Annotated in this window: 220 protein-coding genes, 5 tRNA genes, 1 pseudogene and 1 riboswitch; of the genes and pseudogenes, 139 read left to right on the top strand and 87 right to left on the bottom strand. The window is 65.5% G+C overall.

The window, feature by feature from the left end; genetic code table 11:
- The first annotated feature begins 26 nt into the window (after positions 1-26).
- From IE126_RS25830 to cysE, 19 genes are all read left to right on the top strand, one after another.
- A complete protein-coding gene (locus tag IE126_RS25830; RefSeq protein ID WP_229825157.1) occupies positions 27-353 on the top strand; it encodes a hypothetical protein in 327 nt (108 codons plus the stop codon).
- The gene (locus IE126_RS01495; RefSeq protein ID WP_054304650.1) at positions 346-1,644 is read left to right on the top strand and encodes a DNA-packaging protein; all 1,299 of its coding nucleotides are present in this window, start codon (positions 346-348) and stop codon (positions 1,642-1,644) included. The genes IE126_RS25830 and IE126_RS01495 overlap by 8 nt, the downstream gene beginning before the upstream one ends.
- Before the next feature lie 101 nt (positions 1,645-1,745).
- Positions 1,746-2,921 carry a phage portal protein gene (locus IE126_RS01490; RefSeq protein WP_189379995.1) on the top strand — a complete coding sequence of 392 codons (1,176 nt, stop codon included), beginning with the start codon at positions 1,746-1,748 and terminating at the stop codon, positions 2,919-2,921.
- Positions 2,918-3,166, top strand: a complete 249-nt coding sequence (locus IE126_RS01485) for a GTA head formation protein, RCAP_rcc01685 family (RefSeq protein WP_054304636.1) — start codon at positions 2,918-2,920, stop codon at positions 3,164-3,166. Before IE126_RS01490 ends, IE126_RS01485 begins: the two co-directional genes overlap by 4 nt.
- 5 nt (positions 3,167-3,171) lie before the next feature.
- Positions 3,172-3,744: an HK97 family phage prohead protease gene (locus IE126_RS01480; protein ID WP_189379994.1), complete on the top strand. Its 573-nt coding sequence runs from the start codon at positions 3,172-3,174 to the stop codon at positions 3,742-3,744.
- 34 nt (positions 3,745-3,778) lie between these two features.
- Positions 3,779-4,978, top strand: coding sequence for a phage major capsid protein (locus IE126_RS01475; protein WP_407645960.1), 1,200 nt, complete (start codon positions 3,779-3,781; stop codon positions 4,976-4,978).
- A gap of 148 nt (positions 4,979-5,126) precedes the next feature.
- Positions 5,127-5,726: a head-tail connector protein gene (locus tag IE126_RS01470; protein WP_189379993.1), complete on the top strand. Its 600-nt coding sequence runs from the start codon at positions 5,127-5,129 to the stop codon at positions 5,724-5,726.
- On the top strand, positions 5,723-6,061 hold the full coding sequence (locus IE126_RS01465) for a head-tail adaptor protein (RefSeq protein WP_189379992.1): 339 nt from the start codon (positions 5,723-5,725) through the stop codon (positions 6,059-6,061). Before IE126_RS01470 ends, IE126_RS01465 begins: the two co-directional genes overlap by 4 nt.
- Entirely contained in the window at positions 6,058-6,450 is a 393-nt protein-coding gene (locus IE126_RS01460) for a DUF3168 domain-containing protein (RefSeq protein ID WP_189379991.1), read from the top strand. Before IE126_RS01465 ends, IE126_RS01460 begins: the two co-directional genes overlap by 4 nt.
- 74 nt (positions 6,451-6,524) lie before the next feature.
- Complete coding sequence (locus tag IE126_RS01455; protein ID WP_119135011.1) at positions 6,525-6,938, top strand: phage major tail protein, TP901-1 family; 414 nt, start codon at positions 6,525-6,527, stop codon at positions 6,936-6,938.
- 2 nt (positions 6,939-6,940) lie between these two features.
- Positions 6,941-7,261, top strand: coding sequence for a gene transfer agent family protein (locus tag IE126_RS01450; RefSeq protein ID WP_189379990.1), 321 nt, complete (start codon positions 6,941-6,943; stop codon positions 7,259-7,261).
- Positions 7,258-7,476 (top strand): rcc01693 family protein, encoded by a 219-nt coding sequence (locus IE126_RS01445; RefSeq protein WP_189379989.1) that lies wholly within the window; start codon positions 7,258-7,260, stop codon positions 7,474-7,476. Before IE126_RS01450 ends, IE126_RS01445 begins: the two co-directional genes overlap by 4 nt.
- Positions 7,454-8,107 (top strand): phage tail tape measure protein, encoded by a 654-nt coding sequence (locus tag IE126_RS01440; RefSeq protein WP_054304644.1) that lies wholly within the window; start codon positions 7,454-7,456, stop codon positions 8,105-8,107. Before IE126_RS01445 ends, IE126_RS01440 begins: the two co-directional genes overlap by 23 nt.
- A 9-nt stretch (positions 8,108-8,116) precedes the next feature.
- Positions 8,117-8,749 carry a DUF2460 domain-containing protein gene (locus IE126_RS01435; protein ID WP_054304645.1) on the top strand — a complete coding sequence of 211 codons (633 nt, stop codon included), beginning with the start codon at positions 8,117-8,119 and terminating at the stop codon, positions 8,747-8,749.
- Positions 8,746-9,636: a DUF2163 domain-containing protein gene (locus IE126_RS01430; RefSeq protein WP_189379988.1), complete on the top strand. Its 891-nt coding sequence runs from the start codon at positions 8,746-8,748 to the stop codon at positions 9,634-9,636. Before IE126_RS01435 ends, IE126_RS01430 begins: the two co-directional genes overlap by 4 nt.
- On the top strand, positions 9,633-10,082 hold the full coding sequence (locus IE126_RS01425) for an NlpC/P60 family protein (protein WP_189379987.1): 450 nt from the start codon (positions 9,633-9,635) through the stop codon (positions 10,080-10,082). Before IE126_RS01430 ends, IE126_RS01425 begins: the two co-directional genes overlap by 4 nt.
- A 24-nt stretch (positions 10,083-10,106) precedes the next feature.
- Entirely contained in the window at positions 10,107-14,000 is a 3,894-nt protein-coding gene (locus IE126_RS01420) for a baseplate multidomain protein megatron (RefSeq protein ID WP_189379986.1), read from the top strand.
- Complete coding sequence (locus IE126_RS01415; protein WP_054304649.1) at positions 14,000-14,293, top strand: DUF7742 family protein; 294 nt, start codon at positions 14,000-14,002, stop codon at positions 14,291-14,293. Before IE126_RS01420 ends, IE126_RS01415 begins: the two co-directional genes overlap by 1 nt.
- A gap of 63 nt (positions 14,294-14,356) precedes the next feature.
- The gene (gene cysE / locus IE126_RS01410; protein WP_054304651.1) at positions 14,357-15,169 is read left to right on the top strand and encodes a serine O-acetyltransferase; all 813 of its coding nucleotides are present in this window, start codon (positions 14,357-14,359) and stop codon (positions 15,167-15,169) included.
- Positions 15,170-15,238: 69 nt separating this feature from the next.
- Here cysE and IE126_RS01405 read toward each other — a convergent pair whose 3' ends face one another.
- From IE126_RS01405 to IE126_RS01390, 4 genes are all read right to left on the bottom strand, one after another.
- Entirely contained in the window at positions 15,239-16,540 is a 1,302-nt protein-coding gene (locus IE126_RS01405) for a pyruvate dehydrogenase complex dihydrolipoamide acetyltransferase (protein ID WP_108130395.1), read from the bottom strand.
- An 8-nt stretch (positions 16,541-16,548) separates the two neighbouring features.
- Complete coding sequence (locus IE126_RS01400) at positions 16,549-17,928, bottom strand: pyruvate dehydrogenase complex E1 component subunit beta (protein ID WP_189379985.1); 1,380 nt, start codon at positions 17,926-17,928, stop codon at positions 16,549-16,551.
- A gap of 12 nt (positions 17,929-17,940) precedes the next feature.
- Positions 17,941-18,930, bottom strand: coding sequence for a pyruvate dehydrogenase (acetyl-transferring) E1 component subunit alpha (gene pdhA, locus IE126_RS01395; RefSeq protein ID WP_054300993.1), 990 nt, complete (start codon positions 18,928-18,930; stop codon positions 17,941-17,943).
- Positions 18,931-19,196: 266 nt separating this feature from the next.
- The gene (locus IE126_RS01390) at positions 19,197-19,493 is read right to left on the bottom strand and encodes an FtsB family cell division protein (RefSeq protein ID WP_054300992.1); all 297 of its coding nucleotides are present in this window, start codon (positions 19,491-19,493) and stop codon (positions 19,197-19,199) included.
- 330 nt (positions 19,494-19,823) lie between these two features.
- Here IE126_RS01390 and IE126_RS01385 point away from each other — a divergent pair, with 330 nt between their 5' ends.
- Positions 19,824-20,699: a calcium-binding protein gene (locus IE126_RS01385; RefSeq protein WP_189379984.1), complete on the top strand. Its 876-nt coding sequence runs from the start codon at positions 19,824-19,826 to the stop codon at positions 20,697-20,699.
- 51 nt (positions 20,700-20,750) lie between these two features.
- Here IE126_RS01385 and IE126_RS26245 read toward each other — a convergent pair whose 3' ends face one another.
- Positions 20,751-21,827, bottom strand: a complete 1,077-nt coding sequence (locus IE126_RS26245; RefSeq protein ID WP_189379983.1) for a calcium-binding protein — start codon at positions 21,825-21,827, stop codon at positions 20,751-20,753.
- Positions 21,828-21,948: 121 nt separating this feature from the next.
- A complete protein-coding gene (locus IE126_RS01375) occupies positions 21,949-23,136 on the bottom strand; it encodes a phosphoglycerate kinase (RefSeq protein ID WP_189379982.1) in 1,188 nt (395 codons plus the stop codon).
- A 134-nt stretch (positions 23,137-23,270) separates the two neighbouring features.
- On the opposite strand from IE126_RS01375, the gene IE126_RS01370 reads away from it, so the two are divergent.
- The 3 genes from IE126_RS01370 to IE126_RS01360 all read left to right on the top strand — a co-directional run bounded on the left by IE126_RS01370 (position 23,271) and on the right by IE126_RS01360 (position 25,386).
- Positions 23,271-23,780 carry a peptidylprolyl isomerase gene (locus tag IE126_RS01370; RefSeq protein WP_054300988.1) on the top strand — a complete coding sequence of 170 codons (510 nt, stop codon included), beginning with the start codon at positions 23,271-23,273 and terminating at the stop codon, positions 23,778-23,780.
- Positions 23,770-24,333, top strand: coding sequence for a peptidylprolyl isomerase (locus IE126_RS01365; protein WP_189379981.1), 564 nt, complete (start codon positions 23,770-23,772; stop codon positions 24,331-24,333). The genes IE126_RS01370 and IE126_RS01365 overlap by 11 nt, the downstream gene beginning before the upstream one ends.
- 75 nt (positions 24,334-24,408) lie before the next feature.
- Positions 24,409-25,386: a calcium-binding protein gene (locus IE126_RS01360; RefSeq protein ID WP_189379980.1), complete on the top strand. Its 978-nt coding sequence runs from the start codon at positions 24,409-24,411 to the stop codon at positions 25,384-25,386.
- Between the two features lie 48 nt (positions 25,387-25,434).
- Here the strand turns inward: IE126_RS01360 and tyrS are convergent, their stop codons facing one another.
- Positions 25,435-26,685, bottom strand: coding sequence for a tyrosine--tRNA ligase (tyrS, locus tag IE126_RS01355; RefSeq protein WP_189379979.1), 1,251 nt, complete (start codon positions 26,683-26,685; stop codon positions 25,435-25,437).
- Positions 26,686-26,748: 63 nt separating this feature from the next.
- On the opposite strand from tyrS, the gene IE126_RS01350 reads away from it, so the two are divergent.
- Positions 26,749-27,852, top strand: a complete 1,104-nt coding sequence (locus tag IE126_RS01350) for an anhydro-N-acetylmuramic acid kinase (protein WP_054300984.1) — start codon at positions 26,749-26,751, stop codon at positions 27,850-27,852.
- A gap of 9 nt (positions 27,853-27,861) precedes the next feature.
- Here the strand turns inward: IE126_RS01350 and rarD are convergent, their stop codons facing one another.
- From rarD to IE126_RS01335, 3 genes are all read right to left on the bottom strand, one after another.
- Positions 27,862-28,752: an EamA family transporter RarD gene (gene rarD, locus IE126_RS01345; protein WP_054300983.1), complete on the bottom strand. Its 891-nt coding sequence runs from the start codon at positions 28,750-28,752 to the stop codon at positions 27,862-27,864.
- Positions 28,753-28,816: 64 nt separating this feature from the next.
- On the bottom strand, positions 28,817-29,245 hold the full coding sequence (locus IE126_RS01340; RefSeq protein ID WP_189379978.1) for a cupin domain-containing protein: 429 nt from the start codon (positions 29,243-29,245) through the stop codon (positions 28,817-28,819).
- On the bottom strand, positions 29,205-29,834 hold the full coding sequence (locus tag IE126_RS01335) for a pseudouridine synthase (protein WP_189379977.1): 630 nt from the start codon (positions 29,832-29,834) through the stop codon (positions 29,205-29,207). Before IE126_RS01335 ends, IE126_RS01340 begins: the two co-directional genes overlap by 41 nt.
- Before the next feature lie 158 nt (positions 29,835-29,992).
- Here IE126_RS01335 and IE126_RS01330 point away from each other — a divergent pair, with 158 nt between their 5' ends.
- On the top strand, positions 29,993-30,655 hold the full coding sequence (locus IE126_RS01330) for a ZinT family metal-binding protein (RefSeq protein WP_229825154.1): 663 nt from the start codon (positions 29,993-29,995) through the stop codon (positions 30,653-30,655).
- Positions 30,656-30,724: 69 nt separating this feature from the next.
- Here IE126_RS01330 and eno read toward each other — a convergent pair whose 3' ends face one another.
- Both eno and IE126_RS01320 read right to left on the bottom strand, forming a co-directional pair.
- Positions 30,725-32,002, bottom strand: a complete 1,278-nt coding sequence (gene eno / locus IE126_RS01325) for a phosphopyruvate hydratase (RefSeq protein WP_189379976.1) — start codon at positions 32,000-32,002, stop codon at positions 30,725-30,727.
- A gap of 42 nt (positions 32,003-32,044) precedes the next feature.
- Positions 32,045-32,944 carry a DMT family transporter gene (locus IE126_RS01320; RefSeq protein WP_189379975.1) on the bottom strand — a complete coding sequence of 300 codons (900 nt, stop codon included), beginning with the start codon at positions 32,942-32,944 and terminating at the stop codon, positions 32,045-32,047.
- Positions 32,945-33,100: 156 nt separating this feature from the next.
- On the opposite strand from IE126_RS01320, the gene IE126_RS01315 reads away from it, so the two are divergent.
- Both IE126_RS01315 and IE126_RS01310 read left to right on the top strand, forming a co-directional pair.
- Complete coding sequence (locus tag IE126_RS01315) at positions 33,101-33,982, top strand: DMT family transporter (RefSeq protein WP_189379974.1); 882 nt, start codon at positions 33,101-33,103, stop codon at positions 33,980-33,982.
- Positions 33,983-34,519: 537 nt separating this feature from the next.
- Positions 34,520-38,209: a vitamin B12-dependent ribonucleotide reductase gene (locus IE126_RS01310; RefSeq protein WP_189379973.1), complete on the top strand. Its 3,690-nt coding sequence runs from the start codon at positions 34,520-34,522 to the stop codon at positions 38,207-38,209.
- A gap of 101 nt (positions 38,210-38,310) precedes the next feature.
- Here IE126_RS01310 and cobA read toward each other — a convergent pair whose 3' ends face one another.
- From cobA to cbiE, 5 genes are read right to left on the bottom strand one after another with little or no spacing between them, the layout of a single operon-like run.
- Complete coding sequence (gene cobA, locus IE126_RS01305) at positions 38,311-39,030, bottom strand: uroporphyrinogen-III C-methyltransferase (protein ID WP_189379972.1); 720 nt, start codon at positions 39,028-39,030, stop codon at positions 38,311-38,313.
- Entirely contained in the window at positions 39,027-40,352 is a 1,326-nt protein-coding gene (locus IE126_RS01300) for a cobyrinate a,c-diamide synthase (RefSeq protein WP_189379971.1), read from the bottom strand. Before IE126_RS01300 ends, cobA begins: the two co-directional genes overlap by 4 nt.
- Positions 40,352-41,134, bottom strand: coding sequence for a precorrin-4 C(11)-methyltransferase (cobM, locus tag IE126_RS01295; protein WP_189379970.1), 783 nt, complete (start codon positions 41,132-41,134; stop codon positions 40,352-40,354). The genes IE126_RS01300 and cobM overlap by 1 nt, the downstream gene beginning before the upstream one ends.
- The gene (locus IE126_RS01290) at positions 41,131-41,475 is read right to left on the bottom strand and encodes a cobalamin biosynthesis protein (RefSeq protein WP_189379969.1); all 345 of its coding nucleotides are present in this window, start codon (positions 41,473-41,475) and stop codon (positions 41,131-41,133) included. The genes cobM and IE126_RS01290 overlap by 4 nt, the downstream gene beginning before the upstream one ends.
- Positions 41,472-42,635 carry a precorrin-6y C5,15-methyltransferase (decarboxylating) subunit CbiE gene (gene cbiE, locus IE126_RS01285; RefSeq protein ID WP_189379968.1) on the bottom strand — a complete coding sequence of 388 codons (1,164 nt, stop codon included), beginning with the start codon at positions 42,633-42,635 and terminating at the stop codon, positions 41,472-41,474. Before cbiE ends, IE126_RS01290 begins: the two co-directional genes overlap by 4 nt.
- Here cbiE and IE126_RS01280 point away from each other — a divergent pair.
- Positions 42,634-43,362: a cobalt-precorrin-6A reductase gene (locus tag IE126_RS01280; RefSeq protein WP_189379967.1), complete on the top strand. Its 729-nt coding sequence runs from the start codon at positions 42,634-42,636 to the stop codon at positions 43,360-43,362. The two genes, cbiE and IE126_RS01280, sit on opposite strands and share 2 nt — an antisense overlap.
- 80 nt (positions 43,363-43,442) lie before the next feature.
- Here the strand turns inward: IE126_RS01280 and cobJ are convergent, their stop codons facing one another.
- From cobJ to IE126_RS01245, 7 genes are all read right to left on the bottom strand, one after another.
- Complete coding sequence (gene cobJ, locus IE126_RS01275; protein ID WP_189379966.1) at positions 43,443-44,174, bottom strand: precorrin-3B C(17)-methyltransferase; 732 nt, start codon at positions 44,172-44,174, stop codon at positions 43,443-43,445.
- The gene (cobI, locus tag IE126_RS01270) at positions 44,171-44,896 is read right to left on the bottom strand and encodes a precorrin-2 C(20)-methyltransferase (RefSeq protein WP_189379965.1); all 726 of its coding nucleotides are present in this window, start codon (positions 44,894-44,896) and stop codon (positions 44,171-44,173) included. The genes cobJ and cobI overlap by 4 nt, the downstream gene beginning before the upstream one ends.
- A 3-nt stretch (positions 44,897-44,899) precedes the next feature.
- The gene (locus IE126_RS01265) at positions 44,900-45,529 is read right to left on the bottom strand and encodes a precorrin-8X methylmutase (RefSeq protein ID WP_189379964.1); all 630 of its coding nucleotides are present in this window, start codon (positions 45,527-45,529) and stop codon (positions 44,900-44,902) included.
- A complete protein-coding gene (gene cobG / locus IE126_RS01260) occupies positions 45,513-46,661 on the bottom strand; it encodes a precorrin-3B synthase (RefSeq protein WP_268245796.1) in 1,149 nt (382 codons plus the stop codon). The genes IE126_RS01265 and cobG overlap by 17 nt, the downstream gene beginning before the upstream one ends.
- Before the next feature lie 122 nt (positions 46,662-46,783).
- A complete protein-coding gene (gene cobN / locus IE126_RS01255; protein WP_189379962.1) occupies positions 46,784-50,017 on the bottom strand; it encodes a cobaltochelatase subunit CobN in 3,234 nt (1,077 codons plus the stop codon).
- Positions 50,018-50,020: 3 nt separating this feature from the next.
- The gene (cobW, locus tag IE126_RS01250) at positions 50,021-51,055 is read right to left on the bottom strand and encodes a cobalamin biosynthesis protein CobW (RefSeq protein ID WP_189379961.1); all 1,035 of its coding nucleotides are present in this window, start codon (positions 51,053-51,055) and stop codon (positions 50,021-50,023) included.
- A complete protein-coding gene (locus IE126_RS01245; protein WP_189379960.1) occupies positions 51,052-51,435 on the bottom strand; it encodes a DUF1636 family protein in 384 nt (127 codons plus the stop codon). The genes cobW and IE126_RS01245 overlap by 4 nt, the downstream gene beginning before the upstream one ends.
- Positions 51,436-51,524: 89 nt before the next feature.
- A riboswitch (cobalamin riboswitch) is annotated at positions 51,525-51,718 on the bottom strand.
- A gap of 143 nt (positions 51,719-51,861) precedes the next feature.
- Here IE126_RS01245 and cobO point away from each other — a divergent pair.
- From cobO to IE126_RS01225, 4 genes are all read left to right on the top strand, one after another.
- Positions 51,862-52,500, top strand: a complete 639-nt coding sequence (gene cobO / locus IE126_RS01240) for a cob(I)yrinic acid a,c-diamide adenosyltransferase (RefSeq protein WP_189379959.1) — start codon at positions 51,862-51,864, stop codon at positions 52,498-52,500.
- Between the two features lie 292 nt (positions 52,501-52,792).
- Positions 52,793-54,235, top strand: coding sequence for a cobyric acid synthase (locus IE126_RS01235; RefSeq protein ID WP_189379958.1), 1,443 nt, complete (start codon positions 52,793-52,795; stop codon positions 54,233-54,235).
- Between the two features lie 52 nt (positions 54,236-54,287).
- On the top strand, positions 54,288-55,307 hold the full coding sequence (locus IE126_RS01230; protein ID WP_189379957.1) for a CobW family GTP-binding protein: 1,020 nt from the start codon (positions 54,288-54,290) through the stop codon (positions 55,305-55,307).
- 3 nt (positions 55,308-55,310) lie between these two features.
- Positions 55,311-55,910: a DUF1345 domain-containing protein gene (locus IE126_RS01225; protein WP_189379956.1), complete on the top strand. Its 600-nt coding sequence runs from the start codon at positions 55,311-55,313 to the stop codon at positions 55,908-55,910.
- Between the two features lie 12 nt (positions 55,911-55,922).
- Here IE126_RS01225 and parE read toward each other — a convergent pair whose 3' ends face one another.
- Positions 55,923-57,878, bottom strand: a complete 1,956-nt coding sequence (gene parE, locus IE126_RS01220; protein WP_189379955.1) for a DNA topoisomerase IV subunit B — start codon at positions 57,876-57,878, stop codon at positions 55,923-55,925.
- A 111-nt stretch (positions 57,879-57,989) separates the two neighbouring features.
- Entirely contained in the window at positions 57,990-58,619 is a 630-nt protein-coding gene (locus IE126_RS01215; protein WP_054300959.1) for a glutathione S-transferase family protein, read from the bottom strand.
- 149 nt (positions 58,620-58,768) lie between these two features.
- Here IE126_RS01215 and IE126_RS01210 point away from each other — a divergent pair, with 149 nt between their 5' ends.
- The 8 genes from IE126_RS01210 to IE126_RS01175 all read left to right on the top strand — a co-directional run bounded on the left by IE126_RS01210 (position 58,769) and on the right by IE126_RS01175 (position 66,420).
- Positions 58,769-59,143, top strand: coding sequence for a hypothetical protein (locus tag IE126_RS01210; RefSeq protein ID WP_189379954.1), 375 nt, complete (start codon positions 58,769-58,771; stop codon positions 59,141-59,143).
- 56 nt (positions 59,144-59,199) lie between these two features.
- Positions 59,200-60,954 (top strand): alpha/beta fold hydrolase, encoded by a 1,755-nt coding sequence (locus IE126_RS01205; RefSeq protein WP_189379953.1) that lies wholly within the window; start codon positions 59,200-59,202, stop codon positions 60,952-60,954.
- 297 nt (positions 60,955-61,251) lie between these two features.
- Positions 61,252-62,298 carry a polyphosphate kinase 2 gene (ppk2, locus tag IE126_RS01200; RefSeq protein ID WP_189379952.1) on the top strand — a complete coding sequence of 349 codons (1,047 nt, stop codon included), beginning with the start codon at positions 61,252-61,254 and terminating at the stop codon, positions 62,296-62,298.
- A 75-nt stretch (positions 62,299-62,373) separates the two neighbouring features.
- Complete coding sequence (locus tag IE126_RS01195) at positions 62,374-62,976, top strand: SAM-dependent methyltransferase (protein ID WP_189379951.1); 603 nt, start codon at positions 62,374-62,376, stop codon at positions 62,974-62,976.
- Positions 62,973-63,623 (top strand): DUF1007 family protein, encoded by a 651-nt coding sequence (locus IE126_RS01190; RefSeq protein ID WP_189379950.1) that lies wholly within the window; start codon positions 62,973-62,975, stop codon positions 63,621-63,623. The genes IE126_RS01195 and IE126_RS01190 overlap by 4 nt, the downstream gene beginning before the upstream one ends.
- Positions 63,608-64,501: a nickel/cobalt transporter gene (locus tag IE126_RS01185; protein ID WP_189379949.1), complete on the top strand. Its 894-nt coding sequence runs from the start codon at positions 63,608-63,610 to the stop codon at positions 64,499-64,501. Before IE126_RS01190 ends, IE126_RS01185 begins: the two co-directional genes overlap by 16 nt.
- A gap of 51 nt (positions 64,502-64,552) precedes the next feature.
- On the top strand, positions 64,553-65,908 hold the full coding sequence (locus IE126_RS01180; protein ID WP_189379948.1) for an MATE family efflux transporter: 1,356 nt from the start codon (positions 64,553-64,555) through the stop codon (positions 65,906-65,908).
- An 86-nt stretch (positions 65,909-65,994) separates the two neighbouring features.
- Entirely contained in the window at positions 65,995-66,420 is a 426-nt protein-coding gene (locus IE126_RS01175; protein ID WP_189379947.1) for a hypothetical protein, read from the top strand.
- Between the two features lie 77 nt (positions 66,421-66,497).
- Here IE126_RS01175 and IE126_RS01170 read toward each other — a convergent pair whose 3' ends face one another.
- Genes IE126_RS01170 through IE126_RS01160 form a run of 3 tightly spaced genes read right to left on the bottom strand, consistent with a single transcriptional unit; the run spans position 66,498 to position 68,501 of the window.
- Entirely contained in the window at positions 66,498-66,923 is a 426-nt protein-coding gene (locus IE126_RS01170) for a hypothetical protein (RefSeq protein WP_189379946.1), read from the bottom strand.
- A 1-nt stretch (position 66,924) separates the two neighbouring features.
- Positions 66,925-67,290 (bottom strand): bleomycin resistance protein, encoded by a 366-nt coding sequence (locus tag IE126_RS01165; RefSeq protein WP_189379945.1) that lies wholly within the window; start codon positions 67,288-67,290, stop codon positions 66,925-66,927.
- Between the two features lie 8 nt (positions 67,291-67,298).
- Complete coding sequence (locus IE126_RS01160) at positions 67,299-68,501, bottom strand: pyridoxal phosphate-dependent aminotransferase (protein WP_108130434.1); 1,203 nt, start codon at positions 68,499-68,501, stop codon at positions 67,299-67,301.
- A 96-nt stretch (positions 68,502-68,597) separates the two neighbouring features.
- On the opposite strand from IE126_RS01160, the gene IE126_RS01155 reads away from it, so the two are divergent.
- From IE126_RS01155 to IE126_RS01145, 3 genes are all read left to right on the top strand, one after another.
- On the top strand, positions 68,598-68,996 hold the full coding sequence (locus IE126_RS01155) for a helix-turn-helix domain-containing protein (protein ID WP_054300949.1): 399 nt from the start codon (positions 68,598-68,600) through the stop codon (positions 68,994-68,996).
- On the top strand, positions 68,996-69,271 hold the full coding sequence (locus IE126_RS01150) for an FAD assembly factor SdhE (protein ID WP_054300948.1): 276 nt from the start codon (positions 68,996-68,998) through the stop codon (positions 69,269-69,271). Before IE126_RS01155 ends, IE126_RS01150 begins: the two co-directional genes overlap by 1 nt.
- 107 nt (positions 69,272-69,378) lie before the next feature.
- On the top strand, positions 69,379-69,876 hold the full coding sequence (locus tag IE126_RS01145; RefSeq protein ID WP_054300947.1) for a MarR family winged helix-turn-helix transcriptional regulator: 498 nt from the start codon (positions 69,379-69,381) through the stop codon (positions 69,874-69,876).
- On the opposite strand, the gene IE126_RS01140 is transcribed toward IE126_RS01145, so the two are convergent.
- The 3 genes from IE126_RS01140 to IE126_RS01130 all read right to left on the bottom strand — a co-directional run bounded on the left by IE126_RS01140 (position 69,870) and on the right by IE126_RS01130 (position 74,514).
- Positions 69,870-71,939 (bottom strand): capsular polysaccharide biosynthesis protein, encoded by a 2,070-nt coding sequence (locus IE126_RS01140; protein ID WP_189379944.1) that lies wholly within the window; start codon positions 71,937-71,939, stop codon positions 69,870-69,872. The two genes, IE126_RS01145 and IE126_RS01140, sit on opposite strands and share 7 nt — an antisense overlap.
- Positions 71,939-73,081 carry a polysaccharide biosynthesis/export family protein gene (locus IE126_RS01135; protein WP_369814573.1) on the bottom strand — a complete coding sequence of 381 codons (1,143 nt, stop codon included), beginning with the start codon at positions 73,079-73,081 and terminating at the stop codon, positions 71,939-71,941. The genes IE126_RS01140 and IE126_RS01135 overlap by 1 nt, the downstream gene beginning before the upstream one ends.
- A 101-nt stretch (positions 73,082-73,182) precedes the next feature.
- Entirely contained in the window at positions 73,183-74,514 is a 1,332-nt protein-coding gene (locus tag IE126_RS01130; protein WP_054300944.1) for a capsule biosynthesis protein, read from the bottom strand.
- Positions 74,515-74,689: 175 nt separating this feature from the next.
- On the opposite strand from IE126_RS01130, the gene IE126_RS01125 reads away from it, so the two are divergent.
- From IE126_RS01125 to IE126_RS01085, 9 genes are all read left to right on the top strand, one after another.
- Positions 74,690-75,286, top strand: a complete 597-nt coding sequence (locus IE126_RS01125) for a riboflavin synthase (protein ID WP_189379943.1) — start codon at positions 74,690-74,692, stop codon at positions 75,284-75,286.
- Positions 75,277-75,834: a hypothetical protein gene (locus IE126_RS01120; RefSeq protein WP_229825149.1), complete on the top strand. Its 558-nt coding sequence runs from the start codon at positions 75,277-75,279 to the stop codon at positions 75,832-75,834. The genes IE126_RS01125 and IE126_RS01120 overlap by 10 nt, the downstream gene beginning before the upstream one ends.
- A gap of 81 nt (positions 75,835-75,915) precedes the next feature.
- A complete protein-coding gene (gene ribB / locus IE126_RS01115) occupies positions 75,916-77,019 on the top strand; it encodes a 3,4-dihydroxy-2-butanone-4-phosphate synthase (protein WP_108130439.1) in 1,104 nt (367 codons plus the stop codon).
- Between the two features lie 3 nt (positions 77,020-77,022).
- Positions 77,023-77,541: a 6,7-dimethyl-8-ribityllumazine synthase gene (locus IE126_RS01110; RefSeq protein WP_054303786.1), complete on the top strand. Its 519-nt coding sequence runs from the start codon at positions 77,023-77,025 to the stop codon at positions 77,539-77,541.
- Complete coding sequence (gene nusB, locus IE126_RS01105; RefSeq protein WP_189379942.1) at positions 77,538-78,011, top strand: transcription antitermination factor NusB; 474 nt, start codon at positions 77,538-77,540, stop codon at positions 78,009-78,011. Before IE126_RS01110 ends, nusB begins: the two co-directional genes overlap by 4 nt.
- A gap of 52 nt (positions 78,012-78,063) precedes the next feature.
- A complete protein-coding gene (locus IE126_RS01100) occupies positions 78,064-78,477 on the top strand; it encodes an META domain-containing protein (RefSeq protein ID WP_189379941.1) in 414 nt (137 codons plus the stop codon).
- Positions 78,478-78,595: 118 nt separating this feature from the next.
- Positions 78,596-78,922 (top strand): hypothetical protein, encoded by a 327-nt coding sequence (locus tag IE126_RS01095; RefSeq protein ID WP_189379940.1) that lies wholly within the window; start codon positions 78,596-78,598, stop codon positions 78,920-78,922.
- Between the two features lie 170 nt (positions 78,923-79,092).
- Positions 79,093-79,974 (top strand): LysR family transcriptional regulator, encoded by an 882-nt coding sequence (locus tag IE126_RS01090; protein WP_054303782.1) that lies wholly within the window; start codon positions 79,093-79,095, stop codon positions 79,972-79,974.
- Positions 79,975-80,184: 210 nt separating this feature from the next.
- Positions 80,185-81,015, top strand: coding sequence for a DUF481 domain-containing protein (locus IE126_RS01085; protein WP_054303781.1), 831 nt, complete (start codon positions 80,185-80,187; stop codon positions 81,013-81,015).
- 119 nt (positions 81,016-81,134) lie between these two features.
- Here the strand turns inward: IE126_RS01085 and IE126_RS01080 are convergent, their stop codons facing one another.
- The 3 genes from IE126_RS01080 to IE126_RS01070 form a co-directional block, all read right to left on the bottom strand.
- Complete coding sequence (locus IE126_RS01080) at positions 81,135-82,460, bottom strand: TRAP transporter large permease (RefSeq protein WP_054303780.1); 1,326 nt, start codon at positions 82,458-82,460, stop codon at positions 81,135-81,137.
- Positions 82,457-83,089 carry a TRAP transporter small permease gene (locus IE126_RS01075; RefSeq protein WP_108130443.1) on the bottom strand — a complete coding sequence of 211 codons (633 nt, stop codon included), beginning with the start codon at positions 83,087-83,089 and terminating at the stop codon, positions 82,457-82,459. Before IE126_RS01075 ends, IE126_RS01080 begins: the two co-directional genes overlap by 4 nt.
- A gap of 112 nt (positions 83,090-83,201) precedes the next feature.
- The gene (locus IE126_RS01070) at positions 83,202-84,206 is read right to left on the bottom strand and encodes a TRAP transporter substrate-binding protein (protein ID WP_054303778.1); all 1,005 of its coding nucleotides are present in this window, start codon (positions 84,204-84,206) and stop codon (positions 83,202-83,204) included.
- A 133-nt stretch (positions 84,207-84,339) separates the two neighbouring features.
- Here IE126_RS01070 and IE126_RS01065 point away from each other — a divergent pair, with 133 nt between their 5' ends.
- Together IE126_RS01065 and IE126_RS01060 are read left to right on the top strand one after the other, a co-directional pair.
- Positions 84,340-86,346, top strand: coding sequence for a two-component system sensor histidine kinase NtrB (locus IE126_RS01065; RefSeq protein ID WP_407645984.1), 2,007 nt, complete (start codon positions 84,340-84,342; stop codon positions 86,344-86,346).
- Entirely contained in the window at positions 86,343-86,951 is a 609-nt protein-coding gene (locus tag IE126_RS01060) for a response regulator transcription factor (protein WP_108130445.1), read from the top strand. Before IE126_RS01065 ends, IE126_RS01060 begins: the two co-directional genes overlap by 4 nt.
- 8 nt (positions 86,952-86,959) lie before the next feature.
- Here the strand turns inward: IE126_RS01060 and pdxY are convergent, their stop codons facing one another.
- From pdxY to IE126_RS01045, 3 genes are all read right to left on the bottom strand, one after another.
- Positions 86,960-87,808, bottom strand: coding sequence for a pyridoxal kinase (gene pdxY / locus IE126_RS01055; protein WP_054303775.1), 849 nt, complete (start codon positions 87,806-87,808; stop codon positions 86,960-86,962).
- The gene (locus IE126_RS01050; RefSeq protein WP_189379939.1) at positions 87,805-88,491 is read right to left on the bottom strand and encodes an MOSC domain-containing protein; all 687 of its coding nucleotides are present in this window, start codon (positions 88,489-88,491) and stop codon (positions 87,805-87,807) included. Before IE126_RS01050 ends, pdxY begins: the two co-directional genes overlap by 4 nt.
- A gap of 325 nt (positions 88,492-88,816) precedes the next feature.
- A complete protein-coding gene (locus IE126_RS01045; protein ID WP_229825145.1) occupies positions 88,817-89,077 on the bottom strand; it encodes a pyocin activator PrtN family protein in 261 nt (86 codons plus the stop codon).
- Positions 89,078-89,358: 281 nt separating this feature from the next.
- On the opposite strand from IE126_RS01045, the gene IE126_RS01040 reads away from it, so the two are divergent.
- A complete protein-coding gene (locus tag IE126_RS01040; protein WP_229825243.1) occupies positions 89,359-89,946 on the top strand; it encodes an antitoxin of toxin-antitoxin stability system in 588 nt (195 codons plus the stop codon).
- Between the two features lie 12 nt (positions 89,947-89,958).
- On the opposite strand, the gene IE126_RS01035 is transcribed toward IE126_RS01040, so the two are convergent.
- The 3 genes and pseudogenes from IE126_RS01035 to IE126_RS01025 form a co-directional block, all read right to left on the bottom strand.
- Entirely contained in the window at positions 89,959-91,503 is a 1,545-nt protein-coding gene (locus tag IE126_RS01035; protein ID WP_189380324.1) for a Fic family protein, read from the bottom strand.
- 206 nt (positions 91,504-91,709) lie between these two features.
- Positions 91,710-92,054, bottom strand: a pseudogene (locus IE126_RS01030) (pyridoxal kinase); the annotation flags it as partial.
- Positions 92,051-92,548 carry an MOSC domain-containing protein gene (locus IE126_RS01025; protein WP_268245795.1) on the bottom strand — a complete coding sequence of 166 codons (498 nt, stop codon included), beginning with the start codon at positions 92,546-92,548 and terminating at the stop codon, positions 92,051-92,053. The gene IE126_RS01025 and the pseudogene IE126_RS01030, both read right to left, overlap by 4 nt.
- A 348-nt stretch (positions 92,549-92,896) precedes the next feature.
- Here IE126_RS01025 and IE126_RS01020 point away from each other — a divergent pair, with 348 nt between their 5' ends.
- Positions 92,897-93,292: a hypothetical protein gene (locus IE126_RS01020; RefSeq protein ID WP_189379938.1), complete on the top strand. Its 396-nt coding sequence runs from the start codon at positions 92,897-92,899 to the stop codon at positions 93,290-93,292.
- 136 nt (positions 93,293-93,428) lie between these two features.
- Here IE126_RS01020 and IE126_RS01015 read toward each other — a convergent pair whose 3' ends face one another.
- Positions 93,429-94,499, bottom strand: a complete 1,071-nt coding sequence (locus IE126_RS01015) for a site-specific integrase (protein WP_189379937.1) — start codon at positions 94,497-94,499, stop codon at positions 93,429-93,431.
- A 120-nt stretch (positions 94,500-94,619) separates the two neighbouring features.
- On the opposite strand from IE126_RS01015, the gene dusA reads away from it, so the two are divergent.
- Positions 94,620-95,639: a tRNA dihydrouridine(20/20a) synthase DusA gene (gene dusA, locus IE126_RS01010; RefSeq protein WP_189379936.1), complete on the top strand. Its 1,020-nt coding sequence runs from the start codon at positions 94,620-94,622 to the stop codon at positions 95,637-95,639.
- Here dusA and IE126_RS01005 read toward each other — a convergent pair.
- Positions 95,624-96,829 (bottom strand): multidrug effflux MFS transporter, encoded by a 1,206-nt coding sequence (locus IE126_RS01005; protein WP_189379935.1) that lies wholly within the window; start codon positions 96,827-96,829, stop codon positions 95,624-95,626. The genes dusA and IE126_RS01005 overlap by 16 nt on opposite strands.
- Before the next feature lie 122 nt (positions 96,830-96,951).
- Here IE126_RS01005 and IE126_RS01000 point away from each other — a divergent pair, with 122 nt between their 5' ends.
- Both IE126_RS01000 and IE126_RS00995 read left to right on the top strand, forming a co-directional pair.
- On the top strand, positions 96,952-97,770 hold the full coding sequence (locus IE126_RS01000) for a sulfite exporter TauE/SafE family protein (RefSeq protein WP_054303771.1): 819 nt from the start codon (positions 96,952-96,954) through the stop codon (positions 97,768-97,770).
- Positions 97,764-98,507, top strand: coding sequence for a phytanoyl-CoA dioxygenase family protein (locus IE126_RS00995; RefSeq protein WP_189379934.1), 744 nt, complete (start codon positions 97,764-97,766; stop codon positions 98,505-98,507). The genes IE126_RS01000 and IE126_RS00995 overlap by 7 nt, the downstream gene beginning before the upstream one ends.
- A gap of 74 nt (positions 98,508-98,581) precedes the next feature.
- Here the strand turns inward: IE126_RS00995 and IE126_RS00990 are convergent, their stop codons facing one another.
- The 3 genes from IE126_RS00990 to ccmI are packed head-to-tail and all read right to left on the bottom strand — an operon-like array spanning position 98,582 to position 100,531.
- Complete coding sequence (locus IE126_RS00990) at positions 98,582-98,812, bottom strand: DUF1289 domain-containing protein (RefSeq protein WP_189379933.1); 231 nt, start codon at positions 98,810-98,812, stop codon at positions 98,582-98,584.
- A complete protein-coding gene (gene ruvX, locus IE126_RS00985; RefSeq protein ID WP_054303768.1) occupies positions 98,802-99,290 on the bottom strand; it encodes a Holliday junction resolvase RuvX in 489 nt (162 codons plus the stop codon). The genes IE126_RS00990 and ruvX overlap by 11 nt, the downstream gene beginning before the upstream one ends.
- A complete protein-coding gene (gene ccmI, locus IE126_RS00980) occupies positions 99,287-100,531 on the bottom strand; it encodes a c-type cytochrome biogenesis protein CcmI (RefSeq protein ID WP_189379932.1) in 1,245 nt (414 codons plus the stop codon). The genes ruvX and ccmI overlap by 4 nt, the downstream gene beginning before the upstream one ends.
- Before the next feature lie 205 nt (positions 100,532-100,736).
- Here ccmI and IE126_RS00975 point away from each other — a divergent pair, with 205 nt between their 5' ends.
- The 8 genes from IE126_RS00975 (at position 100,737) to IE126_RS00940 (ending at position 108,176) form a co-directional block, all read left to right on the top strand.
- Positions 100,737-101,984 (top strand): sarcosine oxidase subunit beta family protein, encoded by a 1,248-nt coding sequence (locus IE126_RS00975; protein WP_054303766.1) that lies wholly within the window; start codon positions 100,737-100,739, stop codon positions 101,982-101,984.
- Positions 101,985-102,063: 79 nt separating this feature from the next.
- A complete protein-coding gene (locus tag IE126_RS00970; RefSeq protein WP_054303765.1) occupies positions 102,064-102,387 on the top strand; it encodes a sarcosine oxidase subunit delta in 324 nt (107 codons plus the stop codon).
- Positions 102,384-105,362 (top strand): sarcosine oxidase subunit alpha family protein, encoded by a 2,979-nt coding sequence (locus tag IE126_RS00965; RefSeq protein WP_189379931.1) that lies wholly within the window; start codon positions 102,384-102,386, stop codon positions 105,360-105,362. Before IE126_RS00970 ends, IE126_RS00965 begins: the two co-directional genes overlap by 4 nt.
- Complete coding sequence (locus IE126_RS00960; RefSeq protein WP_054303763.1) at positions 105,355-105,906, top strand: sarcosine oxidase subunit gamma; 552 nt, start codon at positions 105,355-105,357, stop codon at positions 105,904-105,906. Before IE126_RS00965 ends, IE126_RS00960 begins: the two co-directional genes overlap by 8 nt.
- An 81-nt stretch (positions 105,907-105,987) precedes the next feature.
- Positions 105,988-106,443, top strand: coding sequence for a hypothetical protein (locus IE126_RS00955; RefSeq protein WP_189379930.1), 456 nt, complete (start codon positions 105,988-105,990; stop codon positions 106,441-106,443).
- Positions 106,444-106,527: 84 nt separating this feature from the next.
- Positions 106,528-106,956, top strand: a complete 429-nt coding sequence (locus IE126_RS00950; protein ID WP_189379929.1) for a hypothetical protein — start codon at positions 106,528-106,530, stop codon at positions 106,954-106,956.
- Between the two features lie 50 nt (positions 106,957-107,006).
- The gene (locus tag IE126_RS00945; protein ID WP_189379928.1) at positions 107,007-107,450 is read left to right on the top strand and encodes a hypothetical protein; all 444 of its coding nucleotides are present in this window, start codon (positions 107,007-107,009) and stop codon (positions 107,448-107,450) included.
- A 123-nt stretch (positions 107,451-107,573) separates the two neighbouring features.
- Positions 107,574-108,176 (top strand): superoxide dismutase, encoded by a 603-nt coding sequence (locus IE126_RS00940; RefSeq protein ID WP_189379927.1) that lies wholly within the window; start codon positions 107,574-107,576, stop codon positions 108,174-108,176.
- 61 nt (positions 108,177-108,237) lie between these two features.
- Here IE126_RS00940 and IE126_RS00935 read toward each other — a convergent pair whose 3' ends face one another.
- Positions 108,238-108,789, bottom strand: coding sequence for a winged helix DNA-binding protein (locus tag IE126_RS00935; protein ID WP_229825142.1), 552 nt, complete (start codon positions 108,787-108,789; stop codon positions 108,238-108,240).
- Between the two features lie 114 nt (positions 108,790-108,903).
- On the opposite strand from IE126_RS00935, the gene IE126_RS00930 reads away from it, so the two are divergent.
- The 7 genes from IE126_RS00930 to IE126_RS00900 all read left to right on the top strand — a co-directional run bounded on the left by IE126_RS00930 (position 108,904) and on the right by IE126_RS00900 (position 116,027).
- Positions 108,904-109,995 carry an LLM class flavin-dependent oxidoreductase gene (locus IE126_RS00930; RefSeq protein ID WP_054303758.1) on the top strand — a complete coding sequence of 364 codons (1,092 nt, stop codon included), beginning with the start codon at positions 108,904-108,906 and terminating at the stop codon, positions 109,993-109,995.
- 141 nt (positions 109,996-110,136) lie between these two features.
- Positions 110,137-111,288 carry a mandelate racemase/muconate lactonizing enzyme family protein gene (locus IE126_RS00925; protein ID WP_189379925.1) on the top strand — a complete coding sequence of 384 codons (1,152 nt, stop codon included), beginning with the start codon at positions 110,137-110,139 and terminating at the stop codon, positions 111,286-111,288.
- Between the two features lie 149 nt (positions 111,289-111,437).
- The gene (gene tgt, locus IE126_RS00920) at positions 111,438-112,568 is read left to right on the top strand and encodes a tRNA guanosine(34) transglycosylase Tgt (RefSeq protein WP_189379924.1); all 1,131 of its coding nucleotides are present in this window, start codon (positions 111,438-111,440) and stop codon (positions 112,566-112,568) included.
- Positions 112,569-112,741: 173 nt separating this feature from the next.
- The gene (gene lon, locus IE126_RS00915; protein WP_054303755.1) at positions 112,742-115,150 is read left to right on the top strand and encodes an endopeptidase La; all 2,409 of its coding nucleotides are present in this window, start codon (positions 112,742-112,744) and stop codon (positions 115,148-115,150) included.
- 136 nt (positions 115,151-115,286) lie between these two features.
- Entirely contained in the window at positions 115,287-115,742 is a 456-nt protein-coding gene (locus tag IE126_RS00910; protein ID WP_108130519.1) for an HU family DNA-binding protein, read from the top strand.
- 19 nt (positions 115,743-115,761) lie between these two features.
- Positions 115,762-115,836 (top strand) — tRNA-Val (locus IE126_RS00905).
- A gap of 115 nt (positions 115,837-115,951) precedes the next feature.
- A tRNA-Val gene (locus tag IE126_RS00900) sits at positions 115,952-116,027 on the top strand.
- A 42-nt stretch (positions 116,028-116,069) separates the two neighbouring features.
- Here IE126_RS00900 and IE126_RS00895 read toward each other — a convergent pair.
- The 3 genes from IE126_RS00895 to IE126_RS00885 all read right to left on the bottom strand — a co-directional run bounded on the left by IE126_RS00895 (position 116,070) and on the right by IE126_RS00885 (position 121,725).
- Entirely contained in the window at positions 116,070-116,459 is a 390-nt protein-coding gene (locus IE126_RS00895) for a response regulator (protein WP_054303753.1), read from the bottom strand.
- Positions 116,460-116,480: 21 nt separating this feature from the next.
- On the bottom strand, positions 116,481-118,061 hold the full coding sequence (locus IE126_RS00890; protein ID WP_189379923.1) for an ATP-binding protein: 1,581 nt from the start codon (positions 118,059-118,061) through the stop codon (positions 116,481-116,483).
- Between the two features lie 163 nt (positions 118,062-118,224).
- Positions 118,225-121,725: a CHASE domain-containing protein gene (locus IE126_RS00885; protein WP_189379922.1), complete on the bottom strand. Its 3,501-nt coding sequence runs from the start codon at positions 121,723-121,725 to the stop codon at positions 118,225-118,227.
- Between the two features lie 277 nt (positions 121,726-122,002).
- Here IE126_RS00885 and IE126_RS00880 point away from each other — a divergent pair, with 277 nt between their 5' ends.
- The 3 genes from IE126_RS00880 (at position 122,003) to purU (ending at position 124,454) form a co-directional block, all read left to right on the top strand.
- On the top strand, positions 122,003-123,007 hold the full coding sequence (locus tag IE126_RS00880) for a response regulator (protein WP_054303750.1): 1,005 nt from the start codon (positions 122,003-122,005) through the stop codon (positions 123,005-123,007).
- A gap of 19 nt (positions 123,008-123,026) precedes the next feature.
- Positions 123,027-123,362: an Hpt domain-containing protein gene (locus IE126_RS00875; RefSeq protein WP_054303749.1), complete on the top strand. Its 336-nt coding sequence runs from the start codon at positions 123,027-123,029 to the stop codon at positions 123,360-123,362.
- A gap of 207 nt (positions 123,363-123,569) precedes the next feature.
- Entirely contained in the window at positions 123,570-124,454 is an 885-nt protein-coding gene (gene purU / locus IE126_RS00870) for a formyltetrahydrofolate deformylase (RefSeq protein ID WP_054303748.1), read from the top strand.
- Positions 124,455-124,457: 3 nt separating this feature from the next.
- Here the strand turns inward: purU and IE126_RS00865 are convergent, their stop codons facing one another.
- The 6 genes from IE126_RS00865 to IE126_RS00840 all read right to left on the bottom strand — a co-directional run bounded on the left by IE126_RS00865 (position 124,458) and on the right by IE126_RS00840 (position 132,235).
- Positions 124,458-125,774: a sigma-54-dependent transcriptional regulator gene (locus tag IE126_RS00865; protein WP_189379921.1), complete on the bottom strand. Its 1,317-nt coding sequence runs from the start codon at positions 125,772-125,774 to the stop codon at positions 124,458-124,460.
- The gene (locus tag IE126_RS00860) at positions 125,771-127,510 is read right to left on the bottom strand and encodes a sensor histidine kinase (RefSeq protein ID WP_189379920.1); all 1,740 of its coding nucleotides are present in this window, start codon (positions 127,508-127,510) and stop codon (positions 125,771-125,773) included. The genes IE126_RS00865 and IE126_RS00860 overlap by 4 nt, the downstream gene beginning before the upstream one ends.
- Before the next feature lie 7 nt (positions 127,511-127,517).
- Positions 127,518-128,717, bottom strand: a complete 1,200-nt coding sequence (gene lhgO, locus IE126_RS00855; protein ID WP_189379919.1) for an L-2-hydroxyglutarate oxidase — start codon at positions 128,715-128,717, stop codon at positions 127,518-127,520.
- A complete protein-coding gene (locus IE126_RS00850) occupies positions 128,714-129,085 on the bottom strand; it encodes a DUF1850 domain-containing protein (RefSeq protein ID WP_189379918.1) in 372 nt (123 codons plus the stop codon). The genes lhgO and IE126_RS00850 overlap by 4 nt, the downstream gene beginning before the upstream one ends.
- 3 nt (positions 129,086-129,088) lie before the next feature.
- Positions 129,089-131,179, bottom strand: coding sequence for a TRAP transporter permease (locus tag IE126_RS00845; protein WP_189379917.1), 2,091 nt, complete (start codon positions 131,177-131,179; stop codon positions 129,089-129,091).
- 90 nt (positions 131,180-131,269) lie between these two features.
- A complete protein-coding gene (locus IE126_RS00840; RefSeq protein WP_407645958.1) occupies positions 131,270-132,235 on the bottom strand; it encodes a TAXI family TRAP transporter solute-binding subunit in 966 nt (321 codons plus the stop codon).
- Between the two features lie 252 nt (positions 132,236-132,487).
- On the opposite strand from IE126_RS00840, the gene IE126_RS00835 reads away from it, so the two are divergent.
- Both IE126_RS00835 and IE126_RS00830 read left to right on the top strand, forming a co-directional pair.
- Positions 132,488-134,827: a Tex family protein gene (locus IE126_RS00835; protein ID WP_189379916.1), complete on the top strand. Its 2,340-nt coding sequence runs from the start codon at positions 132,488-132,490 to the stop codon at positions 134,825-134,827.
- 83 nt (positions 134,828-134,910) lie between these two features.
- Complete coding sequence (locus tag IE126_RS00830) at positions 134,911-135,390, top strand: VOC family protein (RefSeq protein WP_054303742.1); 480 nt, start codon at positions 134,911-134,913, stop codon at positions 135,388-135,390.
- Positions 135,391-135,560: 170 nt separating this feature from the next.
- Here IE126_RS00830 and tldD read toward each other — a convergent pair whose 3' ends face one another.
- The gene (tldD, locus tag IE126_RS00825; RefSeq protein WP_189379915.1) at positions 135,561-136,982 is read right to left on the bottom strand and encodes a metalloprotease TldD; all 1,422 of its coding nucleotides are present in this window, start codon (positions 136,980-136,982) and stop codon (positions 135,561-135,563) included.
- Positions 136,983-137,157: 175 nt separating this feature from the next.
- On the opposite strand from tldD, the gene coxB reads away from it, so the two are divergent.
- The 10 genes from coxB to IE126_RS00775 all read left to right on the top strand — a co-directional run bounded on the left by coxB (position 137,158) and on the right by IE126_RS00775 (position 146,146).
- Entirely contained in the window at positions 137,158-138,045 is an 888-nt protein-coding gene (gene coxB / locus IE126_RS00820; RefSeq protein WP_054303740.1) for a cytochrome c oxidase subunit II, read from the top strand.
- A 77-nt stretch (positions 138,046-138,122) separates the two neighbouring features.
- Complete coding sequence (cyoE, locus tag IE126_RS00815; RefSeq protein WP_189379914.1) at positions 138,123-139,070, top strand: heme o synthase; 948 nt, start codon at positions 138,123-138,125, stop codon at positions 139,068-139,070.
- A 1-nt stretch (position 139,071) separates the two neighbouring features.
- A complete protein-coding gene (locus tag IE126_RS00810) occupies positions 139,072-139,287 on the top strand; it encodes a hypothetical protein (RefSeq protein WP_054303739.1) in 216 nt (71 codons plus the stop codon).
- A complete protein-coding gene (locus tag IE126_RS00805) occupies positions 139,287-139,862 on the top strand; it encodes a cytochrome c oxidase assembly protein (protein WP_189379913.1) in 576 nt (191 codons plus the stop codon). The genes IE126_RS00810 and IE126_RS00805 overlap by 1 nt, the downstream gene beginning before the upstream one ends.
- A gap of 21 nt (positions 139,863-139,883) precedes the next feature.
- Positions 139,884-140,687 (top strand): cytochrome c oxidase subunit 3, encoded by an 804-nt coding sequence (locus IE126_RS00800; RefSeq protein WP_054303737.1) that lies wholly within the window; start codon positions 139,884-139,886, stop codon positions 140,685-140,687.
- 91 nt (positions 140,688-140,778) lie between these two features.
- The gene (locus IE126_RS00795) at positions 140,779-141,444 is read left to right on the top strand and encodes an SURF1 family protein (protein WP_189379912.1); all 666 of its coding nucleotides are present in this window, start codon (positions 140,779-140,781) and stop codon (positions 141,442-141,444) included.
- Between the two features lie 9 nt (positions 141,445-141,453).
- Entirely contained in the window at positions 141,454-142,839 is a 1,386-nt protein-coding gene (gene thrC, locus IE126_RS00790; protein WP_189379911.1) for a threonine synthase, read from the top strand.
- Positions 142,836-144,095: a M16 family metallopeptidase gene (locus IE126_RS00785; RefSeq protein ID WP_189379910.1), complete on the top strand. Its 1,260-nt coding sequence runs from the start codon at positions 142,836-142,838 to the stop codon at positions 144,093-144,095. The genes thrC and IE126_RS00785 overlap by 4 nt, the downstream gene beginning before the upstream one ends.
- Positions 144,095-144,679 carry a GNAT family N-acetyltransferase gene (locus tag IE126_RS00780; protein ID WP_054303733.1) on the top strand — a complete coding sequence of 195 codons (585 nt, stop codon included), beginning with the start codon at positions 144,095-144,097 and terminating at the stop codon, positions 144,677-144,679. The genes IE126_RS00785 and IE126_RS00780 overlap by 1 nt, the downstream gene beginning before the upstream one ends.
- Before the next feature lie 72 nt (positions 144,680-144,751).
- Positions 144,752-146,146: an FAD-binding oxidoreductase gene (locus tag IE126_RS00775; RefSeq protein WP_189379909.1), complete on the top strand. Its 1,395-nt coding sequence runs from the start codon at positions 144,752-144,754 to the stop codon at positions 146,144-146,146.
- Positions 146,147-146,419: 273 nt separating this feature from the next.
- On the opposite strand, the gene IE126_RS00770 is transcribed toward IE126_RS00775, so the two are convergent.
- The 3 genes from IE126_RS00770 to IE126_RS00760 are packed head-to-tail and all read right to left on the bottom strand — an operon-like array spanning position 146,420 to position 148,679.
- Positions 146,420-146,953 (bottom strand): adenine phosphoribosyltransferase, encoded by a 534-nt coding sequence (locus IE126_RS00770; RefSeq protein WP_108129427.1) that lies wholly within the window; start codon positions 146,951-146,953, stop codon positions 146,420-146,422.
- Between the two features lie 8 nt (positions 146,954-146,961).
- Positions 146,962-147,432, bottom strand: a complete 471-nt coding sequence (locus IE126_RS00765; protein WP_229825141.1) for a DUF2269 family protein — start codon at positions 147,430-147,432, stop codon at positions 146,962-146,964.
- Positions 147,429-148,679, bottom strand: coding sequence for an SDR family oxidoreductase (locus IE126_RS00760; RefSeq protein ID WP_189379908.1), 1,251 nt, complete (start codon positions 148,677-148,679; stop codon positions 147,429-147,431). The genes IE126_RS00765 and IE126_RS00760 overlap by 4 nt, the downstream gene beginning before the upstream one ends.
- 143 nt (positions 148,680-148,822) lie before the next feature.
- Between IE126_RS00760 and IE126_RS00755 the strand changes: the two genes are divergently transcribed.
- Both IE126_RS00755 and IE126_RS00750 read left to right on the top strand, forming a co-directional pair.
- A complete protein-coding gene (locus tag IE126_RS00755) occupies positions 148,823-149,311 on the top strand; it encodes a GNAT family N-acetyltransferase (protein WP_054303729.1) in 489 nt (162 codons plus the stop codon).
- 46 nt (positions 149,312-149,357) lie between these two features.
- Positions 149,358-150,164 carry an EcsC family protein gene (locus tag IE126_RS00750; protein WP_108129430.1) on the top strand — a complete coding sequence of 269 codons (807 nt, stop codon included), beginning with the start codon at positions 149,358-149,360 and terminating at the stop codon, positions 150,162-150,164.
- Here IE126_RS00750 and ptsP read toward each other — a convergent pair whose 3' ends face one another.
- From ptsP to efp, 5 genes are all read right to left on the bottom strand, one after another.
- The gene (ptsP, locus tag IE126_RS00745) at positions 150,165-152,408 is read right to left on the bottom strand and encodes a phosphoenolpyruvate--protein phosphotransferase (RefSeq protein WP_189379907.1); all 2,244 of its coding nucleotides are present in this window, start codon (positions 152,406-152,408) and stop codon (positions 150,165-150,167) included.
- A gap of 362 nt (positions 152,409-152,770) precedes the next feature.
- Entirely contained in the window at positions 152,771-154,030 is a 1,260-nt protein-coding gene (locus IE126_RS00740) for an aspartate kinase (RefSeq protein ID WP_054304494.1), read from the bottom strand.
- Positions 154,031-154,118: 88 nt separating this feature from the next.
- Positions 154,119-154,973 carry a bestrophin family protein gene (locus IE126_RS00735; RefSeq protein WP_189379906.1) on the bottom strand — a complete coding sequence of 285 codons (855 nt, stop codon included), beginning with the start codon at positions 154,971-154,973 and terminating at the stop codon, positions 154,119-154,121.
- A gap of 91 nt (positions 154,974-155,064) precedes the next feature.
- Entirely contained in the window at positions 155,065-156,447 is a 1,383-nt protein-coding gene (locus IE126_RS00730) for a bifunctional enoyl-CoA hydratase/phosphate acetyltransferase (protein ID WP_189379905.1), read from the bottom strand.
- 135 nt (positions 156,448-156,582) lie between these two features.
- Positions 156,583-157,152 carry an elongation factor P gene (gene efp / locus IE126_RS00725; RefSeq protein WP_054304491.1) on the bottom strand — a complete coding sequence of 190 codons (570 nt, stop codon included), beginning with the start codon at positions 157,150-157,152 and terminating at the stop codon, positions 156,583-156,585.
- Between the two features lie 98 nt (positions 157,153-157,250).
- Between efp and epmA the strand changes: the two genes are divergently transcribed.
- Both epmA and IE126_RS00715 read left to right on the top strand, forming a co-directional pair.
- A complete protein-coding gene (gene epmA, locus IE126_RS00720) occupies positions 157,251-158,291 on the top strand; it encodes an EF-P lysine aminoacylase EpmA (protein ID WP_189379904.1) in 1,041 nt (346 codons plus the stop codon).
- 225 nt (positions 158,292-158,516) lie between these two features.
- A complete protein-coding gene (locus IE126_RS00715) occupies positions 158,517-159,614 on the top strand; it encodes a TRAP transporter substrate-binding protein (protein ID WP_108129435.1) in 1,098 nt (365 codons plus the stop codon).
- A gap of 175 nt (positions 159,615-159,789) precedes the next feature.
- Here IE126_RS00715 and IE126_RS00710 read toward each other — a convergent pair whose 3' ends face one another.
- Positions 159,790-161,634 carry a TRAP transporter large permease gene (locus tag IE126_RS00710; RefSeq protein ID WP_189379903.1) on the bottom strand — a complete coding sequence of 615 codons (1,845 nt, stop codon included), beginning with the start codon at positions 161,632-161,634 and terminating at the stop codon, positions 159,790-159,792.
- On the bottom strand, positions 161,631-162,215 hold the full coding sequence (locus tag IE126_RS00705; protein ID WP_189379902.1) for a TRAP transporter small permease subunit: 585 nt from the start codon (positions 162,213-162,215) through the stop codon (positions 161,631-161,633). The genes IE126_RS00710 and IE126_RS00705 overlap by 4 nt, the downstream gene beginning before the upstream one ends.
- Before the next feature lie 257 nt (positions 162,216-162,472).
- On the opposite strand from IE126_RS00705, the gene IE126_RS00700 reads away from it, so the two are divergent.
- From IE126_RS00700 to IE126_RS00690, 3 genes are read left to right on the top strand one after another with little or no spacing between them, the layout of a single operon-like run.
- On the top strand, positions 162,473-163,507 hold the full coding sequence (locus IE126_RS00700; RefSeq protein ID WP_054304488.1) for a cysteine synthase A: 1,035 nt from the start codon (positions 162,473-162,475) through the stop codon (positions 163,505-163,507).
- 5 nt (positions 163,508-163,512) lie between these two features.
- Entirely contained in the window at positions 163,513-166,233 is a 2,721-nt protein-coding gene (locus IE126_RS00695) for a DUF3772 domain-containing protein (RefSeq protein WP_189379901.1), read from the top strand.
- Complete coding sequence (locus IE126_RS00690) at positions 166,230-166,961, top strand: alanyl-tRNA editing protein (protein WP_189379900.1); 732 nt, start codon at positions 166,230-166,232, stop codon at positions 166,959-166,961. Before IE126_RS00695 ends, IE126_RS00690 begins: the two co-directional genes overlap by 4 nt.
- 60 nt (positions 166,962-167,021) lie before the next feature.
- Here the strand turns inward: IE126_RS00690 and IE126_RS00685 are convergent, their stop codons facing one another.
- Complete coding sequence (locus IE126_RS00685; RefSeq protein ID WP_054304485.1) at positions 167,022-167,822, bottom strand: helix-turn-helix domain-containing protein; 801 nt, start codon at positions 167,820-167,822, stop codon at positions 167,022-167,024.
- Between the two features lie 179 nt (positions 167,823-168,001).
- Here IE126_RS00685 and IE126_RS00680 point away from each other — a divergent pair, with 179 nt between their 5' ends.
- From IE126_RS00680 to IE126_RS00670, 3 genes are all read left to right on the top strand, one after another.
- A complete protein-coding gene (locus IE126_RS00680) occupies positions 168,002-168,265 on the top strand; it encodes a hypothetical protein (protein ID WP_054304484.1) in 264 nt (87 codons plus the stop codon).
- A gap of 80 nt (positions 168,266-168,345) precedes the next feature.
- Positions 168,346-168,435 (top strand) — tRNA-Ser (locus IE126_RS00675).
- 80 nt (positions 168,436-168,515) lie between these two features.
- Positions 168,516-168,591: transfer RNA gene (locus IE126_RS00670), tRNA-Pro, on the top strand.
- 694 nt (positions 168,592-169,285) lie between these two features.
- Here IE126_RS00670 and IE126_RS00665 read toward each other — a convergent pair.
- A tRNA-Ser gene (locus IE126_RS00665) sits at positions 169,286-169,375 on the bottom strand.
- Between the two features lie 242 nt (positions 169,376-169,617).
- Here IE126_RS00665 and IE126_RS00660 point away from each other — a divergent pair.
- Positions 169,618-170,496 carry a DUF2059 domain-containing protein gene (locus tag IE126_RS00660; RefSeq protein WP_170120558.1) on the top strand — a complete coding sequence of 293 codons (879 nt, stop codon included), beginning with the start codon at positions 169,618-169,620 and terminating at the stop codon, positions 170,494-170,496.
- A gap of 11 nt (positions 170,497-170,507) precedes the next feature.
- Here IE126_RS00660 and IE126_RS00655 read toward each other — a convergent pair whose 3' ends face one another.
- Together IE126_RS00655 and IE126_RS00650 are read right to left on the bottom strand one after the other, a co-directional pair.
- Positions 170,508-171,038, bottom strand: a complete 531-nt coding sequence (locus IE126_RS00655) for a YbhB/YbcL family Raf kinase inhibitor-like protein (protein ID WP_108129439.1) — start codon at positions 171,036-171,038, stop codon at positions 170,508-170,510.
- 31 nt (positions 171,039-171,069) lie between these two features.
- On the bottom strand, positions 171,070-171,915 hold the full coding sequence (locus tag IE126_RS00650) for a helix-turn-helix transcriptional regulator (protein ID WP_158640697.1): 846 nt from the start codon (positions 171,913-171,915) through the stop codon (positions 171,070-171,072).
- Between the two features lie 298 nt (positions 171,916-172,213).
- On the opposite strand from IE126_RS00650, the gene rplU reads away from it, so the two are divergent.
- The 8 genes from rplU to IE126_RS00610 all read left to right on the top strand — a co-directional run bounded on the left by rplU (position 172,214) and on the right by IE126_RS00610 (position 178,882).
- Entirely contained in the window at positions 172,214-172,609 is a 396-nt protein-coding gene (rplU, locus tag IE126_RS00645) for a 50S ribosomal protein L21 (RefSeq protein ID WP_108129441.1), read from the top strand.
- Positions 172,610-172,622: 13 nt separating this feature from the next.
- Positions 172,623-172,892, top strand: a complete 270-nt coding sequence (rpmA, locus tag IE126_RS00640; protein ID WP_054304472.1) for a 50S ribosomal protein L27 — start codon at positions 172,623-172,625, stop codon at positions 172,890-172,892.
- 229 nt (positions 172,893-173,121) lie between these two features.
- Positions 173,122-173,718, top strand: a complete 597-nt coding sequence (locus IE126_RS00635; protein ID WP_082401149.1) for a GNAT family N-acetyltransferase — start codon at positions 173,122-173,124, stop codon at positions 173,716-173,718.
- 9 nt (positions 173,719-173,727) lie between these two features.
- Positions 173,728-174,765 (top strand): GNAT family N-acetyltransferase, encoded by a 1,038-nt coding sequence (locus tag IE126_RS00630; protein WP_189379899.1) that lies wholly within the window; start codon positions 173,728-173,730, stop codon positions 174,763-174,765.
- On the top strand, positions 174,762-175,292 hold the full coding sequence (locus IE126_RS00625; RefSeq protein ID WP_054304470.1) for a GNAT family N-acetyltransferase: 531 nt from the start codon (positions 174,762-174,764) through the stop codon (positions 175,290-175,292). Before IE126_RS00630 ends, IE126_RS00625 begins: the two co-directional genes overlap by 4 nt.
- A gap of 72 nt (positions 175,293-175,364) precedes the next feature.
- Positions 175,365-176,396 carry a GTPase ObgE gene (gene obgE / locus IE126_RS00620; protein WP_054304469.1) on the top strand — a complete coding sequence of 344 codons (1,032 nt, stop codon included), beginning with the start codon at positions 175,365-175,367 and terminating at the stop codon, positions 176,394-176,396.
- Positions 176,396-177,511: a glutamate 5-kinase gene (gene proB, locus IE126_RS00615; protein ID WP_054304500.1), complete on the top strand. Its 1,116-nt coding sequence runs from the start codon at positions 176,396-176,398 to the stop codon at positions 177,509-177,511. The genes obgE and proB overlap by 1 nt, the downstream gene beginning before the upstream one ends.
- Positions 177,512-177,625: 114 nt before the next feature.
- A complete protein-coding gene (locus tag IE126_RS00610; protein WP_189379898.1) occupies positions 177,626-178,882 on the top strand; it encodes a glutamate-5-semialdehyde dehydrogenase in 1,257 nt (418 codons plus the stop codon).
- An 18-nt stretch (positions 178,883-178,900) separates the two neighbouring features.
- On the opposite strand, the gene IE126_RS00605 is transcribed toward IE126_RS00610, so the two are convergent.
- Together IE126_RS00605 and IE126_RS00600 are read right to left on the bottom strand one after the other, a co-directional pair.
- Positions 178,901-180,214, bottom strand: a complete 1,314-nt coding sequence (locus tag IE126_RS00605; protein WP_054304467.1) for a M10 family metallopeptidase C-terminal domain-containing protein — start codon at positions 180,212-180,214, stop codon at positions 178,901-178,903.
- Positions 180,215-180,284: 70 nt separating this feature from the next.
- A complete protein-coding gene (locus IE126_RS00600) occupies positions 180,285-180,881 on the bottom strand; it encodes a histidine phosphotransferase family protein (protein WP_189379897.1) in 597 nt (198 codons plus the stop codon).
- Between the two features lie 38 nt (positions 180,882-180,919).
- On the opposite strand from IE126_RS00600, the gene IE126_RS00595 reads away from it, so the two are divergent.
- The 4 genes from IE126_RS00595 (at position 180,920) to IE126_RS00580 (ending at position 183,600) form a co-directional block, all read left to right on the top strand.
- Positions 180,920-181,102 carry a DUF3553 domain-containing protein gene (locus IE126_RS00595; RefSeq protein ID WP_189379896.1) on the top strand — a complete coding sequence of 61 codons (183 nt, stop codon included), beginning with the start codon at positions 180,920-180,922 and terminating at the stop codon, positions 181,100-181,102.
- Positions 181,103-181,226: 124 nt separating this feature from the next.
- Positions 181,227-182,012, top strand: a complete 786-nt coding sequence (locus tag IE126_RS00590; protein WP_189379895.1) for a GNAT family N-acetyltransferase — start codon at positions 181,227-181,229, stop codon at positions 182,010-182,012.
- Positions 182,009-182,848 (top strand): lysophospholipid acyltransferase family protein, encoded by an 840-nt coding sequence (locus tag IE126_RS00585; protein WP_189379894.1) that lies wholly within the window; start codon positions 182,009-182,011, stop codon positions 182,846-182,848. Before IE126_RS00590 ends, IE126_RS00585 begins: the two co-directional genes overlap by 4 nt.
- A gap of 77 nt (positions 182,849-182,925) precedes the next feature.
- Positions 182,926-183,600, top strand: a complete 675-nt coding sequence (locus IE126_RS00580) for a GntR family transcriptional regulator (protein WP_108129448.1) — start codon at positions 182,926-182,928, stop codon at positions 183,598-183,600.
- A gap of 3 nt (positions 183,601-183,603) precedes the next feature.
- Here IE126_RS00580 and IE126_RS00575 read toward each other — a convergent pair whose 3' ends face one another.
- Together IE126_RS00575 and rocF are read right to left on the bottom strand one after the other, a co-directional pair.
- Positions 183,604-184,662: an ornithine cyclodeaminase gene (locus IE126_RS00575; RefSeq protein ID WP_054304461.1), complete on the bottom strand. Its 1,059-nt coding sequence runs from the start codon at positions 184,660-184,662 to the stop codon at positions 183,604-183,606.
- Positions 184,663-184,672: 10 nt separating this feature from the next.
- Positions 184,673-185,599, bottom strand: a complete 927-nt coding sequence (rocF, locus tag IE126_RS00570) for an arginase (protein ID WP_108129450.1) — start codon at positions 185,597-185,599, stop codon at positions 184,673-184,675.
- Positions 185,600-185,708: 109 nt separating this feature from the next.
- Between rocF and IE126_RS00565 the strand changes: the two genes are divergently transcribed.
- From IE126_RS00565 to IE126_RS00550, 4 genes are all read left to right on the top strand, one after another.
- Positions 185,709-186,140 carry an Lrp/AsnC family transcriptional regulator gene (locus IE126_RS00565; RefSeq protein ID WP_054304499.1) on the top strand — a complete coding sequence of 144 codons (432 nt, stop codon included), beginning with the start codon at positions 185,709-185,711 and terminating at the stop codon, positions 186,138-186,140.
- Between the two features lie 194 nt (positions 186,141-186,334).
- Entirely contained in the window at positions 186,335-188,308 is a 1,974-nt protein-coding gene (locus tag IE126_RS00560) for a heme lyase CcmF/NrfE family subunit (RefSeq protein ID WP_189379893.1), read from the top strand.
- A 4-nt stretch (positions 188,309-188,312) separates the two neighbouring features.
- The gene (locus tag IE126_RS00555; RefSeq protein WP_108129452.1) at positions 188,313-188,759 is read left to right on the top strand and encodes a cytochrome c-type biogenesis protein; all 447 of its coding nucleotides are present in this window, start codon (positions 188,313-188,315) and stop codon (positions 188,757-188,759) included.
- A gap of 67 nt (positions 188,760-188,826) precedes the next feature.
- On the top strand, positions 188,827-189,600 hold the full coding sequence (locus IE126_RS00550) for an enoyl-CoA hydratase-related protein (RefSeq protein ID WP_189379892.1): 774 nt from the start codon (positions 188,827-188,829) through the stop codon (positions 189,598-189,600).
- Between the two features lie 38 nt (positions 189,601-189,638).
- Here the strand turns inward: IE126_RS00550 and ilvN are convergent, their stop codons facing one another.
- Positions 189,639-190,199 (bottom strand): acetolactate synthase small subunit, encoded by a 561-nt coding sequence (ilvN, locus tag IE126_RS00545; RefSeq protein WP_054304456.1) that lies wholly within the window; start codon positions 190,197-190,199, stop codon positions 189,639-189,641.
- Between the two features lie 97 nt (positions 190,200-190,296).
- Complete coding sequence (locus tag IE126_RS00540; RefSeq protein ID WP_054304498.1) at positions 190,297-192,063, bottom strand: acetolactate synthase 3 large subunit; 1,767 nt, start codon at positions 192,061-192,063, stop codon at positions 190,297-190,299.
- 498 nt (positions 192,064-192,561) lie between these two features.
- Between IE126_RS00540 and IE126_RS00535 the strand changes: the two genes are divergently transcribed.
- Positions 192,562-194,427 (top strand): PhoX family protein, encoded by a 1,866-nt coding sequence (locus IE126_RS00535; protein WP_189379891.1) that lies wholly within the window; start codon positions 192,562-192,564, stop codon positions 194,425-194,427.
- 127 nt (positions 194,428-194,554) lie between these two features.
- Here the strand turns inward: IE126_RS00535 and IE126_RS00530 are convergent, their stop codons facing one another.
- On the bottom strand, positions 194,555-194,971 hold the full coding sequence (locus tag IE126_RS00530; protein ID WP_054304454.1) for a GNAT family N-acetyltransferase: 417 nt from the start codon (positions 194,969-194,971) through the stop codon (positions 194,555-194,557).
- Between the two features lie 245 nt (positions 194,972-195,216).
- On the opposite strand from IE126_RS00530, the gene IE126_RS00525 reads away from it, so the two are divergent.
- Entirely contained in the window at positions 195,217-195,525 is a 309-nt protein-coding gene (locus IE126_RS00525; RefSeq protein ID WP_054304453.1) for a DUF2834 domain-containing protein, read from the top strand.
- A 106-nt stretch (positions 195,526-195,631) separates the two neighbouring features.
- Here IE126_RS00525 and IE126_RS00520 read toward each other — a convergent pair whose 3' ends face one another.
- The 7 genes from IE126_RS00520 to IE126_RS00490 form a co-directional block, all read right to left on the bottom strand.
- Positions 195,632-196,030 (bottom strand): VOC family protein, encoded by a 399-nt coding sequence (locus IE126_RS00520; protein ID WP_054304452.1) that lies wholly within the window; start codon positions 196,028-196,030, stop codon positions 195,632-195,634.
- On the bottom strand, positions 196,027-196,863 hold the full coding sequence (locus IE126_RS00515) for an arginyltransferase (RefSeq protein ID WP_054304451.1): 837 nt from the start codon (positions 196,861-196,863) through the stop codon (positions 196,027-196,029). The genes IE126_RS00520 and IE126_RS00515 overlap by 4 nt, the downstream gene beginning before the upstream one ends.
- Before the next feature lie 136 nt (positions 196,864-196,999).
- Positions 197,000-197,449 carry an RDD family protein gene (locus IE126_RS00510; protein WP_108129455.1) on the bottom strand — a complete coding sequence of 150 codons (450 nt, stop codon included), beginning with the start codon at positions 197,447-197,449 and terminating at the stop codon, positions 197,000-197,002.
- A gap of 67 nt (positions 197,450-197,516) precedes the next feature.
- A complete protein-coding gene (locus tag IE126_RS00505; protein WP_054304497.1) occupies positions 197,517-197,981 on the bottom strand; it encodes a DUF2852 domain-containing protein in 465 nt (154 codons plus the stop codon).
- 137 nt (positions 197,982-198,118) lie between these two features.
- A complete protein-coding gene (locus IE126_RS00500; protein ID WP_189379890.1) occupies positions 198,119-198,460 on the bottom strand; it encodes a DMT family transporter in 342 nt (113 codons plus the stop codon).
- Positions 198,457-199,017: a TetR/AcrR family transcriptional regulator gene (locus tag IE126_RS00495; protein WP_189379889.1), complete on the bottom strand. Its 561-nt coding sequence runs from the start codon at positions 199,015-199,017 to the stop codon at positions 198,457-198,459. Before IE126_RS00495 ends, IE126_RS00500 begins: the two co-directional genes overlap by 4 nt.
- 51 nt (positions 199,018-199,068) lie before the next feature.
- The gene (locus tag IE126_RS00490) at positions 199,069-199,539 is read right to left on the bottom strand and encodes a YbaK/EbsC family protein (RefSeq protein WP_189379888.1); all 471 of its coding nucleotides are present in this window, start codon (positions 199,537-199,539) and stop codon (positions 199,069-199,071) included.
- 119 nt (positions 199,540-199,658) lie between these two features.
- Between IE126_RS00490 and IE126_RS00485 the strand changes: the two genes are divergently transcribed.
- The 15 genes from IE126_RS00485 to lpxB all read left to right on the top strand — a co-directional run bounded on the left by IE126_RS00485 (position 199,659) and on the right by lpxB (position 214,876).
- Positions 199,659-202,454 (top strand): [protein-PII] uridylyltransferase family protein, encoded by a 2,796-nt coding sequence (locus IE126_RS00485; protein ID WP_108129459.1) that lies wholly within the window; start codon positions 199,659-199,661, stop codon positions 202,452-202,454.
- A complete protein-coding gene (locus tag IE126_RS00480) occupies positions 202,444-202,710 on the top strand; it encodes a hypothetical protein (RefSeq protein ID WP_054304445.1) in 267 nt (88 codons plus the stop codon). The genes IE126_RS00485 and IE126_RS00480 overlap by 11 nt, the downstream gene beginning before the upstream one ends.
- A gap of 133 nt (positions 202,711-202,843) precedes the next feature.
- Complete coding sequence (pyrH, locus tag IE126_RS00475) at positions 202,844-203,578, top strand: UMP kinase (RefSeq protein ID WP_054304444.1); 735 nt, start codon at positions 202,844-202,846, stop codon at positions 203,576-203,578.
- A 125-nt stretch (positions 203,579-203,703) separates the two neighbouring features.
- A complete protein-coding gene (gene frr / locus IE126_RS00470) occupies positions 203,704-204,270 on the top strand; it encodes a ribosome recycling factor (protein ID WP_054304443.1) in 567 nt (188 codons plus the stop codon).
- Between the two features lie 84 nt (positions 204,271-204,354).
- Positions 204,355-205,032 (top strand): polyprenyl diphosphate synthase, encoded by a 678-nt coding sequence (gene uppS / locus IE126_RS00465; protein WP_229825238.1) that lies wholly within the window; start codon positions 204,355-204,357, stop codon positions 205,030-205,032.
- Positions 205,029-205,691 carry a phosphatidate cytidylyltransferase gene (locus tag IE126_RS00460; protein ID WP_189379887.1) on the top strand — a complete coding sequence of 221 codons (663 nt, stop codon included), beginning with the start codon at positions 205,029-205,031 and terminating at the stop codon, positions 205,689-205,691. The genes uppS and IE126_RS00460 overlap by 4 nt, the downstream gene beginning before the upstream one ends.
- Before the next feature lies 1 nt (position 205,692).
- Positions 205,693-206,883: a 1-deoxy-D-xylulose-5-phosphate reductoisomerase gene (gene dxr / locus IE126_RS00455; RefSeq protein WP_189379886.1), complete on the top strand. Its 1,191-nt coding sequence runs from the start codon at positions 205,693-205,695 to the stop codon at positions 206,881-206,883.
- Between the two features lie 50 nt (positions 206,884-206,933).
- A complete protein-coding gene (rseP, locus tag IE126_RS00450) occupies positions 206,934-208,271 on the top strand; it encodes an RIP metalloprotease RseP (RefSeq protein WP_189379885.1) in 1,338 nt (445 codons plus the stop codon).
- 82 nt (positions 208,272-208,353) lie between these two features.
- Entirely contained in the window at positions 208,354-208,494 is a 141-nt protein-coding gene (locus IE126_RS00445; protein ID WP_170120559.1) for a hypothetical protein, read from the top strand.
- A gap of 156 nt (positions 208,495-208,650) precedes the next feature.
- A complete protein-coding gene (gene bamA / locus IE126_RS00440; RefSeq protein ID WP_189379884.1) occupies positions 208,651-211,032 on the top strand; it encodes an outer membrane protein assembly factor BamA in 2,382 nt (793 codons plus the stop codon).
- 2 nt (positions 211,033-211,034) lie between these two features.
- Positions 211,035-211,652: an OmpH family outer membrane protein gene (locus tag IE126_RS00435; RefSeq protein WP_108129464.1), complete on the top strand. Its 618-nt coding sequence runs from the start codon at positions 211,035-211,037 to the stop codon at positions 211,650-211,652.
- A 42-nt stretch (positions 211,653-211,694) separates the two neighbouring features.
- A complete protein-coding gene (fabZ, locus tag IE126_RS00430) occupies positions 211,695-212,162 on the top strand; it encodes a 3-hydroxyacyl-ACP dehydratase FabZ (RefSeq protein WP_054304436.1) in 468 nt (155 codons plus the stop codon).
- A 4-nt stretch (positions 212,163-212,166) separates the two neighbouring features.
- Positions 212,167-212,955 carry an acyl-ACP--UDP-N-acetylglucosamine O-acyltransferase gene (gene lpxA, locus IE126_RS00425; RefSeq protein WP_054304435.1) on the top strand — a complete coding sequence of 263 codons (789 nt, stop codon included), beginning with the start codon at positions 212,167-212,169 and terminating at the stop codon, positions 212,953-212,955.
- Positions 212,952-213,755, top strand: a complete 804-nt coding sequence (locus tag IE126_RS00420) for an LpxI family protein (RefSeq protein WP_189379883.1) — start codon at positions 212,952-212,954, stop codon at positions 213,753-213,755. Before lpxA ends, IE126_RS00420 begins: the two co-directional genes overlap by 4 nt.
- Positions 213,752-214,876 (top strand): lipid-A-disaccharide synthase, encoded by a 1,125-nt coding sequence (gene lpxB, locus IE126_RS00415; RefSeq protein WP_189379882.1) that lies wholly within the window; start codon positions 213,752-213,754, stop codon positions 214,874-214,876. The genes IE126_RS00420 and lpxB overlap by 4 nt, the downstream gene beginning before the upstream one ends.
- On the opposite strand, the gene mnmA is transcribed toward lpxB, so the two are convergent.
- Positions 214,873-216,009, bottom strand: a complete 1,137-nt coding sequence (mnmA, locus tag IE126_RS00410) for a tRNA 2-thiouridine(34) synthase MnmA (protein WP_189379881.1) — start codon at positions 216,007-216,009, stop codon at positions 214,873-214,875. The two genes, lpxB and mnmA, sit on opposite strands and share 4 nt — an antisense overlap.
- A 129-nt stretch (positions 216,010-216,138) precedes the next feature.
- Between mnmA and sciP the strand changes: the two genes are divergently transcribed.
- From sciP to IE126_RS26235, 5 genes are all read left to right on the top strand, one after another.
- Positions 216,139-216,417: a CtrA inhibitor SciP gene (sciP, locus tag IE126_RS00405; RefSeq protein ID WP_054304431.1), complete on the top strand. Its 279-nt coding sequence runs from the start codon at positions 216,139-216,141 to the stop codon at positions 216,415-216,417.
- A gap of 96 nt (positions 216,418-216,513) precedes the next feature.
- Positions 216,514-217,227 (top strand): response regulator transcription factor CtrA, encoded by a 714-nt coding sequence (gene ctrA, locus IE126_RS00400; protein ID WP_189379880.1) that lies wholly within the window; start codon positions 216,514-216,516, stop codon positions 217,225-217,227.
- A 60-nt stretch (positions 217,228-217,287) separates the two neighbouring features.
- Positions 217,288-219,537 carry an NAD-dependent DNA ligase LigA gene (gene ligA / locus IE126_RS00395; RefSeq protein ID WP_229825140.1) on the top strand — a complete coding sequence of 750 codons (2,250 nt, stop codon included), beginning with the start codon at positions 217,288-217,290 and terminating at the stop codon, positions 219,535-219,537.
- A complete protein-coding gene (gene recG, locus IE126_RS00390; RefSeq protein ID WP_189380320.1) occupies positions 219,534-221,618 on the top strand; it encodes an ATP-dependent DNA helicase RecG in 2,085 nt (694 codons plus the stop codon). The genes ligA and recG overlap by 4 nt, the downstream gene beginning before the upstream one ends.
- 134 nt (positions 221,619-221,752) lie before the next feature.
- Positions 221,753-221,875 (top strand): hypothetical protein, encoded by a 123-nt coding sequence (locus IE126_RS26235; protein ID WP_255349808.1) that lies wholly within the window; start codon positions 221,753-221,755, stop codon positions 221,873-221,875.
- 142 nt (positions 221,876-222,017) lie between these two features.
- On the opposite strand, the gene IE126_RS00385 is transcribed toward IE126_RS26235, so the two are convergent.
- Positions 222,018-222,458: an iron-sulfur cluster assembly scaffold protein gene (locus IE126_RS00385; RefSeq protein WP_054304428.1), complete on the bottom strand. Its 441-nt coding sequence runs from the start codon at positions 222,456-222,458 to the stop codon at positions 222,018-222,020.
- Between the two features lie 66 nt (positions 222,459-222,524).
- Here IE126_RS00385 and hisI point away from each other — a divergent pair.
- On the top strand, positions 222,525-222,812 hold a 288-nt coding region (hisI, locus tag IE126_RS00380; protein WP_189379879.1), incomplete at its 3' end, for a phosphoribosyl-AMP cyclohydrolase.

The raw sequence follows: 222,812 nt of genomic DNA, 5'->3' as shown, positions 1-222,812 counted from the left end.
GAGAGGCGGGCGGCAGCAGGATGGGAATGGACTTCTCTGCGGAAGAGAACGGGCCTGAGGCTTTGCTGAGGGCGACGGAAGATTATTACCAGGAAATCGCGCTGGAGCTGGCCACGGCCACGCGAAGGCTGCGGGATGGCGAACTGGGCGAGGTGAAGGCGGCAGCGCAGGCCGTGAAGGATCTGCGTGTGGCTTTCCAGATGGTCATGGATGAAAGGACGCGCGTTGACAAACTCCGCAAGCAGGTTGCCGGGGTCGCAGGAGGCTCTGGCGGAGAACTGGATTTCGCCGCGGCCCGGGCTGAAATCGGGCGCAGGCTGGCTCGCCTCCGTGACGCCGGAGGTGGTGGATGAGTTTCTGGGCGGGCTGAGCGATGAAGCGCTGCTGGCGCTGCCGTGGATGTTCGAGTTCTGGGCGCTGCCGCACCAGCTTCCGCCTGAGGGGGCCTGGAAAACCTGGGTCATCATGGGCGGACGCGGGGCAGGCAAGACGCGGGCCGGGGCGGAATGGGTGCGCGCACAGGTGGAAGGTGCGCGCCCCGCCGACCCCGGCCGGGCCAGCCGGGTGGCGTTGGTGGGTGAGACGCAGGATCAGGTGCGCGAGGTGATGATCTTCGGCGACAGCGGGATTCTGGCGTGCTCGCCCCCGGATCGGCGCCCGCAATGGGAGGCGGGGCGGCGGCGGCTGGTCTGGCCGAATGGCGCGGTGGCGCAGGTGTTTTCGGCGCATGAGCCGGAAAGCCTGCGCGGGCCGCAGTTCGACGCGGCCTGGGTGGACGAGCTGGCGAAGTGGAAGAAGGCGGAGGAGACCTGGGACCAGCTGCAATTCGCGCTGCGTCTGGGGCCGCATCCGCAGCAGGTGGTGACGACGACGCCGCGCAATGTGGCGGTGCTGAAGGCGATCCTGAACAACCCGTCCTCGGTGGTGACCCATGCGCCGACGGATGCCAACCGCGCCTATCTGGCGGCGAGTTTCCTCGATGAGGTGACGGCGCGCTATGGCGGCACGCGGGCGGGTATGCAGGAGCTGGAGGGCATTCTGGTCGAGGATGCGGAAGGCGCCTTGTGGACGCAGGCGATGCTGGAGCGCACGCGTGTCACCGAGGCTCCGGCCAGGGGGCGGGTGGTGGTGGCGGTCGATCCGCCGGTCACCGGCCATGGCGGTTCGGACGAATGCGGGATCGTGGTGGTCAGCGCGGTGACCGAGGGGCCGGTGCAGGATTGGCGGGCCTGTGTGCTGGAAGATGCCAGCGTGCAGGGCGCTTCGCCCGATGGCTGGGCGCGGGCGGCGATTGCCGCCATGCAGCGGCACGGCGCTGACCGGCTGGTGGCCGAGGTCAATCAGGGTGGCGATCTGGTGCAGGCGGTGATCCGGCAGGTTGATCCACTGGTGCCGTTCCGGGCGGTGCGGGCCTCGAAGGGCAAGGCCGCGCGGGCTGAGCCAGTGGCGGCACTGTATGAGCAGGGACGGGTGACTCATCTGCGGGGGTTGGCGCGGCTGGAGGATCAGATGTGCCGGATGACGGCGCGGGGGTATGAAGGCCGTGGCTCGCCCGACCGGGTGGATGCGCTGGTCTGGGCGCTGACCGCGCTGATGGTGGAGCCTGCGCAGCGGCAGGCCAGCCCGCAGGTGCGGCGGCTGTAGGCGCCTCCGGCGGGAGTATTTGGACAAGAAGCAAGAGGCTCCGGGTCTCGCGCGCTGGCGTGCGGGCATGGTGGGCTGTTGCCCGGATGAAGGAGAGCGGGATGGTGTTCGATTTCCTGCGGCGCACCGAAAGGGTGGCGCCGGAGCAGAAAGCCTCGGCCACGGGGCGGGTGGTGGCCTTCGGGCTTTCGGGCCGGTCGGTCTGGAGCGCGCGGGACACGGTGAGCCTTGTGCGCAACGGCTTTCAGGGCAATCCGGTGGGGTTTCGCGCGGTGAAGCTGATCGCCGAGGCGGCGGCGGCGCTGCCTCTGGTCTTGCAGGATGCCGAGCGGCGCTATGAGCAGCACCCGGTGCTGGATCTGGTACGGCGACCCAATCCGGCGCAGGGGCGGGCGGATCTGTTCGAAGCGGTCTATGCGCAGCTTCTGCTGTCGGGCAACGCCTATCTGGAGGCGGTGCCGGGAGTAGGCAAGGTTCCGGGCGAATTGCATGTGCTGCGCTCGGACCGGATGAGCCTTGTGCCGGGGGCGGATGGCTGGCCTGTCGCCTATGACTATACAGTCGGCGGCCGGGTGCATCGGTTCGACATGACGGGGGAGGTGGTGCCGGTCTGCCATATCCGCAGCTTCCATCCACAGGACGACCATTACGGTTTCGCGCCGATGCAGGCGGCGGCGGTGGCGCTGGATGTGCATTCGGCGGCGAGTGCCTGGTCGAAGGCGCTGCTGGACAATGCGGCGCGGCCCTCGGGGGCCATCGTCTACAAGGGGGGCGACGGGCAGGCGGTGCTGAGCCCCGATCAATATGACCGGCTGGTGACCGAGATCGAGGCGAACCATCAGGGCGCGCGCAATGCCGGGCGGCCGATGCTGCTGGAGGGCGGGCTGGACTGGAAGCCGATGGGGTTTTCGCCCAGCGACATGGAGTTCCAGAAGACCAAGGAGGCAGCGGCGCGGGAAATCGCAATCGCCTTCGGGGTGCCGCCCATGCTGATCGGGATTCCGGGCGACGCGACCTATGCGAATTATCAGGAGGCGAACCGCGCCTTCTATCGGCTGACGGTGCTGCCGCTGGTGGGCAAGGTCACGGCGGCGGTGTCGCATTGGCTGGCAGGCTTCACCGGCGAGGCGGTGGAGCTGCGCCCCGATCTGGATCAGGTGTCGGCGCTGGCGGTGGAGCGTGACCAGCAATGGGCGCGGGTCGGGGCGGCCGATTTCCTGACGCAGGCCGAAAAGCGGGCGATCCTGGGGCTGCCACGGCTGGTGGAGGAGGAATGAGCGGGCGCGAGCGGGCCTCGGGCGGGTCGCGCTATCTTTACGACAGTTTCGATGCGGCCGCGGCGCGGATCGAGGCGAACGAGCGGGTCGCGGAGGAGCGGTGGAGTGCGCTGGAATACCGGCTGACGCAGATCGACGGTGCGCTGGAGCGGCTGGAAAAGCGGATCTGGCTGGGGGTTTACGGCGTCGCGGCCTTCCTGCTGGCGCAGGGGGCCGAGGCGGTGCTGAAAGCGGCGATGAGGTGACGGGCATGGGATATATCACGGGCTTTGGGGCGCCGGAGCGCAAATTCGTGGCCTTGGGCGACACGGCGGAGGCCGGGCTGCGGGTCACCGGCGGCACCGAGATCGAGGGCTATGCGAGCCTGTTCGGGCGGCGCGATCAGGGCGGCGATGTGGTGCAGGCGGGGGCCTATGCCGGATCTCTGGTCAGGCTGGGCGCGGCAGGGCGGCGGGTGAAGATGCTGTGGCAGCACGACCCGACGCAGCCTATCGGCATCTGGGACGAGGTGCGCGAGGATGGCCGGGGCCTTTGGGTCAAGGGGCGTCTCTTGCCCGAGGTGGCGCGCGGCCGCGAGGCGGCGGCGCTGCTGGCGGCGGGGGCCATCGACGGGCTGTCGATCGGCTATCGCACGGTCAAATCGGAACGCGACGGGAAGGGGCAGCGGCTTCTGACCGAGCTGGAGCTGTGGGAGGTGTCGCTGGTCACCTTCCCCATGCTTGCGGAGGCGCGGGTGGCGGCGAAGGGCGATCGCCCCGACGACACCTGGCGTTCGCTGGCGCAGGTCTTTGACGAGGCCCGCCGGACCCTGACCGACCGCTAGGCGGCCTTCACGACCAGACGGAAAGGACAAGGCAATGACCGGGCACAAGGCGCGGGGCGAAGGCGGCATGTCTGCCGCCCCGCTGGAACCGGCGGTGGAAATGAAAGCCGCCATGATGGGTTTCCTGAAGGAATTCAGTGTCTTTCAGGGTGAAGTGAAATCTGCGTTGCAACAACAGGAAGAGCGACTGACCATGCTGGATCGCAAAACCATGACCTACGGCCGCCCCGCGCTTTCGGCTGCGGCCGAATTGGGCGCGCCCCATCAGAAGGCCTTCGACGCCTATCTGCGTTCGGGCGATGATGACGGGCTGCGCGGGCTTGTGCTGGAGGGCAAGGGGCTGAACACCGCCGTGGCGGCCGAGGGCGGCTATCTGGTGGACCCGCAGACGGCGGAGACCATCCGGTCGTCCCTGAAATCCACCTCGTCGCTGCGGGCGATTGCCAATGTGGTGCAGGTGGAGGCAACATCGTTCGATGTGGTGATCGACCACAGCGATGTGGGCACCGGCTGGGCCACCGAGGCGAGCGCCGTGACCGAGACCGCCGCGCCGCAGATCGAGCGTATCTCGATCCCGCTGCATGAGCTTTCGGCCATGCCGAAGGCCAGCCAGCGCCTGCTGGACGACAGCGCCTTCGATGTCGAAGGCTGGCTGGCGGGCCGTATTGCCGACAAGTTTGCCCGTGCCGAGGCGGCGGCCTTTGTCGGTGGCGATGGCGTGGGCAAACCCAGGGGTTTTCTGACCGGAACCAAGGTGGCGCAGGCGAGCTGGGCCTGGGGCAGCCTTGGCTACATTGCCACTGGCACGGCAGGCGATTTTTCGGCAACCAATCCGGCGGATGCCATCGTCGACCTGGTCTATGCGCTGGACGCCACCTATCGCGCCAATGCGAGCTTCGTCATGAACTCGAAAACCGCAGGCGCGGTGCGCAAGATGAAGGATGCCGATGGCCGCTTCCTGTGGAGCGACGGTCTGGCGGCGGGCGAGCCCGCGCGGCTGATGGGCTATCCGGTGCTGATCGCAGAGGACATGCCCGACATCGGCGCCAATGCCTATGCCATCGCTTTCGGCGATTTCGCGGCTGGCTATACGGTGGCCGAACGCCCGGATCTGCGTGTGCTGCGCGACCCGTTCTCGGCCAAGCCGCATGTGCTGTTCTATGCCACCAAGCGCGTGGGCGGCGGGGTCAGCGATTTCGCGGCGATCAAGCTTCTGAAATTTGCCATCTCCTGACCGGCTGACGGATGGTCCGGGGGCGTAGCGCCCGGACCTGCGGACGCGCGCCTGTCCGGCGCCTTCTAGCTGCTCCCCTCCGTCCGAGTGGCGCGGGGCGCGCGTCCGGTCCCGCCTTGGGGCGCATTTGAGGGGCAAGGAGCGGATGATGATGTTGACAGAGTTGACGAGCGTGCCGGGGGCAGCGCTGCCGGTGCAGATTTTGCGGGATCACCTGCGACTGGGCACCGGCTTTGCTGATGACGGAATGCAGGATGGCTTGCTGGAAAGCTGTCTCCGGGCGGCGATGGCGGCGATTGAGGCGCGCACCGGCAAGGTGCTTCTGACGCGGACTTTTCGCCTGGCGCTGGACCGCTGGCGTGATGCGACGGCTCAGGCGCTGCCGGTGGCGCCGGTCTCGGTGGTGAATTCGGTCACGCTGTTCGATGCGGGTGAGGCGGCGGTGCCGGTTGCGCCCGCGCGGTGGAAGCTGATTGTCGACACACATCGGCCGCGGCTGGCGTCGGTGGGCACGCTGCTGCCGACGGTGCCCGAGGATGGTCGGGTGGAGGTCGTGTTTGAGGCGGGTTTCGGGGCGATCTGGACAGCGGTGCCCGCCGATCTGGCGAAGGCGGTACTGCTGCTCGCCGGGCAGTTCTACGAGACCCGGCACGAGCCGGGGGGGCAGGCCGAGGCGTTGCCGCGCGGGGTGCAACTGCTGGTGGAACGCTGGCGCAATGTGCGTGTGCTGGGCGGGGGCGCGGCATGAGGGCGCCTTCGCTGACACGGTCTTTGTTGTTGGAGGCGCGTTCGCGTGTGGCGGACGGCGCGGGTGGCTATGTGGAAAGCTGGCAGGCGCTGGGCACGCTCTGGGCTGAGGTGTTGCCGGGCGCCGGGCGTGAGGTCCCGGGTGAGGAGGTGGTGATGGCCTCGGTCGCGTATCGGATCGTGGTGCGGGGCGCGGCCCAGGGCGCGGCCTCGCGTCCGCTGCCGGGGCAGCGGTTCCGCGACGGGGCACGGCTGTTCCCGATCCTCGCGGTGACGGAGCGCGATGCGGCCGCGCGCTATCTGATCTGTTTCGCGCGGGAGGAGGTGCCAGCATGAGCTATGGCGTCGCGGCTGCCTTGCAGGCGGCGGTCTATCAGCGGCTGGTTTCGGCGCTGCCCGATGTGGCGGTGTTCGACGCGCCGCCCGAGGGCGGGGGCAGCGGCCGCTTCGTGCTGATCGGCCCGGAGGAGGCGCTGGATGCCGGCGACAAGACCGGCGGAGGCGCGCTGCACCGGGTGCAGATCAGCGTGATTTCCGATGCGGCGGGGTTCCTGAGCGCGAAGGAAATCGCGGTCCGTGTCTCGGATGCACTGGCGGATCAGGCGCTGGTGCTGGCGCGCGGGCGGGTGGTGCTGATGCGCTTCGTCCGGGCAGTGGCGCGGCGGCTGGGCGCCGGTGCCACCCGGCGGATCGACCTGCGCTTCGACATCCGGGTCGAGGATTGAGTTACACTAATCGAACATTATTGGCGGTTCGTCTGTGGATATTCCGCCAATCCCTACAGTAATCGGAGAATTCCATGGCAGTGCAAAGCGGCAAGGACTTGCTGGTCAAGATCGACGTGAACGGCAGCCTTCAGTTCGAGACCATCGCGGGGCTGCGCGCCACGCGTATCAGCTTCAACGCGGAAACGGTGGATGTGACCAGCCTTGAAAGCCAGGGTGGCTGGCGCGAGTTGCTGGCGGGGGCGGGTGTGCGCTCTGCCAGTATCTCGGGCTCGGGGGTGTTCCGGGACTCCAATACCGACGAACGCGCGCGGCAGATATTCTTTGACGGCGAGATGCCGAATTTCCAGGTGGTGATCCCGGATTTCGGCATTGTGGAGGGGCCTTTCCAGATTACCGCCATCGAATATTCCGGCAGCCATAACGGCGAGGCGACTTATGAACTGACGCTCGCCTCAGCCGGGGCGCTGACGTTTACGGCGCTTTGACCATGGCGAACCCTTTTGCCGGTGAGGTGGTGGTGACGCTGGAGGGCGTGCCGCATGTGGCGAAGCTGACGCTGGGGACGCTGGCGGAACTGGAGATGACCTTGGGCGAGGACACGTTGGTGAATCTGGTGGCGCGGTTCGAGGCGGGGCGGATCTCCAGCCGCGATGTGTTGGCCTTGCTGGTGGCGGGATTGCGTGGCGGCGGCTGGCAGGGCCGGGCCGAGGATCTGCGCACGGTCGAGATCGGCGGCGGGCCGGTCGGGGCGGCACGGGCGGCGGCGGAACTTCTGGCGCGGGCCTTCGCGCTGCCGGGCGAGGCATGAGCGGCATCGACTGGCCGGGCCTCATGCGGGCGGGGCTGAACGGGCTTGGACTGACCCCGGCCGAGTTCTGGCGGCTGACGCCGGTGGAGTTGCGGCTGATGCTGGGGGCGGATCGTGCGACCCCGGCGATGACACGGAGGCGGCTGGATGAACTGGCCGCGGCCTTTCCCGATCTGAGGAAGGACAGGACGGATGGCGGATCTGGAGACGCTTGAAGATCAGGTCGCGGCGCTGGAGGCGACACTGGATGGCACGACCGGCATGGTCACCGCCTTCGAGGGCGAGCTGGCGCGGATGCGCGATACGCTGCTGTTCACCGGCCGCGAGGTCAATCAACTGAGCAGCGGCATCAGCGGCGGCCTGCGGCGCGCCTTTGACGGGCTGGTGTTCGACGGGATGAAGCTGTCGGACGCGCTGAAGAGCGTGGCGCGCAGCATGGTCGACACGGTTTACGGTGTGGCGATGAAGCCCGTGCAGAATGCGGTGGGCGGGTTGCTGGCGGAGGGGATGAACGCGCTGTTCAGCGGGATCATGCCCTTCGCCAAGGGCGGCGCCTTCACGCAGGGCCGGGTGATGCCCTTCGCCAAGGGCGGCGTGGTATCCAGCCCGGTCAGTTTTCCCATGCGTGGTGGCAGTGGGCTGATGGGCGAGGCGGGGCCGGAGGCGATCATGCCGCTGGCGCGTGGTGCCGATGGGCGGCTGGGGGTGCAGGCCTCCGGCGGCGGACGGCCGGTGACGGTGGTGATGAACATCACGACCCCCGACGTGCAGGGCTTTCAGCGCAGCCAGTCACAAATCGCGGCACAGGCCAGCCGGGCGCTGGCGCGTGGCCAGCGCAACCGCTGAGGAGGGATCATGGCATTTCACGACATTCGTTTTCCCGCCAATCTGAGCTTCGGCTCGGTCGGCGGGCCGGAGCGGCGCACCGAAATCGTGACGCTGACCAACGGGTTCGAGGAACGGAACACGCCCTGGGAGCACTCGCGCCGGCGCTATGATGCGGGGGTGGGCTTGCGCTCGCTGGACGATGTGGAAACGCTGATCGCGTTTTTCGAGGCGCGGCGCGGGCAGATGTTCGGCTTCCGCTGGAAGGACTGGTCGGATTACAAATCCGGCCGCGCCTCGCGCGCGGTGACGCCGTTCGACCAGATCATCGGCACGGGCGATGGCGCGCGGGTCGAGTTCGGGCTGTGCAAGACCTATCGCTCGGGCGAGGCGAGCTATGTGCGGCCGGTGGTGAAGCCGGTGCGCGGCAGCGTCGTGGTGGCGGTGGATCGCGACCAGAAGGTCGAGGGGCCGGAGTTCGACATTGATACCACAACGGGGGTAGTGCGGTTTTCCACGCCGCCTGCGGTGGGCGTGGCGGTCTCGGCCGGGTTCGAATTCGATGTGCCGGTGCGGTTTGATACCGACCGCATTCAGACTTCGGTCGCCTCGTTCCAGGCGGGCGATGTGCCCAGTGTTCCGGTGGTGGAGGTGCGGGTATGAGTGCGCGCGACGATCTGCTGGCGCATCTGGCGGGCGGCGCGACGACGGTGTGCCGGGCCTGGCTGGTGCGGCGGGTTGACGGGACGCAGATGGGCTTTACCGACCATGACGGTGATCTGCGGTTCGGGGGGGTAACCTTCCGCGCCTCGACCGGGCTGACGGCAGGGGCCTTGCAGCAATCGACCGGGCTTTCGGTCGATAATACGCAGGCCGTGGGGGCGCTGAGCGATGCGGGGCTGACCGAAGCTGATATTCTGGCCGGGCGCTATGACGGGGCGGAGGTGGAGGCCTGGCTGGTCAACTGGGCCGACCCGACGCAGCGCGACCTGCTGTTTCGGGGTACTCTGGGCGAGATTACCCGTAACGGTGCGGGGTTCGAGGCAGAACTGCGCGGGCTGGCGGAGCGGCTGAACCATCCGCAGGGGTGGGTCTATCAGCGCGAATGCGCAGCGCTGCTTGGGGATCGGGAGTGCGGGGTGGATCTGCAAGACCCGCAGTTCACTGCCGATTGTGTGCTCGCCGAGGTGACGGAGCGAAGGGTGTTCCGCTTTGCCCCACTGGCCGAATATCCGCAGGGCTGGTTCGAGCGCGGGGTGCTGACTTTGCGCGACGGGGCAGCGGCTGATCTGTCGGGGGCGATCAAGACAGACCGTATTCTTGCCGACGGGCGGCGCGAGATCGGGCTGTGGCGCGCCTTGGGTGCCGATGTGGCGGCGGGCACGGCGGTGCGGCTGGTGGCGGGCTGCGACAAGCGGCCCGAGACCTGTCGGCAGAAGTTCAACAATTTCCTGAACTTTCGTGGCTTTCCGCATATTCCGGGCGAGGATTGGCTGACCTCTTTCCCGACTTCCTCACTGGTAAATGACGGCGGGAGCCTGCGCGGATGAGCCGGGGCGAGGAAATCGTCGCGGAGGTGCGGCGCTGGATCGGCACGCCCTATCTGCACCAATGCGCAACGCGCGGTGCGGGGACGGATTGTCTGGGCCTGATCCGCGGCGTCTGGCGCGCGCTGGTCGGGCCGGAGCCGGTCGAGGTGCCGCCCTATACGCAGGACTGGTCTGAACCCTCGGGCGAGGAGGCGCTGCTGGCGGCGGGGATGCGGTTTCTGAACCCCCGTCCGCTGACTGAACCCGCGCCGGGCGACGTGATCCTGTTTCGCATGCGCGAGGGCAGCGTGGCGAAGCATCTGGGCATCCTGACCGAGGTCGGGCGGCGTGAAAGCTTCGTTCACGCCTATACGGGGCATGGGGTGATCGAAAGCCCGCTTTCTGTCCCCTGGAAGCGCCGCATCGCGGCGCGGTTCGCATTTCCTGACCGTGCAGAGCGCGGCTGAGCAATCTTCGAAGGAGCGCGCTGAATGGCGACGATACTGCTGTCCGCGGCGGGGGCCGCAATCGGATCGGGCTTTGGCGGCACGGTTCTGGGCCTGTCCGGCGCGGTCATCGGCCGCGCGGTGGGGGCCACGCTGGGCCGCGTGCTGGATCAGAAGCTGCTGGGCGCGGGCTCCGAGGCGGTCGAGGTTGGGCGGGTGGACCGTTTCCGCCTGATGGGCGCCTCGGAAGGGGCGGCGGTGGCGCAGGTCTTTGGCCGGGTGCGGGTGGCGGGTCAGGTGATCTGGGCCACACGCTTCATGGAACAGACCAGCACCACCGGGGGCGGCAAGGGTGCGCCGAGCCCGCGCACCACGACCTATTCCTACAGCGCCAGCCTTGCCGTCGCGCTGTGTCAGGGGCGAATTTCCAGCATTGGCCGGATCTGGGCCGACGGGGTGGAAATCGCGCCGGGCGATTTGAACCTGCGGGTCTACACCGGCAGCGAGGCGCAACTGCCCGATCCGAAGATCGAAGCGGTGGAGGGGGCGGATCTGGCGCCAGCCTATCGCGGTATCGCCTATGTGGTGATCGAGGATCTGGAGCTTGGCCGTTTCGGCAACCGGGTGCCGCAGCTTTCCTTCGAGGTGATCCGCCCGGCGCAGGGGGCTGCGGCGGAGGCGATGACCAGCCTTCAGGACGCGGTGCGGGCTGTTGCGCTGATCCCCGGCACGGGCGAATATTCGCTGGCGACGACGGCAGTTCATTATGCCGAGGGCGATGCAGCTGTGCGGTCGGCGAATGTGAACTCGCCCTCAGGGCGCAGCGATTTCCTGACCTCGCTGAAACAGCTTGAGGAGGAGGCGCCGAACTGCGGCTCGGTCTCGCTGGTGGTATCGTGGTTCGGAAGTGACCTGCGCTGCGGGGACTGCGAGATCCGTCCCAAGGTCGAACAGACCGCGCAGGAAGGCGTGGGCATGGTCTGGCGCGCGGGCGGCATCGGGCGCGATGCGGCGCAGGAGGTGCCTCGCATTGACGGGAGCTCTGTCTACGGCGGCACACCCGCCGATGCGGCGGTGGTGGAGGCGATCACGGCGCTGCGGGCAAAGGGGCAGAGCGTGATGTTCTACCCCTTCATCCTGATGGAACAACTTGCGGGCAACGGGCTGCAAAACCCCTGGGATGGTGCGGCCGATCAGCCGCCCTTGCCCTGGCGTGGCCGTATCACGCTGGCGCAGGCGCCGGGGCGGGCGGGATCGAGCGATCAGACTTCGGGCGCGCTGGCCGAGGTGGCCGATTTCTTTGGCGGCGCGCAGCCCGAGGATTTCACCATAGATGGCACTTCTGTAAGCTATGCGGGCGCCGACGAATGGCGCTATCGCCGCTTCATCCTGCATTATGCACATCTTTGCGCGGCGGCGGGTGGGGTGGATGCGTTTTGCATCGGGTCTGAAATGCGCGGGCTGACGCAGATCCGCGGGCCGGGGCACAGCTTTCCGGCGGTGGCGGCTCTGCGCCAGCTTGCGGCAGAGGTGCGGGCGATCCTCGGGCCTGCCACGAAGATCAGCTATGCTGCCGACTGGTCGGAGTATTTCGGCTATCATACGGGCGGGAATGTGTATTTCCACCTCGATCCGTTGTGGGCCGATCTGAATATCGACTTCATCGGCATCGACAATTACATGCCGCTGAGCGACTGGCGCGACGAGGAAGAGCATCTGGATGCGGGCGCGCGCCGGATCTATGACCTCGACTACCTGAAGACGAATGTTGCAGGCGGTGAGGGGTTCGACTGGTATTACGACAGTGACGAGGCCGAACGCCTGCAACGTCGCCGCCCCATTGAGGACGGTGCCTATGGCGAGCCTTGGATCTATCGCTACAAGGATCTGCGGTCTTGGTGGTCGGAACGCCACCACGACCGGATCGACGGGGTCCGCGCTTGGGGGACAACCGACTGGGTGCCACAGTCAAAACCGATCTGGTTCACCGAATACGGCTGTGCGGCCATCGACAAGGGCACCAACCAGCCGAACAGGTTTCTGGACCCGAAATCCTCGGAATCCGTGCTGCCGAAGTTTTCCACCGGGCGGCGCGACGATCTGATGCAGATGCATTATCTGCTGGCGTTCCATGAATACTGGGCTGACCCGGTGCATAACCCGCGCTCGGCGCTTTATGACGGGCGGATGCTGGATACGGCGCGGTCGCATGTCTGGGCCTGGGATGCACGGCCCTATCCGGCCTTTCCGGCGATGGCGAGCGTCTGGAGCGATGGTGGCAATTACGCGCGCGGCCACTGGATCACAGGACGTATCGCCGGGCAGCGGCTTGCGGCGGTGGTGGCCGAGATTTGCGAGCAGGCGGGGCTGACGGAATTCGACGTCTCCGATCTGGTCGGCGTGGTGCGCGGCTTTCACCTGACCGAGATCGGGTCGACCCGCGCTGCGTTGCAGCCGCTGATGCTGGCCTACGGGTTTGATGCGACGGATCAGGGCGGTAAGCTGGTGTTTCGCATGCGCGACGGGCAGATGGGGGCGGCATTCGCAACGGATCGCCTCGCGGTTTCGGCCGATCTGTCTGGGCCGGTGGAGACCAGCCGCAGCCCCGAGCCGGAGAGTGCCGGGCGGGTGATGCTGGGCTTTACCGAGGCCGATGGTGATTTTGCGTCGCGACAGGCGGGGGCCGTGGCGCCGGGGGATGCGGTGCCGACGGTGGCGCAATCGGATCTGCCGCTGGTGCTGACGCGGGCTGAGGGCGCGGCCATCGCAGAACGCTGGCTGGCCGAAGCGCAGGTGGCGCGCGATACGCTGCGCTTCGCGCTGCCGCGTTCGGCCATGGGCTTGCGCGCGGGTGATGTGGCGCGGGTTGCGGGCGCGGACTACCGCATTGACCGGCTGGAACATGGTGATGTTCTGATGGCCGAAGGTGTGCGCACCGAACGCGGGCTGTACCTGCCTGCGCCCCATGCCGAGGAAATTCCGGAGCCGCGTGCATATCTGGCGCCGCTGCCGGTTTATCCGGTGTTTCTCGACCTGCCGCTGCTGACAGGCTCTGAGGTTCCCGGGGCGCCGCATTTGGCGGTGGGCGGTCGGCCCTGGCCCGGAACGGTCGCGCTGTGGTCGGCGGCGGAGGATGCGGGCTATGCGCTGAACACCACTCTCAACCGGAGTGCCACAATCGGACGGACCGAAACGGTGCTGGCGCGCGCGCCTGCCGGGCGCTGGGATCGCGGCGCGGGGTTGCGGGTGCGTCTGAGCTCGGGGCATCTGACTTCGGCCGGGCCGCGCGGGGTGCTGGGTGGGGCCAACGCCATGGCCATCGGTGATCCGGACAGCGGCATCTGGGAGGTGTTTCAGTTCACCGAAGCGCAGCTTGTGGCGCCGATGACCTACGAGCTGCGGATGCGGCTGCGCGGGCAGGCGGGCACCGACGGCGTGATGCCCGGTGAATGGCCCATCGGCAGCCAGATCGTTCTGCTGGACGGGGCGCTGGCGCAGATCGACCTGCCGCCCAGCCTGCGCGGGCTGGAGCGGCACTACCGGATTGGTGTCGCCGCACGGGGGTATGACCATCCGACGGTCACGCATCGGGTGGCGGCTTTCACGGGTGTGGGCCTGCGTCCCTATGCGCCCTGTCACCTGAAGGAGCAGCGACAGGCGGGGGATCTGGCGTTCACCTGGGTGCGCCGCAGCCGGATCGACGGGGACAGCTGGCAGGCCGCCGACGTGCCCATGGGGGAGGAGCGCGAGGATTACCTCGTGCAGCTCTGGCAAGGGGCGGTGCTTCTGCGTGAGGATCGTTGCTCGGCGCCCGGCTGGGTCTATACCGGCGCGATGCAATCTGCTGATGGCGCTACCGGCATGGTGGTGCTGCGTGTTGCGCAATTGTCCGCCAGTTTTGGTGCCGGACCCGCAGCAAGTCTGGAGGTTACGCTGTAGTGCGTGCGATTCTTCCCGGAGATCTGCATGCGGCCGCGCGGGCGCTGATGGCGCGGCCCCCTGCCGAATGGAGGCCGCTGGCCGACAGGCTGATTGCCGAAGCACATATGGCACATCGCATCGTCAAACGCCTTGGCCGGATGCATCCGGGCCTTGGTGACGGCAGCCTGATGTCGCGGGCCATGCTGTGCCCCTTGCGGCACGAGGCCCACCCCTCGGATCGCCTGTTTCTGGCGGCACTGACCCTGACGCTGGGCCGCTTGCTGCGCTGGTATGATCGCATGGACGGGTGACGTCTGGAATGCGGAGGAAAATCGCCTATAATGCCGTTCGAGATCTGAATGATGGAGTTCCCGATGGCAGAGACCCGAGCAAAGCTCACCCCGGTTGATCCGGTGTGGTCGCGTGTCTGCGAAGAGGCGCTGGCGGCGGTCGCGGCAGAACCGCTTCTGGGCGGGCTGGTTCATTCCAGCCTGCTGCACCATCCGACGATGGAACGTGCGCTCGCCTATCGGTTTTCGCTGAAACTCGCCAGCGGCGAGATGAGTGAACAGCTGCTGCGCGAGATCGCGGATACCGCCTATGCCGCCGATCCGGCGCTGGGGCAGGCGGCGCGGGCCGATCTGGTAGCGGTGTTCGACCGTGACCCCGCCTGCCATCGCTATTTGCAGCCCATGCTGTTCTTCAAGGGCTATCAGGCGGTGCAGGCCTATCGCGTGGGCCATTGGCTCTGGGGGCAGGGCCGGGCAGACATGGCCTATTTTGTGCAGATGCGGGTGTCCGAGGTCTTTGGCGTCGACATTCATCCCGCAGCCCGCATCGGGCGCGGCATCATGATCGACCACGCCCATTCCATCGTGATCGGTGAAACGGCAGTGGTGGGCGACAACGTATCCATGCTGCATTCCGTGACGCTGGGCGGGACGGGCAAGGAAGACGGCGACCGTCATCCCAAGATCGGCGACGGCGTGCTGATCGGGGCAGGCGCCAAGGTGCTGGGCAATATCAGCATCGGCCATTGCTCGCGCATCGCGGCGGGGTCGGTGGTGTTGCAGGACGTGCCGCCCTGCACGACCGTCGCAGGCGTTCCGGCCAAAGTGGTGGGGGAAGCGGGGTGTTCGCAGCCCGCCGTCAGCATGAACCAGATCCTGAAGGACTGCGACTGCTGAACCAGGTCGCAAGCGGAAACGAAAAGGCCCCGGATCGCTCCGGGGCCTTTTGCATTGCGGTGCTGGCTGTCAGGCCAGCATCATCATCGGGTTTTCGAGGTTCTCGATCAGCGCCTTGAGGAACTCGGCCCCCAGCGCGCCGTCGATCACGCGGTGATCCACCGAAAGCGTCATCGACATCATGGTGGCCACCACGATCTCTCCCGCCTTGTTGACCACCGGCTTCTTCACGCCCGCGCCGACCGCGAGGATCGAGCCATGCGGCGGGTTGATCACGGCGTCGAAATTCTCGACCCCCATCATCCCGAGGTTGGAAATCGCGAAGCTGCCACCCTGATATTCATGCGGGGCCAGCTTCTTCGATTTCGCCCGCGCCGCCAGATCCTTCATCTCGGCCGAAAGGGCCGACAGCGATTTCTTGTCGGCATCCTTCAGAACCGGGGTGAACAGACCGCCGTCGATGGCCACGGCCACCGCCACATCCGAGGGCTTCATCTTCAGGATGCGGTCGCCCGCCCAGACCGCATTGCAATCCGGCACCTTTTGCAGCGCCAGCGCCGAGGCCTTGATGATGAAGTCATTGACGCTGAGCTTTACCCCGCGTCCTTCCAGCGACTTGTTCAGCTGCTCGCGGAAGGCCATCAGCGTATCCAGCTGCACTTCGCGGCGCAGATAGAAATGCGGGATGGTCTGCTTGGCTTCGGTCAGACGTGCGGCGATGGTGCGGCGCATCCCGTCCAGCGGCACTTCCTCGTAGGCGCGATCTGCATAAAGCTTCTTCACCGCATCCGCCGAAGGCGCTGCCGGCGCAGCAGCCGGGGCCGGGGCCGCCGCAGCGGCAGGTGTCGCAGCCGCAGCCGGGGCGGCAGCTTTCGGGGCTGCCGCGGCACCTTCCACATCCGCCTTGACGATCCGGCCATGCGGGCCGGACCCCTTGACCGCGCTCAGGTCCAGACCCTTTTCCGCAGCGATGCGACGGGCCAGCGGCGAGGCAAACACCCGCGCGCCGCCAGAAGCGACCGGCGCCGCAGGGGCTGGGGCCGCAGCAGGCGCAGCTGCCGCCGGAGCCGCCGCAGGCGCGGCGCTTTCTGCTTTGGGCGCAGGCGCCGCAGCGGCCGAGGCATCCTCGCCTTCTTCCAGCAGCACGGCGATGGGGGTGTTCACCTTCACCCCCGCGCTGCCTTCCGCGATCAGGATCTTGCCGATCACGCCTTCATCCACGGCCTCGAATTCCATCGTGGCCTTGTCGGTTTCGATCTCGGCGAGCACCTGACCGGATTTCACCTCGTCGCCTTCCTTCACCAGCCATTTGGCCAGCGTGCCCTCTTCCATCGTGGGCGAAAGGGCGGGCATCAGAACTTGAATGGCCATCTCACACCTCAGCGATAGCAGACGGATTTCACGGCTTCGACCACTTCGGCGGTCGTCACCAGTGCGAGCTTCTCAAGGTTGGCCGCATAGGGCATCGGCACATCCTTGCCGCAGAGGTTGATCACCGGCGCGTCCAGATAGTCAAACGCGCGCTGCATGATCACCGCCGAGATGTGGTTGCCGATGGAGCCGACGGGGAAGCCTTCCTCGACCGTGACGCAGCGGTTGGTCTTCATCACCGAAGCCAGCACCGTGTCATAGTCGATGGGGCGCAGCGTGCGCAGGTCGATCACCTCGGCGCTGATGCCCTCGGCCGCCAGCTTGTCGGCGGCCTCCAGCGCATAGGTCATGCCGATGCCGAAGCTGACGATGGTGACATCCGTGCCTTCGCGCCAGATCCTGGCCTTGCCGAAGGGAATGGTGAAATCCTCGACATCCGGCACTTCGAAGGACTTGCCGTATAGGATTTCGTTTTCAAGGAACACCACCGGGTTCGGATCACGGATTGCCTGTTTCAGCAGACCTTTCGCATCGGCCGCCGAATAGGGCATCACCACCTTCATGCCGGGGATGGCCGCATACCATGCCGCGTAATCCTGGCTGTGCTGTGCTGCGACCCGTGCCGCCGCGCCATTCGGACCCCGGAACACGATGGGACAGCCCAGCTGCCCGCCAGACATGTAGTTCGTCTTGGCGGCCGAGTTGATCAGGTGGTCAATCGCCTGCATGGCGAAGTTGAAGGTCATGAACTCGACAATCGGGTTCAGACCGCCCCAGGCCGCGCCGACGGCGATACCGGCAAAGCCGTGCTCGGTGATCGGCGTGTCGATAACGCGCTTGGGGCCGAACTCATCCAGCAGACCCTGGCTGATCTTGTAGGCGCCCTGATATTCACCGACTTCCTCGCCCATCAGGAACACCGCATCACTGCGGCGCATTTCCTCGGCCATGGCCTCGCGCAGGGCCTCGCGCACGGTCATGGTTTTCATCGGCGTGCCCTCGGCCCAGTCGGGCGAGGCCTTGGACACCACGGCCACCGGCGCGGCAGCGACGGGGGCAGCTTTCGGTGCAGCCTCGGGGGCGGCGGCGGGGGCTGCCTCGGCTGCGGCGGGGGCAGGGGCCGCGACGGCGGCATCCGCGCTTTCGCCTTCCTCGACCAGCACCGCGATGGGCGTGTTCACCTTCACGCCCGCCGTGCCTTCGGCCACCAGCAGCTTGCCGATGATGCCTTCATCCACCGCCTCGAATTCCATGGTGGCCTTGTCGGTTTCGATCTCGGCGAGGATCTGGCCGGATTTGACCGTATCGCCTTCCTTCACCAGCCATTTGGCCAGCGTGCCTTCCTCCATGGTCGGAGAAAGCGCGGGCATAAGAACTTGCGTAGCCATCTTTCCCCTCCCTTATGCGTAGATATCCGTCCACAGCTCTTCGAGCGGCGGTTCGGGGCTGTCTTTCGAGAATTCGGCCGCCTCGTTCACGATGGCCTTGATCTCTTTGTCGATGGCTTTCAGCTCATCATCCGATGCAAGGCCGCCCTGGGTCAGCAGGTCGCGGACATGCTCGATGCAGTCCTTCTCGGTCTTGATCTTCTCGACCTCCTCGCGGGTCCGGTATTTCGCCGGGTCCGACATCGAATGGCCGCGATAGCGGTAGGTCATCATTTCAAGGATATACGGGCCCTTGCCCGCCCGGCAGTGTGCCACGGCCTTTTCGGCGGCTGCCTTCACCGCCATCACATCCATGCCGTCGACCTGTTCGCCCGGAATGCCGTAAGCCTCGCCCCGGCCATAAAGCGTGACCGATTTGGTGGCGCGCTTCATGCTGGTGCCCATGGCATACTGGTTGTTCTCGATGACGAAGATCACCGGCAGGTTCCAGAGCTCGGCCATGTTGTAGGTCTCGTAGACCTGGCCCTGGTTCGCCGCACCATCGCCGAAATAGGTGAAGGTGACGTTGTCATTGCCCTTGTACCAGTCCGAGAAGGCAAGCCCGGCGCCCAGCGGCACCTGCGCGCCCACGATGCCATGCCCGCCGTAGAAGTGCTTCTCGCGGCTGAACATGTGCATCGAGCCGCCCTTGCCCTTGGAGTAGCCGCCAATGCGCCCGGTCAGTTCGGCCATCACGCCCTTCGGGTCCATGCCGCAGGCCAGCATATGTCCGTGGTCGCGATACGAGGTCAGGCGCTTGTCGCCTTCCTTGGCCGCGGCCTCCAGCCCGACGACCACCGCTTCCTGCCCGATATACAGGTGACAGAAGCCGCCGATCAGCCCCATCCCGTAAAGCTGCCCGGCCTTTTCCTCGAATCGGCGGATCAGCAGCATTTCACGGTAATATTTCAGAAGTTCCTCTTTCGAGACGTTGGGTCTCTCAGGTGCCTTCTTGGTGGCCATGCGGCTCCCTCCCATGTGGCAAAATAGTTCAGCATTAAACTATCTGCACAATATCGGAGAAATAAGGGGTCTGGCAAGTAAAACTCTCGCCGCGCTGCGGCGTGGGCTTCCCGGCGCCCTTGCGCCGGCGGCGTCAGTTCGAGGGGTGAAAATGGCGAGGCGGGATCGGTGTGGCGGGACAGGGCGGTCTTCGGAAGGGCCTGCCGCCGCAGCGTCAGCGCAGGCAGGTGATGCCCGCCCCTTGGCCTTTAAATTTCGGCAAAGGCCTAGCGGATCACCAGCTCGTCGGCGCGGACATATCCCAGCACATCGCGCAGCTGCTCATCCAGCAGGTCGAGATCCAGATAGGCGTCGGACAAGCGCAGGGTGCGGTTCTGCAATTCGGCCAGTTCGGCGCGCAGCCGGTCACGTTCGGCAATCAGCGCCTCGGCCTCGGCATTGATCTGCACGCGGCGGAACACGCCGTAATCGCCCTGCACGGCGGCAAAGGTGAAATAGCCGCCCAGCGTCAGCGCCAGGGCGAAGATCATCAGGCTGCCAATGGAAGGGCGGTGCGCATTCATGGTCGATCTGCCTCGTCCCTCCTCGTTCGGCGGGAGGGTTTGGCCAATATGACACAGCCGAATCACTATGTGAATCGCCCCGGGCCGGTCCGCGCGTGACTGTTGCAAGCGGCCCACAGCACGGTCGATTCGGCCGTGCTGCGGGCGGATTGTTCCGGGTTTATCGCAGATCACGGGGCGGGGCTGGCGATTGTCGCAGAGCCGGCTGCGCGGTTCGGGAAGGCGGCGCAGAAACCGCGCGCTTCATCCCGGTTTTCTTGACCCGGCTGCAGGGGAGATTTAACGATTTGTTAAGTTTTCCGGCCAAGTGCCATTATTGGAGTTCAAGTTATGGTCACCCTTGCACCGACCAAATTCCTCGTGCGCGGACTGGATCTGTCGCGCTATGACGATGCCGCTTTCGGCACCCTCAACACCGCTGATGCCACGGATGTGTCGCTGCGTCTGGGCGGCAACCGGGTTGTGCTGGACGGCGACTACACGATCAACGGCGCGAATGATGCCACCGGCATCGTGACCGGCCTGGACCTTCAGGTGCTGGGCAATCCGGTGCTGCGCATCCGGGGGCTTGAACTGTCTGCTGCGGATCTGGTTGATGCGCTGGACGGGTCGAGCGGCCTCGATGCTTTCCGCTTCCTGTTTGCGGATGGTGACGCGATGACCGGATCGGGCTTCCGCGATGTCCTGCGCGGTTTCGCCGGTGATGACACCCTTCGCGGCCTTCAGGGCAATGACTCGCTGCATGGCGGGTTCGGCCATGATCTGATTCAGGGCAATGCCGGTCTCGACAACCTTCGCGGCGATGCGGGCAACGATACGCTGTCGGGCGGCTTCGGGGCCGATACGCTGTCGGGCGGCAGGGGCAGCGATATGCTGATGGGCAATGGCGGCGATGATGTGCTGGACGGCGGGCGTGGCAATGACCGCCTGCGCGGCGGGGCCGGGGCGGATTCCTTCGTCTTCGGCACCCATAACGGCCAGGACGTGATCGGCGATATGACGGCCGATGATTCCATCTACATCGCAGCGGTGCGCTGGGAAGGGATGGAGAATGCACGCGACCTGCTGGATACCTATGCCGAGGTTCGGGGCGGCGATGTCGTCATCGACTTTGGGCGCGATTCCATCCGCGTGCTGGACTGGACCGATCTGGATACGCTGGCTGACCGGCTGCGTATGCTTGGCGACGAGATGCCGCTGGGCTGAGCCCACCGGCACCGGATTGATCGGCCCGCCGATCCGGCGGGCCGTTTGCTTTCAGGCGAAACCGAAGACGAAATGGGTTTCGTCGAGCGCTTCGGCGGTGGTGTGCAGCACGAAAGAGATGCGGCCCGCATCCCCGTCGGCAATATCCACCCTCCAGCCATTCGACACCTTGCGCAGCTGCCAGCCGTCTTCCAGCCCGGCGTCGCGGCCCTCCCAGTCCAGTCCGAACATGGTCAGTTCCACACGGTCTTTGGCCGCGTCGAAGTCACGGACATGGCCGGTGCCCGCATCGGTCATGGTGGGAAGCTGGTCATGCGAGGCAAAGACAAACATGTCGGAGCCGGCGCCGCCATAGGCATTGTCCCCGCCTGAAACATACAGCCGGTCGTCGCCGCGCCCGCCGCGCAGCAGATCGGCGCCCTTTTCGCCATTCAGCGAATCGTCGCCACCCATCCCGAGCAGCGTGTCATTGCCGCCGCGCCCCATGATGAAATCATTCCCCGCGCCCCCCCGGTGGTTGTCAGCCTTGCGGGTTCCCGTCCAGTCCTCGCCAGCCTCGGTTGCGGCGGCCAGGCCGAAGCCCGGTTTGTCGATCAGCTGCACATTCTTGGTGGTCAGCGCGCCGGGCAGCACGTTCTTCACAAGGATTTTGTAGACATTGCCGCCCGCATCCTCGGCTGTGATCAGTGTATCCTTGCCCTTGCGCTGGAACGAGAAACCGTCCGACAGGTCGGCATCGCGATCCTTCCATTTGAAGTTGAAATTCGCCAGTTGCAGGATGTCGTGACTGGCGCCCTTCGCGGTGAAGTCGGTGATGACCGAGCTGTTCGAGGGCAGCCGCATGTCATATTTGATGCCCACTACTTCGAAGAAGTCGAAACCCGTGCCGCCGCTGAGCGTATCCGACCCCAGAATGGTCAGCGTGTCGTGCCCCGCACCGCCATAAAGCTTGTCGTTGCCACGGTTGCCGTCAAGGATGTCATTGCCGCCCGCGCCATACAGCGTGTCGTTGCCATCCATGCCGAAATACTGATCGACACCCTTGGTGCCGTTCTTCTTTTCGTTGCGGTCAGTGCCCTGCCAGACATTTGGAAAGGTGGGGAAATTGGGGAAGCCCGTAAGCGCCATGGCGATGCCTTGAATATGGATTCGAAAAAGGCCCCGCCGGTCTCCGGCAGGGCCTGTATGCAGTGCTGGCGCAGTCACCCCGATCCTGTCAATCACCTGAGCAGGGGAGGTGGCGGAGGCGTCACATCAGGGCGGCGACGCCGGGTAGTTCCTTGCCTTCCATCCATTCGAGGAAGGCGCCCCCGGCGGTGGAGATGAAGCTGAAATCACCCGCCGCGCCCGCCTTGTTCAGTGCCGCCACCGTATCGCCACCCCCGGCCACCGACACCAGCTTGCCCGACTTCGTCAGCGCGGCCACCGACCGCGCGGCGGCATTGGTCGCGGCGTCGAAGGGCTCGATTTCAAAGGCACCCAGCGGGCCGTTCCAGATCAGCGTTTTTGCTCCAGTGAACACGCCCTCCAGCGCGGCCACCGTCGCAGGGCCTGCGTCCAGGATCATCGCATCGGCCGGGCAGGCATCTACGGCCACGGTTTCATTCGCGGCACCCGCCCTGAATTCGCGCGCAACCACCACATCCAGCGGCAGGTGGATGATGCAGCCCGCAGCTTCGGCCTTTGCCATGATGGCACGGGCGGTATCGGCCATGTCCCGTTCCGCCAGGCTCTTGCCGACTTCGGTGCCCCCGGCCACGAGGAAGGTATTGGCCATGCCGCCGCCGATCACCAGATGATCGACCTTCGAGACAAGGTTGCCCAGCAGGTCAAGCTTGGTCGACACCTTGGCACCGCCCACCACGGCCACCACCGGCCGCACCGGCTTGCCAAGCGCGGATTCAAGCGCGCGCAGCTCCGCCTCCATCAACCGGCCGGCGGCTGCGGGCAGCAGATGCGCGATCCCCGCGGTCGAGGCATGGGCCCGGTGCGCGGCGGAAAAGGCGTCATTCACAAAGACATCGCCAAGCGCCGCCATGGCCTTGGCCAGATCGGCGTCATTCTTTTCCTCGCCGGCATGGAAGCGGGTGTTCTCCAGCAGCACCACGTCACCGGGGCTGGCGGCATCAATCGCGGCCTTGGCCACATCGCCCACGCAATCGGCGGCAAAGACCACCTTGCAACCCAGCGCCTGCGCCAGCGCGTCTTGCACATGACCAAGGCTCATCTCCGGCACGACCTTGCCCTTCGGCCGGTCGAAATGCGCCAGCAGCACGACCTTGCCGCCCCTGGCCTGAATATCCTTCACCGTGGGCACGATCTTCTCGATCCGGGTCGCGTCGGTCACCACACCGTTCTCCATCGGCACGTTGATGTCCACGCGGGTCAGCACGGTCTTGCCGGCCAGATCCATGTCGTCGAGTGTCTTCCAAGCCATCAGAGCCTCCTCGCAAGCGGTTGCCCTTCTTTCCGCCGAAGCGTGCGCCGCGTCAACCGATCACGCGGGTTTGCCCTTTCCCTTGCGCGCCCGCGCCATTACCTTGCGCCCCGGATAGAAGGAGACCGACCGAGATGGCCGAGATCAAAGACCCGGAAAACACCATCATCATGACGCTGAAGGACGGCGACGTGGTGATCGCACTGCTGCCCGATGTCGCGCCGAAGCACAGCGAGCGCATGAAGGAACTGGCCCGTGCCGGTGCCTATGACAACGTCTGCTTCCACCGTGTGATCGAGGGCTTCATGGCCCAGTCGGGCGATGTGGAAAACGGCAATATGGAAAACAACTTCAACTTGCGCCGCGCGGGGACGGGTGGTTCGGACCTGCCGGACCTTCCGGCCGAGTTTTCGAAGCTCCCGCATGACCGGGGCACGCTGGGCGCGGCACGGTCGCAGAATCCGAATTCGGCCAACAGCCAGTTCTTCATCAACTTCAAGGACAACCATTTCCTGAACGGCCAGTATACCGTTTACGGCCGGGTCATCTCGGGGATGGAACATGTCGACAAGATCATGCGTGGCGAGCCGCCGGCCAACCCGGACCGCATGATCAAGGTCGTGGTGGCTGCCGATGTCGCCTAAGGCCCTGATTGCGGCCCTGCTGCTGGCCGCCACCCCCGTTCTGGCCGAAACCGACGGGCCGGGCCCGAACCTCGTGATCGACGTCGATGGCCAGGCCAAGGGCGAGATCGTGGTGGACCTGCTGTCCGATGTGGCGCCCAGGCATGTGGCGCAGATCGTGGCGCTGGCCAAAGCGGGCGAATATGACGATGTGGTCTTCCACCGCGTCATTGACGGCTTCATGGCGCAGACCGGCGACGTGCAGTTCGGCAAGAACGGTGGCAGCGCACAGGCGGGTATGGGCGGCTCGAACCTGCCGGACCTTCCGGCCGAGTTCTCGTCGGTGCCGTTTGATCGCGGCGTTGTCGGCATGGCGCGGTCGATGGACCCGAATTCGGCCAACAGCCAGTTCTTCATCATGTTCGCCCCGGCGCCGCATCTGGACGGGCAGTATACCGTCGTCGGCCGGGTGATCTCGGGCATGGATGTGGTGGATGCGATCCGCAAGGGTGACGGGCCGAACGGTTCGGTCAGCACCCCGGACCGCATGGTGAAAGTCACCGTCCAGGAGTGACACCACAGGAATCGTTGACGAAATCAGGCCCGCAGCCATAGGCTGCGGGCCAAGTCTTTCTGGAAAGGATTAGACATGCCTGTGATGCAGGGAATTTCAGGGCTTGCCCAGTTTGGTGCGTATTTGTCATCGGTTTATCAAGGTCTTACAATCACAGCCGCCTCCGCCGACCGTATCGTGGTCGAGAACCAGAACATCCGGGTGGTGTTCGCGGGGACGGATCTTTCCTGGACGTCGGAAGCGGATATCCTCAGCGACCTGACGGGTGGCACGCTCCAGTCCATTCGTTTTCTCGTGCCCTCCACGCTCAAGGCGCTGGGCAGCATCAGCAACCTCGGGCTGGTGATCGACACCGAGGAAGGGGGCGCCTTCGCCAATGCGGCCAGCCTGCGCACCGCGATTGCCAATATGGAATGGACGATCAAGGGCACGGCAAAGGCTGACGAGTTCTATCTTTCCGACACCAGCACCTTCCATATGGTCGCGCCGCTGACGCTCAAACTGCTTGCCGGGGCGGATTCCGCTCAGGGCGGGCTGGGCAATGATCGCATCCTCGCCGGTGGCGGCAATGATGTGATCTATGACAGCAAGGGCAACGACACGATCGACGGCGGGACCGGCAACGACCTGCTGGGCGGCGATCTTGGCGGCAACGACAGCATTACGGGCGGAACCGGCGCGGATACCATTGACGGCGGGCGCGGCGCCGACCGGCTCTATGGCAACAACGACAACGATTCCATTTCCGGTGGTTCTGGGAAGGACATCCTGTTTGGCGGCACCGGCAATGACACGCTCAACGGCGGCGCGGGGAATGACCGTCTGACCGGCGATGCGGGAGCGGATCATTTCGTGTTCACCGGCAATTTCGGACGCGACGTGGTTTCCAGCTTCCAGCGGGTGCAGGACAGGCTGGTGATCGAGGGCGATTACACGGTTTCGCACGCCAGGGGCGATACGATCCTGAAACTGGATGGCGGCACCATCATTCTCGACAATATCAACCTGACTGTCGCGCAGGTGGAAGCGGTCGTCGATCAGCTTCTGGTCTGAGGAAGATTTGCCCTGTCCCGAAATATTCGGGGCAGGGCCTTTGGCAGCTCAGCTGAACGTCACCAGCGCGTGACGCTTCTTGCCGGCGGTCAGCTTCAGCGGCTCGGCGAAATCGGCCGCATGGAACTTGTGGCCCGCATCCAGCACCGGATCGTCATTCACACGGGCGCCGCCCTCGGCGATCAGGCGCTTGGCCTCTTTCCCCGAAGGCGCAAGCCCCGCACGCACGAAAAGCTGCGCTGCGGTGATGCCATCCGCCAGATCCGTGACATTCAGTGCCACCGTCGGCAGATCGGCCCCGATACCACCCTTTTCAAACACTTCGCGCGCGGTGGCTTCGGCGGCTTGTGCAGCCTCTGCCCCGTGCAGCAGCGTTGTCACCTCATTGGCGAGGACGATCTTTGCCGCATTGATTTCCGATCCGGCCAGCGCGCCCAGACGGGTGCATTCTTCCACCGGAAGATCGGTGTAAAGCTTCAGGAAGCGGCCCACATCGGCATCGGTGGTGTTGCGCCAGAACTGCCAGAATTCGTAAGGGCTCAGCATGTCGCCGCGCAGCCAGACCGCGCCGGAGGCCGACTTGCCCATCTTCTTGCCGTCCGAGGTGGTCAGCAGCGGCGAGGTCAGGCCATAGATCTCCTGATCCAGCACGCGGCGCGTCAGGTCGATGCCATTGACGATATTGCCCCACTGATCCGACCCGCCCATCTGCAACAGACAGCCGTAGCGGCGGTTCAGTTCCAGAAAATCATAGGCTTGCAGGATCATGTAGTTGAATTCGAGGAAGGACAGCGATTGTTCCCGGTCCAGCCGCGATTTCACTGATTCAAAGCTCAGCATCCGGTTCACGCTGAAATGCCGCCCGATGTCGCGCAGGAAATCGAGGTAGTTCAGGTGATCCAGCCACTCGGCATTGTTGAGCATGATGGCGCCGCCCGGCGCATCGGAATAATCCAGATAGCGGGCAAAGACCTGCTTCATCCCGGCGATGTTCTCGTCGATCTTTTCGGGGGTCAGCAGCGGGCGTTCATCGGCGCGAAACGAGGGGTCGCCCACCTTGGTGGTGCCGCCGCCCATCAGCGTGATCGGCTTGTGCCCGGTCTTTTGCAGCCAGCGCAGCATCATGATGTTCAGCAGGTGGCCGACATGCAGCGAGGCCGCCGTGGCGTCATAGCCGATATAGGCAGGCACCACCCCCTTGACCAGGGCTTCGTCCAGGCCCTGATAATCGGTGCAGTCGGCGAGGTAGCCGCGCTCGATCATAACGCGCATGAAGTCGGATTTCGGGTGGTAGGTCATCGGACTCTCGTGTTTTATGACGCCGTGACGCGGTATAGCGGTGCAGGCGAACAAGGGGAAGCCATGTTGAAGGCGGGGCCGGTCTGGGCATTGGGGGCGATGTCGGGCACGTCGCTGGATGGCGTCGATGCGGCGCTGGTGCTGACGGATGGCGAACGCATTCTCGACTTTGGCGAAAGCGGCTATCGCCCCTATGACGAGGACGAACGCGCGGTGATCCGTGCGGCCCTTGGCCTCTGGCCCGGTGCGGCCGAAGTGGAGCCTGCGGCCGAGGTGGTGGAAACCGCCCATGCCGAATTGCTCAGCCAGTTCGGATCGGCGGCGCTGGTGGGGTTTCACGGGCAGACGCTGGCGCATGATCCGGGTGGTCTGGGCACGCATCAGGCCGGTGATGGCGCTGTACTGGCCGAGGTATTGGGTGTGCCGGTGGTCTGGGATTTCCGCAGTGCCGATGTGGCTTTGGGCGGGCAGGGGGCGCCGCTGGTGCCTTTCTTCCATTTCGCGCTGGCCCGTCATATCGGCGCGACCGAGCCGCTGGCCTTCCTGAACCTCGGGGGGGTCGGCAATGTCACATGGGTTGACCCCGCGCAGCCGGGGCCCGAGGCGGAGGGTGCCTGTCTCGCCTTCGATACCGGCCCGGCCAATGCACCGATTGACGATCTGGTGCAGGCCCGCACCGGCCAGCCGCGCGACGAGGGCGGTGTGCTCGCTGCCTCCGGTCGCTGGCAGCGGCAGATTGTCGATGGCTTCCTTGCGCATCGCTACTTCCTGCGAATGCCGCCCAAGTCTCTGGACCGAAACGATTTCCACGATCTGATCTCGGCTGTGGCGGAGCTGCCCGACGCCGATGCGGTGGCCACGCTGACCCGCGCGGCGGCAGCGGCGGTTGCGCGCGGGGCCGAACATTTCCCCCGGCCGGTGACGCGCCTTCTGGTTGGTGGAGGCGGGCGGCACAATGCCACGCTGATGGCCTATCTGGCCGAGCTGATGCCCGGCTGCGTGGTCGAGCCGGTCGAGGCCGCGGGTCTGGACGGTGACATGCTGGAGGCGCAGGCTTTCGCCTACCTTGCCGTGCGGGTGGCGCGCGGGCTGCCGACCTCGGGGCCTGCCACTACGGGCGTTCCGGCGCTGGTGGGCGGAGGCCGCATCTCGCGGCCCGGTGCCTAGGCCTGTTTCTCAGGCCAGCGCGCGCCGCGCGCGCATCATTCCGAAAGTATAGACTGCCAGCGCCGCCCAGATCATCGGGAAAGCCACGGCCTTGGCGGTGCTGAACGGTTCGTGAAACAGGAAGACCGCAACAAGGAAGATCATCGTCGGGCTGACATATTGCAGGATGCCGATGGTCGTCAGCCGCAGAAGCTTGGCCCCGTTGGCGTAAAGGATCAGCGGCACTGCCGTTACCAGCCCCGCCGAGGCCAGCATCAGTGAGTTCGTCAGATCGCCGCTGGCGAAGTGGCCCTGTCCGGTGATCGCCAGCCAGACGATCCAGGCCAGGGCGAAGGGCGACAGCAGCACCACCTCCAGCATGAAACCCTGATTGGGACCGATGGGCAGTTGTTTCTTGAACCAGGCATAGGCGGCCCAGCTCGCGGTCAGGCTCAGCGCAAGCAGGGGCAGGCGTCCGGCCTCCCACGTCAGCACCGCCACCGCGCAGGCTGCCAGCGCCAGCGCCGCCGTCTGCCAGCGGTTCAGCCGCTCGCCCAGCGTCGCGGCGCCAAGAAAGACGGTCACCAGCGGGTTGATGTAATAGCCAAGTGCCGCATCCAGCGTATGCCCGTTCTGGATCGCCCAGATATAGATGCCCCAGTTGATCGAGATGATCGTGGCGGTCAGCCCGCCCATCGCCAGCATACGCGGGCTGCGCAGCGCGGCGGTCAGATCCGCCGTGCGGCCCAGCCAGATCAGTACGGCACCCGCCACCGGCACCGACCAGATCACCCGATGCGCCAGCACCTCTGCGGCGGGCACATGGGACAGCGCCTTCATGTAGATGGGCAGGACGCCCCACAGCATGTAGGCGCCCAGAGCGAAGGCAAGGCCGCGCGGCGAGTCGGTATCGGTGTTCATGCTTCCTGCCTAGAACTTCGGCAGGTCCGTCACCATGACGAACTTGTCACCGGCACAATTGCGCTCAGGCTCGCGGAATATCGAAGCCGGGCGGGGCCAGCGTGAAGCCTTCGAACCGGAAACCGGGTGAGACGGTACAGGACACCAGCGTCCAGTCGCCGGTCGGGGCTGCCGCCTGCCAGTGATGGGCGGGCACGATGACCTGCGGCGCCTCGCCCGCCAGCACATCCGGCCCCAGCCGGATGTCGCGCGCCGGTCCTTCGGTGGTTTCTGCCAGCGACAGGATCAGCGGTGCCCCGGCATGCCAGTGCCAGATCTCCGCTGCGTCCACCCGGTGCCAGTGGCTGCGCTCGTCCGCTTGCAGCAGGAAATGAATGGCGGTGCCGCTGGGCCGGCCGGAGCTGGAGTCGTCGACCCGGGTCTGCCGATACCAGCCGCCTTCGGGGTGAGGCTCAAGCCCGAGGGCGGCGATGAGGCGTTGCGCTTCGGTCATGGCGGGGGCCTTTCGGATGCGGCTTGCGGTAGGGGGCGGCGGGCATCGGCACCTCGACCTCACGCCATTCGCCGGGGGCGAGGCCCTCAATGCTCCAGTCTCCGACCGCCCAGCGGATCAGGCGCAGCGTCGGCAGACCCACGGCGGCGGTCATCCGGCGCACCTGGCGGTTCCGGCCCTCGCGCAGCGTCAGCTCGATCCAGGCATCGGGCACCGATTTCCGCTCGCGGATCGGCGGCACGCGGGGCCAGAGCCAGTCCGGCGCTGCAATTGCCTGCGCCGCGGCCGGGCGGGTCGGCCCGTCATTCAGCGTGACGCCCGCGCGCAGGGCAGCCAGCGCGGGTTCGTCCGGCACGCCCTCGACCTGCGCGAGATAGGTCTTGGCCATGCGATGCGCCGGATCGGCGATCCGCGCCTGCAACCGCCCGTCGTCGGTCAGCAAAACCAGCCCCTCGCTGTCGCGATCCAGCCGCCCGGCCGGATAAACCCCCGCCACCGGCACCAGATCCGCCAGCGTCGCCCGACTGCCATCGCCGGAGAACTGACACATCACATCATAGGGTTTGTTCAGAAGGATAAGGCGCGCCATGGCCCGTTGTGCCACGGCAAGGGGCGGAAGGAAACCGTTGCATGGGGTTGCGCTGTCTGTTGGAGGCGGGTATCTCAGGTACGATATGTTATAAGATAACATATCAATACGCGACTCGACTGAAGACCAGAAGACAGCCCGGAATGAAGGAACAGGACATGCGGAAACACTCAATGACCCGGATCGGGGCATTCGCCAGCCTGGCGATACTGGCGCTGGCCGCGCCCGCGGTTGCGCAGCAGAAGGCCCCCCATGACCACGGCCATGCGCATGCGCATGCGGCGGATGATGCCGTCTACAAGGGCTATTTCGAAGACAGCCAGATTGCCGCAAGGGCACTGTCCGACTGGGAAGGTGACTGGCAATCGGTCTATCCGTTGCTGATGGGCGGGGCGCTGGACCCGGTGATGCAGCACAAGGCCGAACACGGTGAAAAGACCGCCGCTGACTACCGCGCCTATTACGAGACCGGATATAGGACCGACGTGGATCGGATCGAGATTCATGGCGACAAGGTGAGCTTTCACAGCGCAGCGGGCACGGTGTCGGGCAGCTATGCCGATGACGGCTATGAAATCCTGACCTATGAGAAGGGCAATCGCGGTGTGCGCTATGTCTTCCGCAAAGTGGCGGGCGATGCCGGGGCGCCGGCCTTCATCCAGTTCAGCGACCATGCCATCGCGCCGGTGAAGGCGGGGCATTATCACCTTTACTGGGGCAATGATCGCGCGGCGCTGCTGGAGGAGCTGACCAACTGGCCCACCTATTACCCCGCCGATCTGACGGAATCGCAGATCGTGGCCGAAATGCTGGCGCATTGAGCGGGGCAAGCAGCAAAACGAAACGGGCGCCCCGCAGGGCGCCCGTTTGCTATTTCCGGCAGAAGCGGCTCAGGCCTTGAGGATGCTGCGGCCTGCGTATTCGGCGACTTCGCCCAGCATTTCCTCGATGCGGATCAGCTGGTTGTATTTCGCCAGCCGGTCCGACCGCGCGAGGCTGCCGGTCTTGATCTGCCCGCAGTTGGTGGCCACGGCGAGGTCGGCGATGGTGCTGTCCTCGGTCTCGCCCGAACGGTGCGACATGACGTTGGTGTAGCGCGCGCGATGCGCCATATCGACGGCCTGCAGCGTCTCGGTCAGCGAGCCGATCTGGTTCACCTTCACCAGCATCGAGTTCGCCACGCCCTTGGCGATGCCTTCGGCCAGACGGCGCGGGTTGGTAACGAACAGGTCGTCGCCCACCAGCTGCACCTTGTTGCCCAGCGTCTCGGTCAGCAGTTTCCAGCCGTCCCAGTCATCCTCGGCGCAGCCATCCTCGATCGAGATGATCGGATAATCGGCGCAAAGCTTCGCCAGATAGTCGACATTCTCAGCCGAGGTCAGCGACAGGCCTTCGCCTTTCATTTCATACTTGCCACCCCGGAAATATTCGGTCGAGGCACAGTCGAGGGCGAGATAGATGTCCTCGCCCGGACGATAGCCGGCCTTTTCAATGGATTTCAGTATGAAATCCAGCGCGACGCGGGTGGAGGACAGGTTCGGCGCAAAGCCACCCTCGTCACCGATGCCGGTCGAGAGGCCCGCCGCCGACAGCTCTTTCTTCAGCGTGTGGAAGACTTCCGAGCCCATGCGCACCGCTTCGCGGATATTCGCGGCGGCGACCGGCATGATCATGAATTCCTGAATGTCGATCGGGTTGTCGGCATGTTCGCCGCCGTTGATGATGTTCATCATCGGAACCGGCAGCACGCGGGCAGAGGTGCCGCCGACATAGCGGAACAGCGGCTGCGCGGTATATTCGGCGGCGGCTTTCGCGGCGGCCAGCGAGACACCCAGAATGGCATTGGCGCCAAGGCGGCCCTTGTTCGGGGTGCCGTCCAGTTCGATCATGGTGCGGTCGATGCCGACCTGTTCGGTCGCGTCGAACCCGATCAGCTCTTCGGCGATCTCGCCGTTGACGGCGGCCACCGCCTCCAGCACGCCCTTGCCCATGTAGCGGGACTTGTCGCCGTCGCGCTTTTCTACGGCTTCATGCGCGCCGGTCGAGGCGCCCGAGGGGACCGCCGCGCGGCCCATGGCGCCGCTTTCCAGCGTCACGTCCACTTCAATCGTGGGATTGCCGCGGCTGTCGAGGATTTCGCGGGCGTGAATGTCGATGATCGTGCTCATGGCGAGTTCCTTTGTGGGGAAGCGGTGCTCTCGGCCGCGTCTTTAGCGCGCGTCGCCCGGTGTGGGAAGGGATCGTTTGCGCAAACGCTCGCGTGCAAAGGCATAAAGCCCCGATCCGATGATCAGCGCGGCCCCGGCAAGGGTCGGCAGGTCGGGGCTTTCGGCGAAGACCACGATACCGACGATCAGCGCGAAGACCAGCCGGGAATAGCGGAAGGGGGTGATGACCGACACTTCGCCCAGCCGCATCGCCTGCACGATGGCCCAGTAGGCGGCGATGCCGAAGGCCAGTGCCCCCAGCATGTAACCGGCTTCCGCAGGTGCGGGCATCCGCGCGCCGCCCGTGACCGCCAGCATCATCGGGCCCAGCGGGATCAGCGTCATGAAGCCCCAGGCCGAAATCTGCGCCGTGCTGATATCGGCGGGAATGCGGCGTGTCGCCAGATCGCGCACGGACAGACCGACCACGGCCAGCACCGACCAGAGCGAGGCGAGGCGGAAGCCCTCGAACCCCGGCCGGATGATGATCATCACGCCGACAAAACCCACCAGAATGGCGCTCCACCGCCGCCAGCCGACCTTTTCCCCCAGAAACAGCGCCGCCCCCAGCGTCACCGCCAGCGGGGTGGCCTGAAAGATCGCGGTGGCGGTGGTGAGGGGCGTCAGTGCAAGCGCGGTGACAAAGCCCAGCGTGCCGGTCATCTCGCCCAGATTGCGCAGCACTACGGCGGGATGCCAGAGGCGGCGGGTAAAGATCGGCTCCCCCCGGAACCGTGCGAAAAGGCCAAAGACCAGCCCGCCGGAGGTGCCGAGCATCAGCATGATCTGCCCGGTCGGCAGCCCCGCCGCCGCCCATTTGATAAACATGTCCTCGATGGCGAAACCCGCCATGGCCGCGACCATCAGAAGGATGCCGCGCAGGTTGTCGCGGGTATCGGTCATCGCAGGCCCTTTCCGGTTTCTCCCGGCCAGAAGCCGTCCCGTCGATCTGTAGGGGAAGGCCACGGCAGTCTCCAGTGCCAAAGTGGCAAAGGAAGGGCCTTGCATCCGCCCGCGCCGCCCGCCACCACTGGCGCGGCGGGCACAGGAGACGGGCCGATGGAAAAGAGAAGGCTGGACGGGCAGGGGCTGGCGATCCTGCTGGGCATCTCGCTGCTGCTTGCAGTGAACCAGGTTGTCGTGAAGCTGACCAACCAGGGCTTGCAGCCGGTATTCTTTGCCGGGCTGCGGTCCGCGCTGGCGGTGCCTTTCGTTGCGGGCTGGATGATCTGGCGCGGCAAGCCTCCGCGCTACACGCCCGGCACGTTGCTGCCGGGCCTGCTGATCGGCGCGGTCTTCGCGCTGGAGTTTCTGTGCCTCTTTGTGGCGCTGGACCTCACGACCATCAGCCGCGCGGTCATCATCTTCTACTCGATGCCGGTCTGGCTGGGCCTTGCCGCCCATTTCGGCCTGCCGGGAGAGCGGCTCAGCCCGCTGCGCGGGGTCGGCCTCGTGCTGGCCTTCGCGGGCACGGCCTGGGCCATTCTGGACCGGACGGGCAGCGGCGGGCAGGGCAGTCTTGCGGGGGATCTCTTCGCACTGGGCGGGGCGATCGGCTGGGCTGCCACGGCCTTTCTGGCCCGCAGGCCGCGCCTTGCCGCTGTCGGACCGGAGACGCAGCTTCTGTGGATGGCCGCGGTCTCGGCGCCGCTTTTGCTCATCATCTCCCCGGCCTTCGGGCCGCTGATCCGCGAGATCCGGCCCGAACACTGGCTGTTGCTGGTGTTGCAGGCGGCGGTCGTGGTGGCAGGCGGCTTCATCACCTGGCTCTGGCTGCTGTCGCGCTATTCCGCCGCCACGGTGGCGAGCTTCTCCTTCCTCACCCCAGTGCTGAGCCTGCTGTTCGGCTGGGCCCTGATGGGAGAGCATCTGGGGCCGTCGATTCTGGGATCGGCCGCACTGGTCGCGGCGGGAATCATCCTCGTCAACCGCCGCACCTGAGCCGCGGGCGGGTCGGGCAGGGTGTCGCAGGCAGGTCACACCCGCATGACGCGGCGGCAGGCGTCTTTGGGAGCCTTATAGCGGGTGACGCAGGGTAAGGGAAAGTTTTCCACAGTTCAGGTGCCCCGGCAGAACCCGCCGGGAACATGCCGGATTTCCGGGCTTTTCACCGTCCCGCCCCGGATCATCCGCAAGCCATCCCCTGTTTCATCCACAGCAGGCTGAGTCGCCGCGCGCATCTATCCGTTGTGGGTAAATTTCCCGTCAACACAAATTAGCGGCCCCGGCGGCTGATTTTTCCGTTGATCGACCCCGGGATTTCCGACAATTTGTCGTCGCAGCGTCATGAGACACCAAATCTGGTGTCAGCGGGGCCGCTCTGAGGAAAATGTCACAAGATGCGCGAGGCCATGCCCGCGCGCCCTTCCGCCAAACCGGAAGGCTGGCCCTCTTTGCGTCCGGCCCGATGCGATGCCGCACAATGATAACCGGCGGGAAACCCGCCAGATGCAGATGTGACAAAGGACGGCGGGGCCAATGAAGATCGAGCGGAAGTTCACGACGGAAACCACCGGCGCATACGGCGCCATGTCCTTCTCGACCACCACCTCTGAAATCCGCAACCCGGATGGCAAGGTGGTGTTCCGCAATGAGGCGGTCGAGGTTCCGGAGGGCTGGAGCCAGGTTGCCTCGGACGTTCTGGCCCAGAAATACTTCCGCAAGGCCGGGGTTCCGGCGATCCTGAAGCGCGTGAAGGAAAAGGGCGTGCCCGAATTCCTGTGGCGCTCGGTTCCCGATACCGAGGCGCTGGCCGCACTGCCCGAAGACGCCCGTTTCGGTGGCGAGACCTCGGCCAAGCAGGTCTTCGACCGTCTGGCAGGCGCCTGGGCCTACTGGGGCTGGAAGGGTGGCTATTTCACCTCTGAATCCGACGCCCGCGCCTACTATGACGAGATGCGCTTCATGCTGGCCCGCCAGATGGCGGCGCCGAACTCGCCCCAGTGGTTCAACACCGGCCTGCACTGGGCCTATGGCATCGACGGCCCCGGCCAGGGCCATTTCTATGTCGATTACAAATCCGGCAAACTGACCCGCTCGGACAGCGCCTATGAACATCCGCAGCCGCATGCCTGCTTCATCCAGTCGGTCAGCGATGATCTGGTGAACGAGGGCGGCATCATGGATCTCTGGGTCCGCGAGGCGCGTCTGTTCAAATACGGCTCGGGCACCGGCACCAACTTCTCGTCGCTGCGCGGCGAGGGTGAGAAACTGTCGGGCGGCGGCAAGTCGTCGGGCCTGATGGGCTTCCTCAAGATCGGGGACCGCGCGGCGGGCGCGATCAAATCGGGCGGCACCACGCGCCGCGCCGCCAAGATGGTGATCTGCGACATGGATCACCCGGACATTGAGGAATTCATCAACTGGAAAGTCATCGAAGAGCAGAAGGTCGCCTCGCTGGTGGCCGGCTCCAAGATGCACGAACAGCACCTGAACGCGATCTTCGCCGCAATCCGTGGCTGGGACGGCAGCGTGACCGACGCCTGCGATGCCACGAAAAACGAGGCACTGAAAACCGCGATCCGTGCCGCCAAGAAGGCGATGATCCCGGAAACCTATATCAACCGCGTGCTGCAATATGCGCGGCAGGGCTTCGACAGCATCGAATTCCCGACCTATGACACCGATTGGGACAGCGAGGCCTATATCTCGGTCTCCGGCCAGAATTCCAACAACTCGGTCCGCGTCACCGATGCCTTCCTGCAAGCGGTGAAGGACGATGCTGACTGGGCGCTGGTGCGCCGCACCGATGGCAAGACCGCCAAGACCGTGAAAGCGCGCGAGCTGTGGGATCAGGTTGGCCATGCCGCCTGGGCCTGCGCCGATCCGGGCATCCAGTTCCACGATACCGTCAACGCCTGGCACACCTGCCCGGAAGATGGCCCGATCCGCGGCTCGAACCCCTGTTCGGAATACATGTTCCTCGATGACACGGCCTGCAACCTTGCCTCGATGAACCTGCTGACCTTCTTCAGCGAGGGCCGGTTCGACGCGACCGCCTATATGCATGCGACGCGCCTCTGGACCGTGACGCTGGAAATCAGCGTGATGATGGCGCAGTTCCCGTCGAAGGAAATCGCGCAACTGTCCTATGATTTCCGCACGCTGGGCCTTGGCTATGCCAATATCGGCGGTCTCTTGATGAACATGGGTCTGGGCTACGACTCGACCGAGGGCCGCGCGCTCTGTGGGGCGCTGACCGCGCTGATGACCGGCGTGACTTACGCCACCAGCGCCGAAATGGCGGGCGAGCTGGGGGCTTTCGCGGGCTACAGCCGCAATGCCGCGCATATGCTGCGCGTCATCCGCAACCACCGCCGCGCGGCCTATGGCCATGTCTCGGGCTATGAGGCGGTGAACGTCTCGCCCGTGGCGCTGGATGCCGCCAACTGCCCGGATTCTGAGCTGGTGACGCTGGCGAAATCGGCTTGGGACGAGGCGCTGAGCCTTGGCGAAAAGCACGGCTACCGCAACGCCCAGACCACCGTCATCGCCCCCACCGGTACCATCGGTCTGGTGATGGATTGCGATACCACCGGGATCGAGCCGGATTTCGCGCTGGTGAAGTTCAAGAAACTGGCTGGCGGCGGTTATTTCAAGATCATCAACCAGTCGGTTCCGGCGGCGCTGGAAACGCTGGGCTATTCCTCGGGTCAGATCGCGGAAATCGTGGCTTATGCTGTGGGCCACGCCAGCCTCGGCAATTGCGCGGGCATCAACCATACCGCGCTGATCGGCCACGGCTTCGGCCCGCGCGAGATCGAGAAGATCGAGGCGGCGCTGCCGTCCGCCTTCGACATCCGCTTTGTCTTCAACCAGTGGACGCTGGGCGAGGAGTTCTGCCAGAAGACCCTTGGCATCCCGGCCGACAAGCTGAACGATCCGGGCTTTGACCTGCTGCGCCACCTAGGCTTCACCAAGGCACAGATCGACGCCGCCAATGACCATGTTTGCGGCACCATGACGCTGGAAGGCGCGCCCTTCCTCAAGGCCGAACATCTGCCGGTCTTCGATTGCGCCAACCCCTGCGGCAAGAAGGGCAAGCGCTTCCTGTCGGTCGAAAGCCACATCACCATGATGGCGGCAGCGCAGAGCTTCATCTCGGGCGCGATTTCCAAGACGATCAACATGCCGAATTCGGCCTCGATCGAGGAAACGCTGGCGGCATATGAACTGTCGCATTCGCTTGGCATCAAGGCCAACGCGCTCTATCGCGACGGATCGAAACTGTCGCAGCCGCTGGCTGCCGCGCTGGTCGAGGATGACGAGGAAGCCGAGGAAATCCTCGCCACCGGCACCCCGCAGGAAAAGGCCATCGTGCTGGCCGAAAAGATCATCGAAAAGGTGGTCGTGAAGGAAATCGTGCGCAGCCATCGCGAAAAGCTGCCGGAACGCCGCAAGGGCTATACCCAGAAGGCGGTTGTGGGCGGCCACAAGGTCTATCTGCGCACCGGCGAATATCAGGACGGCAGCCTTGGCGAAATTTTCATCGACATGCACAAGGAAGGCGCGGGCTTCCGGGCGATGATGAACAACTTCGCCATCGCGGTCTCGGTTGGCCTGCAATACGGCGTTCCGCTGGAGGAGTTTGTCGACGCCTTCACCTTCACCAAGTTCGAACCGGCGGGCATGGTGCAGGGCAATGACTCGATCAAGAACGCGACGTCCATTCTGGACTATGTGTTCCGCGAACTGGCTGTCAGCTATCTCGACCGCACCGATCTGGCCCATGTCGCCCCCAAGGGAGCGTCGTTCGATGAGCTTGGTGGCGGCGTGGCCGAAGGCAAGCGCGACACCAATCTTGAGCCGGTGAGCGAAAGCGCCGCCTCCAAATCGCTGGAGGTGCTGCGGCAGATCTCCTCGACCGGCTATCTGCGCAAGCGGCTGCCGAAAGAGCTTGTGGTGCTGCAAGGCGGCATGGGCGCCACCGCGCTGGGCGGCGATCCGGCGGCGGTCAACATGCTGATGCCCGACGCGACCCGCGCCACCGGCACCATGGGCGCGACGACCGCACTGGCCTCCGGCTCGGTCTCGCTGGATGCGCGCACCAAGGCGAAGATGCAAGGCTACGAAGGAGACCCCTGCGGCGAATGCGGCAATTACACGCTGGTCCGTAACGGCACCTGCATGAAGTGCAACACCTGCGGCGGCACCAGCGGCTGTAGCTGACCCGCTGTCGGGCGCAGAAAACGAAAGGCGCGAACCGGAGAGGTTCGCGCCTTTTCAATTTGTTGCGCCTGTTTTCTTGTGTAGTGGATGAAGCGAGGGTCTCACCCCTCCGCCAGCGGTCCATAGAGGATCAGCGCCGGGCTGGTGGATTCTGTGCCATCCAGATGGGCGGCGAGGCTGCCGACGGTGAAGCGTTCCAGCCGTTCCTCGGCAGTGCTGACGCCATGGGCCAGCAGCGCGGGGGTCTCGGGCGGCAGGCCATGGGCGATCAGCGCGGCGGCCAGTTCGGGGAAAGTGCGCTTGCCCATGTAGATCACCGTTGTCGCGCCGGGGTCGGCCAGCGCAGGCCAGTTCAGCGTTTCGGGCAGGCCGCCTGTCACATCGGCGCCGGTCAGGAACTGCACCCGCCGCGCGGTCAGCCGCCGGGTCAGCGGGATCGCCGCCGCCGCCGCCGCCGCTGAGGCCGAGGTGACGCCGGGCACGATTTCAAACCCGATGCCCGCGTCGCGCAGCGCGGTCATTTCTTCCTCCAGCCGCCCGAAGATGCCCGCATCGCCGGATTTCAGCCGCACCACCTGCGCACCCGCCTGCGCATAATCGACCAGCAGGCGGTTCACATGCTCCTGCCGGGCCGAGGGCCGCCCGGCGCGCTTGCCGACCGAAACCAGATCCGCGTCGGCCCGCGCCAGATCGAGGATCGGCCCCGAAGACAGATCGTCATAGAGCACCACATCGGCGGCCCCGAGCCGTTTCACCGCCTTTACGGTCATCAGGTCCGGGTCGCCGGGGCCGGAGGATACGAAGGTGACGAAGCCGGTCATGTCGCTTCTCCGATCAGGTGGAAATAGGTGCCGCTGGCCAGTCCCCGGCGCGATCCGGTTTCCGGGACGGCGGTGCCGGTGGCGTCCTCGACTTGGGCGAGCGGCATATCGGGTTGCGCGAGGATGGTCGAGTAGTGAAATTCATGCCCGCGCAGCCTTGTGCCTTTGGCCATGCCGGGCATCGCGGCCTCCAGCCGTGCAAGGCGATAGCCCAAGTGCATCCTGCGCTTTTCATACGAGGTTTCAAGGCCCAGCAACCCCGCCATGCGATGCCGCTGCCCCTTCGCATCGACCAGACCGGCGCCCATCGCCATATAGCCCCCGCATTCGCCATGCACCGGGCGCGTGGCGGCGAAGGCGGTCAGGCGGGCGCGGAAACGCTCTGCCGCCGCCAGCGCGCCGGCATGCAGTTCGGGGTAGCCGCCGGGCAGCCAGCAGACGGTGGCACTGTCGTCGGGGCCTTCGTCGCCAAGCGGCGAGAAGGGCAGGATCTCGGCCCCCTGTGCGCGCCAGTCCGCCAGAAGATGCGGATAGGTGAAGGAAAACGCCGCATCCTGTGCCAGCGCGATGCGCTGGCCGGGGGGGGGCATGCGGCGGGCAGTGCCGGGCTGTACGCGAGTCGTCCTGGCGGCATGGCGGAGCGCGTCAAGATCACAATGCGCGGCGATGAACGCCCCGGCCTCGTCAAGGATGCGGTGCAGATCTGCGGTCTCGCCCGCCTGCACCAGCCCCAGATGACGTTCCGGCAGTTCGATCGTGGCGCGGCGCGGCAGGGCGCCGAGCACCGCAACACCATGTGCCGCCATCCCGTCGCGGATCAGTGCCTCGTGCCGGGGGGAGGCGACACGGTTCAGGATCACCCCGGCAATGGTCAGCCCCGGGCGCATGGCCTGGAACCCGAGCGCGGTGGCGGTAGCGCTTTGCGCCTGACCGGAGGTGTCGATCACCAGCACGACCGGCCAGCCTGTTAGCTCTGCCAGATCGGCACTGGCGCCGATGCCGGTCTCGCCCGCTGCCGCCACCCCGTCACACAGGCCCATGGAGCCTTCGGCCAGTACCAGATCGGCCCCTGTCGCCGCCGCCAGCAGCGCGCCGATGCGCGGCGCGGGCATGGCCCAGGTATCAAGATTGACAGAAACCCGGCCCGAGGCGGCGGTGTGAAAGGCGGGGTCGATGTAATCGGGCCCGCTTTTGAACGGCTGCACCTCCAGCCCGGCGGCACGGAATGCGGCCAGCAGCCCAAGCGTCACCGTTGTCTTGCCGGTGCCCGAGGCGGGGGCCGAGATGATCAGACCCGATGGCAGGGGATCGGGCGGCAGCATCACAGGCCTTCGGGAAAGCGCGGATGGGTGCCGACCGGGCGATAGCGGCGGTCGTAGTCACCGGCATACAGGCGGCTTTCGCCGAAATCCTCGGCGGCCAGCGCGGGGCCGACAAGGATCAGCGCCGTGCGTTCCATCTCCGCCCCCACAGCGGTTTCCAGCGTGGAAAGCGTGGCGCGGACGATGCGCTGGTCGGGCCAGCTTGCGCGCCAGACCACGGCGACCGGGCAATCGCTGCCGTAATGCGGCGAAAGGGTTTTCACTACGGTTTCAAGCACATGTACCGAAAGGTGAATGGCCAGCGTCGCACCGGTGCGGGCAAAGTTTTCCAGCGCCTCGCCCTCGGGCATGGCGGTGGCACGGCCCGAGGTGCGGGTCAGCACCACCGATTGCGCGACGCCCGGCAGGGTGAGTTCGGCGCCCAAAGCCGCAGCGGCGGCGGCGAAGCTGGGCACGCCGGGCGTCACGTCATAGGGGATGCCAAGGGCGCGCAACCGGCGAAGCTGCTCCCCCATCGCCGACCAGACCGACAGGTCGCCCGAATGCAGCCGCGCGACATCGTGACCTTCGGCATGGGCGGTGGCGATCTCGGCCATGATCTCGTCAAGGCTCAGCGGTGCGGTGTTCACGATCCGCGCGCCGGGGGGGCAATGGCTCAGCAGCGCCTCGGGTACCAGACTGCCCGCATAAAGGCAGACCGGGCAGGCCGCGATCAGGTCGCGGCCGCGCAGGGTGATCAGGTCGGCCGCGCCGGGGCCTGCGCCGATGAAATGGACGGTCATGCGGGGGTTCCTTGGGCAAGGGCCAGCGTCACACGCCCGCCGGGGGCAACAAGACGCGGGCAGATCAGGGTGGCGCCGGGGCCTGCGGCGGCAAGGGCGGCGGCCTCGGCGACCGAGCCAGCCCCATAGCGTGCGGGCTGGCGGGGCGAGGGGGTTTCGGTCGCCTGCGCGCGCAGGGCCGCCAGCGGTACGGCGATGACCGCGCGCCCGGCCAGCGCGGGATGTGCGGCCTTGTCCTCGGGAAGGGCGAGCACTTGGGGCGTGCAAGGCGCCAGTGCCAGTGCGGCGGCGAGGTCGGCCTCGGTGGCCGTACTGCGCAATCCAATCCCGGCGACGATCATCGGGTGACGCTCCATTGTACCACGGGGCGGGCGGCCTGCCAGTCGCGGAAGGCGCCAAGGCGGCCGCTTTGGGCAAGGTCGATGCGCAGCAGGCTGCCGCCGTGGGTGGCATGGGCCGCGTAAAGCGTGGCCTCGGTTTCCAGCGTCACCGCATTGGCCACCAGCCTTGTGCCCTCGGGCAATTGCGCCCAGAGCTGTGTCAGCAGATCGGGCGTCAGCCCGCCGCCGATGAACACGGCATCGGGGCGCGGCAGGTCTGCGATCCGTTCGGCGCTGTCGCCGTGGTGGGCGTGCAGGCGATGGGTCAGACCGAAGGCTTCGGCATTGGCGCGGATGTTCGGCAGCCGGTCGGCGCGGGCCTCTACCGCCGAGGCGCTGCCACCGGCAAGGCACCATTCAACCGAGACGGAGCCGGACCCTGCGCCCAGATCCCACAGATGTTCCCCCGCGCGTGGCGCCAGTGCGGCCAGCGTCAGCGCCCGCACCGGGGCTTTGGTGATCTGGCCATCGCTTTGGAACAGCGTATCAGGCAGGCCGGGAGTGCGGGGCAGGCCGGGGTCGTGCGCCTCGATGGCCGCCAGCAGGGGGGCTTCGGGGGCGTCAGACGGCGCAGGGCCGATACGCTCTTGCGGGCCGCCAAGCCTTTCCAGCAGGGTGACACGGGCGTTGGGATGGCCGTTGGCGGTCAGCCAGTCGCAGAGCCCGGTCGCCGCCGCGCCGTCGCGCAGGGTGACCAGCGCGCGGGTGCCGCGTGTCAGCAGCGGTCGCAGCCGGGCGCAGGGCGCGGCGTGAAGGCCGAGGCAAAGCACCTCCTCCATGCGCCAGCCCAGCCGGTTGCAGGCCAGTTGAAAGGACGAGAGCGTGGGGTGGCTGACCCATTCTCCGGGCGCAAGGTCGCGGATCAGGCTGCCGCCCGCGCCATGCCAGAACGGATCGCCGGAGGCCAGAACCACGGTGCGCCGCCCGCGCGCCGCCAGCACCGGGGCGGTGGAAAACGGCACCTGCCAGGCGACACCCCGCGACCCCGCCTGTGCCAGCGCCAGATGGCGCGGCCCGCCGATGATGATTTCCGCCGCATCCAGCAGGTCACGACTTGCGGCGGGCAGCCCGTCAAGGCCATCTTCGCCCAGACCGAGGATATGGAGCCAGGGATCAGCCATGACGCGCATTCTTCTTCTGGGCGGCACGACCGAGGCGAGCGCCCTTGCCCGCGCTTTGGCCGGGACCGGGGCGGATGCGGTGTTTTCCTATGCCGGGCGCACGGATGCGCCCCTGGCCCAGCCCCTGCCGACCCGTGTGGGGGGCTTTGGCGGGGCCGAAGGGCTGACGGCCTGGCTGCGGGCCGAGGGGATCACGCATGTGATCGACGCGACCCATCCCTTCGCGGCGCAGATGAGCCACAACGCCGTTGCGGCCTGCGCCGCCACCGGCGTTGCGCTGGCCGCGCTGGAGCGTCCGGCATGGCAGGCCGGGCCGGGCGACCGCTGGAGCTGCGTGCCTGATCTGGCGGAAGCGGTGGCGGCGGTGCCCAAGGCGGGCGCGCGGGTGTTTCTGGCGATCGGCAAGCAGCATGTCGCGGATTTCGCCCGGAAACCCGGTAACCACTATCTGCTGCGGCTGGTCGATCCGCCGGGCGTGCTGCCGCTGCCAGATGCGACGGCGGTGGTGGCGCGCGGTCCCTTCGATCTGGCGGGCGATCTGGTTTTGATGCGGGACCATCGCATCACCCATGTCGTCGCCAAGAATGCCGGGGGCAGCGGCGCGCGCGCGAAGCTCGATGCCGCGCGTGACCTGGGTTTGCCGGTTGTGATGATCGACCGGCCCGCGATCCCGCCGCGCGCGCGGTTCGGCGATGTCGCGAGCGTCATGGGCTGGCTGGCGCGCTGACCTGGCCGCCGCGCAAGTGGCGGGGACAGGATGCCTCCGGCGGGGATATTTGGGCCAAGATGAAACTGCGGCGCGGTGCATCAGGCGGACCTTGGGGTGTAGATGTAGGGGCCGATGCGGCGGGTCGCGGAATTGCCCACCAGAACGACCGTGCGCATGTCGGCCATATCCTCGGTCGCCTCGGCCAGCGTGACGGTGAGGAGGTGTTGTTCCGGCGTCGAGACCGCGCGGGCAAAGGTGATCAGCCGCGCGGGGTCACAGCATTCGCGCAGGATCTCCAGCACGCGGGCAAACTGGTGCGGGCGGGATTTTGACCGGGGGTTGTAGAAGGCCATGGCGAAATCTGCCTCGGCGGCAAGGCGCAGGCGGCGATCGACCAGCGCGAAGGGCTTGAGGTTGTCGCTGAGGTTGATGGCGCAGAAATCATGGCCCAGCGGTGCCCCGGCGGCGGCGGCGGCGGCCAGCATCGCCGTGATGCCGGGCAGCACGGTCACCGGCACCAGCGCAAGGTCGGGCCGTGCCTCCAGCGCCTCGAACACCGCGCTGGCCATGGCGAAGACGCCGGGATCGCCCGAGGAGACCACGACGACCCGCGCGCCCTTTGCCGCCATTTCAAGCGCATGGGTGGCGCGGTCCAACTCCACCCTGTTGTCCGAAGGGTGCAGCGTCAGACCCGGACGCGGCACCACACGGGCGACATAGGGGATGTAGCCCACCACATCAGTGGCCTGATCCAGCGCCGCCGCGACCTCGGGCGTGACCTTCTCCGCCGCGCCAGGGCCAAGCCCCGCGATGATGACCGTGCCGGTCATTCCGCGATTTCCGGCCGGCGGCCATGGCCATGAACCAGAACCACCGCGAAATAGGGACAGTCGGCGGTATCCACCTCGGCCAGCGGCGCGATGCGCTGGCCCGGCATGGTGCCGCGTTCGACCAGCCAGGCCTCGGACAGGCGGCCCGCGCTTTCCAGCGCGCGGCGGATCTTCGGCAGGTTGCGCCCGGTCTTCATCACCGCCAGCGCATCGGCGCGCTGCATATGCGCCACCAGATCGGGTTCGGGCAGGGTACCCATCAGCACGCTCAGCACGTCGTCGCCCCAGGTGATGGGCTGGCCGGTGGCGTGCCAGCAGCCCGCCATGCCGGTGATACCGGGGATCACGCTGACCTCCACCCGGCCCTTCAACCGGGCGTAGAGGTGCATGAACGAGCCGTAGAAGAAGGGGTCGCCCTCACAGAGCACGACCACCTCGCCGGGCAGGCTGGCCAGCCGGTCGGCCCAGGCGTCATAGAACCGTGCCAGCGCCCCGATATATTCGGGGCTGTCGAAGGGCAGTTCGGTGGTGACCGGATATTCCATCGCATATTCGGTGACACCGGGGGCGAGCATCCCCTCGACGATGCTGCGGGCCTGACCGCGCCGCCCGGCCTTGCGGAAATAGGCGATCTGGCTGGCGCCACGCAGGGCCCGGTCGGCACGGACCGAGATCAGGTCGGGGTCGCCGGGGCCAAGCCCGGCACAGATGATGCGGGCCATGGCCTATTCCTTCCGGCTGGCAAGCGCGTTGACGGCGGCGACCGCGATGGCCGAACCGCCAAGCCGCCCCTCCACCGCCATGGCCGGGCAGGGCGGGGCTGCCATCAGTGCGGCCTTCGATTCCGCCGCGCCGATGAAGCCGACGGGGCAGCCGATGATCGCGGCAGGGCGTGGGGTGGCGGGGTCTTCCAGCAGATTCAGCAGGTGGAAAAGCGCGGTTGGCGCATTGCCGATTGCGATGATCGCGCCTTCCAGATGCGGCCGCCACAATTCGACTGCCGCAGCACTTCGGGTATTGCCCATGGCGCCCGCAAGCTCCGGCACCTCCGGGTCATGCAGAGTGCAGATGACCGCATTGCCCGCAGGCAGGCGCGGCCGGGTGATACCCTCGCTGACCATGCGCGCATCACAAAGGATCGGGGCACCCGCCTCCAGTGCCGCCCGTGCCGCCACCGCCATGCCGGGGGTGAAACGGATGTGCTGCTCCAGCCCCACCATCCCGGCGGCATGGATCATGCGGACCGCGACAACCTCCTCCTCCGGCGTGAAGCGCGCCAGATCGGCCTCGGCCCGGATCGTGGCGAAGGAATGCAGATAGATCGTGGCGCCATCGGTTTCATAGAGGTGTGGCATCGGGGTCGCTCAGTCGTTCGGGCCGGGCCAGGAGCGCGGCGGCGGTGGTATGGGAAAGCGCCGGCGCATCGGCGCGGCCATTGCGGATGAGGGCAAAGCCCTCGGGCGTGGCGGTCAGGGTGAGGGGGGCGGGGCCGGGATGGGCACACCCCTTGGCGCAGCCCGAGACATGCGTGAGCCGGTCCAGATGCGGTGCAAGCTGCCGGGCCAGATCACGCACCGGCCGATGCGCCTGCCCGCAACCGGGGGCACCGGTGCAGGCGATGACGCGCAGCAGCGGGTCGTCCGGATCGGTGAGCAGGCCGGGCAGGTCCGGCGCCTGATCGGCGCCCTCCACCAGCAGCATGCGCCAGGGCGTCACCCGCAGCGCGCCGGACCGCGCCAGCGTGGCAAGCGTTCCGGCCTCCATCTGCCCGAAGGCAAAGCCTACCAGCACGCCACCCGGCACCGGGCCGGGGCGGGGCTCAAATTCCTGCGCTGTGGTTTCGATCCCGAAGCCCGGCGGCAGGGCACCGCTGCGGATCAGTGCCGCCATCCGGCCTCGCCCGCCCTGTACGCCGCCTGCGGCCAGAAACCAGCGTGCCAGCGCCAGCGCCTCGGTTGCCGCCGTGTCCGGCGGAACCGGCTTCGCCAACGCTGTGCCATCGGGGCGCAACAGCAGCGCGTCGCCATGCCGCTCGATCCGAATGTCGGCGGCGGTGGCCTCCAGCACCCGCGCCGCGCCGGTATCGACTGCGAAGCCGAACTTCCCCGGCAGGTCCGGCGCATCCGGCGCAGCCAGAGCCGCCGTCAGATCCGCCGCGATGCGCAGCGTCAGCGCGTCGTGAAACGGCTGCACCACGATGTTGCGGCGCGTTTCGGTGGCCACATCGGCGTCGATCAGCCCCAGACAGCGCAGCCCATCCACCAGCGCGGCATGGCTGTCCTCGCGGACCCCGCGCAGCTGCACATTGGCCCGCGCCGACAGGTCGATCCGCCCGTTGCCATGCTCGGCGGCCAGCGCCGCGATGCCTGCCGCCTGCGCCCCACTCAGCCGCCCCAGCGGGGGCCGCACCCGGACCACCAGCCCGTCGCCCGAGGCCATCGGACGCAGCGCCCCCGGACACCAGCCCTGAATTTTGGGGCCCGATATTTTCGGACCCTGGATACCCGGCTCGCTTTCATCTTGGCCCAAATATCCTCGGGGGGAGGGGGCGTAGCCCCCGCGGGGGGCAGACAGCCCCCCGGCGACCGGGGCGCCTTTGCCGACGCCGCTCATGCCGCACCCTCCAGCCAGGTTGCGATGGAATTGCGCCGCGTCACCCACAGCCCTGCCGCATGCAGGGCGTGAAAGCGGTCGTGCAGCGCGGCCAAAGCCTCGGGGTTCTCGCGTTCCAGAAACGCCACCACCTCGGCCCGGCCCAGGGTTGCCTCGTGGCAGAGGTCGAACAGATGGCCCGGCACGGCGCGGGTCAGATGGGCGAAGGCAGCAAGGTGATCCACGGTCGCCACGATTTCCGCCGCGCCGCGAAAGCCGTGGCGCATCATCCCCTCGGCCCAGCCTGCATGGGTGGCGCGGGCGCGCACCACGCGGGCGATCTCCTCGCCCAGCAGGCGAGCCTGCGGCCGGTCGGGGCGGGTGGCGTCCAGATGGTAAAGCGGCACGGTCCCGGCGCCCAGCCGCGCCAGCGCGGCGGCAAAGCCGCCCTCATGCGCGGCATGATCGGCGGCCAGCAACAGGTCGGTTTCGGGCAGATCCTGCACATGGGCGAAGCCCTCGGCCCCGCGCAGCCGCGCCTCCAGCGCCGCCCGGTCGGGGGTCACCGCGCCCTGCTCGTCGATGGCCCATTCCGAGGCGTTCAGCCAGGCCTCGCCCGCCGCCGCGCGGGCGGCATCGGAATAATCCTCCAGCGCGGCGCCCATGCCGGTGCCGTAAAGGCCCGGCTTCGGGCCAAAGACGCGGGGGCCGGGGGCGGAGGCATAGGGGTTCTCATCCTCGTCCCGGTCGGCCAGCGCGCCCACCGCCTGCTGGAACAATTGCGCAAGCCCCGGAAAGACATCGCGGAACAGGCCCGACACCCGCAACGTCACATCGACGCGCGGGCGGCCCAGAAGGGCGGGCGGCACGATTTCAAACCCCGAAACACGGGCCGAACCTTCGTCCCAGCGCGGCGCCAGCCCGGCCAGATGCAGCGCCATGGCAAATTCCTCGCCCGCCGTGCGCATGGTGGCCGACCCCCAGAGGTCCACCACAAGCGCGCGCGGGTAATCGCCCTGATCCTGCAAATGCCGCCGGATCAGCTCTTCCGCCAGTTTCACTCCCTGCGCATGGGCGGCGCGGCTGGGTACGGCGCGCGGATCGACGGCATAAAGGTTGCGCCCGGTCGGCAGCACGTCCAGCCGTCCCCGCGCCGGGGACCCCGATGGCCCCGGCGCCACATGCCGCGCGTCCAGCGCCGTCAGCAGCCCCCCGGCCTCGCCCTCAGCCGTGCCATAGACATGCAGCCCCTCGCCATACTGGCTTTCCTTCACGTCGCAGACGAAACGGTCAATGCGCACCATCGCCTCGGCAGCCGAGGCATCGGGGGCAAGGCCCAGATCGGCCTCGACGCCCGCCGCCTGCGCCTCGGCCCGCAGATCGGCCACCAGCCGGTCGCGGCGCGCGGGGTCCAGCCCGTCGGCGGTGGAATATTCGTCCAGCAGCCGCTCCAGCCGCAACAGCGCGGGGGGCGTGCCCGCCTGCATCAGCGGCGGCGGCATATGGCCCAAGGTGACCGCACCGATGCGGCGCTTGGCCTGCGCCGCCTCGCCGGGATCATTGACGATGAACGGGTAGATCACCGGCAGATCGCCCACCAGCGCCTCGGGCCAGCAGGCATCGGATTGCGCCACCGCCTTGCCGGGCAGCCATTCCAGCGTGCCGTGCGCGCCGACATGGATCAGCGCATGAAGCCCCTGCGCCCGCAGCCACAGGTAGAAGGCCACATAACCATGGCAGGGCACGCGGCCAGTGTCGTGATATTCGCCATCACGCAATGCCGCCGTGCCGCGTTCCGGTTGCAGCGCCACCAGCGCCGCGCCCCGACGCAGCGCCCGGAAGCGGAAGAACTGGCCCTCGCAAGCCGGGTCATCCTCGGGGGCGCCCCATGTGGCGTGCAGGGCCGTTTGCAGCGGCGCGGGCAGGGCAGCCAGCGCGGCGCGATAATCCGCCAGCGGCCAGTCGAGCATTTCGGCCTGAAGCGCGCGGCCCAGATCCGTGCCGGGCGTCACCGCGTAGCCCGCGCTGCGGAGCGTTTCCACAATCGCCTCTGCCGAAGCCAGCGCATCCAGACCAACGGCATGGGCAAGGTTCCAGCCCTTGCCGGGATAGGTGGACAGCACCAGCGCCAACCGCCGTTCCGCCGCAGGCGTGGCGCCCAGCCGATAGCGCGCTGCAACCTTGTCGATCACCGCTGCCACGCGGCCCTCGTCAGCGCGATGCACGAAGCGCGAGAATTGCAGGTCAGGGTCGCGGGGGCTGGGTTGCTTGAAGCTGACCACCCCGGCGAAGATCCGGCCATCGACCTCGGGCAACACGACATGCATGGCCAGATCGGCGGGCGACAGCCCGCGTTCTGCGGCCGCCCAATCCTTGCGCCGCGCGGTCGACAGCGCCACCTGCCAGACCGGACAGCCAGTGGCATCCAGCGGCGAATGACCAGCCTCGCCCCTGGCGGAAAAGGCGGTGGCATTGATCACCGCCACCGGCTGCGCGGCGTGCAGCGCCTCGGCGACCAACGCGGCATGCGGGCCTTTCAGCGAGGGGGCGAACAGGCCGAAAGCCCGGAAACCCCGCGCCCGTGCCGCACGGATCAGCACATCCACCGGGTCGGTATCGGCGGCGGTCAGGTAAGACCGATAGAAGGTGACGGCGATCAGCGGCGCTTCACTTTCGGGCGAGGCAATGACGCCCCGGTCAGGGCAATACCAGCCACTATCGGGCAGGGTCTTGGCCCCGGCCACCGGCGCCATGTAAAGCCCCGCCGCCAGCGCCAGTTGCGCCAGCGCCGCCAGCGCTGCCACCGCGCCGCCCGCGTCACACAGCACAGCCAGACGGCGCAACGTGCCGCTGGGCAGGGTAGAAAGGTCGTCCAGCCGCGCATCCGGCCGCCCGTCGGCGGGCAGCACCGCCAGCGCGATGCCCTTGCGTCGGCACAGATCCTGCACCGAGGCGAGGCCATAGGGCCAGTAGCTTTCACCGCCGATCAGCCGGACCAGAATGCCCTTCGCCCCGGACAGCGTCGCCTCGACATAGGTATCGACCGACACCGGATGGCGCAGCGCCACCAGATTGACCAGCCGCAGCGAAGGCACATCGCCCGCCGCTTTCGCCCGCTGCCATCCTGCCGCGAAAGCGCCAAGGTCGCTGTCGGAAAACGACAGAACCACCAGATCCGCCGGGCTTTGCCCCGGATCGAACGGCGTGTCGGTCTCCTCCAGCCCGTGACTTTCGCGGAAGACGACGTGCAAGGCTCAGCCCTCCAGCACGGTGCGGATGGCGGCTTCGTTCACCTTGTCATGCTCGGCGATGACCACCAGACGGGTCGCACGCGGTGTGTCGCCCCAGGGGCGGTCATATTGTGTCCGTACCCGCGCGCCCACGGCCTGCACCAGCATCCGCATCGGCTTGCCCGCTACGGCGACATAGCCCTTCACGCGCAGGATGTCCTGTTCGCGGGCCAGCCGGATGATCGCGGCTTGCAGCGCCTCAGGGTCCGCCACCTCGCCCAGTTCGATCACCACCGTGTCGAAATCATCATGTTCATGGTCGTCATGGCCATCGTGATGGCTGGGCCGGGCGGCAAGGTCGTCTTCGGCCGCCGCATTCAGGCCCAGTACGACACGCGGGTCCACCACACCTTCCGAAACGGGCAGGATCGGCAGCTTGCGCGGCGCCTCGGCCTCGATCACCCCGCGCGCGGCGGCCAGACCGGCCTCGCCCGCGAGGTCGGCCTTGGTCAGCAACACCAGATCGGCGCAGGCGATCTGATCCTCGAACACCTCGGACAGCGGGGTTTCGTGGTCAAGACTGTCATCGGCGGCGCGCTGCGCCTCCACCGCTGCGACATCGGAGGCGAAACGCCCCGCCGCCACCGCCTCGGCATCGGCCAGCGCCACCACGCCATCCACCGTGATGCGCGAGCGGATCGCGGGCCAGTCGAAGGCTTTCAGCAGCGGTTTCGGCAGCGCGAGGCCCGAGGTTTCGATCAGGATATGATCGGGGCGCTGCGGCATCGCCATCAGCGCCTCGATCGTCGGAATGAAATCCTCGGCCACGGTGCAGCAGATGCAACCATTCGCGAGTTCCACGATATTCTCCACCGGGCAATTCGCATCGGCGCAGGATTTCAGGATCTCGCCATCCACCCCCACGGTGCCGAATTCATTGACCAGAACGGCCAGCCGCTTGCCCTGTGGGTTCTGCATCAGATGCCGGATCAGCGTGGTCTTGCCCGAACCCAGAAAGCCGGTGATCACAGTGACGGGGACTTTGGTCAGATCGGTCATTCGGCGGCTTCCTGTGTTGCGTCAGAGTGGAATGGGGGGATGCGGGCAAGGCATTGCTTGCGGAACACCTCGGGCCGCTCGCGCCAGGGCACAACTCCGTCAGCGGTTCCGGCAAAGCGCGTGGCGCCGTCCAGAATGGCAGCGACATGGGTATCAGGGTCCAGCCGGCCATAGACATAGGTCCATTTGCCGGGGGCAGAGAGCGCGACCGCACAGCCGTTGGAACAGGCCGACAGGCATTCGACCCCGACGATGCGCACGCCTTCCGGCGCGCCTGCTTGCGCCAGCGCCTCGTGCAGCACGGCACCGGGGCGCGGCGCGGCGGGGTCCACCCCCTCGCGCCGGCAGGTCAGACAGACATGGAGCGTGGTCTGCGCCATCGGATCATCCCTTCCTTGGCAAAAGGGATGCAGGCGCGGAAGGGGTGACAGGCAGTCACCTCTGCCGGTCGCGGAACACCCCGTCCGCCCGTCAAAACAGATCGCTGGCAGGTCTCCCGGCTTGCGGAGTGGATTTCTCCCCGACCCCGACCTTCCCGGCTGTTTGCCAGTGGTATGGGGTCTCTCCGGTCACGGTCGCGGGGGCGGCTGCGCTTGGCCCTTGAGCCTGTCGCATTCCCTTTTCACCTGCCTCGCGGCAGGAACCAGCATGGCCCGCTTGTGCCACATCCCCCGGCGAAGTCAAGCGCGGCCCGCGCCGCTTCGGCGGGCAGGCGCGACATGGCGCGCGCCGCGCGCGGGCCGTCGCTTCGCGGCTTCCGATGGACAAGGGCCACCGCTATGCTGCCCCGCGAACAGGAGGATACGATGCAAGACACTGCCCCGCAGACCGAAGTTCCGGCCGAGGATCTGGCCCGCCATGCCGCCAAGATGGCGAAGAAGAAAGCCGCCCGTGACAAGATCATGGCGACGAAAGAAGGCGAAAAGGGGCTGCTCATTGTCCATACCGGCGCGGGCAAGGGCAAAAGCTCCAGCGGGTTCGGCATGATCCTGCGCTGTATCGCCCATGACATGCCCTGCGCCGTGGTGCAGTTCATCAAGGGCGCCTGGGATACGGGCGAGCGGCGGCTGATCGAAGAGAATTTCGCGGGTCTCTGCCAGTTTCACGCCATGGGCGAGGGCTTCACCTGGGAAACCCAGGACCGCGCCCGTGACATCGCCATGGCGCGCAAGGGCTGGGAGAAGGCGAAAGAGCTGATCCGCGACCCGGAGATCCGCTTCGTGCTGCTGGACGAAATCAATATCGCGCTGCGCTATGATTATCTGCCGCTGGACGAGGTTCTGGACTTCCTGCGCGACGAGAAGCCGCCGATGACCCATGTCTGCCTCACGGGCCGCAACGCCAGGGAAGAGCTGATCGAACTGGCCGATCTGGTGACCGAGATGGCGCTGGTGAAGCATCCGTTCCGCTCGGGGATCAAGGGCCAGAAGGGCGTCGAGTTCTGACCGGCCGGGGAGGGGGCTCTGCCCCCGTCGCTGCGCGACTCCCCCGGGATATTTAAGGCCAAGATGAAAGCAACGAGATGTTAACCGAATCGCGGCAGGTTGAAGGGGCGGAACAGGGAGGGATCCCGATGGCCGTCCAAGGTGAAAGCGCCGCGTCTCTGCCGTGGAAACGGCCCGGGATGCGGCGCCCAAATCGGGCTGGGTGCCATTTCATCTTGGCCTTAAATATCCCGGGGGTGAGGCCCGCAGGGCCGAGGGGGCAGCGCCCCCATCCTGTCCAGGGAGAGGCGCGATGACGGCGCTGATGATCCAGGGGGCGGGGTCCAATGTCGGCAAGTCGATGCTGGTCGCGGGGCTTTGCCGGGCAGCGCGGCGACGCGGTTTGAAGGTGGCGCCCTTCAAGCCGCAGAACATGTCGAACAACGCCGCCGTTACATCTGATGGGGGCGAGATCGGGCGGGCGCAGGCGCTTCAGGCTCTGGCCTGCGGGCTGGAGCCGGTGGTGGATATGAACCCGGTGCTGCTGAAGCCGGAAAGCGAGACCGGCGCGCAGGTGGTGGTGCAGGGGCGGCGGCTGACCACGACGCGGGCGGCGGATTATCCGGCGCTGAAGCCACGTCTGATGGGGGCGGTGCAGGAAAGCTTTGCCCGGTTGCGGGCAGCGCATGATCTGGTGATCGTCGAGGGGGCGGGCAGCCCCGCCGAGGTCAACCTGCGCGCGGGCGATATCGCCAATATGGGTTTCGCGCGGGCGGCGGATGTGCCGGTGGTATTGGCCGGGGACATCGACCGGGGTGGAGTGATCGCGCAGATGATCGGCACGCAGGCGGTGCTTGACCCGGAGGATGCTGCGATGATCGTGGGGTTCCTCATCAACAAGTTCCGGGGCGATGTGCGCCTGTTCGATGGCGGTTACCGGCTGATCGCGGATCGCACCGGCTGGCGTGGGTTCGGAGTGTTGCCGTGGTTTGGCGATGCCGCGCGGCTGCCCGCCGAGGATGCGCTGGACCTGCCACGCGCGCGCGGCGATGGCGCGCTGCATGTGGTCTGCCTCGCGCTGTCGCGGATCGCCAATTTCGATGATCTGGACCCGCTGGCGCAGGAGCCTGCCGTGCGGCTGACGCTGCTGCCCACCGGGCAGCCCATTCCGGGCGACGCCGATCTGGTGATCCTTCCGGGCAGCAAATCGACGCGCGGCGATCTGGCCTTCCTGCGCGCGCAGGGGTGGGACATTGATCTTGCCGCCCATGTGCGGCGCGGCGGGCATGTGCTGGGCATTTGCGGCGGGTATCAGATGCTGGGCCATGTGGTGCGTGATCCCGAGGGGATCGAGGGACCGGCGGGCGAAACGCCGGGGTTGGGGCTGCTGGACATTGAGACGGTGATGACCCCGGACAAGCGGCTGACCCGCACCCGCGCCACCCATGCCGCCACCGGCCTCGATGTCGAGGGGTATGAAATCCATATCGGGCGCAGCGACGGCCCGGCCCGTACCCGGCCGTTCGCCTTTGTCGAGGGCGCCCCCGAAGGCGCGGTCTCGGCTGATGGCCGCATCATTGGCAGCTATCTGCACGGGCTGTTCCGGGCCGATGCCTTCCGCGCGGCCTTCCTGCGGGGCCTCGGGGCCACATCGGCGCTGGGCTATGAGGCCACAGTCGAGGCGACGCTGGACGCGCTCGCCGATCACATGGAGGCGTATCTGGACGTGCCGGGTCTGCTCGCGCTGGCGCGCTGACTTGCGCGCAAGGGGCGGTGCGGCTACCGATGGGCGGGAACAGGAGACCCGCATGACCGACCGCATCCCCGTCACCATCCTCACCGGCTTTCTGGGCGCCGGAAAGACCACGCTGCTGAACCGGCTGATGACCGAGCCGGGCTTTGGCGATACTGCGGTCATCGTCAATGAATTCGGCGCGGTGGATGTGGATGGCGGGCTGATGGAGGGCGTGGGCGACCGCGCCTTTGCCTCCTCCACCGGCTGTATATGCTGCACGGTCTCGGGCGATGTGCGGCTGACGCTGCTGCGCCTCAAGGATGAGGCGGACAGCGGCAAGGGCCCCGCCTTCAGCCGCGTGGTGATCGAAACGACCGGCCTCGCCGATCCTGCGCCGGTCATGCAGACCTTCATGACCCATGACATCATGCTGGACAATTTCGTGCTGAACGGCGTGGTGACGGTGGTCGATGCCGCCAATGCGACCGAGGCGCTGGACCGATATGACGAGGCGCGGCGGCAGGTGGGCGTCGCCGATCTGCTGGTGATCTCGAAAACCGATCTGGCGGACCCGGCGCCGGTGGTTGAGCGTCTGACCGCGCTCGCCCCAAATGCCGGGGTGGTGACCGCCGCCGATCTGACTGCCGAACGGCTGTTTTCGATTGCCGCCTACGATATGGCGGGCAAGCCGCCGGTGGTGGCGGAGTGGTTGCGGTTCGCCAGCACCGGCCACCATCATCACCATCACAGTGCCAACCACCATGGCGGCAGCGTCACCGCCTTCTGCTTCATGGCCGATCAGCCGATCGAGGCGAGCGTGATGCAGATGGCAATCGGCGCGTTGCAATCGACCTATGGCCCTGATCTTCTGCGTCTCAAGGGGCTGGTGGAATTGCAGGAACTGCCGGGACGTCCCACGGTCTTCCATGCCGTGCAGCATATCCTCAGCCCGCCGCGCAGCCTGCCCGGATGGCCCGAGGGGATGGCGGGATCGCGGCTGGTGATCATTGCCGCCGGGCCGGGGCGCAACCAGTTGCCCGCGATGATGGCCAGCTTCCTGCCCGAGATGCGGCAGGTTGGCGAGGGTTGGTAGCCGATGTTCGCCCGCCACCGCCGCTTTGTCCTTGCCTTGATGCTTGGCGTGGCGCTGGGCGGTGCGGGCTGGCTCTGGGGGCTGAGTGCCGCACGCGCCGTGCTGCTGGCGGCCGACAGCGCCTTTCTGGTCTATCTTGGGCTTGTAGGCCTGTTTCTGCGCGGCATGTCGCCCGAGGATCTGCGCCGCCATTCCGAACTGTCGGACGAGGGGGTGCCGCTGATCGCGGCGCTGGCGCTGGGCTCGGTCGGGCTGAGCCTTGGCGCCATCGCGCTGGCGATGAATCACGGTGGCCCGGTGGAAGTGGCGCTGGCCGTCGCCTCGGTGCCACTGGGCTGGACGGTGCTGCATGTGCTGGCGGCGTTCCATTATGCCGCGCTTTGGTATGACAAGGGTGCGAAGGGGCTGAGCTTTCCGGGCAATCAGATCCCCGGCCCCTGGGATTTCCTGTATTTCAGCTTCACCGTGGGCATGACCGCGCAGGTCTCCGACGTGATTGTCGAACGTGCCGCCCTGCGCCGTCTTGTGCTGGCGCATGGGGTGGTGTCGTTCTTCTACAACACCGTCATTCTGGCGCTGGCGGTGAATGTGGCGGTGGGGTGAGGGGAAGCCCCCTCACACATCCAGTTCCTCCACGAACCGCGCGTTTTCCTGAATGTACTGGAAGCGCAGTTCCGGTTTCTTGCCCATCAGCCGTTCGACCAGATCGCCGGTTTCGCCCGGTTCGTCCTCGTCGATGCTGACGCGGATCAGGGTGCGGGATTTGGGGTCCATCGTGGTTTCCTTCAGGTCCTTGGCGTCCATCTCGCCAAGTCCCTTGAAGCGTTGCACGTCGATCTTGCCCTTGCCGCCAAGGCCCTTTTCCAGCCAGTGTTCTTTTTCGGCGTCATTGGCGACGTAGAGCCGTTTGGCGCCCTGCGTCAGCCGGTAAAGCGGCGGGCAGGCGAGGTAGAGGTGGCCCTTGTCGATCAGCGGGCGCATCTGGGTGAAGAAGAAGGTCATCAGCAGGCTGGCAATGTGGGCACCGTCCACATCGGCGTCGGTCATGATGATGATCTTGTCATAGCGCAGATCATCAGTGCGGAACTTCGTGCCCATGCTGACACCCAGCGCCTCGCAGATGTCGCGGATCTCGGCATTGTCGGCCAGTTTGTTCGAGGCCGCGCCCAGCACGTTCAGCACCTTGCCGCGCAAGGGCAGCAGCGCCTGATATTCGCGGTCGCGGGCGCCCTTGGCAGACCCACCGGCCGAGTCGCCCTCGACGATGAACAGTTCCGTCCCCTCGCGGCTCTTGGCGGAGCAATCGGTCAGCTTGCCGGGCAGGCGCAGGCGTTTGGTCGCAGATTTGCGCTGCGTTTCCTTTTCCTGCCTGCGGCGCAGCCGTTCCTCGGCGCGCAGCACAAGGAAATCGAGGATCGCGCCTGCCGATTTGGTGTCATTCGCCAGCCAGGTGTCGAAATGGTCGCGCACCGCGCCCTCGACCCATTTTGCGGCCTCCTCGGTGGACAGGCGGTCCTTGGTCTGGCCCACGAATTGCGGCTCGCGGATGAAGCAGGACACCAGCGCGCAGCCTCCCGCCAGCAGGTCGTCGCGGGTGATCTGGTCGGCCTTGCGGTTCTTCACCAGCTCGCCATAGGCGCGCACGCCCTTCAGGATCGCGGCCCAGAAGCCCGCCTCATGCGTGCCGCCCTCGGGGGTGGGCACGGTGTTGCAATAGCTGTGGATGAAGCCGTCGCGCGCGGGCGTCCAGTTGATCGCCCATTCGACGGAACCGGGAACGCCGTATTTCTCGGTGAAGCTCACCTTACCGGCGAACGGCTTTTCCGAATAGGTTTCAACCTTTTGCAGGCTTTCGCTCAGGTAATCCGCCAAGCCGCCGGGGAAGTGGAAGGTGGCCTCTTGCGGGGTTTCGCCGTCTTCGATGGCGGATTTCCAGCGGATTTCCACGCCCGAAAACAGATAGGCCTTGGACCGCACCATCTTGAACAGCCGCGCGGGTTTCAGCTTCAGCGAGCCGAAGATCTCGGGGTCCGGGTGGAAGGTCACGGTGGTGCCGCGCCGGTTGGGGGCGGCGCCCAGCTTTGCAATCGGCCCCTGCGGGACACCGCGCGAGAAGCGTTGTTCGTAAAGCTCTTTGTTGCGAGCCACCTGCACGATCAGGGAATCCGACAGCGCATTCACCACGGATGAGCCCACGCCGTTCAGGCCGCCCGAGGTCGAGTAAGCCTTGTTCGAGAATTTCCCGCCCGCGTGCAGTACGGTCAGGATGACCTCCAGCGCGGATTTTCCGGGGAATTTCGGATGCGGATCGACCGGCATGCCGCGCCCGTTGTCGCGGACGGTGACGGAATGATCCTCGTGCAGTTCGACCTCGATCCGGTTCGCATGGCCCGCCACCGCCTCGTCCATCGAATTGTCGAGGATCTCGGCGACAAGGTGATGCAGCGCGCGTTCATCGGTGCCGCCGATATACATGCCGGGCCGCTTGCGCACGGGCTCCAGCCCTTCCAGCACCTCGATGGAGGAGGCGTTATATTCTTCGGGCTGGGCGGCGAACATGTCGGTGGGCATGGGCTGCTCGATTCCTCTTCGCGGGCTTCTTTGGTGCGGGATTAGACCATTCGGGCGGGCGGGGCGCAAGCTGTTGCGTCCCGCCCGTGATGTCACCGCAGTTTGTAGGCCTCAGGCGGGTTCCGCCGACCGCGCCTGCCACATGGCCTGAAACGCCGGCCGGGCCTGACAGCGGGCCAGCCAGCTGGCCGTGGCGGGATGCGCCTCCATCAGCGGCTTGTGGCCCTGGGCATAGCGCAGGCATTCGGCCACCATCAGATCGGCGACCGTGAAGCGGTCCGACAGCCAGTCGCGGCCGGTCAGATGCGCCTCCAGCCGGGCAAGCCCGCGGGCCAGCTTTGCAGCCTCGGCCTCCACCACCTGCGGATCTTGCGATTGCAGGATCGCCAGGGAATGCGGTTCGATCGCGGTGGCGGCGAACAGCGCCCAGTTTTCGCTGGCCGACAGTTCGGCCTCGTCCTTCGGCGCCAGAGGGCCACCGGCGCGGCGGGCCAGATGCAGACAGATCGCGAGGCTTTCCGTCAGTACCAGATCGCCGTCGACCAGCGCGGGGATCTGGCCGATGGGGTTCACCGCCAGGAACCCGGGCGAGGCGGTGTTGACCGGCGCATCGGCGGCACCGGGATCGGGCAGGCGGTAGGCCTGAATCACCGGAACATGGGTGAAGGGCGTGCCTGTTTCGGCCAGAAGCCAGAGCGGGCGCGAGGCGCGGGAGCGATAGCAGCCGTAAAGCGTGATCAAGGCGATACCTCCTGAAGGGATATCCCTTCATCCGATGCGCGGGGCAGATTCGGCAACCGTCTTGCCGGAATCGCGGTTTGGGGGCAGGATATCGATAGGCGCCCGGATTTTACGGCGTCTCAAATCTTTTGCATCTGACGAGGTTTTTCATGACTGGCTTGATGACGGCCGCCATCGCGGCCCTTGCGGCATTGTTCTATCTGGCCGCAGCACTTTTCCTGAAAGGATGGGGGCAGATCCCGGTCTGGGTGACGCTGGCCGGGGTTGTGGTGACGCTGATCATCGCCTCGGCGCTGGAGATGGAGGCCCTGCGCCGCGCGCGCTTTGCCGAGGTCGTGCTGCTGATCATCTGCACCGAGGTGACGCTGGCGCTGATCCTGTCGCGATTCCTGTTCCGGGATGGCTTCTCTGCCGTGGAGTTGTGCGGGCTTGCCCTGATGCTGGCAGGGGTTGCGCTGCTGCTGACCGGGGGCGGGCACGGCCATTCCGAAGTGGTGAAAGCGGTGGAAAGAAGGGTGGGCTGATGGCCGGAATGTAAAGCGCGCTTGCTTCGTTCATTGCGATGCGCAAGCTAGCGAACATGACCGAACGTCCTGTCAAACCGCCCACCGCGCAGTTTGCCGAGCGCGAGCAGAAGGCCGAGATCGTCGACCGCCTTTACGAGGTGGCGCTCGACCCGATCCGGCTTGAGGAACTGCTGGAGGTGTGGGAGGACCGTGCGGCCTCGTTGCGCAGCGGGCCGGTGGATCATGCCGTGGTGCTGGACGATCCCGAGATCGACGCCCATATCAACCGGGCGCGGGTATTTCTGGACCGTTACGAGGCCACGCGCGAGGAGGGCGGTTATCGCCTGCTGCTGGATGACATCCCGCGGTCTGCGGCGTTTGTCAGTGACGGCGGGCCGAAGATCACCGCCTGCAACCGGCCCGCGCAGCATGCCTTCGGCCTGTCCGACGGGGCGGCGCTGACGGCGCTGCCTTTCGACGCCGAGGATGTGGATACCCTGCGCGCGGTGATCCGCAAGGTGGCGCTGGGTCTGGGCGAACAGGTGGCGACACTGCGCATCCGGTCGGTCACCACCGGCAGCCCGGTTATTCTGCGGGTCAGCCGCATCGCAGCACCCGGACCGCATCCGCTGGCGCTGGTCATCTCGACGGAACTTTACTGGCCTTCAGAATTCAGCGCCACGGTGCAGGAGGCCTTCGGGCTGACGCTGGCCGAGGTGGAGATCGTGCGCGGTATCACGCTGGGCCTGCCGCTGAAAGATATCGCCGAACAGCGCGGCCGCTCGATCGAGACGGTGCGGACGCAGGCGCGCTCGATCCTTGCCAAGACCGAAACCCACAGCCAGTCGGAACTGGTGCGTGTGGTGCTGGGGCTGATGGATGTCTCTTTCATCCCCACCTCGGGGGTGCGCGAGGTGGCGGGGCCGGGGCTTCTGCGGGATGTGGAATTCCAGCATCTGCGCGGGCCTGCCGGGCGCAGGCTGGAATTCATCGAATTCGGTGCGCCGGGCGGTGTGCCGGTGCTGTTCATGCACCTTGATTATGGCCTGATCCGCTGGCCTGCCGAAGCCGAGCGTCAGGCCGAACGGCGCGGTCTGCGCATCATCGTGCCGGTGCGGGCGGGCTATGGCGAAAGCGATCTGCACGGGCGCGGGACCGACCATGTTCAGGGCGTGGCCGAGGATTATGCGGCGGTGCTGGATCATCTGGGTATCGCGCAGGTGGCTGTCATCGCGCTGGGGGCGGATCTGCGCTTTGCGCTGGCACTGGCCGATCTGCGGCCGGGGATGGTCTCGGGCGTGATCGGCTGTGCTGCGCAACTGCCGCTGCGCACCGCCGCGCAGTATGAGCGCATGGACAAGTGGCAGCGCTTCATCCTTGCCAATGCACGCTATGCCCCGAAGGTTCTGCCGTTTCTGGTGCAGGCCGGGTTCAGCCTCGCGCGCAAGCTGGGCAAGGAAAAGTTCTTTGCCCAGGTCAATGGCGGATCCCCCGCCGATATGGAAACCTTCGCCGATCCTCAGGTGCGCGAGGCGATGCTGGCGGGCTCCGAGGTCTGTCTGGCGGCGCGCTTCTCTGCGCATGAGGCGTTCACGCGCGAATGCATCAGTTCCGAGCGCGACTGGTCGGCGCTGATCCGGCGCTGCAAGGTGCCGGTGCTGCTGCTTCAGGGAGATCAGGACCCGCAGACTCCGGTGCAGACGATTCGCGAATTGATGGACGATTACCCCCGGTTGCGCGTGGAGTTTCTGCCTGCAACCGGGCAGCTGCTTTTCTTCCGCGAATGGCGTCAGGTTCTGGATCGGCTCGCCGAATTCCTGCCACGTTAACGCCTTTTTACCGCAGATGGAGTATGCGGCGCCCAAGGCCGGGGGCTAGGGTGACGGCATGACGAAAGCCTTTGGCACTGCGGTCATTTTGATAAGGTAGACATTTTCCCCCACAGAGGGCGGCAGGTCTGGGGCTTGCCGCCCTTTCTGTTTCGGCCCGGCGGTTCGGGTCGTTACGATCTCGTTGCAAAACTGTCACTTTCCCCGCTCTGCTGCGCCGGATTGACGCGGATCAATGTGCCCGCTTGTGCGGTCGGAAAAGGTGCCCCCCGAACGCATGTAACAAGGGAGCCCCGTATGGAAGACGCAGCCAAGATCGCCGACCCCGCCGCCGTGCCCGTCGCGCCGATTGCCGCGCCCGCGGCCACCGATAGCCCGCCCGAACTGCCGCCCGCCGCCACCCCTGCCGTGGCCCATGGTCCGCGCCAGTTTCCCCGCGCCGATCAGGATGCGATCCGCGAGGCGTTTGAATCCGGCCGCTACCCTTATTCCCGGCTGATGGGGCGCGGGCCCTATGAAAAGGAGAAGGCGCTGTTGCAGGCCGAGCTGCTGAAGGTGCAGATCTGGGCGCAGGAGACCGGGCAGAAGTTCGTGGTGCTGATGGAGGGCCGTGATGCGGCGGGGAAGGGCGGCACGATCAAGCGGTTCATGGAACATCTGAACCCACGCTATGCCCGTGTCGTGGCCCTGACCAAGCCTTCGGACAAGGAAAAGGGCGAATGGTTCTTCCAGCGCTACATCCAGCATCTGCCGACCGCGGGGGAAATCGTGTTTTACGACCGCAGCTGGTATAATCGCGCCGGGGTCGAACGGGTGATGGGCTTCTGTAGCCCCTCGGAATACCTCGAATTCATGCGCCAGGTGCCGGAACTGGAGCGGATGCTGGTGCGCTCGGGTATCCGGCTTTACAAGTACTGGTTCTCGGTCACACGCGAGGAACAGCACCGCCGCTTTACCGCGCGCGAGACCGATCCGCTGAAGATGTGGAAACTGTCGCCCATCGACAAGGCGAGCCTCGACAAATGGGATGATTATACCGAGGCGAAAGAGGCGATGTTCTTCTACACCGATACCGCCGATGCGCCCTGGACCATCGTGAAGTCGAACGACAAGAAACGCGCGCGGCTGAACTGCATGCGCCATTTCCTGTCGACCATCGACTATCCGGGCAAGGATGCTTCGGTCATCGGCACGCCCGATCCGCTGATCGTGGGGCGGGCCAGTCAGGTGATTGGCGGGGCGGGGCATATCCTCGATACCGCGCTGCCGCCGGATTTCCGCAAGGCGTTTGATGCCGGCAAGACGCCCGCCACCGCGCGGGCGCAGGAAGCCGCCCAGGCCTGACCGCAGCGTGCCGCGCCTCTTGCCGGGGCGCGGCTTCGGCCTTACCCCGGTGGGGACAGGATCGGAGGGCGCGCCATGTGGGATGAACGATATTCGGCAGAGGGCTATCTGTTCGGCACCGAACCGGCAGCCTTTCTGCCGCGCGAGGCCGGGGTCATGCCGCAGGGCGCAAGGGTTCTGTGCCTTGCCGATGGCGAGGGGCGCAATTCGGTCTGGCTGGCAGGGCGGGGCCATCGCGTGACGGCGATGGAGCAAAGCCCTGTCGCGCTGGAAAAGGCACGCGCGCTGGCCGAAGCGCGGGGGGTGACGGTCGATTTCCGCCAGTCGGGGATCGAGGGCTGGGACTGGTCGCAGCCCTTTGATGTGGTGGTCGGCATCTTCATCCAGTTCGCCCCTCCGCCCCTGCGTGCCCGTATCCATCAGGGCATCGCACAGGCGGTGGTGCCGGGGGGCCTTGTGCTGTTGCACGGCTACGCGCCCCGTCAGGTCGGCTATGGCACCGGCGGACCGTCCGATCCCGCCAACATGTACTGGCTGGAGGATCTGCGCACCGATTTCGCGGGCTGGGAGGTGCTGCGGGCCGGGGATTACGATGCCGAGATTTCCGAGGGGCGCGGCCATTCCGGCCGCTCTGCCCTTGTCGATTTCATCGCCCGTAAGCCGGAGCAGTCGGCATGAGGGCTGTCGCACTTGCCATTGCCATAAGCCTGCCGCTTCCGGCGCTGGCGCATCCGCATGTCTGGATCGACACCGGGGTCGAGGTTCTGTTTGATGCCGGGGGACGGGCCGAGGCGCTGCGCATCACCTGGGTCTATGACGATTTCTATTCCATGGTGCTGGTCGAGGAACGCGGGCTGGACGCCGATCATGACGGCAATGCCACGGCGGCCGAAACCGCCGCCCTTCAGGGGTTCGACATGAACTGGGATACCGGCTTCAGTGGCGACACCTACCTGTTGTCGGGGGAAACCCCGGTGCCTCTGGGGCCGCCCGAAGACTGGACGGCGAAATTCGAGGGCGGGCGGCTGACCTCCACGCATCTGCGCCGGATCGACCCGGCCTTGCCGCTGGAACAACCGCTGCGGGTGCAGGCCTATGACCCGAGCTTTTATAACGCCTATACGATTGCCCTGCCGCCGACCTTTACGCCCGCGCTGCCACAAGGTTGCAAGGCCGAATTGCTGGCCCCAGATGCCACGGCGGCAAATGAGCAGCTTCTGGCGGCTCTGGCTGAATATGGCGCTGATCAGGATGTGGAGGCTGATTTCCCGGCGGTGGGCGCCAATTTCGCCGATGAGCTGGTGGTGACATGCGGCGCGGAGTGATCCTGTTCGCGGCCCTTCTGGCGCTGGGCCTGCTGGCGCTGTGGGCGGGCGGTGGTTTCACCGCGCTGCGGCTCTGGGCGCTGGCCGGCGCGCGTGAGGTGCAGCAGCAGATGGCGGGCGCGGTGCGCGGCATCGCCTCCGGGGCGCCCGGCGCGCTGGCGGGGTTGCTGGCGGTCTGTTTCGCCTATGGGTTCTTCCATGCGGCGGGGCCGGGGCATGGGAAAATGCTGATCGGCAGCTATGGCATGGCGCGGCGCGTCTCGCTGATCCGGCTGGCGGCACTGGCGCTGGTGTCGAGCCTTGCGCAGGCCACGGTCGCCGTCGTGCTGGTCTATGCGCTGATGGTGGGCCTTGGCTGGGCGCGGACGCAGATTGAAGGCGTGACCGAGACCGTTCTGGCGCCGGTCAGCCATGCGATGATCCTCGGCATCGGGCTGTGGCTCGTCTGGCGCGGCGTGGCACATTGGCGGGGGCAGGCGCATCCCCATCACGATCATCATCATTCCCATGGCCCGGATTGTGGCTGCGGCCATTCCCATGGCCCGACCCCGGAACAGGTGGCGCAGGTTTCCGGCTGGCGCGATGCCGCCGCGCTGGTGGCGGGGATCGCCCTGCGCCCGTGTTCCGGGGCGCTCTTCCTGTTGGTGCTGAGCTGGCAGATGGGCATTGCCGCCGCCGGGGTGGCCGGGGTCTATGCCATGGGCATCGGCACGGCCACGGTGACGGTAGCTGTCGCCGCCTCGGCCTATTTCCTGCGCGAGGGCGCTTTCGAGGGGCTTTCAGGCGGCAGGCTGGCCCGCGCGGTGCCGATGATCGAGATCGTGGTGGGCCTAGTGGTCGCTATCGTCTCGGGCGGGTTGCTGATATCCGCACTCTGACTAAAATTGCGGCATCTTGCCGCGGCCTTGACCAGTTGGTAAAGCGGTGGCATGACCCGGCTCCTTTCCCCCATAACGCATCTGCGTGCCCTGCTGGCGCTTGGCCTGCCGCTGGTCGGCAGCCACCTGGCGCAGATGCTGCTCCATGTGGTCGATACTGTCATCGTCGGCTGGTATGGCGTGGCCGAACTGGCGGCGGTGGTCATCGGCGGGTCATGCTTCTTCGTCGTCTTCGTTCTGGGTGCAGGCTTTGCACAGGCCGTCATGCCGATGGTGGCGCAGGCGTTGGGCCGCGGCGACGAGACCGAGGTGCGCCGGGCTACCCGCATGGGGCTCTGGCTGTCCATCGGCTGCGGCCTCATCGCCTATCCGCTGTTCTGGTGGGCCGAGCCGATCCTGCTGGCCGCCGGGCAAAAGCCCGAGGTGGCGGCGCTGGCGCGGGATTTCCTGCGCATCGCCGGGCTTGGTCTTGCCCCCGCACTGCTGGTGATGACGCTGAAAAGCTATCTTGCCGCACTGGAGCGCACGCAAGTCGTGCTCTGGCTGACGCTGGGCGCGGTCTTCGTGAATGGGGCGCTGTGCTATGCGCTGGTCTTTGGCCATTGGGGCGCGCCTGAGTTGGGCGTGCGCGGCGCCGGTCTTGCCTCGGCGCTGGTGCAGCTTCTGACCAGTGCCGCGCTGGCGCTTTACGCGGGCTGGCTGCCCGAACTGCGGCGCTTTCACCTGTTCCAGCGCTTCTGGCGGCCGGACTGGCACGCCATGGGTCTGGTGTTCCGCCTTGGCTGGCCCATCGGGCTGACCGGGCTGGCCGAAAGCGGGCTGTTTCAGGCAACGGCGCTGATGATGGGCTGGATCGGCACCGTGCAACTGGCGGCGCATGGCATCGCCATGCAGGTGACGGCGCTGGGGTTCATGCTGCATCTGGGCCTGTCGAATGCGGCCACCGTGCGCACCGGCCGCTTCGCCGGGGCGGGCGACTGGGGCAACCTGCGGCGTGGTGCGCTGGTGGCCATCGCCATTTCCGCCACTGTCGGGCTGGCACAGGTGGCGCTGTATCTCAGCTACCCCGAACCCATCGTCGGCTTGTTCATCGACCACGCCAACCCCGAGGCGGCCGAGATCATCGCCTTCGGCAGCCTGCTGCTGGCCTTCGCGGCGGCGTTCCAGCTTGCCGATGCGGCACAGGTTCTGGCGCTGGGATTTCTGCGCGGTGTGCATGATACCCGCGTGCCAATGTGGATCGCCAGCTTCGCCTATTGGGCAGTGGGAATTCCGACCTCATGGTTCCTCGCCTTCCGGGCGGGGCTGGGAGGTACCGGCCTGTGGCTCGGGCTGGTCATCGGCCTGTTGATCGCCTCCGCCCTGCTGATGTGGCGCTTCTGGAGCCGCGTGCCCCGCGTGGCCTGACCCCTGCGGGCCGGGTCGATTTCCGGCGCGAAGGAGCGGTATGAGCCCATTGCGGATGATCGAGTATACGAGCAATCCTGTGCTATATGAAGAATTCTTCGATCTATAAAACAGTGAGAGCCAAGCTGATCACCCACGGTGTCGACCGCACGGCGGACGGTCGCCTGACGTTGACTGATGCTGAGCTATTTTCTCTCTTCGTACAGCTTGAGCGTGTCAAAGGGATAGCTAGTTTCGACGGTGTGCTCGAAGTATGCGCAGAAATCGAAGCCCACGTCGCGCACCTTGGGAAGAGGCAATTGATTGTTTTCGCTTATATGTATCTGTCTTTCTCGGATCTGGCGCCACGCATTCATGAGCCTGATGAGGTTCTGCCGGACAGAAAAGTTCGAAAGTCATACGTATTTGGCCGAGAAGTATCGGATGAGGAAATGCTCATCGGCCTTTGGGCGCGGGTAAAGTATGAAGCTGTCGGGGAGCACATGCTCCGCCTTGTCCGCGCCAACGGCTGAGGACGCTGGTCAAACGAACGTCCGCTTTGTCCCGCCAAGCGGCAGTTCCGCAATAGCCAGTCCTATCGCCGTCAGGCTCACCCCTCCGCTGCTTCCTCGCCTGCCGCTTTCAGCAGGCGTTCGGCCTTCTTGCGCACCAGAACCGAGCGCAGGTCGTGCATGGCCAGCAGCAGGGCGTCGGTCACCTCGTCCAGTTGTGCGTCGCTGGCTTTCGATTGCACCCATTGCGTCGTGATGTTCATGTAGTCCACGGCGCGGTGGATGTCGTCGATGTCGCGGCGTGCCAGCAGGGCGCTGCGCCCGGCCATCCAGTCGCGGATCACCTGCATCTCGGCATCCGAAAGCTTGCGGTCGCCATGCGGCTTCACATTGCCGTTCTTGATGTTGATGGTGGCGATTTCATCCATGTCGATGCGGCGCTGCCGGTTCTCGGTATCGACCTTGAACACCACGGCGCCGTTTTCGCGGATGCGGAAATAATAGTCCGGCAGGTCGCCCGCCATGTCAGCCCCCATTTCCCATGCAGCGCAGCAGCGAGCCATCCGCATCCACCAGCGCGAACATGCGCGGCGCTTCGCCGGGCTGGAAGAAGCCGGTCAGCCGCGGGATGGCGCGATGATCACCGGGCAGACCTGCCGCCCGCCATTCGGTGTGCAGCGTGTCCAAGTCATCGACCCGGATGCAGGCGGAAAACCAGCTTTCGCCGGGGACCAGATCGGGATGCGGAAAGAACTCCAGTTCCAGCGCGCCGCGTTTGAGGATCATCCAGCCCTCGTCCCGCCACTGACGGGTGAACCCCAGCCGCGCATAGAAGGCTTCGGTCGCACCAAAGTCGCGGCTGGGCAGGTTGGCGGTGATCCGGTCGGCCATGCGGTTCCTTACTTCAGCCCTTCGCAGAAGGTCTTGATCCGGGTGCAGGCCTCGCGCAAAGCCTCGTCCGAGGTAGCGTAGCTGACGCGGAAGTTCGGCGAAAGCCCGAAGGCCGCGCCAAAGACCACGGCGACGCCGGTTTCTTCCAGCAGGGCAGTTGCGAAAGCCTCGTCATCCACGATATGCGCGCCGCCCGCGCTGGTCTTTCCGATGCAGCCCGCGATGTCGGGATAGACATAGAAGGCGCCTTCGGGCTTCGGGCAGGTGATGCCGGGGCAGGTGTTCAGCATCGAGACCACCAGATCGCGGCGGCGCTGGAACAGCACCTTGTTATCCGTCAGGAACTCCTGCGGCCCGGTCAGCCCCTCCAGCGCGGCATACTGGCTGACCGAACAGGGGTTCGAGGTCGATTGCGACTGCACCTTGGCCATGGCCTTGATGAGCTCCACCGGGCCACCGGCATAGCCGATGCGCCAGCCGGTCATCGCATAGGCCTTGGAGACGCCGTTGCAGGTCAGCGTGCGGTCGTAAAGGCCGGGTTCGATCTGCGCCGGGGTGACGAAGGTGAAATCGTCGAACACCAGATGTTCATACATGTCGTCCGACATGATCCAGACCTGCGGATGGCGCATCAGCACATCGGTCAGCGCTTTCAGCTCGTCATGGCTGTAGCCCGCCCCGGTGGGGTTGGAGGGCGAATTGAAGATGAACCATTTGGTTTTCGGCGTGATTGCCGCCTCAAGCTGGGCGGGAGTGATCTTGAAATCATTCTCCAGCGTCGCCACCACCGGAACCGGCGTGCCGCCCGCCAGCAGCACCATGTCGGGGTAGCTGACCCAGTAGGGCGCGGGGATGATGACCTCGTCGCCCGGATTGCAGGTGGCAATCAGCGCATTGTAGAGGATCTGCTTGCCGCCGGTGCCCACGGTGATCTGGTTCGGCGCGTATTTCAGGCCGTTCTCCCGTTCGAACTTGGCGCAGATCGCCTTTTTCAGCTCGGGGATGCCATCGACGGCGGTGTATTTCGTCTTGCCCTCGTCGATGGCGCGCTTGGCCGCGTCCTTGATGTTCTGCGGCGTGTCGAAATCCGGCTCGCCCGCGCCAAGGCCGATCACATCGCGGCCCGCCGCCTTCAGTTCCGCCGCCTTGGTGGTGACCGCGATGGTGGGCGAGGGTTTCACGCGGGCAAGGGTGTCGGACAGGAAGGCCATGACAGGAATCCGGGCTGAAGGGTTGGATTTGTTGCCGCTTTCTCTTAGGGTGCGCCCCCCGGTCTATCAAGCGCTATCAGAAGAAGGAGAGGCAAGATGACGGAAACCGATACCCAGGGCTGGTTCAGCGAGGAAACCGCGACCTTCGGCGACCGCGTGACGGGCGCGCGCGAGGGCGCGGGCATGACGCAGGACGAGCTTGCCAAACGGCTTGGTGTGAAGCTGAAAACCGTGCAGGCATGGGAAAACGACATGCTGGAGCCGCGCGCCAACCGGCTTCAGATGATGGCGGGGATGCTGAATGTCTCGCTGGTCTGGCTGCTGACGGGTGAGGGCGAGGGGCCGGACGGTCCGGCGCCGGAGCGCAGCGCCGCAACCGAAACGCGCCGCGCGCTGGCCGAACTGGCCCGCATCCGTGCGCAGGCCCTTGCCCTTGCGCGCGATCTCGGCCAGATGGAGCGCAGGATGAAAGCCCTGATGGAAGTGAGCGCCTGATGAGCGAAACGGCCGAAGCCCGTCTGAAGCGGATGCAGATGCGCAGCTGGCGCCGCGGCACCAAGGAAATGGACCTGGTGCTTGGCCCCTATGCCGAGGTGCATCTGGCGGCGATGGATGCCGCTACGCTGGATCTTTACGACGCGCTTCTGGCCGAGAATGATCAGGATCTGCTGCCCTGGGTTCTGGGGCAGCAACCCGCGCCGGAGCGTTTTGCCGCGCTGATCGGCCATATCGGTGATTACGCCCGCCGCAGGCTGCAACCGGGCCGCTGAGCCACGCCGGGAAAACGCCTAAAATTGCGCCGGTTATCCGCGGCAATTTACGCGATCTTTCCTTTTTCTGCCGAATCTCCACCCAGATCAGACAGGTGGAGACAGGGATGACGGTTCATCAACAGGTGCTGGACGGCTCGCATCGGGCCTTCATGCTGGGCTATCTGGAAAACCTTGCGCTGATCGAACGGCTTCACCGGCTTCTGCTGGATGTGGTGAAGGATGAATTCGAACGGCTGGGGATACTGGAAATCAACCCGGTGCAGGCTTTGCTGCTGTTCAACATCGGCGACAACGAGGTGACGGCGGGTGAGTTGAAATCGCGCGGCTATTATCAGGGATCGAACGTCAGCTACAACCTGAAGAAGCTGGTGGAACTTGGGTACATGCACCACCAGCGGTCGGAAATCGACCGCCGCTCGGTGCGGGTGCGGCTGACCGAAAAGGGGCGGCGCGTCCGTGGCCAGTTGCATGACCTGTTCTCGCGCCATGCGGAGGGTCTGGAAAAACGCGGCGTGCTCAGCCCTGCGATGGTCGAGGATGCGAACCAGTCGCTGAAGCGGATGGAACGCTACTGGACCGATCAGATCCGCTATATCTACTGACGCCAGATCCAGGCGTGGCTGGCCAGCATCCCCTGTGCCTTGGCGATGAGGCGGTTCAGCGGCCCCGGATGCGGGATTGTGCCCTGTGCCAGCCGGTCCACCGCGACCTCGGGCGGGCAGGGGCGGCGGGTCAGCGGGTCGTGATAACGCGGATAGGCGATCAGCGTGGCATGAGTGATCTGGTCCAGCGACGGGCGCGGCAGAGGGTGTCCATCGGGCGCACGGCGTCGGCGTTCGGGCACCGGACCCAGATCGCGGGTCAGCCCCCAGCCCGCATAGAAGGGCGCGCCGAGGCAGGTGACAGGTTTGTCGCGCAGCAGCGCCTCGAACCCCAGAAGCGAGGTCATCGTCCAGACCTCCGCGCAGGCCTCGATCAGCGCCACCGGATCGGCGCGATCGGCAATCACATCGGCCAGACCCTCGGCGTGCAACAGATCGGGCGGCACCGCACCGGGGCGCAGGCCCGCCTCGACATCCGGGTGGGGCTTGTAAACAATCACCGCGCCGGGATGCGCCGCGCGCACGGCCCGAAGAAGCGCCAGATTGGTGCAGACCTCGCCCGCGCCAAGGCGGATCGAGGCATCATCCTCCACCTGTCCGGGCACGAGGATGCAATGTCCCTCGGGCAGATCGGGCAGTGTGCCGCCAAGGTTGTATTTCGTCACGCGAAGGCCGATCAGCCGCGTTCGCAGCGCCTCGGCCCGGCGCAACCCGCCGGGCGGCGGGGTCGTTGCGATCAGCCGCTCCAGCCTGCTGGGCCGCGTCGGGTCATAATAGATGCCCAGATCATCGGTCACGAGGCTCAGCGGTGGCACCAGTTCCGCACCCAGCCCGCGGGAGCGCAGAAATCCATCCTCCACCCGTCGCATCACAGGCGCGGCCAGCCCCTCTGGTTCTTTCCCGGCCCAGATCAGCAGGCCCGCGCCGCGCCGCCGTGCCAGATCGGCAGCCTTCGCGGGCGGGTCACGAAAGCTCAGCCGCCCGTGCCCGCCGAAGAAGCCGCGCAGCGGCCCGCGTTTCCACAGCCGCATGCCGGTTGCTATATGCCCGGCCTGATCCTCGCGGAAGGCGCGCACCTCGGCCTCCAGCTGGTCCACCGCCTCCTCGAACCGGCACAGCCGGTCCCGGCAGGGATCATACCAGAGCGGGGCAAGGATCATCGCGCCCGCGAACATCTGTGCGGGCGTCAGGCGGCGACCCCGCCCTGGCACAGGCTGTTCATCCCGTGTCAGCCCCCAACCCGCATAGAAGGGCTGGCCGAAGACGCGCGGCCGGTGCCCGGCCCAGATCGCCTCCATCCCCAGTTGCGACGACACGGTATAGACCGCGATGGCCCCATCCAGCAGATCATGCGGCGAGACCGGATCGGCGCAAATCTGCACGCGATCCGACAGTGCCTCGGGGCCATAATGGCCGGGGCGCAGCCCCGCCAGGGTCTCGGGATGGGTCTTGATCAGGATGCGCGCGCCGGGGTTTTCATCCAGCGCGGCGGCCAGCATGTCCTGGAATGTCTGCGCCGTGGCGCCACCCCAGCGGACCGAGGCATCGCCCAGCGTCTGATCGACGACCAGCACATAACCCGGCGCGGGGGGCGGCACGGCGGGATCGTGCAGGTTGTATTTGGACAGATGCAAGGCCCGCAGCCGCCCGATCCCGTCGCGCGCGCGCTGCAACAGCGCGGCATCGTCCAGCGGGTTGCGGGCGAGGATCGTTTCCAGCCGCGAGGGCGCGCTGGCATCGAAATGCACCCCCATCCCGTCGATCATCAGCCCCAGCGGCGGATCACCCGCGCGTCCCGGCCGCAAGGAGCGCAGGAAGGGATCTTCCAGCCGCACCAGTGGCACGCCGCGCCGCGCGGCCACCGCCTCGCCCCGCGCGGCATAAGGCGACCGGCCCCAGACCACCACGCCATCCGCGGGGCCAGGCAGGCCCAGCCGCAACTCGTGCCCGGCCAGCGCAAGGATGCGGCGCAGCTGCGGCTGGCGCAGAAAGCCCGCGTTGTAAAAGAACAGCCGCCGGGGAAGCCCCCCGGCGGCCGGTGTTTCTGCGGTTTGCAGCGGCATCAGTTTCCGGATGTGCTGCTGTTGGCGAGGCTGCTGGCCGCATTGGCGGTGCCGGTGATCGCATTGATCGTTTTCGACCATTGCGTGAACGGCGCCTCGGTGACGTAAAGCGTGTCGCCATCGCGGATCAGGAAATCACGCGCCTCGAACATGCCTGTGGGCTGCGTCAGATCCAGCACATAGACCATGCGCTGATCACCGCGCAGATCCTTGCGGCCCAGCACCTGATTGGCAATCTCGGCCGGTTCGTTGCGGAAGACGAATACCCCGGTGGGATCGGCCAGGGTGGTGGCAAGGCCGCCCACGGTAGCGATGGCCTCGATCGCCGAAAGCGTCTGGGTCTCAAACGGCACAAGGCTTTGCGCCCCGGTTGCGCCAAGGGCGGTGAAGGCGCGCTGGTCGCGTTCCACCACGATCTTGTCGCCGCCGCGCAGCGCGATATCCAGTGCCGGGTTCTCGTTCAGATCCTGAAGCCAGACCTTGCCGGTCTGGGTGCCGCGCGTCACGCGGACCACGGCGACCGCCGGTTCGATGGCCACGCCGCCTGCCTTGGCGATCATCGCGGAAAGCGTGCGGGTGGGGCGTTCGATGGGGAAGACGCCCTGACCGCCGACCGCGCCGGAGACCGAGACCGTCTGGCCGTCGCCTGCCAGCCGCTGAACGGTGACCTGCGGATCGGGGGTCTGGCTGTCCAGCTTGCGGGTGATCGCCTGACGCAGCCCGTCGGGCGTCTGGCCGCCCGCCTTGATCTTGCCGGCATAGGGCACGAAGATATAGCCCTGACCGTCGACCTGAACCTGATCAAGCACCGAAACCCGCTGGCCGGTATTGCCCAGCAGCGGATCATCCTTGACGTTTTCAAAGATCGTCAGCGTCAGCACATCGCCCGCATTGATCGTATCGGAACCAACGGTCCCGGCCTTGCGGAACGCATCGCTGAACCCGTAGGCGGGCATGACGGAAGTGGCACGGGTCACGCGGCTGTTCACGGTCACGACGAAGGCATCACCCTTCTTCATCACGGAACCCGCAAAAATCTCGCGTTTGTTGGGACCGGAACGGGGGAGCCCGCATCCACTGACCATCCCTACAACCGCAGCAAGGCCAACAAGCGTGGCCCTCCGGGTGGTATTCACTTTCACTGCTCGGGCTCCTTTATGGATTATGCCTCAAGTTTTTTCCTGCAACCCTAGCCAAGGGGTTGAAAAAACGCCAGCCTCTCGTGCCGTGCGGCGAAAATACGTCAGTTGACAAGCCGTAACTGTTGCCGAGGTGCCGCGTTTCCCGAGGTCAGCGCATCATAGGGGTCTTCCGGCGACAGCATCATGTCGACCACCTGACGCAGCAGGACACGCCGCCCGCGAGCGGAATAGAAGCCGCCGGGCACCTGGCTGGTTTCCAGCAGGTAACGCCGGTAGTCGCGATAGGCGCGGCTGTCGGGGCGGATGGGCTGGCGGAAGAAATCGCTGAGGCTCTGGGTCGAAACGAATTCCGGCTTGGCATAGACCGCAGCGCCGAAGGTCTTGAGTGGCAGGCCACGCCAAAGCGCCTGCTGCGCGGCGGTGGAGTTCACCGTGACCGCGCTGCGGGCGTGGTTCAGCAACAGCGCCAGCTTGCCGCCGCGCACGAAATGCACGCGATCCTGCACGCCATGTTCCCGCGCCAGATCACGGATGGCACGGGCGACGGGCACACGGCCATCTTCCAGCGGATGTGCCTTGAACACCAGATGATGATGCGGCGGCGCGCCACGGGCGAAACCCTCGATCACCACTTGCAGGAATTCGGTCATGGTGCGGAAGGGCGAGTGCATCTGGAAGCTGGAGTCATGTTCCAGCTGCAAAAGCACCAGATGATAGGGAAATCCGCCATGCCGGATGCGCAGCGTCGCCAGCCTGCGCTCTGCGGCATGCAGCGGCAAGAGCGCCAGACGCTTGCAGTAAAGCCAGAACTCCTGCCGCACGGTCAGGGCGCGATGCGGGCGGTAGCCGCGATATTGCCAGACGCCCGTCATCACGAACCAGTGGTAAAGCGCGCCGTAGAACATGTGCTGGCGCATGTCCCCCCAGTGGGCCGGGGCATCGGGCAGGTCGGTGTCTGATTGTGCCAGCGCGGCCTGCATCTGGTGCAGGCTCAGGTCCATCAGCCGCGAGTTGCCGTTGGACCCGCCGCGTTCATAGGTCACCCAATGCGGGCGCAGATAGCCTTCCTCGAACACATGCACGGTCAGGCCGCGTGCACGCGCAAGCTTCACTGCCTCGGCATGGATGGACCGGGTATCGCCGTAAAGCACGATATCGGTGATCGCATGATCGTCCAGCAGGGTGCCAAAGGTCGCAGGCCAGTCGGCAGCAGGGCCGCGATAGGGGATGAAGCTGTCACGGTCGGGCCAGAACGCCTGGTCGCCCCGGTTGAAGCCCACGCGCCAGACCTGTGCACCAGCGGCGCGCAGCATCCGTCCCAGCCGGTGAAACCAGGGCCCGTGTGGTCCCTGAAGAAAGAGGAACCGCCGCCCCTCGCCGGTCAGGGCAGGGGCTGCGCCCTCGCTTCCCGTGATCCGTCTGCCTGTCACCATGTCCACTCGTCCGTTTTTCCTGCCTTAGCACGGCAGGGCCAGGGATGAAGGGGAAATCCCGCAAATTCTTGACCATTCTGCCAAAAAGCGCGGCGGTTTTGTGACGATCAGGTGGCCACCCTTGCGCGCTTGCCGCCAGAGGGCTAGGCATCGGGAAACGGCAAGGAGAGACGCGATGTTCACAGGGATCGTCACCGATATCGGCAAGGTGCTGGAGCTGGAGCAGAAGGGCGACCTGCGCGCAAGGATCGGTACGTCCTATGACGTGGCCGGGATCGACCTTGGCGCCTCGATCGCCTGCAACGGGGTCTGCCTGACCGTGATCGCACTGGGGCGCGCGCCGCAGAACTGGTTTGACGTGCAGATCAGCGCCGAAAGCGTCAGCAAGACCAATATCGGGGGCTGGGCTGAAGGAACGCGGCTCAATCTTGAACGCGCGCTGAAGGTCGGGGACGAGTTGGGCGGCCATATCGTCTCGGGCCATGTCGATGGCGTGGCCGAGGTGGTGGCGATCCGCCCCGAGGGGGACAGCCTGCGCGTCACCTTCCGCGCGCCGGAGGCGCTGGCGAAGTTCATCGCGCCGAAAGGGTCTGTCGCGCTGAACGGCACGTCGCTGACGGTGAACGAGGTCGAGGGTTGTGATTTTGGCATCAATTTCATCCCGCATACGCAGGCGGTAACCACCTGGAATGAGGTGGCGGTGGGCCAGAAGGTCAATCTCGAGGTCGATACGATGGCGCGCTATGTGGCGCGGCTGCGCGAATGGGCATGACGCCGGATCGTCCGTTGGCGGGCATCGGCCATAACGGCGGGCCCGAGAGCGATGGCCTGTCGTGGCGGCGGCATTGCTGGCGTTCGGCGCGCGCGGCGCTGGTGCCGCATCTGCCCATCGAAATCGTGCGCGGCCGGGTGCGCCGCGCCAGGGAACTCGGTCTGGATTACAAGACCTATGCCAGCGTGCGTGCCGCGACCGGGCATGACGTTGTGGCCTTCCTGTTTTCCTCCAACGCGCTGCGGGTGCCGGGGGCAGATGCGGGGCTGGGCAGGATCGGGCAGGCGGGGCGTATCGGCCTTGCGGTGGCGCCACTGACGCCTGCCGCGCTGTCTGCCGCGCAGCCGCTGCTGGAGGCCAGCCACGCGGCGCCCCGGCCCTGGGGCCGCTTTGGCGAAATCCGCGCGGCGCTGCGGGCTGCCCATGCCGGCCATCCGGCCGAGGGCGTGGTGCTGGTGGGCGATGCGCCGTTCGAACCGGAATGGGTGGTGGCCGGACGGCTGGGCTATTACCTTCCGGCCGCGCGCATCTTCGCGCAGGGTCTTTGACTCTGTGCCCGTGACTGTGCACTCTGGCAATCGCCGGGGCGCTGCGGTAATGGCAGGGGAACACCTTCCCGGAGACGTGCCATGACCGGACACAAGACCGACTTTTCCGACGCCATTTCCTCGACCGAGGAGATCATTGAAGACGCCCGCAAGGGCCGCATGTTCATTCTCGTGGACCATGAGGACCGCGAGAACGAGGGCGATCTGGTGATCCCGGCCGAGATGTGCGACGCGGCGGCGGTGAATTTCATGGCGACGCACGGGCGCGGGCTGATCTGCCTCACGCTCTCCAGTGCGCGGATCGACCAGCTTGGCCTGCCGCTGATGGCGTCGAAAAACTCGTCGCGCCACGAAACCGCCTTCACCGTCTCGATCGAGGCGCGCGAAGGGGTGGAAACCGGGATTTCCGCCGCCGACCGCGCCCGCACCATCGCGGTGGCCATCGACGACAAGGCCGGTCCGCAGGATATTGCGACGCCCGGCCATATCTTTCCGCTGCGCGCCCGTGATGGCGGCGTGCTGGTGCGCGCCGGTCATACCGAAGCCGCGACCGATGTGTCGCGTCTCGCCGGGCTGAAGCCCGCCGGGGTGATCTGCGAGATCATGAATGACGACGGCACCATGGCGCGGCTGCCCGATCTGGTGCAGTTCGCGCAGCGTCACGGCCTGAAGATCGGCACGATTTCCGACCTGATCGCCTATCGCCGCCGCCACGACAATCTGGTGAAAGAGGCGTCCGTCCGCCGCGTGACCTCGGTTCACGGTGGCGAATGGGTCATGCGCATCTTCTCGGATGTGGCTCAGGGGGCGGAACATGTGGTGCTGACCAAGGGCGATATCGCGGCGCCCGGTCCGGTGCTGGTGCGGATGCATGCGCTGGATCCGCTGGCCGATGTGCTGGGGATCGGCGGCGTCGAAACTGCGGGCGAGCTGTCGGGGGCGATGAAGGTCATCGCGTCCGAGGGGCGCGGCGTGGTCGTGCTGCTGCGCGACACTTCGATGAAACTGGTGGAGGCGGGGGAGGCCTCGCCGCAGACGCTGCGGCAATACGGGCTGGGCGCGCAGATCCTCGCCGCGCTGGGGCTGACCGAAATCACGCTGGTCACCAACCATCAGGCGCCCAAGGTCGTGGGGCTGGATGCCTATGGCCTGTCGATTTCCGGCACCCGCGCGATCAAGGAGTGACCCATGGCCGCCAATGAACAGCATTACACGCTGCCGCTGCCGCAGTTTGACAAGCCTGTGAAGCTCCTGATCGTCGTGGCGCCCTACTACAAGGACATCGCCGACAATCTGGTGGCGGGGGCGCAGGCCGTGGCTGCCGCCTGCGGTGCGGAAACCGAAGTGATCGAGGTGCCCGGCGCGCTGGAAATCCCCTCGGCCATCGCGCTGGCGGAGCGGCTGTCGAATTACGACGGCTATGTCGGTCTGGGATGTGTGATCCGGGGTGAGACCACGCATTACGATACGGTCTGCAACGATTCCAGCCGCGGCATCACGCTGCTGGGCCTGCAAGGCGCCTGCATCGGTAACGGCATTCTGACGGTGGAAAACCGCGAACAGGCCGTGGTTCGCGCCGATCCGGCCGGACAGAACAAGGGGGGCGGGGCCGCCGCTGCCGCGCTGCATCTGATCGCCCATGCCCGTCGCTGGGCCGGAGCCCGCAAGGGCATCGGTTTCCGCGCCGAAGGGGGGCATCTGGCATGAGCGGCAAACCCGATGGCAAGCTGAAACGCTCCGCCGCGCGCTTCTTTGCGGTGCAGGCGCTGTTCCAGATGGAAACCTCTTCGCAGACCGTTGAACGTGTGGTGCGCGAATTCGAGGCCTTCCGGTTTGGTGAAGTCTTCGAGGACGGCACCGAAATGGCGGAGGGCGATCTGACCCATTTCCGCAAGATCGTCAGCGAGGCCGTGAACTGGCAGGCCAAAATTGACCAGATGACCGACCGGGCGCTGGTGGCAAAATGGCCGATTGACCGCATCGACCCGGTGCTGCGCGCACTGTTCCGCGCGGCGGGGTCCGAACTTGTGGCGATGGATACGCCGCCCAAGGTGGTGATCAACGAATTCGTCGAGGTGGCGAAGGCGTTTTTCCCCGAAGGCAAGGAACCGAAATTCGTCAACGCGGTTCTGGATCATATGGCGCGTGAGGAAAAGCCGCAGGCTTTTTCCGCCTGATCCGCCAAGGATCGCCCGGCGACCTGCGTCGGAAGGGGAAAGGAGACCTGTGATGTTGAAACCACTTGCCACGCTTTCCCTCGTTTTTCTCGCCGCCTGTCAGCCGGGCGGCGAACCGTCCGCCTCGCAGCCCGTGCCGACCGAAGCCGAACTGGCCCGTGTCTGGCGGCTGGAGCGGCTGAATGGCGAGACCTTCGCCGAACGGGCCACACTGGATCTGACCGACCCCGCCCGCGCCACGGGGCAGGCGCCCTGCAACCGCTGGTTCGCGGCGCGCGAAGGGCAGTTGCCCGCCTTCCGCTTCGGCATGTTTGGCGCGACCCGCATGGCCTGCCCGGCGCTGGAAGCCGAGTCGCGCTATCTGGGTGCGATGGCAGAGGTCGATGCCGCGAGCCTGCGGGACGGGCGGCTGATCCTGACCGGGCCGGACGGGCTGAAACTGGAATTCCTTCCGCAAACGCCCTGAGTTTCGGCAAATTGCCGCCAGCGCCCTGTTCCGCGCAATAAAATGCTGCACCTGCGACGGTTTGGCGCTGGTGCCCCGCGACAGGAGTGTTAGGGTCAGGGGGACAGGAGGATTCGTCATGCCCAAGCTTGTCCGGCTCTATATCGTCAATGTGGCCATCGGCTATGCGCTCGCCGCCGTTTTCGTGGCGCTGCTCGTGTGGTTCAACATCGGCAATCTGGGCCATTTGGTGCTGGAAACCGAAATGGGCTGGCTGGCGGGTCTGATGCTGTTCGTGAGCAACGGGGTCATCTTCGCAGGTGCGCAGTTCGCGATTGCCGTGATGCGCCAGGCGCAGGATGACGAAGGTCCGCGCGGCGGCACCAGGGCGCCGGTCGTGCGCCGTGAACTGATCCCCGTGCAGGTCGAGGCGCGTGCCGCCAAGTCCGGTTTTCCGCGCCGCTGAAAATCCTGCCGCGCGGGAACCGACCGCGATAACGGGATGTTACAGTCGGGAGGCCCGCGCGTCACGAAGTGAGCGGGACCGGCTGGAAACCTCTTTGCATTAATTCCCCCTGCACTTGGAACCTGCGCTGCCGCATGTTCCTTTCCACTGGGACCAGTGGAGAATGTGCAATGGATATGCAGCTGCTTCGGACCTTCCTTGAAGTGATAGACACCGGCGCTTTTGCCTCTGCGGCCGAGCGGCTGCATGTAACGCAATCGGCGGTCTCGCTGCGGGTGCAGCGGCTGGAAGACCAGCTTGGCCGCCCGCTGTTCCTGCGGCACAAGACCGGGGTCGAACCCACCCCGGCGGGGCGGGAGTTCCGCCGCCATGCCTGGTCAATCCTGAAAAGCTGGGATCAGGCGCGCCGCCAGGTCGGCGCGATGGAAGCGGAACCCGCCAGCCTGACCATAGGTGCCGAAGCCGCGCTGTGGCCGCGGCTGGGGTTTCGCTGGCTCGACGGGCTGAAGACCGCCTTGCCCGAGGCGACGCTGCGGGCCGAGTTGGGCGGGGGGGAGACGATCCTGCGCCGGATGGCTGAAGGCGAGATGCATGTGGGGCTGAGCTTCACCCCCATCGCGCGCACCGGACTGCGCTGCGAGCCCTTGCTGGAGGACCAACTTGTTCTGGTCGCTCCGACAGAGGATTGCCAGATTGAGGACATAAGCAAATATTATATCCTCGCGGACTGGGGCCCGGATTTCCTGCGCTTCCATGAAACCGCGCTGCCGGAACTGCCGATCCCGAATTTCCAGCTTTCCCTGGGCACGCTGGTTGGCAGCTACATCCGGTCGCGCCCCTTTGCGGCCTATCTGCCTGCACGCTATGTGAAGCCCTTCCTGGATGCCGGACAACTGCATCTTGTGGAAGACGCGCCGAATTTCACGCTGGAATCCTGGGTGATCTGGCGTTCTGACCTGGAAACAGAGCTTGCCGATGTTGCGGAATCGACACTGAAAGCGGTGGTCGCCCGTCTGGATGAAGAGGTGAACGACCTTCTGGATGACCTCTGACCGGCGCCGGAGCGTCGCTAAATCCCCCCCGAGGCTGAATATTTGGCCTCGGGGCAGCCGACCGGAGGTTTCAAGGGGGAAGGAGACGAGTAATTCTTGAGGCTGACCCGAGTTTTCTTAATATTGTCCAGATAAATCAAAGGATTAGGTGTCCATTCGTGAGCAGCGGAAGTGCGATGCACCCGCTCTTGTTAGTGAAAGGATATCAAGATGACCACGATCTGGAAAAATGTTGCAGTCTCGGCTCTGGCGCTGATGATCGCGGCTCCGGCCATGGCGCAGACTGATCTGACTGGTACGCGTGACCTGAATGACCGTATCGACGATATCGACGAGGCCGTGGCCGAGGATATGGCGCGCGCCGAAGATGCGGCCCGTTTCTCGAACCCGGAATTCCGTCAGGGTTTCTCGGGCTCGGCCTCGCTGGGCTACTCGGGCAAGACCGGCAACAATGAAAGCCAGGAATTCACCGCCGGCGCCCGGATGCGCTATGCCTCGGGTCCCTGGGTGCAGAACATCGGCGTCGCGCTGGATTTCGCGGATGATGATGGCGTGAAGACCAAGGAAGATGTGTTCGCGGTCTATGATGCGAACTACTACTTCAACGACAGCTTCTATGCCTTCGTTCTGGGCCGGGTGGAAACCGATGGCCTGGCCGCGACCGCAGGGGACGTGAAGACGGACGCCTTCCTCGGCTTCGGTCCGGGCTACCGCGTCGTCAACACCCCGGACATGACCTGGCGCGTACAGGCCGGTATCGGCGTGAGCTATCTGAAGGATGGTCTGGACAACAGCGAAACCGAAACCGGCTACATCGCCTCGTCGCGGTTCTTCTACAAGTTCAACGAGAACGTGTTCGCGACCAACGATACGGACATCCTGTATTCGGATACCGCACTGCGGATCAACAACGACCTCGGCGTGAACTTCAAGATGACCGACAAGTTCGCGACCCGCGTCAGCTATCTGACCGAATACAACGACAGCCGTGCGATCCGCACCGACAACAAGCTGGGCGTGTCGCTGGTGATGGGCTTCTGAGCCCATCCCGACCACGGATCTTTCATCGAACTTCAGGGGCAGGGCAACCTGCCCCCTTTTTCATGCGTGCGGGGCAGGGCACCGAATGAAAAGGCCGGGCGCAGGGCCCGGCCTTTCCGTCAGTTCATGCCCAGCATTCTGGGGAAGGCGAGCGAGACCTCGGGTATGTAGGTCACGATCATCAGGAACAGCAGCGCCGTGACCAGCCAGGGGAAGGTGGCGCGCGTCACCTCGGTCAACCCCAGCCGGGATATGGCAGAACCGACGTAAAGGTTCAGACCCACGGGCGGCGTGCAAAGCCCGATCTCCATGTTCACCACCAGCATGATCCCGAAATGCACCGGATCGACGCCCAGCTTCACCGCCACCGGATAGAGGATCGGCGCCATGATCAGCACGATGGCCGAAGGCTCCATCACCATGCCGATGAACAGGAGCATGACGTTGACCATCAGAAGGAAGCCGATCTTGCCAAGGCCAAGGCTGACGATCCAGTCCGACAGCGCCTGCGGGATCTGCTCCGATGTCAGGATGAAGGCGAACATCACGGCATTGGTGATGATGTAAAGCAGCATCGCCGACATTGCGGCCGAGGACAGCAGCACCTTCGGCACTTCGGTCAGCTTGATGTCCTTGTAGACAAAGACCGCCACGATGAAGGCATAAACGGCGCTGACGGCGGCGGCTTCGGTCGGCGTGAAGATGCCGCCATAGATGCCGCCCATGATGATGACGATCAGCATGAGGCCCCAGACGCTTTCGCGGAAGGCGTTCAGCCGTTCGCGCATCGAGGCGCGGGGCATGCGCGGATAGCCATTCTTCCAGGCGCGGAAGATCGTCGTGCCGCCCAGCATCGCCGCCAGCATCAGGCCCGGCACCACACCCGCCATGAACAGCGTGCCGATGGAGGCCGACAGCACGGGTTGCCCGTCAGCGCCGGTGACGACCATGCCCGAGGTGGCGACCGAATACATCACCATCACGATGGAGGGCGGGATCAGGATGCCAAGCCCGCCTGCGGTGGCAATGGTGCCCACGCCGAACTGGGGCGGGTAGCCCTGTTTCACCATGGCCGGGATCAGGATGGAACCCACCGCCATCACCGTCGCGGGCGAGGAGCCCGAGATGGCGGCAAACAGCGCGCAGGCCAGAACCGAGGCCAGACCCATGCCGCCATACCAGTGCCCGACCATCGAGGTGGCAAAGCGGATCATCCGCCGCGCGACCCCGCCATGGGTGAGGAAGTTGCCGGCAAGGATGAAGAACGGGATCGCCATGATCTCGAACTTCTCGATCCCGGTGAACAGCTTCAGCGCGATGGAATCCATCGGGATTTCGGTAAAGCCGAACAGGAAGGTGAAGACGGTCAGACCCAGCGCGATGGAGACCGGCATCCCCGTGACCAGCAGCAGCGCGAGGATGAGGAAGATGATGAGCGCGGTCATGCGTGGCCTCCCTTGGCCAGATCGTCGGCCTCGTCCTCAAGCCCGTCCACGGCGCCATGGTCGTGATGGGCGATGTAGCCGGTGGTCAGATACAGATACAAAGCCTGTATGAAGCGGAAGCACATCAGGGCCGAGCCAAGCGGCACCGCCAGGTAGATCAGCCACATCTTGATTTCGAGATCGGGCGAGGTCTGGCCACCGTGATAGACGTGGTAGACGAAATCCGTGCCGATCCACGAGATGATCGCGGTGAACAGGATGCCGCCCGACATGGCGATGATGGTGATGAGCTTGCGGGTATTGCCCTCGAGCCGCTCGACAAGGATGTCGACGCCGACATGGATGCCCTGTCGCACGCCATAGGCGGCGCCGAACTTGGCCATCCAGACGAACAGATAGATACAGGCTTCCTGGGCCCAGGTCAGCTTGATCGAATTGATGGCCTTGAAGGCCGAACGGCCGAAGGATTGCAGCCAGGCCATATCGGCAGATCGGCCCCAGGCGACAAGATCGGCGGCAAAGCCGATGGAAAAGCGGTGAACGACCGCCACGAAGATCAGCGTCACGGCCGCAGCCATGAGAAGCGATATGAGGATTTCTTCGAAGCGGTCGAGGATGCGCAGGATCATGGCGAACCTCGTTGGGGTAAGCGGCGGCCCCGGTCCGGGCGGCGGCTGTGAAAAGGGGGGCACGCGGTGGTGCCCCCGCAGGTGGTGGACCCGGTCTCTGGGGAAGGCCGGATCAGTTGGTGCCGAGCGCAGTATAGACCTGCTGGATCAGATCGGCGCCAATACGGTCTGCCATCTGCTCATGCACGGGTTTCAGCGCTGCCACCCATTCGGCGCGTTCTTCGTCCGTCAGCTCGTGGAACTCGGTGGTTCCGGCGGCTTTCATCGCTTCCAGCGCCTTGTCGTTCTCTTCCTTGGCGATCGAGTTGGCATAGACGGTCGCCTCGGCCATGGCCTTGTCGAGATTGGCGCGCACATCTTCCGGCAGGCCATCCCAGAAAGCCTTGTTCACGATGACAGCATAGCCCAGATAGCCGTGGTTCGACAGCGTCGCGTGCTTCTGAACCTCGTTCATCTTCTGGGTATACATGTTCGACGGCGGGTTCTCGGTGCCGTCGACAACGCCGGTTTGCAGCGCCTGATAGACCTCGGAGAAGGCCATGACCTGCGGCACGGCCCCCAGCGCCTGCATTTCGGCCTCAAGGATCTTCGAGGACTGGATGCGCATTTTCAGGCCGAGGAAATCATCGGGCACATGCAGCGGCGAGTTGGCCGACATGATCTTGAACCCGTTGTCCCAGTAGGCAAGGCCGGTGATGCCCTTGTCCTGCAGCTTGGCCAGCAGGCCCTTGCCGACCTCGCCATCGGTGATCTTGCGCAGATCGTCATAGCTGCCCATGAGGAAGGGCAGGTCGAACAGCTCGAACTGCTGCACGCCCAGCGGGCCGAATTTCGCCAGCGACGGGGCGAGCATCTGAACGGCGCCCAGTTGCAGCGCCTCCAGCTCTTCCTTGTCCTTGTAAAGCTGGCTGTTGGGGTAAACTTCGACCTTCACCGCACCGTTGGTATAGGCTTCGGCCAGTTCCTTGAACTTCTCGGCGCCCTTGCCCTTGGGTGTGTCGGGGGCGACGACGTGGCTGAACTTGATGACGATGGGTTCGGCCAGCGCGGGCAGCGCGGTCGAAAGCGCGATGACGGCGGCACCCGCAAGGCGGGCGAGGCTGCGACGTGTCAGCATGGGAATCTCCTCCGTGTTCTCCGCCCTCCCGGCGGTCCTCACCTTCTTGCCAGCCGGGACGCGCCACCGCTATTGTGGGTTTCCGCAATTCGCCCGCTAACAGGGGCATGCGGCGCAGGGGGAGGTTACGGCACTGGCGCAGGGCAAGGAGGCGCGGGCGGCATCGGCGGTTCCGCCGGGGGCAGAGGGCGACCCCTGGGCGGTCGAGGGTGGGCGGCCGCGACTGCGGCGGCTGGATCTGCTGTCGCTGGTGCCGCTGGTTGCCATCGTGGCGCTGGTCGCCACGGTGGGCGCGCTGGTCTGGGCCGTCAGCCGCAGCGAGGCCGAACAGGCACGGGTGAAGCTGGCCACCGATGCGCTGTGGGTGGAACAGACCCTGCGCTTCCAGCTGTCGGTGGACGAGGACATGCTGGTGCGGCTGGCGCTGGATGCGGCGGGGGGCGTGCCACCGCAGGCGCTGGATGCACGGGGGCGGCTTCATATCGCCAACAATCCCGAACTCCTGTCGATCGTCTGGTATGATGCCAATGGCCGCCCGGCCCGCGCGCTGCCCGGCGCGGGGGCTGCCAGTGACGCCGATCTGGTGGCGCTGTTGCGGCGCACCGGCGCACAGGCGACGCGTCCGGTCTACGGCGCGGTCGGCGCCGACGGGCGCGTGACCCTGGCGCTGCCGCTGCCGGGGCAGAGCGGTTATGTCAGCGCGACCGTGGCCCTGCCGGTGATGCTGGACCGCCATGTGCCGTGGTGGATCGCCGAACAATATGGCGTGCGCATCCTTGCCGGGGATGACCGGGTGCTGGCCGAACGGCAGCGGCTGGAGCCGGACCCGGCAAACCCTTCGCATGCCATCAGTTTTGACCCGCCGATCCGGGGCACATTGCTGCGCATCACCGCTTATGACGCGCCCGCGGGCTTCCGGTCGGCCCTGATGATCGGGGCCATCGCGGGGCTGGCCGCTTTTGCCATCCTTGCGCTTCTGGTGCTGTTCCGCACGGCCGAGCGGCGGCGCAACGCCGAATTGCGGCTGCGCGGTGAAACGGCCTTTCGCCGCTCGATGGAGGAAAGCCTGACCGTGGGCCTGCGCGCCAAGGACCATCAGGGCCGCATTCTCTACGTCAATTCCGCCTTCTGCAATCTGGTCGGCTGGCAGGCGGGCGAGCTTGTCGGGCATCACCCGCCGATGCCCTACTGGGACCCGGCCCGGCTGGACGAGACGCAGGCCCGCCATCGCGCACTGGCGGCGGGCGGTGCAATCAGCCAGAGCTTCGAGACGCGCTTTCGCCGCCGCGACGGACAGGAAATCGACGTGCAGGTCTACGAGGCGCCGCTGATTGACGCGAAGGGCGCGCATCGCGGCTGGATGGGATCGGTCATCGACATCACCGAAGCCAAACGCGCCGCCCGTCTGGCCCGTGCACAGGATGAAACCATGGCGCGCACCGGGCGGCTGGTGACGCTGGGCGAGATGGCCTCGACCCTTGCGCATGAGCTGAACCAGCCGCTGTCGGCCATCGCCTCATACGCGGCGGGCATCCTGAACCTGCTGGACAGCGGCCGCGCCGATCCGGCCATGTTGCGCGGCGCGACCGAGAAACTGGCGCAGCAGGCGGGCCGGGCCGGGTTGATCATCCGCCGCATTCAGGATCTGGTGAAGAAGCGCGAGCCGCAGTTTTCGCAGATCGCGCTGGATGAGGTGATCGAGGAAACCGTGGGCTTTCTGGCGGCGGATGCACGCGAACACCGTGTCCGGCTGGTGACCGGGATTTCCGCCGTTCCCCGCGTCGCAGCGGACCGGATTCTGCTGGAACAGGTGCTGATCAACCTGATCCGCAACGGGATGGAGGCGATGGGCGACACGCGGTCCGGCGATACGCTGACGGTGCGGCTGGTGCAGGACGAGGGGCAGGCGGTGATCGAGGTCGAGGACCGTGGCGCGGGCATCGCGCCCGAGGTGGCGGGGCGGCTGTTCGACGCCTTCGCCACCACCAAGGCACAGGGGATGGGCATGGGGCTGAAGATCTGCCGTTCGATCATCGAATTGCACCGCGGGCAGCTGACCCATCGCGCGGCGGCCTCGGGCGGCACGGTATTCCGGGTCAGCCTGCCGGTGGCCGGGGAACAGGAAAGGGCAGCGGAATGAGCGGGATGATCCATATCGTCGATGATGAAGAGGCGATCCGCGACGCGCTGGCCTTCCTTCTGGCCTCGCGCGGGGTGGCGGCGCGGGGATGGGCCTCGGGTGAGGAATTTCTGGCCGCGCAGCCGCTGGAGGATTGCGCCTGCGTCATCCTTGACGTGCGCATGGGCGAGCTTTCCGGCCCGGAGGTGTTTGAACGGCTGCGCGCCATGGGTAATCCGGTGCCGGTGATCTTTCTGACCGGACATGCCGATGTGCCGGTGGCAGTGCGCACGCTGAAGGCCGGGGCCTTCGATTTCGTGGAAAAGCCGTTCAATGACAACCAGATCGTCGATCTGGCCCTGCGCGCCATCGCCGCCCATCAGGCGGCCGAGGCCGAGGCGGCGGCGCGGCGCGATCTGGCCGCCCGCCGCGCCACCCTGTCGGGTCGTGAGGACGAGGTGCTGCGCGCCATGCTGACCGGGGCGCTGAACAAGCAGATCGCTGACCAGCTTGGCATCGCCATGCGCACGGTCGAGGTGCATCGCGGCCGGGTTCTGGCCAAGATGGGGGTGCGCAATGCCATCGAACTCGCGGCGCTGCTGGGGGCCGACGGGCGCGAGGGCTGAGGCGCCGGTCAGGGGCTTCCCAGTGTCAGCAGTGCGCGGCGGAACTCCGGTTCGGTCAGCACCACCTCGCCCGCGCCAAGCGCCTGCGCATGGGCCAGCGCGCGTGCCGTCAGCACCTGCGCGGTTTCCACCGCGCGGGGCAGCGTCAGCCCCCGGCCCAGACCCGCGACCACCAGCCCGGCGAACAGATCGCCAGTGCCGGGCAGGGCAATCGGCAGATGCGGTGTCGGGTGGCGGCTTGTTCCTCCGGGGCCAAGGATGACGCTTTCGATATGGCCTTCTGGCGTATCCTCCAGCGCGCAGCCGGTCACGATCAGTCGCGCCGCTGGGGCAAGCGTCAGCCTGTCACGCGCGGTTTGCAGATCCGCCAGCGTGCGGGTTGTCCCTCCGGTCAGCCAGCCCAGTTCAAACGGGTTGGGCGTCGCCAGATCGGCCAGCGGCAACAGGCGGTTGCGCATCACATCGGCAATTGCCTCGGGCACATAAAGGCCCGGCCCCGCATCGCCCATCACCGGGTCGCACAAATAGGTCAGCCGCGGATTCAGCGTTTTCGCCTCGGCCACGAAATCGGCCACCATCAGCGCCACATCCAGCGAGCCGATATAGCCGGTCAGCAGAATGTCCGCCCGCTCCGCCAGCCCGCGTTCGCGCGCGCCTTGCAGAAGGTCTGAAAAGAACTCCGGCGGCAGGGCGCGACCGCGCAGCGTGGGGTAATTCGGGGTGTTGGAAAACACCACGGTGGGGATGGCCGCCACCTCCAGCCCCGCCGCCTGCATTGGAAACAGCGCGGCGGAATTGCCGACATGGCCGAAGACGACCTGGCTTTGAATGGCGATCACGAAAGGGGGCGGGGTCATGCGGGGCCGTCCAGCCTGTTGCTCCAGTCCTCGACCCGGCCGCTTTCCAGCCGCCGGACCGCATATTTGCGCCAGCCCTCGGCCAGCAGGTCAAGGGTGGCGATACCCTCCAGCTCGGCTTGGTTCAGCCGGTCGACATAGAGCGCATGCCAGAGCCGGTGCAGGCTCCACTCCGGAGCGGGACGTTCGATCCGTTCCAACGGGTCGCCGGGGGCCACCGTGCCGGATTGAAGCACACGGTAATACCAGCCGGTGCGCCCGCTTTGCTGCACGCGCCGCGCCATGTCGGGCACGGCGAAACGGTGGCTCAGCTTCCAGCAGGGCTGACGCCCCTGCGACACCTGCAGGATGGCGCTGCCCAGCCGGAACACATCGCCCACCGCGACATCCGCCTCGGTCAGTCCGGCGGCGGAGATATTCTCGCCAAAGCCGCCCGGCGCGCGCAACGGGGGCAGGTCGCCCAGTTCGGCCCGCCACAGGGCATAGTGATCCAGCGGATAGTGATGCACGGCCTTTTCCACCCCGCCATGCACGCGCAGGTCGGCCTGCTCGTCACCGTCAAGCCCGCCGGGGCCAAGCGACAGGGGCCGGTCGACAGGCGTCTTGACGATGCCGCTGAGGATATCCCGCTCCGTTAGGGGGGCGGCGCGGCCGGTCAGGAGGGTGACGGAAGGATTCGGCATCGGCTGTCCTGTAGTTTACATCTTCTAGATCACCGATCCGCGTGCGATGCAGCACGGAAAATGCCAAAATCGCCCGGATGGCTTGGCCCCGTCGTCGCAGGTGTGTATAGCGACGCCCTTGTAATCCAGCCCGAACCGGCCCCTGCCTTCGCCGGACGGGCGCCCTGCCTATGACAGAACCCGCACCGATGTATCCCTCGCACAAACTTTCCGTGGCGCCTATGATGGATTTTACCGACAGAATGAAAAACGCCGCATAACCAATTGGTTAGGCGGCGCGTTTTCGGTAGGTCATACGGAAGTCATACAGAAGGGCGACTGAGCGTCACCCGTGAAGCTGGTGGAATTCCTTCCGGGCGGCTTCCCGCCGTTCGTCATAGTACGCCGCGAGGTCGCGCAGGTCCACGCCCTTCGCGCTCTTCTGCGAACCTTCGATCTGTACAAGGGGCAGCTTGATTGCGCCGTCCGCCACCTTACGCAGAAACTTTTCGCGGGTCAGGTGGGGGAAGAAGTCCTTGCAGATTACTTCCACCGGCAGGATGGGGCGGCCTTCGTAGCGGGCCATGAGCATCAAGGTAGTGTCCAAGCGTGTATCTCCTTTCTCTAGGTCATCTTGGCATCGGCGGGCCTCCTTTCGGCTTCCGTTTGCGCTTCGGTGATCTAGCTATGCCACGCTTTCGAGATTCACGCAAATATATGATAAAAAACATAAAAAATTGTCTTCAAGCTGAATTTCAGGCTTGGGGGCATTTCCCGCTAACGCGGGGCCATCGGCAGGCCACCGACAAGGAAAAGGGACCTAGCTGGCCCCCCTCTCGCTCATTCGACTAGGTGTCGTGGTCTTCGTCTTCGCCCGCGTCAGCGGGCATCCATGATCACGGACGGGGGGAAGGTCTGGGTGGCTTCGACCATAACTGGTACGATGCCGTCTATGAGGATTTCCAGCGCGTCGCCGAAATCCTCGGGCTGAACCTCAAGACCCGAACCGTCCGGTTGATGGGCGGCGGCACCCGACGGGAGCCTTGCATCTGGTTCCGAGGCTTCTGGAGCCAGGGGGATGGCGCGTGCTTCGAAATCTTCTATGCCTACCGCAAGGGCGCCCCACGCCGGATCAGGGAATACGCACCGCAGGACACCGAGCTTCACTGCATCGCCGATGCCCTGCAGGTGATCCAGCGTCGAAATTTCTACCAGCTTCGCGCCGAAGCCACCCATCGCGGCCATTATTACCATGAGTACTGCATGGCGATCTCGGTCGAGCGTGATAGTCCGAGCTGGCAGGACTTGACCGCCGACGCCGAGGAGGTGGTTATCAAGGCGTTGCGCGATCTGGCCCGCTGGCTCTACCGCCAGCTCAAGCGCGAGTTTGACTATCTGTCGTCGGATGACGTCGTCGATGAGACCATCGTCGCCAACGGCTACACCTTCACTGAAGCCGGCCAACGGTTTGGGTGAGGAGGTTCGGCCTCAGAACTCCTCCCGCAACTCCGCATAGATGGCTTCGATCCGGTCAGCCTCCTCATCGGTCAGAGCGGCGAACTCTTTCGCTCTGGCGCGTCCGGAAAGCCTGCCACCGTTCTGGTGCAGGTAGCGAAAGAGCAGGTCGAGCACGCGGTCCGGCATGTCGATCAGGCCCGAGACGCGGGACTTGAACCCGTCATAGGCACGCAGGAACCGGGTCTCTGCTGGCAGGTCATGGTCGATGGTCTGGGCCACGCAGGCGAAGAGGAATTCGGCATGGGGCGTGGCATCGAAGAAGCGATAGAAATCGCCGGTGTCGTTCAGCACCTCGACGTTCCCGCGATCGGTTGGGCGCCAGCTGACATGGGGCAGCAGTCGACGCGAATAGCTCTCGAGCACCTGCCGATAGGCCTCGATCCGTTCGAGGATCACCGCCGACACCGGAAAGACCAGCCCGGGCGGATTGAAGCCGCGTGCAGCAAGAATGTGGTGGATCAGGTAGCGATGAAGGCGCCCGTTGCCGTCCTCGAACGGGTGGATGTAGACGAAGCCAAAGGCGAGGCTGGCGGCCGCCAGAACAGGGTCGAGCCGCGGGGCGATATCGCGGTCGAACGCTTCGAGCCCGGCGATCAGCGCAGGCAGGTCTTCATGCCGGGCGCTGACGTGATCGGGCAGGGGGGCGCCGGTCGTGCGGTCGTGCTCGCCAATGAAGCCGCCCTCCTGCCGCAGGCCCAGATGGACGAAGCGGGCATCGCCGATGACGATGCGTTGGAGGCGTTCGAGTTCTGCCCGGTCGGTCGGATGGCGCCCGGCGTCACCGATGATCTGGCCCCAGCGCCGGATACGATCCTGGGGCGGGTTCTCGCCTTCGATCTGGAAACTCGACCGTGAATCCTTGAGCAGCAGGAAGGCCGCCGTGCGCGCGAGCAGATCGGCGGGCACCTCGGCCAGTACCGCGCGGGCTTCGGCTGCCAGATCGCGGGCAATGAAGGCTTCGATTGCCGGAGTGCGGAAGATCATCGGGCAGAAATCCGGGGTGCCGGGCAGGTTGTTGCGGACCCGGTGGCGCGTCGAGGGGGCGCCCTCTGCGTCCCATTGGAGCCTGGCATCGACCACGGGCGCGTAATTGCCGCGTGTAGCGTCGGGCAGCTCCAATTCCGCGCCGAGGAGCCATTCATAGAGGAACCAGATCCTGCGCGCGTAGCTGCCCGTCGGGGCAGCCTCGACAATGGCCTGGATCGGCTCTGGCCCGGTTGCCTTGAACAGCCGCTTGAGAACTGCCAGATCCAGCCCCTCGTAGCGCAGCGCGAAGGTCAGATGACCGATGAGGCTCGCCTCGGGTTCATGGCGGGGCGTGTAGAGGCGCCAGCCGTCAGCCTCGTAGACCTTGTGACGTGGGCCGATGGCGGAAAGTGTCCGGGGCAGGGGCGTTGCGAGCGCATAGGCATCGATCAGCGCAGCATAGCCCGCAGGTGTGGACTCCTCGGGGAGCCAGCGCTCGTGAAAAACGGTTACTGCAGCTGAAAACGGATTCCTTTGCGCCTGCTCCATGAAATTCAGTTCTTGGTCCCGATGATTGATCTTAAGTCGGTGTATCTCATGAATATTGATTGCAATCAATGAGGTCTTGCGAAACTTGATGGCGGAGCGCTGTCGCCCTCGGGTCAAACTGTGGATATGCTAGGACGTAAATCATCACGACACAGTGGGGAAATCCGCACCACGGGTCAACGATCGGCTGGTTCCCTCAAGGGAGGCGGGTCGCAGATGTAGCACAGGCGCGGGTTCGCGGCCTTCGCCTCGGCCACGAAATCCGCCACCATCTCGGCCACGTCGAGCGAGCCGATATAGCCGGTGAGAATGTAATCCGCCCGCTCGGAGAGACCGCGTTCGCGAGCGCCTTGCAGCAGGTCGGAAAAGAATTCGGGCGGCAGGGCGCCGCCGCGCAGGGTCGGGTAATCGGGTGTATTCGAGAAGACCACGGTGGGGATCGCCGCCACTTCGAGGCCTGCCGCCTGCATCGGGAAGAGCGCTGCGGAATTGCCCACATGGCCGAAGACCACCTGGCTCTGGATGGAAATGACGAAAGGGGGGGCTTTCATGCGGAGCCGTCCAGTCTTGCGCTCCAATCCTCGACCCGGCGGCTTTCCAACCGCCGGAGCGCGTATTTGCGCCAGCCCTCGGCCAGGACATCGAGCTCAGCGATGCCTTCTAGTTCGACCAGGTTCATCCGGTCCACATAGAGAGCGTGCCAGAGCCGTCGTAAAGTCCAGTCCGGTGCCAGGCGGTCGATCAGCTCCAGACGGTCCCCGGGGGTAACGGTGCCGGTCTGGAGCACCCGGTAATACCATCCCGTGCGCCCGGCCTGCTGCACGCGCCGCGCCATGTTGGCCACGCCGAAGCGGTGGTTGAGCTTCCAGCAAGGCTGGCGCCCCTGCGAGACCTGGATCAGCGCGTCGCCCAGCCGGAAAGTATCGCCGACGGCGACCTCCGCTTCGGTGAGCCCGGCGGTCGAGATGTTCTCCCTCCGCCAGCGCTCCCATTGAAGCTCCTGTTCCCTTTTCTTCCAGGCAGCCTCGTCATCGGCCGCGTCCATGAGTGCCTTCAATTCTTCGACCGAGCCTTCAAGCTTGCGGATCACTTCGCCGAACGCCCTATCAAGTGAGCGCTTACTGGTCTCCTGCCATGAAAGCTGCCACTCTACTCCGGGGTGCGGAGAATAAGCGACCAAGCGAAGGCGTCCGCACGGCAGGTCCTGTTCTGTCGTCCAACTGTGTGATTGCAAAATCGACCGCCCCTGTCGTCGATCGAGCGTGCTTTCACGAACGTACTTCCCATTTTGGTAACGCATAGTCGCTCGCTCGGTCATCTCCGTCAGAACCAGCCCGATCGGGATGGCGACCAGGTACGCAATTGTCGGTCGGAGCGGCGACCAGATGGTACCATGCCCATACTGACCATATTTCCGGTCGTGGCGGACGGTCTCCCGCTCTTCGATCTTTGCGCGCTGCAACTTCTGATCCGGAGGGGCGACCTTCAGGCGCTGACCGCTCCCGGCGGGTTCGGCGAAGAGGATAAGCGCAGTGAGGCGAAGGCCCGCTCCGAGAGCCTTCAACAGCTTTCGGATATCATGGCGGATTGGACCAAGGCGCTCTCCGTCGAGATGTTCTTCGTCGAGGCCGAAAAGCATATGCAGATGGTGGACGGAGAGCGGCGCGTGCATCTGGAAACCCGGCTACGTTTGGCGCGCTCGATGCTCGGCGATCTCGATCCGCTATCATTCATCGAGCAGTGGGTTTCGCCGGAGGAGCGCTACCAGAGAAAGTTCATGGATGAATAGGGTGCCAATAGGATGGACGGCATATCGCTAACCTGCCTCTATCACAGCATTCAGCGGCTATGAAAGTTGATGTCTGTACTTGGCAGAACCTAGGGTGATGCGCGGGTCCTTTCGATGAGATTGACGAACTGGCGCATCATGTGTCGCCGGTTGCGAGCTGCAAGCCCGGCCAGTTTGCATATTTGTCACCGGTTTCGCGGATGTGCGTATAGCGTTTCAGGCTAACCCATGACCTGTGTCCGCTGACCGCTGCGACATGAGGAATGTTCCAGCCCCTTTCGAACAGCCGAGAAATGCCTTCGTGGCGCAGATTGTGGAAGTGCAGATCTTCGATTCCGAGCAGCTTGCAAGCGCGGGTGAAGTTGGCCGTGATCGCGTCCGGAGAGTAGGGGAAGATCTCAGCCTTGCTCTTGCGCATGCTGTCGATGATCCGAATGGCTTCCTCGGGCAGATCGACCCAGGTATCGTTTCCGAGCTTCTCGCCGGGATGCTTCATGTCACGGACCAGAACGCGTTTGTGTTCCTTCTGGAAATCATCCCAGGTGAGTCGGGTGATCTCTGCCTGTCGGCGCGTCGAGAAGAGAGCGAACACGATCACCTTGTGCATGGGCATGGCCTGAGGCGTTCTCTGGCGCCGATCAATGAAGTGAGCCAGCAGCCGGTCGAGTTCATCGAGGGTGGGCCTGCGGTTCCGCTGCGCGGAACGCGAGATGATCCCCATACGGCGCGCGACGGTGATCGCGTCTCTCATCTCCCGATCATCCAGCCGAAAGTCCCACATCGGCCGTGCTATGGCGAATATGGAGGCGAGATGGCTGGCGTAGTTCCCGACGGTTTGAGGTTGTCCGGGCAGAGACTGAAGGAACTCGATGATATCCTTCGACTTGATGGTGGAGCAGGGCAGATCGGCGATCGGGTAGGTGGCGATGGTCCTGAGGACCTGGGCCTTTGTGCGACCGATGTCCTTCCCCGTTTTTTCGGTGTAGCACTCAATCGCTTTGGACAGCGAAGGGTCAGATACGTTCAGCCCTTCCAGCGCACCAGGCTTTGCTAGCTCTTTCTCGCGGTTCTTTATCCAGGCGGTTGCGGCAGGGCGCCTGTCAAAGGTCTTTGTCTCATGATAGGAGGTTCCTTCTCGCATCACTCGCACGCGCGCAAGGTATCTGCTGCTGCCATCCTTTCGCTTGCGTATACTGATCGAACCCATGATGACCTCCGGACTTGGTACATGGGAATTCTATTTGGTACATTGTGCCAAGTTCAGCGTCGAAATCGGCGTATTTGGTACAGAACAGGCCGGAACGAGGCGAAGGCAAGGCGAAGATAAGTGACTGATAAAATAGAAAAACAATATTTATCTACGGCCTCCCGCCTGTCCGTTGCGCCCATGATGGACTGGACGGACCGGCATTGCCGGTTTTTCCACCGGCTGATGACGCGGCGGGCGATGCTTTACACCGAGATGGTCACCGCGCCGGCGATCCTGCACGGGCCGAAGGCACGGCTCCTGGATTTCAGCGCCGAGGAACATCCTGTCGCCCTGCAACTCGGCGGGTCCGATCCGGGCGAACTTGCACGGGCCACCGCCATTGCGCAGGGCTGGGGCTATGACGAGATCAACCTGAACTGTGGCTGTCCGTCGGATCGGGTGCAATCGGGCTGTTTCGGTGCGGTGCTGATGGAGCGCCCGGCGCTGGTGGCGGATTGCATGCGCGCCATGGCGGCGGAAAGCGATGTGCCGGTGACGGTGAAATGCCGGATCGGTGTCGATGACCAGAACCCGGAGGAGATCCTGCCGCGCTTCATCGAAACCGTCGCCGGGGCAGGGGTCACGCATTTTGTGGTCCATGCCCGCAAGGCCTGGCTTCAGGGCCTCAGCCCCAGGGAAAACCGCGAGATCCCGCCGCTCGATTACCCGCTGGTGTTGGCGATGAAGCGGCGGTTCCCGGAACTGACCATCTGCATCAACGGCGGCATTGCCACGCTGGAACAGGCGGGTGCGCTGCTGGCCGAGGGGCTGGACGGGGTGATGATCGGGCGTGCCGCCTATCACGATCCGGGAAACGCGCTGATCGGGGCGGATGCGCTGTGGGGCGAAGATCATGCGCCGGACCGTGCGGCGGTGGTCGCGGCGATGAAGCCCTATATCGCGGCGCATCTTGCGGCGGGCGGGCGGCTGCATCAGGTGACGCGGCATATGCTTGGCCTGTTCACCGGCCTGCCCGGCGCACGCGGCTGGCGCCGCGTGCTGTCGGAAGGGGCCTCGCGCCCCGGTGCGGGGCTTGACCTGCTGGATGCTGCATTGTCCGAGGTGCAGCGCGCAATGGCCGTTCAGGCCGAGGGCTGAGCCTCGGGTGCGGGCAGCCGCGCCACCACCAGTGCCAGCACGAAGGCGAGCGCGCCGCAAAGCGCGATGGCCGCCAGCATCGGCAGCACCGTGCCATCGAAGAACGGCGCGGAAACCGCGATCATCACGCCCCCGGCCAGCATCTGCATCGTCCCCCCCAGCGACGAGGCCAGACCGGCAATCGGCCCGTGTTCCTCCAGCGCCACCACCATGGCGGTGGGGATCACCAGCCCGAGGCAGGCATTGGCGAGGAACAGCCCGCCGATGGTCAGCCAGAGGCCGGAAATCCCTGCCAGCGCCAGCAGGAACAGCCCGATGGTGAACACGGCAAAGCCGGTGGTCGCCCGCACCATGACCGTCTGCGCGCCAAAGCGCATGCCCAGCCGCGCCGCCATCTGCGAGGCACCAAAGAACCCTACCGCATTCAGCGCGAAAGCCAGCGAGAATTGCGTGGGCGTCAGGCCGAAGGCCGCCGCATAGACGAAAGAGGCGGAGGCGATGAAGACGAAGAAGCTCGCCATGCCGAAGCCACCCAGAAAGGTCAGCGCCATGAAGCTGCGATGCGTCAGCAGATGCCGGGTGCCGCGCAGCATGGCCGAGACCGAGACCGGCTGCCGCGCCGCGGGCGGCAGGGTTTCGGCCAGCAGAAAGCGGGTCATCGCAAGGCTGGCCAATGTGGCCACCACCAGAATGCCGAAGATCGCCCGCCAGCCCGCCAGCATCATCAGACCGGCGCCTGCCAGCGGTGCAAGGAAGGGCGAGACGGAAATCACCAGCATGATGGCCGCCATCAGCCGTGTCGCCTCGTGCCCCGTCGTCATGTCGCGGATCACCGCGCGCGGCACCACCATCACCGCCGCCCCGCCAAGACCCTGCACGAAGCGCCCGGCAATCAGCGCCTCGGTCGAGGGGGCCAGCGTGCACAGGACCGAGCCGATCAGAAAGATCGCCAGCCCCGCATAAAGCGGCAGCTTGCGTCCGGCCTGATCCGCCCAGGGGCCATAGATCAGCTGCGCCACGCCAAAGGCGAGGAAATAGCTGGTGATCGTGGCCTGCATGGCGGGCACGCTGGCATTCAGGCTTTGGCCGATCTCGGGCATGGCAGGCAGATACATGTCGATGGCGAAGGGGCCAACGGCGGACAAAAGCCCGAGCACGAGTGCCGGGCGCAGGAAGGATGACGCGGACATGGGAAAACCGTTAGAAAAAGTGACTCCCTCTCTAACCTTTTCTGCGCCGCTGCACAATGCACCTCTGGAACCTTCCGCGCCTTGCGGCTAGCGTCGGGCCGATCCAAGGCGGAAGGTGCATCATGCCCGACATCTATACCCTGTTGCCGATGCTGGCGCTGCTTGTCGTGATCGGCGGTTTCGCCGGGATCATCGCGGGCCTTCTGGGGGTCGGCGGAGGGATCGTTCTGGTGCCCGCCTTCTATTACGCCTTCTCGCATCTGGGCTATGGCGGTCCGCAACTGATGCAGGTCTGTCTGGCGACCTCGCTGGCCACGATCATCGTCACTTCGGTTCGCTCGGTGCTGGCCCATAACCGCAAGGGCGCAGTGGACTGGGAAATCCTGAAGGGCTGGGCAATCTACATCGCGGTCGGGTCGGTGGCGGGCTTCCTGCTGGCGAGCCGCCTGAAATCCGTCACGCTTCAGGCGATCTTCGGCTGTCTTGGCCTGATTGCCGGACTTTATATGGCATTCGGGCGCGCCGACTGGCGGCTGGGGCCGGAAATGCCGCGCGGCGGCCTGCGGCCGGTGCTGGGGGGCGGGCTTGGGTTCTTCTCGGTGCTGATGGGGATTGGCGGCGGCACCTTCGGGGTCCCGATGATGACGCTTTACAACCTGCCGATCCATCGCGCGGTCGCCACAGCAGCGGGTTTCGGGCTGATCATCTCGGTCCCCTCGGCCATCGGCTTCCTGACGCTGCATGTCGATCAGGCGCCGCCCGGCACCCTGGGCGCGATCAACTTCCCCGCTTTTGCCGTGATCGTGGCGATGACGCTGATCACCACGCCCATCGGGGTGCGCATCGCCCATGCGATGGATGCCAAACCGCTGAAGCGTGCCTTCGCCCTGTTCATCCTCGTGGTCGCGGTGAACATGCTGCGCAAGGCCGCGGGGTGGTAGGCGCGCGCGGCTGGCACCGGATCGGTCCCGATCCGGCAATCGCCAACTGGGCGGCAGCGGCCCGTCCGGTGGCCGAAGCCGTGCTGCGTGACAGTGCCGAGCCATGGCGCTGTGGCGGCACATGGTTTGTCGGCGTCGATGCCTTGCCGAACGGACCGGATGGCGCCATGGGGGGCGCCGGTTTCCCGTGGCAGGCGGTGGGCCTTGCGCCCGAGCCGCTGCATCCGGCGCAGCTTTCCGTCATGCGCCCCGGCTATCCGCAGCCGTCCGAGGCGGAAACGCCCGCGGCCTTTGCGTTCCGCCGCGACCGTGATGCCGCGCATCTGGACGGGCTTCTGGCCGATGCCGCGAAACGCCGCCGCATCGCCGAGCCGCATCGCTGGATCCTGGGCATGGCCCTGAACGAAACCGACCCCGAGGCCGCGCCGCTGGTGGTGTGGGAGGGCAGCCACCGCAACCTGCAAGCCGCGCTGGCCGCAGCGCTGGCGCCGCATCCGCCTTCACAATGGGCCGAGGTGGACATCACCGATGCCTATACCGCCGCGCGCAGGCAGTGTTTTGAAACCTGCCGTCGGGTCGCCGTGCCGTCCCGGCCCGGTCAGGCGGTGTTGATGCACCGGCACCTGCTGCATGGCGTCGCCCCTTGGGCCAAGGACGCCAAGGCCCCGGCCGAGGGCCGCATCATCGCCTATTTCCGCCCGCTGATGGCGGATGTCGCAACCTGGCTGGCGGCTTAGCGCGCCCGCGCCGCCTTCCACGGCAGTCGGCACGCGGCGGCTCGATGCCGCCAAGGGCCGGGCCGGTTGCCGGTTCAGCCTTCCAGTCGCCCGGCGCGCCCGCCGCGCCGCCTGACCAGCCGGGGCGCGCGGGACGGCAGGTCTGCCATCACGGCGCGTCGTGCCTCGGGTGTCATCCGTGACCAGGCGCCGATCTCGTCAATGCTGCGATAACAGCCGACGCAAAGCCGCGCTTCCGGGTGGATCACGCAGATCTTGACGCAGGGGCTGTCGACTTCGGCCCGTTTCCAGATCTCATCCGTCACGTTCGGCCTCCCGCCGCAGATGCGCCAGCCGGTCCAGCGCCCCTTGCAGGATAAACCCGGCCGCCACATGGTCGATCACCTCGGAGCGACGCTTGCGCGACGTATCCGCCTCCAGCAGCGCGCGTTCGGCGGCCACGGTGGACAGGCGTTCATCCCAGAACAGCACCGGAAGCGGCGTCAGCTTTTCCAGATTGCGGATGAAGGCGCGGGTCGATTGCGCGCGCGGACCTTCGCTGCCATCCATGTTGCGCGGCAGGCCGATCACAATGCCGACCGTCTGCCGCGTTGCCAGCAGCTTCAGAAGCGCCTCGGCATCCAGCGTGAATTTCTCGCGCCGGATCGTGCGGTCTGGCGTCGCCACGCCGCGCATCACGTCGGAAAAAGCCACACCGATGGTCTTGGTGCCCAGATCAAGCCCCGCCAGCGCCCCCATGCGGGGCAGGGTGGCGGTGAAATCGGCCGCGTCCTCGAAGCTCATTCCGCCACCCCGGCCTGCGCGGCGGCGGCGCGCACCTTCGCCAGATCTTCGGGCATGCTGGCAAAGCGACCCTGCGCCTCGGTCCAGATCGCGCGCGCGCGGTCGGTCTGGCCCAGCACCCCCAGCGCCCCGATCAGGCGCGCCCATTCGTCGGCGCTGCCTCCCTCGGTCGCCAGCCGTTCGTTCAGCCGCTCGACCATGCCTTCGATCATCGCCTGCCGGTCCTCGGCCGACATCTCGGCCGCTGCGGCGACATCCCCGGCGCCAGGGCCAGGCATCATGCCCGCCATCGGGCCAGCAGCGGCGCCGGGCGGCTGATACCGGACACCGGCGCGCGCGGCCATGTCACCGATCTGTTCCTGAAGCGGTTTCACCCAGGGCGAATCCGGTGCCGCAGACTCAAGCGCGCTGCGCCACAGGGCAAAGGTGCGGTCCGCCCGGTCGACCTGCGCGAACATCAGGCCGGAAAGATACAGCGCCGCCGTATTCTTCGGATCGCGGCGCAGCGCCTCGGTCAGCGCGGCCTCGGCTTCGGGCGAGACATAGCCCCCCGCCGCATAAACCAGCATTTCCCCCAGCAGCGCATAATCCTCGGCGGTGGCGGCATCCCCCGCCAGCCGGATCACCTCGCGTTGCGCGGCATAGGCCGCGCGGTAATCGCCCAGCCGGGCCTCGTTTTCCGCCAGCAGGCGCTGGCCCCGAATGTCGTCGGGCCGTTCGGCCACGGTGCTGCGCAGCTTTTCCATCAGCGACAGATATTCGGCATCCGCGCCCTGCGGCAGCACCGGCGCGGGCGCATCTGCCTCGGCCACGGCCTGCGACGGGCGGTTCTCCCGCAGCTTTTCCGACATGGCCAGCCGCGCGGCCATCGGCATGTCGGGATAGCCCGGCGCGCCCAGGCTCCAGTAAAGCGCACCGGCCCCGGCCAGTGCCAGCACAACCACCGGCAAGCCCAGACGCGGCCCTTCGGCAAGGCGGGTGGTTCCGGCGGCGCGGCTCTGCCGGTCAGCCTCCAGCAGGCGACGCGAGATTTCGGTGCGCAGACGCCCGGCCTCTTCTGCCGCGATTGTCCCGCGCGCGGCGTCGCGTTCGATCCCCGCCAGCTGGTCGCGATACAGCTGCACATCCAGCGCCGAGGCCGGAACCTCCGCCGCCGCGCCCGCACCGCGCCGGAAGCCCATCAGCAAGGCGATGCCGCTGCCCAGCGCCAAAGCCCCCGCCATAAGCCAGAAAGTCCACATGCGACGCCTCTCCCGCGCCCCTGTGGCGCCTTCCCAACCCATGTAGTGCCTCGTCCCGCGCGGCAAAAGCCCGAAATGCCGCCAGCCCGGCGACAGGGGGTCGACATGATGTCGCAATTTTCCCCATTGTGCCGCTTCGGCAGGCGGATATTTTCCGCCGTCAGGGCATGACTGCTCCATACCCGGGACGGGAGTTTGACAACCCATGAAACGCTATTCGGTCTTTGCCATCGCCCGCGAGGCTTTGCGCTATCACCAGGGATGGGAAAAAGCCTGGCGCTCGCCCGCGCCCAAACCCGCCTATGACGCCATCATCATCGGCGCGGGGGGGCATGGCCTCGCCACCGCCTATTATCTTGGCAAGAACTACGGGATCACCAATGTGGCGATTCTGGAAAAGGGCTGGCTGGGCGGTGGCAACACCGGGCGGAATACGACCATCATCCGGTCGAACTATCTCCAGGACCCGTCGGCCGCGATCTACAACAAGGCGCTGAGCCTTTACGAAGATCTGAGCCAGGATCTGAACTACAACGTGATGTTCAGCCCGCGCGGCCTCCTGATGCTGGCGCAGACCCATCACGAGGTGCGCGGCTACCTGCGCACGGTGCACGCCAACAACCTGCAAGGCGTCAAGACCGAATGGATCGGGCCGGAAAAGGTGAAGGAGCTGGTGCCGATCATCAATATCGACGGCCCGCGCTACCCGGTTCTCGGCGCGCTCTATCAGGCGCGTGGCGGCACGGCGCGGCACGATGCCGTGGCCTGGGGCTATGCCCGCGCCTGTTCGGCCATGGGCATGGATATCATCCAGCAATGCGAGGTCACGGGCGTCCGGTCCGAAAACGGGCAGGTGACGGGCGTTGAAACCACCAAGGGCTTCATCGGCACCCGGAAACTCGGCATCGTCGTCGCCGGGCATTCGGGGCAGGTGGCCGATATGGCGGGCTTCCGCCTGCCGGTCGAAAGCCTCGCGCTTCAGGCGCTGGTGTCGGAACCGATCAAGCCCTGCATGGATGTGGTGGTCATGGCCAACACCGTCCACGGCTACATGTCGCAATCCGACAAGGGCGAGATGGTCATCGGCGGCGGCACAGACGGGTTCAACAACTTCACCCAGCGCGGCAGCTTCCACCATATCGAGGAAACGCTCCGCGCGCTGGTTGAAACCTTCCCGATGATTTCGCGGCTCAAGATGCTGCGGCAATGGGGCGGTATCGTCGACATGACCGGCGACCGCTCGCCCATCATCTCGAAAACCCCGCTCGGCAACTGCTTCATCAACTGCGGCTGGGGCACCGGCGGCTTCAAGGCGATCCCCGGCTCCGGCTGGGCCATGGCCGAGCTGATGGCCAAGGGCGAACCCGGCCCGCTCGCGGCCGAGTTCAACATGTGGCGCTTCCGCGAAGGCCAGTTCATCGACGAGTCGGTGGCGGCCGGGGTGGCGCACTGATGTGTCATTTTCTGTCTGAAAATATCCCGGGGGTCCGGGGGCAGCGCCCCCGGGGTTCCTGCAAACACGAGGCCCGCACATGCTGATCCTTGAATGCCCCTATTGCGGCGTGAAGGCCGAGGAAACCGAACTCTCGCCCGGTGGCGAGGCGCATCTGAAACGCTTCGGCCCCGGTTCGACCGGCGAGGAATTCGAAGCCTACATGTTCGCCCGCAAGAACCCGAAGGGCGTGCATTTTGAACGCTGGCGCCATGCCTATGGCTGCGGCAAGTGGTTCCTCGCGGCGCGCTGCACCGCGACGCTGGAGGTCTTCGGTACCTATTCCGCCCAGACCACCGAGCCGCCCGCCGAAATCGTCGAGAAGATCAAGGCCAAGCGGCCGGACTGGAAGGGCACCAAATGAGCACCCGTCTTGCGAAGGGCGGCCGTCTGATCGACCGGACGGCGCCTTGCGAATTCACCTTCAACGGCAAGCGCCTGAAGGGCTTTGGCGGCGACACGCTGGCCGCGGCGCTGCTGGCCAATGATCAGATGCTGGTTGGCCGGTCGTTCAAATATCACCGTCCGCGCGGCATCGTGGCCTCGGGCGCGGAAGAGCCGAACGCGCTGGTCAACATGGGGCAGGGCGGCCGGTTCGAGCCGAACCAGCGCACCACCACGACCGAGCTGTTCGATGGCCTGACCTGCACCTCGCAGAACCACTGGCCGAGCCTGGAATTCGACGTCGGTGTGGTGAACAACTATGCCAGCCGCTTCCTGCCCGCCGGGTTCTATTACAAGACCTTCATCCATCCGCGTTTCGCGTGGAAGCACATCTTTGAACCCGTGGTCCGTCAGTCGGCGGGTCTGGGTAAGGTGCCGAAGGACCGTGATGCCGACCGTTACGAACAGGCCTATGCCTTCTGCGACATCCTCGTGGTGGGCGGCGGGATTGCCGGTCTTCAGGCGGCGCTGACGGCGGCGAAGGCGGGCAAGCGCGTCTGGCTGGTGGAACAGTCCGCCCATTGGGGTGGCCGCGCGCCGGTCGATGGTATCGAGATCGAGGGCCAGCCCGCAGAGGTCTGGGTGAAGAACGCCGTTCAGGCCCTTGAAAGCATGGAGAATGTGACGCTCCGAAGCCGTTGTATGGCGGCGGGGTCTTATGACCACGGCTATGTGCTTTGCGACGAGAAGGTCGCTGATCACACGCCGGGCGACGGGCGCCCGCGCCACCGGCTGTGGCGTCTGCGCGCCGGGCAGATCATCGCGGCGACGGGCGCCATCGAACGGCCGCTGTCCTTCGCGGGCAATGACATTCCGGGCGTCATGCTTGCGGCGGCGGTGCGCGATTACCTGATCAACTGGGCCGTCGCGCCCGGCGACCGCACGGTGATCGTGACCAACAATGATGACGCCTATCGCACCGCCATCGCGCTGAAAGAGGCGGGGCTGGAGGTGCCGGTGGTGCTGGACGCCCGTGCCAGCGTGACGGGTGAACTGCCCGCGAAGGCCCGCGCCATGGGCATCCGGGTCGAGGCGGGCAAGGCCATCGCCAAGGTGAAGGGCGGCAAGCGCGTCACCGGCGTCGCCATCTGCGCGCAGGTCGGCCAGGGCTCGGTTCTGGAAGAGATTGCCTGTGATGCCGTCGCCATGTCGGGCGGTTGGTCGCCGGTCGTCCACCTGTGGAGCCATTGCGGCGGCAAGCTGCGCTGGGACGAGGCGCAGGCGCAATTCGCCCCCGACAAGGCCCGACCGCCGCTGAACCATGATGGTGCTGCGCTGGTGGTGACCGCTGGTGCGGCCTCGGGGGCGCTGTCAGCCGCCGATGTGCTGCTGGACGCCACTGACGCCGCTGGTGGCGGTATGGCCCCCGTGGCCACCGCCCCGCAGGAAGCGGCGATGGAGCCGGTCTGGATCATGCCGCAGGGTGCGCCGGTCGATCTGCGCATGAAGATGTGGCTGGATTACCAGAACGACGTCAAGGTCAGCGACGTGCAACTGGCCGCGCGCGAGGGCTATACCTCGGTCGAACATACCAAGCGTTACACCACGCTGGGCATGGCAACCGATCAGGGCAAGCTCAGCAATATCAACGGTCTGGCGGTTCTGGCCGACAGCCTGTCGGCCCCGGTGCCGCAGGTTGGCACCACGACCTTCCGCCCGCCCTATACGCCCGTGACCATCGGCGCGTTGGCGGGCGAGGCGCGGGGTGAGATCTTCCAGCCGCTGCGCACGACGCCGATCCACGCCTGGCACCTGTCCCAGAACGCCTATATGGAACCCGTCGGCCTGTGGCAGCGCCCCTATTGCTATCCGCGCGCGGGCGAAACCCATGAACAGGCGGTCCACCGTGAGGTGAAGAACACCCGCACCAATGTGGGCCTTCTGGATGCCTCGACCCTTGGCAAGATCATCGTCAAGGGGCCGGATGCAGGCAAGTTCCTCGACATGCTGTATACCAATGTCATGTCGAACCTCGGGATCGGCAAATGCCGCTATGGCCTGATGTGCAACGAACAGGGCTTCCTGTCCGATGACGGCGTGGTTGCGCGCATCGACGAGGATACCTGGCTTTGCCACACCACCTCGGGCGGGTCGGATCGCATCCACGCCTGGATGGAGGACTGGCTGCAATGCGAATGGTGGGATTGGCAGGTCTATACCGCCAATGTCACCGAGCAATATGCCCAGATCGCCGTGGTCGGCCCCAACGCCCGCAAGGTGCTGGAGAAGCTCGGCGGCATGGATGTCTCGAAAGAGACCTTGCCATTCATGCAATGGGCCGACGGCACGCTGGGCGGCTTCAACGCACGGGTCTATCGCATCTCGTTCTCGGGCGAATTGTCCTATGAGATCGCGGTTCCGGCCAGCGAAGGCCGCGCCTTCTGGGATGCGCTGCTGGCGGCGGGGGCCGAGTTCGGCATGATGCCTTACGGCACCGAGGGGCTGCACGTCCTGCGCGCCGAAAAGGGCTTCATCATGATCGGCGACGAAACCGATGGCACGGTGATCCCGCAAGACCTGAACCTCGGCTGGGCGATTTCCAAGAAGAAGGCCGATTATCTGGGCAAGCGCGGGCAGGAACGGCCCTATCTGGCCAATCCCGACCGCTGGAAGCTGGTGGGTCTGGAAACGCTGGACGGATCGGTCATCCCCGATGGCTCTTATGCGCCGGCGCCGGGCTTCAACGCCAATGGCCAGCGCAATACGCAGGGCCGCGTAACCTCCACCTATTTCTCGCCGACGCTGGGCAAGGGCATTGCCATGGGTCTGGTGAAAGGGGGCCTGACGCGGCTCGGCGAGACCATCGAGATGACGAAGCTCGACGGTTCGACCATGCAGGTGAAGATCGTGGACCCGGTGTTCTACGACAAGGAAGGGGAAAAGCAGAATGTCTAAGGTTGCAAGCGCCCTGGGCGGTGCCCGCTTCGACGGCTTCGCCTCTGTCCGGGAAATCGGCCCGCTGGGCATGATCACCCTGCGCGCCAAGCCTGATGTACCGGGTCTGGCGGCGGCGGTGACCGCCGTCACCGGCACCGCGCTTCCCGCGCAGCGCCGGATCGAGGTGGCGGGTGACAAGGCCGCAGGCTGGATGAGCCCTGACGAATATCTGCTGATCGTCCCCTATACCGAGGTGAAAGCCGCGCTGGCCACGCTGGCAGAAAAGCTGGCCGGCCAGCATCATCTGGCTGTGGATGTGTCGGACGCGCGCGCGGTGTTCCGGATTGAAGGCACGCAGGCGGCCGAGGTGCTGATGAAGCTCGCGCCGGTTGATCACGCGACGCTGGCGCCGGGCGAGTTGCGCCGGACCCGCTTGGCGCAGGTGGCGGGTGCCTTCTGGGCGGATGAGACGGGCTACAGCCTCGTCTGCTTCCGCTCGGTCGCGGGCTATGTGATGGGCCTTCTGTCGCATTCCGCCACCAAGGGCGCAGAGCTGTTCTGACCCGCTCACTTTGCAGTTGACAGATCCGGGGCATTCATGCGCTACAGGTTGTAGGCGCGTGTATGCCCCGGAGTTACCAGATTGTTTTCACGATGTTTTGTCGGGCTGATGATCAGCCTCTGCGCGGCCCTGCAGGCAAATCACGCCCGGGCCGCAACACCCCCCGTGATCTATGGCTGCGAGGTGACGGCGAAAAACCGGCTTGCCCTTGCCAAGAACCCGCTGTTGATCATGTTCGATCCGGCCAACAAGGTTGTGCTGGCCATGGACCCGCTGATCCATTCGGTTACCGGCGGTTCAGGGGTCACGGCGCAGGTGGTGCGTGACACGCCGAAAGATCTTGTGCTGCGCTGGACGCTGAAAGGCGTGCGTGACAACCGCTCCGCCCGGTCCGATCTGCGCTACGAGGCCAGGATCGGCCGCAAGGATGGCAGCCTGCGCCTGACCATCGTGCCCGAAGCCTATCCGGGCAGCTATTCCTATCGTGGGCATTGCGAGGTGGTTCGCGACAAGCCCGGCAAGCGCCCGAAGAAGTGATGTCCTTCTGCACCGGCACGCCGGTGCGAGGCGCCCGTACGGCGGGGCGACTGTGGTGCCGTGTGTCAGACTTGGGAGTAAGTCATGCGTAACGTGTTTGGTATTGCGGCGAGCGTCATGTTGCTGGCCGCAGGGGCGGCTCAGGCCGCGCCGCAGGCGTTGATTTGCACGCAGAAAGTGTCAAATTACGAATGGGTGATGCCGGAAATCCTTTTCATCCTGGATGAAGCGCAGGGCAGCGCGCAGGTCTACGATGGCGTCATCGCGCACTTTGTCGGGAAGAAGCCGATTCCTGCCAAACTGAAGGCGGATGGCGATACCGTCACCTGGGATGTGCGTGTGCGCGGGAGCAAAACGGCCCGGACGGGTACCATCATGTACACCGCCACCTTCAGCAAGGATCGCCGCAAGGTCTCCCTGTTTGGTGCCCCGCGTGGTTACGACAATTCCACCAATGTGCGCGGTACCTGTAAGGTGCTGAAGGACGAACCTGCGAAGAAACGCAAGAAATAATCTTCCTTTCAGGCCAAGCATGACTGTTTCAAGGGTATATGGAGAGTAACATGCGGAAAATATTCGGTATTGCGGCCGCGGTCGCCCTGATTTCCGGCTTTGCCGGGGGGGCGCATGCGGCGGACCCGGTGACGGTTTATTGCACGACTGGCAAGCAAACCAAGGGCTCTCCCATTCCGCCGGACATGATCATCCAGATCGTTCCGGGAACAGGTGTGGCGGTGGTGGCCGACGGGCTTACCCAAAAGGTCACCGGCGGTTCGGTGAGTGCCAAGGTCACGCAGGACGATGACCGTCAGGCCACGTTCAAATGGGAAGTGCGTGGCGCCAAGGGACGGAATGCCCGCAACGCCAGCCTTGCCTTTACCGGAACGCTCATCAAGGCGACGAATGAAATTCGCCTTTCCGTGATTCCGCGGGGCTTTGACAATCGCTTTACCTCGCGCGGCCAGTGCGAGGTTCGCGCGGACGCGCCGAAGAAGCGCAAGAAGTGATCCGCCCTCCCGCCGGATGAAGGACAGGGTTTTTGTCGGGAACCGGGAGGTGCCCCTTGACCTTGTTCCTTTGGGGGGCCTTATTGGCCCCGACGGCAATCTTCTCGAACAGGAGTGACTCCCATGGCTTTCACGCTTCCCGATCTTCCCTATGCCCATGACGCGCTGGCCGCGCTCGGCATGTCGAAAGAGACGCTGGAGTACCACCACGACCTGCACCACAAAGCTTATGTCGACAACGGCAACAAGCTGATCGCGGGCACCGAGTGGGAATCGAAATCGCTCGAAGACATCGTGAAGGGCACCTATCAGGCCGGCGCCGTGGCGCAGAACGGCATCTTCAACAATGCCTCGCAGCACTGGAACCACAACCTGTTCTGGGAAGTGATGGGCCCGGGTGAGGACAAGAAGATCCCCGGCGCGCTGGAAAAGGCGCTGACCGAGGCTTTCGGTTCGGTCGCAAAGTTCAAGGAAGATTTCGCCGCCGCCGGCGCGGGCCAGTTCGGCTCGGGCTGGGCCTGGCTGGTGAAGGACAAGGACGGGTCGCTGAAGGTCACCAAGACCGAGAATGGCGTGAACCCGCTTTGCTTCGGCCAGACCGCGCTGCTGGGCTGCGACGTGTGGGAACATTCCTACTACATCGACTTCCGCAACAAGCGCCCGGCCTATCTGACCAACTTCCTTGACAAGCTGGTCAACTGGGAAGCGGTTGCTGCCAAGCTCTGATCTTTTCGGGATCATGCGCAGGCCCGTCGGGGAAACCCGGCGGGCCTTTTCTGTGCCGGTTTCAGTGCCGGTGGGTGGCGGCAGCCCGCGCGGCTTCCTCATAGATGCCTGACAGCAGGTTCAGCGTGCGCGCGGCTTCGGCCAGACGGGCGGCGAAACCCGGCACATTGCCGATCGCCTCGATCAGCAGACGGCGGCGCAGTGTGCCGTAATCATCGGTCACCTGGCGGCCCTGGTCCGTCACCTCGTAGGTGACGCCCGCACGGCCCGAGCCCTTGCGCTCCACCAGACCGGCGCCGATCAGCTTGCGCAGCGAATATTGCATGTTCGGCACGTCGTCGCGGTTCATCAGCCGGGCGAGGTCCTTCAGGCTTTTGGGCCGGTCATTCATGCGGATGATGTGCAGCATGGCGTTTTCCGGCCCGGTTGCCGCCACGTCGCAGACCGAGGCGAGGCATTCCGACTGCCAGCGCCCGAATCCCTCGAAGGCGCGCATCAGGGCAAACTCCAGCTCGGTCGCATCGACTTCGGCGGCGCTGGCGGCAAGGTGCCAGCGCAGGTCCAGGCGGGTGTCGGCGTCATCGCTTTGAGCTTGAAGGGTTTTCTTCGCCATTGGTTTTCCGTCATCCATACCGGCAGCATGGGACGGCAAAACCGTTGACGCAATGCGATTTTAAGATAGACTTTCAATCATAAAATAAATCCTAAACCAACAGGGACCGCTGACATGCCGCAACACCCGATGCTCTCGGGCGATCGCTTTCGCCTTGGCACTTTCTCGACCAACTGCTCGTCGGGCATGACGCCGACGAAGATTGCCGAACGCTGGGACAATTCCTGGGACAACAATCTTGAACTGGCGAAGATGCTCGATGCCGCCGGCATCGACTTCATGCTGCCCATCGCCCGCTGGATCGGCTACGGCGGCGAGACCGATTTTCACGGTGGCGTGCTGGAAACGATGACCTGGGCGGCGGGTCTGCTGGCCTCGACGAAGAACATCGCCGTCTTTTCCACCATCCACACCACCGCCAACCATCCGGTCGTCGTGGCGAAACAGATCGCCACCATCGACCAGATCGGCCATGGACGCGCCGGGCTGAATATCGTCGCGGGCTGGAACAAGCCGGAATACGAGGCGCTGGGTCTGGACCTGCCCGACGATCACGAAACCCGCTACGGCTATGCGCAGGAATGGTTCGATCTGGTGAAGAAGCTCTGGTCCTCGGATGAGCATTTCGACTGGAACGGCAAGTATTTCAAGGCAAAGCGCGTGAAGGGCGATCCGAAGCCGCAGCGCGGTTCTGTGCCGATTCTCAATGCGGCGGGCAGCCCGCAAGGCCGCGCCTTCGCCACCGACAACGCCGATTTCCTGTTCACCCCGGCCATCGACCTTGAGCGGTCAAAGGGCGAAATTGCCGATCTGAAGGCGCAGGCCGCCGCCAAGGGCCGCAAGGTCGAGGTGCTGACATTCAGCCATGTGATCTGCCGCCCGACCGAGAAGGAAGCGCAGGACTGGCTGCATTACACGGCGGTCGAGAATTGCGACAAGGAAGCCGTGGACAATCTGGTGAACCTGCAATTCGCCCATGCCCACAGCTTCCCGCATGACCTGCTGGCGCAGATCAAGCACCTGTTTGCCATGGGCCATGGTGGCTTCCCGCTGGTCGGAACCCCCGATCAGGTGGCGGCAGGCATCGTGAAGCTGCACGAAACGGGCTTTGCAGGCACCACGCTCAGCTTCGTCGATTACATCAAGGAATTCCCCTATTTCCGCGACGAGGTTCTGCCGCGTCTGGAAAAGGCCGGCATTCGCTGATCTTGCCCTAACCCCTGACTGGTCCGGCCTCGCGCCGGGCCTTTCTTTTGAGGGCGGGGACAGGCCAGATTTTCCCGAAACGCTCTAGGCAAGCCCGCGCGCCTCGCGCATGCTGGCCCTGACGCGCCTGTGGAGGGGAAGATGCTCACCATCGCCCGACTGGAAACCTTTTCCAACGAATTCGTCTGCTTCGTGCGGGTGACCGCGCAGGATGGCTCTTACGGTTGGGGGCAATGCGCGCCCTATAACGCCGACATCACGGCAGCCATTTTCCACCGCCAGATCGCGCCCTGGGCGCTTGGCTGGCCGGTGGCCGAGGCGGCTGAACTAGGCACCCATATCCTGACGATGGAACACAAATACCCCGGCAGCTATCTGCAACGCGCGCTGGCGGGGCTGGATACCGCGCTCTGGGATCTGCGGGGGCGGGTGGCGGAACAGCCGGTGGTGGCGCTGATCGGCGGGCGGCCGGGCAGGGTGCGGCTTTACGCCAGTTCGATGCGCCGCGACATCCAGCCGGATCTGGAGGCGGAACGTCTGGCGCGTCTTTGCGGCGAACAGGGTTTCACCGCCGCGAAATGGCGCATCGGGGCGGAATGCGGTGCTGACCGTGACCAGTGGGAGGGGCGGACCGAGGTCATCATCCCCACCGTCGCAGCGCGTCTGGGGCAGGGTATTGATATGCTGGTCGATGCCAATTCCGGCTTCAGCCTGCCGCGCGCCATCGAAGTGGGCCGCAGGCTGGAAGATAATGGCGTCGCCCATTACGAGGAGCCCGTTGCCTGGTGGGATATCGACGCCACTCGCGCGGTGACCGAGGCGCTGGAGATCGACGTGACCGGCGGCGAGCAGGATTGCGACATGGCCCAGTGGCAGCGCATCGTCGCAGCTCCGGCGGTGGATGTGGTGCAGCCGGACATCCTGTATCTTGGCGGCCTCACCCGCACGCTCGATGTCGCGCGGATGGCCGCCCACGTGGGCCTGCCCTGCACACCCCATGCCGCGAACCTGTCGCTGGTCACCATCGCCACCGCGCATCTGTTGCGTGCAGTGCCCAATGCCGGGAAATACCTCGAATTTTCCATTGAGGGCGATGATTACTACCCGTGGCAACGCGGGCTGTTCGAGGGCGATCCCTTCCGCGTCACCGACGGTCAGATCGAAGTCACCGACGCCCCCGGCTGGGGTGTCGAACCCGCTGCTGCATGGCTCGCGCAGGCCGGGCACCGCGAAACCTCGACCGAGGGCTACGCCCCCTCCGCCTACAACCGCCTCTATCACGGGCAAAGCTGACCCGGATCATTTTCTGTCCGCAAATATCCCGGGGGAATCGCGCGGCACGCGCGATGGGGGCTGGCCCCCGATCCGGCCGACACCCCGCGTCAGGCTTGGCTTTTGCCGCATTTCCCGGCATCAAGCGCGCTGGACCGAAGGACAGGACCATGACGCAAAGATTCGGCTTTCAGCTGCACGCCACCGATGGCCGCGCCCGCACCGGCGTGATCTCCACCCCACGCGGCGAGATCCGCACCCCCGCCTTCATGCCGGTCGGCACCGCAGCAACGGTGAAGGCCATGCTGCCGGAATCGGTGCGCGCGACAGGGGCCGACATTCTTCTGGGCAACACCTACCATCTGATGCTGCGCCCCACCGCCGAACGCATCGCGCGTCTCGGGGGCTTGCACAAGTTCATGAACTGGGACCGCCCGATTCTGACGGATTCCGGCGGCTTTCAGGTGATGAGCCTCGCCAGCCTGCGCAAGCTGACCGAAGAGGGCGTGCGCTTCTCCAGCCATGTCGATGGTTCCAAACACATGCTGACACCGGAACGCAGCATGGAAATCCAGTGCCTGCTCGGCTCGGACATCGTGATGTGTTTCGACGAATGCCCGGCGCTGCCCGCGACCGAGGACGAGGTGGCGAAATCCATGCGCCTCTCGATGCGGTGGGCGCAGCGCTCGCGCGACGCTTTCGGTGACCGGCCGGGCCATGCGCTGTTCGGCATCATGCAGGGGGGCGTGACGCCCGAACTGCGCGAGGAAAGCGCTGCGGCGCTGAAATCCATCGGCTTTGACGGCTATGCCGTGGGTGGCCTTGCCGTGGGCGAGGGGCAGGAGGCGATGTTGGGTGTTCTGGACTATGCGCCGGGCTATCTGCCCGAGGACAAGCCGCGCTATCTGATGGGCGTGGGCAAGCCCGATGACATCGTGGGGGCGGTGGAACGTGGCATCGACATGATGGATTGCGTGCTGCCCTCCCGCTCTGGCCGTACAGGTCAGGCCTGGACCCGGCGCGGGCAGGTCAATATCAAGAATGCCCGCCATCAGGATGATCCGCGCCCGCTGGACGAAAACTGCACCTGCCCGGCCTGCCGCAGCTACAGCCGGGCCTATCTGCACCATGTTTTCCGCGCGGGTGAGATGATTTCCGGCATGCTGCTGACCTGGCACAACCTGCATTATTATCAGGAGCTGATGCAGGGCCTGCGCGATGCCATTGCTGAAGGCCGGATGGCCGCTTTTGTCGCCGATTTCCACGCCCGGCGTGCCGAAGGCGATATCGACCCGCTGTAAACCCGCTCCGGTGCCCGCATCGGGTCGCCCCACAAAGGTACCGATCCGGCCAATGTTACCGGCACCGCGGTTGACAGTTCCATGACAGCCCCCCAGATATGGAGGCCAGAGGGGGAAGCCAGGGCTGCCGATGGTCGGGGCCGGGGTCTTCCTGCCAGAGGAAGGAAACGCGCATGAGCGATATTCACACGCAAAGCTTCCCGGTCCTGCCGCTGCGCGACATCGTGGTGTTCCCGCATATGATCGTGCCGCTGTTCGTCGGACGGGACAAGTCGGTGCGTGCGCTGGAAGAGGTGATGGCCGAAGACCGCCAGATCCTGCTGTCCAGCCAGATGGACCCGACAATTGACGACCCCAGCGCGGAAGGCATCTACCGCACCGGCGTGCTGGCGAATGTGCTGCAACTGCTCAAGCTGCCCGATGGCACCGTGAAGGTGCTGGTCGAGGGCAAGACGCGGGTGCGCATCACCGAATTCCTGACGAACGACTCGTTCTTCGAGGCCCGTATCGCACCGCTGGAGGAAACCCCCGGCGACATCGACGTGGTGGAGGCTCTGCTGCGCGCCGTGGCCGAGGAATTCGAACGCTACGCCAAGATCAAGAAGAACATCCCCGAAGAGGCGCTGGCCGCCGTTTCGGATACCCGCGAACCTGCGCGTCTGGCTGACCTTGTCGCCGGGCACCTAGGGGTTCCGGTCGCCCAGAAGCAGGAGCTTCTGGAAACGCTCGACGTGGGTGAGCGGATGGAGAAGGTCTATGGCCACATGCAGGGCGAAATGTCGGTTCTGCAAGTGGAGAAGAAGATCAAGTCCCGCGTGAAGAGCCAGATGGAGCGCACGCAGCGCGAGTACTATCTGAATGAGCAGATGAAGGCCATTCAGAAGGAGCTGGGCGACGGCGAGGACGGCCAGAACGAGCTGAACGAGCTGGAAGAACGCATCCGCAAGACCGAGCTGTCGAAAGAGGCGCGCGAAAAGGCCGAGGGCGAGCTGAAGAAGCTGAAGTCCATGAGCCCGATGAGCGCCGAGGCGACGGTGGTGCGCAACTACCTCGATTGGCTCCTGGGCGTGCCGTGGGGCGTGAAGTCGCGCGTCAAGAAGGATCTGGGCGCCGCCCAGAAGGTGCTGGATGCCGACCACTACGGGCTTGAGAAGGTCAAGGAACGTATCGTCGAATATCTGGCGGTGCAGGCGCGCTCGACCAAGCTGAAAGGCCCGATCCTGTGCCTCGTCGGCCCGCCCGGCGTCGGCAAGACCTCGCTGGGGCGTTCGGTCGCCAAGGCGACGGGGCGCGAGTTCATCCGCATTTCCCTTGGCGGGGTGCGCGACGAATCGGAAATCCGCGGTCACCGGCGCACCTATATCGGCTCGATGCCCGGCAAGATCATCCAGGCGCTGAAAAAGGCCAAGACGACCAACCCGCTGATCCTGCTCGATGAAATCGACAAGATGGGCCAGGATTTCCGGGGTGATCCGGCGTCGGCCATGCTGGAGGTGCTGGACCCGGAACAGAACGCGACCTTTGTCGACCACTATCTTGAGGTGGAATACGACCTGTCCAACGTGATGTTCCTGACCACGGCCAACAGCTACAACATGCCGGGGCCGCTGCTGGACCGGATGGAGATCATTTCTCTGGCCGGCTATACCGAGGATGAAAAGCGCGAGATCGCGCGCCAGCATCTGCTGCCCAAGCAGGTGGAGGCGAACGGTCTGAAGAAGGGCGAGTTCAGCATTACCGATCCGGCGCTGAACGACGTGATCCGCTACTACACCCGTGAGGCGGGTGTGCGGAATCTTGAGCGCGAGATCGCGAAACTTGCCCGCAAGGCGGTGACCGACATTCTCAAGAAGAAGACGAAAACCGTCGAGGTGACGCCCGAGAAGGTGGGTGAGTATCTGGGCGTGCAGCGTTTCCGCTATGGTCTGGCCGAGAAGGAAGATCAGGTGGGCGTGGTGACGGGGCTGGCCTGGACCAGCGTGGGCGGCGATCTGTTGCAGATCGAGGCACTGAAGCTGCCGGGCAAGGGCCGGATGAAGACGACCGGGAAACTGGGCGATGTGATGAAGGAATCGATCGACGCGGCGTCGAGCTATGTGCGCTCGATCAGCCCCGATATCGGGGTGAAGCCGCCGAAGTTCGAATCGCTCGACATCCACGTTCACGTTCCTGACGGTGCCACGCCGAAAGACGGGCCTTCGGCCGGTCTGGCCATGGTGACGGCCATCGTCTCGGTCCTGACCGGCATCCCGGTCCGCAAGGACATCGCGATGACCGGCGAGGTGACGCTGCGCGGCAATGCCAGCGCCATCGGGGGTCTGAAGGAGAAACTGCTGGCGGCGCTCAGGGGCGGCATCAAGACCGTGCTGATTCCCGAGGAGAACGAGAAGGATCTGGCCGAGATTCCTGACAATGTGAAGGAAGGGCTCAAGATCATTCCCGTGACCCATGTGCGCGAGGTCCTGGCACAGGCGCTGGTGCGTGCACCCGAGCCGGTGGAATGGGACGAGGCCGCCGAGGAGGCTGCCGCTGCCGCAGCGGCCGCCAAGGCCGGGCCGCAGACCGGGCAGGTTGCCCACTGAACCCAAAAGGGCGCGGGAAACCGCGCCCTTTTTTCTGGCAATATTGTTGCCTTGTGGCGAACGGTTCCTGCCACATGTTTCCAGAACAGAAATTCTGCCCTATTGTCGCGGCACAAGTCGAGTCCATGGGGAAAATATGGCCACGAAACCCTCTGACGCTGCCAAGGCGGCACCCAAACGCACCAAGAGCACCGGCACCGCGACACGCAAGCCCGCCGCCGTCGCGAAGGCAAAGGCAGCCCCCAGGGCGGCCGCCGAAACTGCCGCGCCCGATGCGGTGACCACGGCTGCGCCCGCCGCCAGGCCTGCGGGTGAGACGCTGAAAGTGCAGCGCCTTGTGGCCGAGGTTGCCGCCGCGACGGGCGCGAAGAAGCCGGTGGTGAAAAGCGTCGTCGAGGCCGCGCTGGCCCGGATCGGCGAGGCGCTGTCGCAGGGGCAGGATCTGAACCTGCCGCCGCTGGGCAAGGCCAAGATCGGCCGCCAGAAGGGCACGGCCGGTGACGAGATGATCGTGATCAAACTCAAGCGCGGCGGTGGAAAAACTTCGGACAAAAAAGATGTGACAGAGGGGGTTGCAGAGGCCGAAGACTGAGGCTAAACACCGGCCTATCGGGCGATTAGCTCAGCGGTAGAGCGCTTCGTTCACATCGAAGATGTCAGCGGTTCAAATCCGTTATCGCCCACCATTATTCGGAAAAGCACGGCTTCGGCCGTGCTTTTTCATTTTGCAGTTGAGTGGCCGGAAGTCGCGTTCGTGCCCCTTGCACCGGCTGCCACGATCCGTTAGGTCGTGCGCAGGGCGGGCGGTTAGCTCAGTTGGTAGAGCGTCTCGTTTACACCGAGAATGTCGGGGGTTCGAGTCCCTCACCGCCCACCATTCCCCGTACCCGGTGGCAGACGGCAAGGGCAGGGCAGCCGTTCAGGACACGAGCGACTGGTTCCACAGCGCGACGATCTGCGTGGCAAGCTGCATCGGATCGAAGGGCTTCACGATCACATCCAGCGCACCGGCCTCGATGAACTGCCGGACATCGGAATGCTGTGCCTTCGCGGTCATGAAGATCGCCGGGGTGGCGGCAAACTGCGGCATGGCGCGCAGCGCCAGCAGGGTTTCCTCGCCTGTCATGCCTGGCATCATCACATCCAGCAGAAACAGGTCGGGGTTTGCCGCAGCCGCCCCCGCCAGAGCCTCTTGCCCCGAGGAGAACTGGATCACCTCCAGCCCACCGACCATTTCAAGCGCGATCAGGGCGATTTCACGGATATCCGGGTCATCCTCGACATGCATGACTTTGGGCAGTTGCGGCATCTTGTTCCCTTCGGGCCTTCGTCAGGCGACAGAACGCAGCACGGCGCTGCGCGGCAGGTCAATGTAGAATGTGGTGCCGGCGCCGACCTCGCTGGTAAAGGAAATGCGGCCGCCGTGTTTGGTGACAATGGACTTCGCGATGCTCAGCCCCAGCCCGGTGCCGATGCGCGAACGGTCGGTTTCGGTATGGGCCTGGACGAAGCGCGCAAACAGGGTCTGGTGCGCCTCCGGCGGGATACCGGGCCCGCGGTCTGTCACGCTGAGCCGGACGCCTGTGGCGGTTTCGCTGACCGCCAGATCCACCCATTGCGCCCGGGGGGAGAATTTGACCGCATTCGACAGCAGATTGGTCAGAACCTGCAACATGCCGTCGCGGCTGACCTCGGCGATGACCGGCGCGCGCGTGCCGACATAGCGCAGCTTGACGCCGTATTCGAGGCCATATCCCGCATTGGCGGCGACGGCTTCTTCGGCAAGTGCGACCACATCCAGCGGTGCGATGTTGAGCTCCATCATGTCGGCGTCGAGCTTTTCGAGGTCGAGCAGGTTGTTGATAAGCCGCAGCAGGCGGTCAACGTTGCGCAGCGCGACCTCGACCATATTCGCGGCCTTGTCGGGCAGGGCGCCAAGAACCCCGGAGTTGATCAGGTTCAGCGAGCCCTTCACCGAGGTCAGCGGCGAGCGCAGCTCGTGGCTGACGGTGGCGACGAATTCGGCGCGATTGCGCTCGGCGCGCTTGCGTTTGGAGATGTCGCGCACCACGGCGATGAAGCGCGACTTGCCGTCAAGCGTGCGTTCCTGCTGAAGGTTGATCTCAACCGGATGACCACGCCAGTTGGCCTCGTGCAGGATGGAATCGACCTCGCCCGACAGAAGCGGTGCGACACGGGCGCGAAACTTCTCTTCATCGAAGGGCTGGATCAGATCGACCAGACGCTTGCCGCGCACCTGTTCCGGCGTCAGGTCCATCGAGGCGAGCGAATGCTTGTTGAGATACAAAAGCTCCAGCGTATCGGCTGAGAAGATGTAAACCTCGTCGCGCAGGCGGTCGATCATCGCCCGTTCCTGCAATTCGGCCTGAAGCAGCTTGGATTGCGTGATATCGGTGCGCAAACTGACGCTGCGGCGCAGCTTGCCTGCGCGATCCATGACCGGCACGATGGTCGTGCGGGTCCAGATCAGGCTGCCGTCCTTGCGCCGGATGCGGGTTTCGCCGAACCAGGTCCGGCCTTCCTGCATGAAGATGTCGAGGTCAGGCGGCGAATCCTCACGGCTGACCAGAAGCGTGTCGCGGAACTGCAAGCCGACCAGTTCTGATGGGGCATAGCCGGTCGCGGCCGCAAGCGTGCTGTTGGCATAGGCAATTCCGCCATCGGCATTGGTAATATTGATCATCACATGCGCATCCACGGCCTTCAGATCGGCCTCCAGATCCTCGATGCGCAGTTTCAGGTTGTCAGATTCGGCCTTGCTGGACCGGCACTTGAGGGCGAAGGCCAGCAGGATGGCAAACACGGTCAGCGCGAAAATGGCACGTTCCAAGGGAAAACCGTCCAGATTCTCCCTGAGCGACAACAGGCTCTGTTGCAGAAACTCGTACATATGTAATTCCTCTTTAGATGATCGCGCGTCCTGTCGGCCGGGTAGTCACCGTCTCAGAATTCCTGGTTATTGGAGCGTAAACTTGTCGGAAACTGTGGCGTTTTTGGGATTCTAATCCGATATCTCCAAGGCAGCCGGGCATTTGCCTGCCGGCGCTGGGGCCTCACCCGGCACAAGCCCTTGTTTTTGGCGGCGGGTTTGCGCGCATGATCTCAAGGCAGCGGGCGGCGACATTGCTCAGCGTGGCGCTGGATTTGATGAAGCTTTCCAGCACCCGCGGATCGGAGCGCCGCTGTGCATCGGCAGTAAGCGTGACAACCGGAACGCCCGGCTGCCAGATCGCGACATCCCGCAGAAGATCCCTGCCATCGCCCGTTTCCAGCCCCCAGCCCAGCACGACGAGGTCGAAATTGGTCTCGGACAGCAGCTTGCGGGCGCTGCTTTCGTTCAGGGCATTGGTCAGCCTCGCCTCCGCTCCGAAGGCGGTGGCCAGCAACGCCGAAACCTCGGTATCGGATTCGACATGCAGCACATGCGCAGGCTGCCCGGTTCGGGGGCCGTTACCTTCAGGCGGGGCAGGCGGATGTTCGTCCGGCGTTTCCAGCGGCAAGGTGAACCAGAAGGTCGTGAGCACGCCGGGCTCGGACCGGAAGTCGATCTGGCCGCCCATCTGTTCCACGATGCGCTTCGCGATATGCAGTCCCAGACCGGAGCCTTCGGCCTCGCGGTTAGCGGAACTGTCGACCTGCGAGAACGGCTTGAACATCTGTTCGCGGAAACCGGGGGGGATGCCTTTCCCGGCATTGCTGACGCTGACCGTCACATATTTCGGGCCACGTTCCAGCCGCACGTCGACCTGGGCGCCGCGTGGCGAAAATTTGGCCGCGTTGGACAGCAGGTTTGCCATGACCTGATGGAACCTGTTCTCGTCCAGCCGGACAATGGCGCCGGGCGAATCCGCGACCAGCCGGTACGCCACGTCGAAGCGGGTGGCGAAGGGCTGGTTGACCAGAATGGTGTTCCTGATCAGGGCCGATATGTCGCTGGTCACGAGTTCGGGGCGCTGCAACATTCCGTCCAGCTTTTCCATGTCCAGAATGTCGTTCACCAGATGGATCAGTCGGTCGCAGTTCTTCTGAGCGATCGTCAGCATCCGTTTCGCCGGATCGGGAATCCCGGCTGCCATGGTGTTCAGCAGCAGGGACAGCGAACCGTTGATCGAGGTGAGCGGGGTGCGCAGTTCATGGCTGACGGTCGAGACGAACTGCTTCTTCATCTCATCCAGTTGCCGCTGATCCGTCACATCGGTCTGCACCCCGATCAGACGCCAGGCCCGCCCGGTTTCGTCCCGGTCCTCACCCACCGCGTTGGAGCGCATCCAGCGCCAGCTTCCGTCATCCATGCGGATGCGGTATTCGCTGACCGACCTTTCGGCCCGGCCTTCGATACAGGCCTGATCCGCCTCCTGCACGGTTTGCAGATCATCGGGATGAATGCGTTGCAGCCACAGCGCCTGCGCCTCGGTCGCGGCCTCGTTCCCCAGCCCCAGAAGGTCGAGCCAGGTGCGCGAGACGACGGATTTTCCGCTGTGCAGGTCGATGTCGAACACACCGATGCGCGCCCCGGTCAGGGCAAGATCCAGCCGGTGCTGCGTGGTCCGCAGCTGATCCGAAATGCGGCGCACCTCGGTGATGTTGCGCATCACCACGGTATAGCGGCGGCGGCCATCGCTGTTGCGCCAGGGGTTCACCTGCACATCCAGCATCAGCGCCTGACCGTCGCGTGATTCCGCAGCCAGTTCGCCGCGATAGGTGGTCGGCAGTTCAGATTTCCGCGGAAGCGAGAAATACTCGTCCAGTTGCCCACGCAACAGCGTCGAGAAGGGCTTGCCCAGAATCTCGTGCTCGTCCAGTTGCAGAAGCCGCAGCAGAGCATCGTTGACCCGCAACACGTTTCCGGCATCGTCCAGCAGGGCGATCTTGGTCAGGGCGGTTTCGATGATCGAGCGGTTTTCCTCGACCTGCGTCGCCAGTTCGCGGGTCCGGCGGGCGACGGTGGCGCGTACCAGCTCCTCTCGGCGCATCACCGAAATCAGGAACACCGCCAGCAGCGTTGAGAACGACAGGCCGACCAGCAGCACGCTCAGCGACTCGATATTCCAGAGCCGGGCCTCCAGCGCGGGCGTGCTTTCCCAGACCACGGTCCAGGTCTGGCCGTAGATGTTCAGCCGCTCGACATAACGGAACTTCGGTTGTGCGCTTGCCGGCGCGCTGCTTTGATAGAACTTCTGAGCCTCGGCAATATGCGGGCCGTCGTAAAGCGAGATCCGGGTCTGCGGATTGGTATGATCCAGAAGCGTGGCCATCATCCTGTCGACGATGATCGGCGCATAGATCCAGCCGACGAAATGCCCGCGGCGCCCCATGACCGTGGGCGGGGTTCCCGGCAGGTCATAAAGCGGGGCAAGCAACAGAAAGCCGGAGCCCTTTTTCTGATCCTGCACCAGCGTGACCGGACGGCTGATGGTGACGCGCCCGGTATCGCGGGCGGTAATCGCGGCCATGCGGCGGTTTTCCTCGGCGGCGACGTTCAGGCCACGCGCGGCGCTGTTCCATTCGATCGGTTCGACATATTTGATCACGAACATTTCTTCGTCATCGCGCGGCGAGGTGATGTGCATGTCCTCGATGCCGTCGGCCCGCGACTTGGCAAGGAAAGCCTCGCCGCCGCCCGGCGGCACCGGAACGATGAAGCCAAGCCCCGTCAGCCCGTCACGTTCGGCATAGGCGGCCGCGAAATCGCGCCAGTCCTGGGCCGTCACCTCGTTCGAGGCCTGAAACAGACCAACGCCGCCGCTCAGCCCGTAGGTGAACATTTCCAGCCGGTGCCGCAGGGCATGGGCGGAATCGCGCGCCAGCATTTCAAACTGCGCCTCGTCACTTTGATTGCCAAGGCGCGAGACCTGATGCCAGGCGATGAACGTGGCCAGTACCGAAAGCGCCAGATAGAAGATCGCCTGTCCGCTGAAGCGTGGCATCGGCGTGCCGCGCCAGTAGAGGACGGGCAGGCGGCTCCACGGCCCAAGCAGGGCCACCGGAATCGCCAGCAGCGCGCCGATCACATTGCCCATCCACCAGATCGACCAGTGCCAGCCCATCGCGGCAGGCACATCGGGGGTGGTGACCTTGATCAGCAGGACTACGGCCGTCGGAAGGATGGTGCTGGTAACCGGAATGACCACAAGCACTGCGAACAGGATCTGTCGTGCGCGATTCAGCCGGAGCGGAAAGCCGAACAGCCAGATCAGCGCCCCGGCTCCCGCAACGGCCTGCAAGGCCGAGGCCCCGGCCTGGATCAGCATGGAGGGCAGCCGACCGTCACCGCCGACATTGGCATAGCCCATGCCGGCAATCAGCATCTGACCAGCCAGCGCGCCGCAGAACACGGCAGGCCAGCACCGCAGGCCAAGAACCAGCAGGCTGGCGACCGCCACGCCGGTACCGCGCAGCACCACGACATCCGGCTCTCCCGACGGGGCAAGCAGGACACCCGTCAGGCAGAAGGCCGCGACGAGCAGCGTCAGCGGGACGAGGCTGGTAATCGGTGCAAGGCCAAATATATTACCCTGTATGGAAGGCGAGGCGTTCTGGTCGTTTCGGGTCATGCCGAACTTCTTGTCTTGGGCGTGCAGAGCATACACGCCCTGATTGCGGTCTGAAAGCTCCGGTTTCAAGATTTGCCGCTTCATGTCTCTGGGGAGGCATAAATCTGGCATTTCTGCGGTATTCCGGGCGGGCGGGAAAATCCCGGAAATTTGTACCACTCTGCCATATTGTGGCCGCAAATACACACAATTTTCAGGAGAGTAAGTTGAGACATCTGTCCGGCCATGTGTGCTGGCGGGCAGATGCGAAAGCATCCCTCTGGCTGGGCACAATCCGATGAGACTACTTGCTGTCGACGATGACGCGCTGATCCTCGAACTTCTCAAGACCACGCTTCAGGCGAATGGTTACGGGAATATCGTGACTGCTGGCGATGCAAAGGAAGCGGCCGAGATCATCACCAAATCCACCGAGCCGTTCGATGGGTTTCTGCTGGATATCATGATGCCGGGCGTGACCGGGATCGAGCTGGCCCGCTGGATTCGCAAGATCCCGCAATATCAGACCGCGCCGATCCTGATGATCACCTCGATGAGCGAAAAAACCTTCATCGACGCCGCGTTCAAGGCCGGGGCGTCGGATTACGTCACCAAGCCCTTCGATCCGGTCGAAGTGGTGACGCGCGTGCGTCTGGCCGAGCGCCAGTATCAGAGCACGCGGCAGGTGCGCGAAAGCAGCCTTCAGATCAAGGCGCTGAACGCGCAGCTTGAGGAACGGTATCGTGCCGCTCTGTCCGAGCCCGTGGTGCTGGAAGATGTGGACGGGCTGATCGACTACATGGCGTTGCAGAATTACCTTCTGCAGTTGTCGCGCGGCGATTTCTTCGCAACCAGCGTGCTGGCCATGCGGATCGTCGATGTCGGCGACATCTATACCCGCTGCTCGCCCATGCTGTTCCGCGATATCCTTGCCGATGTCGCGGAATGTGCGCTGTCGGCGCTGGCACAGACCGAATGCATCATGGCCTACGCGGGCAACGGCGCCTTCGCCGGTGTCATCGCCTTTGCGGAACAGCACGATTTCGACGACATTGAAATGATGATCAATGTGCTGATCGACCAGCTGGACCTGATCGACGACAAGCAGCAGCCCATCGAGGTGCGCGTGGCGGTCGGCAAGCCGATTTCCGTGGGCATCACGAAATCGGGCCGCGATGCCGTGGCCAAGATGCAGCGCGCGGTCGAGGATCTGACCTGGAACCAGCCGAAGCCGGGCGTGCGCCATGCCCGTCCGTCGACGGCCCGCAGCCTGTTCTCGCGCGTTTTCTCGATGGCATTCTGACGGTCGCAAGAGGAGCGCCATGCAACAGGCCGAAATCATCGCCCGCAAGATCGCCGAAATCCGCCCGCGGTTTCTGGCCGATCTTTCGGCGCGGCTGGATCGGTTTGACGCGCTGCGCGACGAGATCGACAGCGCGGCCGATGCGCGCCCGCTGCTGGACGAACTGATGCAGGGCGCGCACCGTATCGCCGGGCTTGCGGCGACCATGGGGTTCGGGGATCTGGGGCAGCTCTCGCGCCAGACCGAGCTGGCGATTCAGAGCCACCGCAGCACCAGCGCCCTGCGTCCCCCTGCGGCGCTTCTGGATGAAATCGACGATCTTTTGGGCGAAATGGCCCTGATCGTGCAGGGCTGAATCGCCGGGCTTCCGCCCCGGCAGGTTTCCCGACCGGAGCACATGGCGATTGCAGGCGAGAGGGTGTCGTTTGGACATCTTGTCGCAGGAGGGGATCGTGATATCCCTGAAGACGGATCTCGGGCGGGCAGGGGTGCGCCGTCCCGGCCTCCGTCGGCGCCGGATGTCCCCGGTTCCGTCCCTCCTCCTCCTGAAAGGACATCCGGCATGACCACCTATGTGCTGACCGTGCAGTGCGAATCCCGTCGCGGGATCGTTGCGGCGGTTTCCACTTTTCTTGCGAACAGCGGCTGCAACATTACCGATTCCGCGCAATTCGACGATGCGCTGACCGGCAAGTTCTTTGCCCGCATCAGCTTCCGTCCCGAAACCGGCGCCGCGCTGGCTGCGCTGCGCGAGGGCTTTGCCGCCGTGGCAGAACCCTTCGCGATGGACTGGGCAATCCACGATCAGGCCGAGCGCATGAAGGTGCTGCTCATGGTGTCGAACTTCGGGCACTGCCTGAACGACCTGCTGTATCGCTGGCGCATCGGCGCGCTGCCCATCGACATCGTGGGCGTGGTGTCGAACCACATGACCTATCAGAAGGTCGTGGTGAACCATGACCTGCCGTTCCATTGCATCAAGGTCACGAAGGACAACAAGCCGCAGGCCGAGGCGCAGCTGATGGCGGTGGTCGAGGATACCGGGGCCGAGCTTGTGGTGCTGGCGCGCTACATGCAGGTGCTGTCGGATGCGCTGTGCAAGAAGATGTCGGGCAAGATCATCAACATCCACCACTCCTTCCTGCCGTCCTTCAAGGGCGCCAATCCCTACAAGCAGGCTTACGAACGCGGCGTGAAGCTGATCGGTGCGACGGCGCATTATGTCACCGCCGATCTGGACGAAGGCCCGATCATCGAACAGGACATCGTGCGCATCACCCATGCGCAAAGCGCCGAGGATTACGTCAGCCTTGGCCGCGATGTCGAGGCGCAGGTGCTGGCGCGGGCGATCCATGCCCATATCCACCACCGTTCCTTCATGAATGGCAACAAGACCGTGGTCTTCCCGGCCTCGCCGGGGTCTTACGCCTCGGAACGGATGGGCTGAGGCTCAGCCGCCCAGACCGTAGCGCCGCATCTTGTCGTTCAGGGTGCGGCGCGGCAGGCCCAGATGATCGGCCACCCGCAGGGTATTGCCGCGAAAACGGTCCAGCGCGGCGGCAATCTCGCGCGCCTCGAAGGCCGCCACCCGGTCTGCCAGCGTGGTATCGGGCAGGGCGGGCGTGTCGTCGGCGCGCAGATCCAGCAGGCCCAGCGCAAAGGCTTCCGCCGCCGCCTTCAGCTCGCGCATGTTGCCGGGCCAGCCGCGCCGGAGCAATTCGCGTCGGAAGGCCCAGCCCGGCTCCGGGTCGGGGCGGCCATAGCGGCGTGCGGCAAGCTGGGCGTAATGGCTGAAGATCAGCGCGATATCCTCGCCGGTTTCGCGCAAGGGTGGCGTGGCGATCTCGGCGCCTGCAAGGCGGTAAAACAGATCGGGGCGGAAACTGCCCGCCTGTGCCGCCGCCCGCAGATCGGTTTTCGATATGGCGATCACCCGCAGGTCCAGCGCCCGCGCAGTTACCTCGCCCAGCCGCTCGACGCTGCGTTCCTGAAGCGCGCGCAGAAGCTTTGCCTGTGCGGGGGGCGCCAGCGCCTCCACCTCGTCAAGGATCAGCGTGCCACCCTGCGCTGCCTCCAGCTTGCCGGGGCGGGCGGGGCCGGCGCCGGGAAAGGCGCCTTCGGCATGACCGAACATCAGGGTTTCCACCATGCTGTCAGGCAGGGCGGCGCAGTTCACCGCGACATAGGGGCCGCGCGCGCGCGGGCTGCCGTCATGCAGGGCGCGGGCCACAAGTTCCTTGCCGGTGCCGGTCTCACCAGTGATCACCACGTCAATATCCAGCGGCGCCAGCGCCGCGATGCGATCACGCAAGGCGCGGATGGGGCGGCTTTCACCAAGGATTTCCGGCCCGTCCCCGGCCAGCGCACCTTGCAGCCGCGCCACCTCGGCCCGTGTGGCCCGCGCCGCCAGCGCCCGCGCGATGACCATGACGAGATGCGCCGCATCATAGGGCTTTTCCAGAAAATCCTCGGCCCCGGCCCGGATCGCCTCTACCGCATGCACCACGTCGCCGTGGCCGGTCAGCATGATGACCGGCAGATCCCGTTCCGGCAGGGCCTTCACCGCGCGCAGGAACGCCATGCCATCCATGCCCGGCATCCGCAGATCGGTGAGGATCAGCGCGGGCGTCGCGGTGTCCAGCGCAGCCAGTGCGGCTGTCGCGCTTGAAAAGCCCTGCGGCGCATGGCCCGCCGCATCCAGCAGATCGCAAAGCGCGGCAAGGTGATCGGTGTCATCCTCGACGATGAACAGGGGCGCGGGGGTCATGCGGCGGCCTCGGCAGTTGCGGCGGGCAGGGTGACGGTGACCTCGGTGCCGCGACCGGGTTCCGAGGCCAGCGTCAGCGCGCCGCCGAACTCGCCAACGATGGCGCGACAGATCGACAGGCCAAGGCCCAGCCCCGCGCCGCCGGGCTTGGTGGAAAAGAACGGCTCGGCCACGCGGGGCAGATCCTCGGGCGCGATGCCGGGGCCGGTGTCGGTGACGCGGATGCGGACGGTTTCGCCCGTGCTGTCCAGCGTCACGGTGATCGCGGCGGTCGTGCAGCCTTCCACCGCGTCCAGTGCATTCAAAAGCAGGTTCACCACCACCTGTTCCATCCGCACCACGCCCGCCATCACCAGTTGCGGCACATCCGGTGCCACGAAAACCGGGTTGACCCCGACGGCACGGGCGCGCGGCGTGACCAGTTCGATGGCCGAGGCGATGACCGGGCCAAGATCGGTCAGCCGCCGCTCGCCCGGCTCTTTCCGGCCAAAGCTTTTCAGATGCTTGATGGTGCGCTGCATGCGGCGGATCAGACCCTTGGCGGTGGCGAGGCGCGGGGCGGTGCGGCTTTCACCGGCGGGCAGCGTGATTTCCGCCGCCGTCAGCGTCGCCTCCATCGCGGCAAGCGGCTGGCTGATCTCATGCACGATGGCGGTAGACATGCGGCCAAGGGCAGCCATCTTCTCGGCATGGATCAGGCCTTCCTGCGCCGCGCGCAGGTCGTTCTCGGCCTGCCGACGTGCCTCGACCTCGCGCGCCAGATCGGCGGTGCGTTCCGTCACCATCGCCTCCAGCCGTTCCGATTGCGACAGTCGTAGCGCGAGGATCTGCCGCCGCTGCTGCCAGACCATCGCGGCCCCTGCCAGCGCCAGTGTTGCCAGGGCCGCCACCGCCGCCCAGACGGCGGCCATGGCGGTGATGGTGGCGGAAGGGGTGGCGGCGATCAGGCGCCAGCCTTCGGCGGGCAGAGGGGCGTCGCGGCCGATCCAGCCCGCGCCGCCCAGAAAGCCGTCCGGCGCATCGGCGCGCAACAGGGGCGTCGTCCCGGCGGGATCGGTGCCGACCCAGGTGCGTTCGCGTGCGACCCTGTCCAGAACAGGCTGCGGCAGCGGCGAAAGCGGGCGGTAGAGCCAGTCTGCGCGGCCCGAGAGAAACACCATGCCATCGGCATCCGCCAGCGCGGTTTCCAGCCCGGCAGCCTGCCATGTCGCTTGCAGGGGGCGCAGGTCGATCTTGACCACCAGCACGCCCCGGCGCGGGCTGTCGATCCGGCGCGACAGGAAATAGCCAGGAATGCCGGTGGTCACGCCGATTGCATAGAACTGGCCCTGACCCCCTGCCATGGCATCGCGGAAATAGGGACGGAAGTTATAGTCCTGTCCGACAAAGCTTTCCGGCCGGTTCCAGTTCGACGCGGCGATGGTGCGGCCATTGGCGGCGATGAGGTAGATATCGGCCCCGGTATGGGCGGCAATGCGTTCCAGATACAGGTTCGCGTCGCCAATCCCGGCGGGATCGGCCAGCGCGGCACGGATGCGCGCATCCTCGCCCGCCACATCGGGCAGCGCGCGGAAGCGGCCGATCTCTGCCTCCACTGCGCGGGCCGTCAGCAAGAGCGATTGATCCAGCCGCCCGGCTGCCGCCCGGTAGCCCAGCCGCTCCGCCGCCGCAAAGGTCAGCGCGGCTGCGAGGATCGCAGCAAGGACGGGCAGCAGGATCGGGCGGGGGGACTGCATCGGCGGCTCAGCCCTCCGTCAGCAGTTGATCGGCGATATGGGCGCCAATCGGCAGGGCCGAAGTGGCGGCGGGCGAGGGGGCGTTGCAGACATGCAGCGAATGCCGCCCGCGCAGGAACAGGAAATCGTCGATCAGCCTGCCGTCGCGCGCCACCGCCTGCGCCCGCACCCCGGCGCGGTAGGGCGTGAGGTCGGCGCCGGTGATGCGCGGGCAGTAGCGTTGCACCTTCTTCAGATAGAGGCCGCGCAGCACCGAGGCCGAAAGCTCGGACAGTGCCGGGCCGAGGTTGCGGCCTAGCATGCGCCAGAACCCCGGCCAGCCGAAGGTCGCCACCAGATCGGCGGGCGAGATGTCGGTCTTGGCATAGCCTTCGCGTTTCATGGCCAGCACGGCATTCGGCCCCACGGTGAACCCGCCATCCATCTTGCGCGTCAGATGCACGCCAAGGAAGGGGCGTTCGGGGTCGGGCACAGGATAGATCAGCCGGCGCACCAGATCGGCGGGCTGGTTCCGGATGCGAAAATACTCACCCCGGAACGGGATGATGCGGAAGCCGGGGTCCAGCCCCATCGCCGCCGCCATCCTGTCGGCATGCAGCCCCGCGCAGATCACCGCGCGCCCGGCATGAACCTCGCCCGAAGGCGTGGTCAGCCGGATACCGGCAGCATCCTCGTGGGCTGCGGTGACGCGGGTGTTCAGCCGGATCGCGCCGCCGCGTGCGGTGAACAGATCAGCCATCCGCCGCGCCACTGCGCCGAAATCCACGATGCCGGTATCGGGGGACCACAGCGCCCCGGCGACACGGATATTCGGCTCCCATTCCTGCGCCTCGGTCGCGGCGATTTCGGAAATGGCGATGCCATTGGCCTGCGCGCGCGCCAGCAGGGCGCGCATGCGGGGCAGCTCGTCCTCTCCCGTCGCCACGATCAGCTTGCCGGTCGTTTCATGGGGCAAGCCATGTTCGTCACAGAAGGCGCGGGTGGCCTCGGCACCTTCCCGGCAGAAGCGGGCCTTCAGGCTGCCGGGGGCATAGTAAACCCCGGCATGGATCACGCCGGAATTGCGCCCCGTTTGATGCAGCGCGGGGGCGGCTTCCTTTTCCAGAACCACGATCCGCGCGCCGGGCAGGCGGGATTGCAGGGTCAGCGCGGTGGCCAGCCCCACGATGCCGCCGCCCAGAATGGCAATATCGGCTGTCTCGGTCATTCCGTCGCTCCGCAGGGGGCAAGGCGCAGGGCGCGGCCCGGTGCTGCCCCAATCTCATGGCATGTTCCGGCGCTGTCACACAACCGCCAGCCCGCGCCGGTGGCGCCCGAGGCGGCAAGGTGCAGCTCGGCCAGTTCCGGCAGGTCGGGCACCCAGACCCACCAGCCATTCCGCAGGACGGCGCCGTCGCCCGGCTCCATCCCCGCGCCGGAGCCTTTGACGGCGGCCTCGGCCAGCCGCAGCCCGGTTCCGGTGATGGCCCAGCTTTCGCGCCAGGTGATCTTTTCAACTGAATGCGTCCAGCTCAGTGTGAAGCCGGGCGAGGCGAGGGCGAGTGTCATCGCCCCCGCGATCAGGCAGCTTCCCATGGCTCAGGCCGGGCGGGCGCCGCGCGCGCGCCACATCAGCGCGGCGAAAGCGGCGCAAAGCACGAAGCCTGCGAGGTCCGAGGCCGGAAGCGCCGCGATCAGCGCCGCTGCCGCCACCATGGCCAGCACCCGCTCCCATACCGCGAGCCTGTGACCCAGCCAGCCGATGACCGCAGCCCCCCAAAGCCCGATCGCCAGCACCGCTTTCAGCACGATATAGGCGACGGCGGGAATATAGCCTATTTCCGAGGCCAGCGGCCCGCCCTCCTGCAACATCAGCGCGGGGGTATAGACCGCCATGAAGGGGATCACGAAACCCGCCGCCGCGATCTTCACCGCGTTGAGGCTGATGGTCAGCCCGCGCTCCTTGGCGATGGGGGCGGCGGCAAAGCAGGCCAGCGCCACCGGCGGCGTCAGATCCGCGAGGATACCGAAGTAGAACACGAACATGTGGCTGACGATCAGCGGCACGCCAAGCTCCAGCAACGCCGGCCCGGCGATGGAGGAGGTAATGATGTAGTTCGGGATGGTCGGGATGCCCATGCCCAGCACGATACAGGTGATCATGGTCAGGATCAGGCTGAGGAACAGGCTCTTTTCCCCGACACCCACGATGAACTGGCCGAAGGTATTGGCGGCGCCGGTCAGCGTCATGGTGCCGATGATGATGCCCACCAGCGCGCAGGCGATGCCTACCGGCAGCGCGGTGCGGGCACCATCGGCCAGCGCGTCGCGCACATCGGCCAGCGTCTTGCGGCCTCCCGCGACGAAGATATTCGCGACCACCAGCGCGGCCACTGCCAGCGCGACGATATGGATGCCGAATTTCAGGAAGGCGGCAGCGATGAGGCCCAGCCCGATCCAGAAGATATAGCGGATCGCCCCCGCAGGCAGACCCAGCGCCACCGAGGCGCCGAGGATCAGCATGACGGTCAGCCCCAGCCCCACGGTGCCCGCGAACAGCGGCGTGTAGCCGGAAAACAGCAGCCAGACCAGCACCGCCAGCGGCAGGATCAGGTGCCAGCCCTCGCGCAGCGCCTTGCGCGGCGAGGGCAGTTCCGCCGCCGTCAGGCCGCGCAGGTTCATCCGCCCCGCCTCCAGATGCACCATCCAGAAGGCGGCGGCGAAGTAGAGGATCGCCGGGATCAGCGCGGCCTTCACCACCTCGACATATTCGACGCCCAGCGTCTCCGCCATGATGAAGGCGACCGCGCCCATGACCGGCGGCATGATCTGCCCGCCCATGGAGGCCGTGGCCTCCACCCCGCCCGCGAAGGCGGGGCGATAGCCGAAACGCTTCATCAGCGGGATGGTGAATTGCCCGGTGGTCACCACATTGGCGACGCCCGAGCCGGAAATCGTGCCCATCAGACCCGAGGACAACACGGCGACCTTGGCCGCACCGCCCATCCGGTGCCCGACAAGACCCAGCGAGACATCGGTGAACAGCTTGATCATCCCGGCCTTTTCCAGAAAGGCACCAAACAGGATGAACAGGAAGATGTAGCTGGAGCTTACATAGGTCGGCACGCCATAGATGCCTTCGGTGCCAAAGCCCATATGGTCGATCACCTGCGCGTAATCATAGCCGCGATGATCCAGCGGCGCGGGCAGATGCTGGCCGAACAGGCAATAGGCGAGGAACGTCCCCGCGATCAGGGGCAATGCAGGCCCCATCATGGCCCAGGCGGCGGCGAAGGTCAGCGCGATGGCCAGCGTCCCGAAGGCGATGTCGCGCGGCAGCGGATCACCCGCCCGCATCAGAAGCGGCACATATTCCCACCATTGGTAGAACGCGACCGCGACCCCGGCCGCCGCAAGACCCCAGGCCAGCAGGCGGATCGAGGGTGCGGCCCCTTTGGCCAGCGCCAGCAGCGGAAAGCCAAGGAGCATCAGGAAGCCCACATGCACGGCGCGCACGACCTGGCTTGGCATGTCGATCAGATGCGCGGCAGTGGCGATCTGGAAAGCGGAAAAGACAACGGCGATCCAGAACAGCAGCCTGCCCTGCGCGGAGGGGGGAAAGCCTTCGGCCAGCGGATCGTGAAATGTGGCGTTCGCAGCCTCGGCCGCGGCGGGAGAGGGGGTGGTCATGGCGTCATGCCCTCGGGGGAAATGGGGTCAGGGGTGCGCAACCGGCGCGCACCGCAAGGCGCGCGCCGTGATCGCAGCGGGCAGGCCGGATTACTTGATCAGGCCGACTTCGCGGTAATACCGTTCGGCCCCCGGATGCAGCGGCAGCGGCATGCCCTGCGTGGCCGTTTCCAGCGAGATGGCCTCGGCTGCCTTGTGCGCCGCCACAAGCTGCGGCAGGTGCTCGAACATCAGCTTGGTCATCTGGTAGACGGTTTCTTCCGGCACATCCTCATGCGTGAGGAAGAAGTTGACCACGGCGGCGGTCGGCACATCCTCGGTCTGGCCCTCATAGGTGCCCGCCGGGATGGTGGCCGGAATATAGGGCGCGCCGATCTTTTCCACCACATCGGCGGGAACCGCCACGATGGTCGTCGGCACCGATGTCGCCAGATCCTTCAGCGAGGCAACCCCCAGACCGGCCGATTGCAGCGTCGCATCCAGCTGACGGTTCTTCAGCAGTTCGACCGATTCCGCGAAGGGCAGGTATTCGGTCTTGGCCAGATCGTCATAGCTCATCCCCGCGGCGGCAAGGATGGCGCGGGCATTCAGTTCGGTCCCCGATTTCGCGGCACCGACCGACAGGCTCTTGCCCTTCAGATCGGCCAGCGTCTTGACGCCCGCCTCGGACGAGGCCGCGATCTGGATATAGTTCGGATAGGCAGCGGCAATGCCGCGCAGCTTGGACAGCGGCGCCTTGAAGCCCGCTTCCTCGTTGCCCTCCCAGGCCATCTTGACCGAGTCGCCAAGCGCGATGGCAAATTCGCCCTTGCCCTGTTGCAGCAGGTTCAGGTTCTCGACGCTGGCCTTGGTGCTTTGCACCTGGGTGCGGGCGCCCTCGATCCCGTCGCCATAGATTTTCGACAGCGCGACCCCGATCGGGTAGTACACCCCAGAGGTGCCTCCGGTCAGGATGTTGATGAACTGGTCGGCCTGCACGGCGGCCGGGCTCAGCGCCACGGCACCGGCCAGCATGGCCATGCGGAAACGGCGCAATCCGCCCATGGATTTCGTCATGTGGTATCCTCCCATTGCGGGCCGCATCGGCTGCGGCCTCCGGTTCGGCCCCGTCTCCTCACGGGGTCAACGGGCGAAGGGTTCCACAAAGCGGGCTGGCCTGACAACCGCTCACGGCCGCGTAACAGGCACTTTCGTCGCAATCCGCCGCCAGCGCCGCGGCGGGATTTCGCCAGATCCGGCGCGCGGCCGCTCTTGCCTTCGGGGGCGGCGGGGCTATGGTCGCGCTCCCACATTCTGACGGAGCCATCAGTGATTCAGGACGCCGCGCGCCGCATTCCCCTTGTCATCGCCCGCGAGATCGGGGCGCAGCCCGCGCAGGTCGGGGCCGCCATCGAACTGCTGGACGGCGGCGCCACGGTGCCCTTCGTCGCGCGCTACCGCAAGGAGGTGACGGGTGGGCTGGATGACACGCAGTTGCGCACGCTGGCCGACCGCCTCACCTATCTGCGCGAGATGGAGGCGCGGCGCGCGGCCATCCTCGGGTCGATTACCGAACAGGGCAAGCTGACCGATGATCTGGCCACCAGCATCGCCAGGGCCGAGACCAAGGCCGAACTGGAAGACATCTATCTGCCCTACAAGCCCAAGCGCCGCACCCGTGCCATGATCGCGCGCGAGAACGGCCTTGGCCCACTGGCCGAGGCCATTCTGGCCGACCGTTCCGCCGATCCCGCCGCGCTGGCGGCGGGCTACATCACCGAGGCGGTGCCGGATGTGAAAGCCGCGCTGGAGGGCGCACGCGACATCGTGGCGGAAGCCCTTGCCGAAAACGCCGATCTGCTGGGCCGTCTGCGCGGGCACATGAAACAGGTGTCCGAGATCAAGGCGGGCGTGGTCGCCGGGAAAGAGGCTGAAGGCGCCAAATTCTCGGATTACTTCGATCACCGCGAGAAATGGGAAACTGCGCCTTCGCACCGGGTGCTGGCCATGCTGCGCGGTCGCAACGAAGGGGTGCTGACCCTCGATCTGGAAATTGATGCCGAGGCTCCGCGCGGCCAGTCACCCGCTGAACGTATGTGCGGCGCCGCGCTTCAGGCGGGTAGCACCGGGGCGGGCGACCAATGGCTGCGCGAGGCGGCAAGCTGGGCCTGGCGGGTCAAGCTGAAAACCTCTCTGACGCTCGATCTGATGGGCGAATTGCGCGAACGGGCCGAGGAAGAGGCGATCCGCGTCTTTGCCCGCAACCTCAAGGATTTGCTGCTGGCTGCGCCTGCGGGTGGCAAGGCCACGATGGGCCTCGATCCCGGCATCCGCACCGGGGTGAAGGTGGCGGTGGTGGATGCGACCGGCAAGTTGCTGGCGACCGATACCGTTTATCCGTTCCAGCCGAAGAACGACCTGCGCGGCGCGCAGGTGGCGATTGCGCAGCTGATCGCGAAACACGGGGTGAAGCTGATTGCCATCGGCAACGGCACCGCCAGCCGCGAGACGGAAAAGATGGTGGCGGACCTGCTGGCGCATCTGCCCGGCGAAAAGCCGGTGAAGGTGGTGGTGAGTGAGGCCGGTGCCTCGGTCTATTCCGCGTCGGAAATGGCGGCGAAGGAGTTTCCGGGGCTGGACGTCTCGTTGCGTGGCGCGGTGTCGATTGCCCGGCGGCTGCAAGACCCGCTGGCGGAACTGGTGAAGATCGAACCGAAATCCATCGGTGTCGGCCAGTATCAGCATGACGTGGATCAGCACCGCCTTGCCCGCCAGCTTGATGCGGTGGTCGAGGATGCGGTGAACGCGGTTGGGGTGGATCTCAACACCGCCTCGGCGCCGCTTCTGGCGCGGGTGTCGGGCGTGGGGCCGGGGCTTGCGGAAAGCATCGTGGCGCATCGCGACGCCAATGGCCCCTTCGCCACCCGGCGCGAACTTCTGAAGGTCGCGCGGCTGGGGCCGAAGGCTTTTGAACAGGCGGCGGGCTTCCTGCGCATCACCGGCGGCAAGGAACCGCTGGATGCCTCTTCGGTGCACCCCGAAGCCTATGACGTTGCGCGCCGCATCGTCACCGCCTGCGGCCGCGACATCCGCGCCCTGATGGGGGACAGCGCCGCCCTGAAACGGCTGAACCCGCGCGATTTCATCGACGCGAAATTCGGCCTGCCCACGGTGCAGGACATCCTGTCCGAACTCGAAAAACCCGGCCGCGACCCGCGCCCGAGCTTCAGGACGGCGACCTTCACCGACGGGGTGGAGGATATCAAGGATCTGAAACCCGGCATGATGCTGGAAGGCACGGTGACCAATGTCGCGGCCTTCGGTGCCTTTGTGGATATTGGCGTGCATCAGGATGGGCTGGTGCATGTCAGCCAGCTTGCCGACCGCTTTGTGAAAGATCCGCATGAGGTGGTGAAGGCGGGGGATGTGGTGAAGGTCCGCGTGGTCGAGGTGGACGTGCCACGCAAGCGCATCGGCCTGACCATGCGCAAGGACAGCGCCGACGCCCGCGACAGCGCGCGGGAACGCACCGCCGAACGCGGGCCGCAGGGGCCGAAGGGCGGCAAGCCCGCACCACGCGGGCCGATGTCCTCGGGTCCGAAAGGGGGGGCGGGCGGCGCGGGTGGCAATGCCTTTGCCGATGCGCTGAAGGGCAAATTCGGCCGCTGACCGCTCATCCCTGATCACGGCGCTTCGCAACCTGTCCAAAGGATGCGAGACTGAACTTTTACAGTCTTGCGAAAGGACAGGCCATGACACAGCCCAAGGCAACGCTCTGCCTCTGGTTCGACAGTGAGGCCGAGGCGGCGGCGCGGTTTTACGCCGCCACCTTTCCCGACAGCCATATGGGCAGGGTGCATCGCGCGCCCGGCGATTACCCCTCGGGCAAGGCCGGGGATGTGCTGACGGTGGAATTCACCATCTGCGGTCTGCCCTGCATCGGGCTGAACGGCGGCCCCGCCTTCCCGCAGACCGAGGCATTTTCCCTGCAGATCGCCACAGAGGATCAGGCGGAAACTGACCGGCTGTGGGATGCCATTGTCGGGAACGGTGGCCGGGAAAGTGCCTGTGGCTGGTGCAAGGATCGCTGGGGGATGAACTGGCAGATCACCCCCCGCACCCTGACCGAGGCGCTGGCCGCAGGTGGCGCAGAGGCCGCGCGCGCCTTTGCCGCCATGATGGATATGACCCGGATCGATGTCGCCGCCATCGACGCCGCGCGGCGTGGCTGACGAAGAAAGGGGGCTGTCTGCTCCCTCGCCCCTGCGGGGCTCACCCCCGAGGATATTTTTCGACAGAAAATTTCAGATGTTCCACTCGTCCATTTTCTGTCCGCAAATATCCTCGGGGGGTGAATGAGCCGAAGGCTCAGAGGGGGGCAGACAGCCCCCCTTTCTTCGTCTCAGGCCGCCGAGCCGCCGATGGTCAGCCCGCCGATCATCAGGGTCGGCTGCCCCACGCCCACCGGCACCCATTGCCCGGCCTTGCCGCAATTGCCGATGCCGGGGTCGAGCTTCATGTCATTGCCGATGGCACGGATGTTGCGCAGGGCGGTGGCGCCGTCGCCGATCAGGGTGGCGCCTTTCACCGGGGCGCCGACCTTGCCGTTCTTCACCCGGTAGGCCTCGGTGCAGGAGAACACGAACTTGCCGTTGGTGATGTCGACTTGCCCGCCACCGAAACCCACGGCCCATATGCCGTCTTTCAGATCGGCAAGGATCGCCGCCGGATCGGTGTCACCGCCGAGCATATAGGTATTGGTCATGCGCGGCATCGGGATATGGGCGAAGCTTTCGCGCCGCCCGTTGCCGGTGCTGGCGGTGCCGGTCAGACGGCCATTCTGGCGGTCCTGCATGTAGCCCGTGAGGATGCCGTCCTCGATGAGGACAGTGCGGTTCGAGGGCGTGCCCTCGTCATCGACCGAGATCGAGCCGCGCCGGTCGGGCAGGGTGCCATCGTCCAGCACGGTAACGCCGGGGGCGGCGATGCGCTGGCCCATCAGACCGGCAAAGGCCGAGGTGCCCTTCCGGTTGAAATCGCCCTCAAGCCCGTGGCCAATGGCCTCATGCAGCAGGATGCCGGGCCAGCCGGGGCCAAGCACGATGTCCATGACGCCCGCCGGGGCGGGTTCGGCCTCAAGGTTCACCAGTGCGATGCGCAGCGCCTCGCGTGCGACAGGTTGCCAGTGGCCGGGGTCAAGCAGGGTGGCAAGGCCGAAGCGGCCGCCGCCGCCCATGCCGCCCGACTCGCGCCGCCCCGCCTGTTCGACGATGACCGAGATGTTCAGCCGCGCCATCGGGCGCACATCGGCGAAGCGCAGCCCCTCGGGGCGCAGGATCTCCACCTCCTGCAAACCGGCGCTGATTGTAGCGGAAACCTGGATCACGCGCGGGTCGAGGCCGCGGGCATAGGCGTCGATTTCCTTCAGCACGTCGATCTTGGCGGCGAAGCTCGCGTCCAGCATCGGATCGGCGTCGGTATAAAGCCGTGCATTGGTGCCCTTGGGGGGAGGGGCCATCACGCCGCCGCCGTCGCCCACCGCCAGCCGCACGGTTTCGGAGGCGCGGCGCATGGCGGCTTCGGAGATTTCGGTTGAATGGGCATAACCTGCGACCTCGCCCCGGACGGCGCGCAGTCCGAACCCTTCGGAGGCATCATAAGAGGCGGTTTTCACCCGACCATCATCCAGCACCAGTGCTTCGGAGCGGCGACGTTCCAGAAACAGCTCGCCATCTTCAGCCCCTGCGACAGCCTGTCGCAGTATGGCCAGCGCTGCCGCCGCATCCAGCGACATGTCGAACGGTCGGAAGGCGTTGGCTGTCATGTGAAGTCCTTGATCCATGTCAAACGGCGACCGAGTGTCGCACGGTTTTGCTTGTCGTTTCCTGCCTAATATGGTTTCAACACAAGCAGAAACAACGGGATTCTGCCCGGGCATCGGGCATGGCCGAAAAGCGGACGATAAGCCGCACTTCGAACGGGATAGAAAGATGCGACTCATGAAGAACCTTTCGGGTCTCGCTGCCGGTGTGGCTGCGATGGCCGTCGCGGGCGCCGCCCTGGCTCAGGACCTGCCGGTGCTCGGCCGTCCGGTCGACGGCAAGCTGGGCTTCCAGCCGGCGGCGACGGAACTCGCGGCCGACATCCACTGGCTCGACCACTTCATTCTGGTGATCATCACCGGCATCGTGCTCTTCGTGACGGCGCTGATGGTCTACTGCTTTGTCCGCTTCAACCGTCGCGCCAATCCGAAACCCGCCACCTTCACCCACAACACGCCCATCGAGATTGCGTGGACCGTGGTGCCGATCATCATTCTGCTGGTCATCGGCGGCTACTCGCTGCCGATCCTGTTCAAGCAACAGGAAATCCCGGTGGCTGACATCACCATCAAGGTGACCGGCTACCAGTGGTACTGGGGCTATGAATATGTGCAGGACGGCATCACCCCGGAAAATGACGGCACCGATCCGGTCGCCTTCGAGAGCTTCAAGCTGGAGAAAGACCAGCTGGCGCAATACGGCTACGATGAAACCGACTACCTGCTGGCGACGGATACCGCCGTGGTCGTGCCGGTCGGCAAGACCGTCGTGATGCAGGTGACCGGCGCCGACGTGATCCATTCCTGGACCATTCCGGCCTTCGGTGTGAAGCAGGACGCGGTGCCGGGCCGTCTGGCGCAGCTGTGGTTCAAAGCCGACATCGAGGGTGTGTTCTTCGGTCAGTGCTCGGAACTCTGCGGCAAGGACCACGCCTATATGCCGATCACCGTCAAGGTTGTGTCTGAGGCGAAGTATGCCGAATGGCTCGCCAAGGCCAAGGCAGGCGATGTGCAGCTCTCCTCCATCGCCGCCCCTGCCGCCGTGCAGGTCGCCGCGAACAACTGATAGACTGATGTGACTTTGCGGTCGGGCGGCGGGCCTTCGGGGTGCCGCCGCCCGATCCCACCAGGGGACAGCCGGATATGAGCGATATCCACGCCAACAGCCTCGGCAGCGAGACCGGACCGGCCGAAGCCGGTTTCGGTGATTTCGTGGCGCTTCTGAAGCCGCGTGTCATGTCGCTGGTGGTTTTCACCGCGCTGGTCGGCCTGCTGGTCGCGCCGGTCTCGCTGCATCCGCTGGTGGCCTTCACCTGCGTGTTGTTCATCGCTTTGGGGGCAGGGGCCTCGGGCGCGCTGAACATGTGGTGGGATGCCGATATCGACCAGGTGATGCGCCGCACCAAGGGGCGCCCGATTCCGGCGGGCCTTGTGCAGCCGGGCGAGGCGCTGGGGTTCGGTCTGGCGCTGTCGGGCCTTGCAGTGATGATGCTGTGGCTCGCCGCCAATACGCTGGCCGCGCTGCTGCTGGCCTTCACCATCTTCTTCTATGCCGTCATCTATTCGATGTGGCTGAAACGCTCGACCCCGCAGAACATCGTGATCGGCGGCGCGGCGGGGGCCTTCCCGCCCATGATCGGCTGGGTCTGCGCGACCGGCAGCATCAGCGTCGAGGCGGTTCTGATGTTCATGCTGATCTTCATGTGGACGCCGCCGCATTTCTGGTCGCTGGCGCTGTTCATGAACAGCGATTACGAAAAGGCCGGTGTGCCGATGCTGACCGTGACGCATGGCAAGCGGGTCACCCGCAACCATATCCTCGTCTACACGGTCGCACTTGTGCCCTTCGCGCTGGCGACCGGCTTTACCTCGATCGGCGGGCCGGTCTATCTGGCGGTTTCGGCCGCGCTGAACGCGGGCTTCCTCTGGGGCGCCTGGAAGATCTGGCGCCGGGACGAAGCTGCGGCCGAGGCCGATGGCTATGCCACCGAGAAAGCGGTCTTCAAATTCTCGCTGCTCTATCTCTTCCTGCATTTCGTGGCGCTTCTGGTCGAGGCGGCGCTGCATTCCTATGGTTTCGGAGGCTGGTGACATGGCCACGCTCAAACCCACCCACGACCTGCACCGCCGCCGCTTTGGCCGCAATGTCGGGCTGGGTCTCGTTCTGGTGGCCTTCGTGGTGCTGGTCTTCGGTCTGACCGTCGTGAAGGTTACGCGCGGCGATCCGATGCAGGCCTTCGATCATGTGGTGCGGCCCGAAATGGTGCCGTTGCCGCAGGCTGGCCAGCAGCAGGGGGGAAGCAACTGATGACCAACCGTTCGCCCGGACGCACCGCAGGTCTGCTTGTCGGCGTCGTGCTGACCATGGGCGCGCTCAGCTTCGCGGCTGTGCCCTTCTACAACTGGTTCTGCCGCGTCACCGGCTTTGCGGGCACCACTTCGGTCGCCACGAGCGCACCGGATGTGGTGCTGGACCGTGAGATCCTCGTGCGCTTCGACGCCTCGAAAGAGGCGGGCATGCCTTGGGATTTCAAGCCGCAGCAGCATTCCATGCGGCTGAAGATCGGGGAAACCGGACTTGCCTTCTACGAGGCGCATAACCCGACCGACCGCACCGTGGCGGGCACCGCCAGCTACAACGTCACCCCGGACTCCGCCGGTGGCTATTTCACCAAGATCGCCTGTTTCTGCTTTACCGAGCAGGTGCTGGCACCGGGCGAAACCGCGATCATGCCGGTGACGTTCTACGTCGATCCCGAGATCGTCAAAGACCCGGAAGGCAAATTCGTGCAGGAAATCACGCTGTCCTACACGTTCCACGAAACCGCGCTGCCCGAAAGTCAGGCTGCGCTGGCCGCCCCCCCGACGGGCGCGGTAAACTGACAAGACAACGAGGGACCTCCAATGGCTCACGCCAAGAACCACGATTACCACGTTCTGCCACCGTCGATCTGGCCGTTCCTCGGCTCGGTCGGTGCCTTCGTCATGCTGTTCGGTGCGGTGCTGTGGATGCACGGCTCGGGCCCGTGGATGGGGCTGATCGGCTTTGTCATGGTGCTCTACGTCATGTTCGGCTGGTGGGCCGATGTGGTGAAGGAAGCGCAGGAGGGCGATCATACCCCGGTGGTGCGCATCGGTCTGCGCTATGGCGTGGTCATGTTCATCATGTCCGAAGTGATGTTCTTCGCCGCCTGGTTCTGGAGCTTCTTCAAACACGCGCTTTATCCGATGGGGCCGATGTCGCCCATCGTTGACGGCGTGTTCCCGCCGGAAGGCATCCAGACTTTCGACCCCTGGCACCTGCCGCTGATCAACACGCTGATCCTGCTGTGCTCGGGCGCGGCGGCGACCTGGGCGCACCATGCCCTGGCACATGAGAACAACCGCAAGGATCTGGTGAACGGTCTGGCGCTGGCCATCATCCTCGGTGTGTTCTTCACCATCCTGCAAGCCTATGAATACAGCCACGCCGCCTTCGGCTTTGCCGGCAACATCTATGGCGCGAACTTCTTCATGGCGACCGGCTTCCACGGCTTCCACGTCGTGATCGGCACGATCTTCCTGACCGTCTGCCTGATCCGCGCGCTGAAAGGCCACTTCACCCCGGAGCAGCATGTCGGCTTCGAGGCGGCTGCCTGGTACTGGCACTTCGTGGACGTGGTGTGGCTGTTCCTCTTCGCCGCGATCTACGTCTGGGGTCAGGGCTGATCTCCGGTGCCGGGTCACGCGACCCGGCGCCCTTCCATCCCGGGCGCGGGCCTTGTAAAAGGCGCGCGCTTTTCTTTTTTCCGAGGCTCCGATGACCCGCCGCATGATCCTGCCGCTGCTGTTCGGCCTTGTCGGCTGTGCCATCCTGATTGGTCTGGGCAGCTGGCAGATGCAGCGCCTGCACTGGAAGGAAGGCGTGCTGGCCGAGATCGAGGCGCGCATTGCCGCCGCGCCGGTGCTGCTGCCCGATCATCCCGAATCCCCGCGTGACCGCTATCTTCCGGTGGTGGCCGAAGGGCGGATGACCGGCGAGGGGCTGAAGGTGCTGGCCTCGCGCAAGCTGGTGGGGCCGGGGCACCGGCTCATCGGTGTGCTGGAGACCGGCGGGCGCCGCGTGCTGGTCGATCTGGGCTTCGTGCCGGATGGTGAACCGCTGGACCTGCCGCAAGGCCCCGTGCGCGTGGTGGGCAACCTGCACTGGCCCGAGGAAAAAGACAGCTTCACGCCCGAACCGAATCCGGTGACGGGCCTGTGGTTCGCCCGCGATGTGCCGGCCATGGCGGTCAGGCTTGGCACAGAGCCGACATTGATTGTCGCGCGTGAACCAGTCGTGCCGGAAATCGCGCCGCTGCCGGTCGATACTTCGGGTATTCCCAACGATCATCTGGGCTATGCGCTGACGTGGTTTCTGCTTGCGGTCGCATGGGCGGGGATGACAGTTCTGTTTCTCTGGCGTATCAGACGCCGGAACGCATGAGGCGAGGCGATGCACTATATCTCGACCCGCGGGCAGGCGCCCGTTCTGACTTTCGGCGAAGCGATGATGACGGGGCTGGCGCGTGACGGCGGGCTTTATGTGCCCGAAACCGTGCCGCAGTTCACTGCCGATGACATCGCCGCGCTGGCGGGTCTGCCCTACGAGGAAATCGCCTTTCGCGTGATGCGCCCTTTCATGGGCGATCTGTTTTCGGAAGCCGAGTTTCGCAGCCTGATTGCCAAGGCCTATCAGGGCTTCGGCCATCCGGCGCGCGCGCCGCTCAAGCAACTGGCGCCCAACCATTTTCTGCTGGAGCTGTTCCACGGGCCGACGCTGGCCTTCAAGGATTTCGCCATGCAGATCATCGGCCAGATGATGCAGGCGGCGCTGGCCAAATCGGGTGAGCGCATCACCATCGTCGGCGCGACCAGCGGCGATACCGGCTCGGCGGCCATCGAGGCCTTCAAGGGGCTGGCGAATGTGGATGTGTTCATCCTGTTCCCGCATGGCCGCGTGTCTGAGGTGCAGCGCCGTCAGATGACCACACCGACCGAGGCGAATGTGCATGCGCTGGCGCTGGATGGCGATTTCGATGACTGTCAGGCGCGGCTCAAGGACATGTTCAACGATCATGCCTTCCGCGACGGCGTGCGGCTGGCGGGTGTGAACAGCATCAACTGGGCGCGGGTTCTGGCGCAGGTGGTTTACTACTTCTCGGCCGCGACCAGCCTCGGTGCGCCGCATCGCAAGGTCAGTTTCACCGTGCCGACCGGAAATTTCGGCGACATCTTCGCGGGCTATATCGCGCAGCGCATGGGTCTGCCGATTGCGGAACTGGTGATCGCCACCAACCAGAACGATATTCTGGACCGCGCGCTGAAATCCGGTGTCTATGAGACGAACGGGGTGAAACCCTCGATCAGCCCCTCGATGGACATTCAGGTCTCGTCCAACTTCGAACGCGCGCTGTTCGATGCCTATGGCCGCGACGGCGCCGCCGTGGCGCAACTGATGGACGAGATGAAATCGGGCGGCTTCCGCATCAGCCAGGGCGCGCTGGAAAGCCTGCGCGCCACCTTCGCTTCGGGCCGTTGCTCGGAGAAGGAGACGCTGGCCACCATCCGTGCCGAACGCGCCGCGACCGGCGAGCTTCTGTGCCCCCACAGCGCCGTGGGCGTGAAGGTGGCAGCGGATCATCTGGGCACCGTGCCGATGGTCACGCTGGCGACCGCCCATCCTGCCAAATTCCCCGATGCGGTGGAACAGGCGACCGGCATTCGCCCGGCGCTGCCGCCGCGCATGGCGGATCTGTTCGACCGGCCCGAACGGGTGACGCGGGTGCCGAACGACCTTGCCGCGCTGCAAACCCTCGTCCGCGAAAGGATCGCGCGTTGACGCTTCGCATCACTACCCTGCCCAACGGCTTTCGCATCGTGACCGAGGACATGCCGGGGCTGCAATCGGCCTCGGTCGGGATCTGGGTCACGGCGGGCGGGCGGCATGAACGGGCCGATCAGAACGGCATCGCGCATTTCCTGGAACATATGGCCTTCAAGGGTACTGAAAAGCGCAGCGCCCTGCGGATTGCCGAGGAAATCGAGGATGTGGGCGGCTATATCAACGCCTATACATCGAAGGAAATGACCGCCTATTACGCGCGTGTCCTGTCAGGGGATGTGGCGCTGGCGCTGGATGTGATTTCCGACATCGTGCTGAACCCGGTGTTCGACGCGAAGGAAATCGAGACTGAACGTCATGTGATCCTGCAAGAGATCGGTCAGGCGCTGGATACGCCCGATGACATCATCTTCGACTGGCTTCAGGAAGTCAGCTACCCCGATCAGCCCTTCGGCCGCACCATTCTGGGCCCGACGGAACGGGTGTCCGCCTTTGGTCGCGCCGATCTCCGCCGCTTTGTGGCGGAGCATTATGGCCCGGACCAGATGATCCTCGCCGCCGCAGGCGGGGTGAACCACGACGCCATTGTCGCCCAGGCGACCGAAATCTTCGGCGCCCTGCGCCCGGTCGGTCTGCCGCAGCTGGAAGCCGCGCGCTTCGGCGGTGGGGAGCGGCGCGAGGTCAAGGGGCTGGAGCAGGTGCATTTCGCCCTTGCCTTCGAGGCGCCGGGCTATCGTGACCCCGATGTCTTCACCGCGCAGGTCTATTCCATGGCGATGGGGGGCGGCATGTCCTCGCGTCTGTTCCAGAAGATCCGCGAGGAGCGTGGCCTGTGCTATTCGATCTTCGCGCAATCCGGCGCCTATGAGGATACCGGCTCGATCACCGTCTATGCGGGTACCTCTGAGGACGAGATTGCCGATCTGACAACTCTGACGCTGGACGAGTTGAAACGCGCCGCCGATGACATGACCGAGGCCGAAGTTGCCCGTGCGCGGGCACAGCTGAAGGCCGGGCTGCTGATGGGCCTCGAAAGCCCCTCGGCGCGGGCGGAACGGAATGCCCGCCTGCTGTCGATCTGGGGCCGGGTGCCTGAGGTGGATGAGGCTGTGGCGCGGATTGACGCGGTCTCCACCGCCGATGTCCAGCGCTATGGTGCCGCGTTGACCGGCTCGCGAGTGGCGCTGGCGCTTTACGGCCCGGTGGAACGCGCTCCGGGGCTGGAGGCGATCCGCGACAGGCTCGCCGCCTGATGATCGGCCTGAGGGCAAAGCCGCGGATCGAGACCGAGCGGATGACGCTCCGCCTGCCGACGCATTCAGATTACCGTGCCTGGGCCGATCTGCGACAGGAAAGCGCGGCCTTCCTCGCGCCCTGGGAGCCCGTCTGGGCGCATGATCACCTCAGCCGCAAGGCCTTTACCAACCGCGTCTACTGGGCCAAGCGGGCCGAGGCGCAGGGCACGGCACTGCCGGTCCTGATGATCCGCCGCGACGATCAGGTGCTGCTGGGGGCGATCACGCTCGACAATATCCGCCGGGGTCCGGTGCAGGCCGGGACACTGGGTTATTGGGTCGGCGAGCGCTATGCGCGGCGCGGCTACATGCGCGAGGCGATCCGCGCCATCGTGCATCATGCCTTCACCACGCTGGACCTCAGCCGTATCGAGGCCGCCTGCCTGCCGGAAAACGCCGCCTCGCGTGGGGTACTGGAAAAATGCGGCTTCAAATATGAGGGCGTGGCGCAAAGCTATCTGCAAATCGCGGGCCGCTGGCGCAACCATGTGCTTTACGCCAACCTGCGCAGCGACCGCCGCGGCCGCACCGATGCGGGTTGAGCCGGGGCAAATTTCTTGCAAAGAAATTTGCAAATTCGTTCATAACGAATTTGCGCGCAGATGGAGAGTGTGATGCTCAACCCCGCCGATCCGGGCTTTCTGGCCAGCCTTCCCGAAGAGCTGCTGCGCGCGGTGCGCCCCGCCGATCTGGAAGAGCCGCGCGGTCGCTGGCAGGGGCAGGGTGGGGCTGTGGCGACCCCCCGCAATACGGCCGAGGTCTCTCTGCTGGTGCGCGCCTGTGCAGCGGCGCGGGTCGGCATCGTGCCGCTGGGCGGGGGCACCGGCCTTGTCGGCGGGCAGGTCATGCCGGAAGGCCCCATGCCGCTGATCCTGTCGTTTGAACGGATGACCGCGATCCGCGCAGTTCATCCGCAGGAAAATGTCATCGTCGCCGAAGCAGGCGCCATTCTCGCTGACATTCATGCGGCAGCCGAAGCGCAGGACCGCATGTTCCCGCTGACGCTGGCTTCGCAGGGATCGTCACGGATCGGTGGCAATCTGGCGACCAATGCAGGCGGGGTGAATGTGCTGCGCTATGGCAATGCGCGGGATCTCTGCCTTGGCGTCGAGGCGGTGCTGGCCGATGGTACGGTTTTTCACGGGCTGAAGCGGCTCAGGAAGGACAATACCGGCTATGACCTGCGCCATCTGCTGATCGGCGCCGAGGGCACGCTGGGTCTGATCACTGCTGCCAGCCTGAAGCTATTCCCGCGCCCTGCCGTCACTGGCGCCGCGTTGTTTGTGGTGCCCGATCCGCAGGCCGCGCTGGCGCTGCTTTCGCTGGCTGAAAGCCAGTTGCCCGGCATGGTTTCGGGCTTCGAACTGATCCACCGTCAGGGTCTCGATTTCCTTGCCGAAACCCTGCCTGACCTGCGCCAGCCCTTCGCCGTGGCCCCGGAATGGTGCGTGCTGGTCGACATCGGCCTGCCCGCTGCGCTGGATGCGACCGAGGCGCTGATGTCGCTTTACGAGGCGGCGGGGGAACTGGTGCTGGATGGCGTGATCGCGCAATCCGGAACCCAGCGGCTGGAATTCTGGACGCTGCGCGAAACCATCCCCGAGGCCAACCGGCGCGTCGGTTCGATCTCCAGCCATGATATTTCGCTGCCACTCTCGGCGATCCCGGCCTTTCTGGCCGAGGCCGCGCCTGCGCTGGCGCAACTGGGTGATTTCCGCATCAACTGTTTCGGGCATCTGGGCGACGGCAATCTGCACTACAACGTCTTCCCGGCAAAAGGCCGCCAGCGCGCGGAATATGACGGGCTGCGCGAGGCAGTGAAGACCTGCGTCCACGATCTTGTGCACCGGTTCGATGGGTCGATCAGTGCTGAACACGGCATCGGGCGGCTGAAGGTGAAAGATCTGGAAACCTATGGCGATCCGGTGAAGCTGATCGCCATGCGCGCGATCAAGACGGCGCTGGATCCGCTGGGCATCCTGAACCCCGGTGCCGTCCTGCGCGCCTGACGGCATTTTACCTTAGCGTAAATCTCCATGCCGACAGTGCCGCCTGCATATGGCAGGGCGAAAGCGCCCGGATACCGCTGTCCACGGAAGTCGGCATGAGGGGGCTCGATGCCCCCGAGGGCCGGGCGGGATGAGAAAACCCCGCCGGACATTCGATCCGACGGGGCTGGGGTCAGGATTGGGTCACCTGTGCAAGCAGCGCCCGGGGCCGGTTCCGGCCCCATGACCAAGACTTGCACCGATTCGGGTTAAGGGCGGGTTAACTGCGTTGCCTCACAGCCCTTCAAAGGCACAGAGCGCATGGACCTCCATGCCCATCGTCTCCAGCTTGCGACGGCCGCCCAGATCGGGCAGATCCACCACAAAGGCGCAGCCGACAATCACGCCGCCCAATCGTTCTACCAGCTTGATCCCGGCCTCGGCGGTGCCGCCGGTGGCCAGCAGATCGTCGACCAGCAGCACCTTCTCGCCCGGCTGGATCGCATCGTCGTGCACCTCGACCACCGCCTCGCCATATTCCAGACTGTACGCCTGTGCGATGGTCTGCCCCGGCAGCTTGCCCTTCTTGCGAATCGGCACGAAGCCGGTGGTCAGCTGATGCGCCACCGCGCCGCCCAGGATGAAGCCCCGCGCCTCCAGCCCCACAACCTTGTCGATGCGGGTGCCCGCATAGGGGTGCAGCAACTGGTCGATCGCCATGCGGAAGCCGCGCGGATCGGCGAACAGCGTCGTCACATCGCGGAACAGGATGCCCTCATGCGGGAAATCGACGATGGTGCGGATGTAATCCTTGACGGTTTTCGACATGGGGCCTCTCAGAACAGGTCGGGTTTCACTATCATCAGCCAGAACACGCCGACAAGCGCGCCGAAGGCGGGCCAGCCGAGGACGAACCAAAGCCGGAAGGCCCGGACCGCGGCGGCGGGCAGCGGGCCGGGGGCGGTGGCGCGGGCCAGATCGCGGATGCGGTATTGCAGGACGACCACCGGCAGCCAGCAGGCCAGCGCCAGCAGATAGGCGGCATAGGTCAGCAAAAGCCAGCCTTCGTTCCAGCCGCGCCCGGTTTCCTGCACCAGCCAAAGCCCGGTCAGCGGCTGCACCACGCCCGAGGGCAGGGTGAACAGCCAGTCGGCCACCACTACCCCGGCCGCCACATGCGCGACCACCTCGGCCCGGTTTGACCGCATTGCCCAGACCATTGCAAAGGCCGTGCCGATGCCGGTGCCGAACAGCACGGTGGAAGACAGCACATGCAGCCATTTCGCCAGCAGGTAAGGCTCCATCATCGTTCCTCCACCAGCGCCAGATGCACCAGCAGCAGCGCAAGCACCGGCAGGTTCTTCAGAAGCCCGCCGAACGGATCAAGCCAGAGTGCGGGGGCAAGCAGGGACAGGCCAGCCGTATAGGCCAGAACCAGCGTGATCTGTGCCCTTGCCACCAGCACGGGCCGCCAGTCGCGCAGCAGGGCGACCCCCAGCGCCAGATCAGCGAGCCCGCCCGCTCGGGCCATGGTCAGCGCCAGCCCTTCGGGCAAGGCAGGCAGGTGAGGCAGGAAAGCACTGCCCGGCAGGAACAGGCCCAAACCGGCCGAAACCAGCCACATCATCGCGAGTGTCAGCCGGATCAGCGGTTTCAGCAGGTAAAGCCGCGCCTGCCACAGGTCTTGCGTGCCTGCGGGCCGGGCGAATTGAAAGGCGGTGAAGCCGCGTGGACGAACGGTCAGCCGCGCCAGCAGCGGCGCGGGATCGGTCTGCACGCCCTGTTCAAGCTGCCGCAGCGCGGTGGTGGAGATCGGGCCGAGCCGCAACGCATCGCCGACGCGTCCGACCAGCCGCGCCAGCGCGCCCGGCACGCGCCAGACCGGCACGGGGCGCAGGCCCAGCCAGCGGCGCAGGCCGGTTGCCAGTTCGGATTGGGTCAGAACCTCCGGCCCGCCGATCTCCCACACCCCCGGCTGTAGCTCTGCCAGCATCCCCGCAATCACGACGGCCAGATCGGCGGCATGGATCGGGTTGAACGGTTGCGCGCCTGTTCCCACGACCGGCGTGACGAAGGGCAGGGCGGCGAAGCCGCGCAGCGCCGAGGTGCCGCCATAGCTGGTCTCTGCCATCACCAGACCGGGGCGCAATACCATGGCGCCAGCGGCCAGCGCCACCTGCTCCGACACCCGGCGCCAGCGGGCGAAAGGTGTGTCGGCCTCGATCCCCACCGCCGACACATGCAGGCACGGACCCGCCACCGCCGCCAGCACGGCGCGCAGCGCATGGTCATGCACGGCGGCAAAGGCTTGCTCGTTCCCGGTCAGAAGACCAGCGGCATTCACCAGCGCACAATCCTGCACCTCAGCCCAGAAGCCGGGCGCATGGCTGGCCGGATCGGTCAGATCGGCCCGCAGCGTGCGAAAGCCCATGGCCTGCAAACGCTCCACCCGCCGGGCGGAGGCGATGACCTCATGCCCCGCGTCGCGCAGGGCGAAGGCAATATGCCGCCCGATGAAGCCGTCGGCGCCCAGAACCAGAACCTTCACCCGCATCACCCATGCCTTGATCTCACCCCAGACTACCTACGCGACCCCGCGATTCCAAGCGATGCGCCGTCACAGGGCAATTGCGTCTTTTCCCTGTTGCCCTCGCGTGTTACGCGCGTTCCCGCAGGATTCCCTTGAGGGCGCGGCCGATGTATCAGCTCGAGGAAGAGACCGAAGCCGACTGGTGGGAGGTGGAGGCGCTTTACGACCTTTGCTTTGCGCCGGGGCGAACGGCGCTTTCCTCCTATCGGCTGCGTGACGGCGTGGCGACGGTGGCGCCGCTGTGCCTTGTTTTGCGGGATGAAACCGGCACACTTGCGGCCGCGATCCGCTACTGGCCCGCCGAAGTGGGCGAACATGATGTGCTGCTGCTGGGGCCGGTGGCTGTGCACCCGACGCGTCAGGGTGAGGGGTTGGGCGGCCTTCTGATCAACGAAAGCCTGGCCGAGGCGCGGCGCCTTGGCTGGGAACGGGTGATGCTGGTGGGGGATGCGCCCTATTACAAGCGTTTCGGCTTTAGCAAGCTGGAGGGGGTGGTGATGCCGCCGCCGACCAACCCCGACCGGGTTCTGGGTATCGCGTTGGTGCGCGGGGCCTGGGATGGGGTCACCGGCACAGTGACGAAGGCGCGGTCCTGATCGAAGGCCCATTGCGCAAGGCCGCCGCGCTTCCTACTTTCGGAATATGAGCGACGATCAGTCCCCGGACCCCGCCCCTGAAAGCGCCGATGCGGCGCTGCCCGCGCCCCGGCGCGCGGCCTTCCCCGATTACGAGATTGCCGAGCTTGCCCGGCGTGCGCGTAAGACCAACGGGCCTCTGATGTCTTTGCTTCAAAAGCTGGGCGGTTCGGTGGAGACGCAGATGAACCGGCTGCCCGATGCCGCGCGCAACCGGATCGAGGCGCTGACCATGGCGACGCTGACCCGTGCGCTGGGGGTTGCGGCGCTGGGGCGTCATGCGCCCGATATCGGCCCCGCCGGGGCGCCGCTGGCGGCGGCGATCAGTGGTGCGGCGGGCGGCGCGGGCGGGCTTGCCACTTCCATCGCCGAACTTCCCGTGACCATCACGCTGATCCTGTCGGCCATCCGCAAGGCGGCGGAGGACGAGGGGTTCGACACTGCCGATCCCGCCATTCAGGCAGAGATCCTGCGCTGTTTCGCAGCGGGTACGCCCTCGGGCGGCGATGACGGGGTGAATACTGCGCTCATCGGTGCGCGGCTGACGCTGACCGGACCGGCCCTGCAAAAGCTTATCGCCACGCTGGCGCCGAAGATCGCGGCGGGGCTGAGCCAGAAGCTTGCGGCGCAGGCGGTGCCGGTTCTGGGCGCACTGTCCGGCGCGGCGGTGAACGCGGCTTTCCTGAGCCATTATCGCGAGCTTGCGCGCATCCGCTTTCGCCTGCTGCGGCTGGCGCAGGAGCATGGCGCCGAACGGGTGGTCGCCCGCTTCAACGCGGCGGCCAGCGTGAAGCCGCTGCTGCGGTCGGACTGATCACTCCGGCAAGGTGGCGAGCCAGCCCATCACCGCCGGGCGCACGCTTTCCACGCCTTCCGCCATGGCCGCGGTGACCACCGCGCGCACCTCTCGCAGATCGACCTGACGCAGCAATGATTTCACCGGCCCGATGGAGGCGGGACGCATCGACAGCGTGCCGATGCTCAGCGAGGCAAAGACCATGGCCTCGATGGGCCTGCCCGCATCCTCGCCACAGAAGGAAAGCTGGGCGTTGCTTTCCGCGCAGCGATCCGCAATCAGCCGCAGGAAGCGCAGGAAAGAGGTGTTCAGCGTGTCATAGCGGCGGCGCACCCGTTCATTTTCACGGTCGGCGGCGAAGAAGAACTGCTTCAGATCATTGCCACCGATGGAAATGAAATCGGCGGATTCGAAAAACGCCTTGGGCGCGAAGGCCAGGCTGGGGGTTTCCAGCATCGCACCGATGCGCAGGGTTTCGGGCACGGGATGACCCATGGCCGCCTCGCGGTCGCGCTGGTGCAGCAATTCATTGCGGGCGGTGACGAATTCCTCATGTTCGGAGATGAAGGGGAACATCACGGTCAGGGGGCGCCCCTGTGCGGCGCGCAGCAGCGCCTGCAACTGCATCCGCAGCACGCCGCGTTTGTCGAGACCGACGCGGATCGCGCGCCAGCCCATCGCGGGGTTCGGCTCGTCCTGCGGCTTCATGTAGGGCAGCACCTTGTCCGAGCCGATGTCCAGCGTCCGGAAGGCCACAGGCCGCCCATTGGCCGCATCCATGACGCGGGCGTACAGCTTGGCAAGCTCGTCCCGTTTCGGCATCTGGTTGCGGATCAGGAATTGCAGCTCGGTGCGGAACAGGCCCACGCCCTCGGCCCCCGAATTCTCGATCGAGGGCAGATCGGCCATCAGGCCCGCATTCATGTAAAGCCGGGTCACCGTGCCGCAGCGCGATTCCGCAGGCAGGCCGCGCAGGCTGGCATAGCGCTCCTGCGCCTTGGCCTGCATCGCCATCTTGTCGCGGAAACTGCGCACCACCACCTCGTCCGGGCGCAGATGCACAGTGCCACTGTCGCCGTCGACGAGGATCGGATCGCCGTTCAGCGCCTCGGAGGTGATGCGTTCGGCATGGATGATCAGCGGGATGACCAGCGCGCGGGCAACGATGGCAGCATGGCTGCCGACCGAGCCTTCCTCCAGAACCACGCCGCGCAGTTTGCGGCCGTATTCCAGAAGTTCGGCGGGGCCGATGTTGCGGGCCACCAGAATCGGGTTTTCCGGCATGGTCGCGCCGGTATCCTGCCCCTGTCCGGTCAGGATGCGCAGCAAGCGGTTTGACAGGTCGTCCAGATCGTTCAGCCGTTCGCGCAGATAGGCGTCGGGCACCTGTTCCAGACGGGCGCGGGCTGCGGATTGTTCCTTTTCCACTGCCGCTTCGGCCGACAGGCCGCGCTGGATATCCTCTTCCATCCGGCGCAGCCAGCCACGCGAGCGGGCGAACATGCGATAGGCTTCCAGCACCTGCCGCTGATCCTTGTCCAGCGACTCCGCGCTCAGCAGATCGTCGATGGAGATGCGCAACTGGCCCACCGCGTCGCGGATGCGGTCGATCTCGGTCAGCGGATCGTCGGCCACCGGATTGGTGACGACGACGCGCGGCTCGTGCAGCCAGACATTGCCTTCGGCCGTGCCTTCCTGCCCGGTGCCGCCGCGAAAGATGCGCGGCTGTCGGTGCAGGGCGCCGGGGCCTTCGCCTTCGCCGACGAAGGCGCCAAGCTCGGTCATCTCGGCCAGCACCATGGCCACGACTTCCAGCGCATAGACCTCATCATCCGAGAACTGCCGCGCCGTGCGGGACTGCACGACCAGAACGCCCAGCTTTTCCCCGACCCGCTGGATCGGCACGCCGAGGAAGCTGGAAAAGAGTTCCTCGCCGGTTTCCGGCATGTAGCGGAAGCCGCGCTCTGACGGCGCATCGGCCGCATTGACCGGCGTCGCGGTCCGCGCGACGCGCCCGACCAGACCTTCACCCACCTTCATGCGGGTCTGGTGGACGGCCTCTTTCTTCAGCCCCTCGGTCGCACAAAGCTCCAGCGTATCCTCGTCGCGGAACAGGTAGATCGAACAGACTTCGGTCCCCATGGAATCGGCGATCAGATGGGTGATGCGGTCCAGCCTGTCCTGGCCCTTGCCGGGCAGGGCAAGGCTGTCGCGCAGGCGGCGGAGGAGTTTGCGGCTGTCGCTCTCGCTGCGTTCGGGCATGTTTGGGGGTGCCGTCCTTCTGGATGCCTTTGCCCCCTTTAATCACAGCACGCGGCAAAACGGAACGGGGGAGAGGGTCGCGCCCCGAAGTCACCGCCAACTGCTGCCGATTTGGGCAGTGCCGTCCCCGGACGCATTGCATCCGGCAAGGGATGTGCCGGACAACCATGGCGTGCGGCGCAAGAGACGATGGGAACCGGCGGCAAGTCTTCCCGCGCCTGACCCGCGGACGATTCGGGAATCCGTGGGCTGGTGCTGACTCCGTCCCGCGCCTGCATCCGGCGCGGTCCGTTGCAGATTTGGGGCGCAGAATGAAAAACGCCCCGCAGAGTGCGGGGCGTCCGGGTCGGCTTTGGCCGCGATCAGGCTTTTTCCAGCTCGAACGCATCGTGCAGCGCCTGCACGGCCAGTTCCATATACTTGCGGTCGATCAGGACCGAGATCTTGATTTCCGAGGTCGAGATGACCTTGATGTTCACGCCCTCGTTGGCCAGCGCCTTGAACATCTTGGCGGCGACACCCGTATGGCTGCGCATGCCGATGCCAACGACCGAGACCTTGGCGACATCGGTGTCGATGATCAGCTCGTCATATTTGATGACGCCGGCGGCGCGGGCATCTTCCATCGCCTTCTTGGCGCGCTCGACCTGGTTGATCGGGCAGGAGAAGGTCATGTCGGTGACGGCGCCGGGATGGCTGTCGTCATAATCCTTCTCGCTGATGTTCTGAACGATCATGTCGACGTTCACGCCCGCCTCGGCCAGCGGGCCGAAGATGGCCTGGGCCACGCCCGGACGATCCTCGATGGTGAAGAGGGTGATCTTCGCTTCCTCGCGCGAGAAGGCGATGCCCGAGACGACTTTCGATTCCATGATTTCCTCCTCGTCGCAGACCAGGGTGCCAGAGTTTTCGTCGGTATCCTCGAAGGACGACAGCACGCGCAGCCGCACCTTGTAGCGCATTGCCAGTTCGACGGACCGGGTTTGCAGCACCTTCGCGCCGAGGCTGGCAAGTTCCAGCATTTCCTCGAAGGCGATCTTGTTCAGCTTGCGCGCCTTGTCAGACACGCGGGGGTCGGTGGTGTAGACGCCATCGACATCGGTATAGATATCGCAGCGTTCGGCCCCGAAGGCGGCGGCAAAGGCCACCGCCGTAGTATCCGAACCGCCCCGGCCCAGCGTGGTGATGCGGCCCTCGGCAGACAGGCCCTGAAAGCCCGCGACCACGGCAACCTTGAAGCCTTCGGCGAATTTCGCGTCGATATTCTCGCGCGGGATCGACACGAACCGGGCCGAGCCATGCGCCGAGGTGGTATTGATCGGCACCTGCCAGCCCTGCCAGGACCGGGCGGGCACGCCCATCTCCTGCAGGCGCAGCGCCATCAGACCGGCGGTCACATTCTCGCCCGAGGCCACCACCGCGTCATATTCGCGGGCGTCGTAAAGCTTCGACGTGCCCTCGACCCAGCCGACCAGTTCATTGGTCTTGCCCGACATGGCAGAGACGATGACGATCACGTCATAGCCACGCTCGACCTCGCGCTGCACCTTCTTCGCGGCATTTTCGATCCGCGCGAGATCGCCCACCGAGGTGCCACCGAATTTCATCACCAGAAGCGGCATGGCCAACCCCCGTTCTGCCATTAAAACCGCGCGTTCCATACCAGAAGCGGGGGGGGATGCAAGCGCGCTTTCCGATGGGGAAGGCGGTTCAGTCCAGCCGGAAGTTCACCGGCTGCAAGGGCGGCGGCGCGGCTTCGCCCAGATGCGGCGCGAGACCGATCTCGGCCAGACGGCAGATCGCATCCAGAGGCAGCGCATTCGCTGTATTGCCAAAGGGATGCGCCAGTTCCTCGGTCACCTCGGCCAGGCCGAAGAAAGTATAGGCCACGATCAGCGCGAAGACCGGCGTCAGCCAGCCCGCGGGTTCTACCAGCGCAAGCGGCAGCAGCAGGCAATAGAGCCAGCTCGTGCGGAAGACCAGCAGGGAATAGACGTAGGGCAGCGGCGTTGCGCGGATACGCTCGCAACCGGCCTGTGCAAGGGCGATGCCGGACAGGCGGGCCGAAAGGGTGCGGGCGCCGAAGCCGTCCAGCCGCCCGTTGTGGCGAGCCTCGGCCAGCAGGCGGTTCATCGCATCCAGCTTCACATCCGGGCCTTCGCCCGCCGGAAGCGGCAGGCCGCGCAGCGCACTGCGGTGCAGATGCAGGAAATCACGCATTGACCGCAGCAACTGCATCCGGATCTCGGTGTCGTCGAGAAACAGATCCGCTTCGCGCGCGAGGCTGCGGCTGTCGGCCAGAAGCCCGCCCCAAAGTTTGCGTGCCTCCCACCAGCGGTCATAGGCCGCATTGTTGCGAAAACCCAGAAACAGCGACAGGGCGACGCCGAAAACCGCGAAGGGGGTGGCGCTCAGATGTGGCAGCGGCATGACGTTGTGATCCCACAGCATTGCAGCCACCGCCAGCACGCCCACCAGCGCAAGCTGCGGCGCGATATGCGGCAGGACCGAACCGCGCAGGGCGAACAGCAGCTCTGCCGTGCCGGGTTTTTCGCGCAGGATCATCGCGGCCTCCGTCTTTCCTGCCCTTGGATCGGCCCGAAGCCGCCATCCGTCAAGGCCGGAGCCGACAGGGCCGCGCCTGTCTGCGACGGTCTCAGGCCCGTGCCGCGCCGAAATGGTGCAGCGCAGCCACCGCGCAGGAGGCGAGCCGCGACATCGGGCTGTCTGAACGGGAGTTGAGGATCACCGGCACCCGCGCGCCCATCACCAGCCCCGCGCCTTCTGCATGGCTGATGAAGGCAAGCTGCTTGGCCAGCATGTTGCCTGCGTCGATGTCGGGCACGACAAGGATATTGGCCCGCCCTGCCACGCCGCCCTGCAAACCCTTGGTGCGGGCCGCGCCGATATCCACCGCATTGTCCATCGCCAGCGGCCCGTCGACCAGCCCGCCCCTGATCTGGCCGCGCTCGGCCATTTTCGACAGCAGCGCCGCGTCGATGGAGGACTGGATGGCGGGGGTCACGGTTTCCACCGCGCTCAGCACACCGACACGCGGCTCCATCCCCAGTGACAGCGCGAGGTCGATGGCGTTCTGGCAGATGTCCATCTTGGTGGTGAGGTCGGGCGCGATATTGATGGCGGCATCCGTCACCATCACCGGCTGCGGCTGGCCCGGCACATCCATGACGAAGATATGGGTGAAGCGGCGGCCGATGCGCAGGCCTGTGTCGCGGTCAAGCATCGGGCGCAGCAGGTCTTCGGTATGAAGGTGCCCCTTCATCACCGCGGCCGCGCGGCCTTCATGCACCAGCTTGCAGGCCATGGCCGAGGCCGCCGCATCACCCGAGGTCACGTCGATCAGTTCGAACCCCGAAATATCGGCGCCGGTTTCCGCCGCCGCCGTGCGGATCGCGGCCGCCTTGCCGATCAGAATGGGGGTGATCAGGCTTTCCCGCGCCGCCAGCAGCGCGCCGCCCAGTGAATTGGCGTCATCGGGGCAGACCACGGCTGTGGGCAGCGCGGGCAGAGGTCGTGCGCGATCCAGAAGCGCATCGAAATGCCGGTGGCGCTGCACGATGAGGCCCGGAACCTCGATATCGTCGCGGCGGAATTTCACCGTGGGCGCCTGTACCTCGGCCTCGCCCGACAGCAGCAGCGCATCGTCGCCGGTGCGGCGGATCTCGGTCCCCAGACGCAGAACGTTGTCCGAGCGCTTTTCCAGCACGGTGACGCGGCAGACCAGTTCATCGCCCGCATGGGCCCGGGCATGAAAATCCAGCGTCTGCCGCAGGTAAAGCGTGCCGGGGCCGGGCAGTTGCGTGCCGAGTACCCCGGAGATCAGCGCGCCCAGAAACATCCCCGGCGTGATCTGTTCGGGGTGGCCATCACCATCGGTATCGGCATTGGGCAGGTGCATCGGGTTATAGTTCCCCGAGGCGGCGGCAAAGACATAAAGATCGTCGGGTGTCACCAGTCGCCGGATTTCGGCGCTGTCGCCTGCGGCGATTTCGTCAAAGGTCCGGTTCACCATATGCATCGGCATCTCCCTTGCGTGGGCAGGGGATGGGTGACCGGGAATCGGGGCGCGGGTCAAGCCGTGGCGCGACGGCAGGCCCATGCAAAAGGCCCGGAGATGCCTCCGGGCCCTGCAAGTCAGCGGAAAGGGAAAGGATCACTCCTTCGCGCGTTCCACATAGCTGTTGTCGGTGGTGTTGATCACGATGCGGGTGCCGACGCCGATATGCGGCGGAACCATCACGCGAATACCGCCGGTGCAGATCGCGGGCTTGTAGCTGGACGAGGCGGTCTGACCCTTGACGACCGGCTCGGTCTCTTCAACCTCGACGGTAACCTTTTGCGGCAGTTCGATCGACAGTGCCACGCCCTCGTGGGTCAGGATCCAGACGCGGATACCGTCGCGCAGGTGGACCTTGGCATCGCCGACGACATCCTCGGACACGGCGATCTGCTCGTAGCTCTCGGGGTTCATGAAGTGGAAGCCTTCGCCATCCTCATAGAGGAAGTCGAATTCGTTCTCGTCGACATGCGCCTTTTCCACGCTGTCCACGGTCCGCCAGCGCTCCTGCACTTTCACGCCATCCGAGATGCGGCGCATCTCGACCTGGGTCACCGAGTTGCCCTTGCCCGGATGCACGTTTTCGGCGGCGATCACGACATGCAGCACGCCGTTGAGGTCGATCACGTTGCCCTTGCGGATCGAAGAGGCGATCACTTTAGCCATTGTTACGGTCCTTGGTTGGAATTGAGACAGGCTCTGGCGCCCGGATGGCGAAGCGCCTAAACCATCCGCGACCCGATTTCCAGAGAAAAGCCCGCGAAATGAGCCCGACACCCTGGTGGAACCCCGCGCGCCACGCCGACCGCCGCCCCGCGCTGCTGGCGCGTGCCCGCCTTCAGGCCGCGCTGCGCGGCTGGTTCGCGGGGCAGGATTTCCTTGAGGTCGATCCGGTGGCGCTTCAGGTCAGTCCCGGCAATGAGGCGCATCTGCACGCTTTTGCCACCGAGGCCATTGGCAACGACGGGCAGCCGGTTCAGATGTATCTGCATACCTCGCCCGAGTTTGCGATGAAAAAGCTGCTGTCGGCGGGGGAGGAACGGATCTTTGCTTTCGCGCATGTCTGGCGCAACCGCGAGCGCGGGGCGCTGCACAGCCCGGAATTCACCATGCTGGAATGGTATCGCGTGGGTCAGGATTACACGGTGCTGATGGAGGATTGCGCGGCGATGCTGCGGCTTGCCGCCGAGGCGGCGGGGGTCACCACATTACAGTATCGCGGCATCACCTGTGATCCTTTCGCGGCGCCGGAACGACTGTCGGTGGCCGAGGCGTTCGGGCGTTTCGCCGGGATCGACCTGCTCGCGACCTGTGACGGGGCGGAGACGGATGCCGCTGCCTTGCGTGCGCAGGCGCGCGCGGCAGGTATCAAGGTGCGGGATGACGACACCTGGTCTTTCCTGCTGTCCAAGATCCTTGTGGAAAAGGTCGAACCCCATCTGGGCCATGGCCGCGCGACGATCCTTGACCGCTACCCGACCGCCGAGGCCGCACTGGCGCGGCGTTGCGCCGATGACGCCCGCGTGGCGGAACGGTTCGAGATCTATGCCTGCGGGGTGGAACTGGCGAACGGGTTTGGCGAGTTGACCGACCCTGCCGAACAGCGCCGCCGTTTCGAGGCCGAGATGGACGAGAAGCAGGGCATCTACGGCGAACGTTACCCGCTCGACGAGGATTTTCTGGCAGCGCTCGCCTTCATGCCTGCGGCCAGTGGTATCGCTCTGGGGTTCGACCGGCTGGTGATGCTGGCGACCCATGCGCCCCGGATCGACGACGTGATCTGGACCCCGGTCGCGGGGGGCTGAACCTGCCGCGCTGTCGCATTCGCGGGCAGTTGCCGCGCGAACGGGCAGGGCAGCTCAGGGTGCCGTAAGGTCATTTCATGTTTTTTGCCCTGTGGTAAGAAAACCTTACCGAATGCTATCTTGCCGCGCAGAAAACGGTTCTCAAACCCGTTTGGGGCCGCTAGGCTGCCCGTCGACACCGATGGCGCGGCAGATCCGGCCGCGTTGTGCAATGAGGAGGAACGGATGGATCGTCGGAAGTTTTTGAGGAATGCGGGTCTTGGCGGTTTGGCAGCCGGGGGGCTTGCGGCACCGGCGCTGGCGCAGGAGGCTCCGAAGGTGACGTGGCGCCTGACCTCGTCCTTCCCGAAGTCGCTGGATACGATCTATGGGGCGGCCGAAGTGCTGTCGCAGCGGATTTCCGAAGCGACGGACGGCAATTTCACCATCCAGTGCTTCCCGGCGGGCGAACTGGTTCCGGGCCTGCAGGCCGCTGACGAGGTGAGCGCGGGCAACATCGAGGCCTGCCACACCGTCGGTTACTATTACTGGGGCAAAGACCCGACCTGGGCGGTGGCGGCGGCTGTGCCGTTCTCGCTGTCGGCGCGCGGCATCAATGCCTGGCACTACCATGGCGGCGGGATCGACCTTTACAACGAATTCCTGGCCGACAAGAACATCTTCGCGCTGCCGGGTGGCAACACCGGCGTGCAGATGGGTGGCTGGTTCCGCAAGGAAATCAACACCGTCGAGGATCTGAAGGGCCTGAAGTTCCGCGTTGGCGGCTTTGCGGGCAAAGTGCTGGAAAAGCTGGGCGTCGTGCCGCAGCAGATCGCCGGCGGCGACATCTATCCGTCGCTGGAAAAAGGCACCATCGACGGCGCCGAATGGGTCGGCCCCTATGACGACGAGAAGCTGGGCTTCTACAAGGTGGCGCCCTACTATTACTATCCCGGCTGGTGGGAAGGTGGCCCGACCGTCCACTTCATGTTCGGCAAGGCCGCCTATGAGGGGCTGCCGAAGAACTATCAGTCGCTGCTGCGTTCGATCTGCCAGGGTGTCGATGCCGACATGCTGCAAAAGTACGACTACAAGAACCCGACCGCGATCAAGAGCCTCGTGGCCAATGGCACGCAGCTGCGTCCGTTCAGCCCCGAGATCCTGAGCGCCTGCTTCGACGCCGCGAATGAGGTCTATGCCGACATGGAGGCCACCAACCCGGCCTTCGCGAAGATCTGGCAGTCGATCAAGGCGTTCCGTTCGGAGAACTACACCTGGGCGCAGATCGCCGAATACAACTACGACACCTTCATGATGATGCAACAGAACGCGGGCAAGCTGTAAGTCTTCCCCGTTTCGTAGCCGGGGGTCATCCGGCGCGAACAACCTCTCCCCCGGTTCGGAAGGACCGGGGGTTTTTCTTTGTCACGGTCCGGGACGCGATCTGATGTGATGCGCTGAGATGGAAAAGGCCCCTCCCGGTCGGGAGGGGCCTTTGTGCTGTCGCAAGGGGTCGCGATCAGTTCTGCGGCTGGGGTTCCGGTTGCCCGATGGCAGGCGCGCCCAAAGAGGGTTGGCCCAGAGACGGCTGGCCCAGAGAGGGTTGGCCGAGTGAGGGTTGGCCGAGTGAGGGCTGGCCGGGGGCGGGGGCCGGGGTGCCGCCGAGATTCGGCTGACCCAGGCCGCCACCCAGGCTACCCGGTTGGCCGAGACCACCACCCAGACCACCACCAAGTCCGCCGCCGCCGAGGCTCGGCATCTGCGGCAGGGTGATGGTGACATTGGTGGTATCCACCGGCTTGCCCTTGTAGTGCATCACCAGCCCCGGGAAGCCGATCACGACGGCCACCATCACGATCTGGATGAACACGAAGGGTACGGCCCCCCAGTAGATCTGCCCTGTCGTCACCGGAGCGGTTTCCTTGCCGGTTACCTTGTCGATGTAGGGCAGGCGTGGCGCGACCGAGCGCAGGAAGAACAGCGCAAAGCCGAAGGGTGGGTGCATGAACGAGGTCTGCATGTTCACGCCAAGGATGACGCCCAGCCAGATCAGGTCGATCCCCAGCGCCTCAGCCGGGGCAACAAGCAGCGGTACGATGATGAAGGCCAGCTCGAAGAAATCGAGGAAGAAGGCCAGGAAGAACACCAGCACCGACACCACGATCAGGAAGCCCATCTGCCCGCCCGGAAGCGAGGTCAGCAGGTGTTCCACCCAGAGGTGCCCGTTCACGCCATAGAAGGTCAGCGAGAAGACCCGTGCCCCCAGCAGGATGAACATGACGAAGGCAGACAGGCGGGTGGTCGAGGCGAGCGCCTGGCTGATGACCGGCAGGGTCAGCCGCTTCTTGGCCGCCGCCAGAACCATGGCGCCCACCGCGCCCATGGCGCCGCCCTCGGTTGGCGTGGCAATGCCGAGGAAGATGGTGCCGAGCACGAGGAAGATCAGCGCGAGCGGCGGGATCAGCACGATGATCACCTGTTGCGCCAGACGCGACATGACCCCGATTTTCAGCGCCTTGTCCAGCAGAGCCGCCAGATAGACCAGGCCGATGCCGATGGTAGGCGCATAGATGTCGGCATTGGTGCCGACCTTGGGGTGCAGCCAGTGGAAGGCAGCATAGGATAGTGCCGCGCCGACCGCGATGGCCACCAGCAGCGAGGTGACGCCCGAGCCGAGTGTCCGCGCCTCCAGCGGCAGGGCGGGCATCGACTTTGGCCGGAGGATCGACATCACCAGCACATAACCGAGGTAGATGCCGGTCAGCACCAGACCGGGCAGCAGGGCACCGGCATACATGTCACCCACCGAACGGCCAAGCTGGTCGGCCAGAACGATCAGAACGAGGCTGGGCGGGATGATCTGTGCCAGGGTGCCCGAAGCCGCGATGACCCCGGAGGCGATGGAACGGTCATAGCCATAGCGCAGCATGATCGGCAGCGAGATCAGGCCCATCGCGATCACACTGGCCGCCACCACGCCGGTCGTCGCCGCCAGCAGCGCGCCCACGATGATCACCGCATAGGCAAGACCGCCACGAACCGGCCCGAAAAGTTGACCGATCGTATCCAGCAGATCCTCGGCCATGCCGGATCGTTCAAGCACGATCCCCATGAAGGTAAAGAAGGGGATGGCAAGTAATGTCTCGTTCGACAAGACCCCCCACAGCCGGTTCGGCATCGTGTTCAGCAGAGGCCAGTCAAGATTGATCGCCCCACCGGACAGGGGGGCGAGTTCGACCCCGATGAAGAAGAACAACAGCCCGTTCGCCGCCAGCGAGAACGCCACCGGATAGCCCAGCAGCAGAAACACCACCAGTGACACGAACATGATCGGCGCAAGGTTCAGCGCGATGAATTCCATCATTTGACGTTCTCCCGCGCCATTTCCTCACCTTCCAGTGTCGCTGCCGCATGGGAGGACACGAAGGGAGAGGGATCGGGTATCATGCCCCGCATCACCGCGATTTTCTTGATGATTTCAGAGACGCCCTGAAACGCCAGCAGCACGAAGCCTGCCAGCAGCAGGGCTTTGGCGGGCCAGAGGATCAGACCGCCCGAATTGGTGGAAACCTCGCCGATGCGTACCGAGCGCTGTACATAGGGCACCAGATACCAGACCATCAGAAGCACGAAGGGCATCAGGAACAGCAGATGGCCCAGCAGGTCGATCCAGTGCTGCACGCGCCGCGACCACAGGCCATAGACGATGTCGATGCGCACATGTTCGTTCTGTTTCAGCGTATAGGCCGCAGCCAGCAGGAAGGCGGCGCCGAACAGATACCACTGCATTTCCAGCCAGGCATTTGACGAGGTGCTGAACGCCTTTCGAACGATGGCATTCGCCGCGCTGATGATGACGGCAACCAGGATCAGCCACATGACTGATTTTCCTATAAACTCGTTGATACGGTCTATCGCGGCAGAGACTGCCAGCAGGCTCTTCATCTCGTAGATCCCCCCATATAAAGGCGCCTTTGCGGCGCTCATACCTCAGTTTGCCGAAATTGGTAAGAAAAGTTTTCCAAAATCGGGGATCGGGTTTTGCCCTAGCTTCTTTTTCATGGATTTTTGTTCGGAAACCAAGGGGGAAGTGGCGGAAATCCCTCCTGCATTCCGGTTCGGCGACCGCACATGCCGCTGCGGTTCTTGAGTTCCTCCCCCTTCGACCCTAAACCTATGGGACGCAACAAAGGAAGCCATTCATGCGTGTCTCTAGCGATCTTGCCGCGTCGATCGGCAATACCCCCCTCATCCGCCTGCGCAAGGCGAGCGAGCTGACGGGCTGCGAGATCCTCGGCAAGGCCGAGTTCATGAACCCGGGCCAGTCGGTGAAGGACCGCGCGGCGCTGTTCATCATCCGCGACGCCGTGGCGCGCGGCCTGCTGAAACCTGGCGGCACGATTGTCGAGGGCACGGCGGGCAATACCGGCATCGGCCTTGCCCTGGTCGGCGCCTCGATGGGCTTCCGCACCGTCATCGTGATCCCCGAGACGCAGAGCCAGGAAAAGAAGGACATGCTGCGCCTTGCCGGGGCCGAACTGGTGCAGGTGCCTGCGGCGCCCTACAAGAACCCGAACAACTATGTCCGTTATTCCGGTCGTCTGGCCGAAGAACTGGCGCGGACCGAACCGAACGGCGCGATCTGGGCGAACCAGTTCGACAATACCGCGAACCGTCAGGCACATATCGAAACCACCGGGCCTGAGATCTGGGAACAGACCGGCGGCAAGGTGGACGGGTTCATCTGCGCCGTCGGGTCGGGTGGTACGTTCGCTGGCGTTGGCATGGCCTTGCAGCCGAAGGGCGTGAAGATCGGTCTGGCCGATCCCGAGGGCGCGGCGCTGCATGCCTTCTACACCACCGGCACGCTGGATTCGCCCGGCTCCTCGATCACCGAGGGGATTGGTCAGGGCCGGATCACCGCCAACCTCGAAGGCTTCACCCCTGATTTCAGCTATCGCATCCCCGATGCCGAGGCGCTGCCCATTGTCTTTGACCTGCTGTCGGAAGAGGGGCTGTGCCTTGGCGGCTCGTCCGGCATCAACGTGGCGGGCGCCATCCGCATGGCGCGCGAGATGGGGCCGGGCCATACCATCGTCACCGTGCTTTGCGACTATGGCACGCGCTACCAGTCCAAGCTGTTCAACCCCGCCTTCCTGAAGGACAAGGGGCTGCCGGTGCCGGAATGGCTGGACGATGCCGGGCGCCGTCTGCCCGAAGTCTATCAGGACGCCTGATCGCAATGGTTCGTCCGGGGTTCCTGCGGTCACAACCGCTCGCGGTTCTGGCCTTCGTTCTGGCTTTGGCGTCCGGCATCGGTGCGGGCGCCGGATATGCCCAGGAAGGGCAGGGCGCCGATGCGCCTGCTTCCGCAGAAACACCGGCACCCGCAGAACCGCAGGGCCAGCCGCCCGCCGAACCGGCGATAGATGCGGCGAAGGTCGGGGCGGGCGCCGCCCCCGCGATGGGAGGGCTGAGCAAGAGCCAGACCGCCGGGTCGACGACCGGCGGCAAGTCGATCACGGTTTCGACGCCTGACAGCGCCAAGGTCGATTACGCGGCCTGGGAACAGATGGGCCAGCGCGCCGACCGCGCCCTGGCCGATGCCAATACCTCGAACAACGGGCTGGAACTTCTGCGTGGCCAGCTTGTTGCCTGGCGCACCAAATTCCAGACTGCGCAGACTGCCAACAGTTCGCGGATCACCCGCCTTCGCGACCAGATCTCTGCCCTGGGGCCGGTTCCGGCCGAAGGCCAGTCCGAGGCGCCGGAAATCGCGCAGCGTCGGCGCGACCTTTCGGAGGAGCTGTCGCGGCTTGAGGCGCCGGGGCGCGCGGCGGAAGAGGCCTATCGCCGGGCCAACGGGCTGATTGCGCAGATCGACGCCGTTTTGCGCGACCGGCAGGCCAAGCAACTGCTCAAGCTCTGGCCCAGCCCGGCCAATCCGGCGAACTGGGAGGATGCGGCCATTGCCGTGCGCGATACCGGCGCAACGATCTGGCGCGACCTGACGAACAACTGGCAGCGCGCCGACCGCCGGGCCGAGATGTTCGATACCCTGCCGGTGATCGGTATTCTTCTGGTCATGGCGGTGGTGCTGATCTGGCGTGGCCGCGTCTGGATCGAACGCTTTGCCAACTGGTTGCAGGGCCCCAGCCGATCCGGCCGCTGGAGCCGCGTGCTTGCCTTCATCGCCTCGCTGGGCCAGATCGTCGTGCCCTCGGTGGGTGTGATCATGGTCGCGGTGGCGGCGCTGGCGTCGAAGATGTTCACCGGCATGGCGGCCAGTATGGTCGAGGGGCTGGTGCTGACCGGCATCACTCTGTTCACCGGCATCTGGCTGGCGGCGCGGGTCTTCCCGAAACATCCCGATGATGGCGGCCCGCTGGGCTTTCCGGTGCAGACCCGGATCGAGGCGCGCTTTCATGTGCAGTTCATGGGGCTGCTGCTCGGCCTTGGCTCGCTGGAAACCGCGATCTTCCCGCCTGCGCAGCTGAGCGAAGCTGCGGTTCCGGTGATGAGCCTGCCGTTGCAGCTGTTGCTCAGCCTGACGCTGTGGCGTTTTGGTCATCTGGTGAACCGCTGTGCGGGTCAGCAGGCCAGCGACGGGTCCGTGGCAGGGGCGGCAGATGCCGGACGCTTCCGGCTGAGCCTGATCCAGATCATCGCGAAATTCGTCATCGCACTTGCCGTTGTCGCGCCCGTTCTGGCGCTGATCGGCTACAGCTCTGCCGCCAGCGCGCTGCTGTTCCCGGCCACGGCTTCGCTGTTCCTGATCGGCCTGCTGCTGATCCTTGTGCAACTGATCGGCGACCTCTGGGGCGCCGTGGTGCCGGGTGACGAGGATACCGCCGGGCAGGGGCTGCTGCCGGTGCTGGCGGGCTTTCTGCTGACGCTGGTGTCGCTGCCGGTCTTCGCCCTGATCTGGGGCGCGAGGATCGAGGATCTGGGCGAGTTGTGGAACCGCTTTGCCCAAGGGTTCACCATTGGCGAGACGCGGATATCACCGTCGAACTTCGTCTATTTCCTGATCCTGTTCATCATCGGCTATGGCGCCACCCGGCTGTTCCAGAGCGCGCTGCGCAGCTCGATCCTGCCCAAGACCAAGCTGGATCAGGGCGGGCGCAACGCCATCGTCTCGGGCACCGGCTATGTGGGGATCTTTCTTGCCGCGCTGATCGCGGTTTCCGCCGCCGGGATCGACCTGTCGGGTCTGGCCATCGTCGCCTCCGCCCTGTCGGTCGGTATCGGTTTCGGCCTTCAGAACATTGTGCAGAACTTCGTTTCCGGCATCATCCTGCTGATCGAACGTCCGGTCAGCGAGGGCGACTGGATCGAGGTCGGCGGCGTGACCGGCACGGTCAAGTCGATCTCCGTGCGTTCGACCCGCATCCAGACCTTCGACCGCTCGGATGTGATCGTGCCCAATGCCGATCTGGTCAGCCAGCAGGTGACGAACTGGACGCGGTTCAGCCTGGCCGGGCGGGTCATCGTGCCCGTCGGTGTGGATTACAGCTCTGACACCGAACAGGTGGCCCGCATCCTGCGCGAGATCGCAGAGGCGCATCCGCTTGTGGTGCTGGAGCCGCCGCCCAGCGTGGCCTTCATGGGGCTTGGTGCGGATGCGCTGAACTTCGAGATCCGCATGATCATCCGCGACGTGAATTTCTCGCTGTCGGTTCGGACCGAAGTGAATCACGCCATCGTGCGCCGCTTCCGCGAAGAGGGCGTGGCGATGCCATTCTCGCAGCGCGACATCTGGCTGCGCAACCCCGAGGCGGTGGCCGAGGCGCTGGCCGGGCTGCGGGCTGCGGTGGGCGGTGCCGGACCCGTGGCCCCCGCTGGTGGCGACGGCTCTGCCGCGCGACCGCAACCGCGTCAGCGCGACGATATACAGCTTGACCCGCCAGCCGATCCGCGCGCAGACGAGATACCGGATTTCGACGACGGGACAGAACGATGACCGACACGCCCACACGCCTGCTGTTCCGCGAGGATGCCTATCTGCGCGATGCGCCCGCGCAGGTGCTGGCGCATACGCCCGAGGGCGGCATCGTGCTGGATGCCTCGATCTTCTATCCCACGGGCGGCGGGCAGCCGGGCGACAGCGGGCGGCTGGAATGGCAGGGCGGCACGCTGGACATTGCGACGGCGGTCAAGGTCGGCCCTGCACAGATCGCGCTGGTGGCCGCAGAGCCGCGCCCTTTGCCTCCGGTGGGCACCAGCCTGCGGCAGTATCTCGACTGGGAGCGCAGGCACCGCCACATGCGTGTTCATACCGCGCTGCACCTGCTGTCGGTCGTGATCCCCCTGCCGGTGACCGGCGGCCAGATCGGGGCCGAGCGCGGGCGTCTGGATTTCGACATGCCCGAACCGCCCGCCGATGTCGGGGCGCTGAATGAGGCGCTGAATGCGCTGATCGACCGCGATCTGCCGGTGGGCGAGCAATGGATCACCGATGCGGAGCTTGCCGCCAATCCGGGGCTGGTGAAAACCATGTCGGTCCGCCCGCCCGCCGGTCAGGGACGGGTGCGGCTGGTGCGGATCGGGCAGGGCGCAGGCCAGGTCGATCTGCAACCCTGTGGCGGCACCCATGTCGCCCGCACGGCCGAGATCGGCCGCGTCGAGATCGGCAAGATCGAGAACAAGGGCCGCCAGAACCGTCGGGTCAGCCTCACACTGGCGGATTGACGCGACAGCGCGTCACGACGGCTGCGGGGCGGACTGATGCGCTTTCGCGTCAGGGCGCGTTCACAACCCGTCAGGAATGCGGCTCAGCGCCCGCTGAATGATCGGGGGGGCATAACTCATGTCATGCACGGTATCCTGGCGCACGATGGCCCGCCACAGCGCCGGATCATGGGGCAGGCGCTCCAGCACGGCTGCCGTCATCCGGTTCATCCCGTCAATGCGCCGACGCACCAGAAGCGAGAATCCGGGGTAGAAGCGCATGTTCCCCTCCAGCCCGAATTCGAAGAAATTGATGTTCGACTGGTTCTGCCGGTCCTGGCAATAGATCGACACGCCATCGAGATGCTGCCGTACCAGGCCGAAATAGGCCAGCCGGGGGAAGCGGCGCGCATTCGGATTTTCCTGCTGGGCCAGCAGATTTTCCTCGAATCCCTTGAACAGGGTGACCTCGTCGCGCGTGCGGATCAGTGCAACGTTGGTGACGATTTTTCCCTGAAACATGAATGACTTGCGCCAGAATCTGTAAACCGCGTCCGGCAAGACCTCGGGGTCCACGGGGCGCGATCTTCCGATCAGAAGCTTGTCGCGCATCTCCAGCAGGAAGCGGTCGGGGATTGACCGGCGCAGATCTTCCAGCGGTTCCAGCAGAATGCGCGCATCCACCTCGAAATGGGTGCAGATCCGTGCAAGGATATCGGGACGCGGGAAGGCCTCCCCCGCGAGGTAGCGGTTGAACTGCGTGCGGTTGATCCCGATCTGCTGGCACAGGACCGAGATCGGCGGCCCACCGTCGCAAAGTTCGCGCAGATTGCGGCCGAAGATCGAACGGACTTCGGTCGGTGACAGGGGGGCCTTGGCCATGGGTCAACCCTCGGGCGGTGGTCTGACGCTGTTCAGCGTCACTCCTGAAACAAAATCGCAGGCTTGTCCACGGTATTGATGCGGAATTCCACATGCAGCGTCAAAGAGCCTGTGCATAAATGATTGAAAGGGCAAGCTTGCCCGAAGTTGGCGCAACCTGTTCGGAGACGGAGTGTCAGATGCTTGGGGTCGTGATCTGGAACTGCCATCGCACAGGCCGGGCGATTGTCTGGTGTTCCGATCATCGTGATCTGGCGCATTACGACGGGCCGGCCGCGGGCACTGCACCGCTGCGGATCGATGTCGGGGATCTGGTTGAAATGTCCTTCCTGCCGGACAGCAGCGTGCGTCGCTGTGCCGATCTGCGTTTGATCGAGCAGGGCTACATGCCCGATGTCGTCAGCGAATTGCGCGGTCGCCGCACCGCAATCGCCGCCGCATGACCGAAGGGCGGAGCCGGTGATACAGAACCGCACCGCAGCCCCTTGCACCCGTCCCGGAACTGCGGTTATACGGCTGCAACGGACAGTTGGCCGAGTGGTCGAAGGCGCACGCCTGGAAAGTGTGTAGGCGGGGAACCGTCTCGAGGGTTCGAATCCCTCACTGTCCGCCATCATCATAAAATCTTCTGTGTTTTTATGGTCTTTGGCCGTATTATTGTGTCTCGAATTGTGGTGCAAAAGGTGCATCGTTCTGGGCGTGGCGCAGGAGGTAGCGCGACGCCTTTGGGTGCCGCTGGTCGCGGGTTCGATCCCCGCCGCCCAGACCACGGAATCACGAACGCCAGACTGACTAAACCCCGAAACCCGCACACGAACAATCAGCCGCAAAATTGCGCTGCTGCAACTTTCAGTGTAAAACACTGCAAATTTGCGTGTCAGCTATCAACCAGAGCCTCACAGCCTCGGCAAGCGCCTTATTTTATTGAGGAAAGACGGCTGGCGACGGGTAACGACACCTAGCGACGGATAGGGCAACGCACTCTCTTAAAAACCCCTATGTTTTTGTCGCGTTACAGAAAGCGCGCGCTAGTTGCATCCTACGGCCAGTCGGAGACTTCCCGCCAAAAGGGCACTGTGGCTCGAAAACGCCTTGTATCGTTGGGCTAAACGCGGTTTTCCAACAGAGCGCCCGCAGGAGCCTTCGGAAACCGTCACTGGACTGGTTCGCGCTTTTGGCCCCCTAATTTTGTCCGATGTCCCATCGTGGACATACAGGTAAGCCATAGTGCCAATCTCGCTGCGCCTATCGATAAATGCCTTATTTTATTGGCTTAAGACGGCTCGGGACACCTTACGACAGGTAACGACGCTTCAGGCCTGGCACCGCCTCTTATGGCCCCCTGTTTCTGTCGCATTACATTTCCGCGTCAATCCGCCGCCAAATGGGGGAAAGAATGGTGGAAGCTGACGACGTGAAGTCGCAGATTTGTCAGCTATTTCAATAGGTTAAATGGAAGCAAGTGGCGGAGAGACAGGGATTCGAACCCTGGGTCGGCGCAAACCGACAACGGTTTTCGAGACCGCCGCATTCGACCACTCTGCCACCTCTCCGCGTCAGGGATCGTCGTGGAGCGGGGATTTAACGAAGCATTCGGGGGCTTGCAAGACCCCTTTCACAGAAAAGTTGAAAATTGCGTCAAGTTGCTGGAATGGGGCGGAAATCCCTTCGGGTGCTTGCGTCTCGCGGTGCGATCACGTGAAGATGTGGCCGGGCTGGTTGGCAAAGGCGTGGCGACGGGTTAGCTCTGGACCTGCGGCCCGCAAACGGGCCCGATGTGGCAGGAGGTAGGCCCGTGTCGAAATTCTGCGGCCCCGTGGCGATTCTGGCCGTGATGCTGGCGATGGGGCAGGCGCCGCTTGCCCATGCCGAGGCGCCGACCGGGGCGCCGGCGGCGGGGGCTTCTATTCCGGCCGGGCTGACCGAGCTGACCCGAACCCTGCACATTGACGAGCTGATCGCGGTCATGCGGGCAGAGGGGCTGGACTATGGTGCCGCGCTGAAGACCGAGATGCTGCCCGACAAGGCGCCTGCAGCCTGGGAGGCTTTGGTCTCGCATATCTATGACCCCGGGCGGATGCAGGCCGAGTTCGAGACCGCGCTGGCACGGGAACTCACCGGCGCACCGGAGGTCATTGCGGCTGCGGAGGCCTTCTTCGGCGATGCGCGAGGCCAGAAGATCCTGTCGCTGGAGATCGAGGCACGTCAGGCGCTGCTGGATGACAAGGTGGAGGAGGCCGCGCAGGCCGCCGTCGCCCGGATGGAGGCCGAAGGCGCCCCCCGGCTTGAGGCGCTGCACCGTTTCGCCGAGGCCAATGATCTGGTCGAGATGAATGTCATGGGCGCGATGAATGCCAATCTGGCCTTCTATCGCGGGCTCAATGCGGGCGGTGCCTTTGGCGATGCCATGTCCGAAGCCGACATGCTGGCCGAGGTTTGGGGGCAGGAGGCGCAGGTGCGCTCCGAGGCGGAGGACTGGCTCTGGCCCTATCTCTCGCTGGCCTATCAGCCGCTGTCGGATGAGGAACTGCAAGCCTATCAGCGGTTTTCCGAAAGTCCCGAGGGCAAGCGGCTGAATGCGGCGGTCTTCGCCGCATTCGATGGCATGTTCGTCCGCATCAGCACTGAACTCGGCCTTGCAGCGGGGCGTCAGATGCTGGGCGAAGACATCTGACGCGGGGCCGGTCAGCGGCCGTAGGTCGCGGTCAGACTGGCACTGCCCAACGCCTGTGCGCGGGCCATGAAGCTGATCATCGCGGGGCTGGCCAGCGCGCCTTTGGGCAGGGGCGCGGGCAGGGCGTAAAGCGTGACCGTGTAATGATGCGGCGCATCGCCTTCGGGCGGGCAGGCGCCACCAAACCCCGTGGTCCCGAAATCGGTGGCGGTTTCCACGGCGCCATCGGGCATATGTCCACTGGCGCCCGCAGGCAGGCCGGTCACATCGGCGGGCAGATTGGCCACCGACCAGTGCCACCAGCCTGATCCGGTCGGCGCGTCGGGGTCATGCATCATCAGGACGAAGGCCCCGGTGCCCTCGGGCGCGCCGTGCCATGCCAGATCGGGCGAGATATTGCCGCCGGTGCAGCCAAACCCGTTGAACACCTGATCCATGCCAAGCGTGCCTGTGCCAAGCGCATCCGAGGTCAGCACCATATCGGCTTCGGCGCCGCTGGCGATCAGGCTGGCGGCCAGAAGGACGGGATAGAAGGAACGCATTGCAATCTCCTGTTGCTGGGGATGCGTCCTTCTAGCCGGTCGTGACCCCCGGCATGGCCCCGTTCCGCGCAGGCTCTGCCCCGTTCCGCTCATCCTCGGACAGCGGGAGGCGGATTTCATGCGGTGCAAGGCCGAACCGCGCCCGGAAGCGCGCCGCAAACTGCTGGGGCGAGGCATAGCCCACTTCGGCGGCGATCCGCGACACCGGGAAGGCGGTGCATTGCAGCATCCCCAGCGCCTGCGTCAGCCGGGCATCGCGCAGCAGGACGGCAAAGCTGGTGCCCTCGGCGGCCAGATGACGGCGCAGGGTGGCGGGGCTGCGCGCCATCTGACTGGCGGCGCTGTTCGCCGTCCAGTCGGCAGCCGGATCGGCGGCGATCAGGGCGCGCAGCCGGTCTGACAGCCGGACGGGGCCGGGGGGCGGCAGAACCGCCCCGTCCAGCGCCAGCCACAGCGCCAGTTCCTCCAGCCGCAGCGCCAGCACATCGGCGGGCAGAACCGCGAAAGGCGAGGGCGCAAAGAAACCGCCAAGCAGGGTCGCAGCCGGTTCAGGAAGGGCGGCCAGCGGCATCGGTCTGGCCGAAGCGGGGCGCGGTGTGGCCGGAAGCCGCGCCATCGCCGCCTCGATCGCGGTGCGTGGCAGGGGCAGGGCGCGGGCCTCGTATCCACCGCGACCGTCGGGGATATTGCAAATGGTCATCGGCAATGCCTCGGGCAGCAGGACCAGCCCGCCCTCGGGCACCGCAAGCCGCTGCCCTGCCGTGATCACCTCTTTGACACCACGGCGCACTTCGATCAGCGCGGGCATCGGCGAGACCAGGCTGTGCATCCGGGCCTGCCTGGCCTGCCGGATGATCTGTCCGGGCAGCATGGTCATAGCGGCCACCGGCGGTTGACGGCGGCGGCGGATCGGGTCAGGCAGGGATATGTGTCGGCGCGGATCATGCCTCAGCATACCCCGAAGCCCGCGACAGACAAAGCCCGCCCGCACGGGTGTTGACTTCGTATCCCTGATCCCCGATAAGCGCGCATCCCGAAGGCTCGGTCCGAGTCAGCGGGCTTATTCTCATCTTCGCCCCCCGAGGGGCGCGCTGTCCGAGGCGGGGAAACCCGGCAACACCAAACCGGCAACGGGGCGGGGCCACAGGATGCGGAAGTTCGAAAAGGAAAGACCCATGTTCGCGGTCCTCAAGACGGGCGGCAAGCAATACAAGGTGCAGGCTGGTGACATCCTGCGCGTTGAAAAGCTCGCGGCCAATGCTGGCGACAAAGTCCAGTTCAACGAAATCCTGATGGTGGGCGGTGAAACCGTCACCCTCGGCGCTCCGACCGTTGCCGGCGCTGCCGTGCAGGCCGAGGTGATTGCCCAGATCAAGGGCGAGAAAACCATCCACTACGTCAAGCGTCGCCGCAAGCACAGCTCGCAGCGCACCAAAGGCCATCGTCAGCAGCTCACCCTGCTGCGCGTGACCGACGTGCTGTCCTCGGGTGCCGATAAATCGGGCGTCATGGCTGCCACCGGCACCGCCGATGCCCGCCGCGCCGCGCATAACAACGCACCGGCGAAATAAGGAGTAACACCCCATGGCACACAAGAAAGCAGGCGGCTCCTCGCGCAACGGTCGTGATTCGGCCGGTCGTCGTCTTGGCGTGAAGCTGTATGGCGGCCAGGCTGCCATTCCGGGCAACATCATCGTCCGTCAGCGTGGCACCACCTGGTTCCCGGGTGAAGGCGTCGGCATGGGCACCGATCATACGATCTTTGCCACTGTCGAAGGTCGCGTCACCTTCAAGAAGGGCCTCAAGGGCCGCACTTTCATTTCGGTCCTCCCGGTTGCGGAGGCGGCCGAGTAAGCCGAACCGTTACAACTGGCTTGTAACAAGGGGGTCGGCCGAAAGGCCGGCCCCTTTCCTCATTTTCGCCGCCAGTGTGCGGCAGGAAGGGGAAAAAACGGCCATGGCGGCTTTGGCAGCCCTTGTGCCGGAAAGACCCCGGCCCCAAGTCGCGGGAAGGGGGAGAGTTGAAGTTATTCGTGCGATGGGCGCCGGTTTGCGCCCGGGGGCGCTTCGAAGGAGGGAAGCGATGAAGCTGGATGTGATTGCGAAGGATCAGGATTTCACCGGGATCACCGGCTTTGGCCAGGTTGTCGACGGTGTGATCGGCGCGGGCCGTTTCGTGCTGCGCCCGGTCCGAAAATCCGATGCGGGCCTGTTTGCCATGTATGCGGGCGACCGCCGCGTGGCCGAGGCGACCCGCTCGATCCCGCATCCGCTTCCGCCAGGCGCGGCCGAGAACTTCGTGACCCGTGCCATGGCGCATGACGGGCGCGAAGAGGTCTGGGTGCTGGACGGATCGGCGCATGGTCTGGCCGAGGTCTTGGGCGTCATCAGCCTCAAGCGCATGGACGAGGCGCAGTTCAACCGCGATCAAAGCGAGATCGGTTACTGGGTGGCACCTGCCTTCTGGAACACGGGCTTTGCGTCCGAGGCGGTGCGCGCATTGGTGATGGCCAATCCGCAGAAGAACCGCACCATCTTTGCCGAGGTGTTTCAGGACAATCCGGGTTCGGCCCGTGTCCTGACCAATGCGGGGTTCCAGTATCTTGGCGATGCGGAAACCTTCTCGGTCGCCCGCAATTCCAGGGTCCCGACCTGGACCTACCTGCGCAAGCTGGACTGAGAGGATAGCATGACCCTCTCCGCCCGGCTGAACGCGGGGCGGAGACTGCTCCGCCCCCTGACGATACAGGACGAGGCCGCCGTCGTGGCGGCGCTGTCGCGGATCGAGGTTGCCGGCTGGCTGACCTCGGTGCCGCATCCCTATGGCGTGGCTGACTTCCGCGACTGGCTGGCTACCGCGCCGCGGAACGCGGTCTGGGCCATTGAGGATGCGGGGGTCTTCGTCGGCCTGATCGCCCTGAAACCCGATGGCCCCGGCTACTGGATTGTGCCCGAGGCGCAGGGGCGGGGTCATGCCTCCGCCGCACTGGCCGCCGTTCTGGCGGCGCATTTCGCTGACCCGGAGGCGGGCGACCTGCCCGCGCGGTGTTTTGCAGATAATGCGACTTCGGCGCATGTACTTGAAAAGGCGGGGTTTCGTGAACGGGGTAGGGCGATGCAATTCGCCCTTGCGCGGGGTGCCGAGGTCGAACAGCGAGTGTTCATGCTGGACCGTGACACATGGGCCGCGCGCAATCCGCTGGTGATCGACACGCCGCATCTGCGGCTGGCGCCTCTGGAGGTGCCGCGCGACATTGCGGCGCTGGCCCGGATCGGCGGGCAGGCGGTGGTGGCGCGCAACACGGGCAGCCTCTTGTCGCCCTGGCCCGAGGATGTGGTGCGCGCCTGGGTCGAGGCGCTGCCGTGGCGCGGCTGTCCCGGCTTCAGGCTGGGTGTCTGGCGCAATGGGCGGCTGATTGGTGTCGTGCAGCTTCAGCGCAAGGCATCAGAGATCGGCCTGTTCCTGGACCCCGCCGAATGGGGCAAGGGCTATGCGCGCGAGGCGTTGCAGGCGCTGATCGCCAGTGCCTTTGCCCGTTTCGGCCTGCCGTCGCTGAGTGCCACCGTCTTCGCCGACAACGCAGCCTCGCTGCGGTTGTTGCGGGGGCTTGGCTTCGTCGAGACCGGCCGGGGCGAGGGGGAAAGCCCGGCACGCATCGGCCTGCATCCGACGGTTCTGCTGCGGCTGGACCGCGCGGCCGGAAACGGGCAGGATGCGGCACCATGACCGCACCCTTTGCCATCCGTGACGCCACGCCCGACGATGCCGCCGGTATCGCCGCCATCTACAATGATGCCGTGCGCAACACGACCGCCATTCTGATGGAGGGCGAGGTCGATGCCGCGAACCGCATCGCCTGGATGCAGATGCGCGGGCAGTTGGGCTATCCGGTGCTGGTGGCGGCCGAAGGTGCGGCGGTGCTGGGCTATGCCAGCTTCGGCGACTGGCGCCCGTTTGACGGGTTCCGGGCCACGGTGGAAAACTCGGTCTATGTCGCACCCGAGGCGCGCGGGCGCGGCGTGGCGCTGGCCTTGTTGCAGGTTCTGACAGATCGTGCCCGCGCCTGTGGCAAGCACGAGATGGTTGCCGCCATCACCTCGGAAAATACCGCCTCGCTGCACCTTCATGCCCGCGCCGGTTTCGTGGAAACCGGCCGTATGCCCGAGGTCGGGCAAAAATTCGGCCGCTGGCTGGACCTCGTGTTCATGCAGCGCCGTCTTGACGACCGCGCCGCACCTCCGCCAGCGCCCTGAAACGCAAGCCCTGCTTGCGCCCGCGCGGCTTCGCGGCTATCGCCAATCATCCAATCCCGAAGGGGCTCGCCCATGAAATTCCTCGATCTCTGCAAAGTTTATATCCGCTCGGGCGGCGGCGGATCGGGCTGCGTCTCGTTCCGGCGCGAGAAGTTCATCGAATTTGGTGGCCCGGATGGCGGCGACGGCGGCAATGGCGGCTCGGTCTGGGCCGAGGCAGTCGAGGGGCTGAACACGCTGATCGACTTCCGCTACCAGCAGCATTTCTTCGCCAAGTCGGGCCAGCCCGGCATGGGCAACCAGAAAACCGGCAAGACCGGCGATGACATCGTGCTGAAAGTCCCGGTCGGAACCGAGATCATCGACGAGGACGAGGAGACCGTTCTGGCCGATCTGGTGGAGGTCGGGCAGAAGGTGTTGCTGGCCAAGGGCGGCAACGGCGGCTTCGGCAACCTGCATTTCAAGACCTCGACCAACCGCGCGCCCGCCCGCGCCAATCCGGGTCAGGAAGGGGTGGAGCGCACGATCTGGCTGCGCCTGAAACTGATCGCCGATGCCGGGCTGGTGGGCCTGCCCAACGCGGGCAAGTCGACATTCCTTGCCGCCGTGTCCAACGCCCGGCCGAAGATCGCGGATTACCCGTTCACCACGCTGGTGCCGAACCTGGGCGTGGTGGGGATCGACGGGCATGAATTCGTCATGGCCGATATTCCGGGGCTGATCGAGGGCGCGTCAGAGGGGCGGGGTCTGGGCGACCAGTTCCTTGCCCATGTCGAACGCTGTTCGGTCCTGCTGCATCTGGTGGATGGCACGTCGTCGACCATCACCAAGGATTACCGCACCATCGTGGGTGAGCTGGAAGCCTATGCCGAAGAGCTGGCGGACAAGCCGCGCATCCTTGCGATGAACAAGATTGACGCGCTGGACAAGAAAACCATCGGCACCCGCAAACGCGCGCTGGAGAAAGCCAGCGGCGGGCCGGTGCATCTGATTTCCGGCGCCACGGGCGAGGGCATCAAGGATGCGCTGCGCGCGATCCATGCCGAGATCATGGAAGACCGCAAATCCCGCATGCCGGTGGAGGTGAAGCCGTGGCAGCCCTGATGCAGATCGCCGCGCCCGATGTGCGCGCGGCGCGGCGGCTGGTGATCAAGATTGGCTCGGCCCTGCTGGTGGACCGGCAGAAGGGGCTGCGGCAGGGCTGGCTTTCCGCGCTGGCGCTGGATGTGGCCGAAGCCAAGCTGCGCGGAACACAGGTGGTGCTGGTGTCCTCCGGCTCCATCGCGCTGGGGCGGATGATCCTTGGCCTGCCCGCCGGGGCGCTGACGCTGGAACAATCGCAGGCCGCCGCGGCGGTCGGGCAGATCCGGCTGGCGCGTGCCTATGAGGAAGTGCTGGCGCCGCATGGGATCACCACTGGGCAGGTTCTGGTCACGCTGGAAGATACCGAGGACCGCCGCCGTTATCTGAACAGCCGCGCCACGATGGAGACACTGCTGGGGCTGGGCGTCGTGCCCATCGTGAATGAAAACGACACGGTGGCGACCGACGAGATCCGCTTTGGCGACAACGACCGGCTGGCGGCGCAGATCGCCGTGACGGCGGGGGCGGATCAGCTGATCCTGCTGTCCGATGTCGACGGTTTCTATTCGGCGAATCCGAAGGAAGACCCGACGGCGCAGCGCTTCGATCTGGTGGAGACCATCACGCCGGAGATCGAGGCAATGGCGGGCGATCCGATTTCCGGCCTGTCGAAAGGCGGCATGAAGACCAAGCTGATGGCAGCCAAGACCGCCGTGGCGGGGGGCTGTGCCATGGCGATCATGGAAGGCTCGGTTCCGCGTCCGCTGAAGGCGCTGGCGGAGGGTGCGAACCGGACCTGGTTTGTGGCGCAGGCCGATCCGCAGGTCGCGCGCAAGCGCTGGATCAATGCGATGAAGGAAAAGGGCAGGGTCCGGGTCGATGCCGGGGCTGTCACCGCGCTCAGGTCGGGCAAGAGCCTGCTGCCAGCGGGGGTGACAGCGGTCGAGGGCGCGTTCGGCCGGGGCGAGCCGGTGGGGATCATCGGTCCCGACGGCGCGGCGCTGGGGCGCGGGCTGATCCGCTATACCTCGGACGAGGCGCGGGCGATTGCCGGGCATCGGTCAAGTGATATTGCCGGGATCCTCGGGTATGAGGGACGGGCGGCGCTGGTTCACCGCGACGATATGGTGATCTAGACGCGGAGGGAAACCGCCGGGGGCTTCACGCCCCGTCGCCAATCGGGCTTGAACCGATGGCGCCGATTGGCGACCCCCGTGGAGTATTTCTGCGAGAAGCAAAAGGGGCTGAGGATGGAAGACGCAGGCAAGCTGATGCAGGAGATCGGGGCGAAGGCCCGCGAAGCTGCGGCGGAGCTTGCCTTCGCGCCAGCCGAAGCCAAACGCGCCGCGCTGCTGGCTGCCGCCGATGCGGTGGCGGCGGGCGTACCCGCGATCATCGCGGCCAATGCCGAGGATCTGGCCTATGGCGCCGAAAAGGGGCTGACGCCCGCCATGATGGACCGGCTGACGCTGGACGAGGGCCGGATCGGGGGCATCGTCGCGGGCCTGCGCGCCATTGCCGAACAGCCCGATCCGGTGGGGCGGGTGCTGGCGGAATGGGACCGGCCGACGGGTTTGCATATCCAGCGGGTCGCGACGCCCTTGGGCGTGATCGGCGTGATCTATGAAAGCCGCCCCAATGTGACGGCGGATGCGGGTGCGCTGTGCCTGAAGGCCGGGAATGCGGTGATCCTGCGCGGCGGGTCCGAGAGCTTTCATTCCTCGCGGGCGATCCATGCCTGCATGGTCGAGGGGCTGCGTGCCGCCGGTCTGCCGGAAGCGGCGATTCAGCTGGTGCCGACGCGCGACCGGGCGATGGTTTCGGCCATGTTGCAGGCGGTCGATTTCATCGACGTGATCGTGCCGCGTGGCGGCAAGGGGCTGGTCGGGTTGGTGCAGCGCGAGGCGCGGGTGCCGGTCTTTGCGCATCTGGAAGGCATCTGCCACGTCTATGCCGATGGCGCCGCCGATCTGGAAAAGGCGCGGCGCGTGGTGCTGAACGCCAAGACCCGGCGCACCGGCATCTGCGGCGCGGCCGAATGTCTGCTGATCGACCGGGCCTTCTATGCCCGCCACGGCGCGGTGCTGATCGAGGATCTGGTGAAGGCGGGCGTCGAGGTGCGGACCGAGGGCGAATTGCTGGCAGTGCCGGGCACGGTGCAGGCGGCGCCCGAAGACTTCGGGCGCGAGTTTCTGGACATGATTATCGCGGCGAAGCTGGTCGATGGCGTGGACGGCGCGATTGCCCATATCCGCCGCTATGGATCGAGCCATACCGAAAGCATCCTGACCGAGGATGATGCGGTGGCGGCGCGGTTCTTCCAGCGGCTCGACAGTGCGATCCTGATGCGCAACGCCTCCACCCAGTTCGCGGATGGCGGCGAGTTCGGCATGGGGGCGGAAATCGGCATCGCCACCGGCAAGATGCATGCGCGCGGCCCGGTGGGGGCCGAGCAACTGACCAGCTTCAAATATCTGGTCACCGGGGATGGCACCTGCCGCGCCTGAGGGGCGCGGCAGAAGGTTTCAGCCGAGGATGAAATCACCGGCGCGCAGGGAAAGCGCGCTGTTGAGCAGGATCACCAGATCCGCCGCGCCGTCACCGTCGACATCGCCCTGGATCTCGGTTTTGCCGCCGGAGGTTTCGTAGCGCAACTGGCCTGCCTTTTCGGTGAAATCCTTCTTGCCGATGAAGGCGAAGGACTGGTTGCCATTTGCCGCCGCATTGGCGTCGATGGCGCTGAGGTCGATCCGGTCGCCCTGCTTGCGGCTGAAATCGAGGATTGTATCGGCAAATTCCTCGGTGCTGTCGGCGACGCTGGTAAAGACGAAACGATCGGCCCCGGCATTGCCGCGCAGCATGTCGGCGCCTTCACCGCCGGTCAGCGTGTCACGCCCGCCGCCGCCGGTCAGCGCGTTGTCCTCGCCATCACCGGTCAGGCGGTCGGCGCCGCGCCCGCCGGTCACATCCTCGATGTCGCGCAGAAGGAAGGTGCCCTGCGCCGAGGTTGCGTTGCCGCTGGAAAGGTCGACCGTCAGCGATTTGGTGAAGGCCGAGAAATCGACAAGATCGCGGTCCTCGTCCTCGGGGGTGGAGATATTGCCACCGCCTCCGACCACGACAAGGGCGGTCGGATCGGCCTGCTGTTTCACCACCAGCACATCGGCATCGCGGCCCAGAGCCACGAAAGAGGCGCCGCCGCTGCCCAGCACCACCTTGTCCATGCCGCGCCCGGTGTTGATCGCGTCGACATAGTTCACCCCGGTGGTGATCTGGTCATTGCCGCGCCCGCTGTAGAGGGTTTCGATCTCTCCGGTGGCAGTGATCGTGTCGTTGCCGCTGCCCGCGCGAACCGAGCTGGCGCCGCCCGCGCCGATGCTGGCGAAATTGTCCCCCTCGCCGAGGTCGATATACATCACCCCGGCATTTCCGGTGGTCACGCGGTCATTGCCCTCGCCGGTGGCGATGAAGCCGATCCAGTTCTTGCCGGTCGTGATCGTATCGTTGCCGTTGCCGGTGGTCAGAAGCTGCACGTCGCTGCGGGCCAGCTTCACCACATTGTCGCCCGCGCCGTCCAGGCGGATGGTGGCAATGAAGCGGCCGCTGCCCTTTGCGGAATCGGTGAGCGTCACTCCCAGATCGCCGCCGGCCTGAATGAGATTGGTGCCCCAGTTGTTTCCGGTCAGCGAGATCTTGACCGTGGCAAGGCCGCTGTCATCCGGTTTCCAAAGCTCGAGCGCCTTCAGATGTCTGTCGGACCACACATATTCATCAAACCCGATGCTGAAATCGGTCGAGCCGTTCAGGGTCAGGCTCAGGTTACCATCAAGCGTTGCCATGTCTCTCTCCCTCGCGCTTACAACAGGCATTATTCATGCCCGCCCTGCGGAAGAAAGAAAAAAAGGGTTTTCAGAAGCTCAGCCGGATTTCCCCGTCCCGCGTCTCGACCCCGAGAGTGCGGCCAAGCCGGGTCAGTTCGTCCGGCACGAGGGCAAACTGCACCTGCGCGGCGGTGATCTGGTGCCGGGCGCCGGGGTTGGAAAGCACCTCCCACAGATCGGGGTCGATCCGCAGCTTCGGGCCCAGCCCGAGGATATGCCAGCCCCGGTCGTCGCGCTCGATCCGGATGCGGCCACCATGCACCATGGCGGTTTCCAGGCACATGATCAGCAGGAAGGCCAGTTTGACTTCGCGGCGGGGCATGTCCTGCGGTCCCGTCCAGTCAAAGCTCAGCCGGCTGCCGCGCGCCAGATCGGCCAGCAGCGCCTTCACCTCGGGCCGTCCAAGCCGCTGATCCCCGGCGCAGGCCCCGAAGGCGATGCGGAAAAAACGGATGCGCGCATTGGCATGGCCCACGCTTTCGGCAATCAGCGCGATTTCCGGCCCCGGCGTGCCGCCATCCAGCATGAGAAGCTCGACCCCGTTGCCGATCGCGCCGATCGGGCTGATAAGATCATGGCAGATTCGGGAGCCCAGAAGGGCACTGAGGTCGGGGCGGTCCGGCATGGATGTTCCTGACAGAGGACGGAGGGCAGGGAACGGAAATGCAACTGGGACTGAATGCACTGCTGGAGCCCGGCATGCTGGTACGCCACCCGCAGGAACCCGACTGGGGTCTGGGACAGGTCCAGTCGAATGTCGGAGCCCGGATCACCGTGAACTTTGAACACCGCGGCAAAGTTGTAATAGACGGGAGCCGCGTCACCCTGGAGCGTGTATTCGATTGATATAGCTTTATATCTCGAAACACCCCGGCGCAACTGGTGATTGAGCCGCAGAGGCGGGCCGCTTGCATTGCGCGGCCCCAGCGCCTAAAGCCGGTTCGGGCCGGAACGGACGAGGGAGCGCCGGATGAAGACCGACGAAAGCCTGTTCGAGGTGCGGCTTGCGGCCGATGCGCGCGACCTGCGCGCGGCGCAGCGCCTCCGCTATGAGGTGTTTGTCGGGGAAATGGGCAGCGACGGGCCGATGGTCGATCACGCGGCGCGGCTGGAATGCGACGATTACGACGAGCTGTGCGATCACCTTCTGCTGATCGACCGCAGTCGTGATCCCGAACGGCTGGAAGATGTGGTGGGCGTCTATCGGCTGTTGCCGGGCGCGCGTCTGCCCGAGGGCCGGGATTTCTACTCGGAGCAGGAATTTGACCTTGGCCCCTTGCTGGGCGGGGGGCGGCGCCTGCTGGAACTGGGCCGTTCCTGCGTGCATCCCGATTATCGGGGCGGGCCTGCGATGATGCTGATGTGGAACAAGCTGGCCGAATATGTGCTGGACCGCGACATCGACCTGATGTTCGGCACGGCGAGCTTTCCGGGCACCGATCCCGCCAGTGTGGCCGAGCCGCTGGCCTACCTTTACCGCCACCACCTTGCACCCGAGGGGCTGCGCCCGGTGGCGCGTGCCCCGCACCGGCTGGAGATGGACGCTCTGCCGCCCGAGGCGGTGGACCGCCGCCGCGCCATGCAGGCGACACCGCCGCTGATCAAGGCCTATCTGCGGCTGGGGGGCTTCGTCGGGGATGGGGCCTGGATTGACCATGAATTCAACACCATAGACGTGTTGCTGGTGATGGACACTACGCAGATGTCGGCACGGCACCGCGACTATTACACCCGCCGCCGTGGAGACGAAGCATGAGCTCCTGGCACGAGGCGCGGCTGGAACCCGGCCGCATCGGACCGCTGGGCTGGGGGCTCGTCGGGCTGCGGGGGCTGGCACTCGGGGCAGTGACCTATGGCTGTCTGGCGATCTTCCTGCTGGTGCGGCTGGTCGAAAAACCGCTGTTCGGCCTGCACCGCCCGATCACGCCCTGGATCACCCAGTTCGTCTGCCGCGCAGGTCTTGCCATCATGGGGTTCGGCTATAGCGTGACCGGGCGGCCGATGCAGGGGCAGGGCGCCATCGTGGCCAATCATGTCGGCTGGCTGGACATCTTCACCCTGAACGCCGCCGACCGGGTGTATTTCGTGTCGAAGGGCGATGTGGCGAACTGGCCCGGCATCGGCATCCTGGCACGCGCCACCGGCACCATGTTCATCAACCGCCGCCCTGCCGAGGCCAGGACCCAGCAAGAGATGATGGAGACGCGGCTGCGGGCCGGTCATCGGCTCCTGTTCTTCCCCGAGGGCACCTCGACCGATGCGATCCGGGTCTTGCCGTTCAAGACCCCGCTGTTTCAGGCGTTTTTCACTCATGGCATGGACCGGGTGCTGCATATCCAGCCAGTGACGGTGGTCTATCATGCCCCCGTGGGCCGCGACCCGCGCTATTATGGCTGGTGGGGCGACATGGATTTTGCGGGCCATCTGATCAAGGTTCTGGCCACCCCCCGGCAGGGCCGTGTCGAGGTGATCTTTCACCCGTCAGTCCCCGTCGATGCCTTCGCAGATCGCAAGCAACTGGCGGCCTATTGCGAAAGGGTGATCCGCACTGCGCATCCGCTTGCGCAGACCGCCGAAATTCACGCGGAATGACGTCGGAGCGACGCGGATCGGCTATTGATCAAATCGCGGTGCTGCCCCATGTTCCGCGAGATCACGGAGGGTAGGCGATGGACGACACAGGGCAGGACCGGGGCGAGGCGCGGAAAATTCCGACGCATGAGCTCACCTATCTGCGGCTGCGCGACATGGTGCTTTATGGCGTGCTGCTGCCGGGACAGCCGGTTACCATCCAGGGTCTGATCCGCGATCTGGATGCGGGCATGACCCCGGTGCGCGAGGCGATCCGCCGACTGACCGCCGAAGGGGCGCTGGCGCTTCAGGACAACCGCCGCGTGACCGTGCCAAGGATGACGCCAGATCTGTTTGGCCAGCTGGTCCATGCCCGTCTGGCAATCGAACCGAAGCTTGCGGAACTGGCCGCCCCCCGGCTGACGCCCGAACGCATTGCCCGGCTGGAGGCGATCGACGCGCTGATCGAGCCGGCGATCCGGGCGGGCGACGTGCAGGAATACCTGCGCCAGAACCACGCCTTCCACTTCACGCTGTACGAAGCAGCCGGGGCAACCGTGCTGGAAGACATCGCCCGCTCGCTCTGGCTTCGGTTCGGGCCGTCGCTGCGGGCCGTTCTGGGGCGTTATATCGAGAATGGCCTGCCGGACCGTCATGCCGATGCCCTGGCTGCAATGAAGGCGGGCGATCCGCAGGCGCTGGCCGAGGCGATCCGCCTCGACCTGACGCAGGGGGTGGAACAGGTGCGCGACGCGCTGGCGGAAACCGCCTGAGGCTCAGGCCGCCTGCGCCGCGCCGGCGCGCAGCAGCATGCCGAACAGGTCGCGCGGATCATCCGGGTCGGCGATCATATCAAGGTTCTGATACAGGCCCGAGGTGCGCAGCCGCGAATGCACGTAGCGCAGCGCGCTGAAATCCTCGATGGCGAAGCCCACGCTGTCAAACAGCGTGATCTGCCGCGCATCGGTGCGTCCCGCCGCCTGACCGGCGATGACCTGCCAAAGCTCTGTCACCGGATGATCGGCCTCAAGCTGCTGGATCTCGCCCTCGATACGGGTTTGGGGCGGGTATTCGACGAAGATGCCCGACCGCAGCAGGATGTCGCGGTGGAGTTCCGTCTTGCCGGGGCAATCGCCGCCGACCGCGTTGATATGCACGCCGCTGCCAACCATATTGTCGGTCAGGATGGTGGCATATTGCTTGTCGGCGGTGCAGGTGGTCACGATCTCCGCGCCTTCCATGGCCTGTTCGGCACTGGTGCAGGATACGACGGTCAGCCCGCGCCCCGCCAGATTGCGGGCGCATTTCACGGTCGCAGCCGGGTCGATGTCGTAAAGCCGGATCTCCTCGATGCCGCAGACCGCCTTGAAGGCCAGCGCCTGAAACTCCGCCTGCGCGCCATTGCCGATCATCGCCATCACCCGCGCGCCCTTCGGCGCCAGCCATTTCGCTGCCATGGCGCTGGTCGCCGCCGTGCGCAGCGCCGTCAGCAGGGTCATTTCACTGAGCATCAGCGGATAGCCCGTTGCCACATCCGCCAAAAGACCAAATGCTGTAACGGTTTGCAGGCCTTTCTTCATGTTCGACGGATGGCCGTTCACATATTTGAACCCATAGGTCTCACCATCCGAGGTCGGCATCAGCTCGATCACGCCCACCTCGGAATGGCTGGCCACGCGCGGGGTCTTGTCGAACAGCGGCCAGCGCAGGAAATCGGCCTCAATCTCGGCTGCAAGCTCGGCCATCATGCGTTCAACCCCGATGTGAAGAACCAGCTTCATCATGTTGTCAACACTGACAAAAGGCACAAGAGCATTGCGGGAGGGGGCGGTCATGTCATCTCTCTCAGGTAAAGCTGCGGGTCGGACGGTCGAACACCTTGCGGCCCATCAGCGAGCCGACCAGATCGACCATCAGCTTCGCGGTGCGGCCCCGGTCGTCGAGGAAAGGGTTCAGTTCCACAAGGTCGAGCGAGGTCACCAGCCCTGATTCGTGCAGAAGTTCCATCACCAGATGCGCTTCGCGGAAAGTGGTGCCGCCCGGAACAGTGGTGCCCACTGCAGGCGCGATGGAGGGGTCCAGGAAATCGACATCGAGGCTTACATGCAGCATCCCGCCCGCCTCGCGCACCTTGGTCAGGAAGCTGCGCAGCGGTGCGACGATGCCATGTTCATCCAGCACCCGCATGTCATTGATCGCGATATCATGTTCCAGCAGCGCCGCATGTTCTGCCGGATCGACCGAGCGGATGCCGTAAAGACAGATGCGGTCTGCCGGAATCGGGGCCGGGAAGGGCGGGAAAGCGTCGAACCCGTCGCGCCCGGCGATATAGGCGACCGGCGTGCCATGCAGATTGCCGCTGGTCGTGGTCATCGGCGTGTGGAAATCCGAATGCGCATCCAGCCACAGCAGGAACAGCGGCCGCCCGGCCCGGCGTGCATGGGCCGCCGCCCCGGATACTGACCCCAGCGCCAGCGAATGATCGCCCCCCAGAATCACCGGCATCGCGCCTTCGGACAGCGCGTCATCCACACGGTCCGCCAGAACCTCGGTCCAGCCCAGCGTCTCGGGCAGCTGATCCACCGCCGGGTTGGCGCAAACGGCCTCCTGCAGATCTGGCAGGGCGACGTCGCCCCAGTCCTCGACCCCATGGCCCAGATCGCGGATGGCGCCGGCAATCCCCGCCACGCGATAGGCCGCCGGGCCCATCAGACAACCGGGGCGGCGCTGGCCGGAATCGACGGGCGCGCCGATCAGAATGGTCCGTGTCATGGCAAATCTCCTGTTCCGACAAACATGTTTTCACTTTGCGGCAGCATCCAGCGGCATTATGAGCATTATGCGCGAAGAATTCAGCGGGATGAAAAGGAAAACCGTCGAAATGGACGAAATCGACCAAAGGCTGATCGCCGAGTTGCGCCGGGATGGCCGGGCGGCCCTGTCCGAACTTGCTGATCGCCTTGGCCTCAGCCGTGCCACGGTGCGCGCCCGGATGGAACGGCTGACCGCACGGGGCGAGATCGCGGGCTTCACGGTGCTGACCCGCGCCGATGTCACCGCCGCCCCTGTGCGCGGGCTTATGATGATCGGGATCGAGGGGCGCGGCGGCGAAAAGATCATGGCGCGCCTCGCTGGCCTGCCTGCCGTCATGGCAGTGCATTCGACCAACGGCAAATGGGATCTGATCGTGGAACTTTCGACCCAGACGCTGCTGGAACTCGATGAGGTGATCCACCGCATCCGCAATATCGAAGGCGTCACCACATCCGAGACCAACCTTCTCCTCTCCACCCGCAAGGCGGGCCGACGCTGATCATTTTCTGTCCATAAATATCCCGGGGGAATCGCGCGGCACGCGCGATGGGGGCTGGCCCCCAAATCTTTTCAACGAAAAGATTTACAAATTTCGTCAAAGAAATTTGGGCGCGCCGGTTGCGACGCTTGGGCGCAGCCCCATGGCGGCGCGCGGCGTCTTGTCCTATGATCCCGCCTGCAAGGGAGACGCGCATGATTTCAGAGCTTGGGCATTTCGCGCTGGTGCTGGCACTGGCGGTGGCCGTGGTACAGGCGGTGGTGCCGCTGATCGGGGCGCAGAAGCGCTGGTCGGGGTGGATGGCAGTGGCCGATCCGGCGGCGGTCGTGCAGTTTGTGCTGATCGCGGTGGCCTTCGGGGCACTGACCTGGGCTTTCGTGACCTCGGATTTCTCGCTGCGTCTTGTGGTGCTGAACAGCCATACCGACAAGCCGATGCTCTACAAGGTCTCGGGCGTCTGGGGCAACCATGAGGGGTCTCTGCTGCTCTGGGTGCTGATCCTTGCCGCCTATGGCAGCGCGGCGGCGCTGTTCGGCGGCAACCTTCCCGCGACGCTGAAGGCGCGGGTTCTTTCGGTGCAGGGGATGATCGGGGTGGCTTTCCTGGCGTTCCTTCTGTTCACCTCCAATCCTTTCCTGCGTCTGGCCGAACCGCCACTGAACGGTGACGACCTGAACCCGCTGCTGCAAGACCCCGGTCTCGCCTTCCATCCGCCCTTCCTTTACCTAGGCTATGTCGGGCTCAGCATGGCGTTCAGCTTTGCCGTCGCGGCGCTGATCGAGGGGCGGGTTGATGCCGCCTGGGCGCGCTGGGTCCGGCCCTGGACGCTGGCGGCCTGGATCTTCCTGACCATCGGCATCGCGCTGGGGTCGTGGTGGGCCTATTACGAGCTTGGCTGGGGCGGATTCTGGTTCTGGGACCCGGTGGAAAACGCCAGCTTCATGCCCTGGCTGTTTGCCGCGGCCCTGCTGCATTCCGCCATCGTGGTGGAAAAGCGCGAAAGCCTGAAGGCATGGACGATCCTGCTGTCCATCCTCGCCTTCGGATTCTCGCTGATCGGCACTTTCATCGTGCGCTCGGGTGTCATCACCTCGGTCCATGCCTTTGCCAATGACCCAGAACGTGGCGTGTTCATCCTCATGATCCTTGGTGTCTTCATGGGTGGCGCGCTGACGCTGTTCGCCGCCCGTGCCGGCGCGATGGAGGCGAAGGGCATCTTCGCCATGGTCAGCCGCGAAAGCGCGCTGGTGGTGAACAACCTGCTGCTGGCGGTCGCGGCCTTCGTGGTCTTCGTCGGCACGATCTGGCCCTTGGTGGCCGAGATGCTGTGGGACCGCAAGCTGAGCGTCGGCGCCCCGTTCTTTGACGCCGCCTTCTCGCCCTTCATGATCTGTCTGGCGGTGCTTTTGCCCATCGGCGCGATGATGCCGTGGAAGCGGGCTGAGGTCGGGCGGGTCATCCGGCAACTGATCCCCGCGCTGATCCTTGCCGTGGCCTGTGGCTTGCTGGCCTGGGCACTGGAGACGGGGCGTTCGGCGGTGGGGCCGGTGGCGGCGGCGCTTGGCGCCTGGCTGGTGTTCGGCGCGCTGACCGACCTTTGGGCGCGCACCGGGCGCGGTGCGGTTGGCGGCCGTCTGCAACGGCTTGGCCGTCTGCCGCGCGCCGACTGGGGCCGCGTGACCGCCCATGCCGGGCTGGGCGTTACCATGATTGCGGTCGGCGCGATGAACGCCTGGGCGACCGAGATCATCAAGGTCGTGCAAGTGGGCGAGAGCTTCCCGCTGCATGGCTATGAGGTGACGCTGAACAAGGTTGAACAGGTCGAGGGTCCGAACTACCTGTCCACCATGGCCGAGATGGCGGTGCGCCGTGAGGGGCGCGAAGTGGCGGTGCTTTATCCCGAAAAACGCGTCTATCCGGTGCAGGCCATGCCCACCACCGAAGCGGCACTGGACTACGGCTTCTTCCGCGACATCTATCTGGTGATCGGGGATCCGCAGGATAACGGCGGCTGGGCGATCCGGGGCTACTGGAAACCACTGGCGAACTGGCTGTGGATTGGCGCCGCGCTGATGGCGCTCGGGGGGCTTCTGTCCCTTTCGGACCGCCGCTACCGCGTGGCGGCGGGGGCAGCCCGGCGTGCGGCTGCCCCGGTCGCGGCGGAGTAACGCGATGCGCCTGATCCTTGCCCTGTGCCTGTCGCTTCTGGCCTTCCCCGCGCTGGCGGTCCAGCCGGACGAAGTGCTGCCCGATCCTGCGCTGGAGGCGCGCGCGCGCGCCATTTCGCAACTGCTGCGCTGCCCGGTTTGTCAGGGCGAGAATATCGACGATTCAAACGCCGACATCAGCCGCGATCTGCGCCTTCTGGTGCGGGAACGGCTGGTGGCTGGCGACAGCGACGACGCGGTGATCGACTTCGTGGTGGATCGCTATGGCGAGTTCGTGCTGTTCGAACCGCGCGCCACCGGCTCGAACCTTGTTCTCTGGCTGGCCGGTCCGGGGATGCTGCTGCTGGGCGGGATCGCCGCCTTTGCCTTCCTGCGCCGCCGCGCGGCCCAGCAGACCGAGGCGCTGAGCGCCGAGGAAGAGGCCCGGCTGAAAGAGATTCTGAAAGAGTGACGCGCCGTTCCGCTTTCCCCCCGGTGCCCGGCGGCTAATCTGCCGGGCAAAGGAAAGGGAGGCAGAATTGGACCCGATCATTCTGGAAGAACAGGGCGGCATCGCCACGATCACGCTGAACCGGCCGCAGGTGATGAATGCCCTGTCGTCGGAGCTGCGCAAGCAGATGCTGGCCGCAATCCGGCAGGCCGAAACCCGCGCCCGCGTCATCGTTTTCTCCGGCGCCGGAAGGGCTTTCTGTTCCGGTCAGGATCTGGCGGATGCGCAGGGTATGGGCACCGATGTCCCGTTCGAGAAAATCCTGAACGAGGAATATGTGCCGCTCCTCAATGCGATCTATGATTGCCCGGTGCCGACCATCGCCGCTGTCAATGGCGCGGCGGCCGGGGCGGGCGCCAATCTGGCGTTGGCGGCGGATGTGGTGATCGCGGCGGAAAGCGCGAGCTTCGTGCAGGCCTTCACCCGGATCGGCCTGATCCCCGATGCGGGCGGCACCTGGTGGCTGCCGCGCCAGATCGGCGCCGCGCGCGCCATGGGCAGCTGCCTCTTCGCCGATAAGGTCACGGCGCGACAGGCAGAATCCTGGGGCATGATCTATGAATGTGTGGCGGATGACGCCTTTACCGCCCGTGTTGCCGAACGCGCGACCCATCTGGCCAACGGCCCGACCGCGGCCTATCGCGCGCTGAAACAGGCGCTGCGCGGGTCGCTGTCGAATGACCTGCAAGCGCAACTGGCGTTGGAGGCCCGGCTGCAGGAGGCGGCAGGCAAGACCACCGATTTCCGCGAAGGGGTGGCCGCCTTCCTTGAAAAGCGCCCGCCGCGCTTTACCGGAGCATAAAGCAAGGGCTGCCCCGGCAAGGGGCAGCCACCAGTCGATCAGGCGCCGCGCGACAGCGCCGCAACGCCGGTCCGCGCCACTTCCCGCAGACCCAGAGGCCGCATCAGCTCGGCGAAAGCGTCGATCTTCTCCGGCGTGCCGGTCATCTCGAACACAAAGCTTTCCAGCGTCGAATCAACCACATTGGCGCGGAAGATCTCGGCCAGACGCAGCGCCTCGATCCGTGCATCCCCTTTTCCGGCAACCTTCAGCAGCGCCAGCTCGCGTTGCACCGCCGGCCCCTCGACCGTCAGATCGTTCACCGCATGCACCGGCACCAGACGGCCCAGCTGCGCCTTGATCTGCTCGATCACCTGCGGCGTGCCGCGCGTGACGATGGTGATGCGGCTGCGGTGGCCGGTATGATCCACCTCCGCCACGGTCAGGCTGTCGATGTTGTAGCCACGGCCCGAAAACAACCCGATGACGCGGGCCAGAACCCCGCTTTCGTTATCGACAAGCACGGCCAGCGTATGGCTTTCGATCACCTCGGCATAAGGATCGCGGAGGTCGTAGGCGGAATGGCTCGACGAGCCCTTGGTGATATTGAGCGCCGACATGGGGGCTCCCTTTCATTTTCTGTCTGAAAATATCCTCGGGGGGAAGGGGCGCGCTTGCGCGCCCCTGTCGGGGGGCAGACAGCCCCCCGTGCAAGGGTCACACCAGCACCGCGCCGCCAGCCTTGATCACGCCCTGCGTCTCGGCCTCGCCCAGCAGCATCTCGTTATGCGGCTTGCCCGAGGGGATCATCGGGAAGCAGTTCTCGTGCTTCTCGACCAGACAGTCGAAGATCACCGGCCCGTCGTAGCGGATCATTTCCATGATCGCATCGTCCAGATCCTTCGGGTCGCTGCACTTGATGCCCTTGCAGCCGAAGGCCTCGGCCAGTTTCACGAAATCGGGCAGGCTTTCCGACCAGGAATGGCTGTAACGCTCGCCATGCAGCAATTCCTGCCACTGACGCACCATGCCCAGCCGTTCGTTGTTCAGGATGAACTGTTTGACCGGCGCGCGGAACTGCATCGCAGTGCCCATTTCCTGCATGTTCATCAGCCAGGACGCCTCACCCGCCACGTTGATGACCAGCGCCTCGGGGTGGGCCACCTGCACGCCGATCGAGGCGGGCAGGCCGTAACCCATCGTCCCCAGGCCGCCCGAAGTCATCCAGCGGTTCGGTGCGTCGAAGCCCAGGAACTGTGCCGCCCACATCTGGTGCTGGCCGACCTCGGTGGTGATGTAACGATCCATCCCCTTGGTCAGCGCCTCCAGCCGTTGCAGCGCATATTGCGGCTTGATGGTCTTTTCGCTGTTCTTGTAGTCGAGGCAGTCCACGGCTTTCCATTCCGTGATCTGTGCCCACCACTTCGCCAGACCTTCCTTGTTCACCTTGCGCCCGCGCGATTTCCAGATGCGGAGCATATCCTCCAGCACATGGCCCACGTCACCGACGATGGGCAGATCGACGCGGATCACCTTGTTGATTGACGAGGGGTCGATGTCGATATGCGCCTTCACCGAATGCGGGCTGAAATCGGCGACGCGGCCGGTGATCCGGTCATCGAAGCGGGCGCCGATGTTGATCATCAGGTCGCAGCCGTGCATCGCCAGATTGGCCTCGTAAAGCCCGTGCATCCCCAGCATGCCCAGCCAGTTCCTGCCGCTGGCCGGATAGGCCCCCAGACCCATCAGGGTCGAGGTGATCGGGAAGCCCGTCGCATCCACCAGTTCGCGCAAGAGCTGGCTCGCGGCGGTGCCCGAGTTGATGACGCCGCCGCCGGTGTAGAACACCGGGCGTTCGGCCTTCTCAAGCAGTTCGACCAGTTTCGTGATGGCCTCGATGTCGCCCTTCACGCGCGGCTGGTAATGCGAGGTCTTGATCTTCTCGCGCGCCACATATTCGGCTTGGGCGAATTGCACATCCTTCGGAATGTCCACCAGCACCGGGCCGGGACGGCCCGAGGTTGCCACATGGAAGGCGGTATGAATGGTTTCCGCCAGTTTCGCGGTATCCTTCACCAGCCAGTTCATCTTGGTACAGGGGCGGGTGATGCCCACGGTATCGGCTTCCTGAAAGCCATCGGTGCCGATCATGAAGGTCGGCACCTGACCCGACAGCACCACCAGCGGGATCGAATCCAGCAGCGCATCGGTCAGCCCGGTCACCGCATTGGTGGCACCGGGGCCGGAGGTCACCAGCACCACTCCCGGTTTCCCGGTGGAGCGGGCATAGCCTTCGGCCATGTGCACCGCGCCCTGTTCATGACGGACGAGAATGTGCCGGATGTCGTTTTGCAGGAAGAGTTCGTCATAGATCGGAAGCACGGCGCCGCCGGGGTAGCCGAATACGACCTCGACCCCCTGATCCTTCAGCGCCTTCACGATCATCTTTGCGCCCGTCATGGCGCTCGCATTCGCCTGAGTCATGTTCTCTTCCTTCTTGCCGCTTGCACCGCGGCTGGCACGTTCTTGCCGCGATACCGCGGCGGGCACTTCTTGCCGCAATATCGCGGCGGGCACGGGTATGAAAAAACCCCCGGAGTTTCCTCGGGGGGCGCATGGGGAACCGAGATGGTCTGCCGTTACCGGCCCATGCGCCCAATCCCTACGATGACGAGAAGCGACATCATGTCGTGTCCCCAGTGGCTTGATTCAGTGCAGCGGACCTTATGAGCGGCGGCGGGGGGCGTCAATGGCAAAAATCCATGAAAAATGTCGCAGTGACGCAGAAAGTTGAACTTTTATTGCGTTTACCGGCAATTAATGGAAATAACTGCAAAATACATGGGTCGGGGAAGGGGCGAGTCGCCGCGTCATGCAACCTTCGCAAGGCTGTAACCCCCGTGTCACCTCCGACTGGCAGTCAGCCGGAAGGGCCCCCGAAGGTGACGGAGGGGCGCCGTTCCAGCCTTTCAGGAGCCAGTGATGACCGACCGCTTTTCCTTCGACGACTTCGACGAGGCCCGCAGCCCGCGTGCCGAAACCACCGATTTCGACCGTATCGTGGCGAGTGGCCTGTCGCGTCGCGGCTTCCTGACCGGGCTCGTGGCCTTCGGCTCGGGTGCCAGCGTCATGGGCAGCCTGCTGCGCGGCACGGCGGCAGAGGCCGCGACCGCCCGTTTCGCCTTCACGCCGATCCCGGTCGCCACCGATGGCACCGTACATGTGCCGGAAGGCTATGAATGGAAGCCGGTGGCGCGCTGGGGCGATGCGCTGTTTTCCGATGCACCGGCCTATGACGCGGCGAAGGGCGTGCCCTCGCAGGGGGCCGACCGGGTGTTTGGCGAAAACACCGACGGGATGGAGCTGTTCAATATCGGCGGCCATCAGGTCATCGCGGTGAACCATGAATATGTGAACCCCGAGATCAACCTGCCGGCGGAGCAGGAGGAAAAGGTCAAGTCCGAGGCCGATGTGCGCCTGCTGCAAAACCTGCAGGGCGTGACGGTGATGGAAGTCGCGGAAGGGCCGGATGGCTGGGCCATTGTGCCCGACAGCCCGTTCAACCGCCGCATCACCCATCTGACGCCGATGCGCCTGTCCGGCCCGGCGGCGGGGCACGAGCTGCTGCGCACCCCGGCTGATCCCGCTGGCACCGAGGTTCTGGGCACGCTGAACAACTGCGGCGCAGGCAAGACGCCCTGGGGCACCTATCTGACCTGCGAGGAAAACTTCAACGGGTACTTCGGTGCGACCGATGTCGGGGCAAAGCTGCCCGAAGCCTTCGCCCGGTACGGGATCGAGGCGGAATCGGTCTATGGTTACGAACAGTTCGATCCGCGTTTCGATCTGGCGAAGAACGTGAATGAACCCAATCGCTTCGGCTATGTGGTCGAGATCGACCCGGCCGATGCCACCTCGAATCCGGTGAAGCGTACCGCCCTCGGCCGCTTCAAACATGAAAACGCCGCCTGCACCCTGGCGCGCGACGGGCGCGTGGTGGTCTATCTGGGCGATGATGAACGTGGCGAGTTTCTGTACAAATTCGTCTCGACCGGCGTTTACGCCCCCGGCGCGCCGACCGATGCGCTGCTGGATGAAGGCCAGCTTTACGTCGCCAAATTCGCTGAGGACGGCACCGGCAAGTGGCTTGCCCTGACGCCCGAGGCGACCGGCATGACGGCGGCGGAAATCTGCATTCACACCCGTCAGGCCGGGTCGAAGGTTGGCGCCACCACCATGGACCGCCCGGAATGGGTGGCGGTGAACCCCCGCGCGATCGAGGCCTATTGCGCCCTGACCAACAACAAGAACCGGGGTGTGAAGCCCAATGCCGGTGGCGACGAAACCCCGGTGGGCGGTCCGAACCCGCGTGCTGAAAACCATTATGGCCAGATCGTGCGCTGGTATCCGGCGGACGAGGATCACGCGGCCGACAGCTTCCGCTGGGATCTCTTCGTGATGGCGGGCAACCCCGGGGTGCACAAGGATGCCTATGCCGGATCGTCCAACATCAACGCGGGCAACATGTTCAATTCGCCCGATGGGATGATGTTCGATCAGACCGGAATGCTGTGGATCCAGACCGATGGCGAAGACAGCAACGAGGGCGATTTCGCCGGGCAGGGCAACAACCAGATGCTGGTCGGTGACCCGGCCTCTGGCCGGATCGAGCGGTTCCTGACCGGCCCCAAAGGCTCGGAGGTGACGGGCATGACCTTCTCGTCGGATCGCCGCACGGTCTTTGTGGGCATCCAGCATCCGGGTGGCGATTTCCCTGATATGGCGGGCGGCCTGCCGCGCTCGACCCTTATCGCCATCCGCCGCACCGATGGCGCGACGCTGGCCTGAGCGTTAACGCATGGTACGAAAGGGGCCGTCGCAAGCGGCCCCTTTTGCTGTGACTGGCAGAGCGTTGTGCCGGATGACCTGAGGGTAAGCGTGCCGTGTCAGCCGTGCAGGGCAGGCGGCCCGAGCGTTACCGCGCCCGGCGCGCCATGCCGAGAGAGCGGGGCGCCGTCTCCACAAAGCCGAACTTTTCGTAAAGCTTATTTGCCGGAACGTCGGCGATGAGGCTGACATAGGCTGATGCGGGAAGCCGGGTTGTGACAAACTCCATCAACTCCCCCATGATCGTCTTGCCCAGCCCCTGTCCCTGATCCGACGGGGTCACGGCAATATCCACGATCTGGAAAAAGCACCCGCCGTCCCCGATCAGCCTGCCCATGCCTGCGACGCGGTCGCCATGCTCAAGCACCACGGCAAAGACTGTACCGGCGAGGCCTTTCGTGGCGGCCTCTTCGGAAAACGGGCTCAGGCCCGCCTCTGCGCGAAGCTGCATATATTCGCCGACAGTGGGTGTCCGCCTGACAACCTTGTAGGTGTTTCCGGCCATGTTCGGCTTCCTTTCGGGATCGGTTGGCACTTGCAGAAACAGCACCCTAGTGAGTTTGGCTGTCGACTGCAAAGGTCGCGGGCCCTCTTTTGGGTGCCCGGCAGAGGTTCAATTCAATCCTGCCGGCCTGAGGTCTCCGGCCCGCCCCCGAACCTCCGGCTGCTATAGCGCCCGCAGCCGACCTTTGCTAATGCCTCTCGAAAGATCATCTGGATGCGAAAGACTTTTCTAAGGGGGATAAACATATGACAATCAGGAACTTTTATCTCCTGATGGCGATTGTCGGGACCGGGGTGCCATGGCTGTTCTTCGGCTCTTTTTTCGCGCAGCACGGGCTCGCGCTTCCGCTCTTTATTCAGTCGCTGTTCGCAAACGGGCCCGCTGCGGGCTTCTCGGCGGATGTGCTCATTTCGATTCTGATATTCTGGGTATGGTCCTGGTCTGACGCAGCGAAGCACAAGGTCGAGCGGTGGTGGCTGGTTCTGCCCGCAAGTTTCTTCGTGGGTCTTTCGCTGGCGCTCCCGCTCTACCTGTATCTAAGAGAGCGGGACTGACGAGGGCGACCATCAGTCCCGCGCTGCAGTTCATTATGGGGGGGCCGATCCCCCCGAGTATTCCATCCCGCGAAGCGCTGGCCTCGTGCGCTCCGTTCAGATGGCCTCAATGCCGTTGCAGCAGATCCCAGCGGTTGCCGAAAGGATCGCGCCAGACCGCGACGGTGCCATAGGGTTCGTGGCGCGGGGCTTCCTCGAAGATGGCGCCTGCGGCCAGAAGGGCGGCGTGGTCGCGGGCGAAATCGCCGGTTTCCAGAAACAGCCAGACCCGACCCGCGCCCTGCCTGCCGATGGCGGCGCGCTGTTCCTCCGTGTCGGCGCGGGCCAGCACCAATACCGGGCCACCGCCAGGCGGCGCGACGGTGATCCAGCGTTTGCGGCCCTGATCGACATCCTCGATCAGCCGGAAGCCGAGCCTCTGGACATAAAACGCCAGCCCCGCCGCGTAATCCGGCACGATCAGCGCCAGCGCGGCGATGCGCGCATCCGAAAGCGGTGCGGTCATTCGTGATGGGGGCGGGCTTCGGGCAGGGCGATGCGCGCCACCTGTTCGGCGATCGGGTCGACGGACAGCGGGTGCAGTTCCGCCGTGTGATCCTCGGGGCTGCCGATGTCCTGCCACTGGCCAGCCTTGTAAAGCTCCAGCGCGGCGAAATTCGCCTTGTAGCCCATCTTGCGGCTGCCCGGCACCCAGTAGCCCAGATAGACATAGGGCAGCCCGGCCTCGCGCGCGATCTCGATGTGGTCAAGGATCAGATAGGTGCCCAGGCTCTGCGCCGTCAGATCAGGGTCATAGAAGCTGTAGACCATGCTCAGCCCGTCATCGAACACATCGGTCAGACAGACAGCTGCCAGCGGCCGGGCGCGGCTGCCATCCCCGGCGGGGCGGGTATATTCGATGACACGCGACCGGATCGGGGTTTCCTCGATCATCGCGGCAAATTCGAAGATGTCCATGTCGGCCATGCCGCCATCGGCGTGGCGATGATCCAGATAGCGACGGAACAGCGCGAACTGATCTTCGGTCGCCCAGGGGCTTGTGGCGTTGCGGCGCAAATGGGCGTTGCGGCGGAGGATCTTGCGCTGCGTGCGGTTCGGTTCGAAATCCGCGACGCGGATGCGGGCCGACAGACAGGCAGAGCATTCGGCACAGGAGGGCCGGTACAGCACGTTCTGGCTGCGCCGGAACCCCTGCTTGGACAGCGCATCATTCAGCCGCTGCGCATGTTCGCCCTGAAGGGCTGTGAACAGCTTGCGCTCCATCCGCCCGTCCAGATAGGGGCAGGCTTGTGGGGCCGTCACATAGAACTGCGGCGCGATGGGGACCGTGTGGCGCATCTTGGCGGGCGGGCCTGTCCGGTTGCGGGATGGGAAAGGGCTTTGTCGCGCGAAGCCTAGCAAGCCCGCGCCCGCTCGCCAAGACCGGATTGCGACAGGATGAAAAGCCGGGCTGTGGCCCGGCTTTCGTCAGGGTTCAGCGCGGACGGTTGATCGCCACCGTGCCCAGAACGTGATCGCTGAGCCCCTGACCGCGGGAGGAGGTCGCCATCAGAAAGACCGACAGCACCTGAACCAGCAGCGTACCGATGGACAGCGTGTAACCCAGCGTGTGCAGGAAGGCATGGGCGAAATCGAATTTCTCGCCATTGCGGGTCAGGAAGGTGATGTTCATCAGCCGCATGCCGGGCGTGGCCGAAGAGGAGGCCAGCGTCAGCACCCGATAGGCAAAGCTGACACAAAGATACAGCAGCGGCAGGAAGAACAGCGCCGTGAAGGCGGTGAAGGGCACGATCATCGCAGTGATGATCGCGGTCAGGATCACATCCACAACCCAGGCAAGGCCCCGCTTCATTGTCACGCCTTCATAGAATTCGGCGTGGCGTTCGGGGTCGGGCAGGAAGTGGTCTTCGCTGTTGGCATACATCGGCGGCGGTCCTTGGTTCGGGCCTCGGTTCGGGGAAGGGCGGGGGCCGAAGCCCCCGTCCTGGGGATCAATACGCGCCGGGGGCTGCCGGTTCCTCGGCTTTGGGTTCGGCGGCACGGCGGGCGCGTTCATCCATGAAGCTGTCGAATTCCTGCTTGTCCTTGGCTTCGCGCAGGCGTTGCAGGAAGCTCTCGAAAGCCTCTTGCTCGGTTTCCAGCCGCTTCAGCGTTTCGGCCTTGTAGGCGTCGAAGGCGGTATTGCCCGAGCTGCGGAAGGCGGCATGGTCATGGTGATGGCGGCGGTGACGGCAGAACATGGTGTCATCCTTTCGGTCGGAATAGCTGGAGGATCTGAACTTGCCGGCGAAGATCATATAGGCCAGCAGCGCGAGGCCCACGGGCCAGACGAAGATGAAGCCCAGCACCATGGCGGCGATCCAGGCGAGTTTGCCGCGCTGGTCCAGCCAGCCTTCGGCGCGGCGGAAGATGTTGGTGGGGCCGCTCGGCACGGCGGTGGAGGTGGCGTAGGACATGGCGGTCTCCCGGTTGCGTTGGATGTGAATTGCTTTCACATGATCCGAGATGCGCATGGGATGCCCCCGCTTCAAGGGCTGATGTGAAAGATTTTCACATTTTTCTCTGACGCAGGGGAAGCCGGGTCGCCAAGTGCTTAATGCGGCAGGCTTTTCGACATCAGATTGATGACCGCGACCCCGGCGATGATCAGTCCGAGTCCGGTCAGGGCCCAGAAATCGAGGCTCTGGCGCAGGAAAATCACCGAAACGGCGGCGATCAGCACGATGCCCATGCCACTCCAGATCGCATAGACGATGCCGACGGGCAGAACGCGCACCGCCAGTGACAGGCAATAGAATGACACGCCATAGCACAGCGCCATGATGACGGTGGGCAGGGGGCGGGTGAATTGCTGTGTCGCATTCAGAAGCGAGGTGCCGATGACCTCCAGCGCGATGGCGAAGCCAAGGATGGCATAGGTGGCGGGCAGGGTCATGGCGCGTCCTTCCGGGTGCGGGCAAGAAGATGGGCAAACAGCGCGTCCGGCCCCGGCGGCACGGGGACCGATCCGAAGACGCGCGACATCCAGTAGCCGTCGGCCGCCAGCCGCGCCGCCACCAGCGCGGTATCGCTGTCCGTGTCGGCATGAGCCGCCATCTGCGCGGCAATCCAATCGCGCCAAAGCCCGGCCAGTGCCGTATCGGCAAGGCTGCGCAGCGAGGGCGCGGCCCAGGGGCTGTGCGGGCTGGCGGGATGGAAGATACAGTACAGATAGGCGCGGGTCAGAACGCCGTGACCCCCTGCATCCTTGGCCAGCGCCGCCTGAAACTCGGCGTCGATCCGGGCGAGGATTTCTGCCGCCACCGCCTCGACCAGCCCCTGACGACTGCCGAAATGGTGAAAGACAGCGCCCTTCGTCACGGCGGCTTCAGCCGAAACCGCAGGCAGCGCCAGCGCCGCCAGCCCCTCGGCCAGCGCCAGCCGCACGCCTGCGTCCAGCAGGGCCTGCCGGGTGGCCTCGGGCGTTTTAGGGCGGCGATGGGCGTCTGACATGGCGGGGCGTCCGGGGATTTTCCCAGAAAGATACCGCAGGGTATGTTTTCGTCAAGCCGTGAAATCGGCCAGTTTTGCGCCGGTGATGCGCAGCAGTTCGCCCGGCGCGATGGGGAAGATGTGACGCGGGGTGCCCGCCGCCGCCCAGACCTGCGCGAAATCCATCAGGCGGGGGTCAAGGAATTCGGGGCTGGGTGTCAGATGCCCGACCGGGCTGACCCCGCCGATGGCAAAGCCCGTCACCGCACGCACTTCCTGCGCATCAGCGCGACCCAGGGGCTCCCCGGCGAGGGACGAGGCTTTGACCGCGTCGATCCGGTTGCCGCCCGCCGTCAGGAACAGGTAAAGCCGCCCCGAACCTTCGCCCCGGAACAGGATGGATTTCACGATCTGGTCCAGCGCGCAGCCCGCCGCCGCGGCCGCCTGTTCGGCGGTGCGGGTTTCGGCGGGCACCTCGACCGGGCGCGCGGCGACCCCGGCGGCTTCCAGCGCGGTGGTGACACGGGCAAGGCTTTTCGACATCGGCACATCCTTCGCAGGGCACGGGGCGGAATACGGCCATTCCCGGCGCGGCGGGTCAAGGGGGCGCAGGGTCGGTTCCGCCCGTTGACGCGGGCGTGGCCCGGCGCCATGGTCGCGGCATGACACAGACGCATTTCGCCGCCCGCCTGACCCGCTCGCCCATCGCTTTCGACCCCGAGGCCGGGGCGGATGCCGCCGCGAGTTTCGCCGATCTTGCGCCCGAACTGCGCGGGTTGCTGGCCGGAACGGCGGGCTGCTCGCCCTATCTGAAAGGGCTGATGGGGCGCGAGGCCGACTGGCTGCGCGCCGCCCTCGCCGGGGCGCCGGAAGCTGCCATCGAGGCAGTGCTGGAGGGGCTGGACGAGGTGCCGCTGGACGGCCTGGGCAGCGCCTTGCGGCAGGCCAAGCGGCGGGTGGCGCTACTGACCGGGCTGGCCGATCTGGGCGGCGTCTGGCCGCTGGAGGCGGTGACCGGCGCGCTGTCGGCGCTGGCCGACCGGGCGGTGGACCTCAGCCTCAGGCGGCTGGTGGCCGATGAAATCCGTCGTGGCAAACTGCCCGGTCAGCGTCCCGAGGATGCCGAAACCGCCGCCGGGATGGTGGTGCTGGCCATGGGCAAGGGCGGTGCGGGCGAGCTGAATTATTCGTCCGACATCGACCTCGTGTGTCTGTTCGATCAGGACCGTTATGGCGAAGACTGGCAGGAGGCGCGGATGGGATTCATCCGCGTGACCCGCAAGATGGCGGCGCTGCTGTCCGACATCACGGCCGAGGGTTATGTCTTTCGCACCGACCTGCGGCTGCGGCCCGATGCGGCGGTGACGCCGGTCTGTATCTCCATGGCGGCGGCGGAAGCCTATTACGAGGCGCAGGGCCGCACCTGGGAACGCGCGGCCTATATCAAGGCGCGGCCAGCGGGCGGCGATCTGGCGGCGGGGGAGCGGTTCCTCAAGGCGCTGGTGCCCTTCGTCTGGCGCAAGCATCTGGATTTCGTGGCGATTCAGGATGCACATGACATGCGGCTGCGCATCCGCGATCATCGCGGGCTTCACGGCCCCATCTCGATCGAGGGGCATAACATGAAGCTCGGCCCCGGCGGCATCCGCGAGATCGAGTTCTTCACCCAGACCCGGCAATTGATCGCGGGGGGGCGCGACCCGTCCTTGCGCGACCGGACCACGGTGGGGGGGCTGGCCGCGCTGGCGGCGGCGGGCTGGGTGCCGGGCGAGGTGACGGACGAGCTGACCGCGCTTTACCGCGCGCATCGGGAAATCGAGCACCGCTTGCAGATGGTCGCCGATGCCCAGACCCATGACATGCCGAACAGCGCCGAGGGTGTCGCGCGCATCGCGGCCTTCTGCGGCGAGGGCGATGTGGCTGCCTTCCGGGCAGCGCTGAAGGCGCGGCTGGAACGGACCGAGGCGCTGACCGAGGGTTTCTTCGCCCCCGGCGCCGCCGAGGAAGGGCCGGAGCTTTCGGACAGCGCGCGCGAGATCGTCGATGGCTGGCGCGCCTATCCGGCGCTGCGATCGGAACGCGCTGTGCGCATCTTCAAGCGCCTGCGTCCCACGCTGCTGCGCGCGCTGCAAAAGGCGGCGAACCCCGACGAGGCGCTGCTGGCCTTTGACGGGTTCCTCAAGGGCCTGCCCGCAGGGGTGCAGCTTTTCGCGCTGTTTGACGCCAATCCGGTGCTGGTCGATCTGATCGTGGACATCGCCGGCACGACGCCCGCGCTGGCGCGTTACCTCAGCCGCAACGCCGGGGTGCTGGATGCGGTGATCGGCGGCAGCTTCTGGGCCCACTGGCCCGGCACCGCTGACCTGCGTGCCAACCTGACCGCGACGCTGGGGGAGGTGGCGGATTACGAGGCGAAGCTTGATACCGCGCGGCGCTGGATGAAGGAATGGCACTTCCGCATCGGCGTGCATCACCTGCGCGGGCTGATCGACGCCTTCGAAGCCGGGAAAAGCTATGCCGATCTGGCGGATGCCATCGTGGGTGCGCTCTGGCCCGTGGTCAGCGCCGAATTCGCCCGCAAGCACGGGCCTGCGCCAGGGCGCGGGGCGGTGGTGCTGGGCATGGGCAGCCTTGGGGCCGGGCGGCTGAACGCCGGATCTGACTTGGACCTGATCGTCATCTATGATGCGCAGGGCGCGGAAAACAGCGAGGGGCCGAAGCCGCTTGCGACGCGGCCCTATTTCGCCCGGCTGACGCAGGCCATGGTGACGGCGCTGACTGCCCAGATGCCGGAAGGGCGGCTTTACGAAGTCGACATGCGGCTGCGCCCCTCGGGGCGGCAGGGGCCGGTGGCCACCTCGATCACCAGCTTCTGCAGCTACCAGATGGACGAGGCCTGGACATGGGAGCATCTGGCCCTGACCCGCGCGCGGGTGCTGGCGGGTGATCCGAACCTTGCCGCTGATCTTGAGGGGGTGCGGCGCGAGGTGCTGGCGGCCAAGGCGGGCGGCGACAGCGTGCTGTCCGATGTGGCCGAGATGCGCAAGCGCCTGCAAGCCGCCAAGCCCCCGGCCGGCTCGTGGGAGGCGAAGAACGGGGCGGGCCGCCTGATGGATATCGAGTTGCTGGCGCAGACCGCCTGCCTGCGCGTGGCCGATCCGGCGCGGCGGGTGGAACAGCAACTGCGCGCGGGCGTAAAGCGCGGTTTCCTGTCGGTTTCCGACGAGCAGGTGTTGCTGGATGCCTACAGGCTTCTGTGGCGGTTGCAGGCGGGAACGCGGCTTCTGACCGACCGGACGCTGGACCTCGACACTGTGGGCGAGGGCGGACGCGCCTTTCTGGTGCGCGAGACGGGGGCGGCAGACGGCGCGGATCTGTCGGCGCGGCTTGAGGCGGCGGTTGCCGCGGCGGCGGCGGTGATCGACGCGCGGCTGGGAGAGACGACAGATGCAGCTTGAAGAAGCGGACCCCAAGGGGCTGATACGCGAAAGCTATAACATCGAGGGGATCACCGACGGCGAATGCCGGTCGATCTTCATCGACTGGGCGCTGAGCCTGCGCGCGGGCACCGAAACGCCCGAGGCGCTGAGCGTGCTGCTGGCGCGCTATGGCGCGGCGGCGGATCACCCGATGACGGCAATCCTTGAAGCCGCGCGGGCCGCGCCCGAAGCGCCGCGCCGTCGCGGTGGCCGCATCGGCCGCATGGCGGGCTGAGCCCCATCCGGCGATCTGTCGCGGACCCCCGGCGCTTCGCCCGGTTCTGCCCGGTTGAACCTGCCCGCGTTTTCCGACATTTTGCGCCACGACAATTTCGCCGCCACCCGAAACAACGACAGGGACAAACCCGATGACCGCCGACACCGCCCATCCGCCCGTGAAATACAGCCGCGTCATGCTGAAAATCTCGGGGGAGGCGTTGATGGGCGATCAGGGCTTCGGCCTGCATCCGCCGACCGTGGCCCGCATCGCAGCCGAGGTGAAATCGGTCCGCGATCTGGGCGTCGAGGTCTGCATGGTGATCGGTGGCGGCAATATCTTCCGTGGTCTGGCCGGATCTGCGCAGGGGATGGAACGCACCACCGCCGATTACATGGGGATGCTCGCCACCGTGATGAACGCGTTGGCCATGCAATCGGCGCTGGAGCAGATGGGGGTCTTTACCCGCGTCATCAGCGCCATTCCGATGGATCAGGTCTGCGAGCCCTATATCCGCCGCCGCGCCGTGCGCCATCTGGAAAAGAAACGGGTCTGCATTTTCGCGGCAGGCACCGGCAACCCCTATTTCACCACTGATACGGCCGCGACGCTGCGCGCCAATGAAATGGCCTGTCAGGCGATCTTCAAGGGCACCAAGGTCGACGGGGTCTACGACAAGGACCCCAAGAAACACGCCGATGCAAAACGCTATGAGCATGTCAGCTATGACGAATGCCTGGCGAAACATCTGGGCGTGATGGATGCTTCGGCCATTGCGCTGGCCCGCGACAACAACCTGCCGATCATCGTGTTTTCGCTGGATGAACCGGGCGGGTTCCGCGGCATTCTGGCCGGGCAGGGCACCTATACGACGGTGCAGGGCTGATCCGGCTTCCGGGCGGCAAGGCGTCGCCCATCGCGCCCCTGCGGCGCGCATCCCCCTATATCCAACGGCGCCGCCTGCTGTTATAGAGGCCCGAAACGGCGCCCGAGCCGAAAGATGAGGACCCCATGTCGCACGACGAAATCGAAATCGACCTCGACGACCTGAGCCGCCGCATGGACGGCGCCATGACCGCCCTGAAGATGGAATTCGCCTCGCTGCGCACCGGCCGCGCCTCGGCCCAGATCCTCGACCCGATTCAGGTGGAGGCCTATGGCCAGATGACCCCGATCAACCAGCTTGGCACCGTGAACGTGCCCGAGCCGCGCATGGTCGTGATCAATGTCTGGGACAAGGGCATGATCAACAAGGTGGAAAAGGCGATCCGCGAATCCGGTCTGGGCATCAACCCGGTGACTGACGGGCCGCTGATCCGCCTGCCGATCCCGGAACTGAACGAAGAACGCCGCCGCGAACTGACCCGCGTCGCCGCGCAATATGCCGAAAGCGCCAAGGTCGCCATTCGCAACGTGCGCCGCGACGGCATGGACCAGATCAAGAAGGCCAAAGGCTCGGGCATGTCCGAGGACGACCAGAAGATGTATGCCGACGAGGTGCAGGAGCTGACCGACAAGGCCATCGCGCAGGTGGACAAGGCGCTCGAGTCGAAGCAACAGGAAATCATGCAGGTCTGACGACCTGCATCCGCGCCAGCGAAAGGGCTGCTCTTGGCCGCCAGCGACACATCCGCAACCGGCCCGCGTCATGTGGCCATCATCATGGACGGCAATGGCCGCTGGGCCACCAATCGTGGCTGGCCGCGGCTTGTGGGGCATCGCAAGGGCGCCGAACGGGTGAAGGAAATCGTGCGCTGCGCCCCGGATCTGGGCGTGAAATGGCTCACGATCTATGCCTTTTCGACGGAGAACTGGAAGCGTTCGACCGAAGAGGTGCTGGGCCTCATGTCGATCTTTGCACGCTACATCGAGCGCGAGGCCGACCGGCTGGCCGCTGAATCGGTACGGATGCGGTTCATCGGGGATCGGTCGCGGCTGGACCCGAAGCTGCAAAAGCTGATGGCCGGGATCGAGGCGCGGACGGCGGTCTATGACCGGCTGAACCTGACGGTTGCCATCAACTATGGCGGCCGGGACGAAATTACCCGTGCCGCGCGCGATCTGGCGAAGGCGGTGGCGGCAGGGCTGGTCGATCCGGCGCAGATTACCGAGGCGCATCTGACGCAGCATCTGGATACCGCCGATCTGCCCGACCCCGATCTGGTGATCCGCACCAGCGGTGAGACGCGGACCTCGAATTTCCTGCCCTGGCAGGCGGCCTATGCCGAATACGAGTTCACGCAAACGCTCTGGCCCGATTTCACGCCCGAGGAACTGGGCCGCATCCTGAGCCGCTTTGGCGTGCGGGAGCGCCGCTTCGGCGGGGTCTTCGGCGCATGAGCGGCGCGAACTGGGCAGATCTTCGGGCACGCAGTCTGTCGGCACTGGTGATGCTGGCGGTCGGCGCCGTCGCGATCTGGCTGGGCGGGTCGGTCTATCTGCTGCTGATCCTTGCCGCCGTTGCCGCGATGCAGTGGGAGCTGTGGCGCATGACGCTGGGGCAGGGCCGGGATACCGCGCTCTGGGCCGGTTACGGGCTGGCCATCCTGCTGGCCGGGGCGGCGCTGATCTGGCTGCGCGGTCTGCCGAACGGATTTCTGCTGATCTGCTGGTTGCTGGCCGTGGTCATTGCATCCGATGTGATGGGTTATTTCGCGGGCCGTGCGCTTGGCGGGCCGAAGTTCTGGCCGCGCATAAGCCCGAAAAAGACATGGAGCGGCACAGTCGCGGGCTGGATCGGTGCGGCGCTGGTTGGTGCGGTCTTTGCCGCGCTGGACCGGGGGACGGGTCCTGGCCTCGTGCTGCTGTCGCCGTTTGTGGCTTTCGCCGGTCAGATGGGCGACATTGCGGAAAGCGCGATCAAGCGGCGGGCAGGTGTCAAGGACAGCTCTAACCTCATCCCCGGTCATGGCGGTGTGCTGGATCGGTTTGACGCGCTGATCTTCGCGGCGATTGTTGTCGGCGCGGCGGCGCTGTTCCTTTTCGGTGCGGGGCACTGACATGCGGCGCATTTCGGTTTTCGGCGCCACCGGCTCGATCGGCGAATCCACCTTCGACCTGATGATGCGGGCGGGCGGGCCGGAGGCGTTTCACACTGTCGCGCTGACCGGCGGGCGCAATGTGACCCGGCTGGCCGAGATGGCACGCGCCCTGCGGGCCGGGGTGGCGGTTACCGCGCATGACGACTGTCTGCCCGCCTTGCGCGACGCGCTGGACGGCAGTGGCATTACCGCGGCAGCGGGGCCTGAGGCGCTGCTGGAAGCCGCAGACCGCCCGGCGGACTGGGTGATGTCGGCCATCGTCGGTGCGGCAGGGCTGGCACCGGGGTTCCGGGCGCTGCGCCATGGCACCACGCTGGCGCTTGCGAACAAGGAAAGCCTTGTGACCGCCGGGCCGCTGCTGATGGCCGAGGCTGCGCGCCATGGCGCGCGCATCCTGCCGGTGGACAGCGAACACAGCGCCATCTTTCAGGCGCTGGTGGGCGAGGATCTGGCGGCGGTGGAACGCATCGTCCTCACCGCTTCTGGGGGCGCGCTGCGCGACTGGCCGCTGGACAAGCTGGCGAAAGCCACGGTGGCCGAGGCGCTGGCGCATCCCAACTGGTCAATGGGGCCGCGCATCACCATCGACAGCGCCTCGATGTTCAACAAGGCGCTGGAGGTGATCGAGACCCGCGAATATTTCGGTGTCGCGCCGGAGCAGATCGAGGTCATCATCCACCCCGAAAGCATCATTCATTCCATGGTGGGTTACCGCGACGGTGCCATCATGGCGCATCTGGGGGCGGCGGACATGCGCCATGCCATCGGCTATGCGCTGAACTGGCCCGAGCGGGGCGAACTGCCGGTGGCGCGGCTGGATTTCGCGGCCCTCGGACGGCTGAGCTTCCGCGCGCCGGACGAGGCGCGCTATCCGGCGCTGCGGCTTGCGCGCGAGGTGATGGCGGTGCGCGGCCAGGCGGGTGCGGCGTTCAATGCCGCGAAAGAGATCGCTCTCGACCATTTCATTGGCGGAGGGGTGGGGTTTGCCGATATGGCGGGAATCGTGGAAGACACGCTTGCCGCGCTTTCGCGCGAGACCGGCCTTGGAAATGCCCCGATGAGCCTTCAGGAGGTTCTGGCGGCGGATCTTCGTGCCCGTGCCCTGGCGACCGGCATTGCGTCGGATCTGGCGGCGCGGCGCGCGGGCTGAGGCCCTCGCCCGACTGCCGCACGCCGGACGATTGAGGAAAGGACGAAGGTTTGGACATTCTCGCACTGATGCCCGGTTTCGGAAATCTGGCCCTGACGGTGCTGGCCTTCGTTCTGGCGCTGTCGATCATCGTGGCGGTGCATGAATACGGCCATTACATCGTCGGCCGCTGGTCGGGCATCCATGCCGAAGTGTTCAGCCTGGGATTCGGCCCGGTTCTGCTGAGCCGGGTGGACCGGCACGGCACGCGCTGGCAACTCGCGGCACTGCCCTTCGGCGGCTATGTGAAATTCCTTGGCGATGCCGATGCAGCCTCGGGCAAGGATGGCGAGGCGATTGACAGGCTGTCCCCTGCCGAGCGGCGCCATACGATGCATGGCGCGCCGCTTTGGGCGCGGGCGGCCACTGTGGCGGCGGGGCCGGTCTTCAACTTCATCTTTTCGGCGCTGGTATTTGCAGGCTTCTTCTGGGTCAGCGGGATCGCCACCGACGAGCCGCTGGTGGGCAAGACCAAGGCCTTTCCCTATGATGGCCAGCCGCTGCTGCCCGGAGATCGCATTCTGGCGCTGGAGGGCACGCCGGTCACCACGCTGGAAGAGCTGATGGCGCGGGGCAATGCCCTGCCACCGGCGCCCAACGCGGATTACCGCGTGCTGCGCGACGGGGCAGAGCAGGAGATCATTGGCCCGCATCCCTATCCGGCGCTGGTGGATTCGGTGCAGCCGAAATCGGCGGCGGATGAAAGCGGTATCCTGCCGGGCGATCTGGTGCGGGCCATTGACGGTACTGCGGTGCAAAGCTTCGGCCAGATGCGCGAGATCGTCGGCGCCTCGGAAGGCCGCACGATGGTGCTGACCGTGCAGCGGGGCAGCGAATTGCTGGACCTGTCGCTGACGCCCCGCCGCGTTGACCTGCCGCTGCGCGAAGGCGGATTCGAGACGCGCTGGCTGATCGGGCTGACCGGCGGGCTGGCCTTCGGGCCCGAACTGCGCACCCCCGGCGTGGCCGAGGGGCTGGGCCTGGGCGTGCAGCAGGTGGGCCTTGTCGCACGCACCAGCCTGTCGGGCCTGTGGCACATGATCACCGGCGCGATTTCGTCGTGCAACCTGCAAGGTCCGCTGGGAATCGCCGAGGCCACGGGCACGGCGGCTTCGCAGGGGATCGACAGTTTCATCTGGCTTGTGGCGCTGCTTTCGGCGGCAGTCGGGCTGATGAACCTGCTGCCGGTGCCGGTGCTGGATGGCGGCCATCTGGTGTTCTACGCCTGGGAAGCGGTCATGCGCCGCCCGCCCTCGGATGCGATGTTGCAGCGACTGATGTCGCTGGGGCTGATCGTGGTTCTGGCGACCATGGCCTTCGGTCTGACGAACGATCTGTTCTGCCGCTGAGCCACGCTGAGGCGGTTCCGGGCCGCCCAAATCATGCCACAATGGCGCGATATCACATCCTCGTGTCGATATGAGGTGTGACATGCAAACCGTCATGAATGGCTATCGTGGCTTGTCCTATCTGGTCGGTCTCAACTGGGACTGGCTGTTCACGCTTGGCACCGTTCTCGTGGGCCTTCTGGCCGGGGCCTTTCTGGGCACCCAACTGCTGCCCGCGTTCTGACGCCGGGTCAGGTTTCGTGCCCGCGGCTGACGGCGGGCACGACAGGGCTGGTGCCCGAGACCCACAATGCCCCTAGAGATAGCGCCGAGTCTTTTGACAAGTCCCGCCAATCCCGCTAGTCAGGTCCAGGAATTTCATTCAGGTGTGGGACCGGCCATGGATCAGGCACAGCGCGCAACGAAAGCCCGGAACCGGGGCAAGTCTGTTCTGATGCGCAGTGTCGCCGTATCGGTTTTTCTTGCGGGGGCAATCGTTTCGCAGCCCGCACTGACCCCGGCACTGGCGCAGGGGATCAACCTGACGCAGGTGACCGTGGAAGGAAACCAGCGCGTCGACAATACCACCATCCTGAAACTGGCCGGAATCGGTCGCGGGCCGATCGGGGCCGCGCAGCTGAATGACGCCTATCAGGGGCTGCAAAATTCGGGTCTGTTCGAGGAAGTCTCGGTCGAGCCGCAGGGCTCGCGGCTGGTTATCCGGGTCAAGGAATACCCGATGATCAACGCCATTTCCTTCGAGGGCAACAAGCGCCTGAAGGACGAAGTGCTGTCCGAGGCGATCCAGTCCAAGGCGCGCCGGGCCTACTCGCCCGCGCTGGCCGAAGCCGATGCCGCCTCCATCGCGGAAGGCTACGAGGTGCAGGGTCGCCTTGCTGCCACCGTGACGCCGAAGATCATCCGCCGCTCCGACAATCGCGTCGATCTGGTGTTCGAGATCACCGAAGGCAAATCGGTCGAGATCGAGCGTCTGGCCTTTGTCGGCAACCGTGCCTTCAGCGACCGCCGCCTGCGGCAGGTTCTGCAAACCAAGCAGGCGGGTCTGCTGCGCACCTTCATCCGCCGCGATTCGCTGCAACCGGAACGGCTGGATGTCGACAAGCAGTTGCTGCGGGATTTCTACCTGTCGCGCGGCTTCGTCGATTTCGAGGTGCTGGATGCCGCCGCCGAAGTCGCGCGCGAGCGTGATGGCGTGTTCGTGACCTTCTCGGTTCGTGAGGGGCAGCAGTTCAGGTTCGGCAAGATCACCACCGTCAGCGAGATCGAGGGGCTGGATGCCGCCCCCTATGACGCGGCGCTGAAGGTGAAATCCGGCTCGGTCTATTCGCCGGGTGTGGTCGATACCAACATTGCCCGTCTGGAAAGCCTTGCGCTGAAACAGGGGATGAACTTCGTCACCATCGAGCCGCGCATCACCCGGAACGACCGGGATGGCACGCTGGATATCGCCTTCACGCTGGTGCGCGGACAGAAAGTGTTCGTCGAGCGTATCGACATCGAAGGCAACACGACCACGCTCGACCAGGTGGTGCGCCGCCAGTTCCGCACGGTCGAAGGCGACCCCTTCAACCCGCGCGAGATCCGTCAATCGGCCGAGCGTATCCGTGCGCTGGGGTATTTCGCGGATGCGAAGGTCAATGCCGAACCCGGCTCGGCGCCGGATCAGGTGGTGGTCAACGTCGATGTGGAAGAACAGCCCACCGGCTCGCTGTCCTTCGGCGTGTCCTATGGGGTGCAGACCGGCGTCGGCCTCAGCATGGGCCTCACCGAGAACAACTTCCTTGGTCGTGGGCAGACCCTGGGCCTGAACATCAGCTCGGGCACCGACAACGCCAACAGCTCGATCACTTTCGTCGAACCGGCCTTCCTTGGCCGTGACCTGAAGTTCAAGTTCAACGCCTATTACAACGAGACCGACAATCAGGATGCGACCTATGACACGCGCCTGATCGGTATTTCGCCGGCCATCGAATTCCCGGTCAGCGAACTGGGGCGGCTGGAACTGCGCTATACCCTGAAGAATTCCAAGCTGCTGGACCTGCGTCAGGCGGTGGCGGATGATCCGGCGACCCCCGATGTTGATGAAACTGTGGTGGCGACCACGCCGATCATTCAGCGGGATGCGGCGCGGGGCAACATGATGTCGTCGGGGGTGGGGCTGAGCTACACCTATGACAACCGCACCAGCGGGCTCAATCCCAATGGCGGTGTGTTGCTGCGCTTCGGTCTGGATTATGCGGGGCTGGGCGGCGATGTCGAAAGCGTGACCGCCAGCGCCCTGGCCGTGGCCGAACAGAAGGTCTGGAACGAGGAAGTCACGCTTCGCGCGATCTTTGAAGGCGGCGCGGTGCATATGCTGGACGGCGACAGCCGCGTGACCGACCGCTATTTCGGCGGTGGCAAGATCCGTGGCTTTGAACGCGGCGGTCTTGGCCCGCGCGATCTGGCGACCGATGACGCCCTGGGCGGCAACCTGTTTGCCGTCGCGCGGTTCGAGGCCGACTTCCCGCTGGGCCTGCCCGAGGAATACGGCATCACCGGCGGTCTGTTCGCCGATTTCGGCTCGGTCTGGAGCCTCGACGACGTGGCCGGGGCCAGCGGCACGGTGGATGACGGCTTCCACCTGCGCTCTGCCGTCGGCTTCTCGGTGTTCTGGAACACGCCGATCGGGCCGCTGCGCTTCAACTTCGCCAAAGCCATGTCGAAGCAGAGCTACGACAAGGAACAGGTCTTCGACCTGACGATCTCGACGAAGTTCTGATCATGGGGCGGGGCCTGCGACAGGCGCTTCTGGCGCTTTGGGCGGGTCTTTCGCCCGCCCTGTGGGCCATGCCCGCCCTGGCGCAGGAGGGTCAGCCCGGTCCTGTCTTCAAAAGCCAGCTTGCCGTGGTGCAGCAGGACCAGCTTTTCGCGCGCACGCTTTATGGCAAGGCGGTTCAGGCCCGGATCGAGGCGGCCCGGCAGTCGCTTCTGTCAGAAAACCAGCGCATCGAGGCCGGTCTGGAAGCGGAAGAACGTGCGCTGACCCAGCGCCGCCCGACGATGACACCCGCCGAATTCCGCAAGCTGGCCGATGCCTTCGACGCCAAGGTTGAGGGCATCCGTTCCGCGCAGGAGGCCAAGGGCCGCGCCGTGGCCCGCCAGGCCGAGGAGGACCGGCAGCGGTTCTTCCAGACCGCCTATCCCGTTCTGGCGCGGCTGATGGCGGAAATCGGTGCCGTGGCGCTGATGGACAAATCCGATATCATCATCTCGCTGGAAGCGATTGACGTGACGGACCGTGCGGTAGCGCGGATCGACAGCACGCTGGGTGACGGGTCAGCGAGCGAGGCCCCGGCCGAAGCCCCGGAACCGTCCGATGCGGGCCAGCCCGAACAATGACACGCGGGCTGCCGGTACGGCGGCCCCTGAGAGGAGTGATCGATGACCGCAACCGAGACCGCGCCGCAGACTGCTGATATCGCGCTGATCCAGCGCATCCTGCCGCACCGCTATCCGTTCCTGCTGGTCGACAAGGTGCGTGACATCTATGTCAACGAAAGCTGCGTCGGCATCAAGAATGTCACGATGAACGAGCCGCAGTTCACCGGGCATTTCCCGGAGATGCCGGTGTTTCCGGGCGTGCTGATCATCGAGGCGATGGCGCAGACTTCGGGCATTCTCGTCGGTCTGTCGATGGATCTGGTCGACAAGAATGCCAAGGTGTTCTTCATGGGCGTCGACAAGGTGAAGTTTCGCCGCAAGGTTGGCCCCGGCGACGTGCTGGAACTGCATGTGAAGGCGGTGCGCGGCGGCGGCCGGGTCTGGAAATTCGAGGGCCGGGCGATGGTCGGTGACGAGCTGGCCTGTGAGGCCGAGTTCATGGCCATGTTTGACGTGCCGAAGGCCTGAGCGGATGTCGGACGCGCGCATTCATCCCATGGCGGTGGTCGAACCGGGGGCGCTCATCGGCCCCGGCTGTGACATCGGCCCCTTCGCGGTGATCGGGCCGGAGGTTACGCTTGGCCCCGGCGTGGTGGTGAAGCCGCATGGCGTGGTCACTGGCTGGACAGAGGTCGGCGAGGGCACGGTGATCTTTCCGGGCGCCGTTGTGGGGGAGGTGCCGCAGGATCTGAAATACAAGGGGGAGCGCACGCGGCTGATCGTCGGCAAGCGCTGCCGCATCCGCGAGGGTGCAACACTGAACACCGGCACCGAGGGTGGTGGTGGCGTAACGCGCGTGGGCGACGATGTGCTGATGATGACCGGCAGCCATGTTGGCCATGACGCGATCATCGGCGACCGCGTTGTCATGGCCAATCAGGCTGCCATCGCCGGGCATTGCCATATCGGGGATGATGTCATCATCGGCGGGCTGTCCGGCGTGCATCAATGGGTCCGCGTCGGGCGTGGTGCCATCATCGGTGCAGTGACGATGGTGACGAATGATGTGCTGCCGCATGGTCTGGTGCAGGGGCCACGCGGCGTGCTGGATGGGCTGAACCTCGTGGGGCTGAAGCGGCGCGGGGTCGAACGGTCGGAAATCACCGCGCTGCGCGCCGCCTATCAGATGCTGGCGCAGGGGGAAGGGTCTTTCCTCGACCGCGCGCGCCGTCTGGCGGATGAAACCGACAGCCAGCATGTGCGCGAAATGACCGATTTCATCCTGTCTCAGACTGACCGCAGTTTCCTGACCCCGAAATGAGCCGCACCGCCATCATTGCAGGCGCCGGGCACTTGCCCGCTGCCCTTGCCGCCACGCTGAAGTCACCACTGGTTTGCGCGCTGGACGGTTTCACCCCCGCAGGGCTGGCCGTGGATCAGCTGTTCCGGGTGGAACGGCTGGTGCCCTTCCTGCGCGCGCTGGAGGATGCGGGCGTGACCCGTGTGGTCTTTGCAGGCGCGGTGCAGCGGCCAAGACTGGACCCGTCGCTGTTCGATCAGGGCACCGCCCAGATGGTGCCGCGCCTTCTGGCCGCGATGCAGGCGGGCGATGATGCCACCCTGCGCGAGGTGGTCGCGATTTTCGAGGAAGCCGGATTCGCCGTTGCCGGCGCGCAGGAGGTTGCGCCCGATCTGGTGCCGGGGCCGGGCATCCTGTGCGGAACGCCGGGTGCCTCCGATGAGCGCGACGCCGCGCGGGCCGCTGCCATTGTCGCCGCGCTCGGGGCCGTGGATGTGGGACAGGGTGCTGTGGTGGCACAGGGGCTGTGCCTTGCGGTCGAGGCGTTGCCAGGCACCGATGCGATGCTGGACTGGGTGGCGCAAACCGCCCGCCGTCCTGACCCGAATGGCGCGAAAGGCGTGTTCTACAAGGCGCCGAAACCGGCGCAGGATCGGCGCATCGACCTTCCGGCGCTGGGGCTGGAGACGCTGAAACGTGCCCATGCCGCCGGGCTTGCAGGGATTGCCTTCGAGGCGGGCGGGGTGATCCTGCTCGACCGTACGGCGATGATTGCCGAGGCAGACCGGCTGGGCCTGTTCCTCTGGGCGCGCGAGCCATGAAGCTGTTCCTCGTCGCGGGCGAGCCTTCCGGCGACCGACTGGGGGCCGCGTTGATGGCGGGGCTGAAGGACCTCGCGCCGGGTGTCCGTTTTGACGGGGTGGGCGGCCCACTGATGCAGGCCGAAGGGATGCAAAGCCTGTTCCCGATGGCTGAGCTTTCGGTGATGGGCATTGCCGAGGTGCTGCCGAAATATCGCTATCTGAAGCGGCGTATCCGCGAAACCGCCGAGGCCGTGCTGGCCAGCGGGGCGCGGGCGTTGATCACCATCGACAGCCCCGATTTCTGCCTGCGCGTGGCGCGGCTGGTGAAGGCGGCGCGGCCCGACCTGCGGACGGTCCACTATGTCGCGCCCTCGGTCTGGGCCTGGCGGCCGGGCCGGGCGGTGAAGATGGCGACGGCGGTCGATCACGTTCTGGCGCTGCTGCCCTTCGAGCCGCCCTATATGACGGCGGCGGGGATGAGCTGCGATTTCGTCGGCCATCCGGTTGTGGCTGAACCGCTGGCGACGGAGGTGGAGCGTGCGGCCTTTGCCGGTGATGGTCCGTTGCTGCTGGCCCTGCCCGGATCGCGTCAGGGCGAGGTGCGGCGGCTGGCACCGGTGTTGGGTGCGGTTCTGGGCCTGTTACGGGCGCGTCATCCGGGCCTGCGCGTGGTGCTGCCCACCCTGCCGACGGTAGAGCCTCTGGTGCGCGAGGTGACCGCCGAATGGCCGGTGGCACCCGAAATCGTGCTGGACCCGGCCCGCAAGCGTGGCGCCTTTGCCGCCGCTGATGTGGCGCTGGCGGCCTCGGGCACCGTGTCCCTGGAGCTGGCGGCCAATGGCTGCCCCATGGTCATTGCCTATCGCCTGCATCCCGTCAGCTTCTGGCTGATGAAGCGTGCGGCGCTGATTGATACGGTAACGCTGGTCAATCTGGTGTCCGAGACACGGGCGGTGCCGGAATTCCTTGGCCCCGCCTGTCTGGCCGAAAACATCGCCCCCGCCGTACTGGCCCTGCTGGCACAAGGCCCCGAGCGCGCGGCGCAGGAGGCGGCGATGCGCCTGACGATGGAGCGTCTGGGCAAAGGTGGCGAGCCGCCCGGCCTGCGCGCGGCGCGCTCTGTGCTTTCGGTGCTTTAACGCCCGCGCCAGATCCAGCCGCCGCCGAGGATGCGGCTGCCTTCCGGCGCATAGAACACGCAGGCCTGACCTGCGCTGACGCCATCCTCGGGGTTCAGCAATTCCACCTCTGCCTCGGTGGCAGAGATGGGGCGGATCACTGCCGGGCGCGGCGGGCGGGTGGAGCGGACCTTGACGTTCACATGCCATTCCGCCCGGCTGTCAAAGGGTGTATCGCCCAGCCAGTTGACCTCGCGCACCGGCACGATGCGGGTGGACAGCGCCTCTTTCGGGCCGACGATCACACGGCGACTGTCGGGGTCCAGCCGTACGACATAGACCGGATCGCCCAGACCGCCGATGCCCAGCCCCTTGCGCTGCCCGATGGTGTAATGGATCACGCCGCGATGGGTGCCCAGCACGCGACCCTCCAGATCGACGATCTCGCCCGGTTCGGCCGCGCCAGGGCGCAGCTTTTCGATCACAGCGGCATAATTGCCGTTCGGGACAAAGCAGATGTCCTGGCTGTCGGGCTTGTCCGCCACCGGCAGCCCGTATTTCGACGCCAGCGCCCGTGTTTCCGCCTTCGAGGCCAGATGCCCCAGAGGGAAACGCAGGTAATCGAGCTGTTCCGGCGTGGTCGAGAACAGGAAATAGCTCTGGTCGCGGTTGGCATCGGCGGCGCAATGCAGTTCCGGCCCGGTCACGCCCTGCATGCGCTGGATGTAATGGCCGGTCGCCATGCAATCGGCCTCCAGATCCTTCGCCGTGGCCAGCAGATCCTTGAACTTCACCCGCTCGTTGCAGCGGATGCAGGGCACTGGCGTCGCACCGGCCAGATAGGCATCGGCAAATTCCTCGATCACCGCCTCGCGGAAGGTGTTCTCGTAATCCAGGACGTAGTGCGGAAAGCCCATCGTCTCGGCCACGCGGCGGGCATCATGGATGTCACGTCCGGCACAGCAAGCCCCCTTTTTCGCCAGCGCCGCGCCATGGTCGTAAAGTTGCAGCGTCACGCCGACAACGTCATAACCCTCCTCCTTCAGCTGCGCGGCCACCACCGAACTGTCGACGCCGCCCGACATGGCAACGACGACGCGCGTCTCGGAGGGGGGCTTTGCGAAGCCCAGGGAATTCAGCGGATGGTCCAGCATGACGGAACTCTGGCAGGATCAGGGAAAGTTACGTGCAATATAGGAAAATGCGCGACACTCTCAACCCGTCGCTTCACCAAGGCTTAAGCCTGTCGGCCGAAACTTCGCGTGATGGAAGAGGGGAATGCCATGTATCTGAAACGTGTCCACGGGCCGCGGCAGGTCACGCTGCCGGATGGCTCGATCCTGACCCGCGCCGATCTGCCACCGCCGGAGACCAGTCGCTGGGTGGCCTCGCGCAAGGCAGTGGTGGTTAAGGCGGTGATCTACGGGCTTCTTCCGCTGGCCGAGGCGCTGGAACGCTATGCCCTGTCGGAAGAGGAATTTGCGCTTTGGCGTGCCGCGGTCGAACGCCATGGCGAGAAAGCCCTGAAAGTGACAGCCATCCAAAAGTATAGACAACTTTAGATTGTTTTCTGCGCAACCTATGTCACAGTAACCGCTAGTTAACCATTGCCCTCCAGTATCGTTAACAACCCTGGCGCTGAAGCGGAGAAGACAGAGATGCGCATTTTGCTGGTGGAGGATGACCCGACGACCTCGCGCAGTATCGAACTGATGTTGACCCATGCGAATCTCAACGTCTATTGCACGGATCTCGGCGAGGATGGCATCGACCTGGCCAAGCTCTATGACTACGATCTGATCCTGCTGGACATCAACCTGCCGGACATGAGCGGGCATGAGGTCCTGCGGCAACTGCGCCTTGCACGGGTGGATACGCCGATCCTGATTCTTTCAGGCGCGGACGATACCGACAGCAAGCTGAAGGGCTTTGGCTTCGGCGCGGATGACTACATGACCAAGCCTTTCCATCGTGAGGAACTGGTGGCGCGTATCCATGCCATCATCCGCCGGTCCAAGGGACATTCGCAATCGGTGATCCGTACCGGACGAGTCTGCGTCAATCTGGATGCCAAAACTGTGGATGTGGATGGCAAGACCGTGCATCTGACCGGCAAGGAATATCAGATGCTGGAGCTGCTGAGCCTGCGCAAAGGCACCACGCTGACCAAGGAAATGTTCCTCAACCACCTCTATGGCGGTATGGATGAGCCGGAGCTGAAGATCATTGACGTCTTCATCTGCAAGCTGCGCAAGAAACTGGCCGAGGCGACGGGTGGGCAGAACCACATCGAAACCGTCTGGGGCCGTGGCTATGTGCTGCGCGACCCGCTGCCCGATGATCTGGGGCGGCGACTGGCGATGGGGGCGTGAGGCGCGCGCTTTACCTTGAGGGGCTGGCGTCCTAAATCTGGCGCAAAGCCGGAGGGGAACATGGCCACAGATCAGCCTGTCGATCGTATGACCGAAGCCGAAGCTCAGGCCGAACTGGCCCGGCTTGCCGAGGCGATTGCCAGGGCAAATGAAGCCTATCACCGGCAGGACGCACCCGAGATCAGTGATGCGGATTACGATGCGCTGAAACGCCGGAACCTGGAGATCGAGGCGCAGTTCCCGGCGCTGAAACGTGCCGACAGCCCCTCGGATCAGGTTGGCGCCCCGCTGGCCGAAGGCTTTGGCAAGGTCCGGCATGAAGTGCGGATGCTCAGCCTTGAGAATGCCTTCGAGGATGCGGATGTGACGGATTTCGTGACCCGCATCCGCAGTTATCTGGGCCATGAAGGGCCGCTGAGCTTCACTGCCGAGCCAAAGATCGATGGCTTGTCACTATCGCTGCGCTACGAGGGCGGTGTGCTGGTGCAGGCGGCAACGCGCGGTGATGGCGAAACGGGAGAAAATGTCACCGAAAACGCGCGTACAATCGCTGATATTCCGCACCGGCTGATCGGCGCCCCCGATGTGCTGGAGGTGCGGGGCGAGGTTTATATGCGCCACGCCGATTTCGCCGCGTTGAACGCACGCGCGGCCGAGGCGGGTGAGAAAACCTTTGCCAACCCGCGCAATGCCGCCGCCGGTTCGCTTCGGCAACTCGATGCAACGATCACCCGTTCGCGTCCGCTCAGCTTCTTTGCCTATGCGTGGGGGGCGCTGTCGGAACCTCTGTCGGAAACCCAGTCCGGCGCCATCGAGCGGCTGGCGGCGCTTGGGTTTCGGACCAACCCTTTGACACGGCTCTGCCTGACGGTCGAGGAAATGCTGGCGCAATATCGCAGCATCGAGGCACAGCGCGCGACCCTAGGCTATGACATCGACGGTGTCGTCTACAAGGTCAACGATCTGGCGCTGCAACGGCGGCTCGGGTTTCGCGCGGCAACCCCCCGCTGGGCCATCGCGCATAAATTCCCCGCCGAACTGGCCTGGACGCGGCTGGAGGCCATCGACATTCAGGTTGGTCGTACCGGCGCGCTGAGCCCTGTCGCGCGGCTGACGCCGGTGACGGTGGGCGGCGTCGTCGTCTCCAACGCCACGCTGCATAATGAGGATTATATCGCGGGTCGCGATTCCTCGGGCGCGCCGATCCGTGATGGCAAGGACATCCGCATCGGTGATTGGGTGCAGGTCTATCGGGCGGGTGATGTAATTCCCAAGGTGGCTGATGTCGATCTTGCGCAGCGCCCCGAAGAGGCCGCGCCCTATACCTTCCCCGAAACCTGCCCCGAATGTGGCAGTCCCGCGATCCGGGAGCCGGGCGATTCGGTTCGCCGTTGCACGGGCGGCCTGATTTGCCCTGCGCAGGCCATTGAAAAGCTGAAGCATTTCGTCAGTCGTGGTGCTTTCGATATCGAGGGGCTGGGGGCAAAACAGATCGAGATGTTCTTTGCCGACGATCTGCTGTCGGTGCGTGCGCCTGCCGATATCTTCACCCTTCAGGACCGGGACACCCGCAACCTTGCGAAACTGGCGAACCGCGACGGGTTCGGGAAGCGCAGTGCCGAAAAGCTGTTCGCAGCCATCGACGACCGGCGCCGCATCGCATTTGAACGCTTCCTTTTCGCGCTTGGCATCCGCCATCTGGGCGAGGTCGCGGCCAAGGATCTGGCCCGGCATTACGGCAGTTGGGCCGGGCTGGCGCAGGCCATCGACGCCGCGCATCCGGCCGCGCTCCTGCACCTGAAAGCGGATGAGGCCGAGGTGGCAGAGCGCGCGGCGGCGGCTGAAGCAGGTCGCCGGGCCGAGGTTTCGAAGGCGCGGGCGCAGATCATGGCGGAAGCCAGCCCCGAGGCGCGCGCGGCATGGGAGGAAATGCTGTCGATTGAAGGGGTTGGCGCAGTTCTGGCAACCTCTCTTGTGACCACGCTTGCGGCGGGCGGGCATGAGCGTCAGGCGGTCGAGGATCTGGTGGCAGAGCTGGCCGAGATTATACCGCCCGAAGCCCGCGCAACGCAAAGCCCGGTTGCCGGGCTGACTGTCGTGTTCACCGGCACGCTGGAAAAGATGACTCGGGCCGAGGCCAAGGCGCGGGCCGAGGCGCTGGGGGCCAAGGTTGCGGGATCGGTCAGCGCCAAGACCGATCTGCTGGTGGCTGGTCCGGGTGCCGGCTCGAAGGCCACGCGGGCGGCGGAACTCGGCGTAAGGGTGATTGACGAGGAGGAATGGCTGGCCCTGGCGGGCGCCGCCGGATGAGCCGCCCGCCCGAGCTTTTCCCGCTGTTTGCCGATCTGGAGACGCTGGAAGGCGTCGGCCCCAAGACGGCGAAGGCGATGGCCGGGCTGGGGGTTGAACGGCCGAAGGACTTGCTGTTCCTTCTGCCACATTCCGGGGTGGACCGCAGCCGCCGCGCCTCGGTCCGCGATGTGGTGCCGCCTGCGGTGGTAACGGTGGAGGTGACGGTGGGCAGCCACTTTCCGCCGCGCCAGAAAGGGCGGCCCTATCGTGTGGCGGTGAAGGATTCGGCGCTGGAATTCCAGCTTGTCTATTTCCATGCGCGCGGCGATTTCCTGTTGCGGCTGTTGCCGACCGGGCAGCGCCGGATCGTTTCGGGCCGGGTGGAATTGTTCGACGGCATCGCGCAGATGGTCCACCCCGACCATGTGTTGCGGCCTGAAGAAGCGGGCGATCTGCCAGAGTTCGAGCCGGTCTATCCGCTGGTCGCCGGCGTGACGCAGAAGGTTCTGGCCAAAGCGGCGCAGGCGGCAGTGGCGCGGGCGCCAGAGCTGGCAGAATGGATCGACGGGCCGTTGAAGCGACGCGAGGGCTGGCCGGACTGGCACGCGGCAGTTCAGGCCGTACATGCGCCGGAAAGTGCCGCCGATCTGGCGCCTGCAGCTGCGGCGCGGGCGCGGCTGGCCTATGATGAGTTGTTTGCCCATCAGGTGACTCTGGCGCTGGCGCGGATGCGGGCGCGGCGCGGTAAGGGGCGTGCCTCGGTCGGAACCGGAGTCTTGCAGCGCAAGGTATTGGATTCACTTCCTTATGCACCGACAGGGGCGCAAAGTCGGGCCGTGGGCGAGATCGCGGGCGATATGGCCTCTGGTCTGCGGATGAACCGGCTGTTGCAAGGCGATGTCGGTGCGGGCAAGACGCTGGTCGCGTTGATGGCCCTGCTTGTCGCGGTGGAGGCGGGCGGGCAGGGCGTGATGATGGCGCCGACCGAGATCCTCGCCCGGCAGCATCTGGAAGGGCTGCGGCCGCTTGCCGAGGCGGCCGGGGTGCGGCTTGACCTGCTGACCGGGCGCGACAAGGGGGCGGAGCGTGCGGCGAAGCTGCGCGCGCTGGCCGAGGGCGAGACGGGCATTCTGGTCGGCACCCATGCCGTGTTCCAGAAGGATGTGCAGTTTCATGACCTGCGGCTGGCGGTGATCGACGAACAGCACCGTTTCGGCGTGGCGCAGCGGATGGAGCTGGGCGCAAAGGGGGCGGCAGCGGATGTGCTGGTGATGACCGCGACGCCGATCCCGCGCAGCCTCGCGCTGGCGAGCTATGGCGACATGGATGTTTCGGTGCTGGATGAAAAGCCCGCCGGGCGCAAGCCGGTCAAGACGGTGATGGTCTCGACGCAGCGCCTGGATGAGGTGGTGGCGCATCTGGCGCGCGCGGTGGCCGAAGGGCGGCAGGCTTATTGGGTCTGTCCGCTGGTGGAAGACAGCGAAACGGTCGATTACGCCAGCGCCGAGGCGCGGTTTCAACATCTGCGCGCCGCCCTTGGCGATTGTGTCGGCCTTGTGCATGGCCAAATGCCACCCGCCGAGAAGGACGCGGCGATGGCGCGATTTGTCGCCGGGGAGACCAGCGTTCTGGTGGCCACGACGGTGATCGAGGTGGGAGTGAACGTGCCCAATGCCTCGATCATGGTGATCGAGCGGGCCGAGATCTTTGGCCTCGCGCAGTTGCATCAGCTGCGCGGCAGGGTCGGGCGCGGATCGGCGGAATCCACTTGCCTGCTGATGTATCAGGCGCCGCTGAGCGAGGGCGGCGAGCGGCGGCTGACCACGTTGCGCGATACCGATGACGGTTTTCGTATCGCCGAAGAAGATCTGGCGATGCGTGGCGCCGGCGATCTGATTGGCACGGCGCAATCGGGCCTGCCACGGTTCCGGGTCGCTGATCTGGAACGGCAATCGGCGCTGATGGAAACTGCACAAAGTGATGCGCGGCGGCTGCTGGCTGAAGATCCGCAGCTGGAAAGCCCGCGCGGCCGGGCGGTGCGCCTGCTGCTGTGGCTGCTGGATCAGGATCGGGCGATCAGGCTGATTTCTGTGGGTTGAGCTCGCCTTTTTGTGTTGGAACCCTGGCGCGCGCTCTGGCGTTCTCTCTTTATGTTCACGGATGTTCTCAAAAAGTTCTTTACAGGATGTGAATCATGTGAGAACAATAATGGAACAAACGACAGGAGGTTCCGATGCTGAAGGAAGTCAAAGCCATCATCACCCGCTCCCGCGCAACTTTGCTGGAGGATGCCGCCGGGGCGGTCTCGCTGTTCGTTCTCTTGATTGTCGGCCTGAATCTGCCTGGCCTTGCCTGAGCCGCCGACACTGCCGGTTTTTCACTGCCTGCGGTCTGTTAAGGGCGCATCGACCCCAAGCGATGCCCGCGTCACTGTCCCCGACGCACCTGCCTGCCAGACACGCCACTCACCGCCGCAGCATGACTGCGGCGGTTTTTTTTTATGCGGCCTCTGCCGCCGTGATGGCCTCTGCCAGCGCCTCGATCGCCAGCAGGATCGAGGCGTGGCGGTTCTTGTAATCCCGCGCGGGCAACAGCACCTCGAACCCGGCGAAAGCGCCCGAAGGCGGTGGCGCCCCGTCCTTCAGCATGGCGCGCAGCGCGTCCCGCGCAGCTTCAACCTCAGCCCGGTTGCGGCCGATGGCGGCGCCGCCCACCACGGCGGCCGAGGCCTGACCCAGTGCGCAGGCCTTCACGTCCTGCGCAAACTCCGCGACGCGGCCATCCCGCATCACCACATCTGCCGTGATGGTCGAGCCGCAGACCGGCGAGCGGCGGCGCGCACTGCCCTGTGGCGCGGGCAGGCGGCCCAGATGCGGGATGTCGGCGGCCAGGGCCAGAATCCGGCCGGAATAGAGTTTCACAAGATCGCTGTCGCTCATCGCTTTTCTCCGCCGCTGTCCCCGCATAGATAGACCTGCAACTGCGGCAATGCAAAGGAGGCGCCGATGCCATTCGATCCGGCTGGCCTAAAGTATGATGCGAACGGTCTGATCCCGGCCATCGCGCAGGACCATGCCACGGGCGAGGTGCTGATGATGGCCTGGATGAATGCCGAAAGCCTGAAGCGCACGCTGGAAACCGGGCAGGTGACTTATTGGTCCCGCTCGCGTCAGGGGTTCTGGGCCAAGGGCGAGACCTCGGGCCATGTGCAGCGGCTGGTGGAGCTGCGGGTGGATTGTGACCGCGATTGCCTGTTGATGCAGGTCGATCAGATCGGACCCGCCTGCCACACC

This window comes from Gemmobacter nanjingensis (genome assembly GCF_014652195.1).
In the GTDB taxonomy this organism is placed as follows: Bacteria; Pseudomonadota; Alphaproteobacteria; order Rhodobacterales; family Rhodobacteraceae; genus Gemmobacter; species Gemmobacter caeni.
Note: the sequence above shows the minus strand (reverse complement) of the source record. Positions and strands in the feature narration are given on the sequence as shown.

What these genes read in the sequence shown, in the direction of transcription:
- IE126_RS01265 (WP_189379964.1), bottom strand. Translation starts at nt 45,529, where the DNA reads ATGCCACACCTCTATGAAACCGATGGCGCCACGATCTATCTGCATTCC.
- IE126_RS01080 (WP_054303780.1), bottom strand. Translation starts at nt 82,460, where the DNA reads ATGACCGCGCTCATCATCTTCCTCATCCTCGCGCTGCTGCTGGTCACG.
- nusB (WP_189379942.1), top strand. Translation starts at nt 77,538, where the DNA reads ATGAGCGGCAAACCCGATGGCAAGCTGAAACGCTCCGCCGCGCGCTTC.
- IE126_RS00800 (WP_054303737.1), top strand. Translation starts at nt 139,884, where the DNA reads ATGGCTCACGCCAAGAACCACGATTACCACGTTCTGCCACCGTCGATC.
- IE126_RS01340 (WP_189379978.1), bottom strand. Translation starts at nt 29,245, where the DNA reads ATGACCGAAGCGCAACGCCTCATCGCCGCCCTCGGGCTTGAGCCTCAC.
- IE126_RS00530 (WP_054304454.1), bottom strand. Translation starts at nt 194,971, where the DNA reads ATGGCCGGAAACACCTACAAGGTTGTCAGGCGGACACCCACTGTCGGC.
- IE126_RS01350 (WP_054300984.1), top strand. Translation starts at nt 26,749, where the DNA reads ATGTTGAAGGCGGGGCCGGTCTGGGCATTGGGGGCGATGTCGGGCACG.
- IE126_RS00845 (WP_189379917.1), bottom strand. Translation starts at nt 131,179, where the DNA reads ATGACCACCCCCTCTCCCGCCGCGGCCGAGGCTGCGAACGCCACATTT.
- cobA (WP_189379972.1), bottom strand. Translation starts at nt 39,030, where the DNA reads ATGACCGGCTTCGTCACCTTCGTATCCTCCGGCCCCGGCGACCCGGAC.
- IE126_RS00460 (WP_189379887.1), top strand. Translation starts at nt 205,029, where the DNA reads ATGAGCGGCGCGAACTGGGCAGATCTTCGGGCACGCAGTCTGTCGGCA.
- IE126_RS00655 (WP_108129439.1), bottom strand. Translation starts at nt 171,038, where the DNA reads ATGCGTTCCTTCTATCCCGTCCTTCTGGCCGCCAGCCTGATCGCCAGC.
- IE126_RS01490 (WP_189379995.1), top strand. Translation starts at nt 1,746, where the DNA reads ATGGTGTTCGATTTCCTGCGGCGCACCGAAAGGGTGGCGCCGGAGCAG.
- IE126_RS01050 (WP_189379939.1), bottom strand. Translation starts at nt 88,491, where the DNA reads ATGCCGAATCCTTCCGTCACCCTCCTGACCGGCCGCGCCGCCCCCCTA.
- obgE (WP_054304469.1), top strand. Translation starts at nt 175,365, where the DNA reads ATGAAATTCCTCGATCTCTGCAAAGTTTATATCCGCTCGGGCGGCGGC.
- IE126_RS00795 (WP_189379912.1), top strand. Translation starts at nt 140,779, where the DNA reads ATGACCCGCCGCATGATCCTGCCGCTGCTGTTCGGCCTTGTCGGCTGT.
- IE126_RS00750 (WP_108129430.1), top strand. Translation starts at nt 149,358, where the DNA reads ATGAGCGACGATCAGTCCCCGGACCCCGCCCCTGAAAGCGCCGATGCG.
- IE126_RS00715 (WP_108129435.1), top strand. Translation starts at nt 158,517, where the DNA reads ATGGATCGTCGGAAGTTTTTGAGGAATGCGGGTCTTGGCGGTTTGGCA.
- IE126_RS00565 (WP_054304499.1), top strand. Translation starts at nt 185,709, where the DNA reads ATGGACGAAATCGACCAAAGGCTGATCGCCGAGTTGCGCCGGGATGGC.
- IE126_RS01290 (WP_189379969.1), bottom strand. Translation starts at nt 41,475, where the DNA reads ATGATCGTCGCCGGGATTGGATTGCGCAGTACGGCCACCGAGGCCGAC.
- IE126_RS00520 (WP_054304452.1), bottom strand. Translation starts at nt 196,030, where the DNA reads ATGACCGCACCGCTTTCGGATGCGCGCATCGCCGCGCTGGCGCTGATC.
- IE126_RS01310 (WP_189379973.1), top strand. Translation starts at nt 34,520, where the DNA reads ATGAAGATCGAGCGGAAGTTCACGACGGAAACCACCGGCGCATACGGC.
- IE126_RS01430 (WP_189379988.1), top strand. Translation starts at nt 8,746, where the DNA reads ATGAGTGCGCGCGACGATCTGCTGGCGCATCTGGCGGGCGGCGCGACG.
- bamA (WP_189379884.1), top strand. Translation starts at nt 208,651, where the DNA reads ATGGATCAGGCACAGCGCGCAACGAAAGCCCGGAACCGGGGCAAGTCT.
- IE126_RS00885 (WP_189379922.1), bottom strand. Translation starts at nt 121,725, where the DNA reads ATGACCCGAAACGACCAGAACGCCTCGCCTTCCATACAGGGTAATATA.
- IE126_RS00555 (WP_108129452.1), top strand. Translation starts at nt 188,313, where the DNA reads ATGCGCCTGATCCTTGCCCTGTGCCTGTCGCTTCTGGCCTTCCCCGCG.
- pdhA (WP_054300993.1), bottom strand. Translation starts at nt 18,930, where the DNA reads ATGGCCACCAAGAAGGCACCTGAGAGACCCAACGTCTCGAAAGAGGAA.
- IE126_RS01375 (WP_189379982.1), bottom strand. Translation starts at nt 23,136, where the DNA reads ATGGCTTGGAAGACACTCGACGACATGGATCTGGCCGGCAAGACCGTG.
- IE126_RS01140 (WP_189379944.1), bottom strand. Translation starts at nt 71,939, where the DNA reads ATGCCGCTGCAAACCGCAGAAACACCGGCCGCCGGGGGGCTTCCCCGG.
- IE126_RS01420 (WP_189379986.1), top strand. Translation starts at nt 10,107, where the DNA reads ATGGCGACGATACTGCTGTCCGCGGCGGGGGCCGCAATCGGATCGGGC.
- IE126_RS01455 (WP_119135011.1), top strand. Translation starts at nt 6,525, where the DNA reads ATGGCAGTGCAAAGCGGCAAGGACTTGCTGGTCAAGATCGACGTGAAC.
- ptsP (WP_189379907.1), bottom strand. Translation starts at nt 152,408, where the DNA reads ATGCCCGAACGCAGCGAGAGCGACAGCCGCAAACTCCTCCGCCGCCTG.
- IE126_RS01150 (WP_054300948.1), top strand. Translation starts at nt 68,996, where the DNA reads ATGAGCGAAACGGCCGAAGCCCGTCTGAAGCGGATGCAGATGCGCAGC.
- IE126_RS00950 (WP_189379929.1), top strand. Translation starts at nt 106,528, where the DNA reads ATGCGTAACGTGTTTGGTATTGCGGCGAGCGTCATGTTGCTGGCCGCA.
- parE (WP_189379955.1), bottom strand. Translation starts at nt 57,878, where the DNA reads ATGCCCACCGACATGTTCGCCGCCCAGCCCGAAGAATATAACGCCTCC.
- IE126_RS01445 (WP_189379989.1), top strand. Translation starts at nt 7,258, where the DNA reads ATGAGCGGCATCGACTGGCCGGGCCTCATGCGGGCGGGGCTGAACGGG.
- cbiE (WP_189379968.1), bottom strand. Translation starts at nt 42,635, where the DNA reads ATGGCTGATCCCTGGCTCCATATCCTCGGTCTGGGCGAAGATGGCCTT.
- IE126_RS00540 (WP_054304498.1), bottom strand. Translation starts at nt 192,063, where the DNA reads ATGACTCAGGCGAATGCGAGCGCCATGACGGGCGCAAAGATGATCGTG.
- tldD (WP_189379915.1), bottom strand. Translation starts at nt 136,982, where the DNA reads ATGACAGCCAACGCCTTCCGACCGTTCGACATGTCGCTGGATGCGGCG.
- IE126_RS00865 (WP_189379921.1), bottom strand. Translation starts at nt 125,774, where the DNA reads ATGACCCCCGCGCCCCTGTTCATCGTCGAGGATGACACCGATCACCTT.
- IE126_RS00595 (WP_189379896.1), top strand. Translation starts at nt 180,920, where the DNA reads ATGCAACTGGGACTGAATGCACTGCTGGAGCCCGGCATGCTGGTACGC.
- IE126_RS01060 (WP_108130445.1), top strand. Translation starts at nt 86,343, where the DNA reads ATGAGCGGGATGATCCATATCGTCGATGATGAAGAGGCGATCCGCGAC.
- IE126_RS00525 (WP_054304453.1), top strand. Translation starts at nt 195,217, where the DNA reads ATGACAATCAGGAACTTTTATCTCCTGATGGCGATTGTCGGGACCGGG.
- IE126_RS01390 (WP_054300992.1), bottom strand. Translation starts at nt 19,493, where the DNA reads ATGAATGCGCACCGCCCTTCCATTGGCAGCCTGATGATCTTCGCCCTG.
- tyrS (WP_189379979.1), bottom strand. Translation starts at nt 26,685, where the DNA reads ATGACCTACCACCCGAAATCCGACTTCATGCGCGTTATGATCGAGCGC.
- IE126_RS00930 (WP_054303758.1), top strand. Translation starts at nt 108,904, where the DNA reads ATGCCGCAACACCCGATGCTCTCGGGCGATCGCTTTCGCCTTGGCACT.
- IE126_RS00625 (WP_054304470.1), top strand. Translation starts at nt 174,762, where the DNA reads ATGACCGCACCCTTTGCCATCCGTGACGCCACGCCCGACGATGCCGCC.
- IE126_RS00635 (WP_082401149.1), top strand. Translation starts at nt 173,122, where the DNA reads ATGAAGCTGGATGTGATTGCGAAGGATCAGGATTTCACCGGGATCACC.
- cobO (WP_189379959.1), top strand. Translation starts at nt 51,862, where the DNA reads ATGCAAGACACTGCCCCGCAGACCGAAGTTCCGGCCGAGGATCTGGCC.
- IE126_RS00895 (WP_054303753.1), bottom strand. Translation starts at nt 116,459, where the DNA reads ATGCCGCAACTGCCCAAAGTCATGCATGTCGAGGATGACCCGGATATC.
- IE126_RS01145 (WP_054300947.1), top strand. Translation starts at nt 69,379, where the DNA reads ATGACGGTTCATCAACAGGTGCTGGACGGCTCGCATCGGGCCTTCATG.
- IE126_RS01465 (WP_189379992.1), top strand. Translation starts at nt 5,723, where the DNA reads ATGAGGGCGCCTTCGCTGACACGGTCTTTGTTGTTGGAGGCGCGTTCG.
- IE126_RS01015 (WP_189379937.1), bottom strand. Translation starts at nt 94,499, where the DNA reads ATGGGTTCGATCAGTATACGCAAGCGAAAGGATGGCAGCAGCAGATAC.
- efp (WP_054304491.1), bottom strand. Translation starts at nt 157,152, where the DNA reads ATGGCTAAAGTGATCGCCTCTTCGATCCGCAAGGGCAACGTGATCGAC.
- IE126_RS00830 (WP_054303742.1), top strand. Translation starts at nt 134,911, where the DNA reads ATGACACAGCCCAAGGCAACGCTCTGCCTCTGGTTCGACAGTGAGGCC.
- IE126_RS26235 (WP_255349808.1), top strand. Translation starts at nt 221,753, where the DNA reads ATGCTGAAGGAAGTCAAAGCCATCATCACCCGCTCCCGCGCAACTTTG.
- IE126_RS00580 (WP_108129448.1), top strand. Translation starts at nt 182,926, where the DNA reads ATGGACGACACAGGGCAGGACCGGGGCGAGGCGCGGAAAATTCCGACG.
- IE126_RS00680 (WP_054304484.1), top strand. Translation starts at nt 168,002, where the DNA reads ATGCTTGGGGTCGTGATCTGGAACTGCCATCGCACAGGCCGGGCGATT.
- IE126_RS01090 (WP_054303782.1), top strand. Translation starts at nt 79,093, where the DNA reads ATGGATATGCAGCTGCTTCGGACCTTCCTTGAAGTGATAGACACCGGC.
- IE126_RS00810 (WP_054303739.1), top strand. Translation starts at nt 139,072, where the DNA reads ATGGCCACGCTCAAACCCACCCACGACCTGCACCGCCGCCGCTTTGGC.
- IE126_RS01075 (WP_108130443.1), bottom strand. Translation starts at nt 83,089, where the DNA reads ATGATCCTGCGCATCCTCGACCGCTTCGAAGAAATCCTCATATCGCTT.
- IE126_RS01000 (WP_054303771.1), top strand. Translation starts at nt 96,952, where the DNA reads ATGCCCGACATCTATACCCTGTTGCCGATGCTGGCGCTGCTTGTCGTG.
- cyoE (WP_189379914.1), top strand. Translation starts at nt 138,123, where the DNA reads ATGAGCGATATCCACGCCAACAGCCTCGGCAGCGAGACCGGACCGGCC.
- IE126_RS01435 (WP_054304645.1), top strand. Translation starts at nt 8,117, where the DNA reads ATGGCATTTCACGACATTCGTTTTCCCGCCAATCTGAGCTTCGGCTCG.
- rpmA (WP_054304472.1), top strand. Translation starts at nt 172,623, where the DNA reads ATGGCACACAAGAAAGCAGGCGGCTCCTCGCGCAACGGTCGTGATTCG.
- IE126_RS01245 (WP_189379960.1), bottom strand. Translation starts at nt 51,435, where the DNA reads ATGGCGCAGACCACGCTCCATGTCTGTCTGACCTGCCGGCGCGAGGGG.
- IE126_RS01280 (WP_189379967.1), top strand. Translation starts at nt 42,634, where the DNA reads ATGACGCGCATTCTTCTTCTGGGCGGCACGACCGAGGCGAGCGCCCTT.
- IE126_RS00765 (WP_229825141.1), bottom strand. Translation starts at nt 147,432, where the DNA reads ATGATGGAGCCTTACCTGCTGGCGAAATGGCTGCATGTGCTGTCTTCC.
- IE126_RS00735 (WP_189379906.1), bottom strand. Translation starts at nt 154,973, where the DNA reads ATGATCCTGCGCGAAAAACCCGGCACGGCAGAGCTGCTGTTCGCCCTG.
- eno (WP_189379976.1), bottom strand. Translation starts at nt 32,002, where the DNA reads ATGAGCACGATCATCGACATTCACGCCCGCGAAATCCTCGACAGCCGC.
- IE126_RS00600 (WP_189379897.1), bottom strand. Translation starts at nt 180,881, where the DNA reads ATGCCGGACCGCCCCGACCTCAGTGCCCTTCTGGGCTCCCGAATCTGC.
- IE126_RS01400 (WP_189379985.1), bottom strand. Translation starts at nt 17,928, where the DNA reads ATGGCTACGCAAGTTCTTATGCCCGCGCTTTCTCCGACCATGGAGGAA.
- IE126_RS01480 (WP_189379994.1), top strand. Translation starts at nt 3,172, where the DNA reads ATGGGATATATCACGGGCTTTGGGGCGCCGGAGCGCAAATTCGTGGCC.
- pyrH (WP_054304444.1), top strand. Translation starts at nt 202,844, where the DNA reads ATGACCGCCGACACCGCCCATCCGCCCGTGAAATACAGCCGCGTCATG.
- IE126_RS00650 (WP_158640697.1), bottom strand. Translation starts at nt 171,915, where the DNA reads ATGACCATGCTGCCCGGACAGATCATCCGGCAGGCCAGGCAGGCCCGG.
- IE126_RS01160 (WP_108130434.1), bottom strand. Translation starts at nt 68,501, where the DNA reads ATGGCCTTCCTGTCCGACACCCTTGCCCGCGTGAAACCCTCGCCCACC.
- IE126_RS00970 (WP_054303765.1), top strand. Translation starts at nt 102,064, where the DNA reads ATGCTGATCCTTGAATGCCCCTATTGCGGCGTGAAGGCCGAGGAAACC.
- IE126_RS01175 (WP_189379947.1), top strand. Translation starts at nt 65,995, where the DNA reads ATGAAGAATTCTTCGATCTATAAAACAGTGAGAGCCAAGCTGATCACC.
- IE126_RS00945 (WP_189379928.1), top strand. Translation starts at nt 107,007, where the DNA reads ATGCGGAAAATATTCGGTATTGCGGCCGCGGTCGCCCTGATTTCCGGC.
- recG (WP_189380320.1), top strand. Translation starts at nt 219,534, where the DNA reads ATGAGCCGCCCGCCCGAGCTTTTCCCGCTGTTTGCCGATCTGGAGACG.
- IE126_RS01405 (WP_108130395.1), bottom strand. Translation starts at nt 16,540, where the DNA reads ATGGCCATTCAAGTTCTGATGCCCGCCCTTTCGCCCACGATGGAAGAG.
- lpxA (WP_054304435.1), top strand. Translation starts at nt 212,167, where the DNA reads ATGTCGGACGCGCGCATTCATCCCATGGCGGTGGTCGAACCGGGGGCG.
- frr (WP_054304443.1), top strand. Translation starts at nt 203,704, where the DNA reads ATGTCGCACGACGAAATCGAAATCGACCTCGACGACCTGAGCCGCCGC.
- IE126_RS00695 (WP_189379901.1), top strand. Translation starts at nt 163,513, where the DNA reads ATGGTTCGTCCGGGGTTCCTGCGGTCACAACCGCTCGCGGTTCTGGCC.
- IE126_RS01070 (WP_054303778.1), bottom strand. Translation starts at nt 84,206, where the DNA reads ATGCTGACACGTCGCAGCCTCGCCCGCCTTGCGGGTGCCGCCGTCATC.
- coxB (WP_054303740.1), top strand. Translation starts at nt 137,158, where the DNA reads ATGAAGAACCTTTCGGGTCTCGCTGCCGGTGTGGCTGCGATGGCCGTC.
- IE126_RS01170 (WP_189379946.1), bottom strand. Translation starts at nt 66,923, where the DNA reads ATGGCGGGCGACCTGCCGGACTATTATTTCCGCATCCGCGAAAACGGC.
- rarD (WP_054300983.1), bottom strand. Translation starts at nt 28,752, where the DNA reads ATGAACACCGATACCGACTCGCCGCGCGGCCTTGCCTTCGCTCTGGGC.
- IE126_RS00690 (WP_189379900.1), top strand. Translation starts at nt 166,230, where the DNA reads ATGACCGACACGCCCACACGCCTGCTGTTCCGCGAGGATGCCTATCTG.
- IE126_RS01300 (WP_189379971.1), bottom strand. Translation starts at nt 40,352, where the DNA reads ATGCTGCCGCCCGATCCCCTGCCATCGGGTCTGATCATCTCGGCCCCC.
- IE126_RS00515 (WP_054304451.1), bottom strand. Translation starts at nt 196,863, where the DNA reads ATGCGCCACACGGTCCCCATCGCGCCGCAGTTCTATGTGACGGCCCCA.
- lpxB (WP_189379882.1), top strand. Translation starts at nt 213,752, where the DNA reads ATGAAGCTGTTCCTCGTCGCGGGCGAGCCTTCCGGCGACCGACTGGGG.
- IE126_RS00965 (WP_189379931.1), top strand. Translation starts at nt 102,384, where the DNA reads ATGAGCACCCGTCTTGCGAAGGGCGGCCGTCTGATCGACCGGACGGCG.
- cobW (WP_189379961.1), bottom strand. Translation starts at nt 51,055, where the DNA reads ATGACCGATCTGACCAAAGTCCCCGTCACTGTGATCACCGGCTTTCTG.
- IE126_RS01225 (WP_189379956.1), top strand. Translation starts at nt 55,311, where the DNA reads ATGTTCGCCCGCCACCGCCGCTTTGTCCTTGCCTTGATGCTTGGCGTG.
- IE126_RS00925 (WP_189379925.1), top strand. Translation starts at nt 110,137, where the DNA reads ATGCTCACCATCGCCCGACTGGAAACCTTTTCCAACGAATTCGTCTGC.
- cobM (WP_189379970.1), bottom strand. Translation starts at nt 41,134, where the DNA reads ATGACCGTCCATTTCATCGGCGCAGGCCCCGGCGCGGCCGACCTGATC.
- purU (WP_054303748.1), top strand. Translation starts at nt 123,570, where the DNA reads ATGACCACCTATGTGCTGACCGTGCAGTGCGAATCCCGTCGCGGGATC.
- IE126_RS00775 (WP_189379909.1), top strand. Translation starts at nt 144,752, where the DNA reads ATGCTCAACCCCGCCGATCCGGGCTTTCTGGCCAGCCTTCCCGAAGAG.
- IE126_RS01460 (WP_189379991.1), top strand. Translation starts at nt 6,058, where the DNA reads ATGAGCTATGGCGTCGCGGCTGCCTTGCAGGCGGCGGTCTATCAGCGG.
- IE126_RS01450 (WP_189379990.1), top strand. Translation starts at nt 6,941, where the DNA reads ATGGCGAACCCTTTTGCCGGTGAGGTGGTGGTGACGCTGGAGGGCGTG.
- IE126_RS01180 (WP_189379948.1), top strand. Translation starts at nt 64,553, where the DNA reads ATGACCCGGCTCCTTTCCCCCATAACGCATCTGCGTGCCCTGCTGGCG.
- IE126_RS00590 (WP_189379895.1), top strand. Translation starts at nt 181,227, where the DNA reads ATGAAGACCGACGAAAGCCTGTTCGAGGTGCGGCTTGCGGCCGATGCG.
- IE126_RS00940 (WP_189379927.1), top strand. Translation starts at nt 107,574, where the DNA reads ATGGCTTTCACGCTTCCCGATCTTCCCTATGCCCATGACGCGCTGGCC.
- IE126_RS01130 (WP_054300944.1), bottom strand. Translation starts at nt 74,514, where the DNA reads ATGGTGACAGGCAGACGGATCACGGGAAGCGAGGGCGCAGCCCCTGCC.
- cysE (WP_054304651.1), top strand. Translation starts at nt 14,357, where the DNA reads ATGGCAGAGACCCGAGCAAAGCTCACCCCGGTTGATCCGGTGTGGTCG.
- dxr (WP_189379886.1), top strand. Translation starts at nt 205,693, where the DNA reads ATGCGGCGCATTTCGGTTTTCGGCGCCACCGGCTCGATCGGCGAATCC.
- IE126_RS00760 (WP_189379908.1), bottom strand. Translation starts at nt 148,679, where the DNA reads ATGCGGGTGAAGGTTCTGGTTCTGGGCGCCGACGGCTTCATCGGGCGG.
- ccmI (WP_189379932.1), bottom strand. Translation starts at nt 100,531, where the DNA reads ATGTGGACTTTCTGGCTTATGGCGGGGGCTTTGGCGCTGGGCAGCGGC.
- IE126_RS00840 (WP_407645958.1), bottom strand. Translation starts at nt 132,235, where the DNA reads ATGACGAAATCCATGGGCGGATTGCGCCGTTTCCGCATGGCCATGCTG.
- rocF (WP_108129450.1), bottom strand. Translation starts at nt 185,599, where the DNA reads ATGACACGGACCATTCTGATCGGCGCGCCCGTCGATTCCGGCCAGCGC.
- IE126_RS00935 (WP_229825142.1), bottom strand. Translation starts at nt 108,789, where the DNA reads ATGGCGAAGAAAACCCTTCAAGCTCAAAGCGATGACGCCGACACCCGC.
- IE126_RS00610 (WP_189379898.1), top strand. Translation starts at nt 177,626, where the DNA reads ATGGAAGACGCAGGCAAGCTGATGCAGGAGATCGGGGCGAAGGCCCGC.
- IE126_RS00710 (WP_189379903.1), bottom strand. Translation starts at nt 161,634, where the DNA reads ATGATGGAATTCATCGCGCTGAACCTTGCGCCGATCATGTTCGTGTCA.
- ruvX (WP_054303768.1), bottom strand. Translation starts at nt 99,290, where the DNA reads ATGAGCTTCGAGGACGCGGCCGATTTCACCGCCACCCTGCCCCGCATG.
- IE126_RS00535 (WP_189379891.1), top strand. Translation starts at nt 192,562, where the DNA reads ATGACCGACCGCTTTTCCTTCGACGACTTCGACGAGGCCCGCAGCCCG.
- IE126_RS25830 (WP_229825157.1), top strand. Translation starts at nt 27, where the DNA reads ATGGACTTCTCTGCGGAAGAGAACGGGCCTGAGGCTTTGCTGAGGGCG.
- IE126_RS01235 (WP_189379958.1), top strand. Translation starts at nt 52,793, where the DNA reads ATGACGGCGCTGATGATCCAGGGGGCGGGGTCCAATGTCGGCAAGTCG.
- IE126_RS01230 (WP_189379957.1), top strand. Translation starts at nt 54,288, where the DNA reads ATGACCGACCGCATCCCCGTCACCATCCTCACCGGCTTTCTGGGCGCC.
- tgt (WP_189379924.1), top strand. Translation starts at nt 111,438, where the DNA reads ATGACGCAAAGATTCGGCTTTCAGCTGCACGCCACCGATGGCCGCGCC.
- cobJ (WP_189379966.1), bottom strand. Translation starts at nt 44,174, where the DNA reads ATGACCGGCACGGTCATCATCGCGGGGCTTGGCCCTGGCGCGGCGGAG.
- IE126_RS01440 (WP_054304644.1), top strand. Translation starts at nt 7,454, where the DNA reads ATGGCGGATCTGGAGACGCTTGAAGATCAGGTCGCGGCGCTGGAGGCG.
- IE126_RS00420 (WP_189379883.1), top strand. Translation starts at nt 212,952, where the DNA reads ATGAGCCGCACCGCCATCATTGCAGGCGCCGGGCACTTGCCCGCTGCC.
- IE126_RS01320 (WP_189379975.1), bottom strand. Translation starts at nt 32,944, where the DNA reads ATGACCGATACCCGCGACAACCTGCGCGGCATCCTTCTGATGGTCGCG.
- IE126_RS00780 (WP_054303733.1), top strand. Translation starts at nt 144,095, where the DNA reads ATGATCGGCCTGAGGGCAAAGCCGCGGATCGAGACCGAGCGGATGACG.
- IE126_RS01035 (WP_189380324.1), bottom strand. Translation starts at nt 91,503, where the DNA reads ATGGAGCAGGCGCAAAGGAATCCGTTTTCAGCTGCAGTAACCGTTTTT.
- IE126_RS01005 (WP_189379935.1), bottom strand. Translation starts at nt 96,829, where the DNA reads ATGTCCGCGTCATCCTTCCTGCGCCCGGCACTCGTGCTCGGGCTTTTG.
- IE126_RS00435 (WP_108129464.1), top strand. Translation starts at nt 211,035, where the DNA reads ATGGGGCGGGGCCTGCGACAGGCGCTTCTGGCGCTTTGGGCGGGTCTT.
- epmA (WP_189379904.1), top strand. Translation starts at nt 157,251, where the DNA reads ATGAGCCCGACACCCTGGTGGAACCCCGCGCGCCACGCCGACCGCCGC.
- IE126_RS00585 (WP_189379894.1), top strand. Translation starts at nt 182,009, where the DNA reads ATGAGCTCCTGGCACGAGGCGCGGCTGGAACCCGGCCGCATCGGACCG.
- IE126_RS01185 (WP_189379949.1), top strand. Translation starts at nt 63,608, where the DNA reads ATGCGGCGCGGAGTGATCCTGTTCGCGGCCCTTCTGGCGCTGGGCCTG.
- IE126_RS01020 (WP_189379938.1), top strand. Translation starts at nt 92,897, where the DNA reads ATGCCCATACTGACCATATTTCCGGTCGTGGCGGACGGTCTCCCGCTC.
- IE126_RS00730 (WP_189379905.1), bottom strand. Translation starts at nt 156,447, where the DNA reads ATGCATATGGTGAACCGGACCTTTGACGAAATCGCCGCAGGCGACAGC.
- IE126_RS00505 (WP_054304497.1), bottom strand. Translation starts at nt 197,981, where the DNA reads ATGTCCTACGCCACCTCCACCGCCGTGCCGAGCGGCCCCACCAACATC.
- IE126_RS00960 (WP_054303763.1), top strand. Translation starts at nt 105,355, where the DNA reads ATGTCTAAGGTTGCAAGCGCCCTGGGCGGTGCCCGCTTCGACGGCTTC.
- IE126_RS01335 (WP_189379977.1), bottom strand. Translation starts at nt 29,834, where the DNA reads ATGGCGCGCCTTATCCTTCTGAACAAACCCTATGATGTGATGTGTCAG.
- IE126_RS00445 (WP_170120559.1), top strand. Translation starts at nt 208,354, where the DNA reads ATGCAAACCGTCATGAATGGCTATCGTGGCTTGTCCTATCTGGTCGGT.
- IE126_RS00510 (WP_108129455.1), bottom strand. Translation starts at nt 197,449, where the DNA reads ATGTATGCCAACAGCGAAGACCACTTCCTGCCCGACCCCGAACGCCAC.
- IE126_RS01205 (WP_189379953.1), top strand. Translation starts at nt 59,200, where the DNA reads ATGACCGAACGTCCTGTCAAACCGCCCACCGCGCAGTTTGCCGAGCGC.
- IE126_RS01095 (WP_189379940.1), top strand. Translation starts at nt 78,596, where the DNA reads ATGCCCAAGCTTGTCCGGCTCTATATCGTCAATGTGGCCATCGGCTAT.
- IE126_RS01085 (WP_054303781.1), top strand. Translation starts at nt 80,185, where the DNA reads ATGACCACGATCTGGAAAAATGTTGCAGTCTCGGCTCTGGCGCTGATG.
- IE126_RS01195 (WP_189379951.1), top strand. Translation starts at nt 62,374, where the DNA reads ATGTGGGATGAACGATATTCGGCAGAGGGCTATCTGTTCGGCACCGAA.
- rplU (WP_108129441.1), top strand. Translation starts at nt 172,214, where the DNA reads ATGTTCGCGGTCCTCAAGACGGGCGGCAAGCAATACAAGGTGCAGGCT.
- IE126_RS00850 (WP_189379918.1), bottom strand. Translation starts at nt 129,085, where the DNA reads ATGGGAAGCTGCCTGATCGCGGGGGCGATGACACTCGCCCTCGCCTCG.
- IE126_RS01210 (WP_189379954.1), top strand. Translation starts at nt 58,769, where the DNA reads ATGACTGGCTTGATGACGGCCGCCATCGCGGCCCTTGCGGCATTGTTC.
- IE126_RS00705 (WP_189379902.1), bottom strand. Translation starts at nt 162,215, where the DNA reads ATGAAGAGCCTGCTGGCAGTCTCTGCCGCGATAGACCGTATCAACGAG.
- IE126_RS00685 (WP_054304485.1), bottom strand. Translation starts at nt 167,822, where the DNA reads ATGGCCAAGGCCCCCCTGTCACCGACCGAAGTCCGTTCGATCTTCGGC.
- IE126_RS01330 (WP_229825154.1), top strand. Translation starts at nt 29,993, where the DNA reads ATGCGGAAACACTCAATGACCCGGATCGGGGCATTCGCCAGCCTGGCG.
- IE126_RS01155 (WP_054300949.1), top strand. Translation starts at nt 68,598, where the DNA reads ATGACGGAAACCGATACCCAGGGCTGGTTCAGCGAGGAAACCGCGACC.
- IE126_RS00805 (WP_189379913.1), top strand. Translation starts at nt 139,287, where the DNA reads ATGACCAACCGTTCGCCCGGACGCACCGCAGGTCTGCTTGTCGGCGTC.
- fabZ (WP_054304436.1), top strand. Translation starts at nt 211,695, where the DNA reads ATGACCGCAACCGAGACCGCGCCGCAGACTGCTGATATCGCGCTGATC.
- mnmA (WP_189379881.1), bottom strand. Translation starts at nt 216,009, where the DNA reads ATGCTGGACCATCCGCTGAATTCCCTGGGCTTCGCAAAGCCCCCCTCC.
- IE126_RS01475 (WP_407645960.1), top strand. Translation starts at nt 3,779, where the DNA reads ATGACCGGGCACAAGGCGCGGGGCGAAGGCGGCATGTCTGCCGCCCCG.
- IE126_RS00890 (WP_189379923.1), bottom strand. Translation starts at nt 118,061, where the DNA reads ATGTACGAGTTTCTGCAACAGAGCCTGTTGTCGCTCAGGGAGAATCTG.
- IE126_RS00975 (WP_054303766.1), top strand. Translation starts at nt 100,737, where the DNA reads ATGAAACGCTATTCGGTCTTTGCCATCGCCCGCGAGGCTTTGCGCTAT.
- lon (WP_054303755.1), top strand. Translation starts at nt 112,742, where the DNA reads ATGAGCGATATTCACACGCAAAGCTTCCCGGTCCTGCCGCTGCGCGAC.
- IE126_RS00770 (WP_108129427.1), bottom strand. Translation starts at nt 146,953, where the DNA reads ATGTCGAAAACCGTCAAGGATTACATCCGCACCATCGTCGATTTCCCG.
- pdxY (WP_054303775.1), bottom strand. Translation starts at nt 87,808, where the DNA reads ATGACCCCGCCCCCTTTCGTGATCGCCATTCAAAGCCAGGTCGTCTTC.
- IE126_RS00880 (WP_054303750.1), top strand. Translation starts at nt 122,003, where the DNA reads ATGAGACTACTTGCTGTCGACGATGACGCGCTGATCCTCGAACTTCTC.
- ppk2 (WP_189379952.1), top strand. Translation starts at nt 61,252, where the DNA reads ATGGAAGACGCAGCCAAGATCGCCGACCCCGCCGCCGTGCCCGTCGCG.
- ctrA (WP_189379880.1), top strand. Translation starts at nt 216,514, where the DNA reads ATGCGCATTTTGCTGGTGGAGGATGACCCGACGACCTCGCGCAGTATC.
- IE126_RS26245 (WP_189379983.1), bottom strand. Translation starts at nt 21,827, where the DNA reads ATGGCGCTTACGGGCTTCCCCAATTTCCCCACCTTTCCAAATGTCTGG.
- IE126_RS00495 (WP_189379889.1), bottom strand. Translation starts at nt 199,017, where the DNA reads ATGTCAGACGCCCATCGCCGCCCTAAAACGCCCGAGGCCACCCGGCAG.
- IE126_RS01360 (WP_189379980.1), top strand. Translation starts at nt 24,409, where the DNA reads ATGCCTGTGATGCAGGGAATTTCAGGGCTTGCCCAGTTTGGTGCGTAT.
- IE126_RS00910 (WP_108130519.1), top strand. Translation starts at nt 115,287, where the DNA reads ATGGCCACGAAACCCTCTGACGCTGCCAAGGCGGCACCCAAACGCACC.
- lhgO (WP_189379919.1), bottom strand. Translation starts at nt 128,717, where the DNA reads ATGACCGAGACAGCCGATATTGCCATTCTGGGCGGCGGCATCGTGGGG.
- IE126_RS01485 (WP_054304636.1), top strand. Translation starts at nt 2,918, where the DNA reads ATGAGCGGGCGCGAGCGGGCCTCGGGCGGGTCGCGCTATCTTTACGAC.
- IE126_RS01470 (WP_189379993.1), top strand. Translation starts at nt 5,127, where the DNA reads ATGATGTTGACAGAGTTGACGAGCGTGCCGGGGGCAGCGCTGCCGGTG.
- IE126_RS00500 (WP_189379890.1), bottom strand. Translation starts at nt 198,460, where the DNA reads ATGACCCTGCCCGCCACCTATGCCATCCTTGGCTTCGCCATCGCGCTG.
- sciP (WP_054304431.1), top strand. Translation starts at nt 216,139, where the DNA reads ATGTATCTGAAACGTGTCCACGGGCCGCGGCAGGTCACGCTGCCGGAT.
- IE126_RS00875 (WP_054303749.1), top strand. Translation starts at nt 123,027, where the DNA reads ATGCAACAGGCCGAAATCATCGCCCGCAAGATCGCCGAAATCCGCCCG.
- IE126_RS01370 (WP_054300988.1), top strand. Translation starts at nt 23,271, where the DNA reads ATGGCCGAGATCAAAGACCCGGAAAACACCATCATCATGACGCTGAAG.
- ribB (WP_108130439.1), top strand. Translation starts at nt 75,916, where the DNA reads ATGACCGGACACAAGACCGACTTTTCCGACGCCATTTCCTCGACCGAG.
- IE126_RS01120 (WP_229825149.1), top strand. Translation starts at nt 75,277, where the DNA reads ATGGGCATGACGCCGGATCGTCCGTTGGCGGGCATCGGCCATAACGGC.
- IE126_RS00700 (WP_054304488.1), top strand. Translation starts at nt 162,473, where the DNA reads ATGCGTGTCTCTAGCGATCTTGCCGCGTCGATCGGCAATACCCCCCTC.
- thrC (WP_189379911.1), top strand. Translation starts at nt 141,454, where the DNA reads ATGCACTATATCTCGACCCGCGGGCAGGCGCCCGTTCTGACTTTCGGC.
- IE126_RS00860 (WP_189379920.1), bottom strand. Translation starts at nt 127,510, where the DNA reads ATGCAGTCCCCCCGCCCGATCCTGCTGCCCGTCCTTGCTGCGATCCTC.
- IE126_RS01165 (WP_189379945.1), bottom strand. Translation starts at nt 67,290, where the DNA reads ATGGCCGACCGGATCACCGCCAACCTGCCCAGCCGCGACTTTGGTGCG.
- IE126_RS00575 (WP_054304461.1), bottom strand. Translation starts at nt 184,662, where the DNA reads ATGACCGCCCCCTCCCGCAATGCTCTTGTGCCTTTTGTCAGTGTTGAC.
- ilvN (WP_054304456.1), bottom strand. Translation starts at nt 190,199, where the DNA reads ATGTCGGCGCTCAATATCACCAAGGGCTCGTCGAGCCATTCCGCCTAC.
- IE126_RS01110 (WP_054303786.1), top strand. Translation starts at nt 77,023, where the DNA reads ATGGCCGCCAATGAACAGCATTACACGCTGCCGCTGCCGCAGTTTGAC.
- IE126_RS01100 (WP_189379941.1), top strand. Translation starts at nt 78,064, where the DNA reads ATGTTGAAACCACTTGCCACGCTTTCCCTCGTTTTTCTCGCCGCCTGT.
- IE126_RS00385 (WP_054304428.1), bottom strand. Translation starts at nt 222,458, where the DNA reads ATGAGCGACAGCGATCTTGTGAAACTCTATTCCGGCCGGATTCTGGCC.
- IE126_RS00480 (WP_054304445.1), top strand. Translation starts at nt 202,444, where the DNA reads ATGCAGCTTGAAGAAGCGGACCCCAAGGGGCTGATACGCGAAAGCTAT.
- IE126_RS00740 (WP_054304494.1), bottom strand. Translation starts at nt 154,030, where the DNA reads ATGCCGCTTCTGGTGATGAAATTCGGTGGCACCTCGGTGGGCGATCTC.
- IE126_RS00605 (WP_054304467.1), bottom strand. Translation starts at nt 180,214, where the DNA reads ATGGCAACGCTTGATGGTAACCTGAGCCTGACCCTGAACGGCTCGACC.
- IE126_RS00485 (WP_108129459.1), top strand. Translation starts at nt 199,659, where the DNA reads ATGACACAGACGCATTTCGCCGCCCGCCTGACCCGCTCGCCCATCGCT.
- IE126_RS01125 (WP_189379943.1), top strand. Translation starts at nt 74,690, where the DNA reads ATGTTCACAGGGATCGTCACCGATATCGGCAAGGTGCTGGAGCTGGAG.
- IE126_RS01025 (WP_268245795.1), bottom strand. Translation starts at nt 92,548, where the DNA reads ATGGACGCGGCCGATGACGAGGCTGCCTGGAAGAAAAGGGAACAGGAG.
- IE126_RS00755 (WP_054303729.1), top strand. Translation starts at nt 148,823, where the DNA reads ATGTATCAGCTCGAGGAAGAGACCGAAGCCGACTGGTGGGAGGTGGAG.
- IE126_RS01425 (WP_189379987.1), top strand. Translation starts at nt 9,633, where the DNA reads ATGAGCCGGGGCGAGGAAATCGTCGCGGAGGTGCGGCGCTGGATCGGC.
- IE126_RS00560 (WP_189379893.1), top strand. Translation starts at nt 186,335, where the DNA reads ATGATTTCAGAGCTTGGGCATTTCGCGCTGGTGCTGGCACTGGCGGTG.
- cobI (WP_189379965.1), bottom strand. Translation starts at nt 44,896, where the DNA reads ATGGCCCGCATCATCTGTGCCGGGCTTGGCCCCGGCGACCCCGACCTG.
- IE126_RS00630 (WP_189379899.1), top strand. Translation starts at nt 173,728, where the DNA reads ATGACCCTCTCCGCCCGGCTGAACGCGGGGCGGAGACTGCTCCGCCCC.
- ligA (WP_229825140.1), top strand. Translation starts at nt 217,288, where the DNA reads ATGGCCACAGATCAGCCTGTCGATCGTATGACCGAAGCCGAAGCTCAG.
- IE126_RS01385 (WP_189379984.1), top strand. Translation starts at nt 19,824, where the DNA reads ATGGTCACCCTTGCACCGACCAAATTCCTCGTGCGCGGACTGGATCTG.
- uppS (WP_229825238.1), top strand. Translation starts at nt 204,355, where the DNA reads ATGGACGGCAATGGCCGCTGGGCCACCAATCGTGGCTGGCCGCGGCTT.
- IE126_RS01315 (WP_189379974.1), top strand. Translation starts at nt 33,101, where the DNA reads ATGGAAAAGAGAAGGCTGGACGGGCAGGGGCTGGCGATCCTGCTGGGC.
- proB (WP_054304500.1), top strand. Translation starts at nt 176,396, where the DNA reads ATGCAGATCGCCGCGCCCGATGTGCGCGCGGCGCGGCGGCTGGTGATC.
- IE126_RS00490 (WP_189379888.1), bottom strand. Translation starts at nt 199,539, where the DNA reads ATGTCGAAAAGCCTTGCCCGTGTCACCACCGCGCTGGAAGCCGCCGGG.
- IE126_RS01190 (WP_189379950.1), top strand. Translation starts at nt 62,973, where the DNA reads ATGAGGGCTGTCGCACTTGCCATTGCCATAAGCCTGCCGCTTCCGGCG.
- IE126_RS01365 (WP_189379981.1), top strand. Translation starts at nt 23,770, where the DNA reads ATGTCGCCTAAGGCCCTGATTGCGGCCCTGCTGCTGGCCGCCACCCCC.